The organism is Janthinobacterium sp. JC611, from assembly GCF_018682595.1.
Classification (GTDB): domain Bacteria; phylum Pseudomonadota; class Gammaproteobacteria; order Burkholderiales; family Burkholderiaceae_D; genus Janthinobacterium.
The window spans coordinates 1-223,929 of sequence record NZ_JAFLJN010000021.1; the positions used below are offsets into that span (position 1 = coordinate 1).

At 64.5% G+C, this 223,929-nt stretch carries 216 protein-coding genes, 5 tRNA genes and 1 pseudogene (1 of these 222 only partly in view); 123 read left to right on the forward strand and 99 right to left on the reverse strand.

What is annotated here, in order from left to right:
- Positions 1 to 157 precede the first annotated feature (157 nt).
- Complete coding sequence (locus J0O65_RS14295) at positions 158 to 1,273, forward strand: polyamine ABC transporter substrate-binding protein (RefSeq protein WP_215407686.1); 1,116 nt, start codon at positions 158 to 160, stop codon at positions 1,271 to 1,273.
- A 70-nt stretch (positions 1,274 to 1,343) separates the two neighbouring features.
- Here the strand turns inward: J0O65_RS14295 and J0O65_RS28130 are convergent, their stop codons facing one another.
- The 3 genes from J0O65_RS28130 to ppk1 all read right to left on the reverse strand — a co-directional run bounded on the left by J0O65_RS28130 (position 1,344) and on the right by ppk1 (position 4,219).
- Positions 1,344 to 1,469, reverse strand: a complete 126-nt coding sequence (locus J0O65_RS28130) for a hypothetical protein (protein ID WP_254926692.1) — start codon at positions 1,467 to 1,469, stop codon at positions 1,344 to 1,346.
- Between the two features lie 172 nt (positions 1,470 to 1,641).
- The gene (sixA, locus tag J0O65_RS14300) at positions 1,642 to 2,100 is read right to left on the reverse strand and encodes a phosphohistidine phosphatase SixA (RefSeq protein ID WP_152254430.1); all 459 of its coding nucleotides are present in this window, start codon (positions 2,098 to 2,100) and stop codon (positions 1,642 to 1,644) included.
- 25 nt (positions 2,101 to 2,125) lie between these two features.
- A complete protein-coding gene (gene ppk1 / locus J0O65_RS14305; protein WP_215407689.1) occupies positions 2,126 to 4,219 on the reverse strand; it encodes a polyphosphate kinase 1 in 2,094 nt (697 codons plus the stop codon).
- A gap of 271 nt (positions 4,220 to 4,490) precedes the next feature.
- Here ppk1 and pstS point away from each other — a divergent pair, with 271 nt between their 5' ends.
- The 16 genes from pstS (at position 4,491) to J0O65_RS14385 (ending at position 19,910) form a co-directional block, all read left to right on the forward strand.
- Entirely contained in the window at positions 4,491 to 5,540 is a 1,050-nt protein-coding gene (gene pstS / locus J0O65_RS14310) for a phosphate ABC transporter substrate-binding protein PstS (RefSeq protein WP_215407690.1), read from the forward strand.
- Positions 5,541 to 5,762: 222 nt separating this feature from the next.
- Positions 5,763 to 6,734: a phosphate ABC transporter permease subunit PstC gene (gene pstC / locus J0O65_RS14315; RefSeq protein ID WP_215408528.1), complete on the forward strand. Its 972-nt coding sequence runs from the start codon at positions 5,763 to 5,765 to the stop codon at positions 6,732 to 6,734.
- Complete coding sequence (pstA, locus tag J0O65_RS14320; protein ID WP_215407691.1) at positions 6,731 to 7,618, forward strand: phosphate ABC transporter permease PstA; 888 nt, start codon at positions 6,731 to 6,733, stop codon at positions 7,616 to 7,618. Before pstC ends, pstA begins: the two co-directional genes overlap by 4 nt.
- 38 nt (positions 7,619 to 7,656) lie before the next feature.
- The gene (gene pstB / locus J0O65_RS14325) at positions 7,657 to 8,439 is read left to right on the forward strand and encodes a phosphate ABC transporter ATP-binding protein PstB (protein WP_373631409.1); all 783 of its coding nucleotides are present in this window, start codon (positions 7,657 to 7,659) and stop codon (positions 8,437 to 8,439) included.
- A 51-nt stretch (positions 8,440 to 8,490) separates the two neighbouring features.
- Positions 8,491 to 9,201, forward strand: a complete 711-nt coding sequence (gene phoU / locus J0O65_RS14330) for a phosphate signaling complex protein PhoU (RefSeq protein ID WP_034755071.1) — start codon at positions 8,491 to 8,493, stop codon at positions 9,199 to 9,201.
- A 5-nt stretch (positions 9,202 to 9,206) separates the two neighbouring features.
- Entirely contained in the window at positions 9,207 to 9,896 is a 690-nt protein-coding gene (locus tag J0O65_RS14335; RefSeq protein ID WP_034755074.1) for a response regulator, read from the forward strand.
- A gap of 11 nt (positions 9,897 to 9,907) precedes the next feature.
- Positions 9,908 to 11,224 carry a phosphate regulon sensor histidine kinase PhoR gene (phoR, locus tag J0O65_RS14340; RefSeq protein WP_215407693.1) on the forward strand — a complete coding sequence of 439 codons (1,317 nt, stop codon included), beginning with the start codon at positions 9,908 to 9,910 and terminating at the stop codon, positions 11,222 to 11,224.
- A gap of 73 nt (positions 11,225 to 11,297) precedes the next feature.
- Entirely contained in the window at positions 11,298 to 12,494 is a 1,197-nt protein-coding gene (gene senA, locus J0O65_RS14345; protein WP_251373761.1) for a selenoneine synthase SenA, read from the forward strand.
- Between the two features lie 33 nt (positions 12,495 to 12,527).
- A complete protein-coding gene (locus tag J0O65_RS14350) occupies positions 12,528 to 14,474 on the forward strand; it encodes a UvrD-helicase domain-containing protein (protein ID WP_215407695.1) in 1,947 nt (648 codons plus the stop codon).
- Positions 14,475 to 14,693: 219 nt separating this feature from the next.
- On the forward strand, positions 14,694 to 15,608 hold the full coding sequence (locus J0O65_RS14355) for an NAD-dependent epimerase/dehydratase family protein (RefSeq protein ID WP_215407697.1): 915 nt from the start codon (positions 14,694 to 14,696) through the stop codon (positions 15,606 to 15,608).
- Positions 15,609 to 15,989: 381 nt separating this feature from the next.
- A complete protein-coding gene (locus J0O65_RS14360) occupies positions 15,990 to 16,373 on the forward strand; it encodes a LiaF transmembrane domain-containing protein (protein ID WP_353056195.1) in 384 nt (127 codons plus the stop codon).
- Positions 16,363 to 17,178 carry a LiaI-LiaF-like domain-containing protein gene (locus J0O65_RS14365; RefSeq protein WP_215407702.1) on the forward strand — a complete coding sequence of 272 codons (816 nt, stop codon included), beginning with the start codon at positions 16,363 to 16,365 and terminating at the stop codon, positions 17,176 to 17,178. The genes J0O65_RS14360 and J0O65_RS14365 overlap by 11 nt, the downstream gene beginning before the upstream one ends.
- Before the next feature lie 6 nt (positions 17,179 to 17,184).
- Positions 17,185 to 18,261, forward strand: coding sequence for a sensor histidine kinase (locus tag J0O65_RS14370; protein WP_215407704.1), 1,077 nt, complete (start codon positions 17,185 to 17,187; stop codon positions 18,259 to 18,261).
- Between the two features lie 11 nt (positions 18,262 to 18,272).
- The gene (locus J0O65_RS14375; protein ID WP_215408530.1) at positions 18,273 to 19,001 is read left to right on the forward strand and encodes a LytR/AlgR family response regulator transcription factor; all 729 of its coding nucleotides are present in this window, start codon (positions 18,273 to 18,275) and stop codon (positions 18,999 to 19,001) included.
- Positions 19,002 to 19,058: 57 nt separating this feature from the next.
- Entirely contained in the window at positions 19,059 to 19,460 is a 402-nt protein-coding gene (locus tag J0O65_RS14380) for a type II toxin-antitoxin system RelE/ParE family toxin (RefSeq protein WP_215407706.1), read from the forward strand.
- A 21-nt stretch (positions 19,461 to 19,481) separates the two neighbouring features.
- A complete protein-coding gene (locus J0O65_RS14385) occupies positions 19,482 to 19,910 on the forward strand; it encodes an XRE family transcriptional regulator (protein WP_215407708.1) in 429 nt (142 codons plus the stop codon).
- 5 nt (positions 19,911 to 19,915) lie between these two features.
- On the opposite strand, the gene J0O65_RS14390 is transcribed toward J0O65_RS14385, so the two are convergent.
- From J0O65_RS14390 to J0O65_RS14400, 3 genes are all read right to left on the reverse strand, one after another.
- Positions 19,916 to 22,180: an ATP-dependent DNA helicase gene (locus tag J0O65_RS14390; RefSeq protein ID WP_215407710.1), complete on the reverse strand. Its 2,265-nt coding sequence runs from the start codon at positions 22,178 to 22,180 to the stop codon at positions 19,916 to 19,918.
- Positions 22,177 to 23,829: a VRR-NUC domain-containing protein gene (locus J0O65_RS14395; protein WP_215407711.1), complete on the reverse strand. Its 1,653-nt coding sequence runs from the start codon at positions 23,827 to 23,829 to the stop codon at positions 22,177 to 22,179. The genes J0O65_RS14390 and J0O65_RS14395 overlap by 4 nt, the downstream gene beginning before the upstream one ends.
- 94 nt (positions 23,830 to 23,923) lie before the next feature.
- Positions 23,924 to 24,628: an SMI1/KNR4 family protein gene (locus J0O65_RS14400; protein WP_215407712.1), complete on the reverse strand. Its 705-nt coding sequence runs from the start codon at positions 24,626 to 24,628 to the stop codon at positions 23,924 to 23,926.
- A gap of 152 nt (positions 24,629 to 24,780) precedes the next feature.
- Between J0O65_RS14400 and J0O65_RS14405 the strand changes: the two genes are divergently transcribed.
- A complete protein-coding gene (locus J0O65_RS14405) occupies positions 24,781 to 25,998 on the forward strand; it encodes an MFS transporter (protein WP_215407713.1) in 1,218 nt (405 codons plus the stop codon).
- On the forward strand, positions 25,995 to 26,627 hold the full coding sequence (locus tag J0O65_RS14410; protein WP_353056196.1) for a helix-turn-helix transcriptional regulator: 633 nt from the start codon (positions 25,995 to 25,997) through the stop codon (positions 26,625 to 26,627). Before J0O65_RS14405 ends, J0O65_RS14410 begins: the two co-directional genes overlap by 4 nt.
- Before the next feature lie 41 nt (positions 26,628 to 26,668).
- On the opposite strand, the gene phaP is transcribed toward J0O65_RS14410, so the two are convergent.
- The 4 genes from phaP to J0O65_RS14430 all read right to left on the reverse strand — a co-directional run bounded on the left by phaP (position 26,669) and on the right by J0O65_RS14430 (position 30,402).
- On the reverse strand, positions 26,669 to 27,280 hold the full coding sequence (gene phaP, locus J0O65_RS14415) for a TIGR01841 family phasin (RefSeq protein ID WP_215407714.1): 612 nt from the start codon (positions 27,278 to 27,280) through the stop codon (positions 26,669 to 26,671).
- A 107-nt stretch (positions 27,281 to 27,387) separates the two neighbouring features.
- Positions 27,388 to 27,582: a hypothetical protein gene (locus J0O65_RS14420; RefSeq protein WP_215407715.1), complete on the reverse strand. Its 195-nt coding sequence runs from the start codon at positions 27,580 to 27,582 to the stop codon at positions 27,388 to 27,390.
- A gap of 47 nt (positions 27,583 to 27,629) precedes the next feature.
- Complete coding sequence (locus J0O65_RS14425) at positions 27,630 to 29,882, reverse strand: ATP-binding protein (RefSeq protein ID WP_215407716.1); 2,253 nt, start codon at positions 29,880 to 29,882, stop codon at positions 27,630 to 27,632.
- Between the two features lie 91 nt (positions 29,883 to 29,973).
- Positions 29,974 to 30,402: a winged helix-turn-helix transcriptional regulator gene (locus tag J0O65_RS14430; RefSeq protein ID WP_215407717.1), complete on the reverse strand. Its 429-nt coding sequence runs from the start codon at positions 30,400 to 30,402 to the stop codon at positions 29,974 to 29,976.
- Between the two features lie 115 nt (positions 30,403 to 30,517).
- On the opposite strand from J0O65_RS14430, the gene J0O65_RS14435 reads away from it, so the two are divergent.
- Positions 30,518 to 31,369, forward strand: coding sequence for an SDR family oxidoreductase (locus J0O65_RS14435; RefSeq protein ID WP_215407718.1), 852 nt, complete (start codon positions 30,518 to 30,520; stop codon positions 31,367 to 31,369).
- Between the two features lie 97 nt (positions 31,370 to 31,466).
- Here the strand turns inward: J0O65_RS14435 and J0O65_RS14440 are convergent.
- The 4 genes from J0O65_RS14440 to J0O65_RS14455 all read right to left on the reverse strand — a co-directional run bounded on the left by J0O65_RS14440 (position 31,467) and on the right by J0O65_RS14455 (position 32,271).
- A tRNA-Leu gene (locus J0O65_RS14440) sits at positions 31,467 to 31,551 on the reverse strand.
- Positions 31,552 to 31,624: 73 nt separating this feature from the next.
- Positions 31,625 to 31,709: transfer RNA gene (locus J0O65_RS14445), tRNA-Leu, on the reverse strand.
- A 75-nt stretch (positions 31,710 to 31,784) separates the two neighbouring features.
- Positions 31,785 to 31,869 (reverse strand) — tRNA-Leu (locus J0O65_RS14450).
- Positions 31,870 to 32,186: 317 nt separating this feature from the next.
- Positions 32,187 to 32,271: transfer RNA gene (locus J0O65_RS14455), tRNA-Leu, on the reverse strand.
- Between the two features lie 387 nt (positions 32,272 to 32,658).
- Here J0O65_RS14455 and rnr point away from each other — a divergent pair.
- The 6 genes from rnr (at position 32,659) to udk (ending at position 38,788) form a co-directional block, all read left to right on the forward strand.
- Positions 32,659 to 35,169 (forward strand): ribonuclease R, encoded by a 2,511-nt coding sequence (gene rnr / locus J0O65_RS14460; protein ID WP_215407720.1) that lies wholly within the window; start codon positions 32,659 to 32,661, stop codon positions 35,167 to 35,169.
- A gap of 3 nt (positions 35,170 to 35,172) precedes the next feature.
- Complete coding sequence (gene rlmB / locus J0O65_RS14465; protein WP_086148101.1) at positions 35,173 to 35,916, forward strand: 23S rRNA (guanosine(2251)-2'-O)-methyltransferase RlmB; 744 nt, start codon at positions 35,173 to 35,175, stop codon at positions 35,914 to 35,916.
- Between the two features lie 191 nt (positions 35,917 to 36,107).
- Positions 36,108 to 36,857: a serine O-acetyltransferase gene (gene cysE / locus J0O65_RS14470; protein ID WP_215407722.1), complete on the forward strand. Its 750-nt coding sequence runs from the start codon at positions 36,108 to 36,110 to the stop codon at positions 36,855 to 36,857.
- Positions 36,858 to 36,867: 10 nt separating this feature from the next.
- The gene (locus J0O65_RS14475) at positions 36,868 to 37,566 is read left to right on the forward strand and encodes a YceH family protein (protein WP_215407724.1); all 699 of its coding nucleotides are present in this window, start codon (positions 36,868 to 36,870) and stop codon (positions 37,564 to 37,566) included.
- Positions 37,567 to 37,580: 14 nt separating this feature from the next.
- Positions 37,581 to 38,084 carry a DUF2199 domain-containing protein gene (locus tag J0O65_RS14480; RefSeq protein ID WP_215407726.1) on the forward strand — a complete coding sequence of 168 codons (504 nt, stop codon included), beginning with the start codon at positions 37,581 to 37,583 and terminating at the stop codon, positions 38,082 to 38,084.
- Between the two features lie 59 nt (positions 38,085 to 38,143).
- The gene (gene udk, locus J0O65_RS14485; protein ID WP_215407727.1) at positions 38,144 to 38,788 is read left to right on the forward strand and encodes a uridine kinase; all 645 of its coding nucleotides are present in this window, start codon (positions 38,144 to 38,146) and stop codon (positions 38,786 to 38,788) included.
- 11 nt (positions 38,789 to 38,799) lie between these two features.
- Here the strand turns inward: udk and J0O65_RS14490 are convergent, their stop codons facing one another.
- The 12 genes from J0O65_RS14490 to J0O65_RS14545 form a co-directional block, all read right to left on the reverse strand.
- Positions 38,800 to 39,969, reverse strand: a complete 1,170-nt coding sequence (locus J0O65_RS14490) for an HlyD family type I secretion periplasmic adaptor subunit (protein ID WP_215407729.1) — start codon at positions 39,967 to 39,969, stop codon at positions 38,800 to 38,802.
- A complete protein-coding gene (locus J0O65_RS14495) occupies positions 39,966 to 42,098 on the reverse strand; it encodes an ATP-binding cassette domain-containing protein (protein ID WP_215407731.1) in 2,133 nt (710 codons plus the stop codon). The genes J0O65_RS14490 and J0O65_RS14495 overlap by 4 nt, the downstream gene beginning before the upstream one ends.
- A 28-nt stretch (positions 42,099 to 42,126) precedes the next feature.
- On the reverse strand, positions 42,127 to 43,419 hold the full coding sequence (locus J0O65_RS14500) for a TolC family protein (RefSeq protein ID WP_215407733.1): 1,293 nt from the start codon (positions 43,417 to 43,419) through the stop codon (positions 42,127 to 42,129).
- Between the two features lie 116 nt (positions 43,420 to 43,535).
- Positions 43,536 to 50,591 carry a hypothetical protein gene (locus J0O65_RS14505; RefSeq protein ID WP_215407735.1) on the reverse strand — a complete coding sequence of 2,352 codons (7,056 nt, stop codon included), beginning with the start codon at positions 50,589 to 50,591 and terminating at the stop codon, positions 43,536 to 43,538.
- 757 nt (positions 50,592 to 51,348) lie between these two features.
- Positions 51,349 to 52,350 (reverse strand): hypothetical protein, encoded by a 1,002-nt coding sequence (locus J0O65_RS14510; protein ID WP_215407737.1) that lies wholly within the window; start codon positions 52,348 to 52,350, stop codon positions 51,349 to 51,351.
- Positions 52,347 to 53,219: an ABC transporter ATP-binding protein gene (locus J0O65_RS14515; RefSeq protein ID WP_215407739.1), complete on the reverse strand. Its 873-nt coding sequence runs from the start codon at positions 53,217 to 53,219 to the stop codon at positions 52,347 to 52,349. Before J0O65_RS14515 ends, J0O65_RS14510 begins: the two co-directional genes overlap by 4 nt.
- Positions 53,216 to 53,596: a GntR family transcriptional regulator gene (locus J0O65_RS14520; protein ID WP_215407741.1), complete on the reverse strand. Its 381-nt coding sequence runs from the start codon at positions 53,594 to 53,596 to the stop codon at positions 53,216 to 53,218. The genes J0O65_RS14515 and J0O65_RS14520 overlap by 4 nt, the downstream gene beginning before the upstream one ends.
- A gap of 94 nt (positions 53,597 to 53,690) precedes the next feature.
- Positions 53,691 to 53,948 (reverse strand): hypothetical protein, encoded by a 258-nt coding sequence (locus tag J0O65_RS14525; protein ID WP_215407743.1) that lies wholly within the window; start codon positions 53,946 to 53,948, stop codon positions 53,691 to 53,693.
- 617 nt (positions 53,949 to 54,565) lie between these two features.
- Positions 54,566 to 55,309, reverse strand: coding sequence for a DUF72 domain-containing protein (locus tag J0O65_RS14530; RefSeq protein ID WP_215407745.1), 744 nt, complete (start codon positions 55,307 to 55,309; stop codon positions 54,566 to 54,568).
- 69 nt (positions 55,310 to 55,378) lie between these two features.
- On the reverse strand, positions 55,379 to 56,134 hold the full coding sequence (locus J0O65_RS14535; protein WP_215407747.1) for a UDP-2,3-diacylglucosamine diphosphatase: 756 nt from the start codon (positions 56,132 to 56,134) through the stop codon (positions 55,379 to 55,381).
- Between the two features lie 86 nt (positions 56,135 to 56,220).
- Complete coding sequence (locus tag J0O65_RS14540) at positions 56,221 to 56,712, reverse strand: peptidylprolyl isomerase (protein WP_215407749.1); 492 nt, start codon at positions 56,710 to 56,712, stop codon at positions 56,221 to 56,223.
- Between the two features lie 73 nt (positions 56,713 to 56,785).
- Positions 56,786 to 57,415: a peptidylprolyl isomerase gene (locus J0O65_RS14545; RefSeq protein ID WP_215407751.1), complete on the reverse strand. Its 630-nt coding sequence runs from the start codon at positions 57,413 to 57,415 to the stop codon at positions 56,786 to 56,788.
- A 279-nt stretch (positions 57,416 to 57,694) separates the two neighbouring features.
- On the opposite strand from J0O65_RS14545, the gene cysS reads away from it, so the two are divergent.
- From cysS to J0O65_RS14575, 6 genes are all read left to right on the forward strand, one after another.
- Complete coding sequence (gene cysS / locus J0O65_RS14550; RefSeq protein WP_215407753.1) at positions 57,695 to 59,092, forward strand: cysteine--tRNA ligase; 1,398 nt, start codon at positions 57,695 to 57,697, stop codon at positions 59,090 to 59,092.
- Positions 59,089 to 59,802: a DNA-3-methyladenine glycosylase family protein gene (locus J0O65_RS14555; RefSeq protein WP_502793562.1), complete on the forward strand. Its 714-nt coding sequence runs from the start codon at positions 59,089 to 59,091 to the stop codon at positions 59,800 to 59,802. The genes cysS and J0O65_RS14555 overlap by 4 nt, the downstream gene beginning before the upstream one ends.
- Before the next feature lie 54 nt (positions 59,803 to 59,856).
- Positions 59,857 to 60,831, forward strand: coding sequence for an acetyl-CoA carboxylase carboxyltransferase subunit alpha (locus tag J0O65_RS14560; protein ID WP_034784047.1), 975 nt, complete (start codon positions 59,857 to 59,859; stop codon positions 60,829 to 60,831).
- 100 nt (positions 60,832 to 60,931) lie between these two features.
- Positions 60,932 to 62,350, forward strand: coding sequence for a tRNA lysidine(34) synthetase TilS (tilS, locus tag J0O65_RS14565; protein WP_215407755.1), 1,419 nt, complete (start codon positions 60,932 to 60,934; stop codon positions 62,348 to 62,350).
- A gap of 196 nt (positions 62,351 to 62,546) precedes the next feature.
- A complete protein-coding gene (locus J0O65_RS14570) occupies positions 62,547 to 63,794 on the forward strand; it encodes an aspartate kinase (protein ID WP_152252529.1) in 1,248 nt (415 codons plus the stop codon).
- A gap of 110 nt (positions 63,795 to 63,904) precedes the next feature.
- Positions 63,905 to 63,997 (forward strand) — tRNA-Ser (locus J0O65_RS14575).
- 64 nt (positions 63,998 to 64,061) lie between these two features.
- On the opposite strand, the gene J0O65_RS14580 is transcribed toward J0O65_RS14575, so the two are convergent.
- Both J0O65_RS14580 and J0O65_RS14585 read right to left on the reverse strand, forming a co-directional pair.
- On the reverse strand, positions 64,062 to 64,280 hold the full coding sequence (locus J0O65_RS14580) for a helix-turn-helix transcriptional regulator (RefSeq protein WP_176375178.1): 219 nt from the start codon (positions 64,278 to 64,280) through the stop codon (positions 64,062 to 64,064).
- Positions 64,277 to 64,570, reverse strand: coding sequence for a hypothetical protein (locus J0O65_RS14585; RefSeq protein ID WP_215407757.1), 294 nt, complete (start codon positions 64,568 to 64,570; stop codon positions 64,277 to 64,279). The genes J0O65_RS14580 and J0O65_RS14585 overlap by 4 nt, the downstream gene beginning before the upstream one ends.
- Positions 64,571 to 64,584: 14 nt before the next feature.
- Between J0O65_RS14585 and J0O65_RS14590 the strand changes: the two genes are divergently transcribed.
- The 12 genes from J0O65_RS14590 to J0O65_RS14645 all read left to right on the forward strand — a co-directional run bounded on the left by J0O65_RS14590 (position 64,585) and on the right by J0O65_RS14645 (position 72,083).
- Positions 64,585 to 66,087, forward strand: coding sequence for a hypothetical protein (locus J0O65_RS14590; protein ID WP_215407759.1), 1,503 nt, complete (start codon positions 64,585 to 64,587; stop codon positions 66,085 to 66,087).
- Positions 66,088 to 66,170: 83 nt separating this feature from the next.
- Complete coding sequence (locus J0O65_RS14595; protein WP_215407761.1) at positions 66,171 to 66,536, forward strand: restriction endonuclease; 366 nt, start codon at positions 66,171 to 66,173, stop codon at positions 66,534 to 66,536.
- Entirely contained in the window at positions 66,533 to 66,793 is a 261-nt protein-coding gene (locus tag J0O65_RS14600; RefSeq protein ID WP_215407763.1) for a hypothetical protein, read from the forward strand. The genes J0O65_RS14595 and J0O65_RS14600 overlap by 4 nt, the downstream gene beginning before the upstream one ends.
- Complete coding sequence (locus J0O65_RS14605; RefSeq protein WP_215407765.1) at positions 66,784 to 67,221, forward strand: D-Ala-D-Ala carboxypeptidase family metallohydrolase; 438 nt, start codon at positions 66,784 to 66,786, stop codon at positions 67,219 to 67,221. Before J0O65_RS14600 ends, J0O65_RS14605 begins: the two co-directional genes overlap by 10 nt.
- 59 nt (positions 67,222 to 67,280) lie before the next feature.
- On the forward strand, positions 67,281 to 67,613 hold the full coding sequence (locus tag J0O65_RS14610) for a hypothetical protein (RefSeq protein ID WP_353056197.1): 333 nt from the start codon (positions 67,281 to 67,283) through the stop codon (positions 67,611 to 67,613).
- A complete protein-coding gene (locus J0O65_RS14615) occupies positions 67,610 to 67,906 on the forward strand; it encodes a hypothetical protein (protein ID WP_215407769.1) in 297 nt (98 codons plus the stop codon). Before J0O65_RS14610 ends, J0O65_RS14615 begins: the two co-directional genes overlap by 4 nt.
- Before the next feature lie 116 nt (positions 67,907 to 68,022).
- Complete coding sequence (locus tag J0O65_RS14620; RefSeq protein ID WP_215407771.1) at positions 68,023 to 68,811, forward strand: DNA adenine methylase; 789 nt, start codon at positions 68,023 to 68,025, stop codon at positions 68,809 to 68,811.
- Positions 68,812 to 69,119: 308 nt separating this feature from the next.
- A complete protein-coding gene (locus J0O65_RS14625) occupies positions 69,120 to 69,686 on the forward strand; it encodes a hypothetical protein (protein WP_215407773.1) in 567 nt (188 codons plus the stop codon).
- A gap of 17 nt (positions 69,687 to 69,703) precedes the next feature.
- The gene (locus J0O65_RS14630; RefSeq protein ID WP_215407775.1) at positions 69,704 to 70,630 is read left to right on the forward strand and encodes a hypothetical protein; all 927 of its coding nucleotides are present in this window, start codon (positions 69,704 to 69,706) and stop codon (positions 70,628 to 70,630) included.
- Positions 70,631 to 70,650: 20 nt separating this feature from the next.
- Entirely contained in the window at positions 70,651 to 70,896 is a 246-nt protein-coding gene (locus tag J0O65_RS14635) for an SOS response-associated peptidase family protein (protein WP_215407777.1), read from the forward strand.
- Between the two features lie 183 nt (positions 70,897 to 71,079).
- Positions 71,080 to 71,334: an SOS response-associated peptidase family protein gene (locus tag J0O65_RS14640; protein ID WP_215407779.1), complete on the forward strand. Its 255-nt coding sequence runs from the start codon at positions 71,080 to 71,082 to the stop codon at positions 71,332 to 71,334.
- Positions 71,335 to 71,447: 113 nt separating this feature from the next.
- Positions 71,448 to 72,083 carry a hypothetical protein gene (locus J0O65_RS14645; protein ID WP_215407781.1) on the forward strand — a complete coding sequence of 212 codons (636 nt, stop codon included), beginning with the start codon at positions 71,448 to 71,450 and terminating at the stop codon, positions 72,081 to 72,083.
- A gap of 33 nt (positions 72,084 to 72,116) precedes the next feature.
- Here the strand turns inward: J0O65_RS14645 and J0O65_RS28250 are convergent, their stop codons facing one another.
- Together J0O65_RS28250 and J0O65_RS14650 are read right to left on the reverse strand one after the other, a co-directional pair.
- The gene (locus tag J0O65_RS28250; protein ID WP_353056198.1) at positions 72,117 to 72,257 is read right to left on the reverse strand and encodes a hypothetical protein; all 141 of its coding nucleotides are present in this window, start codon (positions 72,255 to 72,257) and stop codon (positions 72,117 to 72,119) included.
- A gap of 140 nt (positions 72,258 to 72,397) precedes the next feature.
- Positions 72,398 to 72,955 (reverse strand): tyrosine-type recombinase/integrase, encoded by a 558-nt coding sequence (locus tag J0O65_RS14650; RefSeq protein ID WP_353056199.1) that lies wholly within the window; start codon positions 72,953 to 72,955, stop codon positions 72,398 to 72,400.
- 492 nt (positions 72,956 to 73,447) lie between these two features.
- Here J0O65_RS14650 and J0O65_RS14655 point away from each other — a divergent pair, with 492 nt between their 5' ends.
- From J0O65_RS14655 to J0O65_RS14705, 11 genes are all read left to right on the forward strand, one after another.
- Positions 73,448 to 75,493, forward strand: a complete 2,046-nt coding sequence (locus J0O65_RS14655; protein WP_215407783.1) for a multicopper oxidase family protein — start codon at positions 73,448 to 73,450, stop codon at positions 75,491 to 75,493.
- 68 nt (positions 75,494 to 75,561) lie between these two features.
- A complete protein-coding gene (locus J0O65_RS14660; RefSeq protein ID WP_215407785.1) occupies positions 75,562 to 77,265 on the forward strand; it encodes a tyrosinase family protein in 1,704 nt (567 codons plus the stop codon).
- Positions 77,262 to 77,621, forward strand: a complete 360-nt coding sequence (locus J0O65_RS14665) for a hypothetical protein (RefSeq protein ID WP_215407787.1) — start codon at positions 77,262 to 77,264, stop codon at positions 77,619 to 77,621. Before J0O65_RS14660 ends, J0O65_RS14665 begins: the two co-directional genes overlap by 4 nt.
- 47 nt (positions 77,622 to 77,668) lie before the next feature.
- A complete protein-coding gene (locus tag J0O65_RS14670; protein ID WP_215407789.1) occupies positions 77,669 to 79,843 on the forward strand; it encodes a LodA/GoxA family CTQ-dependent oxidase in 2,175 nt (724 codons plus the stop codon).
- Positions 79,843 to 80,994, forward strand: coding sequence for an FAD-dependent oxidoreductase (locus J0O65_RS14675; RefSeq protein WP_215407791.1), 1,152 nt, complete (start codon positions 79,843 to 79,845; stop codon positions 80,992 to 80,994). Before J0O65_RS14670 ends, J0O65_RS14675 begins: the two co-directional genes overlap by 1 nt.
- Before the next feature lie 171 nt (positions 80,995 to 81,165).
- Complete coding sequence (locus J0O65_RS14680) at positions 81,166 to 81,834, forward strand: DUF2325 domain-containing protein (RefSeq protein WP_353056200.1); 669 nt, start codon at positions 81,166 to 81,168, stop codon at positions 81,832 to 81,834.
- A 74-nt stretch (positions 81,835 to 81,908) separates the two neighbouring features.
- Complete coding sequence (locus J0O65_RS14685) at positions 81,909 to 82,739, forward strand: TlpA disulfide reductase family protein (RefSeq protein WP_215407793.1); 831 nt, start codon at positions 81,909 to 81,911, stop codon at positions 82,737 to 82,739.
- 37 nt (positions 82,740 to 82,776) lie between these two features.
- A complete protein-coding gene (locus tag J0O65_RS14690) occupies positions 82,777 to 83,052 on the forward strand; it encodes a metal/formaldehyde-sensitive transcriptional repressor (RefSeq protein ID WP_215407794.1) in 276 nt (91 codons plus the stop codon).
- Positions 83,053 to 83,062: 10 nt separating this feature from the next.
- A complete protein-coding gene (gene dmeF, locus J0O65_RS14695; RefSeq protein WP_215407796.1) occupies positions 83,063 to 84,028 on the forward strand; it encodes a CDF family Co(II)/Ni(II) efflux transporter DmeF in 966 nt (321 codons plus the stop codon).
- Between the two features lie 91 nt (positions 84,029 to 84,119).
- Positions 84,120 to 84,461, forward strand: coding sequence for a zinc ribbon domain-containing protein YjdM (locus tag J0O65_RS14700; protein WP_034784061.1), 342 nt, complete (start codon positions 84,120 to 84,122; stop codon positions 84,459 to 84,461).
- A gap of 66 nt (positions 84,462 to 84,527) precedes the next feature.
- Complete coding sequence (locus J0O65_RS14705) at positions 84,528 to 85,565, forward strand: RNA methyltransferase (protein ID WP_215407798.1); 1,038 nt, start codon at positions 84,528 to 84,530, stop codon at positions 85,563 to 85,565.
- On the opposite strand, the gene J0O65_RS14710 is transcribed toward J0O65_RS14705, so the two are convergent.
- Together J0O65_RS14710 and J0O65_RS14715 are read right to left on the reverse strand one after the other, a co-directional pair.
- On the reverse strand, positions 85,562 to 85,966 hold the full coding sequence (locus tag J0O65_RS14710) for a hypothetical protein (RefSeq protein ID WP_215408534.1): 405 nt from the start codon (positions 85,964 to 85,966) through the stop codon (positions 85,562 to 85,564). The two genes, J0O65_RS14705 and J0O65_RS14710, sit on opposite strands and share 4 nt — an antisense overlap.
- A 73-nt stretch (positions 85,967 to 86,039) precedes the next feature.
- Positions 86,040 to 86,267, reverse strand: a complete 228-nt coding sequence (locus tag J0O65_RS14715; protein ID WP_077402374.1) for a hypothetical protein — start codon at positions 86,265 to 86,267, stop codon at positions 86,040 to 86,042.
- Positions 86,268 to 86,393: 126 nt separating this feature from the next.
- On the opposite strand from J0O65_RS14715, the gene J0O65_RS14720 reads away from it, so the two are divergent.
- Positions 86,394 to 87,071, forward strand: coding sequence for a phosphoribosylanthranilate isomerase (locus J0O65_RS14720; protein WP_215407800.1), 678 nt, complete (start codon positions 86,394 to 86,396; stop codon positions 87,069 to 87,071).
- Here J0O65_RS14720 and J0O65_RS14725 read toward each other — a convergent pair.
- From J0O65_RS14725 to J0O65_RS14755, 7 genes are all read right to left on the reverse strand, one after another.
- A complete protein-coding gene (locus tag J0O65_RS14725; protein WP_215407802.1) occupies positions 87,068 to 87,973 on the reverse strand; it encodes a LysR family transcriptional regulator in 906 nt (301 codons plus the stop codon). The two genes, J0O65_RS14720 and J0O65_RS14725, sit on opposite strands and share 4 nt — an antisense overlap.
- A gap of 198 nt (positions 87,974 to 88,171) precedes the next feature.
- Positions 88,172 to 88,687 carry a 4'-phosphopantetheinyl transferase family protein gene (locus J0O65_RS28135; RefSeq protein ID WP_215407804.1) on the reverse strand — a complete coding sequence of 172 codons (516 nt, stop codon included), beginning with the start codon at positions 88,685 to 88,687 and terminating at the stop codon, positions 88,172 to 88,174.
- An 11-nt stretch (positions 88,688 to 88,698) separates the two neighbouring features.
- Positions 88,699 to 92,754 carry a Pls/PosA family non-ribosomal peptide synthetase gene (locus J0O65_RS14735; RefSeq protein WP_215407806.1) on the reverse strand — a complete coding sequence of 1,352 codons (4,056 nt, stop codon included), beginning with the start codon at positions 92,752 to 92,754 and terminating at the stop codon, positions 88,699 to 88,701.
- Between the two features lie 147 nt (positions 92,755 to 92,901).
- Complete coding sequence (locus tag J0O65_RS14740) at positions 92,902 to 93,609, reverse strand: anaerobic ribonucleoside-triphosphate reductase activating protein (RefSeq protein WP_215407808.1); 708 nt, start codon at positions 93,607 to 93,609, stop codon at positions 92,902 to 92,904.
- The gene (gene nrdD / locus J0O65_RS14745) at positions 93,599 to 93,799 is read right to left on the reverse strand and encodes an anaerobic ribonucleoside-triphosphate reductase (protein WP_215407810.1); all 201 of its coding nucleotides are present in this window, start codon (positions 93,797 to 93,799) and stop codon (positions 93,599 to 93,601) included. The genes J0O65_RS14740 and nrdD overlap by 11 nt, the downstream gene beginning before the upstream one ends.
- Complete coding sequence (locus J0O65_RS14750) at positions 93,796 to 95,544, reverse strand: ribonucleoside triphosphate reductase (RefSeq protein ID WP_215407812.1); 1,749 nt, start codon at positions 95,542 to 95,544, stop codon at positions 93,796 to 93,798. The genes nrdD and J0O65_RS14750 overlap by 4 nt, the downstream gene beginning before the upstream one ends.
- Before the next feature lie 123 nt (positions 95,545 to 95,667).
- On the reverse strand, positions 95,668 to 96,078 hold the full coding sequence (locus tag J0O65_RS14755; protein WP_215407814.1) for a hypothetical protein: 411 nt from the start codon (positions 96,076 to 96,078) through the stop codon (positions 95,668 to 95,670).
- Positions 96,079 to 96,239: 161 nt separating this feature from the next.
- Here J0O65_RS14755 and ubiU point away from each other — a divergent pair, with 161 nt between their 5' ends.
- From ubiU to ubiT, 3 genes are read left to right on the forward strand one after another with little or no spacing between them, the layout of a single operon-like run.
- On the forward strand, positions 96,240 to 97,277 hold the full coding sequence (gene ubiU, locus J0O65_RS14760; RefSeq protein ID WP_502793563.1) for a ubiquinone anaerobic biosynthesis protein UbiU: 1,038 nt from the start codon (positions 96,240 to 96,242) through the stop codon (positions 97,275 to 97,277).
- A gap of 9 nt (positions 97,278 to 97,286) precedes the next feature.
- Positions 97,287 to 98,183 (forward strand): ubiquinone anaerobic biosynthesis protein UbiV, encoded by an 897-nt coding sequence (ubiV, locus tag J0O65_RS14765; RefSeq protein WP_215407816.1) that lies wholly within the window; start codon positions 97,287 to 97,289, stop codon positions 98,181 to 98,183.
- A gap of 20 nt (positions 98,184 to 98,203) precedes the next feature.
- The gene (gene ubiT, locus J0O65_RS14770; RefSeq protein WP_215407818.1) at positions 98,204 to 98,755 is read left to right on the forward strand and encodes a ubiquinone anaerobic biosynthesis accessory factor UbiT; all 552 of its coding nucleotides are present in this window, start codon (positions 98,204 to 98,206) and stop codon (positions 98,753 to 98,755) included.
- Between the two features lie 14 nt (positions 98,756 to 98,769).
- Here the strand turns inward: ubiT and J0O65_RS14775 are convergent, their stop codons facing one another.
- Positions 98,770 to 99,033, reverse strand: coding sequence for a heavy-metal-associated domain-containing protein (locus J0O65_RS14775; RefSeq protein WP_077402408.1), 264 nt, complete (start codon positions 99,031 to 99,033; stop codon positions 98,770 to 98,772).
- A gap of 477 nt (positions 99,034 to 99,510) precedes the next feature.
- Between J0O65_RS14775 and aspT (J0O65_RS14780) the strand changes: the two genes are divergently transcribed.
- The 14 genes from aspT (J0O65_RS14780) to J0O65_RS14845 all read left to right on the forward strand — a co-directional run bounded on the left by aspT (J0O65_RS14780) (position 99,511) and on the right by J0O65_RS14845 (position 117,383).
- Positions 99,511 to 101,193: an aspartate-alanine antiporter gene (gene aspT, locus J0O65_RS14780; protein WP_215407820.1), complete on the forward strand. Its 1,683-nt coding sequence runs from the start codon at positions 99,511 to 99,513 to the stop codon at positions 101,191 to 101,193.
- 56 nt (positions 101,194 to 101,249) lie between these two features.
- Positions 101,250 to 102,938 carry an aspartate-alanine antiporter gene (aspT, locus tag J0O65_RS14785; protein WP_215407822.1) on the forward strand — a complete coding sequence of 563 codons (1,689 nt, stop codon included), beginning with the start codon at positions 101,250 to 101,252 and terminating at the stop codon, positions 102,936 to 102,938.
- Positions 102,939 to 102,994: 56 nt separating this feature from the next.
- Positions 102,995 to 104,605 (forward strand): bifunctional aspartate transaminase/aspartate 4-decarboxylase, encoded by a 1,611-nt coding sequence (locus J0O65_RS14790; protein WP_215407824.1) that lies wholly within the window; start codon positions 102,995 to 102,997, stop codon positions 104,603 to 104,605.
- A 185-nt stretch (positions 104,606 to 104,790) separates the two neighbouring features.
- The gene (locus tag J0O65_RS14795) at positions 104,791 to 106,203 is read left to right on the forward strand and encodes a TolC family protein (protein ID WP_215407826.1); all 1,413 of its coding nucleotides are present in this window, start codon (positions 104,791 to 104,793) and stop codon (positions 106,201 to 106,203) included.
- Positions 106,203 to 107,177, forward strand: a complete 975-nt coding sequence (locus J0O65_RS14800; protein ID WP_215407828.1) for an HlyD family secretion protein — start codon at positions 106,203 to 106,205, stop codon at positions 107,175 to 107,177. Before J0O65_RS14795 ends, J0O65_RS14800 begins: the two co-directional genes overlap by 1 nt.
- A 6-nt stretch (positions 107,178 to 107,183) precedes the next feature.
- Positions 107,184 to 108,365 carry an ABC transporter permease gene (locus J0O65_RS14805; RefSeq protein WP_215407830.1) on the forward strand — a complete coding sequence of 394 codons (1,182 nt, stop codon included), beginning with the start codon at positions 107,184 to 107,186 and terminating at the stop codon, positions 108,363 to 108,365.
- Positions 108,362 to 109,513, forward strand: coding sequence for an ABC transporter permease (locus J0O65_RS14810; protein ID WP_215407832.1), 1,152 nt, complete (start codon positions 108,362 to 108,364; stop codon positions 109,511 to 109,513). The genes J0O65_RS14805 and J0O65_RS14810 overlap by 4 nt, the downstream gene beginning before the upstream one ends.
- 48 nt (positions 109,514 to 109,561) lie before the next feature.
- Positions 109,562 to 111,142, forward strand: a complete 1,581-nt coding sequence (locus tag J0O65_RS14815; protein ID WP_215407835.1) for an AAA family ATPase — start codon at positions 109,562 to 109,564, stop codon at positions 111,140 to 111,142.
- 198 nt (positions 111,143 to 111,340) lie between these two features.
- Positions 111,341 to 111,610, forward strand: a complete 270-nt coding sequence (locus J0O65_RS14820) for a hypothetical protein (RefSeq protein WP_215407837.1) — start codon at positions 111,341 to 111,343, stop codon at positions 111,608 to 111,610.
- A gap of 9 nt (positions 111,611 to 111,619) precedes the next feature.
- Complete coding sequence (locus J0O65_RS14825) at positions 111,620 to 112,591, forward strand: hypothetical protein (protein ID WP_215407839.1); 972 nt, start codon at positions 111,620 to 111,622, stop codon at positions 112,589 to 112,591.
- A complete protein-coding gene (locus J0O65_RS14830) occupies positions 112,588 to 114,372 on the forward strand; it encodes a VWA domain-containing protein (protein ID WP_215407841.1) in 1,785 nt (594 codons plus the stop codon). Before J0O65_RS14825 ends, J0O65_RS14830 begins: the two co-directional genes overlap by 4 nt.
- 1 nt (position 114,373) lies before the next feature.
- On the forward strand, positions 114,374 to 114,967 hold the full coding sequence (locus tag J0O65_RS14835; RefSeq protein ID WP_215407843.1) for a hypothetical protein: 594 nt from the start codon (positions 114,374 to 114,376) through the stop codon (positions 114,965 to 114,967).
- On the forward strand, positions 114,964 to 116,343 hold the full coding sequence (locus tag J0O65_RS14840; RefSeq protein ID WP_215407845.1) for a phenylacetate--CoA ligase family protein: 1,380 nt from the start codon (positions 114,964 to 114,966) through the stop codon (positions 116,341 to 116,343). Before J0O65_RS14835 ends, J0O65_RS14840 begins: the two co-directional genes overlap by 4 nt.
- Entirely contained in the window at positions 116,340 to 117,383 is a 1,044-nt protein-coding gene (locus J0O65_RS14845) for an AAA family ATPase (protein ID WP_215407847.1), read from the forward strand. Before J0O65_RS14840 ends, J0O65_RS14845 begins: the two co-directional genes overlap by 4 nt.
- Before the next feature lie 3 nt (positions 117,384 to 117,386).
- Here J0O65_RS14845 and J0O65_RS14850 read toward each other — a convergent pair whose 3' ends face one another.
- From J0O65_RS14850 to J0O65_RS14905, 12 genes are all read right to left on the reverse strand, one after another.
- Positions 117,387 to 118,391 carry an AraC family transcriptional regulator gene (locus J0O65_RS14850; protein WP_215407849.1) on the reverse strand — a complete coding sequence of 335 codons (1,005 nt, stop codon included), beginning with the start codon at positions 118,389 to 118,391 and terminating at the stop codon, positions 117,387 to 117,389.
- 43 nt (positions 118,392 to 118,434) lie between these two features.
- Positions 118,435 to 119,721 carry an O-acetylhomoserine aminocarboxypropyltransferase/cysteine synthase family protein gene (locus J0O65_RS14855; protein ID WP_215407851.1) on the reverse strand — a complete coding sequence of 429 codons (1,287 nt, stop codon included), beginning with the start codon at positions 119,719 to 119,721 and terminating at the stop codon, positions 118,435 to 118,437.
- Positions 119,722 to 119,824: 103 nt separating this feature from the next.
- Entirely contained in the window at positions 119,825 to 120,736 is a 912-nt protein-coding gene (locus tag J0O65_RS14860; RefSeq protein ID WP_215407853.1) for a carbohydrate kinase family protein, read from the reverse strand.
- Entirely contained in the window at positions 120,733 to 122,373 is a 1,641-nt protein-coding gene (locus tag J0O65_RS14865; RefSeq protein WP_215407855.1) for an alpha-amylase family glycosyl hydrolase, read from the reverse strand. The genes J0O65_RS14860 and J0O65_RS14865 overlap by 4 nt, the downstream gene beginning before the upstream one ends.
- 1 nt (position 122,374) lies before the next feature.
- Positions 122,375 to 123,265 (reverse strand): maltose ABC transporter permease MalG, encoded by an 891-nt coding sequence (malG, locus tag J0O65_RS14870; RefSeq protein ID WP_215407856.1) that lies wholly within the window; start codon positions 123,263 to 123,265, stop codon positions 122,375 to 122,377.
- A gap of 10 nt (positions 123,266 to 123,275) precedes the next feature.
- On the reverse strand, positions 123,276 to 124,787 hold the full coding sequence (gene malF / locus J0O65_RS14875) for a maltose ABC transporter permease MalF (protein WP_215407858.1): 1,512 nt from the start codon (positions 124,785 to 124,787) through the stop codon (positions 123,276 to 123,278).
- A gap of 96 nt (positions 124,788 to 124,883) precedes the next feature.
- A complete protein-coding gene (gene malE, locus J0O65_RS14880) occupies positions 124,884 to 126,104 on the reverse strand; it encodes a maltose/maltodextrin ABC transporter substrate-binding protein MalE (protein WP_215407860.1) in 1,221 nt (406 codons plus the stop codon).
- 108 nt (positions 126,105 to 126,212) lie between these two features.
- Complete coding sequence (locus tag J0O65_RS14885) at positions 126,213 to 127,298, reverse strand: ABC transporter ATP-binding protein (protein ID WP_215407862.1); 1,086 nt, start codon at positions 127,296 to 127,298, stop codon at positions 126,213 to 126,215.
- A gap of 88 nt (positions 127,299 to 127,386) precedes the next feature.
- A complete protein-coding gene (locus J0O65_RS14890) occupies positions 127,387 to 129,024 on the reverse strand; it encodes an alpha-amylase family glycosyl hydrolase (RefSeq protein ID WP_215407864.1) in 1,638 nt (545 codons plus the stop codon).
- Between the two features lie 235 nt (positions 129,025 to 129,259).
- A complete protein-coding gene (locus J0O65_RS14895; protein WP_215407866.1) occupies positions 129,260 to 130,270 on the reverse strand; it encodes a substrate-binding domain-containing protein in 1,011 nt (336 codons plus the stop codon).
- 296 nt (positions 130,271 to 130,566) lie between these two features.
- Complete coding sequence (locus J0O65_RS14900) at positions 130,567 to 131,787, reverse strand: maltoporin (RefSeq protein ID WP_152252490.1); 1,221 nt, start codon at positions 131,785 to 131,787, stop codon at positions 130,567 to 130,569.
- A 123-nt stretch (positions 131,788 to 131,910) separates the two neighbouring features.
- Positions 131,911 to 133,476: an MFS transporter gene (locus J0O65_RS14905; protein WP_215407868.1), complete on the reverse strand. Its 1,566-nt coding sequence runs from the start codon at positions 133,474 to 133,476 to the stop codon at positions 131,911 to 131,913.
- Positions 133,477 to 133,609: 133 nt separating this feature from the next.
- Between J0O65_RS14905 and J0O65_RS14910 the strand changes: the two genes are divergently transcribed.
- From J0O65_RS14910 to J0O65_RS14925, 4 genes are all read left to right on the forward strand, one after another.
- Positions 133,610 to 134,536, forward strand: a complete 927-nt coding sequence (locus tag J0O65_RS14910) for a LysR family transcriptional regulator (RefSeq protein WP_215407870.1) — start codon at positions 133,610 to 133,612, stop codon at positions 134,534 to 134,536.
- 313 nt (positions 134,537 to 134,849) lie between these two features.
- On the forward strand, positions 134,850 to 135,971 hold the full coding sequence (locus J0O65_RS14915; RefSeq protein ID WP_502793564.1) for a patatin-like phospholipase family protein: 1,122 nt from the start codon (positions 134,850 to 134,852) through the stop codon (positions 135,969 to 135,971).
- Positions 135,972 to 136,049: 78 nt separating this feature from the next.
- Entirely contained in the window at positions 136,050 to 137,696 is a 1,647-nt protein-coding gene (locus J0O65_RS14920; protein ID WP_215407872.1) for a methyl-accepting chemotaxis protein, read from the forward strand.
- A gap of 126 nt (positions 137,697 to 137,822) precedes the next feature.
- Positions 137,823 to 138,791: an IS1595 family transposase gene (locus tag J0O65_RS14925; RefSeq protein WP_215407874.1), complete on the forward strand. Its 969-nt coding sequence runs from the start codon at positions 137,823 to 137,825 to the stop codon at positions 138,789 to 138,791.
- A gap of 682 nt (positions 138,792 to 139,473) precedes the next feature.
- On the opposite strand, the gene J0O65_RS14930 is transcribed toward J0O65_RS14925, so the two are convergent.
- From J0O65_RS14930 to J0O65_RS14940, 3 genes are all read right to left on the reverse strand, one after another.
- Positions 139,474 to 140,715: a hypothetical protein gene (locus J0O65_RS14930; RefSeq protein WP_215407876.1), complete on the reverse strand. Its 1,242-nt coding sequence runs from the start codon at positions 140,713 to 140,715 to the stop codon at positions 139,474 to 139,476.
- A 376-nt stretch (positions 140,716 to 141,091) separates the two neighbouring features.
- Complete coding sequence (locus J0O65_RS14935) at positions 141,092 to 142,558, reverse strand: aminotransferase-like domain-containing protein (protein WP_215407878.1); 1,467 nt, start codon at positions 142,556 to 142,558, stop codon at positions 141,092 to 141,094.
- Positions 142,559 to 142,568: 10 nt separating this feature from the next.
- Positions 142,569 to 143,153 carry a LysE family translocator gene (locus tag J0O65_RS14940; RefSeq protein ID WP_215407881.1) on the reverse strand — a complete coding sequence of 195 codons (585 nt, stop codon included), beginning with the start codon at positions 143,151 to 143,153 and terminating at the stop codon, positions 142,569 to 142,571.
- A gap of 215 nt (positions 143,154 to 143,368) precedes the next feature.
- On the opposite strand from J0O65_RS14940, the gene J0O65_RS14945 reads away from it, so the two are divergent.
- The gene (locus J0O65_RS14945) at positions 143,369 to 143,671 is read left to right on the forward strand and encodes an HNH endonuclease (protein WP_215407883.1); all 303 of its coding nucleotides are present in this window, start codon (positions 143,369 to 143,371) and stop codon (positions 143,669 to 143,671) included.
- Between the two features lie 275 nt (positions 143,672 to 143,946).
- On the opposite strand, the gene J0O65_RS14950 is transcribed toward J0O65_RS14945, so the two are convergent.
- Positions 143,947 to 144,834 carry an AraC family transcriptional regulator gene (locus J0O65_RS14950; protein WP_251373762.1) on the reverse strand — a complete coding sequence of 296 codons (888 nt, stop codon included), beginning with the start codon at positions 144,832 to 144,834 and terminating at the stop codon, positions 143,947 to 143,949.
- A 133-nt stretch (positions 144,835 to 144,967) separates the two neighbouring features.
- On the opposite strand from J0O65_RS14950, the gene J0O65_RS14955 reads away from it, so the two are divergent.
- The 5 genes from J0O65_RS14955 to J0O65_RS14975 are packed head-to-tail and all read left to right on the forward strand — an operon-like array spanning position 144,968 to position 148,010.
- Positions 144,968 to 145,711: an SDR family NAD(P)-dependent oxidoreductase gene (locus J0O65_RS14955; protein ID WP_215407885.1), complete on the forward strand. Its 744-nt coding sequence runs from the start codon at positions 144,968 to 144,970 to the stop codon at positions 145,709 to 145,711.
- A gap of 17 nt (positions 145,712 to 145,728) precedes the next feature.
- Entirely contained in the window at positions 145,729 to 146,124 is a 396-nt protein-coding gene (locus J0O65_RS14960; protein WP_215407887.1) for a VOC family protein, read from the forward strand.
- Between the two features lies 1 nt (position 146,125).
- Positions 146,126 to 147,109 carry a saccharopine dehydrogenase NADP-binding domain-containing protein gene (locus J0O65_RS14965; protein WP_215407889.1) on the forward strand — a complete coding sequence of 328 codons (984 nt, stop codon included), beginning with the start codon at positions 146,126 to 146,128 and terminating at the stop codon, positions 147,107 to 147,109.
- 10 nt (positions 147,110 to 147,119) lie between these two features.
- Positions 147,120 to 147,446 (forward strand): nuclear transport factor 2 family protein, encoded by a 327-nt coding sequence (locus tag J0O65_RS14970; RefSeq protein ID WP_215407891.1) that lies wholly within the window; start codon positions 147,120 to 147,122, stop codon positions 147,444 to 147,446.
- A 15-nt stretch (positions 147,447 to 147,461) separates the two neighbouring features.
- Positions 147,462 to 148,010, forward strand: a complete 549-nt coding sequence (locus J0O65_RS14975; protein WP_251373763.1) for a nuclear transport factor 2 family protein — start codon at positions 147,462 to 147,464, stop codon at positions 148,008 to 148,010.
- 140 nt (positions 148,011 to 148,150) lie between these two features.
- On the opposite strand, the pseudogene J0O65_RS14980 reads toward J0O65_RS14975, so the two are convergent.
- Positions 148,151 to 149,354, reverse strand: a pseudogene (locus J0O65_RS14980) (IS66 family transposase).
- A gap of 139 nt (positions 149,355 to 149,493) precedes the next feature.
- Complete coding sequence (gene tnpB / locus J0O65_RS28255; RefSeq protein ID WP_353056201.1) at positions 149,494 to 150,015, reverse strand: IS66 family insertion sequence element accessory protein TnpB; 522 nt, start codon at positions 150,013 to 150,015, stop codon at positions 149,494 to 149,496.
- Between the two features lie 356 nt (positions 150,016 to 150,371).
- Here tnpB and J0O65_RS14995 point away from each other — a divergent pair, with 356 nt between their 5' ends.
- From J0O65_RS14995 to J0O65_RS15025, 7 genes are all read left to right on the forward strand, one after another.
- Positions 150,372 to 150,551 carry a hypothetical protein gene (locus J0O65_RS14995; protein WP_215407893.1) on the forward strand — a complete coding sequence of 60 codons (180 nt, stop codon included), beginning with the start codon at positions 150,372 to 150,374 and terminating at the stop codon, positions 150,549 to 150,551.
- A 33-nt stretch (positions 150,552 to 150,584) separates the two neighbouring features.
- Entirely contained in the window at positions 150,585 to 151,049 is a 465-nt protein-coding gene (locus tag J0O65_RS15000; protein WP_215407895.1) for an SRPBCC family protein, read from the forward strand.
- Positions 151,050 to 151,321: 272 nt separating this feature from the next.
- Positions 151,322 to 152,092: a creatininase family protein gene (locus J0O65_RS15005; RefSeq protein WP_215407897.1), complete on the forward strand. Its 771-nt coding sequence runs from the start codon at positions 151,322 to 151,324 to the stop codon at positions 152,090 to 152,092.
- 54 nt (positions 152,093 to 152,146) lie between these two features.
- Positions 152,147 to 153,418: a YncE family protein gene (locus J0O65_RS15010; RefSeq protein WP_215407899.1), complete on the forward strand. Its 1,272-nt coding sequence runs from the start codon at positions 152,147 to 152,149 to the stop codon at positions 153,416 to 153,418.
- A 141-nt stretch (positions 153,419 to 153,559) separates the two neighbouring features.
- A complete protein-coding gene (locus tag J0O65_RS15015) occupies positions 153,560 to 153,931 on the forward strand; it encodes a VOC family protein (RefSeq protein ID WP_215407901.1) in 372 nt (123 codons plus the stop codon).
- A 27-nt stretch (positions 153,932 to 153,958) separates the two neighbouring features.
- Complete coding sequence (locus J0O65_RS15020) at positions 153,959 to 154,294, forward strand: hypothetical protein (protein ID WP_215407903.1); 336 nt, start codon at positions 153,959 to 153,961, stop codon at positions 154,292 to 154,294.
- A 280-nt stretch (positions 154,295 to 154,574) separates the two neighbouring features.
- Positions 154,575 to 155,204 carry a phasin family protein gene (locus tag J0O65_RS15025; RefSeq protein ID WP_215407905.1) on the forward strand — a complete coding sequence of 210 codons (630 nt, stop codon included), beginning with the start codon at positions 154,575 to 154,577 and terminating at the stop codon, positions 155,202 to 155,204.
- A 106-nt stretch (positions 155,205 to 155,310) separates the two neighbouring features.
- Here J0O65_RS15025 and J0O65_RS15030 read toward each other — a convergent pair whose 3' ends face one another.
- Together J0O65_RS15030 and J0O65_RS15035 are read right to left on the reverse strand one after the other, a co-directional pair.
- Positions 155,311 to 156,339, reverse strand: coding sequence for an alpha/beta hydrolase (locus J0O65_RS15030; RefSeq protein WP_215407907.1), 1,029 nt, complete (start codon positions 156,337 to 156,339; stop codon positions 155,311 to 155,313).
- Positions 156,340 to 156,444: 105 nt separating this feature from the next.
- Positions 156,445 to 157,335: a LysR family transcriptional regulator ArgP gene (locus tag J0O65_RS15035; RefSeq protein ID WP_215407909.1), complete on the reverse strand. Its 891-nt coding sequence runs from the start codon at positions 157,333 to 157,335 to the stop codon at positions 156,445 to 156,447.
- A gap of 204 nt (positions 157,336 to 157,539) precedes the next feature.
- Between J0O65_RS15035 and J0O65_RS15040 the strand changes: the two genes are divergently transcribed.
- Positions 157,540 to 158,145 (forward strand): LysE/ArgO family amino acid transporter, encoded by a 606-nt coding sequence (locus tag J0O65_RS15040; RefSeq protein ID WP_152252473.1) that lies wholly within the window; start codon positions 157,540 to 157,542, stop codon positions 158,143 to 158,145.
- Here J0O65_RS15040 and J0O65_RS15045 read toward each other — a convergent pair whose 3' ends face one another.
- The gene (locus J0O65_RS15045; protein WP_251373764.1) at positions 158,146 to 159,552 is read right to left on the reverse strand and encodes a coniferyl aldehyde dehydrogenase; all 1,407 of its coding nucleotides are present in this window, start codon (positions 159,550 to 159,552) and stop codon (positions 158,146 to 158,148) included. It abuts the gene before it with no gap.
- 168 nt (positions 159,553 to 159,720) lie between these two features.
- Here J0O65_RS15045 and trxC point away from each other — a divergent pair, with 168 nt between their 5' ends.
- The 5 genes from trxC (at position 159,721) to J0O65_RS15070 (ending at position 162,502) form a co-directional block, all read left to right on the forward strand.
- The gene (trxC, locus tag J0O65_RS15050; RefSeq protein WP_215407911.1) at positions 159,721 to 160,173 is read left to right on the forward strand and encodes a thioredoxin TrxC; all 453 of its coding nucleotides are present in this window, start codon (positions 159,721 to 159,723) and stop codon (positions 160,171 to 160,173) included.
- Positions 160,174 to 160,243: 70 nt separating this feature from the next.
- Positions 160,244 to 160,753, forward strand: coding sequence for a MarR family winged helix-turn-helix transcriptional regulator (locus J0O65_RS15055; RefSeq protein WP_215408539.1), 510 nt, complete (start codon positions 160,244 to 160,246; stop codon positions 160,751 to 160,753).
- Positions 160,750 to 161,496 carry a HEAT repeat domain-containing protein gene (locus J0O65_RS15060; RefSeq protein WP_215407912.1) on the forward strand — a complete coding sequence of 249 codons (747 nt, stop codon included), beginning with the start codon at positions 160,750 to 160,752 and terminating at the stop codon, positions 161,494 to 161,496. Before J0O65_RS15055 ends, J0O65_RS15060 begins: the two co-directional genes overlap by 4 nt.
- An 18-nt stretch (positions 161,497 to 161,514) precedes the next feature.
- Positions 161,515 to 161,847 carry a DUF6616 family protein gene (locus tag J0O65_RS15065; protein ID WP_215407913.1) on the forward strand — a complete coding sequence of 111 codons (333 nt, stop codon included), beginning with the start codon at positions 161,515 to 161,517 and terminating at the stop codon, positions 161,845 to 161,847.
- Between the two features lie 61 nt (positions 161,848 to 161,908).
- Entirely contained in the window at positions 161,909 to 162,502 is a 594-nt protein-coding gene (locus J0O65_RS15070; RefSeq protein WP_215407914.1) for a DUF1287 domain-containing protein, read from the forward strand.
- Here J0O65_RS15070 and pdxR (J0O65_RS15075) read toward each other — a convergent pair.
- Entirely contained in the window at positions 162,471 to 163,943 is a 1,473-nt protein-coding gene (pdxR, locus tag J0O65_RS15075; RefSeq protein ID WP_215407915.1) for a MocR-like pyridoxine biosynthesis transcription factor PdxR, read from the reverse strand. The two genes, J0O65_RS15070 and pdxR (J0O65_RS15075), sit on opposite strands and share 32 nt — an antisense overlap.
- Before the next feature lie 104 nt (positions 163,944 to 164,047).
- Between pdxR (J0O65_RS15075) and J0O65_RS15080 the strand changes: the two genes are divergently transcribed.
- Together J0O65_RS15080 and J0O65_RS15085 are read left to right on the forward strand one after the other, a co-directional pair.
- Entirely contained in the window at positions 164,048 to 164,488 is a 441-nt protein-coding gene (locus J0O65_RS15080; RefSeq protein ID WP_215407917.1) for a carboxymuconolactone decarboxylase family protein, read from the forward strand.
- 92 nt (positions 164,489 to 164,580) lie between these two features.
- Positions 164,581 to 164,865 carry a hypothetical protein gene (locus tag J0O65_RS15085; RefSeq protein WP_353056202.1) on the forward strand — a complete coding sequence of 95 codons (285 nt, stop codon included), beginning with the start codon at positions 164,581 to 164,583 and terminating at the stop codon, positions 164,863 to 164,865.
- A 127-nt stretch (positions 164,866 to 164,992) separates the two neighbouring features.
- Here the strand turns inward: J0O65_RS15085 and J0O65_RS15090 are convergent, their stop codons facing one another.
- Entirely contained in the window at positions 164,993 to 166,180 is a 1,188-nt protein-coding gene (locus tag J0O65_RS15090) for a multidrug effflux MFS transporter (RefSeq protein ID WP_215407921.1), read from the reverse strand.
- A gap of 189 nt (positions 166,181 to 166,369) precedes the next feature.
- On the opposite strand from J0O65_RS15090, the gene epsC reads away from it, so the two are divergent.
- The gene (gene epsC / locus J0O65_RS15095; protein ID WP_215407923.1) at positions 166,370 to 167,323 is read left to right on the forward strand and encodes a serine O-acetyltransferase EpsC; all 954 of its coding nucleotides are present in this window, start codon (positions 166,370 to 166,372) and stop codon (positions 167,321 to 167,323) included.
- A gap of 123 nt (positions 167,324 to 167,446) precedes the next feature.
- On the opposite strand, the gene J0O65_RS15100 is transcribed toward epsC, so the two are convergent.
- From J0O65_RS15100 to J0O65_RS15120, 5 genes are all read right to left on the reverse strand, one after another.
- Positions 167,447 to 167,923: an META domain-containing protein gene (locus tag J0O65_RS15100; protein ID WP_215407925.1), complete on the reverse strand. Its 477-nt coding sequence runs from the start codon at positions 167,921 to 167,923 to the stop codon at positions 167,447 to 167,449.
- A gap of 79 nt (positions 167,924 to 168,002) precedes the next feature.
- Entirely contained in the window at positions 168,003 to 168,899 is an 897-nt protein-coding gene (gene bla, locus J0O65_RS15105; RefSeq protein WP_215407927.1) for a subclass B3 metallo-beta-lactamase, read from the reverse strand.
- An 86-nt stretch (positions 168,900 to 168,985) separates the two neighbouring features.
- The gene (locus J0O65_RS15110) at positions 168,986 to 170,377 is read right to left on the reverse strand and encodes an LLM class flavin-dependent oxidoreductase (RefSeq protein ID WP_215407929.1); all 1,392 of its coding nucleotides are present in this window, start codon (positions 170,375 to 170,377) and stop codon (positions 168,986 to 168,988) included.
- Between the two features lie 3 nt (positions 170,378 to 170,380).
- Positions 170,381 to 171,208, reverse strand: coding sequence for a MetQ/NlpA family ABC transporter substrate-binding protein (locus J0O65_RS15115; RefSeq protein ID WP_215407931.1), 828 nt, complete (start codon positions 171,206 to 171,208; stop codon positions 170,381 to 170,383).
- Positions 171,209 to 171,229: 21 nt separating this feature from the next.
- Positions 171,230 to 172,444, reverse strand: a complete 1,215-nt coding sequence (locus tag J0O65_RS15120) for an acyl-CoA dehydrogenase family protein (RefSeq protein ID WP_215407933.1) — start codon at positions 172,442 to 172,444, stop codon at positions 171,230 to 171,232.
- A 254-nt stretch (positions 172,445 to 172,698) separates the two neighbouring features.
- Here J0O65_RS15120 and ssuE point away from each other — a divergent pair, with 254 nt between their 5' ends.
- Genes ssuE through J0O65_RS15145 form a run of 5 tightly spaced genes read left to right on the forward strand, consistent with a single transcriptional unit; the run spans position 172,699 to position 177,189 of the window.
- Positions 172,699 to 173,319: an NADPH-dependent FMN reductase gene (gene ssuE, locus J0O65_RS15125; protein WP_215407935.1), complete on the forward strand. Its 621-nt coding sequence runs from the start codon at positions 172,699 to 172,701 to the stop codon at positions 173,317 to 173,319.
- 25 nt (positions 173,320 to 173,344) lie between these two features.
- Positions 173,345 to 174,355: a sulfonate ABC transporter substrate-binding protein gene (locus J0O65_RS15130; RefSeq protein WP_215407937.1), complete on the forward strand. Its 1,011-nt coding sequence runs from the start codon at positions 173,345 to 173,347 to the stop codon at positions 174,353 to 174,355.
- A 26-nt stretch (positions 174,356 to 174,381) separates the two neighbouring features.
- Positions 174,382 to 175,542 (forward strand): FMNH2-dependent alkanesulfonate monooxygenase, encoded by a 1,161-nt coding sequence (gene ssuD, locus J0O65_RS15135; RefSeq protein ID WP_215407939.1) that lies wholly within the window; start codon positions 174,382 to 174,384, stop codon positions 175,540 to 175,542.
- 1 nt (position 175,543) lies between these two features.
- Positions 175,544 to 176,335, forward strand: coding sequence for an aliphatic sulfonate ABC transporter permease SsuC (ssuC, locus tag J0O65_RS15140; protein WP_215407941.1), 792 nt, complete (start codon positions 175,544 to 175,546; stop codon positions 176,333 to 176,335).
- 23 nt (positions 176,336 to 176,358) lie between these two features.
- On the forward strand, positions 176,359 to 177,189 hold the full coding sequence (locus tag J0O65_RS15145) for an ATP-binding cassette domain-containing protein (RefSeq protein WP_215407943.1): 831 nt from the start codon (positions 176,359 to 176,361) through the stop codon (positions 177,187 to 177,189).
- Here J0O65_RS15145 and J0O65_RS15150 read toward each other — a convergent pair.
- Entirely contained in the window at positions 177,146 to 177,835 is a 690-nt protein-coding gene (locus J0O65_RS15150; RefSeq protein WP_251373766.1) for an HAD-IA family hydrolase, read from the reverse strand. The genes J0O65_RS15145 and J0O65_RS15150 overlap by 44 nt on opposite strands.
- 238 nt (positions 177,836 to 178,073) lie before the next feature.
- Between J0O65_RS15150 and J0O65_RS15155 the strand changes: the two genes are divergently transcribed.
- Positions 178,074 to 178,637, forward strand: coding sequence for a PEP-CTERM sorting domain-containing protein (locus J0O65_RS15155; RefSeq protein WP_215407946.1), 564 nt, complete (start codon positions 178,074 to 178,076; stop codon positions 178,635 to 178,637).
- A 76-nt stretch (positions 178,638 to 178,713) separates the two neighbouring features.
- Here the strand turns inward: J0O65_RS15155 and J0O65_RS15160 are convergent, their stop codons facing one another.
- On the reverse strand, positions 178,714 to 179,169 hold the full coding sequence (locus tag J0O65_RS15160) for an META domain-containing protein (RefSeq protein WP_215407948.1): 456 nt from the start codon (positions 179,167 to 179,169) through the stop codon (positions 178,714 to 178,716).
- A 151-nt stretch (positions 179,170 to 179,320) separates the two neighbouring features.
- Here J0O65_RS15160 and J0O65_RS15165 point away from each other — a divergent pair, with 151 nt between their 5' ends.
- The 5 genes from J0O65_RS15165 to J0O65_RS15185 all read left to right on the forward strand — a co-directional run bounded on the left by J0O65_RS15165 (position 179,321) and on the right by J0O65_RS15185 (position 184,452).
- Positions 179,321 to 180,256, forward strand: a complete 936-nt coding sequence (locus J0O65_RS15165) for a hypothetical protein (protein WP_215407950.1) — start codon at positions 179,321 to 179,323, stop codon at positions 180,254 to 180,256.
- Positions 180,253 to 181,728 carry a MocR-like pyridoxine biosynthesis transcription factor PdxR gene (gene pdxR, locus J0O65_RS15170; protein ID WP_215407952.1) on the forward strand — a complete coding sequence of 492 codons (1,476 nt, stop codon included), beginning with the start codon at positions 180,253 to 180,255 and terminating at the stop codon, positions 181,726 to 181,728. Before J0O65_RS15165 ends, pdxR (J0O65_RS15170) begins: the two co-directional genes overlap by 4 nt.
- A 176-nt stretch (positions 181,729 to 181,904) precedes the next feature.
- Positions 181,905 to 183,041 carry a benzoate/H(+) symporter BenE family transporter gene (locus tag J0O65_RS15175; RefSeq protein WP_251373806.1) on the forward strand — a complete coding sequence of 379 codons (1,137 nt, stop codon included), beginning with the start codon at positions 181,905 to 181,907 and terminating at the stop codon, positions 183,039 to 183,041.
- Between the two features lie 78 nt (positions 183,042 to 183,119).
- Positions 183,120 to 183,872 (forward strand): CPBP family intramembrane glutamic endopeptidase, encoded by a 753-nt coding sequence (locus J0O65_RS15180; protein WP_215407956.1) that lies wholly within the window; start codon positions 183,120 to 183,122, stop codon positions 183,870 to 183,872.
- A 40-nt stretch (positions 183,873 to 183,912) separates the two neighbouring features.
- Positions 183,913 to 184,452 carry a gamma carbonic anhydrase family protein gene (locus J0O65_RS15185; protein ID WP_215407958.1) on the forward strand — a complete coding sequence of 180 codons (540 nt, stop codon included), beginning with the start codon at positions 183,913 to 183,915 and terminating at the stop codon, positions 184,450 to 184,452.
- 4 nt (positions 184,453 to 184,456) lie between these two features.
- Here J0O65_RS15185 and J0O65_RS15190 read toward each other — a convergent pair whose 3' ends face one another.
- The 9 genes from J0O65_RS15190 to J0O65_RS15230 all read right to left on the reverse strand — a co-directional run bounded on the left by J0O65_RS15190 (position 184,457) and on the right by J0O65_RS15230 (position 191,305).
- Positions 184,457 to 184,816, reverse strand: coding sequence for a hypothetical protein (locus tag J0O65_RS15190; protein ID WP_215407960.1), 360 nt, complete (start codon positions 184,814 to 184,816; stop codon positions 184,457 to 184,459).
- Positions 184,798 to 185,193, reverse strand: a complete 396-nt coding sequence (locus tag J0O65_RS15195; protein ID WP_215407962.1) for a helix-turn-helix domain-containing protein — start codon at positions 185,191 to 185,193, stop codon at positions 184,798 to 184,800. Before J0O65_RS15195 ends, J0O65_RS15190 begins: the two co-directional genes overlap by 19 nt.
- Positions 185,194 to 185,268: 75 nt before the next feature.
- On the reverse strand, positions 185,269 to 186,192 hold the full coding sequence (locus J0O65_RS15200; protein ID WP_251373767.1) for an acyl-CoA desaturase: 924 nt from the start codon (positions 186,190 to 186,192) through the stop codon (positions 185,269 to 185,271).
- On the reverse strand, positions 186,189 to 186,506 hold the full coding sequence (locus J0O65_RS15205) for a DUF3144 domain-containing protein (protein WP_215407964.1): 318 nt from the start codon (positions 186,504 to 186,506) through the stop codon (positions 186,189 to 186,191). The genes J0O65_RS15200 and J0O65_RS15205 overlap by 4 nt, the downstream gene beginning before the upstream one ends.
- 67 nt (positions 186,507 to 186,573) lie before the next feature.
- Positions 186,574 to 187,059 carry a gluconokinase gene (locus J0O65_RS15210; RefSeq protein ID WP_251373768.1) on the reverse strand — a complete coding sequence of 162 codons (486 nt, stop codon included), beginning with the start codon at positions 187,057 to 187,059 and terminating at the stop codon, positions 186,574 to 186,576.
- A 17-nt stretch (positions 187,060 to 187,076) separates the two neighbouring features.
- Positions 187,077 to 187,580, reverse strand: coding sequence for an outer membrane lipoprotein YfiB (gene yfiB, locus J0O65_RS15215; protein WP_215407966.1), 504 nt, complete (start codon positions 187,578 to 187,580; stop codon positions 187,077 to 187,079).
- Positions 187,581 to 187,596: 16 nt separating this feature from the next.
- A complete protein-coding gene (dgcN, locus tag J0O65_RS15220) occupies positions 187,597 to 188,868 on the reverse strand; it encodes a diguanylate cyclase DgcN/YfiN (RefSeq protein WP_251373769.1) in 1,272 nt (423 codons plus the stop codon).
- Positions 188,865 to 189,458, reverse strand: coding sequence for a regulatory sequestration protein YfiR (gene yfiR, locus J0O65_RS15225; RefSeq protein ID WP_353056203.1), 594 nt, complete (start codon positions 189,456 to 189,458; stop codon positions 188,865 to 188,867). The genes dgcN and yfiR overlap by 4 nt, the downstream gene beginning before the upstream one ends.
- A 194-nt stretch (positions 189,459 to 189,652) precedes the next feature.
- Positions 189,653 to 191,305, reverse strand: coding sequence for a Na+/H+ antiporter (locus tag J0O65_RS15230; protein WP_215407968.1), 1,653 nt, complete (start codon positions 191,303 to 191,305; stop codon positions 189,653 to 189,655).
- A gap of 189 nt (positions 191,306 to 191,494) precedes the next feature.
- On the opposite strand from J0O65_RS15230, the gene J0O65_RS15235 reads away from it, so the two are divergent.
- From J0O65_RS15235 to J0O65_RS15250, 4 genes are all read left to right on the forward strand, one after another.
- Positions 191,495 to 192,793 carry a cytochrome c gene (locus J0O65_RS15235; RefSeq protein WP_215407969.1) on the forward strand — a complete coding sequence of 433 codons (1,299 nt, stop codon included), beginning with the start codon at positions 191,495 to 191,497 and terminating at the stop codon, positions 192,791 to 192,793.
- Positions 192,794 to 192,808: 15 nt separating this feature from the next.
- On the forward strand, positions 192,809 to 193,276 hold the full coding sequence (locus tag J0O65_RS15240) for a (2Fe-2S)-binding protein (protein ID WP_215407970.1): 468 nt from the start codon (positions 192,809 to 192,811) through the stop codon (positions 193,274 to 193,276).
- Entirely contained in the window at positions 193,269 to 195,587 is a 2,319-nt protein-coding gene (locus J0O65_RS15245; protein WP_215407971.1) for a xanthine dehydrogenase family protein molybdopterin-binding subunit, read from the forward strand. Before J0O65_RS15240 ends, J0O65_RS15245 begins: the two co-directional genes overlap by 8 nt.
- Before the next feature lie 161 nt (positions 195,588 to 195,748).
- Entirely contained in the window at positions 195,749 to 196,414 is a 666-nt protein-coding gene (locus tag J0O65_RS15250) for a dienelactone hydrolase family protein (protein WP_215407972.1), read from the forward strand.
- A 9-nt stretch (positions 196,415 to 196,423) separates the two neighbouring features.
- On the opposite strand, the gene fghA is transcribed toward J0O65_RS15250, so the two are convergent.
- The 6 genes from fghA to J0O65_RS15280 all read right to left on the reverse strand — a co-directional run bounded on the left by fghA (position 196,424) and on the right by J0O65_RS15280 (position 200,254).
- Positions 196,424 to 197,293, reverse strand: a complete 870-nt coding sequence (gene fghA / locus J0O65_RS15255) for an S-formylglutathione hydrolase (protein WP_285896798.1) — start codon at positions 197,291 to 197,293, stop codon at positions 196,424 to 196,426.
- Between the two features lie 56 nt (positions 197,294 to 197,349).
- Positions 197,350 to 198,213 carry an NAD-dependent protein deacetylase gene (locus J0O65_RS15260; protein WP_215407973.1) on the reverse strand — a complete coding sequence of 288 codons (864 nt, stop codon included), beginning with the start codon at positions 198,211 to 198,213 and terminating at the stop codon, positions 197,350 to 197,352.
- Positions 198,214 to 198,261: 48 nt separating this feature from the next.
- Positions 198,262 to 198,933, reverse strand: a complete 672-nt coding sequence (gene lepB, locus J0O65_RS15265) for a signal peptidase I (protein ID WP_215407974.1) — start codon at positions 198,931 to 198,933, stop codon at positions 198,262 to 198,264.
- 156 nt (positions 198,934 to 199,089) lie between these two features.
- Positions 199,090 to 199,335 (reverse strand): hypothetical protein, encoded by a 246-nt coding sequence (locus J0O65_RS15270; protein ID WP_215407975.1) that lies wholly within the window; start codon positions 199,333 to 199,335, stop codon positions 199,090 to 199,092.
- Complete coding sequence (locus tag J0O65_RS15275; RefSeq protein ID WP_215407976.1) at positions 199,332 to 199,583, reverse strand: hypothetical protein; 252 nt, start codon at positions 199,581 to 199,583, stop codon at positions 199,332 to 199,334. The genes J0O65_RS15270 and J0O65_RS15275 overlap by 4 nt, the downstream gene beginning before the upstream one ends.
- 131 nt (positions 199,584 to 199,714) lie before the next feature.
- Complete coding sequence (locus J0O65_RS15280; RefSeq protein WP_215407977.1) at positions 199,715 to 200,254, reverse strand: GNAT family N-acetyltransferase; 540 nt, start codon at positions 200,252 to 200,254, stop codon at positions 199,715 to 199,717.
- 81 nt (positions 200,255 to 200,335) lie between these two features.
- Between J0O65_RS15280 and J0O65_RS15285 the strand changes: the two genes are divergently transcribed.
- Positions 200,336 to 200,728: a VOC family protein gene (locus J0O65_RS15285; protein ID WP_215407978.1), complete on the forward strand. Its 393-nt coding sequence runs from the start codon at positions 200,336 to 200,338 to the stop codon at positions 200,726 to 200,728.
- Position 200,729: 1 nt separating this feature from the next.
- On the opposite strand, the gene J0O65_RS15290 is transcribed toward J0O65_RS15285, so the two are convergent.
- On the reverse strand, positions 200,730 to 201,314 hold the full coding sequence (locus J0O65_RS15290) for a DinB family protein (protein WP_251373770.1): 585 nt from the start codon (positions 201,312 to 201,314) through the stop codon (positions 200,730 to 200,732).
- Positions 201,315 to 201,476: 162 nt separating this feature from the next.
- On the opposite strand from J0O65_RS15290, the gene J0O65_RS15295 reads away from it, so the two are divergent.
- Entirely contained in the window at positions 201,477 to 202,463 is a 987-nt protein-coding gene (locus J0O65_RS15295; RefSeq protein WP_215407979.1) for an HDOD domain-containing protein, read from the forward strand.
- Between the two features lie 14 nt (positions 202,464 to 202,477).
- Here the strand turns inward: J0O65_RS15295 and J0O65_RS15300 are convergent, their stop codons facing one another.
- From J0O65_RS15300 to J0O65_RS15335, 8 genes are all read right to left on the reverse strand, one after another.
- Complete coding sequence (locus tag J0O65_RS15300; protein WP_215408547.1) at positions 202,478 to 203,179, reverse strand: ABC transporter ATP-binding protein; 702 nt, start codon at positions 203,177 to 203,179, stop codon at positions 202,478 to 202,480.
- 4 nt (positions 203,180 to 203,183) lie between these two features.
- A complete protein-coding gene (locus tag J0O65_RS15305; RefSeq protein WP_215407980.1) occupies positions 203,184 to 203,897 on the reverse strand; it encodes an ABC transporter ATP-binding protein in 714 nt (237 codons plus the stop codon).
- Positions 203,890 to 204,861: a branched-chain amino acid ABC transporter permease gene (locus J0O65_RS15310; RefSeq protein ID WP_215407981.1), complete on the reverse strand. Its 972-nt coding sequence runs from the start codon at positions 204,859 to 204,861 to the stop codon at positions 203,890 to 203,892. Before J0O65_RS15310 ends, J0O65_RS15305 begins: the two co-directional genes overlap by 8 nt.
- Positions 204,858 to 205,730, reverse strand: coding sequence for a branched-chain amino acid ABC transporter permease (locus tag J0O65_RS15315; RefSeq protein WP_215407982.1), 873 nt, complete (start codon positions 205,728 to 205,730; stop codon positions 204,858 to 204,860). Before J0O65_RS15315 ends, J0O65_RS15310 begins: the two co-directional genes overlap by 4 nt.
- A gap of 104 nt (positions 205,731 to 205,834) precedes the next feature.
- Positions 205,835 to 207,001, reverse strand: coding sequence for an ABC transporter substrate-binding protein (locus tag J0O65_RS15320; protein WP_215407983.1), 1,167 nt, complete (start codon positions 206,999 to 207,001; stop codon positions 205,835 to 205,837).
- Between the two features lie 60 nt (positions 207,002 to 207,061).
- Positions 207,062 to 208,600, reverse strand: coding sequence for a class I adenylate-forming enzyme family protein (locus J0O65_RS15325; RefSeq protein WP_215407984.1), 1,539 nt, complete (start codon positions 208,598 to 208,600; stop codon positions 207,062 to 207,064).
- Positions 208,601 to 208,611: 11 nt separating this feature from the next.
- On the reverse strand, positions 208,612 to 209,766 hold the full coding sequence (locus J0O65_RS15330; protein WP_215407985.1) for an acyl-CoA dehydrogenase family protein: 1,155 nt from the start codon (positions 209,764 to 209,766) through the stop codon (positions 208,612 to 208,614).
- Between the two features lie 39 nt (positions 209,767 to 209,805).
- Positions 209,806 to 210,630 (reverse strand): IclR family transcriptional regulator, encoded by an 825-nt coding sequence (locus J0O65_RS15335; RefSeq protein WP_215407986.1) that lies wholly within the window; start codon positions 210,628 to 210,630, stop codon positions 209,806 to 209,808.
- Positions 210,631 to 210,918: 288 nt separating this feature from the next.
- Between J0O65_RS15335 and J0O65_RS15340 the strand changes: the two genes are divergently transcribed.
- Positions 210,919 to 212,901, forward strand: a complete 1,983-nt coding sequence (locus tag J0O65_RS15340) for a TonB-dependent receptor plug domain-containing protein (RefSeq protein ID WP_251373771.1) — start codon at positions 210,919 to 210,921, stop codon at positions 212,899 to 212,901.
- A gap of 32 nt (positions 212,902 to 212,933) precedes the next feature.
- Positions 212,934 to 213,470, forward strand: a complete 537-nt coding sequence (locus J0O65_RS15345) for a molybdopterin-dependent oxidoreductase (RefSeq protein ID WP_215407988.1) — start codon at positions 212,934 to 212,936, stop codon at positions 213,468 to 213,470.
- Positions 213,471 to 213,527: 57 nt separating this feature from the next.
- Here J0O65_RS15345 and J0O65_RS15350 read toward each other — a convergent pair whose 3' ends face one another.
- The 3 genes from J0O65_RS15350 to J0O65_RS15360 are packed head-to-tail and all read right to left on the reverse strand — an operon-like array spanning position 213,528 to position 216,389.
- Positions 213,528 to 214,457 carry an alpha/beta hydrolase gene (locus J0O65_RS15350; RefSeq protein WP_215407989.1) on the reverse strand — a complete coding sequence of 310 codons (930 nt, stop codon included), beginning with the start codon at positions 214,455 to 214,457 and terminating at the stop codon, positions 213,528 to 213,530.
- A complete protein-coding gene (locus J0O65_RS15355) occupies positions 214,454 to 215,314 on the reverse strand; it encodes an alpha/beta fold hydrolase (RefSeq protein ID WP_215407990.1) in 861 nt (286 codons plus the stop codon). The genes J0O65_RS15350 and J0O65_RS15355 overlap by 4 nt, the downstream gene beginning before the upstream one ends.
- Before the next feature lie 13 nt (positions 215,315 to 215,327).
- The gene (locus tag J0O65_RS15360; protein ID WP_215407991.1) at positions 215,328 to 216,389 is read right to left on the reverse strand and encodes a sugar phosphate isomerase/epimerase family protein; all 1,062 of its coding nucleotides are present in this window, start codon (positions 216,387 to 216,389) and stop codon (positions 215,328 to 215,330) included.
- Between the two features lie 140 nt (positions 216,390 to 216,529).
- Between J0O65_RS15360 and J0O65_RS15365 the strand changes: the two genes are divergently transcribed.
- Positions 216,530 to 217,129: a TetR/AcrR family transcriptional regulator gene (locus tag J0O65_RS15365; protein WP_215407992.1), complete on the forward strand. Its 600-nt coding sequence runs from the start codon at positions 216,530 to 216,532 to the stop codon at positions 217,127 to 217,129.
- A 25-nt stretch (positions 217,130 to 217,154) separates the two neighbouring features.
- On the opposite strand, the gene J0O65_RS15370 is transcribed toward J0O65_RS15365, so the two are convergent.
- Positions 217,155 to 217,526 carry a flagellar basal body protein gene (locus J0O65_RS15370; RefSeq protein WP_215407993.1) on the reverse strand — a complete coding sequence of 124 codons (372 nt, stop codon included), beginning with the start codon at positions 217,524 to 217,526 and terminating at the stop codon, positions 217,155 to 217,157.
- A gap of 202 nt (positions 217,527 to 217,728) precedes the next feature.
- Here J0O65_RS15370 and J0O65_RS15375 point away from each other — a divergent pair, with 202 nt between their 5' ends.
- The 4 genes from J0O65_RS15375 to J0O65_RS15390 all read left to right on the forward strand — a co-directional run bounded on the left by J0O65_RS15375 (position 217,729) and on the right by J0O65_RS15390 (position 222,172).
- Positions 217,729 to 218,883, forward strand: a complete 1,155-nt coding sequence (locus tag J0O65_RS15375; RefSeq protein WP_215407994.1) for a dienelactone hydrolase family protein — start codon at positions 217,729 to 217,731, stop codon at positions 218,881 to 218,883.
- A gap of 111 nt (positions 218,884 to 218,994) precedes the next feature.
- Positions 218,995 to 220,491 carry an NYN domain-containing protein gene (locus tag J0O65_RS15380; RefSeq protein ID WP_215407996.1) on the forward strand — a complete coding sequence of 499 codons (1,497 nt, stop codon included), beginning with the start codon at positions 218,995 to 218,997 and terminating at the stop codon, positions 220,489 to 220,491.
- A gap of 100 nt (positions 220,492 to 220,591) precedes the next feature.
- Complete coding sequence (trhA, locus tag J0O65_RS15385) at positions 220,592 to 221,209, forward strand: PAQR family membrane homeostasis protein TrhA (RefSeq protein ID WP_152252413.1); 618 nt, start codon at positions 220,592 to 220,594, stop codon at positions 221,207 to 221,209.
- Between the two features lie 81 nt (positions 221,210 to 221,290).
- Positions 221,291 to 222,172, forward strand: coding sequence for a LysR family transcriptional regulator (locus J0O65_RS15390; protein WP_215407997.1), 882 nt, complete (start codon positions 221,291 to 221,293; stop codon positions 222,170 to 222,172).
- 154 nt (positions 222,173 to 222,326) lie between these two features.
- Here the strand turns inward: J0O65_RS15390 and J0O65_RS15395 are convergent, their stop codons facing one another.
- On the reverse strand, positions 222,327 to 223,929 hold the 3' portion of the coding sequence (locus J0O65_RS15395) for a bifunctional diguanylate cyclase/phosphodiesterase (protein WP_215407999.1). 1,277 nt of this gene lie beyond the right edge of the window; 1,603 of the gene's 2,880 nt are visible here — the last part of the coding sequence; its start codon lies beyond the right edge, outside the window — the gene reads right to left on this strand; the stop codon is at positions 222,327 to 222,329.

Consider the following 223,929-nt stretch of genomic DNA (forward strand, 5'->3'; position numbering starts at 1 on the left):
GACCCCAGCGGCGAAAGGCTGGGGTCGGACCCTCAGGGTCCGACCCCGGTCTTTGCTTTTGGGTTGAATCTTAGCAAGGGCGCGATCAGGCTGGACCTGATCGCGCCCTTCTTGCTATCATCGTCACTATTTTCTGACTAATTCCGGAGGCGGCACGATGGCACACACATGGCAAGCAGGGCGGCGCATTGGACTGGGATTGACCTTGGCGGCAGCCGTGCTGGCATTGCCTGCCCATGCCCAGGAAGAGAAGGTCCTGAACATCTACAACTGGTCCGATTATATCGGCGACGACACGATCAAGAATTTCGAGAAGGAAACGGGCATCAAGGTCCGTTATGATGTTTTTGATAACAATGAAATCCTCAATGCGAAATTGGTGGCGGGCAAGTCAGGCTATGACATCGTCGTGCCGACGGCCCAGTGGGCGCGCCTGCAGATCGATGCGGGCCTGTTGCGCAAGCTCGACAAGAGCAAGCTGACGAACCTGGGCAACCTGGACCCCAGCCTGCAAGCCAAGCTGGCGAAGATCGACCCGAACAACGATTACCTGGTCGACTGGCTGTGGGGCTACACGACGGTGGGCATCAACGTCAACAAGGTCAAGGCCGCGCTGGGCGGCATGGCCATGCCCGACAACGCCTGGGACCTGGTGTTCGACCCGAAATATGCGGCCAAGCTGAAATCGTGCGGCGTGTCCTTCCTCGACTCGCCGTCGGAAGTGCTGCCGGCCGCGCTGCAATACCTGGGCAAGCCCGCATACTCGAAAACGGCCGCCGACTACCAGGAAGCGGGCAAGGTGCTGCAGGCGATTCGCCCCTACGTGACGCTGTTCAGCTCGTCCGGCTACATCAATGACATGGCCAACGGCTCCGTCTGCGTGGCGCTGGGCTGGTCGGGCGACATCAATATCGCGCGCCAGCGCGCCATTGATGCGAAAAACGGCAATGTGATCCAGGTGCTGGTGCCGAAGACGGCCGCCCTGATGTTCGACACCATGGCCATCCCGGCCGATGCGCCGCACCCGAACAATGCGCATCTGTTCATCAACTACATCCTGCGTCCGCAAGTGCATGCCAGCCTGAGCAACAAGGTGTTCTACGCGAATCCGAATCCGGCCAGCATCAAATATGTACGCAAGGACATCGGCGAGAACAAGGCCATCTTCCTGTCGGACGCCGACAAGCAGCGCATGGCCGCACCGGAAGCGACCACGGCCGATATCCGCCGCTTGATGACGCGCATCTATACGAAATTCAAAACGGGCGTGTAAACATGACGATGGCGCGAGAGACGGACCGGTAGGCCGTCGCTGGCGCCATGCGATAGTGCCGAGGTGAACGCTACTCGTGGTAGCGGTCCATCAGCTTATGGTGACTGCCGCGCATTTCTTCGATCAGTTCAAAGGCGACGAAGCCGATGATGGCGGCGAAGATGGCGATGAAGAGAAAAACGAGGAAGGTTAACATGGTCTTTCAGCCGCCGTTGGACGGCCGTCCGCTGGGTTGCTCAATGTGCCAGAGCAGCGCTCCAACACGTAGTTGATGCAATTAAACTCTAGCAGATCGGCAGCGCTTTGCAAGGCCGCCGAGTTGTAATTCCTGCCAGTATTTGTCCCAGCGCACTTTTTGCGCATTTCCCTTATTTCACCACCAGGTCATGCGCCATCACGGCCTTCAGATAAACGCTGATCGGGTCGCCTGGCTCGCGCTGGGAAAACCACCACGCGCTGGCCTTGCGCATTTCCCATTCCTGCTCCTCGCCCGTCAGCAGCAGGGCGGCGGCCTGGCCCAGGGTGGGTTGGTGGCCGACGATGAGCACGGTTTCCTTGCCGGCGGGCCAGTTGGCCGCCTTGAGGATGTCTTCCGCCTCGGCTCCGGGCGCCAGTTCCGGCATCAGCTTGAACTTGCGGCCCAGCGCTTCGGCCGTTTGCAGGGTGCGCAGGGCGGGGCTGACGAGGATGCGGCAGTTTTCCGGTAGTTGCGACGCCAGCCATTCCCCCATGCGGCGCGCCTGTTTCTGGCCTTTGACTGTCAGGGCGCGTTCGAGGTCGGGGACGCCCGGCTCGGCTTCCGCGTGTCGCCACAAGATGAGATCCATGTTGTGCTCCTGTGTGTAGAATTGCCTATTCGCCGACCTCCGCGCCCGGCGTGCCCAGTGTGTGCATCAAATATTGCTGGGCGCTGAATGGCGTCTGCTTGCCGCGCGGCTTGCGGCGCGCGTACTGGCCCGTCGGCTCCAGTTCCCATGCATTCGTATTATCCTTCAAATACGGGTTCAGGCCCTCGGCGATCACGCGCCGTTTCAGCGCCCGGTCCAGCACGGGGAAAGCCACTTCCACGCGGCGGAACAGGTTGCGGCTCATCCAGTCGGCGCTGGCCAGGTAGACATCGTGCGCCAGGTCGTTGCGGAAATAATAAATGCGGCTATGTTCGAGGAAGCGGCCGATCACGGAGCGCACCTTGATGTTTTCCGACAGGCCAGGCACGCCCGGCTTCAGGGTGCAGGCGCCGCGCACGATCAGGTCGATCTTCACGCCATCGGTCGAGGCCGCATACAGGGCGCGGATCACGGATTCGTCCACCAGCGCGTTGACTTTCACGATGATGCGCCCGCGCCGGCCCGAGCGGGCGATCTTCGCCTCGTTGCGGATGGCCTTGATGATCTCGCTTTGCAGGCCGAACGGCGCCAGCCACAAATGGTTCAGGTTATGCGGCTTGGTCAGGCTGGTCAGGTGGATGAAGACTTCATTGACTTCCACCGCCAGGTCTTGCTTGGCCGTCAGCAAGCCGAAGTCCGTGTACAGCTTGGTGGTGGTGGGGTGGTAGTTGCCGGTGCCCAAGTGGGCGTAGAAGCGCAAGGAGCCTTCCTCGCGGCGGATGACGAGCGCCACCTTGGCATGGGTTTTCAGTCCCACGACGCCATATACGACTTGCGCGCCGGCCTGTTCCAGCTTGTCGGCCCAATTGATATTGGCTTCTTCGTCGAAACGCGCCATCAATTCCACGATGACGGTCACTTCCTTGCCCATCTTCGCCGCCGTGATCAGCGACTCCATCAGGTCCGAGTTCATGCCCGTGCGGTAGATCGTCTGCTTGATGGCCACGACGGACGGGTCGTAGGCGGCGCTGCGGATGAAGTCGATCACCGTCTGGAACGACTGGTAGGGGTGGTGCAGCAGGATGTCGTGCTTGGTCAGGGCGGCAAAGATGTCGTTGCCGATGGCTTTATGCGCAAGGCCAGGGAAAAACGGCGGGAAGCGCAGTTCCGGCTGCTTGACGTGGTCGATCATTTCCGACAGGCGCACCAGATTCACGGGGCCGTTGACGCGGTACAGGCGGCTCTGATCGAGGTTGAACTGGTCGAGCAGGAATTGCGACAATTCTGGTGGGCAATTGCGCGCCACTTCCAGGCGCACGGAAGTGCCGAACTGGCGCCCCACCAGCTCGCCCTTCAGGGCCTGGCGCAAATTCTTGACTTCGTCTTCGTCCACCCACAGGTCGCTGTCGCGCGTGACGCGGAATTGCGAATAGGCAATCACCTCGCGTCCGGCGAACAGGTCGGAAATGTGCGCATGGATGACGGATGACAATAAACAGAAGGACACGCCATCACCGGAAATCTCGTCCGGCAGCTTGATGACGCGTGGCAAGACGCGGGGCGCCTTGACGATGGCGATCGCCGTGCCGCGGCCGAACGCATCCTTGCCACTCAGCGAGACGATGAAATTGAGGCTTTTATTGACGACTTGCGGGAACGGATGGGCCGGGTCGAGGCCGATCGGCGTCAGCAGGGGGCGCACTTCGCGGTCGAAATACTGCTTGACCCAGGCGCGCTGCGCCTCGTTGCGGTCGCTGTCGCGCAGCAAATGCACGCCCGCTTCGCGCAGGGCCGGCAAGACGTCGTTATTTAATATCTCGTACTGGCGTTCCACCAGCGCGTGGCATTCCTTGCCGATGCGCTCCAGGTTGGCCGCCAGGGCAGGGTGGCCGGCCAGCGAACCGCCGATGCTGCCGGCCGCCAGCAGGCTGGCCACGCGCACCTCGAAGAACTCATCCATGTTACTGCTGACGATGCACAGGTAGCGCAGGCGCTCGAGCAGCGGAATGTTCGGGTCTTCCGCCTGGGCCATCACGCGCCGGTTGAAAGTCAGTTGCGACAGCTCGCGGTCAAGCAGGATGCCCGATTTGGTCACTTCCGTGTGCAGTTCAGGTTTCATATTCTTTTGTCTTTGCAGATGATTAATTCTAGCGGTATTTTTACTTGTATGACGCGCAATGAGTGTAATCATGAAATATGACATGGCCGTGACATATTCTGTCATAAAGCGCCGGCGCGGATGTCATTTGCGGCCCTGAAAATGGCACTTTCCCGGGCGTAGGCAAATATTTCATGAAATGTGGCGCATGTCATAAAGCTGTCATATTCGCTTGCTAGACTGCGCAGCATTCAACCGGGACTTTGAGCCCTAACAACCCTGAGGACTTGATATGCAAATGAAGCAAATGTTCAAATTTATCGTCGTGGGTGCTTCGGCAGCGATGGCATTTTCTTCCGCTTCCGTCATGGCGGCAGATATGACAGGTGCTGGTGCAACCTTCCCGTACCCGATCTACGCCAAATGGGCTGAAACCTACAAAGCCAACACGGGCAACGGCCTGAACTACCAGTCCGTCGGTTCCGGCGCCGGCATCAAGCAAATCAAGGCCAAGACTGTTGAATTCGGCGCTTCGGACATGCCGTTGAAGGCGGAAGAGCTGGAAGAAGCGGGCCTGATGCAGTTCCCGGCCATCATGGGCGGCGTGGTCACCATCGTCAACCTCGACGGCGTGACCCCAGGCCAGCTGAAAATGACGGGTAAAGTCGTTGGCGACATCTACCTGGGCAAGATCACCAAGTGGAGCGCGCCTGAAATCGCCGCGCTGAACACGGGCGTCAAGCTGCCGGACACGGAAATCACCGTGGTGCACCGCGCCGACGGTTCGGGCACCTCCTTCCTGTTCACCGACTTCCTGTCGAAAACCAATCCGGAATTCAAATCGAAAATCGGCGCTGGCTCGGCTGTGAAATGGGCCGTGGGCGTGGGCGGCAAGGGTAACGAAGGCGTCGCCGCCAACGTACAGCGTATCAAGGGTTCGATCGGCTACGTCGAGTGGGCTTACGCCAAGAAAAACAAGATGTCGCACACCCAGCTGCAAAACAAGGACGGCAACTTCCTGCAGCCTGACGACGACAACTTCAAGGCAGCGGCCGCTTCCGCACCTTGGACGCAAACCCCAGGCTTCGGCGTGGTCCTGACCGACCAGGCCGGCAAGAACAGCTGGCCGATCACGGGCGTGTCGTTCATCCTGATGCACAAAGTCCAGGCTGACGCAGCCAAGGCCAAGGAAGTCCTGAAATTCTTCGACTGGGCCTACAAGAACGGCGGCCCTGCTGCCGTCGAACTGGACTACGTGCCGATGCCGGCATCGGTCGTGAAACTGGTGCAAGAGTCGTGGAAAGCCAATCTGAAAGATGCATCGGGCAAGTCGATCTACTAATCCGATAGTCTGAATACAGCAATATCCATCCTTGTCCCCGCCAGCAGCACGGCGGGGCAGGGAGTTAGCCAGGACCGCCCGCAAGCCCTTGCAGACGGTCCTGGCTAAAGAAGCAACAATAAAACAAGAGTTCAAAATAGCGACACCGGCAGTACCACCCACATCTGGCACAATATGAGCGCACAATCTACCTCCACCACGATCCCCATGCCAGGCGGCACCATGACCGATTCCATCAGTCACGCGAAAATGCTCTCCACCATGCGCAAGCAGCGCATCCAGGATTTCCTGTTCCACAAGGTGACGATGCTGTTCGCCCTGTCGGTGCTGATCGTCCTGGTCGGCATCATCATTTCGCTGATCATGGAATCGATACCGGCCTTCAAGACCTTCGGCCTGCATTTCATCGTGTCCGCCGAATGGGACCCCGTCAATGACCAGTACGGCGCCCTGATCCCCATCATCGGCACCCTGGTGACGTCCGTCATCGCCCTGCTGATCGCCTTCCCCGTCAGCTTCGGCATCGCCCTGTTCCTCACGGAAATCTGCCCGGCCTGGCTGCGCCGCCCGCTGGGCACGGCTGTCGAGCTGCTGGCCGGCGTGCCATCGATCATCTACGGCATCTGGGGCCTGTTCGTCTTCGCGCCCCTGTTCGCCGACCACGTCCAGCCCCTGCTGAAAGCCACCCTGGGCAACGTCCCCGTCATCGGCCAGCTGTTCAGCGGCCCCATGATGGGCATCGGCCTGCTGACGGCCGGCCTGGTGCTGGCCATCATGATCATCCCCTTCATCGCTTCCGTGATGCGCGACGTGTTCGAGATCGTGCCCGCCGTGCTGAAGGAATCGGCCTACGGCCTGGGCTGCACGCGCTGGGAAGTGGTGCGCAAGATCGTCTTGCCATACACCAAGACCGGCGTCGTCGGCGGCGTCATGCTGGGCCTGGGCCGCGCGCTGGGCGAGACCATGGCCGTGACCTTCGTCATCGGCAACGCGAATAAACTGTCGTGGTCGTTGTTTGCCGCCGGTAACAGCATCACCTCCTTGCTGGCGAACGAATTCGGCGAAGCGCAATCGGCGCTGCACGTGTCCTCGCTGTTCTCGCTGGCCCTGATCCTGTTTGTCATCACCTTTATCGTCTTATCCGCCGCCAAGCTGATGCTGGCTGGCATGTCCCGCAAGGAAGGCACGAAATGAGCCAAGTAAGCACTCTCGACGTTCCGGCCAAGCCGGCCATGAACCCCGTCTACCGCAAGCGCCTGTTGATGCACCGCGTCGGCATCGCCCTGTCGGTGGCCGCCATGGCCCTGGGCCTGGCCGTGCTCGTGTGGATCCTGTTCACCCTGGTGATCAAGGGTTTCGGCGCCTTGTCCGTCGACCTGTTCACGCAAACGACGCCGGCCCCGGGCAGCGATGGCGGCGGCCTGATCAATGCCATCGTCGGCAGCGCCCTGATGGTGGGCCTGGCCACGGTCGTCAGCACCCCGATCGGCATCCTGGCCGGCATCTACCTGGCCGAATACGGCGAAGAAAACAAGCTGGCGCAAGTGACGCGCTTCGTCACCGACATCATGCTGTCGGCGCCATCGATCGTCATCGGCCTGTTCGTGTATGCGCTGTACGTGGCCCATGTAAAACACTTCTCCGGTTACGCGGGCGCCATCGCCCTGTCGCTGATCGCCGTGCCGGTAGTGGTGCGCACGACGGACAATATGCTGCGCCTGGTGCCGAACAGCCTGCTGGAAGCCGCGTTTGCCCTCGGCGCACCGCGCTGGAAGGTCGCCACCCTGGTGCGCTTGCGCGCCGTCAAGGCGGGCGTCATCACGGGCGTCCTGCTGGCCTTGGCCCGCATCGCCGGCGAAACGGCGCCGCTGCTGTTCACGGCCCTGAATAACCAGTTCCAAAGCTTCAACATGAATGCGCCGATGGCCAACTTGCCGTCCGTCATCGCATCGTTTGCGATGAGCCCGTACGACAACTGGCGCTCGCTGGCATGGGGCGGCGCACTGCTGATCACCTTCAGCGTGCTGGCCTTAAATATCCTGTCGCGCACCGTGTTCAGCCAAAAAGTCCCACATTAAACAGATACCGAGCGAAGCGAACCCCTATGAATACGCAAATGAATCCAGCCCAAGATTTGGCGCCAAAGAAAAAAACCATCGAGATTTCGGGCCTGAACTTTTTTTACGGCAAAACGCAAAGCTTGCATAACGTCAACCTGGACATTCACGAAAAGAAGGTCACGGCCTTCATCGGCCCGTCCGGTTGCGGCAAGTCAACCCTGCTGCGCACCCTGAACCGCATGTACGACCTGTATCCGGGCCAGCGCGCGGAAGGCTCCATCCTGTACCGCGGCCGCAACGTGCTCGACGCCGACCAGGACGTCAACATGCTGCGCGCCAAGGTCGGCATGGTGTTCCAGAAGCCGACGCCGTTCCCCATGTCCGTGTACGACAACATCGCTTTCGGCGTGCGCCTGTATGAAGACCTGTCGAAGGGCGAGATGGACGAGCGCGTCGAGTGGGCCCTGAAAAAGGCGGCGCTGTGGGGCGAAGTCAAGGATAAGCTGACCAAGAGCGGCCTGTCGCTGTCGGGCGGCCAGCAGCAGCGTTTGTGCATCGCGCGCGGCGTGGCCGTCAAGCCGGACGTCTTGCTGCTCGATGAGCCGACCTCGGCGCTGGACCCGATCTCGACGTCGAAAGTGGAAGAGCTGATCAGCGAACTGAAACAGGATTACACGATCGCCATCGTGACGCACAATATGCAGCAGGCGGCGCGCTGCTCCGACTACACGGCCTATATGTACCTGGGCGAGCTGGTGGAATTCGGCGAAACGGACCAGATCTTCATGAATCCGGCCCGCAAGGAAACGCAGGATTACATCACGGGCCGCTTCGGCTGATCCACCCGCATAGCCATATATATACAAGACAACTGAATACGGAGAGACGGCATGATAGGCGAACATTCATCCAAGCAATACGACAACGAACTCGAAGCGATCCGCTCGAAAGTGCTCCTGATGGGCGGCATCGTTGAAACCCAGTTCCTCGACGCGATGACGTGCTTTCGCATCGGCAATGCCGAGCGCGCCGACCGCGTGATGCGCGAAGACGACGTCGTCAACCAGCTCGAAGTGTCGCTGGACGACGCCTGCAGCCATCTGATCGTGCGCCGCCAGCCGGCCGCCAACGACTTGCGCACCATCATGGCCACCATCAAGGTGATTACCGACCTCGAGCGCGTAGGCGACGAGGCGACCAAGATCGCCCGCGTGGCGAAGAACCTGCACAAGCGCGGCAACGGCGTCGTCAACCATTACGAGATGGTGCGCGGCATTGCCAACACGGCCACCGACATGCTGCACGACGCCCTGGACGCATTCGCGCGCAACGATGGCAAGCAGGCCTTACAATTAATTGCGCAAGATGCCATCATCGACCACGAGTTTCGGTCTATCATGCGCAACTTGATAACCTTTATGATGGAAGACCCGCGCACGATTTCGGCGGCGCTCGACACCCTGTGGGTGGCCAAGGCCATCGAACGGATCGGCGACCATGCGAAAAACATCGCCGAATATGTGATCTACGTGGTTGAAGGCAAGGACATCCGCCACACCAAGGTGGCCGCTCCCGCCATTTCCGAGGAGCTCCCTGAGTAAGCTTTATGGCATCTGATAAAACCACGGTATTGATTGTTGAAGATGAGCCGGCCATCGTTGAACTGGTGACCTATTCGCTGCGCGAATCCGGCTGGAATTGCTGTTCCGTACAAAACGTCGCCGATGCCTGGGAATTCATCCAGCACCGCACGCCGCACCTGATCCTGCTGGACTGGATGTTGCCGGACCAGACGGGCTTGCGCCTGCTGTCGCGCATCCGCGCCGACCGCAATTTCGCCGCCATTCCCGTCATCATGCTCACTGCCAAGAGCATGGAAGAGGACAAGCTGGCCGGCTTGAACAGCGGGGCCGACGATTACGTCACCAAGCCGTTCTCGCCGCGCGAGCTGCTGGCCCGCGCCAAGGCCTTGCTGCGACGCAAGAGTCCGGAACACGCGCAGGCGCCCATGCGCGCCGGCAACGTGGCCTTGGACCCCGTCAGCTGCACCGTGATGATGGATGAGCAGAAGATCGATATCGGCCACGCCGAATACAAGCTGCTGAAATTCCTGCTGGCCCATCCTGAACGCGTGTTCTCGCGCAGCCAGCTGCTCGACAAGGTGTGGGGCGACCATGTGGTGATCGAGGAACGCACGGTCGATGTCCACGTATTGCGCTTGCGCAAAGCCTTGAAAGAGGCGGAGAGCCTGATCAAGACGGTGCGCAGCGTTGGCTACATGTTGTCTGAAAAATAAAGCTGGCCTCTATGAATCCGAAATTGCTGTTCTGGGTACCGGCCGCCCTGCGCATGGTGCTGGCGCTGCTGGGCGTGGCCGTCGTCTGGTATCTGTTTGGCGCCACGTATGCGCTGGGCATCGCCTTCGTGCTGATGGCCATGATGGTGTTCGTGCAGCTGTCGTATCTGTTCCAGCTGAGTAACTGGCTGGACAATCCGCAAAGCGCCAAGCTGCCCGACGGCTGGGGCGCCTGGACCAGCATCTTCGCGCGCCTGTACCGCATGCGCCGCGACGACGAGAAAAACCAGGCCGAGCTGACGGAATGGCTGGCGCGTTTCCGCCAGGCCATGCACCTGCTGCCCGATGGCGTCGTCATCATGGACGACGTGCTGTTCCTCGAATGGTGCAACCCCGCCGCCGAGAAGCACCTGGGCCTCACGCACGAGCGCGACAAGGGCATGCGCGTGACCAACCTGATCCGCAGTCCCGAGTTCATGGATTACATCATCCTGGGCCGCTACGACCAGCCGCTGACGATCACCTTCCGCAATCGCAAGCTGATCGTGCAGATCATTCCGTTCGAGAACCGCCGCCAGATCCTCGTCACGCACGACGTGACGGAAACGGAGCGCATCGAAATGATGCGCCGCGACTTCATCGCCAACGCCTCGCACGAACTGCGCACGCCGCTGACGGTCATCGTCGGCTTCCTGGAAATCGCTTCCGCCGAGCTGGACCTGGACGCCGCCACGCGCGCCGCCCACCTCAAGCTGATGACGGAGCAGGGCCACCGCATGCAGCATCTGATCGAGGACATGCTGACCCTGTCGCGCCTGGAATCGGTCGACTACCCGCTGCGCCCCGAACCCGTGGATATCAAAAAGCTGATGCAGCAAGTCTTGCGCGACGCCAAGGGCTTATCGGCAGGCAAGCATGACGTGACGATGGAATGCAACGGTCCCGACGTGCTGGGCAGCTATGACGAGCTGTATAGCGCCTTCGGCAACCTGGCTTCGAACGCCGTGCGCTACACGCCGGCCGGCGGCACCATCACCCTGCGCTGGCAGGATGGCCCGGCCGGCCCGCAATTCATCGCGCAAGACACGGGCATCGGCATCAGCCAGGAACATATCTCGCGCCTGACGGAACGTTTCTACCGCGTCGACAAGAGCCGCTCGCGCGAAACCCAGGGCACGGGCCTGGGCCTGGCCATCGTCAAGCACGTGCTGCTGCGCCATGGCGGGACGTTGGCCATCCAGTCCGTGGCCGACAAGGGCAGCAGCTTCATCGTCAGCATGCCCAAATCCGTCGTCGCGCCGCTGCAGGGCGAGCTGCTGGTCAAGTAGGCCAGGGCAGGGGGCCTCCCCCTGTTTCCCGTGCGACTGGTGCAAGCCTGGCATAAGTCGTTACAATCAGGTCATGACTTTAATCAACACCTCTTTTCGCCACGCCGGCGCGCAGCAACTGGCCCAGTCGCTGCAGTCCGCGCGCCAGGATACGCTTTCCCTGTTCGACTGCTACGTCACCGCCGGCCTGGACGTGGTGGCCGGCTTGCCCCGTCATCCGCGCCTCAATCCGCCCTTGTGGCAACTCGCGCACGTCGCCTGGTTTGCCGAGTGGTTCATCCTGCGCGAAGCCGCTTCCAGCCATCCGGCCGACGCCATTTATAACTCCCTGCTGACGCGCGGGGACGACCTGTTCGACGCCAACATGGTGGAGCAGCGCGCGCGCTGGAAGCTGGAACTGCCCAGCCCGGGCGCCGTGAAGACGTATTGCCACGAAGTGCTCGACCGGGTGCTGGATAAACTGTCGCGCGAAGCCAATGTCGACGGCGCGCTGGCGCCATACCGGCTGGCCTTGGCGCATGAAGACTTGTGTGGCGAGGAAATGCTGGCCGGATTGCAATGGCTGGGCCTGGAAGCTCCCGAGTCCCTGGCGGCCAGCCCCGCCTTGCCGCCGGGCGCGGGGCAGATCGCCTTTCCAGGCGGCACCATCGAACTGGGCTCGCCGCGTGGGGCCGGTTTTGCCTTCGACAATGAATCGCCGCCCTACCGCTGCTACGTGGCGCCGTTTTCCATCGATGCCTGCGCCGTCTCCAACGCCCAGTATGCCGATTTTGTCGCCGACGGCGGCTACCAGAACCGCCAGTTCTGGAGCGCGGCCGGCAGCGCCTGGCTGATGCGCCAGGAGCGCTCGTCGCCCCTGTACTGGCTGCGCGAAGCGACGCAGTGGCGCACCATGCGCTTCGGCCAGCGCACGACCTTGCCGCCGAATGAAGCCGTGCGCCACATCAATCTGTATGAGGCGCAGGCGTACTGCGCCTGGGTGGGGCGCCGCCTGGCCAGCGAGGCGGAATGGGAGTATGCTGCGCTGTCCGGCCACCCGCGCTTTCACTGGGGGCAGGTGTGGGAGTGGACGGCGACGCCGTTCGAGCCGTATCCGGGCTTTGCGCCGGATGCGTGGCGCGAATATTCGGCGCCGTATTTCATGCAGCACCAGGTGTTGCGCGGCGCCGCCTTCGCCACGCCGCCGCGCCTGCATTCGGCGCGCATGCGCGCCTTCCACGCGCCCGAGCGCGGCGACATCTTTGCCGGCCTGCGCACTTGCGCCTGGTAGCGCGCCGAGAACAGACATCATGTCAGGATACCCTTGAGTACAGATAACGCCCCGCAGTTCATTCCCAAACGCATCACGCCCACGCCGGAACAAGTCGCCATCCAGACGGCGCAAAAGAAAGTGGTGCTGGTCGACGCCAATGCCGGCGCGGCCAAGACGACGACCCTGGCCCTGCGCCTGGCCGAGGCGCTGCACCGTGGCCGCGCGCCCGAACGCATGCTGGCCCTGGTGTTTACGGAAGCGGCGAGGGTGGCCCTGCGCCAGCGCCTGCTGGAAGTGGGCGTGCCGCTCGGTGTCGTCAAGCGCCTGACCATCGACACCTTCGACGCCTTTGCCGCCAAGGTGCTGTCGCAGCTGGAAAACATGCAGGTGGCGTCCATGCGCAGCGATGAAGAGCTGCGCCCCGTGGCCTGGGAAGCACTGGAAGTCGTGTCGGAAAAGTATGCCCACCGCTACCCGCTGGAAATCAATACGACCAACGGGGCGATTGCCGAGTTCCTGAAGTTGCAGTTGCGCACCAAGGCGCGCCTGGATTTCCAGAATCCTGACTTCGAGAGCAATTCCCTGGACGACAATCTGGAGCTGCTGGGCATGTCGCGCACGCATTATCTGTGGCTGCGCGAATACGAAGGCTTGCGCGGCGCCGACACGGGCGATATCCAGTTCCGCGCGCCGTTCGACGCCACCTACGACCTGGTGCGCATGCTCGACGGCGACGAGCCGCTACGCCAGCAATTGCCCGCCTTCCAGATCATCGTGGCCGATGAATTGCACGACTTGAACGAGGCGTCGTTCCGGCTGCTGACCATGCTGATACGCCGTGGCAACGCATTCTTTTGCGGCGCGGGCGACAAGGACCAGGTCATCTATACATGGTCGGGGGCCGACCACCGTTTCCTGCGCCAGCGCTTCGAGCAGGAGTTCCCGGCCTTGCAGCGCCTGCCGCTGACGGCGTCCTACCGCTACGGCCCGCAGCTGGCGCAGGCCGTGGGCGTGCTGAAAAACAAGGCCAGCGTGTCGGCCCTGTCGCGCGCCACCCCTATCGACGTGCTCGAGTACGACCATGCGCAGCCGCAGGCGTGCAGCGCCCAGCTGATCGCGGCGCTGGAGCACGCGCATGCGGGCACGACGGCCATCTTGCTGCGCGACCGCGACCAGGCCATCCGCGTGGAAACGGCGCTGTTCCAGAGCGGCATCGCGTATGGACTGGTGGACATGAACAGCTATCTGCTGAGCCTGGAAGTGCTGATGTTGCGCGGCATGGTCGCCATCGCCCGCAAGGATTTGCATGCGATCAAGAGCGGTCCACGCCGCGGCGAGATCCTCGAAGCCCTGGTGGCCTTCGCGGAAATCCCGTTTACGCGCGGTGAACTCCAGCAAGCCAAGGCCGACGTGGCCAACTATCCGGACTTGCTGGAAGGCTTCCTGACGAACCAGCTGGCCAAGTCGCAGAACCAGGACAAGGCGGCGCTGACCCTGGCCGCCGTCGACTACCTGCGCGCGCTGCCCCCCGACGCCCTGGCCGGCGACGCGCTGCAGCACATCTTTGGCCTGATGCAGCTGGAACAGACGGCGCGCCGCATCTATGTCGACCCGGCGCAGGCGCGGGTCGTCGCCCGGTCCCTGCACGGTTTCATCGCCGTCTGCCGCGAAGCGGGCGTGGCGCTGGGCGGCTTTGCCGGCTGGCTGGGCGAGATGGAAGACGCCGTGACGGTGTCGACCGGCAAGGCTAAACTGGTGATTGCCTGCATCGACCAGATCAAGGGCCTCGAATACAACCACGTGATTCTGCCCTACCTGGCCGTCGATGAATTCCCGCGCAGCAAGACCGACCCGCTGGAAGAGGAGAACCGTTTCTATGTGGCCGCCACCCGCGCGCGCGACCGGCTGACCCTGTTGACGCCGGAAGATCCGACTTACCGGAGTCGCTATGTCGCCGCCCTGCAGCTCAAGCAGAAGATTGTTGCGCCGAAGTCATAGATCTTTTGCTGTGCGGCTGCTTTTTGCGAAGGCGGAAACCGCGCATACTTTGTCGGACTGATCACAATCGATCTGAACTTACAAAGGAGGAACGACGCCTAACAAAACCGTAGCGAGCGGCGATGATTTGTGGCTAAGAAGCGCAACCGTGCTAGAGCACGGTGAGCATCGCAGGCCGCAAAGCGCGACGCGCAGCAGGTTTTGTTTGGCGTCCACGGCATGAAAGTGTTTTTGACAGGTGCGGCGGGTTTCATCGGCAGTTCCATCGCGGCGGGCCTCGTGCGTGCCGGCCATCAGGTGACGGGCCTCGTGCGCAAACCGGAACAGGTGGCCGAGCTGGCCAAGATCGGTGTGTTGGGCGTGCAGGGCGAGTTGAACGACCGCGAGCTGGTCATCGCGCAGGCGAAGGCGGCCGATGCCGTCATCAATGCGGCCAGCAGCGACCACCGCGGCGCCGTCGAAGCCATCCTGGAAGCGCTGGCTGGCAGCGACAAACCTTTCCTCCACACGAGCGGCTCGTCCATCGTGGGCGACGCCTCGGGCGGCGAGGGCACGCAGCAGATTTATTATGAAGACCAGCTGCCGGCGCCCACGGCCGACAAGGCCGCCCGGGTCGCCATCGATGACCTGGTGCTGGCCGGTGCGCAGCAGGGCGTGCGCGCCAGCGTGCTGTGCAATACCCTGATCTACGGCCATGGCGCCTTGCCGCGCGACAGCGTGCAATTGCCCCGTTTGCTCAAGCAGGCGCGCAAGAGCGGCATCGTGCGCCACGTGGGGCCGGGCCGCAACATCTGGTCCAACGTGCATATCGACGACGTCGTCAGCCTGTACTTGCTGGCGCTGGAAAAATCCCCGGCCGGCACGTTTTATTTCGTCGAAGCGGGCGAAGCGGCGTTCCGCGACATGACGGCCGCCATCGCCAGCGCACTGGACCTGGGTCCCGCGCAGGACTGGCCGCTGCCGGAAGCCATCGCCGAATGGGGCTACGAGATGGCGTCCTACGGCCTCGGTTCCAACAGCCGCGTGCGCGGCGAGCGGGGGCGCAAGCTGCTGGGCTGGCAGCCGCAAGGGCCGTCCGTGCTCGATTGGATCCAGCACGACATGCTCAAGCTGCCGCACGCCAGCGCCGTTTGATGCAGCTCAGCAAAACACCATCAGTGTGCGCTAGCGAACGGTGCTGCATGGCGATCAGGAGTATGATGGCTACGCTTGGTTGAGACGCACTGCCGTGAAGTTGGCGGCATGTTCGATCTTCCAGCAGGTCAGCCGGTCGCCTCAAGGATCGGCACCAGATTTCCACCGCCGGCGCGTGTGCGCCTTGCGGTGGCGCACTGCAACTCCAGGTCGCGGTGTGTACTGCGAACCCCTTCAAGGCCGGCCTAGCCGGTCTTTTTTTTGCCTGTCGTTTGCGCCGCCGCGCCATTCACCGCCGCCTGTCCGCCATTCGCCGAAGCGGTGTGTTCGCGCGCCCGAAATCCGCGTATCTTTACGATCAACCAACTTCAAGGGGGGACCGTGAAACCTGAACCAGCTTATTGCCGCCGTACCCAGCTGCTGTGGGGCGTGCTGCTGATCGCCATCGGCGCCGTCATCCTGCTGGACCGGCTCGATGTGATCTATCTTCGCGATTACTATGCACTATGGCATTATTGGCCGCTGATACTGGTCGTCTTCGGCCTCAACAAACTGCTCACGCCCGTGTCCGCCAAGCAGGTACTGAGTGGCTTGTGGCTGATCTTCTTCGCCGCCTGGTGGTATGTGTCGTATGAAGAACTGTGGAACTTGAATTTCTACAATAGCTGGCCCGCCTTGCTGATCGCCTGGGGCGTGGGCCTCGTGCTGGAACCGCTGTTGAACAAACATTTTATTGCCTACCGGGAGTCCGAGCATGAAAAATAAACCGCCGCTGCACTCGCCATCGCAGATCGTGCTGGGCGTCATCGTCATCGGCCTGGGGCTGCTGTTCCTGCTCGATAACCTCGGTTTCATCGATGTGCGCTACACCTTCCGCTTCTGGCCCACGGTGCTGATCGTGTTTGGCCTGCTGAAACTGTCGCAAAGCCGCAGCGCGAACGGTTATTTGTTGGGCGGCATGCTGGTGCTGCTGGGCGTGGCCTGGACTCTCAAGCACATGGGCATTTTCTACATGAACTGGGACTTGTTGTGGCCCCTGCTGATCATTGCCGCCGGCGTGGCCGTGGTGTCGAAGTCCCTGCCCGGCGCACAGCAGCGCCAGCGCCGCCGGCGCTTTGCCGCGCAGCAAGATGGAAGCGCTGCACCTGAGTCGTTCGGCCAGGCCAGGAATGGCGCCGTGTCGCTGGACAAGGACACGGCCGATGCCACTGCGGCGCCCGGCGCCGGTACCCAGGCGGACGATGACAGCGTCATCGAAGTGACGGCCATCCTCGGCGGCTATGTGCGGCGCGTGTCGTCGCAGCGCTTCCGGGGCGGCGACATCAACGTCATCATGGCTGGCTGCGAAATCGACTTGCGCCAGGCCTCGATCGAAGGCGAAGCCGTGCTCAACGTATTTGCCCTGTGCGGCGGCGTCACCATCAAGATCCCGCCCGACTGGAGCGTGGTGCTGCAGGGCACGCCCATCCTTGGCGGCTTCGAGGAAAAGACCATCGTGCCGCCGAACCAGGCCAAGCGCCTGTACGTGACGGGCTACGCCATCATGGGCGGCCTGGAAATCCGCAACTAGGCGCGCATGTCGGGGCCCTTGTCGCAGCGGCGCGGTGCCGTGGTGGTGTTCCTGGTCTGCCTCGCGCTGGGCCTGGGCCTGGCCTTGATGTTGGCCCGGGTGGCCCACGCGCCCTGGCTCAATGCCGTCGTGCTGGTGGTGCCCGCCACGCTCGTGTATGCGATCGGTTCGGGTTTTTCCGCGTTCTACCTGTGCCGCGCCTATCCCTTGCACGCCCGCCATCCGCTCGCCATCGCCGGCGTGATGGGCGTGGCGGCCCTGTTCGCGGGCTTGCTGTGGGCCACCTTGCTGCAATTTCTGAACAGCGTCAGCCTGTTGCCGGAGCTGCGCTGGCTGGGCGTGAACCTGACGCCATCGCTGCTGGCCCTGTTCTTCGGCCTGGGCGCGCTGCTGTACTGCCTGGCCGCCGCCGTGCATTATCTGCTGCTCGAATTCGTGCGCGCCAGGATGGCCGAGCAGCGGGGGCTGGAAGCGCAGCTGATGGCGCAGGAAGCGCAACTGCGCATGCTGCGCACGCAGATCGATCCGCATTTCCTGTTCAACAGCCTGAACTCCATCAGCGCCTTGACGTCTATCGATGTGGTGGGTGCGCGCCAGATGACGCTGCAGCTGGCCAGTTTCTTTCGCCAGAGCCTGAGCCTGGAAGCGCACAAGCACATTACCGTGGAGCAGGAACTGGTGCTGATCCGCCATTTTCTCGCCATCGAGCAAGTGCGTTTCGGCGAACGCCTGCAAGTGGCGGAGAGTATCGACGCGGCCGCGCTGGCCTGTCTGCTGCCACCCATGCTGATACAGCCGTTGGTGGAAAATGCCGTCAAGCATGGACTCTGCGGCTTGACGGAGGGCGGCCTGATCGCCATCGAGGTGCGGCGCGCGGGTAGCCTGCTGCAGATCGCCGTGCGCAATCCTGTGGATACGGATCAGGGGCCGGCGCGCGGCAATGGCGTGGGCCTGGAGAATGTGCGCCAGCGCCTGGCCGGCGCGTATGGCCACGAGGCCAGCGTGCACTGGGGCCGGCGCGATGGCCATTTCGCAGTGATGATTTCCATGCCGGCGCAGACCGGCGACACGGAGGAAGCATGAGGCAGGCAAGAATGCGCGTGGCCATCGTCGATGATGAAGCGCTGGCGCGCGGCGTGCTGCGCGAATACCTGGCGCGCCACGACGATATCGACATCGTGGCCGAGTGCGCCAACGGCTTCGACGCCGTCAAGGCCATCGCCGAACTGGAACCCGAACTGGTGTTTCTCGACATTCAGATGCCGCGCCTGGACGGCTTCGAAGTGGCCGAGCTGATCGGCGCGAAGACGCGTTTGATCTTTGTCGCGGCCTACGATCAATATGCCTTGAAGGCGTTCGAATGCCATGCCCTGGACTATCTGCTGAAACCATTCAGCGAACAGCGCTTCGACCAGGCGCTGGCCCACGCGCGCGCCCAGCGCGGCCTGCCCGAGGCTGTGCAAGCGCTGGCGCGCGAGGCGGCCGCGCGCGCAGTGCCCCTGGACCGCGTGCTGATACGCGACGGCGCCAAAGTCCACGTCATCGCCAGCGCGCGCATCGACTATATCGAGGCGCAGGACGATTACATCAGCATCCGTTCCGAGGGCAAGTCCTACCTGAAAAGCCAGCGTTTGAGCGAGCTGGAGACGCAGCTGGACCCGGCCAAGTTCTTGCGCGTGCACAGGTCTTACCTGCTCAATATCGACGGTATCCGCCGCATCGAGGCGGCGACGAAAGACAGCCACGTGGCCATCCTGCGCGACGATACGAGGATACCCGTGAGCAAGGCGGGGTATCAAAAACTCAGATTACTGGTGGGCTAGCATGTTCTGCGGTGTAGATGCCTGATCATCTAGGCATGATATCATCTGAAGGTGATAATGAATGCGCCGAGGACATGGCCAGTCACGTTTCACGACGACTTCGATGCGGAATTTGATGCTTTGCCGATAGATGTCCAGGATGAATTGCTGGCGAGTGCCGATGCGCTGTCGAAGCTGGGCCCGGCTGCCGGACGGCCTCATGTCGGGACGTTGAAGAACCCTGAACACCCGAACATGAAAGAGCTGCGTTTCAAAGCCAACAACGGGGCGGAGGTCTGGCGTGCGGTCTTTGCTTTCGATACGAGGCGAGAAGCGGTCATTCTGGTTGCGGCCGCCAAGCAAGGTGTCGATGAGGACAAGTTTTACAGGGATTTGTTAGTCAAGGCAAATGTCCGCTACGAGCAACACCTCAAAAACCTGGCTGCGGCGAACACCAGGCCGGACAAAGGCAATAGATGATTTTAGGAGCAGGAGTTTGGCATGGGAAGAAATCTGAATGACGTCATCCACAGTCTGCCGACCGAGCGGCAGGAAAAAATTGCCGCTTTGTCCCAGGAAAAAATGCAAGAAATGATTGCGCACGCCGCCACATTGACGGATTTTCGCAAAGCTGTAGGCAAGACCCAGGCGGAAGTTGCCAGGGAGCTCGGGATTCAACAGCATGCCGTTTCCCAACTGGAAAAGCGTACCGATACCTATGTCTCGACCTTGCGCCGGTTTCTGCAATCGCTGGGCATGACATTGGAGATGTCGGTCGTTGCGCAAAACGGCGTTCGTATCGAACTGCAGAATTTTCCGCGCGGCGAGGAAGTTGAGGCCGATGTCCATGACAGTGCGCTTGCTGCGCCAGCCAAGTCCCCTGGAAGGCGGAAAACCGGCGTTGCGCGCAAGCGGGCCGGCAATACCTGAAGAGATTATTCACCCGCCAGCTGCACATCCCACCACGTGGGCAAGAGCTGGCGGATTTCCGGGCGGGAAAAACGGTCGTCGATCAGGTAGACGACGCCCTTGTCCGACTGCGTGCGGATGACCCTGCCTGCCGCCTGCACCACTTTTTGCATGCCCGGATACAGATACGTGTAGTCGTAGCCTGCGCCGAAGAGGTCGCCCATGCGCTGGCGGATCTGCTCGTTGACGGGATTGATCTGCGGCAAACCGAGGGTGGCGATGAAGGCGCCGATCAGGCGCGCGCCGGGCAAGTCGATGCCTTCGCCGAAAGCGCCGCCCAGCACGGCAAAGCCGATGCCGCGCGTGTCCAGGCCGAAACGGCCCAGGAATTGCGCGCGGGCAGCGTCGTCCATGCGGCGCGGCTGCTGCCAGAGGGGCACGTCCGGATAATGCTGGGCGAACAGCGTGGCCGTCTTTTCCATGTAGTCAAAACTGCTGAAGAAGGCCAGGTAGTTGCCCGGCGTTTCCGCGTATTGCTTCGCCATCAGCTGGGCGATGGGCAGCAGCGAGGCGGCCCGGTGCTGGTAGCGCGTGGAAATGCCGTCAGCCACGCGCACGGACAGCTGCTGCGCCTGGAACGGCGATTCCACGTCGACCCAGGCCGTGTTCTCCGGCATGCCCAGGGTGTCGCTGTAGTAATTCCACGGACTCAGGGTGGCGGAAAACAGGGCCGTGCTGTGGCTGGCCGCGAAGCGCTCCTTCAAGAACGGCGCCGGCACGATGTTGCGGATGCAGACGGTGGAACCGGTATCCGTTTTGCTGACATCGAACAGCGAATGCGCGCCGAAGCTTTCCGCCAGGCGATTGATCAGCAGCACGTCGAAATAAAAGCGCTGCAAGTCCTCGTCCAGCGCGGCAGCGTGCTCGGCCATGTAGTCGCCGATGGCCGTCGCCACGCCTTGCAGGGCGCCAAAGAATTTATCGGGCAAGGCCGGATGCACATGGTAATCGCCATCCTGCTCTTTCAGTAAGGCCGTCCACTGGCGCGAGAGGCGGTCCAGCGGCTTTTTCAAGGCCTCGGGCGCGAACTTGCGCAGCATTTTCAGGTCGATCTGCGCCAGCTCGGCCGAATACATGCCGCGTGCGCGCGACACCATATTGTGCGCCTCGTCGACCAGCACGTTGACTTTCCAGTCGTGGGCCAGGGTCATGCCGTACAGCATGGCGCTGAGGTCGAAATAGTAATTGTAGTCGCCGATCACGACGTCGCTCCAGCGCGCCAGCTCCATGCCCAGGTAGTAGGGGCAAATACCCTGCTGCAAGGCGATGGCGCGCACGGCTTCCTTGTCGAGGATCAAGCCGCTGGCCAGCGCCACTTCGCGCGCCAGCGGCAAGCGGTCGTAAAAACCCTTGGCCAGCGGACACGATTCGCCGTGGCAGGCTTTGTCGGGATGCTCGCAGGCGCTGCTCTTGGCGCTCAGTTCCAGCACGCGCAGCGGCAGTAGCGGCGCGCTATCTTTCAATATGGCGCAGGCGTCGAGCGCCATCTGGCGTCCCGGCACCTTGGCGGCGAGGAAGAACAGTTTATCCAGGCCATGCGCGGCCGTGGCCTTGAGCATGGGAAACAGGCTGCCCACCGTCTTGCCGATGCCGGTCGGCGCTTGCGCCAGCAAGCCGCAGCCGCGGCTGCTGGCCTTGTACATGGCTTCGGCCAGCTGGCGCTGTCCCGGGCGAAAGTCGGCATGCGGAAAGGCCATGCTGCTGAGTTGCGCGTCGCGGCTGGCACGGTGCGCCAGTTCCTGCTCGGCCCAGTCGAGGAACAGCGCGCAATGCTGTTCGAAGAACATGCGCAGCGCCTCGGCCGTGCATTCTTCGTGCATGACCGTTTCCTTCTGGCTGGCGACGTCGAAATACACGAGCGCCACGCGCAGCATGGGCAGGTTCAGCTGCTGGCACAGCAAATGGCCATAGATGCGCGCCTGCGCCCAGTGCAGCTGGCGGTGGTTGGCGGGCATGGCGTCGAGCTCGCCCCGATAGGTCTTGATCTCTTCCAGCTGGCGCCTTGCCGGGTCGTAGCCATCGGCGCGGCCGCGCACGTGCAAAGGCCCAAAGTCGCCGGACAGGCTGATTTCGCGCTGGTAATCGTCGTCGCGCCGGCCCGTGACGGTGGCGTGCCCGGCCATGCCTTCCTGCGCCGTGGGCGAGGGCGTGAAGCGCAAGTCCAGGTCGCCCACCTTGGCCGTGAATTCGCACAGGGCGCGCACGGCGATCGTGTAAGTGTTGCTGCTCATGCGGCCGCCTGCCATTGCAGGTAGCACACGCTGACGGGCATGGCGTGCTCGGCGCAATACGCGATCCAGCGCAGCTGGTTGTCTTGCAGGCGGTCGCCCGGACCCTTGACCTCGATCATGCGGTAGCGCCGCTCGGCCGGCCAGAACTGGATCAGGTCGGGCAAGCCGCTGCGGTTGCTTTTGATGTCGAGCAAGATGCGCTCGAACGCCTTCTTCAGGTGCGCGGCCGGCATGCAGGCCAGCGCCAGGTCCAGCAAGCCGTCGTCGAGCACGTCCCAGCTGACGAAGGGCGAGACGATGCCGTGCTTGGCGGCCAGGGTGGCGCGGATGCTGGCCTGGTAGCTGCCGTCGTCCAGTTGCGCCAGGCAGGCGGCAAAATCCAGGCTGCGGCGCTGGTAAAAATCGGCGCTGTGCAAGTCGGCCGGGCCACGGTGGAAGGGGTGGAAGAAGGCGCCTGGCATGGCCTTGAAGATGGCGGGCCAGCACAGCAGGCCGAACAGCGAGTTGATCAGGGTGTTTTCCACGTAATACACGGGCGCGTCGTCCCGCATCAGGTGTTGCCGCACCACCCCTTCCACGTAGCACGCCTGTTCCGGATACGGTAGCCGCAGGTCGATGCGCTCGACGGCGGCCGCCGCGTTGGGCGCCTGCTTCGCATGGCCCAGCTTGCGCCGCAAACGGGGAGCCATGCGCAGCAGCAATTGCTGTTCCGCTTCGCTTTCCGGCGCGGCCAGGGCGATCGTCAGGCGCTCGTAGGCCGCTTGCGGTTGTTCATCCTTTTCCAGCACGCGGATGGCACGGCCCCGCGCGCCCGGATAGCGGCAATCGGCATAGGCGCGGTAGGCGGCCGGCCAGTCCTGGCATTTCTCCAGGTGCTGGGCGATCTGGAAACGCAGCTTGTCGCGCCGGCTGGCCAGCCAGGTATTGTCCTCGGACAAGGGCAGCGCCGCCAGTTCCTGCAGCACCTCGTCCGCCGACGCGCTGTCGTTGTAGCGTTCGCGGCACTGGTGCAGCACTTCATAGTGCTCGATATCCTGGCGCGTGCGAAAGCCGCGCGAAGCGGGCGAGAATTCCACTTTTTCGTATTGATACACGCCCAGGTCGGACAGCACGAATTCCGACCAATCCTGGTGATAATTGCCAAAGTAAATCAGGCGCAGGCGGTCGCACAGCGCTTGCAGGCCGATGCGGTACAGCACGTCGGTGCAGGCCGGATACCAGGCGGAAAACGGTTTCTCTTCCGCATGCAGTGCGCGCAAGGCGTCCAGCTGCTCGGCCTTGCGCGCCGCTTTCAGGGGCGCGTCGAGGTGGAAGGCCTGGGCGAGCTCCGCTTTCAGCAGCAGCTCGAACAGTGCATCGAGCGAAATGGACGGATCGGCCTCGACCCAGCCTGTTGCCAGCAAGGGCAGGGCGGCCGCGCGCGTGTCGCCGATTTCCGGATAATTGAGCTTACTGGCGCGAAACAAACAACCCTTGCGCATGACGAGGCGCACGAACAGGGCGCGCGACGGCTGCGGCAGTGCGCCGAAGTCGGCGATGAAGCGCGTCTCTTCAGCACTCAGCAGATCGGCGTAACGCGCGCTGATCCAGCTCAGCACATCCTGGAAATTATCCAGATAGTACAGGGGATTTTCCAGGACTCTCAGCATGGGGATGGTAATAGGGCAAGTTGCAAGGTGATGACTTTTACTGTGTTTATATACAGTTTAAACCTTCAGCCGCCGCTTGCCCAGCGAATTATGTTCAGCCAGCCGCGCTGTAGGCAAAACAGTGGTCGAACTGATCGTAGGGAATGCATTCCTCGCGCAGGCCGGCCAGCTCGACATCGGTCAGCAAGCCCCGGTGCGCTTCTTTTCTGCCCTTCGGCAGCGGCACATCGTAATCGATGATGTCCCTGGCCAGCAGCGTTTGCAGGATCTGCGCCTGTTCCGGCGTCAGGTAGCGCGCATGCGTGCCCAGGGTGTTTGCCAGCTGGTCCTTGAATTCCTCGTCGCTGACCTCGTTGTACGTATCCTGGTCGGCCATACTCCTTAACAGCATGTGAAACAGGAAATCGTGCAGGTTCTTTGCCAGGTATTGGGCTTCATTCTGGTCATGCCACAGCAGCACGACGGGCATCTCGCCAGCGTGCTGGCTGGACGCGAAAAAGCAGTAGTGGTCGCCGGCGCCCGTCTGCGCGAACGGGATGAAGCGCAAGGCGGGATCGATCTGGCGGTAGTCGTCGGGGTCGGCCAGTTCTTGCATGGCTGCCGCTACGGCATCGACGCTCAGCAATTCGAAATCGTCGGCATGCAGCAGCAGGGTGGGCCGCTCGGTCAAGGTGGGATAGACCAGCTTGTACCAGTCGGGGCCATATTCGCCCACGGCCAGCATGCCGTCGCGCTCCAGCTGGCGATACAGCGCAGGATAGGTGAAGCCGTGTTGCCGTTCCATTTCTGACAGTGTCATGTTTGTCCTGTTCGACGTGAGTCATGAGGCGATGATAGCCGAGGTGATGGCTTGCACGTTTCATTGTGACAATGCTTGGCATTAATAAACATTTTAGTTTACTTATGTGGCATGCTCACGTAGTCTTGCCAGACACTATCCATCGAGCCTGCATGAAAAATATCATCCTGATTTCCGCTGCCTGTTTGCTGGCGCTGCTGTCGACCATCGGCGCCTCGCTGCCATACCCGATCCTGCCGCCCCTGTTCGCGGCCGAGGCGCCGAACGCCTTCAACAATTTCCTCGGCTTGCCGTCGAAACTGCTGTTCGGCCTGGCGCTGACCATCAATCCGCTGGGCTTGCTGATCGGCTCGGCCTTGCTGGGCCCCCTGTCCGACCGCTATGGCCGCCGCCCCTTGCTGATGCGCACGGCCGTGGGCGCCGCCATCGGCCATGCGATCACGGCCTGGGCGCTGGTGATCCAGTCCTACCCGCTGTTCATCGTCGCCCGCTTCATCACGGGTTTGCTGGAAGGAAACGGCGCCGTGGCGCGCGCCATGCTGGCCGATCAATTGACGGGGCCGCTGCGCCTGCGCGCCATGTCCTGGCTGAACGGCGCGTTTTACCTGGGCTGGCTGGTGGGTCCGATCCTGGCGGGCGCCACCTTGGGCTGGGGCGTGACGGTGCCGTTCTGGATCGCCGCCGCCGCCCTGATGCTCGTCGCCGTGCTGGTGGCCGTCGGCTTGCCGCGCGAAACGCCCTCGCTATTGACGACGTCGTGGTGGCAAGTGGCGCGCGACCGCCATTCGCTCAATTTGCTGCGTCATGGCGAACTGCGCACCCTGTTCATCGTGCAACTGGCACTGACCTGCGGCGTGGCCAGCTTCTACGAGTTCTATCCGCTGTGGCTGGTCGAAACGGCCAATTACCATGCGCAGGAGATCGCCTGGGTGAATGTGGGCCTGTGTGGCACGATGACCATCACCTCGCTGCTGGCGGGCGGTCCCAGCCGCCATGCGCCCTTGCTGCGCGCCAGCTGGTATGCGTGCGGCGTGGCGCTGGCCGTCGGGATTTTGGCGCTGGGCAATATCTGGGTGGGCATCGCCGCCATCGTGCTGTTCGGCATTCCGAATGCGCTGTACAACACCGTGATCCAGGGCTGGTGCTCGGAACGCTTCAGCGCGCACGGGCAGGGGGCCGTGATGGGCTTGCTGGCCACCACCTTTTGCATCGCCAACATCGTCGTCGCCCTCAGCGGCTCCGTGCTGACCCTGATCGACACGCGGCTGATCCTCGTCGCGGGCGCCTTGTCCGCCGCCTGGGCCGCATGGCGCATGGTCGCCTGGCGCCGCCAGCTGGACGGTGCCGTCGTCGCGAAGGCCGCGGCGTGAGCGCCAGCACCTCCGAGCAGACCTTGTTCCTGCTCAAGATGCGCGGGCCGCAGACGGCGCAGCAACTGGCGGCCCTGCTCGATATCACCTCCATGGGCGCGCGGCGCCAGCTGGAAGCGGCGCAGGACAGGGGACTGGTGGTCTTCGAGGACGTGGCCGACAAGGTGGGCCGTCCGTCGCGGCGCTGGGCGCTGACGGAGCAGGGGCACGCGCGCTTTCCCGACCGCCATGCCGACCTCACCCTGGAATTGATCGCGCAAATCAAGACGCTGTTCGGCGACGCGGGCCTGGATAAACTGATCGGCGCGCGCGAGCGCAGCAGCGAGGCCGATTACGCCAGGCTGGTCGACGTGAGTGACGATCTGGCGCGGCGGGTGGACAGCCTGGCGCGGGCGCGCGATGGCGAGGGTTACATGGCCCATGCCGAACCGCAGGACGATGGCAGTGTCTTGCTGGTGGAAAACCATTGCCCGATCTGCGCGGCGGCCACGGCGTGCCAGAATTTCTGCCGCTCGGAGCTGGCCATCTTTCAGCGGGTATTGGGGGATGATTGCACGGTGGAGCGCAGCGAATATCTGCTGGAGGGGGGCAGGCGTTGCGTGTACAGCATCATGCCTATCGGGACCTGAGGAATCAGGCCCCGATAGCTGCGAACGTACTTCTTGTTAATTTACTTCTTAGTCGCCTTCGGCTTGGCGGCAGGCGTGGCCTTTTCCGCCGCGGCGGTGGCGCCGCTCGTCGCCTTTTCCGTGGCCTGCGCCACTTGCGCGCTGGCCTTGGCGATCTGCTCTTCCACGGTTTTCACGGCCTGTTTCGTGGCCTTGGTCACTTGTTCGTAGCCGAGGAAGGCGTTGTCGATGGCGGCCTTGACGATGGCGACGGCGTTTTCCGAGCCTGGCGGCACGTTTTTCGTGACGTCGTAGATCAGGGCGCTCAAATTGCTTTTCGCTTCGGCCACGTGGGCTTCGGCGGCCGTGGTGAATTCCGTGTGGATTTCCTTGATAATGTCGTCGAGTTGCTGTTTATACGCTTTCGCGCCGGCCACGCCAGGTTGCAGCTGGGCGGCGGCGGCGGCCATGGCGGCCTTCGGATCCTTGGCCTGGCTGATTTCCTTGCCGGCGGCAAGGCCATCCTCGATGCCGGACTTGGCGGTGGCCATGTTCAGCGCCAGCACCTGTTCCACACCTTGCACGGCCTTGGTGGTGAGGGTGTTGAAGGTCATCAGCTGGAATTCAAACAGGGCCTTGGTGGCCGTTGCGAATTGTTCGGGATTCGTAAACATGTGGTCTCCTCGGTTTGAATAGATACGTTCTTATCGTTCCATACTCTTTCGACGCCGCAATGCCATCGCTTGATCTCAAGCCGGTGCCCCGTGTGGTCATGACCCCATTATTTAACAAGCGCCGGTTTTTCGCAACGGCTATCTTTGTACGGTCCCGAGGCCAGTTCCCAGCCAAATCCCAGCGTCGATTGGGCGCACGCCAGGGTGCCGTCGATCTTGCTGCGCCACTGGTACCAGGGGGCAGGTCCGGCCATTGCGCAGGCGCAAGCTGCCAGCAGGGCCGTGGCGATCAGGTATTTCATACGTGCTCCGAAAGAAAAGCGTGCCGGCATTGTAGCGCGCCTGCCATTCAGGGGGCGGGCGACTGCGGCGCCGTGACGGGCAGTTGCAGGGTGAAGGTGGTGCCGCTGCCGGCGCCCGTGCTGCTGATGGCGTCGATATGGCCGCCCAGCACGCCCGTGACGATGTTGTGCGCCACATGCAGGCCCAGGCCCGAGCCACCCGAGCCGAGCTTGGTCGTGAAGAAGGGATCGTAGACGTGCGCCAGGTCGTCGGCGGCGATGCCCACGCCCGTGTCGGCGATGGACACGGTGATCGTCTGCCCGTCGTCGCTGCCGCGCGCCCTGATGGCGATGGTGCCGCCGCTGCGGCCTTCGAAGGCATGGCGCAGGCAGTTTTCCAGCAGGTTGCTGAGCACCTGGCCCAGCGGGCCCGGATAACTGTCCATGGCCAGGTCGTCCGGCACGTCCTGCGTCAGGCTCAGGCCGGCGGCCTTGAGCGGCGTGGACAGCGGCAGCATCAGTTCGGCGATGAACTGGCGCAGCAGGAAGTGGCGGCGCTGCGAGCTGGCGCGGTCGACGGCGATCTGCTTGAAGCTGGAGACGAGGTCGGCGGCGCGCTGCAGGTTGCGCAGCATGATGGCGTCCGCCTCGCTGGCCTGGGTCAGGTAGGCCCCCAGTTCGGAGCGCCGCAAGCCATCGAGGAAGCTGGCCTGGATTGCGCGCGTGCGCTCGGCCATGGTGGTGGCCACCACCAGGCCGTTGCCGATCGGCGTATTGAGTTCGTGCGCGATGCCGGCCACCAGCGCGCCCAGCGCGGCCAGCTTGTCGCGGCGCACCAGTTCTTCCTGCGTGATGGACAGGTTCTCCAGCGCGGCGGCCAATTCCAGGTTCGTTTGCTCCGACTGTTCCTTGGCCTGCGTCAAGGCGGCCGTGCGTTCGGCCACCAGCTCTTCCAGGTGGGCGCGGTGGCGCTGCAGTTCGCGTTCGTGGCGCATGCGGCCGATGGCGATGCCGGCCAGGTCGGTCGCCGTGTCGATCAGTTCCAGGTCGCGCGCGTCGGGCTCGCGCACGTCGCGGTAGTACATGGCAAACGAGCCGAGCACGGCGCCATCCTGGCCGAAGATGGGGCGCGACCAGCAGGCGCGCAAGCCGAACGGCGCCGCCAGCTCGCGGTAGGGCGCCCACAGCGGGTCGTGCATGATGTCGCTGACGACCACCGGTTCGCGCAGGAACATGGCCGTGCCGCACGAGCCCACGCCGGGCCCGATGGCCACGCCTTCGAGCAGGGCCATGTAGTCGGGCGGCAGGCTGGGCCCGGCCGCGCTGTGCATGCGGACGCCGTCATCGTCGAGCAGCATGATGGAGCAGAGCACGCCGCGCGACTGGCCTTCGATCAGCAGCAACAGCTGGTCCAGGGTGGGGATCAGGGGCGCGCCCTTGGCGACCATTTCCAGCAAGGCGCTCTGGCCCGCGCGCATCGCTTCGGCGAGGTTGCGTTCGGTCAAGTCGATGATGCGCGCATGCACGAGCTGGCGACCCGGCACGGACAGGCGCATCAGCCGGATTTCGCAGGCGATCGGGTGGCCGTCGCGGTGGCGGCAGCTGGCGCGGAAGACGACGATCTTGCCTTGCAGGGTATCGCGGATCTTTTCTTCCAGCAGTTGCGGCGAGGCCCGGCCATCGTCCTGCTGCCGGGGGAACAGCGGCTCCATGCCGCCTTGCAGCAGCTCGGCCAGCGGCATGCCGAACAATTCTTCGGCCAGGTGGTTGGCGTCGATCAGCAGTTGGTTGTCGATATCGAACAGCAGCACGGCGTCGGGCGAGCCGGCCAAGATGGAGTGGTAATTGACTTCCAGCGTTTGCGGATGCAGGGGGCGCGGTGGCGTGACGGGCGTGGCGAAAGGGCGGGCGGCGGGCGCCTCGGCCTTGTGCAAGGCCAGTTCCATGAGGATCTTTTCCGCCACGTCGCGCGCATTGAAGGGCATCTTGATGTAGTCGGATGCGCCGGCGCCCACGCTGCGGCCCTGTTCCTCGGCGCTGGGGGTGGCCGACATCAGCAGCAGGGGCACGCCGTGGCGGCCGCCCGCATTGCGCAGGCGCATGCAGGTGGCGCCGATATTCGTGCCCGCCAGGGCCGCGTCGAGCAGGATCAGGTCCGTGCCGCCGGCCGCCAGTTCCACGCCTTCGTCGATATCGCCCGCCAGGCCCGTGCCCAGGTTGTGCCGGTCCAGCACATACAGCAGTTCGCGCACATCGTTTGGCGAATTGCTGACAAGTAGCACATTGGCCCGGTCGGAGATGGAAGAAATCAACTGGTTCATGGTGTCGCGCCCTTACGCGTGTCATGGGCCTAGTATTACATCAAGGCAAGTAGGAGTAAACGATAATTCTTGATGATCAAAAGCAATCTGATCAAGCCGCATTTTGCGCTGGCGGTGCCGCCTCCAGGGCCGCGCGCGCCTGTTCGATGCGCGGGTAATTATCCTCGATCCAGTCGACCAGCACGGCCAGCCGTTCGGCTGCCTCGCGTCCCAGCGGCGTGAGGCTGTATTCCACCTTGGGCGGGATCACCAGATACGCCTGGCGCAGCACGAAACCGTCGCCCGCCAGCGCTTCCAGGGTTTGCGCCAGCATTTTTTCGCTGACCCCGCCCACTTCGCGGCGCAGTTCGCTGAAGCGCCGCGTGCCGCTCAAGAGCAATACCAGCACCAGCACGGCCCAGCGGCTGGTCAGGTGGCTGAGCACGGCGCGCGACGGGCAGGCGGCCGCCAGCAGATGCGCCCCCTGGTTCTGGCGGGCGAGGGCGGCGCGCAGGCTGGCGCCGGGAGTGTCTGTGGACATGATAGTTGGCCTTCGAATTTAGTATTCAACAGTACTTACCAAAAGGTACGTACTTACAATAGGTAAGTAATAGTCCTATTATAGGGTTTTACCACCCACGTACCAAGGAGAAATCATGATCGTCATCACCGGCGCCACAGGCAATCTGGGCCAGCACGTCATCGCCAGCCTGCTCAAGTCCGTCCCTGCAGCGAACATCATCGCCGCCGTGCGCAACCCGGCCAAGGCCGCCGGCCTGGCCGCCCGGGGCGTGCAGGTGCGCCAGGCCGATTACAACGATGGCGCCAGCCTCGACGCGGCGTTCAAGGGCGCAACAAAAATCTTGCTGATCTCGTCGAGCGAAGTGGGCCAGCGCGCGCAGCAGCACCAGAACGTCATCGACGCGGCCAAGCGGGCCGGCGTGTCCCTGCTGGCCTACACCAGCGTCTTGCGCGCCGACACGTCGCCGCTGGGCCTGGCCGCGGAACACGTGATCACGGAAGCGGCCATCCGCGCGTCAAGCCTGCCATACGCTTTCCTGCGCAACGGCTGGTATTTGGAAAACCATACGGAACACCTGGCGCCCGTGCTTGAGCATGGCGTCGTGCTGGGCGCGGCGCAAAACGGGCGTTTCTCGTCCGCCGCGCGCGCCGACTACGCGGCGGCGGCCGCCGCTGTCCTGACGGCCGCCCAGCCGCAAGCCGTGTATGAGCTGGCGGGCGACCAGGGCTTTACCCTGGCGGAATATGCGGCCGAAGTGGCGCGCCAGTCGGGCAAGGCGATCGTCTACAAGGATATGCCGCAGGCGGACTTCAAGGCGGCGCTGGTGGGCGCGGGCGTGCCGGAAGGCTTTGCCGAGCTGCTGGCCGATTCCGATGCGGGCGCGGCCAGGGGCGGCCTGGAAGACCATGGCAAGCAATTGAGCGCGCTGATTGGCCGTCCGACGACGCGCCTGCCTGACGCCGTCAAGGCGGCGCTGGCCAAATAAGGGGAGGGTGCCGCGGGTCGGGAAGACTGCGCGGCATTGCGGAATGAAAAAAGCCGCAAACTCGTGAAAGTTTGCGGCTTTTTTGCGAATGTGGTAATGGTGCCCACGAAGGGACTCGAACCCCTACACCCGAAGGCACATGGACCTGAACCATGCGCGTCTACCAATTCCGCCACGTGGGCACTGATGCTGCCAATGCTACTGCTATATCTCACTGCTGTACTGCGGATTACAACGAAAACGACTCGTTGCTGGTGGTGCCCACGAAGGGACTCGAACCCCTACACCCGAAGGCACATGGACCTGAACCATGCGCGTCTACCAATTCCGCCACGTGGGCATTGTGCTGCTCATTTCAACTGCATACTGCTTGCTACTGTACTGCGGATCACAACAATCGACAACTTGTTGCTGGTGGTGCCCACGAAGGGACTCGAACCCCTACACCCGAAGGCACATGGACCTGAACCATGCGCGTCTACCAATTCCGCCACGTGGGCATTGTTACTGCTTGCTGCTTGTCGCTGCGTGTTCTGCAGCGAGGACAAAATCATAAGGGCTGGCGCGCATTCGGTCAATCAACATTTTGCACTTTTCTTCAAGAAACATGTTTTTTCGCCTGAAAAGGGCTGTTCCCTATGGAAAAAGGTCAAATCTGCCTCTTTTTTCAGCGATTTCATCTCTTGTTTCTATTCACGGGGTGCCGTGCTGTCTGGTTGTCGCAATGTGGCTGACTGATGGCTTGGGGTATTTTCATCTCGGAAATGAAAAAAGCCGCAAACTCGTGAAAGTTTGCGGCTCTTTAGCGAATTAGGTATGGTGCCCACGAAGGGACTCGAACCCCTACACCCGAAGGCACATGGACCTGAACCATGCGCGTCTACCAATTCCGCCACGTGGGCACTGATGCTGCTTGCTGACTCATTGCAAAATAACTTCGCAACAATTCTGCTATTATAACGGCTTGAAGAGTTTTGCGCCAGATGAGCTTTCGCTCCATACTGCACATCAACCCTGTACCGCTTTCCTGCAACTGCATCCCCGTGAAGGTTTGTCGCTGCAAGAGACCGAGATTATAGAGCAATATTTGCCGAAGTCAAATGCATTGCACAGCTTTTCTCCTTTTTTTCATCGGCGGGGCACTTGTTCGGTTTCCGCTACGCTGTCCGTTAGGCAAACCAAGGCGTCCTCCGGTACACTATCGAACATCACCGTGTCAATATTGACGGTGATGTCATCGGTCTTTGTTCTCCGTTTGATCACTGTCAATAACAACTATAGAAATACTTTTGAGCCAAAATACCCACACCATCCCCAGCCGGGAGGACATTCTCGGCATATTCCGCAGCGTCAACGCGCCTCTCGACCCGCAGTCTCTCGGGAAAACGCTGCAAGTGCATGCCGATTCCATGGATGTCCTCGTTCGTCGCCTGAAGGCGATGGAGCGCGACGGCCAGCTCAAGTCTGACGCCAGCGGTGTTTTCAGCCTGGCCGACCAGAGCGCGCTTGTCGCCGGTCGCGTCACCAGCCACCGCGATGGCTTCGGCTTTGTCATTCCCGACGACGCCAGCGCCGACCTGTTCCTGCCTGAGAAAGAAATGCAGAAAGTACTGCATGGCGACAAGGTCATGGCCCGCATCGTCGGCACGGACCGCCGCGGCCGCCCGGAAGGCACGATCGTGGAAGTCACGCAGCGCGCCAATACCCACGTCATCGGCCGCCTGATCCAGGAAAACGGTACCTGGGTGGTGGCGCCGGAAGACCAGCGCATCGGCCAGGACATCCTGGTCACCGGGTCGGTGGGCAAGGCGAAGGCTGGCCAGATCGTCAGCGTCGAGCTGACCGAGCAGCCGATGCGCTTCAAGCAGCCGGTCGGCAAGATCGTCGAAGTGCTGGGCGCCCTGGATGATCCCGGCATGGAAATCGAGATTGCCGTGCGCAAATTCAACGTGCCGCACGTCTTTTCCGCCGCCGCCCTGAAACAGGCGGAAAAACTGCCGTTCGAAGTGCGCGCCGCCGACCTGAAAGACCGTGTCGACCTGCGCGACGTGCCATTGGTGACCATCGATGGCGAGGACGCGCGCGACTTCGACGATGCCGTGTATTGCGAACCCGTCAAGGTGGGACGCGCCAACTGCTTCCGCCTGATCGTGGCGATTGCCGACGTCAGCCATTACGTGAAACCGAACGACGCGCTCGATATCGACGCGTTGGAGCGCAGCACGTCCGTCTACTTCCCGCGCCGCGTGATCCCGATGCTGCCGGAAAAACTGTCGAATGGGCTGTGCTCGCTGAACCCGGCCGTCGACCGTTTGACCCTCGTCTGCGACGCCGTCGTCAGCGACAAGGGCGAGCTGAAGGCGTACCAGTTCTATCCGGCCGTCATTCATTCGGCCGCGCGCCTGACGTATGACGAAGTCGCCGCCGTGCTGGGCAACACCAAGGGACCGGAGGCGGCACGCCGCGCGGACATCCTGCCGCACCTGCAGAACCTGGAAGCCGTCTACCGCGCCTTGCTGAAGGCGCGCACGGAGCGGGGCGCCATCGATTTCGAGACGACGGAAACGTATATCGTCTGCAATAGCGCCGGCAAGATCGAAAAGATCATCCCCCGCACGCGCAACGAAGCGCACAAGATCATCGAAGAGTGCATGCTGGCAGCCAACGTCTGCGCGGCCGATTTGTTGCTGCGTAACAAGCATCCAGGCACCTACCGCATCCATGCCAGCCCGACCAAGGAAAAGCTCACGCAAGTGCGCACCTTCCTCAAGCAGGTCGGCTTGAACCTGACGGGCGGCGACACGCCGTCGGCATCCGATTACCAGACCCTGATGCAGCAGATCAAGCAGCGTCCCGACGCCGCCCTGCTGCAGACGATGCTGCTGCGCTCGATGCAGCAAGCCGTCTACAGCCCGGACAATATCGGCCACTTCGGCCTGGCCTACGAGGCGTATGCCCACTTCACCAGCCCGATCCGCCGCTATCCCGACCTGCTGACGCACCGCGCCATCAAGGCTATTTTGCAAGGCAAGAAATACGAGCCGAAGCTGTCCGATAAGGTCGTGCTGAACACGAACGTGTCGAACGCCACGCGCAAGCAGCAAGCCAAGGACAAGGCCGACGGCAAGCCGAAGAAGACGGACCTGACGATCTGGGACGCGCTGGGCGTGCATTGCTCGGCCAATGAACGCCGCGCCGACGAAGCGTCGCGCGACGTGGAAGCGTGGCTGAAGTGCTACTTCATGCAAGACAAATTGGGCGAAGAGTTCACCGGCACCATCACCGGCGTCACCACCTTCGGCGTGTTCGTGCAGCTCGACACCCTGTTCGTCGAAGGCCTGGTGCACGTCACCGAGCTGGGCACCGATTACTTCCAGTACGACGATGCGCGCCATGAATTGCGCGGCGAACGCACGGGCAAACGTTATCAATTGACGGACCGCCTGACGGTGCAAGTGGCGCGTGTCGACCTGGAAACGCGCAAGATCGACCTGCGCCTGGTCACCGATGCGGAACTGGCGGGCGAAGAAGCGCCGGCCAAGCCATCGGGCGGCAAGCGCAAGGGCGAGAAGAAATCCATGGTCAAGCCCGGTCCAGCGACCGAGCAGCGCCATGAGATCAAAACCAGCGTCGCCACTGGCGCCAAGGCCAAGGCCGGCGGCAAGGCAGCTTCGCAAGCGGCAGCCACCAAGTCGGCCGCGCCCAAGCGCAGCAAGAAACCAGCCGCGGCGCCCGCTGCGGCGGCACCACGAGCAGCAAAAACTGTATCTGCATCAAAAACAAGCAAGAAGAAACGATAAATAATGAAGAATAAAATGATTTTCGGCTTCCACGCCGTCACCTCGCGCCTGCGTCATGAAGCGTCGTCCGTGGAAGAAATTTTCGTCGACGCCAGCCGCGTCGACGGCCGCATGAAGGACATGATCGCCGCCGCCAAGGCGGCCAACGTGCGCGTCATGCCGGTCGATTCCTCGCGCCTGGACAAGATCGTCGGCACGCGCCGCCACCAGGGCGTGATCGCGTTTGCCTCGCAACTGTCGCTGGCGCGCAATCTCGACGAGCTGCTCGACGCCATCGACGGCCCGCCGCTGCTGTTGATTCTCGACGGCATCACCGACCCGCACAACCTGGGCGCCTGCCTGCGCGTGGCCGACGGCGTTGGCGCACATGCCGTCATCGTGCCGAAGGACCGCGCCGTGGGCCTCAACGCCACGGCCGCCAAGGTCGCCAGCGGCGCCGCCGAAACCGTGCCATACATCACCGTGACGAATCTGGCGCGCACCATGCGTGAACTGAAGGATCGCGGCATCTGGCTGATCGGCACCTCGGACGACGGCGAAAAAGGCTTGTACGAAGCCGATTTCACGGGCCCGACGGCGCTCGTCATGGGCTCCGAAGGGGAAGGCATGCGCCGTTTGACGCGCGACACCTGCGACATCCTCGTCAGCATCCCGATGTTCGGCTCCGTCGAGAGCCTGAACGTGTCGGTCGCCTCCGGCGTGTGTCTGTACGAAGCCCGCCGCCAGCGCATCGCGAAAGAAGGCTAAAAAACGTCCAGGGCGGCGTTGCATTGCCTCGCCGTACTTGCGTACTGTCTTCGGCAATGCGCCTTGCCCTGAACGTTTTGTAGCGCTTCTTTATATGCCGCCGCCCTTGAGGCGGCGGTTGTTTATCTGCCTCCCCGGCAGCACGCCGCCGAATACGCTACCATTTGCGTTCCACCTTATTCATAGTCATTATGTTCCACCACCTGCGCGAAGACATCAACAGCATCATCGAACGTGACCCGGCCGCCCGCAATGGCTGGGAGGTGCTGACCTGTTATCCGGGCTTGCACGCCATCGTCATGCACGGCTGGGCGCACTGGTGCTGGACGCGGCACATGAAGTGGGTGGGGCGCTTCATTTCGTATATCGCGCGCATCATCACGGGCATCGAAATCCACCCGGGCGCCGTCATCGGCCGGCGCGTCTTCATCGACCATGGCTTCGGCGTGGTGATCGGCGAGACGGCCGTCGTCGGCGACGACTGCACCATCTACCAGGGGGTGACTTTGGGCGGCACCTCGCTGCACAGCGGCAGCAAACGCCATCCGACCCTGGAACGCGGCGTCATCGTGGGCGCAGGCGCGCAGGTGCTGGGCAGTTTCACGGTGGGCGAGTACGCCAAGGTGGGCTCGAACGCCGTGCTGTTGAAACCCGTGCCATCGGGCGCCACGGCCGTCGGCAACCCCGCGCACATCGTGCAAAAGGATGTCAGCGCCTTGCGCGAGGGCAGCACGGCGCACCTGTTCGCCGCGTATGGCGTTACGCCCAACGGCGACGACCCGCTGTCGAAAGCCCTGCAAGGCCTGATCACGCATGCCGTGGCGCAGGAACAGCGCATCGAGACCATCCTCGCCACGCTGAAGGCGGCCGGCATCTGCTGCCAGGGCGTGCCCGAGTGTGATAAATTCGATTCCGAGCAAATGAACAAGCTGGTTGATTAAGGATACAGGCATGAATACTGATGTGACGGCAGGCGAAAAAAGTACGGACAATCCGAATCTGCTCGACCCCTTCGAGATCCGCGTGCTGGCCGTGCTGGCCGAAAAGGAAGCGCTGACGCCGGACAGCTACCCGCTGTCGTTGAATGCCCTGACGAACGGCTGCAACCAGTTGTCGAGCCGCGACCCCGTCATGGCGCTTTCCGAGGAAACCGTGTATGACGTGCTGCAGCGTTTGATGCAGCGCAAGTTCGTCAACGGCATCACGCAGGCCGGCGCGCGGGTCGCCAAGTACGAACACCGCATGCGCATCAAGTGGTCGCTGGAACAGGACAAGCTGGCCATCCTGACGATCTTGATGCTGCGCGGCCTGCAGACGGCGGGCGAGATCCGCAGCCGCAGCGGCCGCGTGCATGAATTCAAGTCGGTGGCGGAAGTGGAATCCGGCCTGCAGTTCCTGATCGACAAATACCCGCCGCTGGTGGCCAGGCTGGCCGTCGCCCCCGGCGCCAAGGAACCGCGCTACGGCCACTTGCTGGGCGGCGAGGAAGCGCTGGCGCAGATCGAGACGGCGGCCGGTTTCGCGGGCGCCGTCAGCGCGCCGCAGCAGGGCAGCAGGGTGGCCCAGCTGGAACAGGAAGTGCTGCGATTGCGCAGCGATTTCGACGGTCTGGCGGCGCAGTTCGAGGCGTTCCGCAAGCAGTTCGAGTAAGGCTTCCTTCCCGCATGACTTTTTCCTTCCTGTGCCGCTCCTGCGGCGAGACCCACACGGGCATGCCCAGCTTCGGCGCCGACGCGCCTTGGCTGTACGAGCAGATGGCGCCCGCCGAACGAACCACGCGCTGCCAGCTCGACAGCGACGCCTGCATCGTCGACGAGGCGCACTGCTTCGTGCGCGCCACCATCGACATCCCCGTGCATGGCGTTGACGAGCCATTCAGCTGGGGCGTGTGGGTGTCGCTGAGCGGCGAGAGCTTCGACGCCTGGGACGCCTGTTTCAACGACGCCAAGCGGGTCCACATCGGCCCCTTCTTCGGCTGGCTCAGCACGCAGCTGCCCGGATATCCGGACACCCTGAACCTGAAAACCCGCGTGCACCTGCGCGACGATGGCATACGTCCGGCCATCGAACTGGAACCGACGGAGCACCCGCTGGCGGTGGAACAGCGCGACGGTATCACGGCAGAGCGGGTAGCCGGGCTGTATGCGCGACTGATGCATGGCGCGTGACAGGCCCCGCTTTGCAGCCGCTCCCTGTCGGTACGCTCACGTTTCCGGTATCATTCGGCATGAACAATATTTCCTTCCAACCGTTTGTCATTGGTGTCGCCGGCGGTAGCGGCAGTGGCAAGTCAACCGTATCACAGCAGGTCCTGGCGTCCTTTGGCGCCGACATGGTCTCGGTCGTGATGCAGGACGACTACTACTGCGACCAAACCCATCTCTCCCCTGAAGTCCGGCGTCAGCAGAATTACGACCATCCGCAGGCGTTCGAATGGCCATTGCTGGTGCAGCACATCCAGGCCTTGCGCAATGGCGAGGCGATCGAGATGCCCGAGTACGACTTCACGCTGCACAATCGCTCCAACAGGACTATTCCCGTCAAGCCGGCGCCGGTGATCGTGATCGAAGGCCTGTTTGCCTTGTATGACGAAGACTTGCGCAACATGATGTCGCTGAAGATCTTTGTCGACACGGCCTCCGACGTGCGCTTCATCCGCCGCATGCAACGCGATATCACGGAGCGGGGCCGCTCGGTGGAAAGCGTCATCGAGCAGTATCTGGAAACCGTGCGCCCGATGCACAAGCAATTCATCGAACCGACCAAGCGCAATGCCGATGTCATCTTGCCGCACGGCGCCAATGGCCCCGCGGTCGACATGATCACGGCCAAGGTGGCCAGCGTGATTGGTCGATTGAAACCGGCCGTTTGACGCCTGCCGCGTCAGCGTTCCCCCATCGACTCCGAAAACGTCTTGGTGATCGGTTTCGTCAGGTAGCGCAAGACCGTCTTCCTGCCCGTGTTGATTTCCACGGTGGCCGTCATGCCGGGCTGGATCAGGATAGGCTCGCCATTCTTGCCCATCAGGTTGCGCCCGCTGGTCTTGATCTGCACGCGGTAGTAGGGCTGCTCGTTGCCCTTGTTGTCTTCACTTAAGGTGTCCGCGCTGATGTAGCTGACGGTGCCGCGCAGGCGCCCGTAGATGCCGTAGTCGTAGGCGTCCAGTTTCACGGCCGTGGGCAGGCCGGGCTTGATGAAGGCGATGTCGGCCGGCTTGACTTTCGCTTCGATGATCAGGTCGTCGTCCGTCGGCACGATCTGCAGGATTTCCTCGCCCGGCTTGGCCACGCCGCCCAGGGTGGTGAGGCGCACGTTGCGCACGATGCCGTCGGTGGGCGCGTAAATGTCCGTCGAGCCCAGCTGCTCCTTGCGCTGCGTCACCGTCTGCAGCACGCCGGCCAGGTCTTCCTGGGCTTTCACCAGGTCCGTCTGGCTGTCCTGCAGATATTTGTTGCGGCGGTTGGTGATCTGCGCCTGGATGTCGACCACCTGCCGTCGCAGTTTCAGCACTTCGGCGCGGCTGACGTCGCCCGTTTCCAGCAGCGGCAAGTTCATTTCCAGCTCTTCCCGGATCAGCTTCATGGCGCTGTCCAGCGAGCCCACTTCCGCCTGCACGGCGCCCTGGCGCTTGCTGAACAGGGCCAGCTGGTTGGCGCGAAATTCCGGAAACGCCTGCAGTTCGGGCGGGAATTTCGGCGCGCCGCCGAACACTTCGGCCTGCAGGCGCGCCACGGCCGCCTTCAGTCCGGCCGCCTTGGCCGTGCTTTCCAGGTAGCTCGTCTCGGCCCGCGTGCGGTCGAAACGCGCCAGCAATTCGCCCTTTTTCACCACGCTGCCTTCGTGCACGCGCAGTTCGGCCAGCACGCCGCCATCGGCCACCTGGATGATCTGGTTGCGCGAACTGGCGATCACCTGGCCGTTGGCGCGCGTGACCTGGTCCAGCTGCGCCCACGACGCCCAGGCGATGACGCCGGCCAGCGCCGCCGTGCAGCTCCAGATCAGCACCCGGCCCCGTTTCGCTTCCTCTTTCGTCTCGACCCTGGCCAGCTTCATGCGACGGCTCCTTGCGCCACCGGCGCCGTGGCGGGACTGGGCACGGCCTGCGGCTTGCCCGACAGCTTGGCCAGGACAAGGTCGCGCGGGCCGTCGAGCAGCACCCGTCCCGCCTGCAGCACCACCAGGCGGTCGAGCAGGGGCAAGAGGGCGTTCTTGTGGGTGGTGGCGACCATGGTCACGCCTTCGGCCGCCAGTTCGCCCAAGAGCCCCACGATGCGCGCTTCCGTCTTCGCATCCATGGCGCCCGTCGGTTCGTCGAGCAGCCAGATGCGCGGCTTGGCCAGCAGCAGGCGCGTGACGGCGATCAACTGCCGCTGGCCGCCCGACACGCCGCGTCCGCCTTCCGTGATGCCCAGCGCGAGTCCCCGCGGCTGGCCCAGTATCAGCTCGATCAGGCCCGTGCGCTTGGCGGCCGCCAGGATCGCTTCCTCGCCCGGGTCGGCCAGCCCCAGCAACAGGTTGTCGCGCAGGGTGCCGCTGAACAGCCGCGTTTCCTGCGGCAGGTAGCCGACCATTTCGCGCACCACGGCCGGCGCCAGCAGGGCCATGTCGACGTCGCCCAGGTAAGCCTTGCCTTCGGCCGGCTGGTACAGGCCTGAAGCCAGTTTCAGCAGGGTGCTCTTGCCCGAGCCGATGGCGCCCACCAGGCCGACCCGTTCGCCGGGATGGATGGCGAGGCTCTCCACTTCCAGCGCCACCTTTTGCGCGCCGCCATACGTAAAGCGGATGCGTTCGAAGCGCAATCCCGTCTCGAGGCTGCGCGGCGTCAGCGCGAAGTGCGCGGTGTCGGCCTCGTTGGGCAGGCTGATGACTTGTTCCAGGCCGTCGATCGAGGCGCGCGCGTGCGCCCACTGCACCATCACGGCGGGCAGCTGCACGATGGGCATCAGCGCGCGGTTGCTGATGATGGTGCACGCCATCAGGGCGCCCATGGTCATCTGGTTTTCCGCCACGAACCACGCGCCCATGGAGATCAGCGCGACGTTGGTCAGCTGCTGGAAGGCGGCCGTGATGTTTTGCGACAGGGCCGCATAGTCGCGGATGTTCTGCTCCGCATGGCTGCTCTCGGCCACCAGGTCGGCCCAGCGCGATTGCATCATCCATTCGGCGCTGCTGCCCTTGAGCGTCTCGACGCCGTCGACGGCTTCCACCAGCAAGCCGGCCTTGCGGTTGCTGGCGTTGAGATTCTTGCGCGTATGGCTCTCGATGGCGCGCTGGAACATCAGCCCGCACACGAGGGCCAGCGGCAGGGCCACCAGCGGCACCACCACCAGCCAACCGCCGATGACGGTGATCATGGCGAGGAAAATCAGGGCGAAGGGCACGTCCGTCAGCACGAACAGCGAGGTCGACGTGAGCACGCCGCGCACCATCTCGAAGCCCTTCACTTGCGCCGCCAGGGTGCCGACGGACGCGGGGCGCGCCTCCATGCGGATGCCCAGCATGCGCTGGAAAAACCACTCGGACAATTCATGGTCGACGTCATTGCACGAGTGGTCGACGATGCGGCTGCGCACCTGCTTGAGGATGAATTCCAGGCCGATCGACAGGGCCACCCCCACCACCAGCACCCACAGGGTGCTGAAGCTCTGGTTCGGGATCACGCGGTCGTACACCTGCATGGAGAACAGCGAGGTGGCCATGGTCAGCAGGGTCACCAGCGCGGTGGCCAGCACGGCGTCGACGAACACGCTTTTTTTCAGCCACAGGGCGTTGCGCACCAGGCCCAGGGCGCCGGGGCGGGCGCCGCTTTTTTCGGGGCGGCGCGGCAGGCCCACGCACGCCAGGCCGGCCAGCGAGGCCAGTTGCAAGGCGCGCCCGTCGACGCCTTCGCCGCGCCAGGCGCCGTCGGCGCCGCGCGACTGCAGCAAGCCCCAGCCCGTGTTGGCGCTGTGGACGGCGAACGGCAGCTCGCCCGGCGTGGGATCGTGCAGCGGGCTCGCCGCGCCTTCCAGCCCCGCCGCCTGCCAGATCGTGGTCAGGAGCATGGCGGGGGCGCCGCCGTCGTCGGCGCCGTCGAGCTGGCGTTGCAGGTCGGCCAGGCGGGCGCCGGCCACGTGCTGGCCCGTCAGGCGGGCGGCGCGCTCGATGAGTGTCAGCAAGCCATGTTTGATGGAGGTATCCACGCTGTCTCCTGTGTGCATCATGTCGGTGTCAATGCGCGTGCGCCAGGCCTGGCGGCGCCGTGCGCCCGGCCAGGGTGCCCGTTTGCGCGGCCAGGCGCAGGCTGGCGGCGATCGCCTGCGCGCGCGTGTCTTCCAGCGAAAACCGCGCCTGGGTCGCTTCGCGCACGGCGTTGAGCACGTCGTTCCAGCTCTTGCGGCCGATCACGTACTGGCGCGCATACGATTCGAATACCTGCGTCGAGGTGGTGCTGGCCTCGCCCGCGTTGCCCAGGCGCTGGCGGCTCGCCTCGGCCTCGTTCCAGTCCAGCGTGAAACGCTCGCGCACGTCGCGTTCGGCCGCGTCGTGCGCGGCGCGCGCGCCTTCGCGCCGGGCCACGGCGGCGTCCACGCCGGCCTTGGCCGACAGGCCCGCGCCCGGCTGCGCCTGCAGCACCAGCATGGCGCGCGTGCGGTTGTCGGCATTGATGCCGCCCGTGGGCTTTTCCATGCGCAGCACCACCTTCGGCATGTAGGCCGAGCGCTGCACGGTGATCTCGGAATCGGCAGCCTGCGCCTCGAAATCGAGGCGCTGCAGGGTGGGGGAATAGGCGATGGCCTGGCGCATGACCCGTTCCAGGCTGGCGTCGGGCAAAGGCTCTCCCACGCCGACGCCGGTGGCGCTGACGAGGCGCACGGGTTTGCCGGCCAGTTGCGACAGCTGCGCCAGCGCGTTTTCCAGCGCCTGGCGCGCATTCGACACGTCATTGGCGGCCTGGTAGGCGCGCGATTCGGCCAGGCGCTGGTCCGTCTGCGAGCTGACCGACTGCACCACGCGGCGCTTGATCATGTCCAGCAGGCGCTGGTGCTCGTCCAGCCCCGCCTGCGCCGACTGCACGCGCGCCGTCTGGCGCAGCGCTTCCGTGTAGGCGGCGATCACGCGCAGGGAGAGCGCCAGGCGTTCTTCCTCGATGGCGGCGCCGGCCGCGTCGACCCGGCTGCCGGCCGCATCGATGCCGGCGTCGATGCGGCCGCCGCTCCACAGCGGCTGCTCGATGCGCACCACGCCGCCCGTTTCCCGCGAACCGGTGGGCACTTCGGCCGATAGGCTGGGAAAGCGCTGCCACTGCGCGCCATCGAGTTCGGCGCGCGCGGCCGCCTGCGCCGAGCGCTTGCCCTGCACGGCGGGATGGTTTTGCAGCGCCTGCTGCAAGACCTGGTCGAAGCTCCAGGCGGTGGCGCCCTGGGCGCCGGCCAAGGACGATACCGATGCCATGGCCACGGCCGCCAGCAAGGCCGCGCTGCGTGGCAGTAAGAACCATGCTGGGAAACCGCGTAATCTCATCCCGTATTTTTCCGGCCCGAGGCCTGACGCATTTCAAGGTGTGGCGGGAGCGCGCGCAGTGCTGCGCGCGCTCCCGCTGCCGTGCCAGGCGCGGCGCCTGGCGTGGGTGCCCCGCCTCAGACGACGAAGTTGGCCGCCGTCAGCTGCGTGATGTTCACGCCGCTCAGCAGCACCAGCGCCGTGTCGATGGCGTTGGCGTTGCTCAGGTCACTCGAGTGATACACCGTCACGGCGCCGCTGTTTTGCGCATCGGCGATGACGATGTAGCCCTGGCCCGACAAGACGCTGTTGTCGGCCGCGATGGCGCTGGCCGCCGCGCCGATTGACACGGACGTGCCGTCGAAGATGAACAGGTTGTCGTTGCCAAAGTCCGTGCTCAGATTGACGCCCACGGCCACCGACGCCGTCAGGTCGGCGATGGCTGACATGTCGATCACGTCGCCGCCGGCGGCCGGCAGGCCGGTGCTGAAGTCGGCCACCGTCAGCGGGTTGTGCAGGGCATTCTGGCTCAGCACGAAGAGCTGGCTCGCATCCGTCAGGTCGGCCAGCGCCTGGGCCGCCGCCGCCGCCGCGGCATCGGCATTCGCCGCCACCGTCAGCGAGCTGGCATCCGTCAGGTCCGCCTGTGCCTGCGCCTGCAGGGCCGCGGCGGCCGCCGCATCGGCCGCCAGGTGCAGGGCGCTGGCGTCCGTCAGGGCGGCCGTTTGTGCCGCCGCCAGCGCCGCCGCCGCCGCCGCATCGGCGGCCTGCGTGAGCGCCACGGCATCGGTCTGGTCGGCGATCGCTTGCACGGCGGCGGCGTGGGCCGCGTCCGTCGCCGCCACGGCGGCCAGGGCGCTGGCGTCGGTCTGTGCGGCGAGGGCGTTCGCTTGCGCCAGGGCGATGTCGGCTGCCTGCGCGTCGGCATTGGCCTGGGCCGCCGCCGCGTCGTCCGCATATGCGGCATTCGCATTGGCATGCGCTTGCGCCGCTGCCGCCGCCGCGCTGGCGGCGGCGGCATCGTCGGCTTGCGCCGCTTGCAGGGCCAGCAGGGAAGCGGCGGCCTGTGCCTGCGCCAGCGGCGCGGCCGCATCGGCCGCATGGGCTGCCAGCGCCGCTGCGGCCGCATTGTTGGCATTGAGCGTGGCGGCCGCTGCCGCCGCGTCGTCGGCCTGTGCCGCCTGGGTGAGGGCCAGCGAGGCGGCGGCCTGCGCGGCAGCTGCCGCGGCGGCGTCATCGTCGTTCTGCGCTGCCGTCGCTGCCGCCAGCGCGCTGGCCGCCGTTGCCGCCGTGCTGACGGCGAGGGCGTCGGCGGCGATGGCGGCCGTGTGCGCGGCGGTGGCGGCGGCGGCATTGGCCGCGGCCTGGTTGGCGGCCGTGTCGTCGGCTTGCGCCGCCTGGGCGGCGAGCAGTGCCGCCGCCGCTGCGGCGGCGCTTGCGGTGGCGGCGGCGTCGGCCGCTGCCGCTGCCGTGGCAGCCGATTGCGCCAGCGCGGCGGCCGCGGCCGCATCCGCTGCGGCCTGGTCGTCGGCGACGGCGGCGTTGTGCGCCGCCTGGGCGTTGGCGGCATTGGCCGCTGCCAGCGCCGCTGCCGCGTCATCGGCCTGCGCCGCTTGCGTGGCCGCCAGGCTAATGGCTGCCGCGACGGCCGCTGCCGCTGCCGCCGCATCGGCGTCATGCGCGTTTTGCGCCGCCAGCTGGGCGGCGGCTGCCGCGGCGGCGGTGGCGGCGACGTTGGCGTCGGCGGCCAGGGCCGCGTCCAGCGCCAGTTGCGCATTCGCCGCTGCCGTGGCGGCCGCCGCCGCCGTGGTGTCGTCGGCCTGCGCATTGAGCGTGGCGGCCAGCGAGATGGCCGCTTGCGCCGCCGCCGTTGCCGCGGCGGTGTCGGCGTTCTGCGCCGCGACCGCCGCCGCATGCGCGGCCGCCGCATTGTTGGCGGCGGTGACGGCCGCCGCATCGTCGGCCTGGGCCGCCGCCAGCGCCGCATGGGCGGCGGCGGCATTGGCATTGGCCTGGGCCGCGTCATCGGCCGCGCCCTGGGCGGTGAGGAGCAGGTTCAGTTTCAGCGTCCTGTCATTGTTGGCGTCCAGGGCGTTGGTATCGGCCGTCACGGCGGCGTTCAGGTTGGCGATGGCCGCATTGAGCGCCGCATGCGCGTTGAGGGCTGCCGTGTCGGCCAGTTGCGCCGCCAGGGTGGCGGCCGCCGACAGGGCCGCCGTGTGCGCGGCGTTGGCGGCTGCATCGTCGGCGGCCAGCGCGGCGCTGGCGGCGGCGAGTGCGTTATTGGCCGCCGTGGCAATGGCCGCCAGGGCGGCGTCGGCCAGCAGCGCGGCGTCGGCCAGGACTTGCGCCGCCGCGGCGGCGGCCGCCGTGCTTGCCGCCGTGGCGTCGTCGGCCAGGGCGGCATTCGTGGCGGCGAGCGAGGCGCTGGCCGTCAGGATTGCCGCGTTCAGCGCGTTGGTGGCGTTGGTGAGGGCGGTTTGGGCACTGCTGGCCGCCGCGCTCGCGGCGGCGGCGGCGTTGTCGTCCGCCAGGGCCTGGTTCAGGGCGGCCAGCGCGGCTGCCGCCGCTGCCGCGGTCGTGCCGACGGCCGCATCGGCTGCTTGCGCGGCCTGCGTGGCGGCCAGCGAGATGGAGGCCGTGAGGGCTGCTGCTGCAGCGGCGATATCGTCCGCTTGCGCGTGCTGCGTGGCGGCGGCCGAGATGGCTGCCACGGCGGCCGCTGCGGCGGCGGCCGTGTCGGCGGCGGTGGCGGCAACGGCGGCGGCCGTGGCATTGGTCGAGTTCAGCACGGCCGCGGCGGCGGCCGCATCGTCGGCCAGGGCCGCGTTCAGGGAAGCCAGCGCGTTGGCGGCGATGGTGGCGGCGCTGGCGGCCGCATTGTCGGCCAGTTGCGCCGCTTGCGCGGCCGCTTGAGACGCATTGGCGACGGTGGCGGCCGTGGCGGCCGCCAGATCGTCGGCGATGGCGGTGGCCGTGGCCGCGTTGGCCGTCACGGCGGCGGCAGCCGTCGCTGCCGCATTCGCGTCGGCGGCCAGCGCCGCATTCAGCGCGGCCAGCGCATTGGCCGCCGTCGCCGCCGTCGCGGCGGCGGCGGTATCGGCCGCCTGCGCCGCCTGGGCCGCGGCCAGCGAGGTGGCCGCCACGCCGGCGGCGGTGGCCGCGAGCGTGTCGTCCAGCGCCGCCGCCGTGGCCGCGGCTTGCGAGGTCAGGGCCAGGGTGGCGGCGGCGGTGGCGGCATTGTCGGCGGCAATCGCATTGTTCAGCGCGGTCAGGGAGGCGGCCGCCGTCGCGGCTGTCGATGCGGCAGCCGCGTCATCGGCCTGCGCCGATTGCGCAACGGCCTGCGACAGGGCTGCCGTGGTGGCCGCCGTGGTGGCCGCCAGCGCCGCCACCAGGTCGAGCGGATGGGCTTGCGAGTAAGCGGCCAGGGCGGCGGCATTCGCCGCGTCGTTGTTGGCGATGGTGGTCAGGGCGGCGGCATCCGTCAGGGCGGCCTTGGTGGCCGCCACGGTGGCGGCCGTGACGTCGAGCGTATGCTGCGTGCCCAGCAGGACGGCGTCGGTGAGGCCGGCGACGGTGGCGGCGGCCGTGGCGGCGGTGGCATTCACGGTCGCGACCAGGCCTAGCGCGACGGCGTCCGTCAGGTTGGCCGTCGTTTGCGCGGCCGTGGCGGCGGCCGCGTCGACCGTGGCCGTCAAGCCCAGGGCCACCGCGTCGGTCAGGGCGGCGGTGGCCGCTGCCGTGTTGGCGGCGGCCGTGGCGGCCGTTGAAACGGTGCCCAGGGCCACGGCATCGGTCAGGTTGGCAACGGCCGCGGCGGCGCTGGCGGCCGTGTTGGCGGCCGTCGACACGAGGCCCAATGCCACGGCATCGGTCAGGTTGGCGGTCGTTTGCAGGGCGGCAGCGGCTGCCGCGTCGGCCGTGGCGAGCAGGCCCAATGCCGTGGCGTCAGTCAGCGCGGCGGTGGCGGCGGCCGTATTGGCGGCCGTGGTGGCGGCGGCCGAGACGGTGCCCAGGGCAACCGCATCGGTCAGGTTGGCCACGTTCGTCGCCGTATTGGCGGCAGCGGCGGCGGCCGTGGCGAGCAGGCCCAGGGCGGCGGCATCGGTCAGGTTGGCCGTTGCCTGCAAGGCGCTGGCGGCGGCCGCGTCGGCTGTGGAAATGAGTCCCAGCGCCGTGGCATCTGTCAGCGCCGCCAGGCTGGCGGCGGAGCTGGCGACCAGCGCATCGGCGTTCGAGATGAGGCTCAGCGCGATGGCGTCCGTCTGACCAGCCGTCGTCACGGCCGCAGCGGCGGCCGCATCGGCGGCTGCCGAGAGCGTGCCCAGGGCCACGGCATCGGTCTGGTTGGCAACGAATTGTGCCGTCGCCAGCGCGTTTTGCGCCAGCGTATTGGCGGCCGTCAAGGTGGTGACCGTCGTCTGCGCGGCAAGTTCAGCGGCGGCGTCGGTGGTGGAGGTCAGGCTCAGCGTGCCTGCATCGGTCAGCGCGGCCGTGGCTGCGGCGCTCGCTGCGGCGGCCTGTGCCGCCGCAGCTGCGCTGACGGCCGAGATGTCGATCCCGCCCAGCAGGGCGGCTGTTTCCGCCGCCGAGACGGCGGCAGCGGCGGCGGCGATGAGCGCATCGGCATCGGTCAGGGCGGCGGTAGCTTGCAAGCCGGCTGCCGTCAGCGCATCGGCGGTGGAGATGCCGGCCAGGATGGTGGCGTCGAACAGGCCGGCAGTGATATCGGCATTGTCGGCATCGAGCTGCAAGGCATTGACGGTCGCCGTCAGGTCGATCACGCTGGTCTGGCCAGCCGTGACGTTGGCGGCCAGGGCGGCGAGGTTGGCCAGATTGAAGGCATTCAGGGCGACGTTGACGTCCAGCAAGCTCGCTTGGGCATTGGCGGCGGCCGCATCGGCATCGGCCTGGTCGGCGGCTTGCTGCAGGGCGACGACATCGGTCTGGTCGGCTACGGCCTGGGCATTGGCGGCATCGCTGGCGGCGGCCGCGTCGGCGGCGGCGAGGGCGGCCGCGTCCGTCTGGTCGGCCGTCGTTTGCGCGGCCAGCGCGGCGGCGGCATCGGCGTCGGAAATCACTTGCAGGGCGGCGGCGTCCGTCAATGCCGCTTGCGCGGCGGCGCCGGCGAACGTGCTGGCGGCCGCATCGGCCGTGATTTGCAGGGCGGCCGCGTCGCTCAGGCTGGCGGTGACGACGGCATTCGCGGCCACGGTGGCGGCGAGGGCTGCGGCGGCATCGAGGGCGGCCGCATCCGTGCTGGCGGCCAAGGCGGCGGCCGCCGCCGCGGCGGCGTCGGCATCGGAAATCACGGCCAGGGCGGCCGCGTCGGTCAGGTCGGCCTGCGCCTGTGCCGCATCGGCTGCCAGGGTGGCGGCGTCGGCGATCAGGCCCAGGGTGGGCGCGTCCGTCATGTTCGCTTGCGTCTGTGCATTGGCGGCGTTCGTCGCGGCGGCATCGGCGGCGGCCTGCAGGGCGACGGCGTCCGTGGCGTTGGCGATCGAGGCATCCCAGCCGGCAACGCCAGCGGCGGCGTCCGCTGCCATGCTCAAGGCGACGGCATCGGTGAGTCCCGCTTGCGTGCTGGCGGCGGCGGCCGCATTCGCGGCGGCGGTGGCGGCGATGCCCAGTGCCGCGGCGTCGCTGGCATTGGCGTCTGCCGCCGCATTCGCTGCCGCGGTGGCGGCGGCGTTCGAGGCGGCGGCCAGGGCGGCGGCGTCGGTGGCGGCGGCCACGCTGGCGGCTGCGGCGGCGTTGGCCGCATCGGCATCCGAGATGAGGGCCAGGGCGGCCGCATCGGTCAGGCTGGCCTGGATGCCGGCAGCGATGGCGGCATTGGCGGCGGCGGTGGCCGCCAGGTCCAGCGCGGCGGCGTCCGTGGCATTGGCCAAGGCCGTGGCGGCGGCGGCAGCGGCGGCGTCATTGGCCGAGATGACGGCCAGCGCCGCCGCATCGGTCAGTGCCGCCTGGGCGTTGGCGGCGGCGGCGACCACGTCGGCCGCATCGGCGATGGCTTGCAATGCCGGGGCGTTGGTCTGGTCCGCTTGTGCTTGCGCCGCATCGGCAGCGTCGTGCGCGGCGGCGGCGTTGGCGGCGGCCGTGGCGGCAGCCGCATCGTCATTTTGCGCGGACGTGGCGGCGGCTTGCGAGGCGGCGGCGGCGGCCGCGGCGGTGGCGGCGGCGCTGTCGTCATTCGTGGCGGCGGTAGCGGCCGCCTGCGCGCCGGGCACGACAGCGGCCGTGCTGGCCGCCAGCGCATCGTCGCTGGTGGCGTTATTGGCGGCCAGCAAGGCAGCGGCCGCTGCCGCGGCGGCTTGCGCCGCCAGCTGGTCGGCCAGGATGGCCGCATTCGCCGCAGCCTGCGAAGCCGCCGCCGTGGCTGCCGCCGCTGCCGCTGCTGCGTCATCGGCCAGGGCATTGGCGGCGGCGGCCGCAGCCGCGGCGGCGGCCAGCACGGCCGCGTCGGTCACGACGGTGGTGGTGGATTGATTCCCCGTGCCACCCTGGCCGCCGGTCGAGCCACCCGTGCCGCCGGTGCCGCCCGTTCCACCCGTCCCGCCCGTCCCCGTTCCTCCCGTGCCCGTTCCTCCTGTGCCAGTGCCACCGGTGCCAGTGCCTCCGGTACCCGTGCCGCCCGTGCCGGAACCGCCGGCCGCGGCGCCGCCTCCGCCGCCACCGCCTGCCGCGGCGGCAACGAGGCCCAGGCCGCCGAGCGCGCCCAGCGCGCCCAGTCCGCCCAGGCCACCCGCGGCGCCCGCGCCGGCGCCGCCGCCAGCCGATGCCCCGGCGACATCCACGACGCTGCCGCTGGGGATGCCGGCGGCACCAGCGCCTGCGCCAGCGCCAGCGGCGCCACCGTTGTTATCGTTTTGTGGCGTGCCGGAATCGGCAGCGCCGTTGCCAGCCTGGCCTGCGGCCGCACCACCGCCACCGGCTGCCAAGGCTGCCGCCACCGCCGCGGCCGTACCCAAGGCGGCGGCATTGCCGCTATCGGCGCTTCCCGTGACTTCCACGACATTTTCAGGCGGCATGGTCGCGCTGGCATCGGCCCCTTTGTTCAGTTCGTCCTCGTCATACTGCTTGCGGTCGCCATTTTTTGGATTGACGGCTTTTTTTGCAGGCGTCGTGATCTTGGCGGCAGCGCCTTCGGCATTGACGGGAACTTGTGCTGGATTTGCGGTGGTTGCCATTTGAAAGTCTCCGGAAAAGGTTATGTATTCGTTGAATCTTTTAAGGTGATGAAAAATTAATAATCTGTTTCAATTGCTTGCTCCGGCGAGGCTTGGGCCGTGGTGGAACTCTGGTGTTTCCGATGTTGATAGTGGCAAGTAAAACATAATTGGGGGAAAAACGCTGGCGGATGAGAACGCTTCTTCAGCAATTTTAAAAATGTTATTTTTATATTGGTTTGATGTGGCTCCGTTTTTCTGTGTTTTGCGGCGCCGGCAACTCGCCTGTCAGATGATGCACATCGTCACGATACGCCGATTGCACGCGGAATACGCTTGCTCTCGCTCTGTGAGTAGTTTCAATAATGAAACTTTTGATTCCATTTTAATCACATTTCATGCGCTTATTTTCCCTACTGCTACGCAGGGAAATAATCACGAATTGTCACGCAATGGCTATTTTCTGCCGGGTTCGCTGTCGCGTTCCCGCATTTCTCCGTCTTGTATTTAAAAACTCACCCTGCTATCGAATTGCTAGTTGTTGTTTTTGGAGTGACGATTATCAAACGTGATTGTTCATAAAATATGATGGAAATAATTAATTATAATTTTCATATCGCATTGATGCTATCGAATGAATAGCCTGGATGTGGTGAGGGAAATTTTTTTATAATAACTATCAGTACGGTAGTTATTATTTCAGGCGCCAGAACGGCGCAAAAATGGAAAACGCCCCGGCGGGCGGGGCGTTTTGTCGGCCGATGGTGACAGTGCGTTGTCAGCCTTCCTCGCGCCAGCTGCGCAGGCGGATGGCGGCGTAAATCAGCGCCGCGCCTGCCGCTGCGCCCAGCCAGACGGCTGGCAAGGCCAGGCTGGACCAGGAATTGCTGAACACGTCGATGCGTGTCATGTGCGATCCCCCCTCGGCCAGGGCGTGCATGCGCGGCAGCAGTTCCGGTTCGAACAGATAGCAGCTGCCAGGGAGAGTGCCCAGCAGGGCGCGTCCGATGACATGCATCTGTATCCAGCTGACATCGCTTTCCGTCTGCGTCAGCTTGCCGGCCCAGACGGTCAGGATGAGCAGCAGCAGCGGCACGCCGACGGCCCACAGGAAGACTTTCGACTTGGCCCAGCTCGATACCATCAGCAGCCAGCCCACCGTTGGCAAGGCCCACAGGCAGTACACGGGCAGCAAGCCAAACACGCGCAGCGGTCCCAGGTACAGGCCGGGAGAGCCGAGCAGTTCGGCAAACACGTGGATGCCGTTGGCCGCCAGCACGCCGCTGAGGATCAGGATCAGGGCCAGCGAAGTCAGGCTGGCGGCGGCGGCCACGATCAGCGGCGCGACCAGCAGGGCGATGGCCGCTTTCGACAGCACCGTCTGCGCATCCGAGATGGGCAGCGATTTCCAGAACAGCACGCTGCGGTCGCGGCGGTCGTCATGCAGGGCGCTCAGGCAATAGAAGAACACGAGGAAGCCCAGCGCAAGGAACAGCGGCGCGGCCGCATAGGTGTAGTTGCTGGCGACGGCGTCGATGATTTCCGTGCGGCGCGGGCCAAAGGTGCGCGTATTGAAGACGGTGCTCCAGGAAATTTCTTCGCCATTGACGATGAGCGCCGTGTGCATCTTGGTCTTTGCGACGGTCGCGGCCGCCATAAGGGCGCCCAGCACCGTCATGACGACGCCGATCACGGCAGGCGTCCACACCAGCATGCCCTTGTGTTCCCACAACTCGCGCCGGAGCAGCCATTGCATCTTGTTTACAGGGGAAATACTCATTGGTACGATCCTTTCATGGTCGCGACAAACAGGTCAGCCAGGCTGGGCGTGCGTACTTCGCCAAGGGCGGCCAGCTGGGTGCGGGCGACGCCGTCGAACAGCATCACCGACTTGCCGAACACGCTGCGTTCGCTGATCGGCTGCAGGGCGCGCGCCGGATTGACGTGCTGCGGGCCCACCATCACTTCGATGTAGCGCTCGCCCACTTCTTCCATGCTGGACGCCAGCACGATCTTGCCGTCGCGAATGAACATCAGGTCGCTGAGGATGTGTTCCACTTCCTCGATCTGGTGCGTGGTGATGACGATGGTCTTGTTTTCATCGAAATAGTCTTCCAGCAAGTTCTGGTAGAACTGCTTGCGGTACAGAATGTCCAGACCCAGGGTCGGCTCGTCGAGCACCAGCAGTTTGGCGTCGATGGCCATCACCAGTGCCAGGTGCAACTGCACCACCATGCCTTTCGACATGGCCTTGACCTTCATCTTCGGCGACAGTTTGGTGTGGGCCAGGTAGCGTTCGGCCTTGCTGCGGTCGAAACGTGGATGCACGCCGGCAACGAAATCGATGGCGTCGGCCACGCGCAGCCAGCCCGGCAGGATGGCCACGTCGGCGATGAAGCACACGTCTTCCATCAGCGCGTCGCGCTGCACGCGGGGATCGCGGCCCAGCACCGACAGGTCGCCGTCGAAGCCCGTCAGGCCCAGGATGGCTTTCAGCGTGGTGGTCTTGCCGGAACCGTTGGGCCCGATCAAGCCGACGATGCGTCCCGGCGCGATATCGAAGCTGATGCCGTCGATGGCCGTCTGCTTGCCATACTGCTTGCGCAGGCCACGCGCGCTGATGACGCTGTCCTTGTTCAGTGCATTCATGCGTTCTCTCCGTGTGCGCCGCGGTCGCGGCTCGCTTGCAGCAGTTGCTCAAGGTCCAGGCCCAGGCGGGTGATATGTTCCAGCAAGGCCGGCCATTCTTCGCGCAGGAAGCGCTCGCGTTCACTGGCCAGCAATTTGTCGCGGGCGCCTTCCATGACATACATACCGAGTCCTCTGCGTTTTTCCACCAGGGCATCGTCGACCAGTTCCTGATAGGCGCGCGAAACCGTGATGGGATTCAATTGATAATCGGCCGCCACCTGGCGCACCGACGGCAAGGCGTCGCCGGACTGCAGCACGCCATCGAGCATCATGCCCACCACCCTGGCCTTGAGCTGGCGGTAGATGGGGCTATTGTCATTCCATTCCGCGCTCATGGGATGCGCTCCGACAAGGGCAGGGCGGCGCGGCGCGTAAAAAGTGCTGTAGGCATCGAAGCTCCGTGGTGTATTGAGTTGGTGTTGTAGTTAACTATAACAGTGGAAATTCAAATGTCAACATATTCATGTCAGCGTTGCCGGCAAGCTGGCGGCGGGCACGGCGTCGCAAGGCAAGGTCAACAGCGCCTCCGCGGGCCTGGGCTGCAACATCGCGCAAGGCGCGGCGACCATGGGCAACGCGGATGTCGATACTGTGGCCGTGCGTTGCCTGGCTGTCTTGCTGGCAGGGATGGTTCGCGATGCCGCTGGCAATTGCTATAGCGCCGATGCGGGCAATCAGGTCACCCATAAAATCAGGATGGGAAGCTGTCGACCCTGCCAACCTTGCCTGGGCATATTGGCCTCGTCGATGGTGTTGGTGCGGCGGCGCGCCTGACGCTGGGCTAAGCGAGAGCCGTCGTGGCGGATACGGCGGGGAGCGTCGACCTGGCCGACGATGTCAGCAAGGTCATCCGTCGTGTGACGCCTGATGGTGCGGTCAGCCTCTTTGCGGATATTGCGGGAAAAGACGGCGGGGGCGATGGCGGGCGTGGCACCGCGACCCGGCAGGGGCCGGTGAACAAGCAGGGTGAGATATCGAGTATTGCGGCATTACCAGTGTCGCATGCTACGCGTTTCGCGCTGGCGCTCGACCAGCAGGACAATATCTGGAGCCTATCCCAGCAAAAGACGCTCCCGACCGGGATAGGCTCTTATTGGGAGCACAATGCAGGCAATGGTATCTGCCGGCGCCCGCTGGGGATCGGCACGCTTCCATCATCCGATTATTTCCCGCTGATGAAGGATGCCAATGACAATCTGTACACGGGGAGCCTGGACGCGCTGCGCAGAATTGACACCGCCGGTGTAATTTCTACGCCGCAACTGGGTTGGGTTTCCCCCGTACTGAGCACCGTCACCGTTGCTCTAGGGAAGCAATTGCGCGGCTGGCGCATCCCTCAGCCGCGCCTGCAGGTCCAGCGCATTGAACAGGGCGGCCCCGGCCGCCGTGTTGTCGAAGATGCACCAGCTGTCCGCCTGCGCTGGTGCGTGCAATTCAGCGGCCAGCGCCGCCAGATACTCGGCCGGGTAGTCCGAATAATAGATTGTCGGGCTGCCGTGCAGGCGCAGGTAGGCGATATCCGTGGTCGGCACGTGCGGCCCGGGCTGGCCGGCGGCGGGATCGGCGCGCACGCGGGTAATGCGCTGCATTGTTAACAGCTCGGTTGCGCTTGCCTCGAACCAGCTGGGGTGGCGCGCTTCGCAGGCGAGCATGCCGCCGAAGCGCTGGCGCAGCGCATGGAAAAATGCGGCGGCCACGTCCGCCTCGAAACGCAGGCTGGGCGGCAGTTGCACCAGCACGCAACCGAGCTTGTTCCCCAATTGTGCGACCTCGCCCGCGAAGCGATCCAGTTCGGCCGCGCCATCGCGCAAACGCCGTTCGTGCGTGATGCTGCGCGGAAATTTTACGCTGAAGCGGAAATGCTCGGGCACGCTGGCGGCCCAGCGCGCGTAAGTGGCGCCCTGGTGCGGGCGGTAGAAGGAGCTGTTGATTTCCACGCAGTCCAGCATCTGGGCATAGCGCCGCAGGTGGCTGCCGTCGAGGGGGAAGCGGCTGGCGGCGGCGCTGGACAGGCTCCAGCCGGCGGTGCCGATGTAAACAGTATGCATGGCGCCATGACAGCACAGCCAGGCGGGCGCGGCTATAGGACAAACGCCCGTGCGGCGGTCGGCGAGCGTCTAGTCGATGATGTCGCCGTTGAGATCGTGGCGCGTGATGTTGCCGCGCGCATCGATGGCGATCCAGCCGCCGCGCGGCTGTTCCGGCGGCGTCACGTCGCATTCCCAGTCGGGCAAGACATAGCGCAAGGTTTCCTCAACTTTATGCAGGGCGGGGCGGTGCGTATGGCCGTGGATCATGACGGTGCTGGCGTGTTCGGCAAACACTTGCGCGACGGCAGCGGGGGTGACATCCATGATGTCCATGGATTTTTCGCCATTGTGCTCGCGGCTGCTCTTGCGCAAACCGTCGATGACGGCCTTGCGCTGCGCCAGCGGCATGGACAGGAACTGTTTTTGCCAGGCGGGCTGGCGCACCATGGCGCGAAACTCCATGTATTGGACGTCTTTCGTGCATTCGGCGTCGCCATGCAGCAAGACGATGCGCCGGCCGGCGATCGTCGCCACGTGGGGTTCGCTAAGCAGGGTGGCGCCGGCGGCGGCGGCAAAGCCGGAGCCGACGAGAAAGTCGCGGTTGCCGGCGATCCAGTAGACGTGCACGCCGGCATCGCTGACGGCGCGGATGGCGGCCGTCATGCGCGCATTGAACGGGTCTTCCAGGTCATCGTCGCCGGCCCAGTATTCAAACAGGTCGCCCAACAGATACAGCGCTTGCGCATATTGCGCATGATGTTCCAGGAAAGACAGAAACGCCGCGCTGGTGCGCGGGTGCGAGCTCTGCAGATGCAGGTCGGAAATAAAGAGTGCGGCAGGCATTGTCATCGTTCAACGCTCCCAAAAAGTGATGTGCATGGAGAGGCGAAAACGCTGCAATGCCTGTTATTCATGATGCCAGAGCCTGATTAAGCGGCTTCGACCTTTTCGATGACGACATCGGTTACCGGTACGTCGGCGAACATGCCGGCGCGCGAGGTTTTCACGGCGCGGATGGCGTCGACGACTTCCTTGCCTTCGGTAACTTTACCGAACACGGCGTAGCCCCAGCCGTCCTGGCCCGGGTAGTCGAGGAAGCTGTTGTTCTTGATGTTGATGAAGAACTGGGCCGATGCCGAGTGCGGATCCGACGTGCGGGCCATGGCCAGCGTGTAGCTGTCGTTTTTCAGGCCGTTCTTGGCTTCGTTTTCCACGGTGGTGTCGGCCGGCTTTTGTTTCATGCCTGGCTCGAAACCGCCGCCCTGGATCATGAAGCCGTCGATGACGCGGTGGAAAATCGTGTTGTCGTAGTGACCGGCTTTCATGTAGGCCAGGAAGTTGGCAACCGTTTTCGGCGCTTTCTCGGCGTCCAGTTCAGCGGTGATCTTGCCCAGATTGGTGGTGATGATGACGGAGGTCATGATGATCCTTAATAAATTGGATGATAAATGTGATTCAACGGCCCGCGTGGTTCCGGGCCGCAAAAACGCTATTTTACAGTTTTGCGGGCGCCGACTTGAGTAAAGTCGCCGATTCGATCACCACGGGGGTGACGGGCACGTTCTGGTGCGGTCCCTTGTCCGCCACGGGCACGGCCTTGATCTTGTCGACCACGTCCATGCCACTGACGACCTTGCCGAACACCGTGTAGCCGAAACCGTCGCGGCCAGGGTAGTCGAGCGCACCGTTGTCGCCCACGTTGATGAAAAATTGCGAGGTGGCCGAATGCGGGTCGCCCGTGCGGGCCATGGCGATGCTGTAGGTGACGTTTTGCAAGCCGTTTTGCGCCTCGTTCTTGATCGGCGCCTTCGTTGCTTTCTGCTTCATGTTCTTGTCGAAGCCGCCGCCCTGTATCATGAAGCCGTCGATGACGCGGTGAAATACGGTACCCTTGTAGTAACCGCTTTTGACATACTGCAAGAAATTGGCCACACTTTTCGGCGCTTTTTCCTGGTCCAGTTCCAGCACGATCTCGCCCATGCTGGTTTTCAGGGCCACGTGCGGCGTGGGGTCGAGGGCGGTCGCCGGAGCGGCTGCCACGACGGCGCTGCCCAGGGTCAGGCCGGCAAACAGGGTGCAAAAGCGGGCCAGGAAAGACAGGCGTTTCGATTTGATTTCGTGCATGAAGGCGTCCTTGATCGTTATTTTTCTCTAAACTTGCTTTAATTGTAAGGAAATGAAAATTCGGTTGAACATCGTAAAAACCTGATTCATATCGGGCCAGTATGGTTTTTATCAATGTTATACTTGACCGCTAAGGTCCTGATTCTAACAAACAAGAACAACAATATAGCGGCTCGACCAGTCTTCGGCGCACACGGCAGTTCAGTGGCGCGGCACCCCCGGTGTCCGCGCCTGTCTGTCGTTTTGCCAGGCTGGCGGCCGCTCCACTTGCAAAGCACGATGAGCAATCTAAAGATTTACAACACCCTGGCTCGCGAAAAGCAGGTCTTCGTCCCGATGGAAGCGGGCAAGGTCCGCATGTATGTGTGCGGCATGACCATCTATGACTATTGCCATATCGGCCATGCGCGCATGATGATGGCCTTCGACGTCATCTACCGCTGGCTGAAGGCCTCGGGTTTCGACGTCACCTATGTGCGCAACATTACGGACATCGATGACAAGATCATCCGCCGCGCCGTGGAAAACGGCGAGACGATTTCCCAGCTGACGACGCGTTTCACCCGCTACATGGATGAAGACACGGCCGCGCTGGGCATCCTGACGCCGGACCACACGCCGCGCGCCACCGAATACGTGCCGCAGATGCTGCGCCTGATCGAACAGCTGGAAGCCAAAGATCTGGCTTACCAGGGCGCGGATGGCGATGTGAACTATGCCGTGCGCAACTTCCCTGATTACGGCAAGCTGTCGGGCAAGTCGCTCGACGACCTGCGCGCGGGCGAGCGCGTCGACGTGAACACGGGCAAGCGCGATCCGCTCGATTTCGTGCTGTGGAAGTCGTCAAAAGAGTCCGAGCCGGAAGAAGTCAAATGGGATTCGAAATGGGGCCGTGGCCGCCCGGGCTGGCACATCGAGTGCTCGGCCATGTCATGCGCCTTGCTCGGTGAACAGTTCGACATCCACGGCGGCGGCGCGGACTTGCAATTCCCGCACCACGAAAACGAGATCGCCCAATCCGAAGGCGCGTTCGGCCATACCAGCGTGAATTACTGGATCCACAACGGCTTTGTGCGCCTGGACAATGAAAAAATGTCCAAGTCGCTCGGCAACTTCTTCACCATCCGCGAAGTGCTGCAAAAGTTCGATGCCGAAGTGATCCGTTTCTTCATCCTGCGCGCGCACTACCGCAGCCCCCTGAATTACTCGGACGTGCACCTCGATGACGCGCGCCTGTCGCTCACGCGCCTCTACACGGCGCTGGCCGACGTGGCCGTGGAAGAGGGCGCCATCGACTGGAACGAGGCGCACGCCGTGCGCGTGCGCGAAGCGATGGACGACGATTTCAACACGCCGCTGGCCGTGGCCGCCCTGTTCGACCTGGCGACGGAAGTCAACAAGAGCAAGTCGCCGGTGCTGGCGCGTCAATTGAAGGGCCTGGCGGGCGTGTTCGGCTTGCTCGAGCGCACGCCGCAGCAATTCCTGCAGGCGACCGTCGGCGCCGCCGCAGGCGGCCAGGACGAGGCGGCAGGCATCGAAGCGGCCATCGCGGCGCGCAGCGCGGCGAAAAAGGCGCGCGACTTCGCGCAGTCCGACAAGATTCGCGCCGAACTGTTGGCGGCGGGCATCATTCTTGAAGACAAGCCTGACGGCTCGACCAACTGGCGCCGCGCATGATGGCGACGTCCAGGGAAAACGGGGAAGCCCCGGTGGCGGCGCAGGTGATCCAGGTGCCGCATTACTGGGAAGAGGCGAAGATCGAGCTGATGAAGCGCGACCGCATCATGAAAAAGCTCATCCCGCAATTTGGCGACCTGCACCTGGTCGGCCATAGCGACCCGTTTACCACCCTGGCCCGTTCGCTGGTGGGGCAGCAGATCACGCCCAAGGCGGCGGATGCCGCCTGGAAGAAGCTGCTGCTCGCTTGCCCGAAATGCACGCCTTCGCAAGTATTGAAGGCGGGCGCCGAGCAACTGTCGGCCTGTGGCTTGTCCAAACGTAAGACCGAATACATCCTCGACCTGGCCGACCATTTCAAGGCCAAGCGCGTGCACGCGAGCCAGTGGGATCAGATGGATGACGAAGCCGTCATCGCCGAACTGGTGCAGATCCGCGGCATCGGCCGCTGGACAGCCGAGATGTTTCTGATATTTAATCTGCTCCGGCCGAATGTCTTGCCGCTCGACGATCCCGGTTTGATCCAGGGCATCAGCGTCAATTATTTCTCCGGCGAGCCAGTTTCCCGCAGCGATGCGCGCGAAGTTTCCGCCAATTGGGAACCGTGGCGCACCGTGGCGACGTGGTATTTGTGGCGCAGTCTCGACCCTGCAGCCGCCCCTGCCGCATCCGATACAGCCCCCGGCGCAGCAGCCGGTACGGTAAAATAAACATAGATGACGCCGCGCGCCCTGGCGCCGTGGCCGGTAAAACCTGGAGGTACAATGACTAAAACGACTTTCCTCAATTTTGAACAGCCGATCGCGGAACTCGATTCCAAGATCGAAGAGTTGCGCTTCGTGCAAGACGATTCGGCCGTCGACATCTCGGAAGAGATCGACCGCCTGGCCAAGAAGAGCCAGCAGCTGACCAAGGATATCTACGCCAAGCTGACGCCTTGGCAAGTGGCGCAGATCGCGCGCCACCCGCAGCGCCCCTACACCATGGATTACGTGAATGAAATCTTTACTGATTTCCACGAATTGCATGGCGACCGCAGCTACGCGGACGATTTGTCCGTCGTGGGCGGCCTGGCCCGCTTCAACGGCCAGCCGTGCATGGTCATCGGCCACCAGAAGGGCCGCGACACGAAGGAGCGCGCCATGCGCAATTTCGGCATGCCGAAACCGGAAGGCTACCGCAAGGCCATGCGCCTGATGAAAGTGGCTGAAAAGTTCAACTTGCCCATCTTCACCTTCGTCGACACGCCAGGCGCCTTCCCCGGCATCGACGCGGAAGAGCGCGGCCAGTCGGAAGCCATCGGCCACAACCTGTACGTGATGGCGGAGCTGAAAGTGCCGCTGATCGCCACCATCATCGGCGAAGGCGGTTCCGGCGGCGCGCTGGCGATCGCCGTGGGCGACGCCGTGCTGATGCTGCAATACTCGACCTATGCCGTGATCTCGCCGGAAGGCTGCGCCTCGATCCTGTGGAAGAGCGCCGAGCGCGCCTCCGACGCGGCCGAAGCGCTGGGCCTCACCGCCCACCGCCTGAAGGCCATGGGCCTGATCGACAAGATCATCAACGAACCGCTGGGCGGCGCCCACCGCGATCCGAAACAGATGGCGACCTTGCTCAAGCGCGCACTGGCCGACACGCTGCGCCAGTTCCAGGGCATGAAAACCAAGGACCTGCTGGCGGCGCGCCATGAAAAACTGCTGAGCTACGGCAAGTTCAAGGAAACCACGCCGAGCGAGTAAACCATCGCCGGCGCAGGCCGGCAGCAAGAACACCGGGGACAGGCAGCCAGACGACAGGAGTCGTTTGGTCACCTGTCCCTCTTTGCATTCCTGGAGTCTTATGAAAAAGCAACAAACCGCCACCGTCGCCGATATCTTCGCCCGCGCGCTGGCAAGCTGCGGACCGCACGCCGGCGAGACGGTCGGCATCGCCCTGAGCGGCGGCCTCGATTCCTCGGCCCTGCTGCACCTGGCGCATGCCTGGGCGCAGGAGCAGGGCGTGGCCTTGCACGCCTTCCACGTGCACCATGGCCTGAGCCCGAACGCGGATGCCTGGCTGGCGCACTGCGCGCAATTGTGCGCCGGCATAGGCATCGCCTTCGAGGCACGCAAGGTCACGCTGGAAAAGAATGCGAAGACGGGCACGGAAGAGGCGGCCCGCAAGCGCCGTTACGCGGCCCTGGGCCAGCTGTGCGCCGCGCACGGCGTGCGCCTGCTGCTGACGGCCCACCACCAGGATGACCAGGCCGAGACGGTGCTGCTGCAATTGCTGCGCGGCTCCGGCACGGCGGGCCTGTCCGGCATGGATGGCGCCAACAGCGCGCCCGAGCTGCTGGGCAATCCGGACCTGGTGATGGCGCGCCCCTTGCTGCCCGTGTCGCGCAAGCAACTCGAAGCGTACGTGGCGAAGCACGCGATCGCGCACATCCACGATGAGTCGAACGACGATCCCCGCTTTGCCCGCAACGCCTTGCGGCACCAGGTGATGCCCGTGCTGGCGCAGGCCTTTCCCGGTTTCCAGGAACGTTTCGCCCGCAGCGCCCAGCACGCCCAGTCGGCGCAGCGCCTGCTGACGGAACTGGCGACGCAGGATCTGGCGAACTGTCTCGATGGCGAGTGCATCGAGCTGGCGACATTGCGCGAACTGAGCGCGGACCGCTGCTACAACCTGCTGCGCCACTGGTTCGGCACGCGCGGCTTGCGCATGCCGTCGACGGCATGGCTGGCGGAAATGCTGGCGCAATTGCTGGAGGCGCGGCCCGATGCGCAACTGCTGGTGACGCATCCCGAATGCCACGTGCGGCGCCACCGCGACCGCCTGTACCTGACGCCGAAGCTGATTGAGCTGGCCGGCATGCGCGAGCGTGACGACGCGGGCATTCCCGGCCTGGAAAAAGCCAGCCAGGAGTTCACATGGCAAGGCGAGGCCAGCCTGGCCTTTCCCGCGTATGGCGGCGTGCTGCACTTCGATGCGGTGGAAGAGGGCGGGCAAGGCATTGATATTGCCTGGTTGCAAGCTCAGACCCTGAGCATCGACTTCCGCCAGGGCGGCGAGCGCCTGAAGCTGGCCCTGAACCGTCCCACCAAGAGCTTGAAATACCATTATCAGGCGTTCGACGTGCCCGCCTGGGAGCGCGAACGACTGCCCCTTGTCTGTGCGGCGCAACAATTGCTGTATGCGGCCGGCATCGGCCTCGATTGCCATTGCCTGAGTCTGCTGGACCGTCCGCGCGTCGCCCTGCGCTGGGTCTCCTGCTGAGCGTGAGGGCCGCCGCCACGGCCACTCCCGGGGTGGCCGCCAGGTGGCTGCTCAAGCCGGCTGGACTGCATGGATTGGTTATTTCCATATGCGCAATCGGTATGAGCTCATGCGCTTTTTAGCTTGTTATTTTGCATTGCGGCATGTAGAGTAAAGCCCTCCTTTTTTATTCTTCTTGAGCGGAAACTTCACTCTTATGGCTTTAATCGTCCACAAATATGGCGGTACGTCGATGGGCTCGACTGACCGTATCAAGAATGTCGCCAAGCGCGTTGCCAAGTGGCACGACGCTGGGCATCAAATCGTGGTGGTGCCATCCGCCATGTCGGGCGAAACCAACCGCCTGATTGGACTGGCCAAGGAAATCATGGATCAACCCGATCCCCGTGAACTTGACATGATCGCCTCGACAGGCGAACAAGTGTCCGTCGGCCTATTGTCGATGGCACTGCTGGCGATCGGCAAACAAGCCGTATCCTATGCTGGCTGGCAAGTCGCGATCAAGACCGATTCCGCCTTTACCAAGGCACGCATCCAGTCGATCGATGACGAAAAAGTCAAACGCGACCTCGATGCGGGCAAGATTGTCATCATTACCGGTTTCCAGGGCGTCGACGAACACGACAACATCGCGACCCTGGGCCGCGGCGGTTCGGATACCTCGGCAGTGGCGATCGCCGCCGCCATGAAAGCGGCCGAATGCCTGATCTTCACGGACGTCGACGGCGTCTACACGACCGACCCGCGCGTGGTCTCCGAGGCGCGCCGCCTGAAGACCATCACCTTTGAAGAAATGCTGGAACTGGCTTCGCTGGGCTCCAAAGTGCTGCAAACGCGTTCGGTGGAATTCGCCGGCAACTACCGTGTTCCCACGCGCGTGCTGTCGTCGCTGACCGACCCGATGTTGCCGCTGGAAATAGAAGCCAATTCAGGCACCCTGATTTCGTTTGAGGAAGATACAAACATGGAACAAGCAGTCATCTCCGGCATCGCCTTCAACCGCGATGAAGCCAAAATCACCGTGCTCGGCGTGCCCGACCGTCCAGGCGTGGCGTACCACATCCTGGGACCGGTGGCGGACGCGAACATCGAAGTCGACATGATCATACAGAATCAGTCGGTCGACGGTAAAACGGACTTCACCTTCACCGTCTCGCGCGGCGAATACACGCGCGCGCTGGCCGTGCTGGAAGCGAACCGCGAAGCGCTGGGCGCGGCCAGCATCACGGGCGACGCGAAAGTGTCGAAACTGTCCGTCGTCGGCGTGGGCATGCGCAGCCATGTTGGCGTCGCATCGCAAATGTTCCGCACCCTGTCGGAAGAGGGGATCAACATCATGATGATCTCCACTTCCGAGATCAAGATCTCCGTGCTGATCGATGAAAAGTACATGGAACTGGCCGTGCGCGCGCTGCATAAAGCGTTCGAGCTGGAAAAAGCTTAAATATCCAAAAATATTGCCCCACGCCCTTGACCAAAGGGGGGGCAATCGATATTATGACGTTCGTCGCTGCAGCGCAGTTAGCTACAGAGACATAGTTGAGTAATCAGCTAGGAGACGTGGCCGAGTGGCCGAAGGCACATCCCTGCTAAGGATGCATACGGCTTATACCTGTATCGTGGGTTCGAATCCCACCGTCTCCGCCAGTATTCTGAAAAAGCCCCTGTGAAGGGGCTTTTTCTTTTTCCCCTACCCACATCTCTACCCCCATTAGTTTTTTGCCGACGGCGCGCGCGCATCCTCGATTATTTTTTCCTGCCATGCGGCAATTGCTGTCGAATCCCACACGACAGCGCGAGGGCCCAGGCTGATTGGCGCAGGGAAGGTGCCCTTCTTGATGCGGTCGTAGATGGCCGTGCGCTGGATGCCGACGATTTCAATTACTGAGGGCAGGCGCAGGAATTTTCGTACTTCGTTCATTGTGCTCATAATGTGCTTTCCAGATGTTTCAGGGGTTTGATCAGGTCGAGCTGGCGCGGGTCGCTTTTGTCCAGCACGTAGATGTAGGTCATGCCCGCCGGTGAGCGGTCGTCGCAATCCGGCTGGTCGTTGGCCACGGCCAGCGATGCAGCCGTCGAGCACACGCCTACGGAGCGCTCGAACAGGCAGCCCTCGCAGCTGGGCGCCGCTGCTTCCTGCGCCTTGTACCGCACGGCGGCCGGGTTGACCGGTTCGTCGCGGTCGCCGCGCCATTTGTCGCTTGTGATGCATTTCGTCATGCAAACATCCTCCCTTGCCCAGCCGGTATGGCCGCATCGACGCCAGTTCGTTCCCGCATCTGTTTGATGCAATCCGCCAGTATCGGATCGGCGACCCGACCCAGCAGCCGATCAAAGGCGCAATTTTTGCATCGTCCCTCGGTAACGCTCCGACACTCCCGAGCATCAACGACTCGCCGGGTTACGATTTTTTCGCCCGCCTGCGCGATGAGGTCGACCCGCTCGGCATTATCCAGTTCCAGATCTATAATTACTCCATCAACGGCTCGACCGTTTCGTCGTGGCCGGCGGCGATCACCGCGATGACGGCTGCAGGCGTGGTTCCTGATATTGTCTATCTGATCCCGGGGATGAACGATTTTGCTACCGCGCAATTTAATTCCGGCCAGACGTTCCCGGAATTTCAGCGCATTTTTGCGTCGGTCATTTTCGATCTGCAGCAAATCGGGGCCGACGTCGTGGCCGCGACGTCGATGCACCCATCAGTGGTCAACTACCCGCAATTGCAGCAACTGCAGCCAGACCTGCCGCAGATGTATCCGACGGCCATCACGGCGCCTGTCAGCGATACCGCACTGCAGCCGTCCGTGGCGAATGGCACGAAACAGCTGGATGTGCTGCGTAATGGCCATCCGATTACTGTCAGCACTCGCTATTACCAGGGCAATAAGGCCATCCGGTCGATCTGCAGCGCAATGAGCGTTCCCGTGGTCGACGTGGAGCAATATCAATTCGAGCAGTACGCGAGGCAGTTGCTGGAGGTGGGCACCATGTCCGCCGTCGAGCATTTGAATTTCAACGGCGGCGAATACAACCATCCGAATATCGTCGGCATCGCATGCTATAAACGCGGCAACGCGGACGCGTGCGCCCAACTCGGGCAGCAGGGTGCGCAGGCCGGACATGTGGCGCGCCTGTATGGACGGGTCGGCATCAATCTGCCGCAGGGTGTGGGCGTGCTATTTGGGCCAGCCCGGGCAGAAGCGGCGGTGGATGTCTACCCTCGCCATGGCGACCTGACGACGCCGCCGCTGTCCATCAAAGCCAATATAGGCGCGCTGGACGGCTATGGCGCCCGGGCGCCTGTCGAGGCCTGGCGGATCAATCCCTCTACTGGCGACCTCGAATCTCCTGCTGCGATCATCGGCTCAGCTGTGGGCCGCCCGGCGATCCGCGCACGTGACCCGTCCGGCGCGACGGAGGTGCGTGATAGACAGCGCATGCACAATCTGCCGGCCGGCTCTACAGCGGCCTCGTACACACTGCCGAACAATATGTGCGGTAGTTTTTCGCTGATGGCGTCGAATCCGGGCATTGCAATAAATCAACGTTACCGCATTGAATTTAGCACCCACACCGACCCCGGTACCCAGATTGCCACTATCACGATGGAGCCTGGGTATCCGGTGCATATCGCGCAGGAGCAAGCTTTTATAGTCTCGATTATCGGACTGACCATCACCGCCACTACCAAATATGGCGGCACCAGGATGTCAGTTGCATGCGATGCCTGGTAATCGCTGCTGGCCGAGCGCAATTGACAGCCTCATCACTCCTAAACCCGCTCCGACGAGATCACCACCACCACCTGAAAGAACCTATGGCTGAACCAGCAAGCAGCACCGTCGGCATCGCCATCGCCGCCGGCACCATCACCCTGACCGGAACCATCCTGGGCGTGCAGTACGACGCCCTGCTGGCCGGCTTGGCCGGTGGCCTCGTATCGCTGTCCTACCTGCCGCCCATGCGCGGCCCGCAGATCGCAGGCAGCGTGATCGGCTCCTCGCTGATCGCCGGCTGGTTCGCGCCGGTGGCCAGCGTCACAGCAGCCAATTATTTCCCATTCCTGTCGAGCGCCGGCGAATCGGGTATCCGCATCGCTGCCGCAGCCGGCTTGGGCCTGTGCGCCCAGGTCATCATCCCAGCGGCGTTCGCGTGGTTGCGCAAGAAAGGAGACGTGCCATGAACATTTTGTATTCGATCGACATGGCCGCCGCAGCCATCGTGCTGGCGCGCGGCCTGTTTGCCGAGCTCAATCACATGCGGCCCTGCACCAGCACTGCGATCCGCATTACCTGGATCGCGCTGACGGCCGGCGCCGCCGCGGTGCTGCTGTACGGCGTCGCGCCAGCCTGGCCCGAGGTGCTGCTCCATTGCGGCATCGCCGCGCTGGTCTGCGTCGACCGGCGCTCATCGTTCTGGAAGGGATCGTCATGCAACTGAGTAAAAATTTCTCGCTGGCCGAACTGGTCGCCTCGCAGGTGGCAACCCGCCAGGGCATCGACAACACGCCGTCGTCCGCCGTCGTCGCCAACCTCACGCGCCTGGCCGCGCTGCTCGAGCAGGTGCGCGCGCTGGTGGGCGCGCCCATCACCATTTCCAGCGGCTACCGCTCGCCCGCGCTGAACAAAGCTGTGGGCGGTGCCGGCAACAGCGCCCACGTGCTTGGCCTGGCTGCCGATATCGGCACTGCCAAGTTGGCGCCCAAGGCCCTGGCCCTGCTGATTCGGCAAAGCGGTATCGTCTTCGATCAGCTGATCTACGAGGGCACGTGGGTGCATATTGGATTGTCGGCTGGCGCGGCGCGGCGCCAGGTGCTGACGGCCAAGTTCGCCGGCGGCGGCGTCAGCTACGTGGCGGGTATCGTATGAGCGCCTTGGGCGCGCTGATGGCGGGTGCCGTCCGCGGGATCTGGAAGGCGGCCGCCATCGTGCTTGCCGCTGTGCTGCTGCTGGTGGCCAGCGCTACCGGGACCGGCTGGTGGCTGGCCGCCGGGGACCGTGACGCCGCGCGCGCTGCGCTGGTGCTGGAGCGGGGCGCCAGCGCGGCGCTGCGCTCCTCGATTGGCGAGCAAAACCGCGCCATCGATAGCATGGCCAAGGCAACCCTGGCGGCGCAGGAACGCGGTACTGCGGCGCAGGCGGCCGCTGCTGCCAAGGGCAAGAAGTATGACGCGGCCCTGGCGCAGATCGCGGGTGCGCGCGCCACGACCTGCGACGAGGCCATGCCGGCCATCAGGTCGCTGCTGGAGGGCGTAAGATGAAACACCAGATGGCGCGACAAATTATTCCAAAAATTATTTTGACAGTGCTGCTGGTCGGCTGCACCAGCGTACCCCCAGCGCCGCAGCGGGTCGAAGTTCCCGTCTTTACCGCATGTGTAAAGACGGGACCGAAGCGGCCGAACTATGAGTTCGACCAGCTGGCGCCAGTGGCGGCGGATGGCGAGATCGTCCTGGCGCTGGCGCGAGACTGGCAGCGCGGCCGGAAGTATGAAGTGGAACTGGAGGCAGTAATTGCGGGCTGCATTCTGCCAGATGAAAAAGCAGAGCGCTGATTGTCGCTGCATCAACAGCGGCAATCAGCCTCGGCACGCTGGGCAGGCCAGTGAACCAAGTAGGCTCGCGCTACCTCGGGGAGGTAATTCGACTCTAACACTAGGAGGTTCACATTTTGGCATTACCTATCATCCCCTGGATCGGCGGCAAACGACGCCTGGCCGACCGCATCATCCCGCAATTCCCATCACATACCTGCTACGTCGAAGTCTTCGCCGGCGGCGCCGCGCTGTACTTCATAAGGCCGCCGGCCGAGGTGGAAGTGCTCAACGACGTCAACGGCGAGCTGATCAACTTGTATCGCGTCGTGAAGTGCCATCTGGAAGAGTTCGTGCGCCAGTTCAAATGGGCGCTGTCGAGCCGCGAGGTGTTCAAATGGTTGCAGGACACTCCGCCACATACCCTGACGGACCTGCAGCGCGCGGCGCGTTTCTTCTACCTGCAGCAGCATGCCTTCGGCGGCAAGGTCGACGGCCAGACGTGGGGCACGGCCACCACCACGCCGCCGCTCAACCTGCTACGCATCGAGGAGAACCTATCGGCCGCGCACCTTCGCCTGTCTGGCGCCTATATCGAGAACCTGGACTGGTACAAGTGCATGGAACGCTACGACCGGCCGCACACGTTGTTTTACCTGGATCCGCCGTACTGGGAAACAGCCGGCTACGGCGTGGAGTTTGAATTCGCGCAGTACGAGAAGATGGCCGAGCTGATGGCCCGGCTGAAGGGCAAGGCCATCTTGAGCCTGAATGACCACCCGGACATCCGGCGTGTGTTCGCCCGTTTCCAGATGGATACAACCGGCATTCAGTACAACGTAGGCGGCGGTGGTAAGTCGGTGGAGCGCAAGGAGTTGATTATTTATAGTTGGGATAGAGATGCGGAACCGGTCGGGCTGTTCTAAAAGGTACAAGAACTGCCGATGAGCCATGCAGTTAAATTCGAGCAGAAATTTTCTTTTTCATAGGAGTGTGGCTGAGGAGTGGATCAAAATCTTGGTGTCAATGTGGGTTGTCAACACGGGTTCCAAGTAAGGTGAAATGCATTTTTGGTAATTTTATTTTTTTGAGTAATGGTGGCATTTTATTTAACATGGCAATGTTGACATCTTCCTGTAAACGTTATACCGTACTAATGCATGTAATATTTTTTGAACAATCGATGTGAAATTATTTTTTCTCTTGTTGTCTATAAATTTCTAGAAGGAAGATTATGAAAATTAGACTTATTTTGTCTTTTGTGCTGCTATCTTTTTTTGCATTTATCTCAGTGTCAAATGCTGATGATTCTCTTCCGGCGAGCGTTTCTGTACCATCGTCTACGCGTGAGCTTGCATTTTTGGCTGCGCCGATAAAGACATCACAAGATCTGAGAGCTTACCTTGAAATGACCGAAGGACGGCATAGTCCACTTAATAAGCTTCCTCCTAATGCACGGGAGAGGTTTTTGCACAGTCTTACTTGGAATGAGCGTGGGGTGACTGGATTTTCATATGAGTCATTTCGTGAAATAACTGCCACAGAGGCCTATCAAATTTTGGCATTGTTCGGCATTCAACATGTTGCCTCCATTGTTCGACCAAAAGTGCGCAGTATCTCTGATCAGACAATCATGAGCATGGCCCGTCCTCAAGGACAAGTTGAAGCACAAGGATTCGGTCCTGGTACTATCACTCCCACTCCTGGCAATGATTTGGAAACGGACTACATGGATTTCAAATGTTCCGCTCGTGCAACCTGTTCGCGCTCAACAACCGATATTTGTACAGGTAACTGCTAATTATTTGCGATCGCCAAATGAAAATGAATTTTTTTAATACGCTTCTGAAGGTACTTTTGGCGGTCGCAATTTTAGGTAAGTTAGATTTCGTTCATAGCAAAAGTTCAGAAATTTCATATCAAAATAATATTTTTCTTGATGCTAAAGAAAAAATTAAGCGTCAGGATCTTGTGGATTATGAGTTTAATGCTCAACTATTAATCTTATACAACAACCTTTCATGGCCAAAAACATTGCCTGACTTGTTGGGGGGGGTGACTGATTCGGAAATTTCCGAGATTTTTAGCATTCTGAATTTGATGACGCATCATACGAATCAAGTTGAACTGGTTCGAAAGTTCATTTCTGTTTCATATGAACTAGAAAGAAGGGGAAGTCTATCTTCCAATGATGAGGCAGTTGTTTTGAGTGAAATCGTAGCTGCGCGACTTTTTGATGAGGCTATTGACTATAAGTCTAATCACCCTAAAATATTGCAGGAAATTCCAGTATTGATCGATGCCGGAAATTTTAAGGCACCTACAATTATGGAGTTGACTTCGGATGGTAAAAATCTTCTTAGAAAAGAGTTTATTTTTCCTTCTGGTGGATTTGTGGTAATCGTTGGATCGCCATTTTGCCATTTTTCTATGAATGCAATGAGGGTAATCATGGGAGACGGGGGGGTAGCCGAAAAAAATTCTGGAAAAATTCGTTGGATAGCCCCGCAAGATAGGTCGAATAATATTTCTGCACTTAGGAATTGGAATAAGCTACATCCAGAAACACCACTTTCTATTGTTTACCGTGCTGATGACTGGCCGCAGCTTCCCTCTTGGGAAACACCAAATTTTTACTTTTTTAATAATGGTGTATTGGTGGATTCATTTGCGGGATGGCCGAAAGAGGGGAGAATTGATCGCTTCCTTGAAGGATTGCGTGCAGTTGGACTAACGAATAAATAGCTTCGTATTGTTATGAATCAATGTCTGTAGACAACATTTCCAGTCGCAAAGAGCAGATCGAAGGCCGTTTCAGTTTTCGGTCGATCCAACTCGATTTGCCGCGCAAAGCATGGCCCGCCTGCATTGTACCCATTATGCGCGGCTTGCGTGAGTCGCCTGGTCAGCTGGAAATCATCCCAGTCATGTTTGGCATGGTGCCGCATTGGGCTGACCAAAAGCTGGCCCGTCAGAATTGCAATTCCCGCACCGAAATGGTGGCCAGCTAGCCGTCCTTTCGCAACGCCTGGAAGCGCAAGCAGTTCTGCATCATTCTGGTAGCCAACTTCCTCGAACCCAACTACGAAACCGGCAAGCCCGTGCGCTGGCGCATCGAGCGTGCCTATGGCGGTCTGATGGCCAATGCCGGCATTTGAGAGTATCGCCCAGCCGATCAGCTATTGTCATTTGCGATGCTGACGATCAACGCCGATTGGTTCCCGCTGATGCAGCGCTTTCACAAGCCCGACGACGAAAAGCGCATGGTGATGATCTTCGACCCAGACCAGTACAAAGGCTGGCTGGACGGCTCGCTCGTTTCGGAAGAGGACGTTTATCGGCAGTATCCGGCGGAGCTGCTTGTCGCGCAGCCCGACCCCATGCAACCGCGATCCCGTTCGAAAGCACCTGCGCCGGCCGCACCAGCGGAGCAGGACGGGCTCTTCTAGTTACAAATTTTGCCTTCTGGTTTCGTAAGCTTGGCAATATACTGTGTTTTTGTACAGTATATTTGGGATGGATGATAAAGGTTTGGGCATCAAGGCGTCGAGAGGATGGGGCAGTGTTGGCAGCTCCTGCGCCGGTAGTAGAAGGCGCCATACTGCTCGAACTGTTGGTGGTCGACGTAACGCTGGAGGGGAATCGGCGTCCTTCAAAAGTTGCACGCCTGCAGATGATTGGTGCGCCGCGCATTCTGGCGCAGTTGGCCAAGCCCAAACTGGTGCGGGTTCAAGGATGGAATATGGTGCTCAGCGGCATTGAGGCAACGAGGGATGAGTCTGGCCGCCCCCGCGAGGTCGCCCAGACCTGGGTATGCAAACTTTTCGTACCGGAAAACGCTATCGGATTCCGCGCCAGGGAACTGTATCGATCCGGAGTGGCGCTACCGAAAAAACTTGCACGTGAGAGCGGTGGCTCGCGCGGGGTGCTGGCGGTGGCTGACGATTACTCAAATGTGCTTCAGCGCCACGCCACGTGCGCTGAGCTGCGAGGCCATCAGATTTCAACATTTCCGGAGGGCCGCCTGATCGACTGTTACATCGATTGGATGTCGGAAGAGTCGTTCGAACTGGGCGGCCTGCAGTTGCGCTCGAGTTTCGAGAGCTGTCCGGAGCAGCTGCAGCGCGGCGGGTGGCTGGTCGGCATCGACGTGAAAGAACGCGAGCTGACGAAGAGCGAGGCGTGCATGCTGCGATAGGGTTCATCCGGCCTGTTTGAAGGTTCGCCAAGCCTACACTGCTGCCCCGTGGATGGCTGTCACGCTGGCGACGACCGGGACGGAGTTGCAGTAGTTCGCCCACACCTGCATCAGCAGGATGCGTTTCTCCAGCAGGTCGCCCCGGCGATACGCTGCCTCGACCTTATCCGGCAAGCTGTGCGCCAGCGCATGCTCACAAACCTCGCGCGGGAAAGAGTTTGCAACTGATTCCGAGCACCAGTCGCGGAACGTCGACCGGAAGCCGTGCACAGTGATATCGTGCCGACCCATCCTACGCAGCACGGCCGTTAGGCTCATATCGGATAGCGGCGTGGCCTTTTTGTTTCCTGGGAAAACATACTTCTCCACGCGTGGCATCTGCTTGAGCAGCACGATCGCCTCAGCACCTTGACGACCAGGCCGGTGTCGACGGCGGCCACGGGCAAGTCTCCGATAAAGGGCGCGGCGTAGGTCGCGAGCGTGTTTTCCCACTGCTCCGCGTGCTTGACGTTTTTCCAGCTGCCACGGTGCGCGGCGATGTAGGCGCTGGCGCATTGGTTGAACGTGATTGCCCGAGCGCGATCCAGCGCATCGGTCAGCTTGTCGGCAGCACGCGTTTCCAGGGGGTCTTTCCCTTCCAGCAGCAGTGCCCGGCAATCCCGCGCCTTGCCACGCGCCTCGGCCAGGGTTACAGTGTGCACGGCGCCAAGGCCCATCTCGCGCTGCTTGCGCTCCCGCGTGTACCGGAAGATCCAGCTCTTCGTGCCAGTCTTCGACACCTGCAGGTACAGGCCGGCGCCGTCGCCAAAATAGCCCGGTGTTTTTGCCTTGCTTACCGCCAATGCTGTCAATTTTTCGACCGTGCGCGCCATCGCCTACCCCCATTTCTACCCACATATCAAACGCGGATTTTACCGTACTCAAGCGACGCCAAGCGGACTAATTGGCAGAAAAAATGTATGAATTCAAGGGCGTAGAGGCATTAAGCGGAATTTGCCGGACGCCAATTAGGCGGACACCGTCTCCGCCAGAATAAAATAAAAAAGCCTCCCCTGCGGGAGGCTTTTTTATTTGTCTGGACGGAACGGTGGGATTCGAAGGGCTGGGCCGTGCCGGCCCAGCCCTCTCCGAATCGCCCAACCACCGCGCTGCGCGCGGGCCGTTGGCCGCGCAGCGGCCAACGCCGTCCCCTCATCTCAGGCACTGGCGGCCAGCTCCCCTTCCACCTCATCCCAAATTCAAAAAACAACAAGTGACTTAGTGTGAGAATTGACTCTTTGTCATTATGGATAATGGCAATGCTACTAAAAAAAATACGCATGCCCAGCCATGCTTCCATTGCCGAGTCCAATCGAGGAGTTGTCATGTCCAATCGCCTTCCCCGCAGCTACGTGTCGCTGTGCCTGGCCGCCATGCCGTTCGCCTGCGGCGCCGCCTTCGCCGCGGAAACCACGGCCAACCTGAATCTCGACCTGAACCTGAAGTCTGTGCCCAAACTCGAGCTGCGCCTGCTGCAGGAGCCGCCGAAACTGAAGGCGCGCGCCAGGCCCGCCAACCGCGCGGCAAGCAAGCGCGACGAGTACGAAAAGTCGTACGACCTGTACATCCGCTACGCCAACGGCAGCATCTATAACCCCACCACGGCCAAGCATGACAAGGTGTACCTGCGTTCCTACCAGCAGACGGACGGCCTGGCGCTCGATGGGCGCGACGAGCATGCGGCCACCTTCATGGCGCCCACCGTGGTGATGGCGCCGGGACAGACCGTGCGCTTCAAGCTGCATAACCAGTTGCCGGCGCTGCCGGCCGGGCAGTGCGCGACGAGCGATACGAATGCGCCGCGTCCGCGCGGCTGCTTCAACGACACCAATCTGCACTCGCACGGCCTGTGGGTCTCGCCCTCGGGCAATAGCGACAACGTGCTGATCTCGATCAAGCCCGAGGTGGATTTCGAGTATGAATACAATATTCCCATCGACCACCCGGCCGGCACGTTCTGGTATCACCCCCACCAGCATGGCGCGACGGCGATGCAGGTCGCCAGCGGCATGGCCGGCGCGCTGGTGGTGGAAGGCGACCGTTATCCGACGGCCACGGCGAATGGCGACCTCGACGTGATGCTGAAACCGTTCCAGCCCGACGATGGCAGCGGCAGCGCCGGCGAAGTGATGCTGCTGCAGCAAATCCCGTATGACTGCCCCAGCAACAGCCTGGCGCCAGCGAAGCCGTGCGAGCAGGATGCCGTGGGCGTGCTCGAGGATTTCGATCAGGTCAAGGATCCGGATGCCTGGCTGATGTCGGGCCGGTATACCTCCGTCAACGGCAAGGTGCAGCCGGTGCTGAACATGGCCACGCAGCGCCTGTACCGCTGGCGCCTGATCGATACGGGCTTCCAGGCGTCCGTCGTGTTGCGCATCCGCCGCGCCAACGATCCGCAAAAGCTGTTCCAGGCGCTCGGCGTGGCCAACCAGGACAAGGACGTGATGGATTTGTGCGACGGCGACGATGTCACGCAATTCGAGGTGGCCGGCGACGGCTTGACGCACGACAGGATCATCCCCAAGACCCTCAACTACCTGCAGCCGGGCTACCGCAGCGACATCCTGTTTTCGCTGCCGAAGGCCGGCGCGTATTGCGTGTATGCGGAAACCAACGTCAATAACATGACGACGATGCATGACGTCAACAACACGCGCCTGATCGGCGTGATCGCCGCCAAGACCAACGCCAAGGCAGCCGCACGCGCCAGGGCGGGCGAGTCGCCGCGCGACTTCCTGCTGGCCGAGTTGCGCAACGCCGTCAAGCGCCTGCCCGGCGCGCAGTTGCCCGACAGCGTCAGGAGCACGATCCTCAATGACCTGGAGAATGGCCTCAAGCTCAGCAAGTTTGTCCCGCACAAGGCGTTCACGGCGGCGGAGCAGCAAGTCTTGCGGGGCAAGACGAAGGAGTATGCGACGTTCAATATCGGCATGGTCGGCGACAAGCTTGGTTTCATGGTGGAAAGCAAGCCTCTGGACGCAGAGAAGCCGCAGGAAAAATATATCTATGATCCGCACCGCATCGACCGCACGCTGGTGCTGGGCACCGAGCAGATGTGGGAGCTGGCGTCCAAGAGGGGTAGCCATCCCTTCCATATCCACGTCAATCCCTTTCAGGTCGTCAGTGTCGTCCGGACCGACGGCGGCAAGGTGGATCAGCAATACCAGGACGTGATCGGCACCTGGAAAGACACCTTGCTGGTGATGGCCAACCACAAGATCGAGATTGCCACGCGTTATCAGCGCTACATCGGCGAGTACGTGCTGCATTGCCATATCCTCGAGCATGAAGATCAGGGCATGATGCAGAACGTCAAGGTGGTGCTGCCGGATGGCAAGGGTGGCGGCGACATCGGGGGACACGGACACTGACCGTTCCTGGCGCGAGCGCGCCTGGCCGCGCTCCCGTCTTCCTCAATCTGCCTTTGGAGCAACGATCCATGTTACGCATGAAAACCTTGACCTTTTCCCTGCTGGCTGGCCTGGCGTGCGCAGGCGTTTGCATCGAGGCGCAAGCGCAGGCCGCCGTATCGTGTCGCCCGGAATGGCTGGCCCAGGCGGAGCAGGGCGGCGCGCGCGTCGTGCGCTACCGCAAGAACATCGATGAGCTGACCCCGGCCGAGCTTGACGCCTTCAAGCATGCGGTGAGCGAGATGAAACGCAAGAGCCAGGAAAACGTGTACGACCGGCGCGGCTTCCTGTGGCAAGCGTGGGTGCATAACTGCACCTCCGTCGACGTCTTCAATGACCGCCAGGCGGCCTTGCCCGGCGACAGGCTGAAACAGCTGCTGGGCGATCCGACGCGCAACAGCTGCGACATTGCCTATTTTCTCGACAAGGTGGCGACCGAGGACAATGCCCACGAGGAATTCCCGGGCGAATGCGAGCACCAGAAGAACACCTTCCTGCAATGGCACCGGGCGCAGCTGTATTTTTATGAGCAAGCCCTGCAGGCAGCCGACCCGAACGGCGAACGGGGGCCCAGCACGCGCGACGTCGCGCTGCCGTACTGGAACTTCACCCGCAAGCCTTCCGGCGTGCGCTATCCGAAGGCCTTCGAAGACGTCGATTCGCCGCTGTACGATGCCACGCGCAAGAGGGAGGGGCTCGACAGCTCGCTGGCCACGGCCTCGCCCAACTTGCTGGCCTACCAGATCTACTACATGGACTGGGCCGATTTCGGCGGCGACGAATACGGCAGCCTGGGCGGCGGCAACCTGGAGACGAAGATCCACAATCACATGCACGCCACCTACATGGGCGGCAATATGGGCGACAACGTCACGGCCGGCCTCGATCCGCTGTTCTACGCCTTCCATAATTTCCTCGATTACAGTTTCGAGAAGTGGCTGGACGAGCATGGCGATGCGAGCATACGCGGCAGCGGGCGCACGGCGTACATGCGCAGCGAGCAGGACGCCAGCCTGCCCCGGCCCGTCGGCTGGAGCGCCGGCAGCGGCGACGATCAGCGCGACGATTCGGGCGACTACGCGGCCAACATGGGCCGGGCGGATCTGTACTTCGACACCATCCGTCAGGGCTATGGCTTCCAGCCGCGCTATGGCGGCGAGTTTGCCCGCAAGAAGGACATCCAGGCCTTGATCGACCGGCACCAGCAGGCGGGCTTCGTGTTCGGCGACAACCAGAAAAGCCTGTTCGCCGCCCTGCTCAGCGACGATGCGGCCGATGGCGCGGTCGCCACGCCCGACCTCGCCGTCACCGGCACCTACCAGATCCCGGCGCGGCAGGTGGCCGGCGACAAGCGGGCGAACATGGTGCTGGACCGCGCGCATGCCGATGAAGACTACAGTTTTCAGGCCGATATCTACCTGTATCCGGCCAAGGTGACGGCGCGCATCGGTGACAAGGCGTTCCGCGACCGTTATCTGGTCACCAGCAGCAGCCACTGGGCCTTGTCCGGCGCCCACCAGCATGACAAGTATGTCATCGAAACGGATATCACCGGCATCGTCGACAGCCTGGTCCCCAAGAAGCGCGGGCAGGCATGGCGCATCACGGCCGCCATCACCACGAATGACAAGGGGCGCGGCCTGATCCGGCAAGGCGATTTTTCCACGCCCGTGATCCAGGTCGTCGACCGCCGCAAACCAGCCGCACCCACGTATGAGGAGAGCAAGCCATGAGTGAACGGACCAGCTTCAAGCGCGACGTGCAGGGCCTGTTTTCCCGCTATGTGGCCGACATGAACAAGGTCAAGCTGGCGAACCCCGCGTCGACGGGCGTGCAGCGCCTGTATCTGAACGACTATGCGAGCGTGAAGGCGTTCGCCTGGCAGATCCAGGTGGCCATCCACGGTTACGACTATGACAGCCGCAACGCCAAATGGCTGGTGGACGCCGGGCACCGCCTGCGCGCACCGGGAGGGCGGGAGGGCGAGTATGTCATGTCCGCGCCGCACCCGATGCCGCCCGACGGCCCGATGCCGCAGGAGGGCATCGACATCTTCGACCAGTGGGTCAGGGACGGCATGCCGCCGTGACGCCTTGGCCAACCGGTACAGACACCCTTGATGATCAGGAGTTCAGCATGGCATACACAGGTTTGAGAATTCACCCGGCCATCGGCATCGCCCGCGTCGGCAACAGCGAAGAATATTATCTGGGTCCGGAAAGCCTGGCCGGCATGCCGCTCGATGGCCAGGATGGCACGGGCGGCTTGCCGATCCGGCCCGGCACCGAGGACACGACCATCGCCAGCAACGAGCTGCGCGACGCCGGCGGAAAGCTCAAGCGGCAGGCGGCCCGCTTCCGGATTTACCAGTACGCCTTCGACGCGGCGGACGGCGTGGAAAGCTATCCGCTGGGCCGGCGGGGCGCGGCGGCCGAAGTGGCCATCGGCAGCATGGTCGACGGCAAGATCGTCAAGGACATCGTCTGGACCGTGCATCTGGCGAACAAGAAAGCCAATAGCTGGGAGGGCGGGGAAGGCGTGGCGCCGTTCGACAACGCGCGCGCGCCAGCCCTGCGCAATCGGGCCTTCGGCGAGCCAGGCTCGCCGCACTTCGGCACGCCGGCCGACCCGCTGCGCCTGAAGCTGCTGGTCATCGACCCCGGACCGCGCACCGTGCAAGCCGCGCGCCAGTCGGTGCAGCGGTTCGACGCCGCCACGCCGCCGTCGTGCGTGGACGCGGCCAGCGGCGCCGTGCGCGGCCTGCCCGACTATCCCGTGTCGTTCCCGCGCGGCGGGCAGCCTGGCGCGCCGGCGCAGGACCCCGGCGCCATCATCGCGTCGCTGGGCGCCATCACCACGGAAAAGAATGGCCGCCTGCTGGTGCTGGGCGGCTATGGCAAGGCCTGCGGCTTCGACGCGCAAGGCAATCATTCGGCCGCCGCCGTCCTGCACGACAATGTCAACAACGACAACTGGTTCGATGACGTGGCCGATGGCCCCGTCACGGCCACGCTGCTGTTCGCCGACGGCACGGCGCGCGCCGTCGAGGGCGGCGCCTGGGTGGTGTCGAGCGACCCGTCGTACGCGCCGCAAACGGCGAACGTCGTGTCGCTGTGGGACGACCTGTATTGCACCTGGCTGGAAAAGATGGCGCTGCGGCCCGCCGTGTATGCGGATGGCCGCTACCAGACGAACTACCGGAGCAATTTCAGCACCGATGTCCAGCCCATTCTGCGCGCCGCGTCGCTGCAGCGCTGGACGACCAGCCTGCCGCCCAGGGCGATCAAGGAGCACGATTTATTGGGCAAGATGAAGGCCGAAGGGCTGACCTACCCGATCATGAATTTCATCCGCCATCCTGACCAGACGGGCGCGCCGCCGCTGCGGCCGCAAATGCCGCTGTCGCTGGGCGATGCGGGCAGCAGCCTGCTGACATTGACCCGTGCCCAGTATTTTTTCATGGACCAGTGGGCGCATGGCCAGTATGTGGCCGACAGCGGCAATTTCCTGCTGGGCGCGGGCGAAGCGCTCGACCGCGCGGTCTTGTTCAACTGCCTGGGCGGCCGCTACAGCCCCGGCATCGAGATGGGCTTTATCGTGCGCGATCCGGGCCTGTACCGGCAAGCGTGGCGGCGCCACGACGCTGGCGGCCCGTTCCGCATCAATGCACAGCATCTCGACTACGCGACCGCCGTCAGGGACCAGCCCTTCCTCGACGCAGGCTATATGCCGCTGCGCGGCGGCGAGGTGCAGCCTGGCGACGTGTCGAAGTTCATGGCCTTGCCGTGGCATACCGATTACAACTCGTGCGCCACGCATCTGCCCGATCCGAATCCCGGCGGCACGGTGCTCAATAACCAGCAGGCGATCGATGCGGCCACGGCGATCAATGGCAATGGCTACAATACCTTGCTGTACTCCTCCTGGCCGGCGCAGCGGCCCGTGGCCGTGTACACGTATGACGACGTCGTCGCCAATGGCGGCGAACTGGCGACGCCACGCTATTCCGTGCGCGGCAAGGGCACGCGGGCCGACGAGGTGCCGTCGACCACCCCGGAAAATGCGCAGATCGACCGCCCCGCCATGCATGTGGGCCGCTACCAGGACCGCGCGCAGTTCCTGTTGAACTGGCACCGCATCGGCGTGGTCGTGCAAAGCACGGCGATCGCGCGCAAGGCCGGCGAGAAGGCCGTCTGCAAGGATTACTACCTGGAAGTCGAAAGCCTGTTCGACAGCGATGAAAGCAACCTGGTCGAGTACTGGCGCAACACGGCCATCGACAAGGTGTACCGGCCGAAGCCGAAGCGCTGATGCCGGCGATGGATGAAAGCTCGGTTGCATGGCGGCCGTCGCGGCAGCGCTACCGGGTCGCCATCATCGGCGGCGGTCCGGCCGGTTGCGCCTGCGCGCTGGCGCTGGCGCAGCATGGCGTGCATGACGTGCTCGTGATCGAGGCGGGCGATTATGCGTCGTTTCGCATCGGCGAAAGCATTCCGCCCGAAGCCAACCGCCTGTTCCAGGCGCTGGGCATTGCGCAGGATTTTTTCGCCGAGGCGCACGCGCCTTGCCATGGCAGCTGTTCCTGGTGGGGCAGCGACAAGCGCGGCTACAACGACGCGCTGCTGCATCCGCTGGGCCATGGCTGGCACCTGGAGCGTTCCCGTTTCAATGGCTTCCTGGCGCGCCAGGCGCGCCTGCGCGGGGCGGAAGTGCTGCTGCGCGCCAGCCTGGCCGCGTCGCTCCCGGCGCAAGGCGGCGGTTTTACCCTGGAATTGAGGCTGGGCGATCCCGCGCACCCGCGCCCGGCCAGCATCCATGCGGACCTGGTGGTCGACGCCAGCGGCACGCGCGCCGTCTTCGCGCGCCAGCGCGGCAGCCGCAAGGTGGAAACGCTGCCGCTGGTATGCCTGGCCATGCGCTTCGCCGCGCCCGATGGTCCCCGTTCCGGCCTCACGCACCTGGAAGCGGTCGAACATGGCTGGTGGTATGGCGCCCATCTGCCCGACGCCACCTTGCTGCTGGCGTTCTACAGCGATGCGGCCACCGTCAGGGCGCGGCGCCTGCAGCATGCCGCGCACTGGCTGGACGGGCTGGCGGCCGCGCCCAACACGGCCGCGCTGGCCCGCGGCGCGGCGCCGCTGGCGGGCGGTGTACGGAGTTTTCCCGCGCCGTCCTACTGCCTCGACCAATTGCATGGCGATGGCTGGCTGGCCATCGGCGACGCCGCCTCCGCCTACGATCCCGTCACGTCGCAAGGCATCGTCAAGGCGCTGGCCAACGGCATGGCGGCCGCTGGCGCCATCGCCGGCCACGCCAGCCTGGGCGCGGTGGCGCACACGGTGGCGCAGCGCCATGCGCAATACCTGGCGCAGCGCCAGCAGTATTACGGCTGGGAGCAGCGCTGGCCCGCCGCGCCGTTCTGGCGCCAGTTGCATGCGGGCGCGCCGGCGCCGGCCGGATAAACCGGTCCCGCGCAGCGTGCCGTCGGGGATGGGAGTGTCCTGGCGCAGGGCAGGCAAGCGCGATGCTACAGCGCGCACACACATACGCAAATAATAATGATTCTCATTTATAATGTGAGGCAAGGGGTGGCGATGGACCGGCGCCATGGCGCCAGGCGTGTGAAGGAGGACATGATGGGCAGCAGGCAGGGCAACGAGGATGCGATCGCGCACGAGCATCGCGTGCTGATGGGCGAATATGGGCGGGTGCAGGCGCGCTGCAGTGCGCAACTGGCCGCGCAGGCGGCGCGCATCGCGCAGCTGGAGTCGGAACTGATGCGCGCGCGGGCGCAGCTCGTGATCCGCGAGACGAAGCTGGCGCTGGCGCGCGACGCGCTGGCCGAACTGGCGGCCAGCGTGCCGGGCTTGCCGACGCGCGCCCGGCTGGCGCGCAAGGTCGAGTGGCTCGGCGAGCGCGTGCAGGACTTGATGCGCGAGCTGCTGCGCCTGCGGTGGCTGCCCGCGCCAGGCTTGCAGGCCGACGTGCGTGAAAAAGCCGTGCTGTATGTGGGCAGCTATTTGAGCCAGGCTGCGGACGGCGCGCTCATGGCGCAGCAGGCCGTCGAGCAGGCCGGCGGGCGCTTCCTCCATCATGCGGGCGGCGACGACGGCGCCGACGATGCGGCGGCACTGGAAGCGGGCCTGGTGGCGGCCGACCTGGTGATTTGCCAGACGGGTTGCGTCAGCCACGATGCCTACTGGCGCGTGCACGACCACTGCAGGCGCACGGGCAAGCAGTGCGTGCTGGTGGACCAGCCGCAAGCCATGCATTTCGTGCGCAAGGAGGCGCTGGCCACCTGACCTTCGCACCGCTTAACGCCGGCTTAATCCACCTGGGCCACAATGTCCGTCCCTTGACGTGATAGAAAGCGCCCATGCTGTCCCTGCAAATCGGCCCCCTGGCCCTGCCCACGGGCCTGGTCCTGCTGTTCGTTTCCCTGTTTGTCGCCTATGGCGTGGCGTGGTGGCTGCGCCGGTATCGCCAACTACCCGATGCCGGCCCCCTCGTGTCCGACATGCTGATCGCCGGGCTGCTGGCGGCGCGCGTGGCGTTCGTCCTGCGCTGGCAGGAACAGTACCTGGCCGCGCCCTGGTCCATCATCAACATCCGCGACGGCGGGTTCTTGGCGCCGGCCGGCATCGCCGCCGCGCTGGCCATCGCCGCGTGGCGCTGCCGGCGTCCCGCCATGGCGGCCATGCGCCGTCCTCTCGCCGTCAGCGTGGCGGCCGGCGCGCTGGCCTGGGGCGTGCTGGGCGCGGGCATCGGGCTGGCGTATGACAAGCCGACGGCCTTGCCGGCCGTGGCCCTGCAGGGGCTCGATGGCGCGCCGACGACCCTGGCGGCGCTGGCCGGCGGCAAGCCCATGGTGGTCAACCTGTGGGCCAGCTGGTGCCCGCCATGCCGGCGCGAGATGCCCGTGCTGGCCGCCGCGCAGCAGGTGCGCGCCGATATCGTCTTCGTGTATGCGAACCAGCGCGAGGATGCGGCGGCGGCCAGCGCTTTCCTGGGCAGGAGCGGCGCGACCCTGCGCAACGTGGTGCTCGACGGCGAGGCGGCGCTGGGCAAGGCGGCCGGCTCCTCGGCCCTGCCCACCACCCTGTTCTACGACGCGCAGGGGCGCCTGGTCGATACCCACCTGGGCGAATTGTCCGACGCCTCGCTGGCCAGCAAGCTGCAAAAAATCGCGTCCCCCGGCTCTCTCTGATAGTATACCCCCCTATAGTATTTATCGGAGTGGAATCATGGGACACACGGCGCACAACAAGACCAGGCTGCTGAACAGGATCAAACGCATCAGGGGACAGGTGGAAGGCCTGGAGCGGGGCCTGGAAGAGGGGCGCGATTGCGGCGAGGTGCTGCAGCTGATCGCCGCCGTGCGCGGCGCCGTCAACGGCCTGATGGCCGAAGTCATCGAAGAGCACTTGCGCGAGCACGTGGCCAGCCCCGACATTTCCACCGACGAGCGGGCCAGAGGCGCCGACGACATCGCCGGCATCCTGCGCACCTACCTCAAATAAGGAGATCGTCATGCAAACGCAAACCCGCGATGAAGACCTCTCCGCCTGGCAGCATGAACACGTTTTTGGCGCCGCCAGCGACAAGGCGGAACGCCGCGCGCGCATCGTCATGTGGATCACCCTGGCCACCATGGTGCTGGAAATCGTCGCCGGCTGGTGGTACAACTCCATGGCCCTGCTGGCCGACGGCTGGCATATGAGTTCGCACGCGCTGGCCATCGGCCTGGCCGCGTTTGCGTATGCGGCCGCGCGCCGCTATGCGCGCGACCCGCGCTTCGCCTTCGGCACGTGGAAGATCGAAGTGCTGGCCGGCTACACCAGCGCCATTTTGCTGCTGGGCGTGGCCGTGCTGATGGTGGCCGCTTCCGTCGAACGCCTGTTCTCGCCGCAGCCCATCCGCTATCCGCAGGCGATGGCGGTGGCGGCCTTCGGCCTGGCCGTCAACCTCGTGTGCGCGCTGATCCTCGGCGGCCACCACGACCATCACCATGATCATCACCATGGACACGACCACCATGACCACCACGGCCACCAGCATGGCGAAGACCTGAACATGAAGGCCGCGTACGTCCATGTGCTGGCCGATGCCGCCACGTCCCTGCTGGCCATCGTTGCGCTGGCCGGCGCGTGGGCTTACGGCTGGCGCTGGCTCGATCCCGTGATGGGCATCGCGGGCGCCGTGCTGGTGGCGCTGTGGGCGAAAAAGCTGATGCAGGAGACGGGCAAGGTCTTGCTGGACCGCGAGATGGACCACCCCGTGGTGGTGGAAATCCGCGAGGCGGTGGAAGTGGAAAGCGCCGGCGACACGCCGCGCATCGTCGACCTGCACGTGTGGCGCGTCGGCAAGCAGCTGTATTCGTGCGCCCTGTCCGTCGTCAGCCGCGATCCCGCGCTGACTGGCGCCGAGCTGCGCGCGCGCATCGGCATCCACGAGGAAATCGTCCACAGCACCATCGAGATCGTGCGCCGTCCTTGATAAGGATGGTGAAAAAAGCAAGCTGATGCGGGGCGTAGGCAGTATAATGTCGGCTTTTACAGCACGCGCTGTTCACCAGACAGAGAAGACAATGAGCACATTACCACCATGCCCGCAATGCAAATCCGAATTCACGTACGAAGACGGCAGTCAGTTGATCTGCCCTGAATGCGCGCATGAATGGTCGGCCACGGCTGGCGAGGCGGCGGAAGAGGGCGCCCGCGTGTACCGCGATGCGGCCGGCAATATCCTGCAGGACGGCGACACGGTCAGCGTCATCAAGGACTTGAAATTGAAGGGCGGCGGCGGTGTCGTCAAGATGGGCACCAAGGTCAAGAACATCCGCCTGGTCGACAGCGACCATGATATCGACTGCAAGATCGACGGTTTCGGTTCCATGAGCCTGAAAACCGAGTTCGTGAAAAAAGTCTAAGCTCTTTCTTGCCATCCGCGGCGCGCCTCGCATTCCTGCCGGCGCGCCGTTTTTTATTCCGACGCCATGCAAATCGATCATCTCCGCCAGCGCCTGCGCGCCTTGGGCGCCAAGCCCCTGCACGAACAGCGCGTGCTGCGCGACTGGATACAGGCGCAGCCGCACGACCAGGGCCGGCGCCGCGCCGAAGACTTCCTGCCGCTGCCCGTGCGCGAGGCCTTGCCGGCGCTCGACCTTGAATTGCAGGGCATGCTGAAACTGCTCAGCACCCATCCGGGCGCCGACGGTTCCGCGCGCCTGCTGGTGGGACTGCATGACGGCCAGACGGTGGAAAGCGTGCTGCTGCCGCGCGACGGCCTGTGCGTGTCCAGCCAGGTCGGTTGCGCCGTCGGCTGCCAGTTCTGCATGACGGGCCGCGACGGCTTGATCCGGCAAGTCACCAGCGGCGAGATCGTCGCCCAGGTGGTGCTGGCGCGCAGCTTGCGTCCCGTGAAAAAAGTCGTCTTCATGGGCATGGGCGAGCCGGCGCATAACCTGAACAATGTGATGGAAGCGATCGAGCTGCTGGGCATTGAGGGCAATATCGGCCACAAGAACCTCGTGTTTTCCACCGTGGGCGACCCGCGCGCCTTCGAGCGCCTGCCGCAGGGAAGGGTCAAGCCGGCGCTGGCCCTGTCCCTGCACACGACCAAGCCGGCGCTGCGCGAACAGCTGCTGCCGCGCGCGCCCAGGCTCACCCCGCAGGAACTGGTGGACTTCGGCGAGTCGTATGCGCGCCTGACCGGCTACCCCGTGCAGTACCAGTGGACCCTGATGGAAGGCGTCAACGATGGCGAGGACGAGATGGATGGCATCGTCGCGCTCTTGCAGGGGAAATATGCGGTGCTGAACATGATCCCGTATAACACCATCGACGACCTGCCGTTCCAGCGTCCCAGCTGGGAAAAGGCGCGCGCCATTGCCGCCGCCCTGCACGCGCGCGGCGTGCTGACCAAATTGCGCGATTCGGCCGGGCAGGACGTGGAGGGCGGTTGCGGGCAGTTAAGGGCGCGTGAAGCAAAGGGCAAACAGGGCAAGATCATTCCCATCCGCGCCGGCGTCTAGACACCACCGAGCAAATCGTTGTCATTCAAGATCGCAAACGCGATCTCGGGATGCGCGGCCAGGCAGCGGCGCACGGCGGCCGGAATGGCGGCGCGCGTCTTGCGGCACAGGCCGGGCCGCTCCAGCAGGCGGATCTGGAAGCCGCGCACGGTGCGCACTTCGCCGCCGCCCGGCGCGATCTGCAATTCCACGCCCAGGTTGCGCTTCAACAGCAGCTGCAGTTTTTTCAGCTGCGCATGGGTGGCGATGCCTTCGATGTGCGCCAGCAGGCGCTTTTCCTCCGTCAGGTTCAGGCGCAGGATGGCAAGGTCCGCCTGCGGATCGTCGAGCAGGCGCTCGCGCTCGCAGTCGCACAGCTGCGGCGGACACTCCTTGCGGACTTCAAAGTCGACGATGCGCATGCTGGTGTTCCAGTGGCGTTCCAATGGCGATTCCGGATGAATCAAGTATCGTCCGCCACCTGGCGCCTGTCAATCAGCGCGGGCTGACGATCAGGCGCCAGCGTATCGGCCCCTGCTCGCTGCTGTGCTGGTGGTGGTTTTGCGGCGGCATGACGTGGCCTTCCGTCGACACGATCTCGTGCGCGCAGCCGTCGCAGCGGTAGATGCCCGAATACGGCACGGCTTCGCCCGGCGAGGTCAGTTCATCGAAACGCGGGTGCATGGAGCGGGCCACGTAGCTGGGGTTCTTGTAGTCGGCCATGGGTTCCTCGGGATGTGGGTAGGCCCCCATTCTGGCACACAATCGCGCGCGGCCTTGACCGCGTGTCTTGGCGCGCGCGCCGCCCTGTGTTGTAATGTTGATCATCCCAATTGAGCACGCAAGGCCATGAGAACCCGTATCAAGATCTGCTGCATCGCTTCCATCGACGAAGCGCAACTGGCCATTGCCGCCGGCGCCGACGCGCTGGGCCTGGTGGGGGCCATGCCATCGGGCCCCGGTCCGATTCCCGACGCGCGCATCGCGCAGATCGCCGCCTGGACGCCGCCGCCCGTGGCCACCTTCCTGCTGACGTCCGAGACGACGGCGCAGCGCATCGCCGAACACGTGCACGCCACGCAGCCGTCCACCGTGCAGATCGTCGGCCATATCGACCCCGGCGAAGTGGCGCAGCTGGCGCGGCAGCTGCCGCACGTGCGGCGCGTGCAGGTGATCCACGTGGAGGGGCCGCAGGCGCTGGACCTGATCCCCGCCTACGCGCCCCATGTGCACGCGTTTTTGCTCGACTCGGGCCGCCCCGGCGCGCCGGTGCCGGAACTGGGCGGCACGGGCCGCACGCACGACTGGAGCATCAGTGCCCGCTTCGTGCGCGCCAGCCCCCGTCCCGTCTTCCTGGCCGGCGGGCTGGACGCCGCCAACGTGATGGAGGCGCTGCGCCAGGTGCGTCCCTACGGCATCGACCTGTGCTCGCGCGTGCGCACGGATGGCAAGCTCGACGTCATGAAGCTGGCCCTGCTGATGGCGGCCGTGCGCGACGCGGATGCGGCGCTGTATGCGGAAGGCTAGCCGGCCGGGAGTTTGGCCATCTCGCGCACGAACGCTTCCGTAAACGCGGCCACCATGCCGCTGGCCGCGCGCGGCGAGATCAATCCCACGACGGAATGCGATTCCTCGTCCGGCAGCGCGATGAAACGCACGCCGGGCGGCGCCGCTAGGCGCATGCTGTCCGGGACGATGGCGATGCCCATGTTGGCCTCGATCAGGTTCAGTTGCGAGGTCTTGCGCGATAGGGCGCGCGCCGCTTTCGGAAAGAAGCCCTGCGCCAGGCACAGGCCCGCCACCAGGTAACTGAGGCCGCCGCGGTCCTTGTGCGGGATCGAGACGAAGGCTTCGTCGCGCAGGGCGGCGATGGTCGTGCGCTCCAGCGCGGCCAGCGGCGAAGCCGATGACACGGCCACCACCAGCTTTTCCGCGTACAGTTCGCGCACGACGATGTTGGCGTGCTTGCGCAGGGTGGGCAGGCGCACCAGGCCCAGGTCGGCGCGGCCTTCCTCGATGTCGGCCGCCTGGTTTTCCGACGAACCCTTGGAGACGTCGAGCGTAACGCCGGGGAACCGCGCCAGCAGCCGGTTCAGCACGGCGCCGATGGCGGGCGTGAGGGTGACGGAACTCGAATGCAGCAGGCGGATGATGCCTTGCGCGCCTTGTCCCACGTGGCGGGTCTGGCGCACGGTTTCCTCGATGTCGTCGAGGATGCGCCTGCCCCGCTCGTAGAATAGCTGTCCGGCGGGCGTCAGTTCGATATGGCGCGCGTCGCGCGTCAGCAGCAGGGCCTGCACCTCGCCCTCAAGCTCCTTGATCTGCCGGCTCAGGGCCGATTGCGCGATGTACAGCTTTTCCGCCGCGCGCGAGTAGCTGCCCGCATCGACGACTTCGACAAAGTAGCGGAACTGTCTGATGGAAATCAATCGTATGCCTTTTCGAGATCGGAGACTGCCTGATTTGATATTGGCCCGGCCCCCGCGTTCGCGTTACAGTGGCCTGGTCCGCTGTCACTGCAAAGGAAAGGCCATGCTGGAATTGATCGGGGTGTTGGGACTGCTCGTCAGTATTATCGTAAAACTGATTTTCGTCCAGATCGGCGGGGCGGCCGAGGGCAAGGAAGACTAGTATGCCAGGGTCGCCACATACGGAGCCGCCAAGCGCAAGGCTTGCAGGCGGCAAGCTGGCGCTGCTCCGTTCCATTCCGCCAGCGGCAAGCCCGCGCACTTGAGCGCCGCCTCGCGCGCCGTCCATGCCTGCGCCAGGGCCAAGGGGCGCTGATCGGCAGGGCAGGCGGCCAGTGCATCGGCCACCTGCGGCCCCAGGTAATCGCGCGCCAGCGTGAACCAGTCGGCAATAGCCTGCACGCGCATCACGTCGATGCCGACGGCGCCATGCAGATGGATGGCGGCCAGCGACAGTCCCTCGTCATGGCTGAACGAGAGGCCCGCCGCGCCGCCTGCCAGCAGCAAGCGGGGCGGTTGGCCCGGCGTCGACTCCACCGCAATCGCCTCAATGCTTAACTTCATCCAATCCGCCACCGCCTCGCGCACGGCGGCGCGGATGCGCAGGCGGGCCTCGGTACGCGCCAGCACGGCGGCGATGCCGATCACCAGCACGCCGTCCCCTGACCAGAGCACGGTAGCATTCATCAGCTGCGCAGCGGCGCGGCCGGGCAGCCGGCCCAGTTGCTGCCGGCGGGGATGTGCTCGCCCTTCATCACCAGGGTCAGCGGTCCCAGGCGCGCGTTGTCGCCCACCTTGGCACTGTACAGCACGGAGCTGCGCGGACCCAGGTAGACGCGCTGGCCGATCTCCACGTGGTCGATCTTCATCACGCGGTCTTCGAACAGATGCGTCTGCGGGCAGGTGAGGGCGTTCAATTCGCTGTAATCGCCGATGTGCACGCAGTCGAATTCCGTGATGTCGGTCGTGTCCATGTAGACGCCGCGGCCGATCTTGCAGCCGAACAGGCGGAAGGCCAGCGGCAGCCACGGCGTGCCGCGCAGGTAGCGCATGAAATTCGGCACGGCGATGCCCTCGTACAGGTTGGTCACGCCTTCGGAAACCCAGACGAACGGCGTCCACATGGGCGCCGCATGCTTGCGGTAGCGTCCCAGCAGCAGCCATTTGGACAGCACCACCACGAGGAAATTGCCGATGCCGTAGGCTAGGCCGGCGATGGCCAGGTCGCCCACCACTTCGCCCCAGCGCCCGGCGCCCGCGATCGGCATCACGTCCAGCACCAGCGTGTAGCCGACGGCGATCACCACCGCGTGCGGCGCGACGATACGGAACGCCTCGATCAGGCTGCGGCCCAGGCGGCGCAGCAGCGATGGCTTGAACGTCAGGTGCTCGGCGAAGCCGCTGACCTGTTCGCGCGCGGGCAGGTGCATGGGCGGGGAGCCCAGCCACGTGTCGCCGCTATGCATCTGTTCATTGCGCGGCGCATGCGTGTGCACGCCGATCAGCACGTGTTCGGGCAGCACGGTGCCATCCGGGATGTAGCTGCCGTTGCCGACAAAGCTGCGGTGCGAGACGACGGTGGGGCGCATGGTCATCCAGCCGCCGTCGATCTGCTCGTCGCCCAGCATGACGGCGTCGGCGATGAAGGTGTCGTCGCCCAGGGTCAGCATGTCGGGCACCACGCCCAGCGCCGTGGAAATCTCGGCGCCCTTGCCCACCTTGGCGCCCAGCAGGCGGTACCAGTACGGCGCGTACACGGTGGCGTAAATGCCGTGCAGGACGTTCAGGCTCGATTCCTGGATATGGCTGACCAGCCACTTGGCGCAATAGATATTGCTGTGCACGGGCGAGCTGCCCGGCTTCAGGCGCGGCAGCGCACCCCAGCGGATGGCGGCCGACAGCAGGGCGGTCAGCACGATCAGCACGGCGCTGGCGGGGAAGGCCAGCAGGAAGTAGCGGGCCAGCTGGGTCGTCACGTCGCGGCCCTGCAGCCACGGCATCATTTCGCGCTCGTCGAACCAGTCGATCAGCACGAAGCTGGGGAAGACGGGCATGAAGAACAGCACGGCGATCAAGACCATGCCGAAGCAGAAGAACAGGGTTTCGCCCGTCAGGCGCAGGCGCGAGACGGCGGGGCGCGGCGGCTGGCTGGCCGGATCGTAGGGGCCGATGTCGCGCGCGGGCGAACCCGTCCAGACCCTGCCATCGGGCACCGAGGCGCCGTCGGCCAGCGCCGATTGACCTTCCAGGTGGCCGAAGGCGCCCACGCTGGTGTTGCCTTCCAAAATCGCGTAAGAGCTGATGCAGGCATCGTCGCCAATGCCGATCCGGCCCAGCAGCAAGCGGCCCCGCTCGACCCGGGCATTTTCAAAGTTGACGGCATTGCCCACGCTGACGTTGTCGCCGATGGACAGCAGGTCGGGCGCGCGCAGGGTCATCGAGCCGATCACCACTTCCTTGCCCACCTTGGCGCCGAGCGCGCGCAGCCACCAGCTGTTCAGCGACGAGCCGCTGAGCAGGTAGGCGGGCGCAGATTCGACCAGGCGGTCGGCCAGCCACCAGCGGTAATAGGTGACACCCCACAGCGGATAGCTGCCGGGCTTCAAACGCCCGGCGATCAGCCACTTGCCGGCGATCGCGATGGCAAATTCGGCCAGGGTCGCGAGCAAAAACACGCCGATGGAGGCGGCGATGGCGCGCGGAACGGTATCTCCCGTGTCGCCCGTGAAGAAGTGATACGTAAAGAAGGGCGCCATCCACTGCGCCATGCGCAGGGTGACCAGACCCGGCACGGCGGCCGCCTGGGCCGCGCCGCAGATCCAGCGCTTCAGGGTGGATGGCGGCGTCCACTGCGCTTCCGGCGTGGCCAGCGCCGGTGCTTCCCCCAGCACGGCGGCGATCTTGCCGATCTGCCGGTTCTGGTAAATGTCGCGCACCGTCATGTGGGCGTAGGCCGGATCGGCGCGCAGGGCGGACGCCAGGCGCGCGGCCAGGAAGGAGTGGCCGCCAAGGTCGCTGAAGAAGTCAAACTGGCGCCGTATCGCCTGGCCGGGGAACAGCTTGGCCAGGGCCGCGAACAGGGCCGCTTCGGCCGGCGTTTCCGGCACGTCCGATTCTCCCGCCTCGCCAGCGGGCGGCGCGGACAGGGGCATGGCCTTCAGGGCTTTCCGGTCGATCTTGCCCGAAGTGAGGCGCGGCATCAGCGGCAGCAGCTCGAAGCGGCCCGGCACCATATACGGCGGCAAGTGCAGGTTCAGGGCGGCGCGCAGGGTTTTCGCCGCCAGCGCATCGTCCGCGGCATCGTCGCTGCCGACGATGTAGGCCACCAGCTGGTCGATGCCGTCATCCTTGCGCAGCAGGACGGCCACCGTGCCCACGCCGGGCTGCTGCGCCAGCACGGCTTCGATCTCGCCCAGTTCCACGCGGAAGCCGCGTATCTTCACCTGGTCGTCGGCGCGGCCCAGGCACAGCACCTGGCCGTCGGCATCGATGCGGGCCAGGTCGCCCGTGCGGTACAGGCGGGCGTCATCCGCGCTGGTCGTCCACGGATTGGGCAGGAATTTTTCCACCGTCAGGTCGGGCCGGCCCAGATAACCCTCGGCCAGACCGGGACCGATGATGCACAATTCCCCCGTCTCACCGCGAGGCAGCAATGTCAATGGACGGTTTTCTCCCGGTTCGGCCACTTGCAGCACCAGCAAGCCATAGTTGGGCAGCGGCGTGCCGATGGTGACGGGTTCGCCGGGCCGCAATCGCGCCAGGCTGCACGAGACGGTCGCCTCCGTGGGACCATAGGTGTTGAACATGGCGCGGCCCGGGCGCGACCAGCGCTCGACCAGGGACTCGGGGCACATCTCGCCGCCCAGGTTGATCAGGCGCAGGCTCGGCACGTCTTCGGCGAACAGGGCCAGCAAGGTCGGCACGGCGTGCAGCACGCTGACGCGGTTGGCGGCCAGCGCGCGCGGCAAGGCTTCCGGGTCGCCCGAGATATCCTTGGGGCCCAGCCACAGTGTGGCGCCCACCAGGTAGGCGATCCAGATTTCCTCGAACGACATGTCGAAGGCGACGGAAAAGCCCTGGTAGACGGTGTCGGACTGCGCCACTTCCAGCACGGCGTTTTCGCTGCGCAGGAAGTGGCAGATGCTGCGTTGATTGATCAATATGCCCTTGGGCTTGCCCGTGGAGCCGGACGTGTAGATGACGTAGGCCGGGTGCTCGGGCAGCACGGTTGTCCGCGTCGGCAACACTTCGCCCGGCGCGGCGGGGGCCAGCAGGCTTTCCGCCGTCCACACGGGACGCTGGACGCCGGCGTCCGCCAGGCGCGGCGCGAACTGCGCGCAGCTGATGACGCCCGCGCCGCTGGCGTCATCGAGGCACACTTGCAGGCGCTCGACGGGAGTGTCTTCATCGACGGGCAGCCAGGCGGCGCCCGCCTTGGCGATGGCCGCCTGCATCAGCAGCAGATGCGCGCCGCGCGGCAGCCACAGGCCGACGATGTCGCCGGGTTTCACGCCGGCGGCCACCAGGCGCGACGCGGCCAGGCCCGCCTGGGCATCGAGTTCGGCATACGTGATGCGGCGTTCGCCATCGATCAGCGCGATCTGCCGCGGGCAGCGGCGTGCCGTCGCTTCCAGCAGGTCGGCCAGCACTTCCTCGCGCAGCAGATCCGGTCGCGGCGGGCCGTACAGGATGTCGGCGTGGGTGGAAGGGGTGCCTGGGCCGGCTGCGGTGAAATCGTTCATGGATGACGCTTATCTGTAATGCGGTGTGTGGAATCTGGCGGCTGCGCATGGAGCGCGGCACAGTCGATACATTACAGCACGCAAGGCATTTCAGCGTTGCAGAACGGGGAATTTTGCGGGGCTTTCCTAAATAATGTGCTTGCCGGCTCAACTGCCATGATTACGGAATGTAAAACGGGGAAACATGGCGCCGATTTGCGCCACCGTGCGCGCCGCCGGGTAGCCGTGCAGGGGGCGGCCGGCCAGCGCCATATCCAGGCAGCCGTCGGCGCGGAACTGCTGCAGCACGTAGTTGTCGACGCCTTTGGCGGCCAGGGTGGCGGCCAGGGCCAGCAACTGCTCGTCCGGCAGCAGGTCCGGGTGGATGGTGGTGCGGCATTCATAGGCCACGCCGCTGGCGAGGATGGCGTCCAGGCAGGCGCGCGCCGGGTCGCCGCTGCCGGCCACGCGGGTCACATGACGATAGTCGGCAAACGGCGCCTTGATGTCGACGCCCACCCAATCGACGAGGGGCAGCACTTCCTGCAGGCGCTGCGGATAGATGCAGGCCGTGTGCAGGCCGACGCCGAAACCCAGCGTCCTGGCGTCCTGCATGGCGCGCGCCAGCGCCGGGTCCATGCAGGCTTCGCCGCCGCTGAAGACGACGGCGTCGAGCAGGCCCACTCTGCGGCGCAGCCAGCTCAGGACGTCCTGCCACGGCATGGCGCCTTCCGGCGTGCGCGCCTGCAGATGCGGATTGTGGCAATAGCCGCAACGCCAGGGGCAGCCCTGCACGAACACGACGGCCGCCAGCTGGCCCGGATAGTCGGTGGCGGAAAAGGGCGTCAGGCCGCCCACTTTCAGATCAAGCGCCATGGCAGGCGGGCTGGCCAAGCCGGGCGCTCGCTTGCGTAAAATACTGGCGCTCGTGGAATTCGCCCTGCTTGCCGATGTTGAACGAGGCGACGGGGCGGTGGTAGCCCATCACGCGGGTCCAGATTTCGCAGCGCTGGCGTTCGCTGTCGGGCAGGGTGGTGGCGGGAGTGAAGTCGGGACGTGCGTTCATGGCGTTTCCTCAAGTGATGGAACAGGGTGGTTTTGCTTGCGGGCGATCAGTTCCGCGTCGCAGGTGGGACAGAATTCATGTTTGCCGGCCAGGTAGCCGTGGCGCGGGCAGATGGAAAAGGTGGGCGTGACCGTGACGTAGGGCAGCGAAAAGCGGCTCAGGGCGCGTTTCACCAGCTCGCGGCAGGCGTTGGCGTCCGACAGCGCTTCCGTCATGTACAGGTGCAGCACCGTGCCGCCCGTGTACTTGCGCTGCAGCGTGTCCTGCAGGGCCAAAGCCTCGAACGGGTCGTCCGTGTGGCCGACGGGCAGTTGCGACGAATTCGTGTAGTAGGGATTGTCGACGGTGCCCGCCTGCAGGATGGCGGGATAGCGCTTGCGGTCTTCGCGGGCGAAGCGGTAGGTCGTGCCTTCGGCCGGCGTCGCTTCCAGGTTGTACATATGGCCCGTCTCTTCCTGGAACTGCAGCATGCGGGCGCGCACGTGGTCGAGCAGACGGATCGCCAGCGCATGGCCCTCGGGACTCGTGATGTCATGGGCGTCGCCGCTGAAATTGCGGATCATCTCATTGATGCCGTTCACGCCCAGGGTGGAAAAGTGGTTGCGCAGGGTGCCCAGGTAACGTTTCGTGTACGGGAACAGGCCTTGCTGCATCAATTCCTCGATGGTGCGGCGCTTGATTTCCAGACTGGTCTTGCCCAGTTCCAGCAGCCGGTCCAGGTCCGCCATCAAGGCCGGCTCGTCGCCGCGCCACAGGTGGCCCAGGCGCGCGCAGTTGATCGTCACCACGCCCAGGGAACCCGTCTGCTCGGCGGAACCGAACAGGCCATTGCCCCGTTTGAGCAGTTCGCGCAAGTCCAGCTGCAATCGGCAGCACATGGAGCGGATCATGTTCGGCTTGAGTTCCGAATTGATGAAATTCTGGAAGTAGGGCAGGCCGTAGCGGGCCGTCATCTCGAACAGGCGTTGCGCATTCTCGCTATGCCAGTCGAAATCCTCGGTGATGTTGTAGGTCGGGATGGGGAAGGTGAAGACGCGGCCCTTGGCGTCGCCCGCCATCATGATCTCGATGTAGGCGCGGTTGATCATGTCCATCTCCGCCTGCAGCTCGCCATAGCTGAAGTCCATCTCCTGGCCGGCGATGACGGGAATCTGCTCGCGCAAGTCGTCCGGGCAGACCCAGTCGAAGGTGAGGTTGGTGAACGGCGTCTGCGTGCCCCAGCGCGAGGGCACGTTGAGGTTGAAGATCAGCTCCTGCATGTACTGGCGCACGTCCGCGTAGCGCAGGCTGTCCTTGCGGATGTAGGGCGCCATGTAGGTGTCGAAGGAGCTGAACGCCTGCGCGCCGGCCCACTCGTTTTGCAGGGTGCCGAGGAAATTGACGATCTGGCCAATGGCGCTCGACATGTGTTTCGGCGGGCTTGACTCGATCTTGCCCGGCACGCCATTCAAGCCTTCGTGCAGCAGGGTGCGCAGCGACCAGCCGGCGCAATAGCCGGCCAGCATGTCGAGGTCGTGGATGTGCAGCGCCGCTTCGCGGTGCGCCGCGCCCACTGCCGGCGGATACACCTGGTCCAGCCAGTAGTTGGCGATGACCTTGCCCGATACGTTGAGGATCAGGCCGCCCAGCGAGTAACCCTGGTTGGCGTTGGCGTTGACACGCCAGTCGCGCCGCTCCAGGTATTCATTGATGGACGCGGCGACATCGACCTGGCCGCGTGTGGATGGAACTGCATTTGTCGTCATGAAACCTCCGGTAAACACAACATGCGGTGTTTTTATGGAGATTAATCACTAAATATAGTGGCGTCAAACGGCGCGTGCCGTGGTGTGACGAATCCTTGATGCAGGTGAAAAAAGCGCCTTTGTTTACTTTTTCGCGCGGCCCTGGCGCAGGATCAGGACGGTCGCGCCGAAATACGCGGCGCCGCAGACGGCGATGCTGAGGATGGAGGCGGGCAGCACGTGCGCCCAGATTTCCAGCGGCGAGAAGGTGCTCCAGCTGGCGACGCGCGCGTCGAACGTGACGACGTTCGCCAGCAGCCAGTAGACGGCCAGCACTCCGGTGCAGATGGCGGCCTGGCGCGCCAAAGGCATGGCGCGGCGGGCGAAGACGGCTTGCAGGAACTGCAGCAGCACGCCCGGATACGCACCCAGCACCTCGGGCGACAGCACGGACAGGGTCGCGTCATCGTAGCCGTCGACCGGCGCCGCCCACTGCACTTGCAGCACGGTGAGGAACAGGGTGAGCAAAAAGATCAGCAGCGGTTTGCGGGGCATGGCGGACAATCGAAGAGGGAGAAAAGGCGGCATTTTACAGCCAGGTCAAGCAAGTTGAACGCGCGCCAGCCATGCATGCATTCCTTCACCTGCGTCAAGGACTGGGCCGTATGGGCGGGGCTATAGTCTGCACCCTGAGCCGATACAGGACTGTGAACATCATGATGCTTGAATCAACCACCGCCACCCGCGTGGCCGGACCGCTGGAACTGGTCTGTCCCGCCGGCAGCCTGCCGGCCTTGAAAGCGGCCGTCGACAATGGCGCCGACACCGTGTACCTGGGCTTTCGCGACGCCACCAATGCGCGCAATTTCGCCGGCCTCAATTTCGACGAGAAGGCCATCGCCGAGGGCGTGCGCTACGCCCACCAATATGGGCGCAAGGTGCTGCTGGCGCTGAACACCTATCCGCAGCCGCACAACTGGGCCGTGTGGCGCAGCGCCATCGACCGCGCCGCGCAGGCCGGCATCGACGCCATGATCGTGGCCGATCCTGGCCTGATGGCGTATGCGAGCGAGCACCACCCGCAGCTGCGTTTGCACCTGTCCGTGCAGGGCTCGGCCACCAACTACGAAGCCATCAATTTTTACCATGAACACTTCGGCATCGCCCGCGCCGTGCTGCCGCGCGTGCTGTCGATGGCGCAGGTGGAGCAACTGATCGCCAAGACGGAAGTCGAGATCGAAGTCTTCGGCTTCGGCAGCCTGTGCGTGATGGTCGAAGGGCGCTGCGCGCTGTCGTCGTATGCGACGGGCGAGGCGCCGAATACGCACGGCGTGTGCTCGCCGGCGAAATCCGTGCGCTGGCTGGAAACGCCGCAAGGGCTGGAGTCGCGCCTGAACGGCGTGCTGATCGACCGCTACGCGCCCGGTGAAAACGCCAGCTATCCCACCCTGTGCAAGGGGCGTTTCGAAGTCAACGACGAAGAGTATTACGCCATCGAGGAGCCGGCCAGCCTGAATACCCTGGCGCTGCTGCCGCAGCTGATCGCCATGGGCGTGCGGGCCGTGAAGATCGAAGGGCGCCAGCGCAGTCCCGCCTACGTGGCGCAGGTCACGCGCGTGTGGCGCGAAGCGATCGACGCCTGCCGCGAAGGCAATGCGCGCTACGCCGTCAAGCCGGGCTGGATGGCGGCCATGGACAAGCTGGCCGAGGGCCAGCAGCACACGCTCGGTGCCTATCATCGCTCCTGGAAATAAAGGAAGAACATGTTAAAACTATCTTTGGGTCCTTTGCTGTACTACTGGCCGCGCGCCACCGTTTTCGAGTTTTACCAGCAGATCGCCACGACCGCCGTCGATATCGTCTACCTGGGCGAGACCGTCTGTTCGCGCCGGCATGAGCTGCGCCTGGCCGACTGGCTCGATATCGCCGACATGCTGGCCGCCGCCGGCAAGGAAGTGGTGCTGTCGACGCAGGCGCTGATCGAGGCGGGCGCGGAACTGGCGACCCTGCGCCGCATCACGGGCAATGGCCGCTATGCGGTCGAGGCCAACGACATGGGCGCCGTGCACTGCATGGAAAAGGGCACGTCCTTCGTCGCCGGTCCCCATTTGAACCTGTTCAACGGCCCCAGCCTGCAACTGCTGGCGCGCCTGGGCGCGCACCGCTGGGTGATGCCGCTGGAAATGGGGCAGACGGCGCTGGCCGAGATGCAGCGCCAGAAACCGGAAGGGCTGGAGACGGAAGTGTTCGCCTACGGCCGCATGCCGCTGGCGTTTTCCGCGCGCTGCTTCACGGCGCGCAACCGCAACCTGCCGAAGGACGATTGCGGCTACAGCTGCCTGGAAGAACCGGACGGCCTGCTGCTGCGCACGCGCGATGCAGTGCCTTTCCTCGTCTTGAACGGCACGCAGACGCAGTCGGCGCTGGTCTACAACCTGGTGCGCGAACTCGACGCCATGCGCGACATGGGGGTATCGGTGGCGCGCATCAGCCCGCAGTCCATGCATACGGAGCAAGTCATCGCCATCTTCGACCGCGCCCGCCGCGGCCAGGTCAGCGGCATCGGCGCCCAGGCCCAGCTGGCGGCCTGCCAGCCGGCCGGCGCTTGCGACGGCTACTGGCATGGCCAGCCCGGCATGGAACTGCACGCCGCCCATTGAACGCCTCGAAAGGAAGCACCATGCAAGATCAACTGGAAAGATTGCCCGTCCCGGCCCCGGCCCCGGTCCCGGTCCCGGCCAAGCCCGGCGTGAGCAAGCCCGCCATGTCGTACCGGCTGCCCGAACCGCTGGCCGAATTGCTGTCCAAGCTGCCGCCGTATCCCGCATCCTGGCTGTTCGTGCAAGGCTTGAACCGCCTGCTGGCGCCGCAATTGCCCGACGACGTGCGGCGCAGCCTGGAAGGGCGCAGCCTGCGCCTGCGGCTGCTGGACGCGGGCATCGCCTTCGATTTCGAGTGGCAGGGCACGGTGTTCGTGGCGGAGCGCTATGTCGACGTGCCGGACCTGTGCATCGCCGCCAGCGTGCATGATTTGATGCTGCTGGCGCGGCGCCAGGAAGATCCGGACACCCTGTTCTTCAGCCGCCGCCTGAGCCTGGAAGGCGATACGGAACTGGGGCTGCTGTTCAAGAATACGCTAGACGCCATCGAATTGCCGCCGTTCGACCTGCAGGCGCTGGGACCGCGCCGCGTGCTGGCGCATTTGCGCGACCGGGGCGCGCGGGAAGGCTGAGCGGCAGGCGGGCTTCAGTGGCGGCAGTGGCCGCAGGCGCCGCTGCACGAGGCCAGCTGTTCTTCATCCGTCGCTTCGCCCATGAAGCCGGCGTCATTGACGGCGGCCAGCAGGCGTTCCTGCGTGGCCAGCCGTTCGTCAAATTGCACCGTGGCGCCGTGGCGCGCCAGCGAGACGCACACGGTCGCCACGCCGGTGACGGCTTCGAGCGCGCCCGTCAGCCTGTCGGCGCAACCTTCGTGATCCATTCCGATGATATTCAAGCGTGCTGTCTGCATGGGTTCCTCTTGTTTTTCCGATAAAAAAGCAGCGTAGGCGAGGGGCGCGCATGCCGTCCAGAGCCGCACGCAAGATTTATTTTCTATTTGCGGTTTTATTGATCTGGATTAATTCCAGCGGCGCGTGGGCAGCTTGAAACTGCTGTTGTTTTATACACAGTTTCCCTGTTGGCGTCGACGCCGCTGACGCGCAAGGCACTTTGCTATCGTCCAAAAACATTGCTATTAGTATTGTTGAGCTATGTCAAATCGCCGCCCCAATCGTGCGCAGGATGTTTGATGAAGATCAAGACGAGTTCAACAGAACACCTGTTGACACTTGTAAAATTTTCACCGAACATAATTCCTAATGACAACATTTCCCCAGCACAGGCCTCCGGGCCACGTGCTGTGCGGGGCCCTGTACGCCCGTTCAACCGCCAGCGTCTGCCAGCCAATGAACGCGTCACCATCCCTTATCTTTTCGAAGGTTGGTCCATGCTCGATTCGATCGCGTCGGTGTTGCACCAAGTGCCGGAGTTGGCCCTGTTCCTGGCGCTGGCGCTCGGTTATGCGGTCGGGCAGATACGCTTCGGCCCCATCCAGCTCGGTGGCGTGTGCGGCACCCTGATCGCCGCGCTGCTGATCGGCCAGCTGGGCATCACCCTGGACGCCAGCGTCAAGAATGTCTTCTTCATGCTGTTCATCTTTGCGCTCGGCTATGCGGGTGGTCCCCAGTTCTTTGCCAACCTGAATGCCAAGGGCTTGCGCCTGGGCCTGCTGTGCCTGATCGAAGTGGTGGTGGTGCTGGCGCTGGTGCTGCTGGCCACGCGCTTCCTGGGCCTGGACCAGGGCACGGCGGCCGGCATGATGGCGGGTGCGGCGACGGAATCGGCCGTCGTCGGCACGGCCACGGACGCCATCTCCAAGCTGGCGCTGCCCGCCGCCCGCATCGCCGAGCTGCAGGCCAACGTGGTCACCGCGTATTCGATCACATATATCTTCGGCCTGATCTCCATCGTCATCGTCACCAGCCAGATTTTTCCGCTGTTGTTGCGCGTCAACCTGCGCGAGGAAGCCGATAGATTGTGGGAAAAGATGGGCGGCGCGCAGACCGATGGCGATGGCGTGCAGGCCACGCCGGACATGGTGGGGCGCGCCTATCGCATCAGCCGCGGCGCGGGGCGCCGTCTCGATGCCTTGCAGCATATTTTCGCGGGCCGCGCCAGCATCACGCGCGTGCGCCGGCATGGCAAGGTCTTGCCCCTGGAGCCGGCACTGCGCCTGCGCGCCAACGATGAAGTACTGGTGATCGGCCACCGTTCCGCGCTGGTGGCGGCCGAAGCCATCCTGGGCGAGGAATTTGCCGACACGACGGGCTTGAATATGGCCGTCTCGGCCGTGGAAGTGGTGCTGCAGCAGGCGGCCCTCGTGGGCCAGTCCTTGCGCCAGCTGGCCTTGCCCTCCGGCGTGCACGTGGCGGCCGTCGTGCGGGGCGAGCACAGCATGCCGCCGCTGCCCGACCTGACCCTGCAGCGCGACGACGTGCTGCGCCTGTATGGCACGACGGAAGGGCGCGAGCTGACTACGGCGCTGGCCGCCATCGGCAAGCGCGTGCCCACTGGCGAGCGCAGCAATATCGTGTATGCCAGCATCGGCATCGTGCTCGGTGTGTACATCGGCGGCTTCACGGCCAAGCTGGGCGGCATCCCGTTTTCGCTGGGCACGGGCGGCGGCGCCTTGCTGACGGGCCTCGTGTTCGGCTGGTACCAGGCGCGCAAGCCGGGCATGCAGGGCATCCCCTCCAGCGCGCTCGACATGATGAAGGATATCGGCCTGGCCACCTTCATCGCCTGCGTGGGCCTGGCCTCGGGACCGCAGGCGATCGACCTGGTCCGCCAGTACGGGCTGTCGCTGCCGCTGATGGGCGTGCTCATCGCCGTCATCCCCGCGTCGATTTCCCTGTGCGTCGGGCACTTTTTCCTCAAGCTGGAAGCGCCCGTGCTGCTGGGCGCCATCGCCGGCCAGCAGTGCAGCACGCCGGCCCTGTCGGCCGTGCAGAACGCGGCGGGCAACTCCACGCCCTTGCTGGGCTACACGATCACGTATGCGATTTCGAACGTGGTGCTGCCCCTGCTGGGGCCGCTCATCGTGGCCCTGGCCGGCTCCGTCCACGCCTGAGCAGCTTGCAAGAGCACACGCAGTAAAGAATTCCTTCAACACGAAAGGTGGTCAGCATGGAATGGTTGCACGAGTTATTCAAGAAGTCGCCTGAAATTGCCTTGTTCCTCTCCCTGGCAGTGGGCTACTACATCGGCAAGATCAAGTTCGGCTCATTCCAGTTGGGCGGGGTCGCCGGTTCACTGCTGGTGGCGGTCCTCGTCAGCCAGGTAGGCGTCGCCATCGATCCCGGCGTCAAGTCGGTGCTGTTCGCCCTGTTTATTTACGCGGTCGGCTATGAAAGCGGCCCGCAATTCTTCAATTCCCTGGGGCGCCAGTCCGTGCGCGAAATCATCCTGGCCGTCGTGCTGGCCGTCACGGCGCTGTTGACGGTGGTCATCCTGGCCAGGGTCTTTGGCCTGGACAAGGGCCTGGCGGCCGGCGTGGCGGCGGGCGGCTTGACGCAGTCGGCCATCATCGGCACGGCCGGCGACGCGATCACCAAGCTGGGCCTGGCGGCCGACGAGGTGGCGCGCCTGCAGGGCAACGTGGCCGTCGGCTATGCCGTGACGTATGTGTTCGGCTCGTTTGGCGCCATCATCGTCTGCGTCAACATCTTGCCCAAGCTCATGGGCCGCGGCATCCGCGAAGATGCGATCAAGGCGGAAACGGCGCTGCAGGCGGGCGTGCAAGTGCTGGGGCCGGGCCAGACGCCGGCCGCGCCCGACCTGATCGGCCGCATCTATGACGTGGGTCCGGGCGCCGGCCGTTCCGTGGCGGACATCGAAAGCGCCCATCCGACCACGGCCATCACCATCGAGCGCGTGAAACGCAATGGCCAGATCATCGACGTCAGTCCGGACCTGGTGCTGGCGGCCGACGATATCGTGCTGCTGGTGGGCCGCCGCGAAGCCATGCTCAGCGTCTCTTCCCAGCTGGGCAAGGAATTGCACGCCGTCGAAGGCATGGAACTGGTCATGCAGCGCCGCGACATGGTGCTGACCAACAAGGCTTACCACAACAAGACGGTGGGCGAGATCCGCAGCGCGACGGCGCCGGGCGTGCGGCACGGCATCTTCGTCGTGCAGCTGAGCCGCATGGGCAAGATCCTGCCCATGCAATCGGAAACCGTCGTGCAGACGGGCGACGTGGTGACCATCTATGGCGCCGAGCAGGACGTCAAGCGCGTGGCGGCCGAAGTGGGCTACATGATCGTGCCGAGCGCCAAGACGGACTTCGTCTACATGGGCGCCGGCCTCGTCGTCGGCCTTCTGGTGGGCTTGCTGGTGGCGCGCATCGGCTCGATTCCGCTGACCCTGGGTAGCGGCGGCGGCGTGCTGCTGTCGGGCCTGGTGTTCGGCTGGTTCCGCGCCAAGCGCCAAACCTTCGGCTACATGCCCAGCGGCGCCGTGCAAATCCTGAAAGACCTGGGCCTGGCCGGCTTCGTTGCCGTCGTCGGCCTCACGTCCGGCCTGCAAGCCGTGCAAACCGTGCGCGAACACGGCCTGACCCTGTTCGGCGTGGGCGTCGTCGTGACCATCTTGCCGATGATACTGACCATGCTGATCGGCCGCTACATCTTGCGTTATGACAACGTGGCCGTGTTTGCGGGCGCCTTGTCCGGTTCGCGCAGCGCCAATCCGGCCTTCGGCGAAGTGCTGAACGCGGCGCAAAACTCGATTCCCACCGTGCCGTTTGCCATCACATATGCCTTGGCCAACGTTTTCCTGACCTTGCTGGGGCCGCTGATCGTGGCCTTCGTCTGAGCCTGCATGTATGTGCAATTACCTTCAACATTGTCCGTCTATAAGGAGTAGCAAAAATGGATTTCAGTAACCCAAGCAAACTCGCCCTGTTGAGCCCCTTCGAATTGAAGGATGCGCTGATCCAGACGGCCCAGCAAAGCAACCGGCTGATGCTCAATGCGGGCCGCGGCAATCCGAACTTCCTGGCGACCACGCCACGCCACGGCTTCTTCCAGTTCGGCCAGTTCGCCATGACGGAAGCGGAACGCTCGTATGTGTACATGGAAGGCGTGGGCGGCTTCCCTACGCGCGACGGCATCGAATCGCGCTTTGAAATCTTCGTGCGTCAGCATGCCGATACTCCGGGCGTGCATTTCATCGAGGCGGCCGTGTCGTATGTGCGCGACCAGTTGGGCCTGAGCGCTGGCGATTTCATCTACGAGATGTGCGAAGCCATCCTCGGCTGCAACTACCCTGTGCCGGACCGCATGCTGCGCCTGTCCGAGAAAATCGTCGGCCAGTACATCCACCGCGAAATGGTGGGCGAGCATCCGTTCGTCGGCAACTTCGACATGTACGCCGTCGAGGGCGGCACGGCCGCCATGACCTACCTGTTCGCCAGCCTGAAATCGAACCACATCATCCAGGAAGGCGATACCATCGCGCTGGGCATGCCGATTTTCACGCCGTATATCGAAATTCCCCAGCTGAACGACTACAAGCTGAATACCGTGCATATCGATGCGCCGCAATCGAACAACTGGCAATTCACGAAGAAGGAGCTGGACAAGCTGCTCGATCCGAAAGTGAAGGCCTTCTTCCTCGTCAACCCCAGCAATCCGCCGTCCGTCAAGATCGATGACGAGACGCTGGAATACATCGCCAGGATCATCAAGAAGCGCCCGGACCTGATCATTCTGACCGACGACGTGTATGGCACGTTTGCCGACAATTTCGTCTCGCTGTTTGCCATTTGCCCGTTCAACACCATCCTCGTGTATTCATTCTCGAAATACTTCGGCGCGACGGGCTGGCGCATGGGCGTGGTGGCCACGCATGAAAACAATATCCTGGACGAAAAGATCGCCAAGCTGCCGGAAAGCGTCAAGAAACAGCTCGACGCGCGCTACCATTCCATCACGACGGAACCGCGCAAGCTCAAGTTCATCGACCGCCTGGTGGCCGACAGCCGCACGGTGGCGCTGAACCACACGGCCGGCCTGTCGACGCCCGTGCAGGCGCAGATGACCTTGTTCTCGCTGTTCTCGCTGATGGATGAAGAGCAAAAGTACAAGCAATCGATGAAACATATCGTGCTGCGCCGCAAGCAGGCGCTGTACCGCGAACTGGGCTTGCCGATGGTGCACGACGCCAATTCCGTGCGCTACTACCACCTGCTGGACATGGAATCGCTGGCCGCGCAAATGCATGGCGTGGAGTTTTCGCAGTGGCTGCTGAAAAAGCTCAAGCCGAACGAAGCGCTGTTCCGCCTGGCCGAGGAAACGGGCGTGATCCTGCTGCCGGGCCGCGGCTTCGGCACCACGCATCCGTCCGGCCGCGTGTCGCTGGCCAACCTGAACGAATACGACTACGCCAACATCGGCCGCGCCATCCGCAACATGGCGTCCGAGTTCTTTGCCGTGTTTGAAAAGGAAAAGGAAAAGGGCGGCAAAAAAGCCAAGAAGTAAGCCAGTAAATCGGTGGCCAATTGCCTGACCGCAAGGGGCGCCCCGCAAGAGGCGCCCATTTTTATGTGTCCGTTCCGGTAACCAATAGTGCAGGCTGGAATGGACATCCGTGGATATAATTGCTATTGTGAAAGTATAAACATGGCAACCCCGTGCTTTCCCCTCATTCATTGACTGGACGCTACATGGGCAGATTGCAAGGACACTTATCGTTATTACTGGCGGGCGCGCTGGGCGCGGCCATGCCCGCCGCGGCGGAACCGCTGACATTCAACGAAGCGCTGCAGCAGGCGGCCAAGGCCTCGGGCGCCGTGCAGGGCGCCGCGCTCGACGTGCGCGCCAAAACACTCAAAGCCGAAGCCTTGTCGAATATCGACGGCCCTTCCGTGGACTTGACGGCGTTCCGCGGCCGCTTGTCGACGGATTTGAATATCGATACGAGCGGCTTGTCGGGCGTGGTGGGCGGCATCGAATCCGTGCTGCCGCCGATTCCCGGCTTGCCCAAGCCACAGATTCCCAATTCCCTCAGCCGCGAAGTGGTGACGGACTTGACCTCGTTCGGCTTGCTGGGCATGTGGCCCATCTACACGGGCGGGCGCCTGGACGCCGTCAAGGGCCTCGCTGCCAGCCTGACCCTGGCCGCGCAGGCAGAGCGCACGGAAGCGGAAGAGCAGCTGGCCACCCTGGTGGCGCAGCGCTATTTCCAGTTGCTGCTGGCCAAGCGCGTGGTGGCCGTGCGCGCCGAAGTGACGGCCGGCGTGACGCAGCACCAGCGCGACGCGGCCAGGCTGGAAAAGGGCGGCCTGATTTCGCGCGCGGAACGCCTGCGCGCCGACGTGGCCCTGGACAGCGCCCGCAGCGACGAGGCGCAGGCGCGCAGCGACGAGGAAATCGCCCAGGTGGCGCTCGATCGTTTGCTCGCCGTCAATACGCAAGTGCTTCCCAGCACGCCGCTGTTCGTCAACAGCTTGCCGGTCGGTACCTTGCAATCGTTCATCAGCACGGGCATGCGCGAAAACGCGAACTGGAAAAAGATCGACAGCAAGCGCGTGCAGGCCGAGCAAGCCTTGAAGCTGCATGGCAAGGAATACGCGCCCACCGTGTTTGCCGTCGGTAACTACAATTTGAACCGCGGCAGCGAAAAGCTCGTGCGTTCGAACTGGGCCATCGGCCTGGTCGTGGCCGTGCCGCTCGTGCACCGCATCAATACGGGCAAGATGATCGCCGCCGCCAAGCTGGACCAGGAGAGGGTGGAAGTGGTGGCGCGCCAGGCCGAGCGCGACATTCCCACCCTGATCGAGAAAAACTGGCGCGCGCTGGAAAACGCCCGCATCCAGTACCTGTCCACGGCCTCGTCGGTGGAACTGGCGCGCGAGAACATCCGACTGCAGACGGTGGCCTTCCAGCAAGGGCAGGTGACGTCGCTGGAAGTGGTCGACGCGCGCCTGAACCTGGCCAAGATCGAGACCCAGCGCGCGCAGGCGGCCTATCACTATGTAATGGGGCTGACGCAATTGCTGGAAGCGACGGGAGAAACGCAGCGCCTGGGCAGCCTGGCCGCCGCGGCCGATATCCAATTACCACTGGAAACACAATAATGACTACCTCCAACAAACCATTGGTGCTCGCCGGCGGCATCCTCATCCTGGCCTTCGTCGGCTGGGGCTTGTACCAGGCCTTCCAGCCGCAGCGCCTGCCTTTGCAGGGGCAGATGGATGCGCAGGAAGTCAATGTCTCGTCGAAAGTGCCGGGCCGGGTGGGCGAGCTGTACGTCAAGCTGGGGCAGACGGTGCCGAAAGGGCAAGTGCTGTTTCAGCTGACGAGCCCGGAAGTGGATGCGAAGATCGCGCAAGCGACGGCCGCCACGCAAGCGGCCGATGCCGTGGCAAAGAAGGCGGAAGCGGGCGCGCGGCCGGAAGAAGTCCGTGCCGCGAAGGCGAACTGGGAACGGGCGCAAACGGGGGCGGCCATCGCCAGGACCACGTATACCCGCGTCAATAATATGTACGAGCAAGGTGTGATCGCCCAGCAGAAACGTGACGAGGCGCAAGCGCAATGGCGCGCCGCCGAGCAGCTGGCGCAGGCGGCCCGCGCGCAATACGACATGGCGCAAAAGGGGGCCCGTCCCGAAGACAAGACGGCCGCCGCCGCCCAGGCGCGCCAGGTGGGCGCCGTGCTGACGGAAGCGCAGATCGCGCTGGCCGAAACGAAGATCGCTGCACCCGTGGCCGGCCAGGTCGGCAAGATCCAGATCCAGCCGGGCGAACTGGCGCCGCAAGGTTTCCCCGTGATCACCCTGGTGAACCTGGACGACGCCTGGGCCGTGCTGCAGGTGCGCGAAGACGAGATGGCGGCGTTTGGCATGGGCAGCACGCATACGGCGAATGTGCCGGCGCTGAAGCAACAACTGAGTTTCAAGGTCAGTTCCGTGGCCGTGCTGCCGGACTTCGCCACGTGGCGCGCCGCGCGTCCGGGCGGCACGGACTTGCGCACGTTTGAAATCCGCTTGCGTCCCGCCATCAAGGTCGATGGCTTGCGCCCAGGCATGTCGGTCGTGTTTCCACCGCTCTGATAGCCGATGAGCGTAGCGGATAAAGAGCCGGTTTCGGCGCTGGCGCGCGAATGGCGGCGCTTGCGCGGCGACTTCTGGGACTTTGGCATGCTCAGCTGGATTCCCATCGTGCTGTGCGGCATGCTGTGGCTGGTGTTTTCCGCCGGCATCGCGCGCGACTTGCCCATCGTCGTCATCGACGACGACAATTCCACCCTGTCGCGCCAGCTCACGCGCTGGCTCGACGCCTCCCCCGGCATCGAGGTGGCGGCGAAAGTGGCGTCCAGCGACGACGCCCTGCATCGCTTGCGCGAGCGCACGGCGTTCGGCTATCTGGTCATTCCGAACGATTTCGAACAGAAACTGCTGGGCGGCCGCCAGGCCACCGTGCAATGGCTGTACAACGCGCAGTTTTCCTCGCACGCGGGCGCCTTGCTGCGCGACGTGCGCACGGTCAGCACGACCTTGTCGGCCGGCATCGAGATGACGGCCCGCGTCAAGAAGGGCATGGCGCCCCTGCAGGCGGCGGCCCAGTTCGAACCGATCCGCACCACCCTGAACAGCCTGTATAACGAAAACATCAGCTATGAAGCCTTCCTCACGCTGGCCCTGATGCCGTCCATGCTGCAGATTTTCATCGTCGTCGCCGTCGTCACGTCCATCGGACGCGAGTTGCGTGACGGCACGGTGCCGCAATGGCTGGCCTCGGCCCATGGCAGCTGGCTGCGCGCCATCGGCGCCAAACTGCTGTTCCCCCTCATCGCCTATGTCGCGCTGGCGCTGCTGTACTTGCTGTTCTTCAGCCTGGCGCGGGGCTGGGCCGTGGCGGGCAGCTTGCCGGCCTTGCTGCTGAGCATGCTGCTGCTGGTGCTGGCCTACTGCGGCCTGGCCACCTTGCTGATCGCCGCCACCCTGTCCCTGCGGCTGGCCCTGTCGGGCGCGGCCTTCATCACGGCGCCGGCGTTTGCCTTTGCGGGCCAGGCCTTTCCCTTGATGGCCATGCCGGCGCCGGCACGCGCCTGGGCGGAAGCCTTGCCGCTCACGCATTATCTGCAGCTGCAAACCAAATACTGGCTGGCCGGCGCGCCATGGCGCTATGGCGTGCAGGAAATACTGATACTGGCCGGCTTTGCCATCGGCTGCGGCGCCGTGGGCGTATTCCTGCTGGCGCGCCGCGCGCATGCGCCCGCCGCCTGGGGACGCACATGATGTGGCCCGCCTTTCTCGCCACCTGGCGCGCCATGCTGACGGACAAGGGCGCGCTGACCCTGCTGTTCATCGGCGGCATCATCTATTCCTTCTTTTATCCCTTGCCGTATTCGACGGAAATCGTCCAGCGCGTGCCCGTGGCCGTCGTCGACCAGGACCGCAGCGCCATGTCGCGCCAGCTGACGCGCTTTGCCATGGCCCATCCGTCGCTGGACGTGATCGCCGTCACGCCGGACCTGCCCGTCGCGCAAGATTTACTGTGGCGCGACCAGATCATGGGCGTGCTGATCATTCCCGACGGCTTGCAGACGGACGTGCTGGCCGGTCGCGCCGCCCACGCGCAGGTGGCGGGCAATGGCCTGTATTTGATGCTGAACAAGGTGGCCTTGAACGGCCTGGCCGAAGTGGTGGGCACCGTGTCGGCCGGCATCGAGCTCAAGCGTTTGGGCGCGGGCACGCCATCGGTCGTGCAGGCGAACCAGCAGCGCTCGCCCATCGCCTTTGACGCCGTGCCCCTGTTCAACGTCAAGGAAGGCTATGGCGCGTATGTCGTGCCGGGCGTGGCGACCTTGATCGTGCAGCAGACCTTGCTGATCGGCATGACCATGCTGTTCGGCACCTGGTACCAGCGCAAGAGCTTCCCGCTGGCGGGCCGGCGCACGGCGGGCGGCTATGCGGGCATGCTGCTGGCGTTCGCCTGCGTGGCCTTCCTCAACTGCTGCTATTTCTTCGGCTTTGTCTTCTGGTTCCAGGATTACCCCCGTGGCGGCAACTTTGGCGGCATGCTGGTGCTGCTGGTGTTGTTCTCGCTGTGCGAGGCGGCGTTCGGCATGCTGCTGGGCATGCTGTTCCGCACGCGCGAGCGGGGCACGCAGCTGATGATCGCCACGTCGATGCCGGTGCTGTTCCTGGCGGGCCTGACCTGGCCCGTCTCGTCCATGCCCGTCGTGCTGCAATGGCTGCGCTGGCTCCTGCCGTCGACGGCCGGCATCCAGGGCTTTGTCGCGCTCAACCAGATGGGCGCCTCGCTGTATGAAATCCGCCATGAAGTGGCCGGCTTGCTGGCCTTGCTGGTAGCCTGCGTGGCCCTGGGCTGGTGGCGCTGGCGCAGGATGGAAGAAGTTGCAGTTGATTTGAACAAGGCTTAACTGGGCCGATATGCAATAATTTCGTTTCCACCACGTTGCCTGTCCATCATGTCAGCCTTTAATCTGTTCCAGCGTCTTTCGCAAGCCCCCACCAAGCCCAAGGCGGCGCCTGCCGCGCGGCAGTTCGACGTGGCGGATTTGTACCAGGGCCCCATCGCGCTGGGAGCGGAAGGCGAGGCGCAGGCGCGGCCTTTCGATGAAAAGCTGCGCCAGGCATACTTTTGGATCGTCAACCACGCCATCATCAGCCCCCATTACGATATCGAGTACAACGACGGCCCGTCGCAGACGTATGCCGTGGGCGACAGCCGCCGCACCTTGAATTTGCCGTCGGCGCAAAGCTATTCGAGCTTCATTTTGCTGCCGCTGCTGACGTTCGCCACGCGCCGCAAATGCCTGTTCGTCGGCGGGCCGGGGCGGGGCAAGACGGCCAGCGCGCTGCTGATGGGCGTGCTGGCCGGCTCCACCGTCAAGGAAGTGAAACGGGCCATGCAGCACGGCCATCCGCAGATGACGGTGGCCGACTTGCTCGGCAATCCGCTGCCGGCGGACCTGGTGAACGCGCAAAGCATGGACGAGATCCGCATCGCCTGGCGCGCCTGGCTGGGCATGCGCGTGAAGATCGTCGATGAATACAACCGCATCCCCACGCGCACGCAAAGCGCGCTGCTCACCGTCATGGGCGACAATTACGCGGAAGTGCTGAACCATATTTATGAATGCCCGGACGCGGCCTGGTATCTGACGGCCAACGACGACCAGGGCGGCGGCACCTACCAGGTGATCGAAGCGCTGCGCGACCGGGTCGACGTGACGGTGCAGGCGCTGGCCTTCAATCCGCGCTTTTTAAATGAGTTGCTGCTGCGCGTGGAAGAAAACGTGCGCTCCGAGGAGCTGGTGCCGTCCGAGATCATCTTCACGGAAGCGGAGGTCGATCAAATAGGCGAGGCGATACGCCAGGTGGCCGTGCCCGAGGCCGTGCGCCGCCGCCTGGAGTTTTTCGCCAGCCAGTTTGAACTGTTCGAGACGGCCGGCGGCCAGTTCGAATACATGACCAAGGATACGGCCCGCCTGGCCGGCGCCGACCGTGGCGCCGCGCAGGCGGCCGACAATGGGCGCGACCGTCTGAAGGACCTCGGTTGCCAGACCCTGAATGGCATCTCGGTGCGCACCTTGATGGCGCTCTTGATCTACGCCAAGGCCATGGCTTACTTCCGCGGCAATGGCGAAGTGGCGCTGGAAGACTTGCGCCAGGTGCTGCCCTTCGTCCTGCACAACAAGCTGCAGCCGGACTTGGACGCGCCATTTTTCGCGCTGCCGGAGAACGCCGCCTATCGCAGCGACAGGCTGGGCTGGCTGCGCCGCCTGTTCGATCTGTCGAACGATGAATTCAACCGCCTGGACCTGGACCGCGACGATCCCGTGGGCGTACTGTCGGCCGAATTCGACCTGGGCCTCGACGGCGTCAGCGAGCGCGAAACCCTGGCGCGCCTGAACCGCATCGAAAAGCTGATCGGCGAACGCACGAAGGGGAGAAAACTGTATGGCCCCCTGTATGACGACCTGCTCAAGCTTAAATATCTGCATCAGCGCTATACGAATTACCGCAGCTGGTTGCGTTCGCAATGAGCGTGCCGCATTGTCAAGGCTTCCTGGAAGCGCTGGCCATGCTCAATGGCGAGGCGAGCGACCTGTGCGCGAGCTATGAATTATCACGTCTGCCCGATGCGCCGGACCTTGCCACGGCGCTGGGTCTGCGCGTGGAGGATTACGCCTTGAACGTCATCGCTCCGGCGCGCGACTTGCCGGCCGCCCTGTGGCGCATCAATGCGGCGCCGTGCGCGCGCGCACCTGGAGCAGGTGTGCCAGCGCTGGTTCTTCTCCTCGGACCACATGCGGAAGGCGCCGCCCGGGCGCTTTCGCGCGCAACTGGTGGCCGCCTTCCTCGAATCGCTCGACGACGCGCTGGGCGGTTTTTTCCTGTGCGCCGTGACGATGACGCCGCCCTCCGGTTTCTGGTACGCGATCCACTGGGACGAGATCGCGTTCGAGCTGGGGGATGAACGCTATCTGCTGCACTTTTCGCACAGCGATTGAGGCGCGGCGATGATCTCTCCTGCCTTTGCCTCGATACTCGCCGGCGGCCGCGCCCAGTTCAATGCGCGCGCGGCCGAAGCGCGCCGGCGCTTTCCCTCGCTCGACATGGCCGCCTTCGGCGCCTTTTTGCACGACGGCGTCGATCCGCTGGTGGCGGCAGTGGCCGCCGCCGCGCCCGAGCGGGCGGGCGGCGCGACCCTGGCCGCCTACGACATGGCACTGGAACTGGTGGGCCATGGCCTGGCCGGCCCGGCGGCGAAAAATCCCTTCCTCAATACCGTCTGGCGCGAGCTGGCGCCATCGTTTGCGCCGCTGCTGGCGACGGCCCCCGTCGACGTGCTGGGCATGCTGAGCAACGCCGCCATCCACATTGTCTCCGTGGCGGGCGCGCGTCCCACGCAGTGGCAGGCCGGGATGGCCGCCGTGGCGCCGCAAGTCGGCAACGTCGCGCAGCTGCGCGCCGTGGGCCAGGTGCTGGCCTGGCGCGCCGGTGTCGCGCATTTCCGCCAGGGAGCGCTGGCCGCCGCCGACACCTTGCCGCCAGCGCTGGCGCTGGCCGCCTTTGGCGAACCGGGCGCGCACTGGCCGCAGGTGCATGCGCAGCTCATGGACTATCCGTGGCGCGGCAACGCCGAGGGCAGGGAGTTCGGTTCTTTTACTGGCCTGGGCGGCGCCTTCGGCACGCCCCCGCAGGTGCGCGCCACGCAGGACGGTTTTGCCGTGCGCAGCGCCGGGCGCCACTACCTGCTGGTGGCGGACGCCTATGGCGCCGTGCTGCACGGCGCCACGGCGCAGGAGTTCGAGCAGGCGCGAAGCGGCGTGCCGGCGGACGTGCGCGTGGAGGGGAGCAGCGTGCATATCGGCGCGCGCCGTATCGACCTTGATGTGCCGGCCGGCGACATCGCCATCGCCGCCAATGCGCACACCCTGGCCATCACGTCACCGTGGACGCACGCCATCCGCTTGCTGCCGCTCGCATGAAGAACGATGCCGACATCGCGCTGATCGATGCCTGGCGCGCCGCCTGGCCCGAGGCCCTGGCCGTGTGGAGCAAATTTACGCGCCTGCGCGATCCGAGCTTGTGCGCCAGCCGCGTCGAGGCCAGCGAGCAGGGACTGTCCGGCAGCTTCGCCATGATCCGCCTGCTGGACCAGAGCGTGGTGGTGGACTTGCCGCTGGTGACGGAGCTGGGCCTGGACGACTATGCGCTGGAGGTGCTCGCCCATGAAATCGGCCACCATATCCTCGCGCCGGGCAGCGCCAGTGACCAGTTCCGCCTACTGGCGCGCATGCGCCGCGCCTTGCCCACCCTGGAGCAGCACGCGCCCATGGTGGCCAACCTGTACACGGACCTGTTCATCAATGACCGCCTGCAGCGCCAGGCGAACCTGCGCATGGCGGACATCTACCGCAAGCTGCAGCAGGGCAGGGCGGCGGCGGATGGCAAGGCCAAGGCCAGCGGCGGCGTGTGGACCCTGTACATGCGCATCTATGAAAACCTGTGGCAGCTGGAAAATGGCGAGCTCGGGGGAGGCAGTGCCGACGAACGCCTGGACACGGATGCCTGGCTGGGCGCGCGCCTGATCCGCGTGTATGCGAACGACTGGATGCTGGCGGCGGGCCGCTTCGCCACCTTGCTGCTGCCTTACCTGGTCGAGGACACGGACGCGCTGGGTGACAGTCTTGACCCAAGCCGTTATCTGCAGGATACGCGCGACGCGGCCCGTGGCTGCCAGACGTATGGCGCGCAGCAGATCGAGGATGACGAGGAGGGCGGCGCCATCCACCCCGTGCACGACCAGCGCATCTCGGGCCTCGACGGCGAGGAGCCGCAAGCCGGGGCGCCGGCCGGGAAGGGCGGCGGCCAGCTGCGCGAACCGTTCGAGCTGGGCGATATTTTGAAGGCCTCGGGCGTGGACTTGAGCGACCATGACATCGCCATCCGCTACTACCGCGAGCGGGCCTTGCCGCACCTGGTGGCGTTTCCCTCGCGCCCCGCGCCCGAATCGCAGGAGCCGCAGATGGAAGGGCTGGAAGCGTGGGAGATCGGCGATCCGCTGGAAGAAATCGACTGGCTGCAGTCGGTGCTGCAGTCGCCGCGCCCCGTGCCGGGCGTGACCACCGTGCGCCGCGTGGTTGGCCGCGAACCGGCGCGCGCCATCGACGCCGTGCCCGTCGACCTGGACATGTACGTGGACAGTTCCGGCTCCATGCCGAACCCGCAGGCGCACACCTCGTTTCTGACACTGGCCGGCGCCGTCATCGCCTTGTCCGCCCTGCGCGCCGGCGCGAAAGTGCAGGTGACCCTGTGGAGCGGCAAGAACGAGGTGATGCAGACGCCCGGTTTCGTGCGCGATGAAGACATGATCCTCGGCGTGCTGACGGAATTTTTTGGCGGCGGCACCTGCTTCCCCATCCACCGCCTGCGCCAGACGTATGCGGCCAAACGGGAACGGCCCGCGCACATCCTGATGATCTCCGACGATGGCATCACCACCATGTTCGACAAGGATGAACTGGGCAACAGCGGCTGGGATGTTTCCGCCAAGGCGCTGGCGCAGGGCGGCGCGGGCGGCACCATGGCCCTGAACCTCGAGCGCGACTGGGATGGCGCGGCGGCCCACAAGTGGCTGCAGCAAACCTATGACGATTTGAAACGCGCGCGCCGCGAACAGTGCTGGGATATCCACGCCGTCGAGCGCTACGAGGATTTGCTGGACTTTGCGCGGGCGTTCAGCCGCCGCCACTATATACAATCATGATATGCACACTCCCGGTCCCCACCTCGAACCATTAACCCACCGCCTGGCCGACACGCCCGTCGAATTCCTCGCCGAGCCGCGCATCGCCGGCGTCGCCAATGCGCAAGCGGTGGCGGTTGCCGCGCTGGTCAACGACATCCTGCTGCTGCATGGCGCGCGCGCGCCGGCCGCGTCACTGCAGGGCTTCGTCGGCGCGCAGGTGAAGGCCGACCGCAACCGGCTGGCGCTGGCCATGATCCTGTGCTGGCTGCTGGCCGACGACTGGTTCATCGGGCAGCAGTTGCCGCAGCCAGCCTTGCTGCAGCTGCTGGGCGAGGCGGCGCGCGAACTGGCCGCCGCCACGCCGGCCCACCAGTTCACGCAAGACCCCGAGCGGCGCGAGGAACTGGCGCGCATCGTGCTGGCGCGCCTGGGTTTTCGGCCGCAGGATGAAAGCGTGGCGCTGGCCACGGACAGATTGTCCGCCATCAGCGGCACGGAGCGGCGCCGCCTGCTCGAAGCGAGCCGCCTGGCCGAGCAGCGCGCGCGGGAAATCCGCGAGGCGCTGGCGAAGAAGGCGGCCGAGGAATCGGCCGACAAGTGGTCGCGCGAATGACGCTCGCTGGCAAACCTGAAGTCAATCTGCCGGGCGGCGCCTGGGAATCGGACCGCGATTACTGTCCCACCCTGACGCAGGCGGGCAGCCGCATGCTGGAAAAACTGCGCAGCCACCCTTGTGCGCCCGTGTACCGCAACCGCAGCGGCAACAAGCTGCTGGCGGGGGAGGTGGCGGCCTTGCGTGCCTTTGAGCAGCAAGTCATGCAAGCGGAGATAGGCTGGAGCGATGCCGCGCCGCCGTCCTGGCTGGCGGATTTTCTCAGGACGGCCTACGCCACAGTGCCGCATTACCGCGCCTGCGGCTCGCCGCCCGCCCGCCTGGCGGACGTGGCGCCCATCAGCCGCGCCGAACTGGCGCACGACATCGCCGCCTTCGTGCCCGACGATGCGGACCTGGCGCGCATGATCAATTTCCAGACCACGGGCACCACGGGACATCCGCTGCTGATCGCCTCGCACCCGCTGGTGGCGGGGCGCTACCTGGCCTTCCACAAGCGCGCGCTGCGCCGCTTCGGCGTGACCCTGCGTCATGGCGCGGGGCAGGTGGGCGTGATGCTGCTGGGGCACCAGCGCCGCTGCTTCACCTATGTCTCCGTCACGCCGACGATGAACGAGTCCGGCCTGGCGAAGATCAACCTGCATCCGGACGACTGGCGCCACCCTGACGACCGCGCGCGCTACCTGGACGCCATGGCGCCCGAACTGATCGCGGGCGACCCGATCTCGTTTGCCGAACTCCTGACCTTGCCTATGGCGCACAAGCCGGCCGCGCTGATGTCCGTGTCGATGATGCTGTTGCCGGGGATGCGCGCGCGCCTGGAAACGCGTTTCGGCTGTCCCGTGCTCGACATCTATTCGCTCAATGAAGTGGGCCCCGTCGCCGTCTACGACGAACGGGCGGGTGGCCACGTGCTGCTGCAGCACCGGCTGTACGTGGAAATCCTCGATAGCCGCGGCCAGCCCGTGGCCGATGGGGGGCGCGGCGAAATCACGGTGACGGGCGGTTTTAACTTTTGCCTGCCCCTGGTGCGCTACCGCACGGGCGATTACGCGTCGCTGGCGCATGGCCCGCACGGCCCCGTGCTGGTGGGCCTGGCCGGCCGCAGTCCCTTGCGCTACAGGACGATGAACGGCGAGTGGATCAACAATATCGACATCACGCATGCCTTGAAACCGCTGGTCATCGCCCTGTTCGGCGTGCACCAGCATGGCGATGGCGGCATCGCGCTGCGCCTGGCGCCGAACGCCATGCCGCAGGCGGACCGGGCGCGCGCCTTGCTCGCGCCCTTTTTCGGCGCCATCACGGTCGAGACCTTGCTGGCGGAAGACAAGATCATTCAATACACCTCGGATTTGCGGGAAGCAGTGGCATGAACCTTTATAAACGCGGCCTCGTGGTCGGCAAATTCTGCCCGCTGCACCAGGGCCATGAACTGTTGATCCAGCGTGCGCAAGACGCTAGCGAAGAGCTGCTGGTGGTCAGCTACACCAAGCCCGAATTTCCCGGTCTGGAAGCGGCGCGCCGGGAACGATGGCTGCGCGCGCAGTTTCCCCAGGCCCTGATCGTCGTGCTGGACGATGCGCGCCTGGCCGCCCTGTGCGCGGCGCGCGGCGTGCCGGCGCGGACCTTGCCGCATAACGATGACGATGGCGACGTCCATCGCCATTTCATGGGCTGGCTGTGCTGGACGTTGCTGGACTTGCCCGTCGACGCCGTGTTCAGCAGCGAAGACTATGGCCCCAGCTTTGCCCAGGTGCTGCAGCAGCATTACGCGCAGGGCGCCGTGGCGCATGTCAGCGTGGACCCGGCCAGGACACTGGTGCCCGTGTCTGGCACGCTGGTGCGGCAAGACCCGCAGGCGCACAGCGCCTTCCTGTCGCCCATTGTGCGCGCCGATTTCGTCATGCGCGTGTGCGTGCTGGGTGGCGAATCGAGCGGCAAGACGACTTTGACGCAGGCGCTGGCGCGGCATTTCGAGACGGAATGGGTGGCCGAATATGGCCGCGAACTGTGGGAGGGCCAGGATGGCGTGCTGGCCTATGACGATCTGCTGAAGATCGGCCGGGAACAGCTGCGCCGCGAAGCGCAGGCGCTATTGGCTGCACGGCGCTGGCTGTTTTGCGATACCTCGCCCATGACGACGTATTTTTACTGCGTCGAGATGTTCGGCAGGGCCGAACAGGAACTGGCGCAGCTGGCCGAACACCGCTACGACCTGGTGCTGCTGTGCGCCCCTGATTTTCCCTTCATCCAGGACGGCACGCGCCGCGACGAGGATTTCCGCGCGCGCCAGCATGCGTGGTACCAGGCGGAGCTGGCGCGGCGGGGGATCGCCTTCGTCGAGGTGTCAGGTCCGGTGGACGACAGGGTCAGGCAGGTGGCGCAGCTATTGGCGGCGCGTCATCCGACGTGAGCACTACAGCGGCCGCACGGGAATGCATATCTCGCAAGAGAATTCGCCGGTGGCCGGGTCCAGCGCCGTGGCGGCGGAAAAGCGTTCAAAGCACGGGCGCTCATCCCACTGCAGGCCGCTGGACGGCAGCCATTCGCGCGTCATGCGCGTCCACGCTTCGGCGATGGCGCTGGACGGCCCCTTGAACTGCGCCACCGCATAGCGTCCTCCGGGCAGGGTGGTAATGCTGGCCCGGCCGCCCGACGGGAAAGCATCGGGCACGGCGACGCAGGCGTCATAGCGGCATTTGTCCGGCGGCGTGATGCTGGGATCGTCATGGCCGATGCCATAGCAGACCGCGTCGCCCAGGCCGTGCGACTGCATCCATGGCGCGACGGTGTCGCGCCAGAAGGCGCCGATGGCGGGACCGTAGGGGCCGATATGGCGCTGGCACGCCACGCTGGCGGGTGGCAGGTCGAGGATGGTGACTTGCATGGGACTCTCTCTATCAAGTGGATGGGAGTGCCCATGGTGCTGGAAGTGCGGCCCGTCTTCCTGACCGGGATTGCGCATGGCCTGATCCGGATTGCTATCTTGCCGGCGCAGGCGCATGGCGGCCAGCATGGCGGCGTTTTTGTCGGCGACGCCGGCGCGCCAGGCCGTCGGCGTGCAGCCGAATTTCAGCTTGAAGGCGCGCGCAAACGCTTCGCCGGAACCGAAGCCCGTCGCCAGGGCGATGTCCAGTATCGTTTCGCCGGGGCGGCAAGCCAGCCGCAGGGCCGCCGTTTCCAGGCGCCGGCGGCGCGCATAGTCGCCCAGCGTCTCGCCCATCCAGGCGGCGAAGACGCGGTGAAAGTGGAAGCGCGAAAAATGCGCGACGTCGGCCAACTGGGCCAGGTCCAGCGGCGTGTCCAGGTGACGGTCGATATGATCGAGCACGGCGTTCATGCGCCGCGCATATTCGGCGCGGAACAGGCCGCGGAACTGGCCAGATACCGGCTGTTCCGGCGATGGGAGCGGGGAATTCATGTTGCCGATTATGCCATGAAGTCCCCGCCGGATGGAACAGGGTTTATGCCGCGTTCAAGGCCTGCTCCAGGTCTTCGCGCAAGTCGTCGATATGCTCGATGCCGACGGACAGGCGCAGCATGTCTTCGGATACGCCCGCCTTGGCCAGTTCTTCTGGATTGAGCTGGCGGTGCGTGGTGGACGCCGGATGCGTGGCCAGCGACTTGGCGTCGCCGATGTTGACCAGGCGCGTGAATAGTTGCAGGGCGTCGAGCACGCGGGCGCCGGCCGCGCGAGGATCTTCTCCAGCGGCCAGCTTCAGGCCGAAGGACAAGATGCCCGAGGCGCGGCCCTGCATGTATTTTTTCACCAGCGCGTGGTCCGGGTGGTCTTCCAGGCCCGCGTAATTGACCCACGCGACTTTCGGATGCTGTTTCAAGTGTCTGGCCAGGGCCAGCGTGTTGTCGCAGATGCGGTCCATGCGCAGGGCCAGGGTTTCGATGCCCTGGATCAGCTGGAAGGCGCTCAGCGGAGAAATGGCCGCGCCCATGTTGCGCAGCGGGACGACGCGCGCGCGGCCGATGAAGGCGGCGAGGCCGAACGCTTCCGTGTAGACGACGCCGTGGTACGACACGTCCGGTTCGTTCAGGCGCTTGAAGCGCTCCTTGTGTTCGGCCCATGGGAACTTGCCGCTGTCGACGATGGCGCCGCCCACGGTGGTGCCGTGGCCGCCCAGATATTTGGTCAGCGAATGGACGACGATGTCGGCGCCATGTTCGATGGGGCGGAACAGATAGGGGCTGGGCACCGTGTTATCGACGATCAGCGGGATGCCGTGCGCGTGCGCGATCTCGGCCAGCTTGGCCACGTCCGTCACGTTGCCCAGCGGGTTGCCGATCGATTCGCAGAAGATGGCCTTGGTGCGTGCGTCGATCAGGGCGGCGAAGGTCTCGGGCTGGCGCGCGTCGGCGAAACGCACTTCGATGCCGATCTGCGGCAGGGTGTGGGCAAACAGGTTGTAGGTGCCGCCATACAGCTGGCTGGCGGAGATGAAATTGTCGCCCGCTTCGGCGATGGTCTGGATCGCGTAAGTGATCGCCGCCATGCCCGAGGCCACGGCCAGCGCGGCTACGCCGCCTTCCAGCGCCGCCACGCGCTTTTCCAGCACGTCCTGCGTGGGATTCATGATGCGCGTGTAGATATTCCCGGCCACCTTGAGGTCGAACAGGTCGGCGCCATGCTGGGCATTGTCGAAGGCGTAGGCCACCGTCTGATAGATGGGGACGGCGGCGGCCTTGGTGGTCGGGTCGGGGCTGTAGCCGGCGTGCACGGCCAGGGTTTCGATTCTCATGTGGTCTCCGGTTCGAATGGGCTGCGATGGTGAAGCGTTTGAAATTCGCAGCCATTGTGCCATGCGTCCGTTAGCTCGATGCTACGCTTGATAGAATATTAAGTCATAAGCTAGTGCTGTCTTGATATAAGTCATCCAGCTCCGCCTGGCCGATAAACCGCTCATGCGTGCCATGCTGGGCGCAGGCAAACGCGCCGGCGATGGCGCCGCGGCGCATGGCTTCGTCCAGGCCCGCGCCGCCCAGCCAGGCGTGCAGGAAGGCGGCCACGAAGGAGTCGCCGGCGCCATTCGTGTCGACCACGGGCAGCTTCAAGCCTGCCGTCGGCGTGTGGCGCACGGTTTCGCCGCCCCGTTCCAGCAGGTAGGCGCCGTGCGCCCCCGCCATGGCGATCACGGCCTGCGCCCGCCCTTCCGCCACGATGGCGCGCATGACATCGTCGCGCCGCTCGCCCAGCGCGGCCGTGCTGAGGAAGACCAGGTCGGCGCGCAGGGCGAATGTCTTGTGGTGCGGGTTGGCGCCATCCCAGTCGTGCAGGTCGGTCGACACCGTGGTGCCGCACGCTTGCGCATCGTCGAACAGCTCGGCCACCCAGCCCATGATGGAAAAGTGCGCGTGGCGAGCGGGACCCAGGTAGGGCAGATAGAAGGCGGCGGGCATGCGCACGTCTTCCGGATGGCGGCCGTCGTACAGCGACATCCTGCGCCCTTGCGGGTCGACCAGGTTGACGCTGCGCCGCGTGCCGGAGGGCTCGACGATGTGCGAGAAATCGAGCCTGGCTTCTTTGTAGCGCTGCAGGATGGCCGCGCCTTGCGCATCGTCGCCGATGAAGTCGATGAACTTGCAGCGCAAGCCCAGCGCGTGGCAGCCGAGCGCCACGCCATTGCCCGTGTGCGCCACGTAGTCGCGGATGGCTGGCACGTGCACGGAATCGGCGACGGGCAATTGCAGGGAAGGGACGCGCACGATGGTGTCGATGCCGGCGCCGCCGACCACCAGGATGTCATAGCTACTCATGGTGCTGCCTTTTCTAACAGGACGGTGCCGGCCGCGTTCAAGGCGACGGCGCCATTGTTTACCAAACAGGTTTGATTCGTATACGCGTCGCGCAGCAGGGCGCCGTCGGCGAAGACGCCGTGGACTTTCAAGGTGATGGCGCCTTGCGCCTCGGGCACGGCGATGACGGCGTCGCCATCCGTCACGCGGGCGAACGCGTACGGTTGTTCGTCGATCAGGCGATGTTCGCCGCGCGCCAGGGCCGGGTGGCGCAGGCGGAACTGGCCCAGCTTGCGCGCATGCGCCAGGGTGGCGGCGTCCATCGAGCTCCAGTTCATGCTTGACCGCGTGGCCTGCTGTTCGTCGCCGATGGGCGCGGCGCCAGGCTGGCGCGCGCTTTCATCGCCGTAGAACAGCTGCACGCCGCCTGGCGCCAGCAGCAGGGCGGACAGGCCATGCCGCAATTGCCCGCGCGGGAACAGGCTCGTGTCGTGCGACGAGATATACGACAGGATGTCGTAGCGGGGGGCCGGGCCCTTGTTCAGCAAACCCGCGTACTGGCGGTACACGCCGTCGATGCTTTTCCAGTCGCCGCCCGCGCGGTGTTGAAAGTCGAAATTGATCATCGAATCGAAGCCCGCATCGTGCCAGCTGCTGCGCTCCGGGCCATGGCCCCACGCTTCGCCCGTCATCCAGAATGGCGCGTCGTCGATCTTCTGCCGCGGGTGGCGCGCCTTCCAATCCTTCAATGCATCGGTGGCCGCCGCGCGCAGGGCCAGCCAGCTGGCCGGTTCCACGTGCTTGACGGTGTCGGCCCTGAAACCGTCGACGCCGAATTCGCGCACCCAGTCGGCCAGCCAGTGGACAAGGTAAGTGCGGACAGTCGCGTCGGGCAGGGCCACGGCGCGCGTGTCGCTTTTACGCTGCAGGATGGGCGGCAAGCCCACTGCCTGGCCGCTTTCCGTGCGGAAGTCGGGCAGATACGCCAGCTGCATCGTGTAGTCGTCCTGGCCGCCGTCGGAGTAGCCGGGCAAGCCCGCGCGCACCCAGTCCGGCCCCCACCACTGCGCGAATGCGAAGTTGTTGTAGTCGATGAAGCTGTGATAGTCGCGCAGCACGGCCTTTTCGTGGCCGGGCCACAGCACGGGCACTTTATATTCGGCCAGGGTGCGCAAGTCCGCGTAGCCGGGGTGGTTCAGCACCACGTCGAACAGCACGCGGATGCCTTGCGCGTGGGCGAGATCGATCATCTCGCGCAGTTCTTCGCGCGTGCCCATGTTGGCGTCCATGGTGGTGTAGTCGAGCGCCCAGTAGCCGTGGTAGGCGTAGTGCTGGAATTGCTGCTTGCCGCCCACCACCCAGCCGTGTATCTGCTCGTAGGGCGCCGTGATCCACAGGGCGTTGACGCCCAGTTCCTTGAAATAGCCGGCCTTGAGCTGTTGCGTGATGCCGGCGATGTCGCCGCCGTGAAACGTGCCGACGTCGCCGCCTTGCGGGTCGGCGGCGCGGCCATAACTGTGGTCGTTGCCAGGGTTGCCATTGGCGAAACGGTCCGTCACGGCGAAGTAGACGATGGGGTTGTCAGCGAAGCTGACGCTCCCTGCCTGCGCCGAAGCGCTGAAGAGCAAAGCGGCGAGGGCGGTCAGCACGGTCTTCATGTCAGCCCTTCACGCCGCCAGCCGTCAGGCCGGAGATCATCCATTTTTGCGCCAGCAGGAACACGGCCGTGATGGGCAGGCCGGACAGGATGGCCGCCGCGGCGAAGTCGCCCCACAGGTATTTTTGCTCGTACAGGAACAGCTTGGAGCCGACGGCCAGGGTCAGGTTGTTCTGCTCATGCAGCAGCACGGACGCGATCGGATACTCGATGATGGCGCCGATGAACGACAGCAGGAACACCACCATCAGGATGGGCACCGTCATCGGCAGCAGCACGTAGACAAACGCTTGCCACTGCGTGGCGCCGTCGACCTTGGCCGCTTCCTCGATCTCGACGGGGATGGTTTGATAATAGCCCTTGATGGTCCAGATGTGCAGGGCGATGCCACCCGTGTAGGCCAGTACCAGGCTGCCGTGATGGTCGATGCCCAGCCACGGCACGTAGTTGCCCAGCACGTCGAAGATGGCGTAGATGGCCACCAGGGCCAGCACGGCGGGGAACATCTGCAGCAGCATCAGCGCGGACAGGGTCTGCGACTTGAAGCGGAACTGCATGCGCGCGAACGCATACGCGCAGGTGGTCGACAGCAGCACGGTGACGGTGGCGCTCATGCTGGCCACCTTGATGGAATTCCATAGCCACAGCAGCACAGGGAAGTCCGGCTCGACCAGGGCGCCGTTGGCCGCCTGGTAGGACATGCCCAGCGCCAGTCGCCAGTGTTCGAAGCTGATCTCGGGCGGTATCAAACTGCCCGAGGCGAAGTTGCCGGGCCGCAGCGAGATGGACAAGATCATCAGGAAGGGAAACATCACCAGCGCGATCAGCGCGATGACGGCGACGTGGGCCGCCAGGATGCGCCAGCGGTTGGAACGGTCGACAACGATAGCCATATGCTGTCCTTTATGCTTTGTTCATGCGCGTCAGGCGCATGTTGACCAGCGAAATCGCGGCCACGAGGAAGAAGATCAAGGTCGAGATGGCGGCGGCCAGGCCGAAGTTCTGACCGGAATCCTCGAACGCGATGCGGTAGGTGTAGGACACGAGCAAGTCCGTCGTGCCGGCCGGTAACGTTGTGTCGAGGAAATCGGGACGTCCGCCCGTCAGCAAGCTGATCAGCACAAAATTATTGAAGTTAAAACCCAGGCTGGCCACCATCAGCGGCGTGAGCGGCTTGATGATCAGGGGCAGGGTGATCTTGAAGAAATTCGTCAGCGGTCCCGCGCCGGCCAGGGCCGAGGCTTCGTACAGGTCCGACGGGATCGCCTTGATCAAGCCCATGCACACGACCATCATGTAGGGGTAGCCCAGCCAGGTGTTGACGATCAAAATCATGGCCTTGGCCAGGGTGGTGTCCGAGAACCAGGCGGGCTTGATGCCGAACAGGGCGTCGAGCACGAGGTTGATTTCGCCAAAGTTATTGTTGAACAAGCCCTTGAAGACCAGGATGGAAATGAAGCCCGGCACGGCATACGGCAGGAAAAGCAGGGTACGGTACAGGCCGCGGAAGCGCAGCGCATCCCAGTTCAAGAGCACGGCCAGCACCATGCCCAGGCCCGTCGTGGTGGCCACGCTGATCAGGGCGAAGACGATGGTCCAGACGAAAATGCGCAGGAAAGGACCGCGGAACGCTTCATCGGAGAAAATCTTCACGAAGTTGGCGAAGCCCACGTTCACCTTGAAGCCCGGTTCCAGTTTCGTGCCATCCGGCATTTCATAAAAACCCGTCTTGAAGTTCGGTGTCACCAGTTCGCCCGTGGCGACTTTCTTGAGGGTCTTGTCCGGCAACTGCTTGTAGACATGCGCGACGGGACCGAATTCGCGCAAGCCCACCATGCGCAGCTCGATCTTGTTCGGCAGCACGAGGGTCAGCAGCTTCAAATCCTTTTGCAGGGCGATGATGTCCTTGATGGGCAGCGGTGCGGCCAGCACCGGCGCCTGCACGGGGTCGAGCGGCGCCACTTCCACCTTCAGGGGCACGGCGCGCTTGAGGGCCAGCGGCTGCGTCAAGAGCACTTCGCCCGTGTCCGGGCTTTCCAGGCGCAAGCGGTATTCCTTGTTGTCGGCATGCACGGTCATCGCATAGCCGGCGCTCTCCACGCGCTGCGTCTCGTCGAGCAGGTATTGCGTGGCGCGCTCATAGGTGAGCAGGTTGCGCGAGCTGAAATTGGTAAAGCCGATCGACACCGTGTACACCATCGGCAGCAGCACGAAGACGATGACGGCCGTGATGCCGGGAAACAGATAACGGTAGGCATAGGCGCGCGGCGATGTGAAGACAAATGTCGTCAGGGTCAGCAAGCCGAGGAAAACGGCGGCCAGCATGGTCTGGCCGGAAATGTACAACATGAAGAGCAGATACAGACCCAGCGCCATGCTGATGGTCAATACCGTAGGGCCGATAAACTTGCGCACGATGGATACCTGTGAAGATGGAATGATACGAGATGGCGCAGGTCGGATCAGGCCAGAAGGCCCGTGATCCGACCTGCGCCAGGCAGTACGAGATGCTTAATTCGCCGTCGTAATCCGCTTCGCCGCCGCATCCAGGCCATCCTTGGTCGTCTGGCGGCCTTGCGTGATGTTTTCCAGCGCCGATTGCATCGACGACCAGAAACGGCCCATTTCCGGGTTGTTCGGCATCGGGCGGCCCGCCTGCGCGCTTTCCATCGTCGCCTGGATGTTCGGATTGGCCTTCAATTCGGCGAACAGCACCTTGTTCGCTGGCGTGCCCAGCGGGACGTCGGCGTTGATGGTTTTCAGGCCATTGATCTGCAGCATCTGGTTTTCCAGGAATTCCGTCGCCAGGTCCTTGTTCGGGCTGGCTTTTGAAATCATCGCGCCCAGCACGCCCACGAATGGCGTGGCCGTCTTGCCTGCCACGGTAGGGATAGTTGCCACGCCGAAATTGATCTTCGATTTGCGCGCATTGTCCCACGACCATGGGCCGTTGATCATCATGGCGATCTTGCCCTGATTGAAGCCCGCTTCCATTTCCGCGTAGCCGGCGCCCTTCGGCATGGCGCCGCTGTTGATCAGGGTCATCAGCGCATTCACGCCCGCTTGCGAGCCGGCATTGTTCACGCCCGTTTTCGCCGCATCGTAGCGGCCGTCGGCCTTGACTTCAAACGGGAAGCCGCCGCCCGCGCCCAGCAAAGGCCAGGTGAAATAGGTATTTGTGTAATCCCACAGGATGGCTTTCTTGCCTTGGCCCGACAATTTCTTGTCCAGCGCGGCGATTTCCTCGAAGGTTTTCGGCGGGGTCGGCACCAGGTCCTTGTTGTAGACGAGGGCGACGGCTTCGATGGAGATCGGATAGCCCCAGGTCTTGCCGCCGACAGTAAAAGCGTTCCACGCCAGCGGCAGGATGGCGGCGCGCGCCTCCTTGCTTGGCGTCAATGGTTGCAGCAAGCCGGCGTCGATCCAGGTGCCGATGCGGTCATGCGGCCAGATCCAGATGTCCGGGCCCTTGCCGGCGGCGGCCGCTTGCTGGAATTTGTTCGGCGCATCTTCCGGGTGCTCGACGACGACCTTGACGCCCGTCTTCCTGGTGAATTCCTCGCCGACCTTGGCCAGGCCCTTGTAGCCTTTGTCGCCATTGATCCAGATCAGGAGGGTGCCTGCTTCGGCCGCGTTCGCCATGCTGACGGCGGCCAGGTTACCGATGCCGGCCAGGGCGGCGGCGATCAGGGTGGTTTTGATGAAGCTGCGTTTCGGGTGCGTGTAGGACATGTCGATCTCCAGTATCTTTTTTTATGCTAAGTTTATGTTGAGTATCAAGGCTGAAACGTACAACCAGGCCAGGCGGCGCCTGTAGCGCCTGGCCCCTTAAATGTGAAATCAGGTACGCGTCTGGCCATGCTCGTCGAACACGTGGACGCGGGCGGGCGCCACCTGCAGCGCCACGGACTGGCCAATGGCCCAGTCCGTATCCGCATCGGCGCGCACCACCAGCGGCTCGTCGCCGCCCGGCACCTGCACATACAGATAGCTGATGTCGCCCAGTTTTTCCACCGCTTGCACGGTGGCCGTGATGGCGGCGGTGGCGCCGGGCGCGCACGCCTGCACGTGCTCGGGGCGCGCGCCGACGGTGACGGGGGTGCCGCTGGCCAGCGGCTGCTCGAGTGCCGCCTGCAGCATGCCGCCCGCGTTGGTGGCGATGGTGGCCACGCCGTCCGCATGGCTGTGGATTTTGCCCTTGAGGAAGTTCATGCGGGGCGAACCGAGGAAGCCGGCGACGAACAGGTTGGCGGGATGGTGGTACAGTTCGAGCGGCGCGCCCACCTGCTCGATGCGGCCCGCGTTGAGCACGACGATGCGGTCGGCCAGGGTCATCGCTTCGACCTGGTCATGCGTGACGTAAATCATGGTCGAGCGCAATTCGCGGTGCAGATTCGCCAGTTCGATGCGCATCTGCACGCGCAGCGAGGCGTCCAGGTTGGACAGCGGTTCGTCGAACAGGAAGACGTCGGGCTTGCGCACGATGGCGCGGCCGATGGCCACGCGCTGGCGCTGTCCGCCCGACAAGTCTTTTGGTTTGCGTTCCAGCAAGGGTTCGATGCGCAGGATTTGCGCGGCGCGCTGCACGGCGTCGGCGATCTGTATCTTGCTCATGCCGGCCAATTTGAGGCCGAAGGCCATGTTCTGCGCCACGCTCATGTGCGGGTACAGGGCGTAGCTCTGGAAGACCATGGCGATGCCGCGCTTGGCGGGCGGCACGTCGTTCATGCGCGTTTTGCCGATGAACAAGTCGCCGCCGCTGATTTCTTCCAGGCCGCAGATGCTGCGCAGCAAGGTGGACTTGCCGCAGCCCGACGGGCCCACGAAGACCATGAATTCGCCATCGGCGATCTCCAGGTCGATGCCGTGCAGGGTTTGCACGTCGCCATACGCCTTCTTCAGGCCTGCCAATTTCAATCCAGCCATGTCTGTCGTCCTCCATCTGTCAATTCGGCCCCGCTGATGCGCGGGGCTCGTTATTGTAATTGGCGGCATGGCCGCCAAAGCCTGCGATTTACGCCAGGGTGCCGAACCAGCCGCCATGCGCAGGCAAGCTGATCTGTTGAACATCTTTGTTTCCTGGCAAGCCGTGACCGGCCAGGTCGGCCGCCGGCGCCGCATCGGGCCAGGCGAAGGTGACGGCGTGCGTGCCCAGGTTGAAGGCGGCCAGCACGGATGGTTGTCCGGGCAGGTCGCGGCGCAGGGCCAGCACGGGTTCCGGTGCATCGAAGAAGATGATATCGCCGCGCAGCAATTGCGGCAGGGTGCGGCGCCAGGCGAGGATGTGTTGCGCAAAGCGCAGCGGCGAGGCGCTATCGCGCTCTTCCACGTCGACGGCGCGCGCCAGGTGTTCGGGCGGCACGGGCAGCCAGGGTTTGGCAGTGCTGAAGCCGCCGTGCGGCGCAGCGGCCACCCACGGCATCGGCGTGCGGCAGCCGTCGCGGCCCTTGAACTGGGGCCAGAACGGGATGCCGTACGGGTCTTGCAGCGCCTCGAAAGGAATGTCCGCTTCCGTCAGGGCCAGCTCGTCGCCCTGGTACAGGCACGGCGTGCCTTTCAAGGCCGCCTGCACGGCCAGCACCACCTTGGCCAGCGATGGCGACGGGTTCTCGCCGCCCCAGCGCGTCATGACGCGCACGCTGTCGTGGTTGCCCACGGACCAGGAAGCCCAGCCGTCGGCCACTTGCGCCTCGAATTCTTCCACCTGGGTGCGGATGTGCGCGGCCGAGAATTCCGCCGTCAGCAAGTTGAAACTGTAAGCCATGTGCAGCTTGTCGGCGCCCGTGTAGGCGGCCATGGTGGCCAGCGCATTGTCGTCGCCCACTTCGCCGATGGAAATGGCCTGGTATTCATCGAGCACGGCGCGCACGCGCTGCAGGTAGGCGATGTTTTCCGGCTGCGTCTTGTCGTACACGTGCGCCTGCATGCCGTACGGATTGATGGCGGACACGCTGCTCGCATCGCGCTGCGCGGCGGGCGGATTATCGCGCAGCAACTGATCGTGATACGGGAAGTTGCAGGAATCGAAGCGGAAGCCATCGACGCCGCGCTCGAGCCAGAAACGCAGGTTGTCCAGCTGCGCCTGCTGCACGGCCGGATTGTGGAAATTCAGGTCGGGCTGGCTGGCGAGGAAATCGTGCAGGTAATACTGGCCGCGGCGCGGCTCCCATTGCCAGGCGGAACCGCCGAACACGGACAGCCAGTTGTTCGGCGCCGTGCCGTCCGGTTTCTGGTCGGCCCACACATACCAGTCGGCCTTGGCGTTGTCGCGGCTGGAGCGGCTTTCCACGAACCACGGGTGGTTGTCGGACGAGTGCGACAGCACCTGGTCGATCATCACTTTCAAGCCCAGTTCATGGGCGCGCGCCACGAGGCGGTCGAAATCGGCCAAAGTACCAAACATGGGGTCGACGTCGCAGAAGTCGGCCACATCGTAGCCGAAGTCTTTCATCGGTGACGTGAAGAAGGGCGAGATCCACACGATATCGGCGCCCAGGGCGGCGATGTAATCGAGCTTGGAAGTAATACCGGGCAAGTCGCCGATGCCGTCGCCATTGCTGTCGAGGAAGCTGCGTGGATAGACCTGGTAAATGACGGCGCTGCGCCACCAGTCGGCGGGCAGGTGGGCGAGATTGTTCTGGATGGTTGGCATGAATGATTTCTTAAAAGTGCCTGTAGCCGTGGCTATCAGGGCGGCGCTGCTGGTTGGTAGGCGAACGTCTTATTTTAAAATTCAAAGCGCTTTGGGTATGAAATGAGTATAGTTCAAAGCGCTTTGAAAAGTAAAGCGATACACGCGCCAGACATACGATTTTTTTATGAGGGTGATTCAGGACAACGATTCGCCGCCGGCCAGGCGGCCGGCGGTGTGAGGGAAGGGGGGGGGCCTAGTTTGGTACGGGCCCGGCCGACTCGCCCGGCAACAGTTCGCACGGCCACAATTCCTGCAAGTCCGTGACGGGCGTGCCGTCCATCAGGGCCAGCAGCATGTGGATCATCTTCGCGCCGGCGCCGCGCGGGTCGGGCTGGACGACGGTGGTGACGTTGTGGCCGGCCAGGGAATCTTCCATCACGCCCCAGACGATCAGCGACATCTCGCGGCCGATGGCGATGCCCGCGTCGAGCAGGGCGCGCACGGCGCCCACGCCCGACATGTGGTTGTCGACGATGACTGCCGTGGGGCGGGGCGAGCGGGCCAGCAGGCGCTGCATGGCCTGGTAGCCGGCGCGGCGGTCGTGCGCGTTGTCGACCAGGTTGTCCGGATCGACGGCCAGGCCGCCCGCCTGCATGGCGTGCTGGAAACTCTCGACGCGCTGGCGCACGAAGTTCAGGTCCGGCGTGGCGCTGATCAAGCCGATGCGCTGGTGGCCCAGCTGCGCCAGGCGCTCGACGGCCAGGCGCATGCCGGCCTCGTTGTCGTAGTCGAACCACGCGTGCGGCTGGTTCAGCTGCGTGCGGCCGTGCGCGACGAACGGCATGCCCTGCTGCGCCAGGTAGGCGATGCGCTCGTCGAACGGTTTGGTGCGCCCGACGATCAGGCCATCGATGCGGCGGCCCTTGACCATGCGTTCATAGGTGTGGAATTCATTGGTGGCCGAGGCGGGCGCGATCATCATGTCCATCTGCTGCGCTTCCAGCGCTTCCGACATGCCGCCCACGATCTCGATGAACATGGGGTCGGCCAGGTCGTTCGGCATCAGCGGGTAGATGATGCCGACGATATTCGTGCGTCCCACGGCCAGGCTGCGCGCCATGGGATTGGGGCGGTAGCCGGCTGCCTGCGCGGCGGCCAGCACCCGCTCGCGCGTGCGTTCGCTCACTTCCGGATAGCCATTCAAGGCGCGGCTGACGGTGGTTTCGGATATTCCTAGCGTTTTGGCGAGATTTTTCAGGTTCATGGATGCTGCGGTCGGGGTGGGTCGGGAGCGGTGCGATGAAGGGTAGTTTATCTGATAAATGCCGGATTGATCAGGGTCATGACAAGCGGCGGCGGCGCCCAAAAAAATACGCGGGCAAACCCAGGGGCGCCCGCGCTAAAAGAGGATACTGCTGAATCACTACAGTGAAGCTGCCGGCCATCGCGTGCAGCGGCGAAATGGTGGGTCCGGATATTCCTTGCCCCTGGATGAGCGGGCGCTGTTGCTGCCACCGGCAAGCGTCCGGGGACGCCTGCCAACGTTCTAGCGTCCCGCGCTTACCACCAGGACTCGACCTGGAAACCGACGGAGCTGCCGTTGGTCTTGCCACCGAACACGCCCGTCGACGACAGCGCCGATTCGGCGGCGGCCGCCGACTGGGCTGCCTTGTTCCATTTGGCGTAGGTGTAGAAGGCGCGCAGCACGGGGCGCGACCAGAAGCTGTTGCCGGCCGACAGTTGCGGCGCGAACGTCAGCTTGGTCAGGTTGCGGCTCTCGCCGCCTTCGGGCTTGACGATGTCATGGCCCAGTTCCACGGCCAGGCTGTAGTTGTCCGTGAAGTGGTAGACGGGACGCGCGCCGATCGACGTCCACTTGCTGCTCACGCCGGCCGTTTCCTTGTCTTCGTAGACGAAGGTGCCCATGCCCGACCAGGCGCCTTTGGGCTGGATCATGATCTGTTCCGTCAGGCGCACGACCTTGTCATCCTTGTTGGCGCCCAGGCTGAAGCCGCCCGTGTTGGCGGCGCTGCCTTTGCCATACTGCAGTGCCACCTTGTTGAAGCCGCCCAGCAGATTGCCTTGCGTATGCATGATGGTCAGCAAGTGGCCGCTGGCGATGGGGGCCGCGCCTTGCGCGTTGCGTTTCTGGTTGAACTGCAGACCCAGGGTCAGTTCGCCGTCCGGGTTGACCTTGATGCCGGAGAAGCGCAGGTCGTGCGACAGGCCCATGCGCTTGCTGTCGCCGTCATCGGCCGTGCGCACGATGGCGTAGGCCAGCTTGGCGGCGCCCAGGTCGATGTTTTCCAGGCCGGCGCCAGGGCCGCTGTTGTTCCAGAAGTAGTAATCGGTGATGTGCACGTCCTGGCGGTCGTAGTAGCGCTTGCCGACCCAGGCGCGCGCTTCGGCGAAGGCGCCCGTGCCGATCTTGTCGGCCACCACGTTCATTTCGCGCCACGACGGGTCCGACTGTTCCCAGTCCTGGTTCTGGTTGACGGAGAACGCCACCAGGGTATTGATGCGGAAGGTGGTGCCGTTGGCTGCCTTGAAGGCTTCGCCGCCGAATTTCAGCTCGCCGTAGGTTTCGCACTCATTGCCCAGACGATATTTGGACGAGGCGCCGGCCAGGCCGAAACAGGCTTCCTTGCCGCCTTCGCTGCTGGTGCCGAAGCCCGAGCGGATGTAGCCGCCGAAGTCGATCGGCAGGGCGGCCTGCGCGGCCGAAGCGCTCAAGGCCAACGCCACGGCGGCAGGCAAAGTTTTCAAGAAATGTTTGTTCATTGCGTCTCCAGTGTTTTTATAGGTGTGGGATCGGTGCGCGTCACTTCGCGCAACCAAAGCGCTTTAGTTATGTTTCAAAGCGCTTTGAGTATAGTTCAAAGCGCTTTGATCAGTAAACTGCTTTTATTCTTGAAAACTCTTGAGGTGTTGCGGAGAAACATCAGGACGAGGCAGCGCGGTGCCGTCCGCCATGGTGTCTGCTGGATGGCGCAAAAAGGCGAGGATCAGCAGGGCCGAAGTCGTGGTGATGCTGGCCAGCACATACAGCAAGTGGCGGAAGGCGGTGCCATACGTCTGCGCCAGTGCGGCGTCGCCGGCCTGCGGCAACAACGCGCTCGCATGGCGCAGCTCGCCCAGCGCCAGGAAGGGGCCGGCGTGCGCCGCCTGCTGCGCGCCGATGCCCGCAAGGCCGGCGCCGCCCAGCGCCGCCACGGTGAACGTGCCCAGCAGCGCGCTGACGATGGCCAGCGCCAGGCCTTCGCCCGCCACGCGCGTCGTATTGAAGATGCCGGCCGCCATGCCGGCCCGTTCGACGGGCACGACGCTGATGGCCAGGCCATCCATCAAGCCCCAGGGCAGGCTGATGCCGCAGCCGATCAGCAGCAGCGGTCCCAGCAAGGTGGCGGGCGGCTGTCCTGGCGCGCAGGTGGAGAGCCACAGCAAGCCGCCCGCCGCCAGCAGCAAGCCGCTGGCGCAGATGTGTGCGGGAGCAATGCGCTGCGCCGCCATGCCGGCCAGGACAGGCAGCACCAGCATGGGGGCGGACAGGGCGATCATCATGCGTCCCGCCTCCAGCGCGCTGTAGCCTTCGATGCCGATGAAGCGGGCCGGCAGCAACACCAGCAGCACGACGAAGGAAAACGCGGGCGCGGCCGCCAGCAGTTGCACGCCGGCAAAGGCAGGCAGGCGGAACAGGGTCAAGTCCAGCATGGGGCGCGCCGCGCGCCGTTCCACGCGGATGAAGACGGCCAGCAGCAAGGCCGCGCCACCGAGCAGCCCCAGGCTGGCGGTGCTGCCCCAGCCCTTGTGCGGCGCCTGCAGCAAACCATAGGTAAACAGCGACAAGGCACCCGTAAACGTCAGGGCGCCGGGCCAGTCCACGCCTTGCGCCTGCGGGTCGCGCGATTCGCGCATGGCGCGCGCGGCGGCCAGCAGGGCGGTCAGGCCGGCCGCGGCCGTGGCAATGAAAATGGCGCGCCAGCCCGTGCGGGTGATCAAGGTGCCGGCCAGGAAGGGGCCGAAGGCCAGGCCCACGCCGAAGGCCGTGCCGATCAGGCTGAAAGCGCGCGCACGGGCGGCACCGTCGAATTCCTGCGCCAGCGCCGCCAGTCCGCTCGACAGGGCCATGGCGCAACCGAGGCCCTGGACGGCGCGCAATACGTCGAGCCATACGAGGCCGGGCGCGGCCGCCAGCGCCAGCGCGGCGGCGGAAAACACGCCCATGCCCAGCAAGAACACGCGTTTGCGGCCGTAGCGGTCGGCCAGCGCGCCGGCCACCATCAGGCAGCCGCCAAAGCTGAGCATGAAGGCATTCGTGATCCACGCCAGCGCCAGCGGCGTGCCGTGCAGGTCGGCGGCGATGGCGGGAATGGCGATGGCCGGCCCCGTAAAGCTGAGCGGCATGCACAGCGCCGCCAGGCAGACGGCGGCCAGCACGACGGCGCGCCGGGCCGGGGAGGCAGGTTTCATACGGTGAGGCGTATCCATGGGAGTGATTCCAGAAAGAGGGAATCCGATGATAATATGGACGCAATCCGTGAAAAAGTGGCTGAAAATCCACTCATAGCGGAAAAATATTCCTTAATGGAGATGACGAGGTGGCATGGATAATCTGAACGGCATTGCCGCCTTCGTGCGCGCGGCGGAAACGTGCAGTTATGTGGCGGCCGGTCGGCTGCTCGGGGTGTCCGCCTCGGCCGTCGGCAAGAGCGTGGCGCGGCTGGAAGAAAAGCTGGGCGTGCGCCTGCTTAACCGCAGCACGCGGCGCATCAGCCTGAGCAACGAGGGCGCGCTGTTCTATGAGCGTTGCCAGCGCATCCTGGCCGATCTGGGCGATGCCGAGGCGGAACTGTCGCACCTGGCCGAGGCGCCGCGCGGCAAGCTCAAGGTCAGCCTGCCCGTGATCGGCTACCGCATCATCCTGCCCTTGCTGGCCGAGTTTACGCGCCAGTATCCGGAAATCGAGCTCGACCTCGATTTCAATGACCGCCTGGTCGACGTGGTGGCCGAAGGCGTCGACGTGGCCGTGCGCAGCGGAACGCTCACCGATTCGCGGCTGATGGCGCGCGAACTGGGGCCGTTTGCCTTTGCCATCGTGGGCTCGCCCGCATATTTCGCCCGCCACGGCGTGCCGGCCACGCCGCGCGCGCTGGAAGGGCACGCCTGCGTGCGCTATAAATTCCCCACCACGGGCAAATTGCAGGAGTGGGCGCTGCAGCGCGCCGACGGCGACGGCGGCGGCGAGCTGCGCTTGCCGACGGCCTTGACCTGCAACAATATCGAAGCCTTGATCGGCGCCGCCACGCAGGGCGTGGGCCTCGCTTACCTGCCCGACTTTATCGTGCGCGACGCCATCGCGCGCGGCGAACTGCAAGCCGTGCTGTCCGAGCACTTGCTGTACGCGAGCAAGTTCTGGGTGTTGTGGCCGTCGAGCCGCCACCTGTCGCCGAAAATTCGCGTCTTTGTTGACCATTTGTGTACCCACCTGCATTTTTCCGCGTCCCCTCCCGGCCCTGCGCCATTCCCTTGATGCCCCTGGCCGCCGCGCCGGCGGCTGGTTGGGGAATATTCCTACCCCAAAGCGATTATTCCTAACGCCACCGGATTTATATTTGCTGCGCCGCACCACGGCATGCCGCATGGCATCAGCTTATGCCCTTCCTGAATACCGGTCATGCGTTATGGAAATTGCCATAAGGAATTTATTTATGTTAATTTCATATCTGTTTCTGCAACATTGCATCGGCTGGCCGCTTGCGGGGACATGTGCAGGATTAGGCGCCATAAGCGTGTAGTAACCAACAATTAAGGGATGGTAGTCCCGTTCCGTTCAGGGAGTGTGCATGAAGACAGTGATGACGACGCCGCCGAATCCGGCGCCAGCCGCGACCGTGAAACCTGCCCGCAAGACGGGTTTGCTGCTGGGTGGCGGCGCACCCAATTCCACCTTGATCGCGGGCGCCCTGGCCGCTTTCCTTGACGAGGGCATCGAGTTCGACGTCATTTCCGCCTCCGGCGCCGGTGTGCTGATGGGCTTGCTTTACACGACGCCGCACGAAGCCACGCCGCGCCAGGCGCTGCAAAGCTGGGCCGACACGGGCGTGGCCGACAGCATCTACAAGATGATTCCGATCAACTACAAGGTGTTCCAGAAGCCGGGCATGCATGCGAGCACCTTCCGCGACGCTTTCCAGCCGCCGGCCAACAATCCCTTTTTTCAGGCCTTCCAGCAAACGTTTGCGGGCGTGCCCACGGCCTGGTCGGACTGGGGCAAATTGATGGTGTCGTCGCTGTCGCCATCGGACCTGTCGGCGAAAAGCCTGGGCCTGTGCGCGCACTTGCCCTTCCTGGAAAAGGCCGTGGATTTCTCGGGCGTGGCCAGCATGCGTCCCGCTTTCTACATCAACGCCTACAACCTCAGCGCGCACCGCATGCAAATCTGGGGCAAGCACGAGATCGAACCCATCCACGTGCGCGCCGCGTTGTCGTTCCCGTTTCTGTATGCGCCCACCACCATCGCCGGCGACGATTACATCGAAGGCGCGGCGCTCGACACGCTCAATTTCGACCCGTTTATCGAAGGCAAGGGCGAACACCATGACGCCGACACCCTGGTCATCCTCGACATCTTGGGCGACGAGCGGCTGCTGCGCAAGCCGCGCAACCTGTACGACGCCTGGGTGCGCTCCATCATCACGCCGCTGGTGAAAATCTCCAAGAGCGAGCTGCGCCTGTTCGAACTCGAGCACAACACGGATGCGCGCACTGGCCAGCCCAAGCGGCGCTTGCTCAAGCTCGACCTGATGGGCGGCATCCCGGAGCAGCACTGGCCCGACACCCTGGACTGGTCCAGCTCGAACATGCAGCTGCTGTTCGACGTGGGCCACAAGGCGGGCCTGGCGTTTTGCCGCCAGCATGGCGACTTGCTGCGCCGCGCGCCTGATGCTTCCCCGCTGGCGGCCTAGCAACCGATCCCCGGCCACCCGATCGGCAGCTATTTATCCTGCCTGGCCTTGCCAGGCCACTTTTTACTGTGAAACACCATGAACATCACCAAGCAACTCATTCTGACCCTGACCATTGCCTTGCTGGCCCTGCTATTGCTGGGCGCCGGCGGCGCCATCCAGCTGCAGCGCGCGCAGCAGCGCTTTGACACCGTGCAAAACCGCATCATTCCCAGCATCCAGGGCTTGAATGCGGCCAAGGGTTTCCTGGCCGACTCGCGCCTGGCCGGCTATCGCCTGTCCGTGTTCTCGAATCTGGCCGACAAGACGGCGCTGGACAAGGCCGTCGCCGATGCCAACACGAATTTCGACAAGGTCATCGCCACCTACCGCGCCGAGCGCCTGTACGACGCGACGGACAGCAAGATGCTCGACGCCGACCAGGCCGCCATGGAAGCCTATCGCCGCGCGCTGGCGCCGTTCTTCGCCGCCGCCTACGCGGGCGACATGGATGGCGTGCGCGCCACCTTGCTGGCCGGCACGCCATTGGCCATCACTGCCGCCGCCGCGAAAAAGAGCATGGATGACCATATCGCCTACAACAACAAGCTGGTCGACGACGTGAAGGCGGAAAGCCTGGCCGCCTACGACACGGCCTTCAACACCATGCTGGCCGTGCTGGGCGTGGCCGTGCTGCTGACGGGCGCGCTGGCCTGGCACATCTACCGCACCATCAGCGGCGGCCTGGGCAATATCGAACACACCCTGGAACGCGTCAGCGCCTCGCTGGACCTGTCCGCCGCCATGCCCGTCGAGCGCATGGATGAAGTGGGCCGCACGGCCACGGCCTTCAACAAGTTCCTGGAGCGCATCGTCGGCGTGATCGCCACCGTGCGCGCCTCGGCCGATACGGTCAGCGTGGCGGCCGCGCAGATTTCCGCCGGCAACGCGGACTTGTCCGTGCGCACCGAGCAGCAGGCCTCGTCGCTGGAAGAAACGGCGTCCAGCCTGGAAGAGCTGACCTCGGCCGTGCGCCAGAATACGGACAATGCGCGTCAGGCGAACTCGCTGGCCGTGTCCGCCTCGGACGTGGCCCGCAAGGGCGGCGCCGTGGTGGCGCAAGTGGTGGGTACGATGGGTTCGATCAATGAATCGGCGAAGAAGATCGCCGACATCATCGGCGTGATCGACGGCATTGCCTTCCAAACCAATATTCTGGCGCTGAACGCGGCCGTGGAAGCGGCGCGCGCGGGCGAGCAGGGCCGTGGCTTCGCCGTGGTGGCCACGGAAGTGCGCAACCTGGCGCAGCGTTCGGCCGCGGCCGCCAAGGAAATCAAGGGCTTGATCGAGGATTCCGTCGACAAGGTGAACACGGGCAGCGCGCTGGTCGACCAGGCGGGCGCGACGATGGAAGAAATCGTCGCCAGCATCCGACGCGTGACGGACATCATGGGCGACATCGCCAACGCCAGCCATGAGCAAAGCGCCGGCATCGAACAGGTGAACCAGGCCATTTCGCAGATGGACCAGGTCACCCAGCAAAACGCGGCCCTCGTGGAAGAGGCGGCCGCCGCCGCCTCCTCGCTGCAAGACCGTGCCGTCGAGCTGGTCGACGTGGTGGCCGTATTCCGCCTGCGCGGCGACGCCCAGGCAAAATCGCTGAAAGTGGCGGGCGGCTTGGCGGCGCCGGCAGCGGCTTCAGCCAGCCGGCGTCTGACGCTGCCAGGCCGCAGCGCCCGCGGTTAGACGTGGTAAATGCCCCGGTACGCCGGGGTTTTTCTTGGCTCTGTCCTCGTAAAATAGGGGAAATGCCGGAATCTTCGCGCGGTTGAGTTGTCTGACTCTGCATACCCACCACACAGGGAGCAGATCATGCAGCCAGCCGAATGGATCCGTTTTATCGCCCAGTTTGCTCGCCTGAACCGACGCCAGCGGCAAGCAGGCATGGCCCTGCTGCGTGGCAACGCGCCAGACGACGCGACCGTCGCGTTGCTGGAAAGCGTGGCGCAGCCGCGCTTGGCCTGTCCCGCCTGCCGTTCGCCTCACCTGCATCGGCATGGCCATGCGCACGGCCTGCAGCGCTACCGCTGCGTGCCTTGCGGGCGCACCTTCAATGCCTTGACGGGCACGCCGCTGGCCCGCCTGCGCCATAAATCGCTGTGGATCGCGTATGCCGCTTGCCTGCTTGATTCCACCTCGGTGCGCCAGGCCGCTCAGCAGCTGGGACTGCACCGCAACACCACGTTTCGCTGGCGCCACCGATTTCTCAGCGTCGCGAAGACGGACCGGCCGCATGGCCTGCATGGCATCGCCGAGGCCGACGCGTTATACGTGCTGGAATCGGAAAAGGGGGTCAGGCAGATGACGCGTCCGGCCCGCCGCCGGGGCGGTCATGCCTTTAAACGCGGTATATCGAATGAGCAAGTCTGCATCCTGGTGGCGCGCGACCGCACGGGCCAGACCCTCGATTTCGTCACGGGCAAAGGGCAACTGACGAAGGCGCAACTGCACCACTGTTTGCTGCCTGTCATCGACCACGATATCCTGCTGGTCACGGATGGCCATGCCGCCTACCGGGCGTTTGCGCGGGAAGCGGGCCTCAGTCATCAGGCCGTCAACTTGCGCGCCGGCATCCGTGTGCAGGGCGCCGCGCACGTGCAGAACGTCAATGCGTATCACAGCCGCCTGCGCGAATGGTTAAGGCCGTTTCACGGCGTGGCGACGCGCTATCTGCCGAATTACCTGGGATGGCGCTGGATACTCGACGCCGGGCGCATCCGTTCACCAGAAACGTTATTGAAAGCAACGCTGGGAACATTTCCACATTTAATGGTGACATAGCCTTTTTCTTTGGTGAGGGGGCGTTCCAATGGGGGGGGGACGTTGAGTTCTGCACTTGTGGTAAGTGTCAGTAAGGTTGGCCGGGCTGGCAGGGGGGGGCATGCAGGAAGTGCAGCCCGGTTCCGCCGCAGTCAGGTGTCAGCCTGACTTTCGGCGCGTGAGTCCGCAGCCGAATCCAGCCAATCGCCCACGAACTATATCGGGTCTAAGTCCTTGGGAAATTGGCCGGCGCGCTGCCATTGCTCTTGATCGAGGTCTTCCCTCAAGTGACGCAGATGCCAAGCCCGGTTCAAGTGCGCAAACACATGGCCGAGGTCAATGCGAAGATTTACCTCATCGTAGTCAGCCCTGCTACTCATCTCCGATATGAGCGTAGTCAAGTGTTCTTGCGCATCTTCAAGCTCGTACATCAGTGTGGCCCATGCTGCCGGAGCGTTATCTTTACTAATCATAGGACAACCTTAAACTACACTTCAATAACGTCGTGAACTTCCGCTTCCGGCCGAACCCGGCCGACGGCGCTCAGGATCGCGGTTTGCCCATTTGTAAACACATTAATTTTCACTCTGGGCTGGCGCCGCCCTGAAGCGAAAGGGCGGCGTTTCCGTGCACGCGTGGCCGTTTCCCAGCGGGGAACCAGTTTAATTGAAAAATTACAATTATTAAAAGACCCTTCACCCTTCTACGGTGTCACGAGCTGCGCAGAAGCGCTGCCTTCCGGGATCATCAGGGCAAAGTCGTAGCCGTTGATCAGGTTGAACATTTCAATGTCACCCCCCGCCAGTTTGCGCGAGCCTGGCCGCAGTGACCGCAGATCAAATAGAGACCAACTGCCGTCGGTGGCGCTTGCACTGGCCAGCAGTTTGAAGGCCGAGCCGCCAAGTTCGATTTGTGCCGGCTGATATGGCTTGCCCGCTCCCGCGAATCTCAGGTGCGTACCCTTCGCCGCCAGCACGATCAGGTGCAGCGAGGTGTGGCCCTGGCCTTCGGCGCGTTCAGCCAGAAAGTTGCCAATGTCACGATTGTTGAGTGGATTAATACCCTTGTATGCGTGATTTGCGCCGACCTTGACCACCAGCTTTCGCTCTTGCACGCCGAGCCGGGTTTCCAGGGTCCGCTTTAGCAGCGTCAAACGTAAGCGGTTGGACAGGTCGCGATCGCCGGGCACTTGCGAGGCACTTTTCTGATAGATGGCGCGGGTGGCCAGCAAGGCATCGAGCAGCCCTAGCGCGGTTTGCTCTTTGGGGCCGGCAAGTAGCGGGCGCAACGAAGTCAGGTCCTCGGTTGAGGCCGACAGTATGAAGTACTCGAAGGGATTGCCGGTGGCTGCCGCCTTTTGAGCCGCGACAGCTTCCATTTGACGCAAGGCTTCCAGCTTCGCGCGGGCGGCCGGATTAACCGGCTGGGCCAGCATCTGGGTGATCAGGTATTTGGCCGCACCCACGAATTCCTGATCGATGCCCCACTGCTCGAAGCGCGGTCCTGCGGCCAGGGCAAAGCCGGCGAGCATCTCGGCTTCCTGGCGCATGGTGTAGAAAGCAACGGAGTCCGGATAGGTGGCGTTGAATCTGGCGATGGCAGCAACCGCGTCGGCACCCTTGAGTAGCCCTTCGAGCGCGCTCGTCACGGCTGGACCATTTTCAGTTACCAAGGTCGTGAAGCCGGCAGGGGGCAAGGCATTGAAGTAGGCGGAGGAGAACTGGGCGATCTCGGCGACCCCGTGAGCCTCGCCGAGGAGGACGTACTGCGCCTGGCGCGAAGCCTGCAGCAGCAGTTCCGCACCGGGTCCCGATAACGTGCCTTTGTCAACGGTGATGGCGAGCCGGCTAGCCGTGAGTTTTTCATGGACGGCGGTATCGGCGACGGCCGAATCGGCAAAGCCGAGCGTCAGGGTGGCGGCAAGGAAGGCGAGACGGAAGAACATAGTAGTGTGGGCCGGTCAGGGCGGTCAGTGAATGAGTCAACAGGTTGAACGGTCGCTAGGAACGTCGGCTTTTGGCCGCACTCGGCCATAAAAGCAAGGATACCACTTTGCCAAAATGAAAAGTTTACAGATTCGCACATCACCATTTTCATGCCGCCGTGACGACGGCGGCGCATGGTAGCGCTCCAGCCATCGACAGCACGCCGCGTGTCAACGCCGTCTGCCGTGCAGAGTATGCTGCTCGAGTCAGCGTAATGGTGACGAAAACCAGGCAAGCGGTTCGGTTCGAGCTGAGCGCCGGCACGAGGCGAAGCCCGGGAGGCTGGATCTCAGCGGCGTCTCTGCGCCTGCAAAGGAGGGGGCGCGCAGACTATGCTCAGGACTTGCCCTCGATGCTGACGGCGCCGCTGGCGCGGGCCAGGCTTGTGCGGGCGCCCGCCACCGCGCGCAGGCGCTCGTCAAGGTAGGCGCTCACGCGGGGATGCTGGCTGAAGGCGACGTTGAAGCGGATGTGCTGGTTTGGCGTGTCGTTGGCCGAGAACGCGGCGCCGCGCATCATCAGGATCTTGTTGCGGTAGGCGTCCTGCACCAGCAAGTCCACGTCCAGCCCTTCGGGCATGCTGCCCCACAGGAAAATGCCTGCGTCGCCGGGCTGCTCGAACAGCACGCCGGCCGCGCTCAGTTGCCGCGTGCTGGCGTTGCGCGCCACCATGATCTTGCGTTGCAGCCGCTCCAGGTGCTTGCGCAGGTTGCCGGCCTTGAGCACTTCCAGCAGCACGTATTCGTTCAGCGCAGGCAAGGTCATGATGGCGTGGATCTTGGTGCGCATCAGCAGCTTGAGCAGGGCGGGCGCCGCGGCCAGGTAGCCCATGCGCAGGGCCGGGCTCAGCGCCTTGCACAGGCTGGAGTAATAGATCACGCCGTCCAGTCCGGACAGCGATGCCAGCCGCGTGCTGTGGCCCGGCTGGAAATGGCCGTGCACGTCGTCCTCGGCGATCAGGAAGCCATGCTGCTGCGCCATGATCAGCACCTTGTGCAGGTTGGCGGCGCTGCTGCTCCAGCCGGTGGGATTGTGCAAAGCCGTCTGCACGAACAGCAGGCGCGGACGGTGCGCGCGGCAGGCGGCTTCCAGTTCATCCAGGTCGAGCCCATCCGGGCGGCGCTGGATGGGCACCAGGCGCACGCCGTCCTGGCGCAGCCTGCCGAACATCAGGAAGTAGCCGGGGTCTTCCACCAGCACCGTATCGCCGGGCTGCAGGAACGTGCGGCAGATCAGATCGATTGCATGGGTGCCGCCGAATGTGGTGAGGATGTGGCTGGCGTCGGCAGCGATGCCGATGCCGCGCATCAGCAGCGCGATCTGCTCGCGCAGTTCGGCCAGCCCTTGCGGCGGACAGCGCGAGGCCATGCCGGCCGCGCTGCGCGCCAGGCCGCGTTGCACGGCGGCCGCCGGCAGCGCGTCCTGCAGCCAGGTGGGCGGCAAGGCGCCGCTGCTGGCCAATATCACGCCCGGCCGCTGGTCGTTCACTTGCTGACTCAGCCACACTGGTTCCTGCTCCTGGCCCGCTTCCAGCGCCACCTCGTCGGGAATGGCGCGGCTGGCGTCAGTTGGCGCGCAGACGAAGAAGCCCGCCGTGCCGTGCGTATCGATGACGCCTGCGGCCACCAGCCTGTCATACGCCACCACTACGGTGTTGGTGCTGACCGCAAGCTGCGTGGCGAGCTGGCGGATCGACGGCAGCCTGGCCCCGCCAGGCAGGACGCGTTGCGCGATCTGCTGGCGCAATGCGGCCTCGATCTGCTTGAACAGGGCGATGGGGGAGGAGCGGTCGATGGCGAACATGGGTGGCAGTCTAACGTAAAAACATCACGGCGAGGACCAGCAGGATGGCCCCCATCGTCAGATTGAATATGCGCTGGTTGCGGGGCGCTTTCAGCACGCTGCGGATCGAGACGCCGAACAGCGCCCACATGGCGTTGCACGGCATGCCCACCACGGTGCCGATCACGGACACCAGCAGTGCGCTGGCGAGCATGTTGCCCTGCGCAGGCATGAAGACCGACGCCATGGTGATCGCCTTGAGCCAGCTCTTGGGGTTCAGCGCCTGAAACAGCGCCGCCTGCGCCATCGACACGGCCTTTGGCGCGCTGTTTCCCGCCACCGACGCGCCGGCAAGCTTCCAGGCCAAAAACATCAGGTACAGCGCGCCCGCGATGCGCAGCACCTGCTGCGCCATCGGGTACGCGACGAACACGCTGCCCAGCCCCACGCACATGAGCACGGTTTGCACGAAGATGCCGAGCTGGATGCCGAGGATCACGGGCAGCGCACCGCGATAGCCGAAATTGGCGCCGGTGGTGGCCAGCATGACGTTGTTCGGCCCGGGCGTGGCGGACATCACAAAGCAATAGCTCATCAGGGGCAGGAGTTCGGTCATGGTATGCGGTCGCAGCGTGGAGAAGGCCCCAGTCTAGAGGCGCGGCACGGCAGGAACAAGGCACAAGACGCCGCGTACAAGCACACGCTGTATCAGTCGAACGACTGCTACAGCGGCGATAGTGCAGGCGGCCGGGGCCAGCGTCTATGTTGGCATGATGCCGCCAGGGGGTGAATGTTATAGTGGCGGGAATGTACTTACTGAAAGAAACTGCCATGAAAAACGACGCAACCGCCCGCCCGCCAGCCAACCAGGCACCTGCCCGGCTCAGCAAAGGGGACTTCGTCACCGCCCTGCGCAAGCTGCTGCAAGAAGAAGGAAAGGCCGGCAAGTCCAGCGTGGACGTACGCGCCGCGAACCTGCACACCGACGTTGGCGTTTATCCGTCGCGCGGCCACTCGATGCCGACCTGTTGCACGGTGATGTATGAAGAGATGCTGCCGGGTGACGAGATACTGCTGACCCCACCCGGCGGCAAGGGAGCTACGCTGCTGATACGGTATAAATTCCCGCGCTGATCATCGCGGTCTTGAAGACAGTCGATAAACTGGCGGACGTGTCGACGCGGCAGTAGCAGCGAACCGATTGCCAGGTAAATCATGTTCTTTGATATGTCAATGCGCTGCGCGCAATCACGCACCAAGCGTCAGTAACGGAGTAAGCGTCAGCCCAGCACCGTATTGATCCGACCTTCAAATTGCTTGATGTCCAAGCAACCGCTTGGTGAGAGCAATTACGAACCAGCATCTGATAGACGAAGATTGCCAACCGACCACGGTGGTTGGCTCGATTGCTAACGCCCCCGAAGCTCTCGGGTGGCTTTGGCAAGGTCTTTAGAAGGTGGCAGGCCGAACAAGCGAGCATATTCCCGGCTGAACTGATTAGGGCTCTCGTAGCCGACACTGAACGCAATCGAAGTCGCGCTGCCTTGGCCGGAGATGAGTTGTGAGCGCGCATGTAACAAACGTAGACGTTTTTGATATTGTAACGGGCTCAATGCCGTCACCGCTTTAAAATGGCGATGGAATGCCGAAACGCTGAACGCCGCCATCTCAGCGAGTGCCTCCACCTTTATCTGTTCGGTAAAGTTACGACGTATCCAGTTGATTGCAACACCAATGCGTGAAAGTGCCGTGTCTGGCGACGCAATGTCTCGCAGCATCCAACCGAGAGGCCCCTGAAGCACTCGAAACAGGATCTCACGCTCATAGACGGGAGCGAGCACTGCTATCTCGTCCGGCCGTTCCATTAGTCGCAGCATACGGATCCAAGCGTCGAGCAGCTCCCCATTGACCGGCGCAACCGAGAATCCTGAACCTAACAGCGTACTACATACCCGAACCGGCAAGTCACGGATAAGCGCGGCGACGATAGCGGGATCAAGCGTCAAGCTCACAGCCAGATACGCTTCGCCTGTCGCGGCAGGATGTACAGCCCCAACGGCAGGGAGATCCACTGACATCACAAAGTAGGTGGCCGGATCATAATGAAAAGTGCGGTCGCCAATCGTCATCGTTTTCGATCCCGTCAGTATCAAGTTGACCATTGGATCGTAGACGGCAGCGAGCAGATGCTCCGGAATCTCGCCCTGCACCATGGCGACACGTGGGATGCCGGTTTCGGTGCGGCGATTCTCAGCCCCTGCGGCCAGTGCTCTCAATTCTTGCATTTGCTGTTCCATGTTGAAACCCTAACAGGGGCCATCCCCGGATGCAATGGGAAAGCAGAAATAGGCAAGTTTTGAGGAGGATCGGGTGAGTCCGTTGCTGGCGGCAGTCTTACCATGGATCTCACTCATCTACTGGAGGAACCGAATGAAGATCGTCATCGTGACGGGCAGCAGCCGTGGTATCGGCGCCTGCACTGCACTGGAATGCGCCAAGCGCGGCATGGGCGTGGTCGTCACTTACAACAGCAATCCGGAAAAGGCGGAAGCGGTCGTGCAAGCCATCACCGGGACGGGCGGAAAGGCGGTTGCGCTGAAGCTGGACGTTGGCAACAGCCAATCGTTCGCCGATTTCCGCCAGGCGTTGTCTGGCCAGCTGGCCGCCGTCTGGGACCGAAGCAGCTTCGACTTCCTTGTCAACAACGCCGGCCACGGGCTATATGCGCCGATCGCTGACGTCACCGAGGCGCAGTTCGACGGTCTGTTCAACATCCACCTCAAGGGGCCGTTTTTCCTGACTCAGGCGCTGCTGCCGCTCATCGAGGACGGCGGCCACGTGGTCAACGTCACCAGCGCAACGAGCCGGGTGGCTACGGCGGGCGTGGCGCCGTATGCCGCTTTCAAGGGTGGTCTGGAGGTGCTTACGCGCTACATGGCCAAGGAATTTGGCGCGCGCCGCATTCGGGCCAACTCGATCGCGCCGGGTGCGATCCGCACTGAGCTGGGCGGCGGACTGACACCGGAGTTCGAGGCTATGCTGGCGGACCAGACGGCGCTCGGCCGGGTCGGTGAGCCGGACGAAGTGGGCGGCGTTATCGCCAGCTTGCTGTCCAATGAGAACCGCTGGATCAATGCTCAGAACATCGAAGTCGCGGGCGGCTACATCATCTGAATCAAGGAGAACGCATCATGCTCGATCACGTTTTTATCTGCGTCGGCGATATCGCTCGCTCGATTGCCTTTTACGAAAAAGCACTGGCGCCGCTGGGCATTGCCCATGCGCTTGACTACGACGGCCGCCAAGGCCCGGCAGGCCACCCGGACCTGAAGGGTTTCGGCGCCAATGGCCGCGTGTTCTTCTGGCTGCGCGAAGGGACGGTGGATGGCCGCGCCGCCCATGTGGGCTTCGTCGCCGATAGCCTGCGCATGGTCGACGCGGCCTTTGCCGCGGCGATGGCCGCCGGCGCCACCGAAATCCATCCGCCCGGACCGCAGTTGCATTATGACCCACGCTATTACGCCGCGCAGGTGCGCGACCCGGATGGCTACAGCCTGGAATTCGTTTACAAGGAATGGCAGCACTGATATGAAGAAATTAATGACTTATGGCGCGACCGGCTACACCGGCCGCATGGCGGCGCAGTACGCCGCAGCGGCAGAAACGCCGCTTATCCTTGCTGGACGTAATGAGGCGACGCTCGTTTCGATGTCCACGATGCTCGGCCTGGAGTACCGCGTCTTCGCACTCGAAGACACCGCAGTGCTTGATTCATCACTCGGCGATGTCGGTGTCCTCCTCAATTGCGCAGGTCCGTTCGCAAGGACTGCCAATGTCCTGATGAAAGCCTGTATTCGCCAAGGCGTGCACTATCTTGACGTCGCCGCAGAACTTGACAGCTATCGTCTGGCCGAAGTGCTCGACGGCGAGGCTACAGCCGCAGGTGTGATGCTACTGCCGGGCAGTGGCGGCAGCGTGGCCATGCTCGGCTGCCTTGCCGGACACGCCGTCGCAAAGGCAAACAATCCATCGAGCATTCAAGTGGCCATGCATGTATCAGGTGGTTTGTCGCGAGGCTCGGCCGTCAGCGCCATGGGCAGCGTCACCGCCGAGACGTTTGCGCGCCACGGCGGAGGGCTGGTTGTGCGGCCGCACGGAACGGTCCGAAAACTCGACTTTGGCAAGGGGGCCGTGGATTGCTTTCAGGTCACCCTTCCCGATCTGATTACGATCTGGAAATCAACTGGCATTCCTGACATTGAAACGTTCGTCCACGTTACCGGTGACGGATTCCCTCAAGGTGATCTCTCGGCACTGCCGGATGGGCCGAGTGAGCAGGAACGGTTGGCCCATCGTTATCAGGCCGTCGCCAAGGTCACCAGTTCAGATGGCAGTGTTGTCCGCTCGGTGCTCGACACAGTCAACGGCTACACGTTCACCGCGACTGCCGCCGCCGAGGCAGGACGGCGCGTTCTCGGCGGCGAGCACCGTTCTGGTTTTCAGACCCCTGCCATGCTTTTCGGCAATGGTTTTGCCGAGACCATCGCCGACACCACGATCGTCGATGCTTGAGGAGCACTTCATGGAAAAGCTGGTTGATCAATTTATACGACTCGCCAATGCCTTTGACGTCGAGGGAACGTTGGCTCTCTTCACATCCGATGCGGTCATCGAAGACGTTTCGGTCGGCAATGTTTTCGTCGGCATCGAAGGTATTCGTCGCTACCTCGAACAATTCTTCGTTGCTTATAACACCGCGAGCAAGCTGATGTCGCTAGAGCAAACGCACAACCTGGTAGCGCTTGCTCGCGTTGACTTCACCGGCACCTTTGGCCACGAGATTGGGTCGCTCCGGATCCAGGCCAACACGGCAGGACTGATCGAACGCATCGACGCCGATCTCGAATAACCATTAGAGAAAACAATGATTGGCACCTCCAAGGGTGCCGATGCCGGGACTGGCTGCATTTCGCAAGCCGCCGGTTCAGCAAAGGAATTACTTATGACCATGTCCCCATCACTTGCCAACGAGCTCGCAGACCGGCTTGCGGTAGTCGATACCCTGTACCGGTTCGCCGCTGGCATCGACCTTAGAGACAAGAACCTGCTATCGTCCGCACTGGCAGAAAATGCCATATCTGACTTTCGCCCAGCTGCCGCCAAGGCCGGGTTTGAATATCCGGTGATTGAGGGGAGAGACTATATCGTTGCTGCCCTCACCGCCTCTCTCGCGACGTTGGATACGACTCACTCCGTGACCAACCCACGTGTCACCATCGACGGCGACACCGCGCGGCTGGATGTGCTCGTAGAGGCTCAGCATGTCCCGCGGCAAGATCCGACTCGCCACTATCTGATGAAGAACCGCTACGATGTTGCGCTAAAAAGAAGCGACAACATATGGGTCATCACGAGGACCACGGTCGACAACGTCTGGCGTTCTGGGGATCCGGCGGTCCTTTCCGTCGTATAAGCGTCGGACGACAACCAGGGTTTGCCAGGTTGTAACAAGCTGCCTAGTTCCTTGTTCGTCAGCGTAAAGCCAGCGCCGTCTTGAGTCCGGCAATGCATGAGAAGATGATGGCATCACACCGCTGGGAGGCGGCGTGTTGTTTAGGCCGAAGGGAGCTGCGTGGCGCAGTGCCAGGGCAGGAAGTCGTCGACCCGGTTGACCGGATGATCGGCGATGTGCATGAACACATGGCGCAGCCAGGCATCAGGGGCAACACCGTTGAGCTTGGCCGTGCCAATCAGCGAGTAGATGGCGGCGCCCCGTTCGCCGCCGTTGTCGCAGTAGCGCAGCAGCGCCGGCCACAGATTGAGCGCGTACTGGATCGCCGCCGCCGTGTCCGACTTGCGCGACAGCTTTTCAAGCGTGGCGCGCAGCCAGCCGCCGAAGTCGTCGAGCAATGGCCGTGATCGTTGCTGGCTTACCTGCTGTCGTTCGTGCGGCGGCTTGCCGCGTATCTCGGCCTCGATCACACCCAGCTCGGCAATCCGGCGTAGCGCCGCAGTCGTGATGGCCGATGGTCTGGCTGCATGCAGGTCGTGGAACTTGCGGCGCGCATACGACCGGCATGCCGCTTCTTGTAGGGTGTCGTCGGCGTGCAGCTTGGTGCCTGCCAGCACATGGCGCCGGATCGCGTCCACCAGCGGGCGCAACAAGGCGTTAGCGGCGCCGACCCAGTTCGCCAGCAGTGCCCGTTCCAGCTCGACACCTTCGCGGGCATAGATCACCGACTGCCGGTACAGCGGGAGATGGTCGGCAAACTTGACCACCAGGATATGGGCCAGCAGCCCGGGCGCGGCGATGCTGCGCGCAATCGGTCGGCTTGACGCAGGCGCCTGCACGATGGTATCGCAGCACTTGCAGGCCCGTTTCGGACGCACATGGCGGATCACACGGAAGCTGCCGGGTATCCATTCGAGTTGTTCGGCAACGTCCTCGCCCAAGGGCCGCAGGCAAGGCAAGCTTCGCTTGGCGGCGTATAAATTTTCTCGTCTCGCGGCAAGTGATCCGGCAAGGGGCGACGCACCGACTGCTTGCGCGCCACCTCGCCCTCGTCAGCCTGCAGGTCTTCCAGCTGCAATTCCAATTGTTCGATCTGGTGGTCGAGATTTTCCTACTTGCGGCCGCACTGCATGCGCCGCAATTTGGCGATCTGCAGCTTGAGGTGTTCGATCTCGACGGCGCGCGTGTTGAGTTGCTCGGTCAGACCGGCCAGCTGTTCATCGCGCTCCAGCAGCAGCGCTCGCTGGTCAGCAGCAAGGCATTCAGGGCATCGATGTCGTTGGGCAGGTCGGCGAGATTGAGCATGCGGCAAGTTTAGGCGCGGTTATTCACGTTTACAAAGCCGACGTGGGCTTCCAGGTGCGTTCCGGACGCCACCAGTCGATGCCTTCGAGCAGCATCGACAGCTGTGCCTGTGGGATAGCGACACCGTACCGCTGGCGGCCTATGACCAGACGAAACGACCATGTTCAAGCCGCTCGGGCAGCAAACACAGCCCATCGCCGCTCCACCACAGCACTTTGAGCATGTCGCCGCGCCGACCACGGAACACGAACACATGACCGCTGAACGGGTCTGCGTCCAGGGCCGTTTGCACCCTGGCCGCCAGGCCGTTGAAACCGGCGCCCATGTCGGTTACGCAGGCGGCCAGCCAGACGCGCGTGCCCGCCGGCAGGTCGATCATGCTGCTTGGCTCCGCTGCGCGTGGTGACGGCAGCCGTGTCGTAGCAGGCTTGATTAGCACGGGCAGCAGCGCCGGCGCGATCGGCTCGCACAAACCGGCCCGCAACTCGCGTCGCCACTTGAACAGCATATTGGCGTTGATGTTGTGCTGCTGCGCCAGCTTCGACACCGAGATACCAGGTGCGCAAGCCTCGATGGCGAGACGCCGCTTGAAGTCCGCCGGATAGTTGGGGCGGCCTTTGCGGTTGCCTGCCGTTTTATCTGCATCTCCGGTGATTCCCATCAAAAAAGTGACGGGAGCCACTTTGGCGTATGTGGTCTTTTAAAGATAGACGGCGATGGGAAGACGCTTACGGCAGTTATGGGCCATCGAACGTACTAATAGAAGCATTCGTTTTCTCCAAACACCACTACGACTTGTTGATTTCCCGGCAAACGCGCACGGCATCAAGCCAAACGATATCCGTGCAGTGATGCTTCAACTCCTGAACCCTCCAATGTGTTGCGTTCATAATCCCTCAAAATCCGATAGTCTCACGGTCATGATGAGCGGCGGGTAAGGCTCTCACCATGCTCCGGCTTTTTTTTGCGGCAAATAAATATAAGCAGAATCTGATTCTATTTACAGGATAAAAAACGGTGTATCCTGCAATCGCGGAAGGTATATGTTTTATCGAGGCAAAGGAAAAACAGTTGTCGTTGCTCCTGTCGGAAAGCGATCCTTTGACTGTCGCCATTGTCATGGATAGCCGCATGATGCATGTCATGCCGCTGACCACCATCCAGGCACTGCAGGGTGCCGGATGGCAGATCCAGTGACTTTCCTCAAAATGATAGGGAGATCCCCAATTGATGCAAATCAAAGAAAGCATCCACATCGCAGTCCCGCCCATGGTCGTCGACCAGATTTGGAGCGAGGTCGACCGATGGCATCTGTGGGATCCGGATACGCAGCACGCCCGGCTCAACGGGCCGTTCGCGGTGGGGACGCATGGCAGGATCGTTCCCGGCAAGGGGATGGGGATTGCGCTGCTGGTCACCGAGCGTACCGCCGGCCGCTCGTTCACCGTCGAGGGCTACATCCCCCTGTTCCGCATCCATTTCGAGCACACGGTGGTGGCCGCGGAGGGCGGATCGGAAGTCATGCACCGCGTGTGGTTCACCGGTGCGCTTGCCTTGCTGTTCGGGCCAGGCGTTGCCAAACAACTTAGGGAAGGGCTGCCCAGGACGATGCGCTCGCTCAAGGCCTATGCCGAGAAACGCCGAGAAACGCTCCATGATGGCGAGGCGGGCGGGGTTGCCGCGACCACCGCCTGATAGATAGTTTCCCCTCGTCAATTCCTTGCACAGCACTGCAGCAAATTAACGTGCCCTTCCCGTCATGATGGAATACAATTCCTGCGTGGCAGCCAGCTTGCCTGGCGAGGCCGGGCACGGCGCCTTTGATCTCGGAAAGATGTTGGCTTATGACTCTGCAGTTCCCTCAGCGAACGGCGCCTGGCGCGCCATCCACGCTTCGCCTTTCACGCAAGCCCCCCGTTTCCCTGTTCGTCCTGACGTTGTCGTGTCTGCTGGTCGCGGCGCCCGTCATGGCTGCCGCGCCTGCCAGCGGCAGCGTCATGCTGGAAGAGCTGACCAGCACGGAGTTGCGTAGCCGCATAGACCATGGCGCCACCACCGTGCTGGTGCCGATTGGCGGCGTCGAGCAGAGCGGGCCGTATATCGCGCTGGGCAAGCACAATGTGCGGGCCGGGCTGCTGGCGCGCCAGATTGCGCAAAAGCTCGGCAACACCATCGTCGCCCCCGTCGTTTCCTACGTGCCGGAAGGCAGTATTTCGCCGCCGGCCGGCCACATGCGCTTTGCCGGCACGATCTCGATACCGCCGGCCGCCTTCGAAGCCGTGCTGGAAGGGGCGGCCGCCAGCCTGCGCCAGCATGGTTTCCGCAACATCATTTTTATCGGCGACCATGGCGGCTATCAAAAAAACGAGCAGAACGTCGCCAACAAGCTCAACCGCGCCTGGGGCAAGGCATCCGCCGCCAAGGATGCGCGCGCGTATGCCTTGCTCGATTACTATGACATCACGCAATCGGCCTATATTGCCGAACTGCAAAAGCGCGGCCACAGCAGCGCCGAGATCGGCCTGCACGCCGGCTTGGCGGACGCGGCGCTGATGCTGGCGACGGACCCGTCGCTGGTGCGCAGCGAGGCCATGGCGCATGGGCCGAAGCCGGGCGTGGCGGACGGCGTGCGCGGCGACGCCACGCGTGCCACGGCTGAACTGGGGCAGATCGGCATCAAGCTGCAGGTGGACACCTCGGTGGCCGCCATCAAGCAACTGCTGCAACGTCATCAATAATTCCGCTGGAAGTGCTGAACTTCCGGCTTTTGCAACGAAACGACGCGAAATCACATGAAAAAATCTCAACGACGCACCATCGTCACCTTGTCCGCCCTGGCTGCCGCACTGGCAGGCCTGGGCGTGGCCAGCCAGGTCATCGGCGCCAGCACGCCGGCACCTGCCGCCGCTGCTCCGGCTGCCGCGTATTCTCCGCTGCCGGGCATGCCGCCGCTGGTCGATCCGAAAAACGTGTATGGCAGCATCGCCAGCAGCAATATGAGTCCCGTCGTCAAGGATCACTTGCGCCGGGTCTACGTGCCCAACCTGCGCTCGAACGATGTGTATGTGATCGACCAGGACAGCCTGAAAGTGGTGGACAAGTTCAAGGTCGGCAGCGGCCCGCAGCACGTCGTGCCGTCGTGGGACTTGCGCACCCTGTGGGTGGCGAACAATGCCGAGCGCACGGACAAGGGCAGCCTGACGCCGGTCGACCCCTTGACGGGCAAGCCGGGCAAGGAAGTGCCCGTCGATGACCCGTACAATATGTATTTCACGCCGGACGGCAAGTCGGCCATCGTCGTGGCCGAAGCGCGCCACCGCCTCGATTTCCGCGATCCGAAGACTATGGCCGTGCAGTATTCGATCGACACGCCCCAGTGCGGCGGCATCAACCATGCGGATTTCTCGAATGACGGCCGCTACGCCATGTTCACCTGCGAGTTCGACGGCACCATCGCCAAGATCGACCTGGTGGGCCGCAAGGTCGACGGCTACCTGAAATTGCAGATGCCGGCCAAGCGTTTTGCCGAGTCCGGCCCCGTGGGCGGCCCGGCGAATGAAATCTGCAGCGTCAAGAAGGGCATGCCGCAAGACATACGCATCTCGCCGGACGGCAAGAAATTCTATATCGCCGACATGGACGCGGACGGCGTGCACATCGTCGATGGCGCCACCCTGAAGGAAATCGGCTTCATCCAGACGGGTGTGGGCGCGCACGGCCTGTACCCGAGCCGCGATGGCAAGAAACTGTACGTGGCCAACCGCGGCACGCACCGCATCCACGGCAAGCCGAAGGGCAAGGGCAGCGTCAGCGTGATCGACTTCGCCACCGAAAAAGTCGTGTCGAACTGGCCGATTCCGGGCGGCGGCAGCCCCGACATGGGCAATGTGAGCGCCGATGGCAAGTACCTGTGGCTGTCGGGACGTTTCGACGACGTGGTGTATCGCATCGATACGAACAGCGGCGACGTCTCCAAGGTGAAGGTCGGCCAGGAACCGCACGGCCTGACCGTGTGGCCGCAGCCGGGCCGCTATTCGCTGGGGCACACGGGCAATCTGCGCTAGGCGAGGCAGGCGCAAGGCAATGGCCGTGGGCTCACTGCGCGTGCGAGATCCGTCCGCGCAGGACCTGCCGCCCTATTTGCCTAAAAAGCAATGTTGATGCATACTGCGCTTCCTGTCCCCTTACCTGCAAGGAGCGCCACCATGACTCTTGATCACATCGGTTTGAATGTCAGCGATGCCCAGGCCAGCAAGGCCTTCTTTTCCGCCGCCCTGGCGCCTCTGGGCGTGTCGGTGGTGATGGAAGCGCAGGGCTGGGTCGGGATGGGCAAGGATGGCAAGCCCGATTTCTGGTTCGGCGTGGGCGGCGCGCCGCATGCCGGCATGCATCTCGCCTTCGCGGCGGACAACCGCGCCCAGGTGGATGCGTTTTACCGGGCCGCGCTGGCGGCGGGCGGCAAGGATAACGGCGCCCCCGGCATCCGCGCCATGTATCACCCGCATTACTACGGCGCCTTCGTGCTGGGGCCGGACGGTCACAATGTCGAAGCCGTCTGCCACCATCCCGAGCCCTGACACCGTTCCTTACCCAAAGAGAGCAGCATGAAGCACAGCGCCACCCTGTTTGCCGACGACGCCGGCCGCTATGCCTACGTGAAAGCGGGTTTTTCCTGGCCGGCCCTGTTGCTGGGCTCGTTCTGGGCCGTCGCCAAGCGCCGCTGGTGGCTGTTGCTGCTCATGCTGGCGATGGATGTCTGCCTGTGGTTCGGCAGCCATCTGGCCACCGAACTGCGCATCGGCCCGATGATGCTGCTGATGGCCGGCGCGGAACTCAGTTACCTGCTGGCGCGCGGCTGGTATGGCAACCGCTGGCTGGAAGCGTCGCTGCGCAGCCATGGCTATAAGCCCGTCGTGCCGGGCACGGGCGGTGCTGGCTGAGCATGCCTGGCACAGATTTTCCTCCCCGTCACTGACGTTTGCCAAGGGCAAGCCGTCCAGCCAAAACTTTCTGCGCAGCCTAGCGCACCTTTGATCCAGATCATGCCTCACCTGCGGTGCTCACGTAGCCTTGGGACTCGCGTTGCAAAGCATCTTCCCACCAATCGGATATGTTTTTTCGCGTTTCGTGGCGTAGCCCGGCCATCTGCCTCACCGTTCGACAGCCGGTGGTGTCGCCATCTGTTTGTGTCCACCCAACCGCTATTTAATGAGGAACTCCATGTATCCATATTCCCGTAGTGTTACCCCCGCCGCCAAAAACCACCTGGAAGCGCAGCTGGCTTTCTTCAATGGCCTGTCGAAGTCCTTGTTTCAGTCGGTGCAGCATTTCAGTGACCTGAACATGCAGCTGGCGCAAGGTTTGCTGGAAGAAACCACGGTCACCGGCCAGAACCTGCTGACGGTCGAGCGCGTAGAAGACGTGTTCCAGGTGGCTGCCGCCTCGGGCCAGCCAGCCGCCGAGCAATTGCGCAAGTACCAGCAACAGCTGTCGCGCCTGGCGGCCGATACGCAGGTCGAACTGGCGAACGTGGCAGAACGGCATGTGAATGAAACGAGCCGCACCGCCAAGGCCCTGGCCGAAGAAGTGGCCCGCACGGCTTCGGAAGAAACGGAGAAAAACGTGCGCAAGCAGCAGGAAGCCATGCAGCGCATGGCCGAACCATTCCAGGCCTATCAGCAAAATGGCGCCAGCCGCGAGCAGCAACGCCGTGACGGTCAAAGCCTGCAAAGCAGCAGCCACCAGGGCAGCCAGCAGTCGTCCGGCAGCGAAAGCATGTCCGCCGGCAGCGCATCGCAAGCGGGCTCCGCACAAAGCAAAAGCAGCAGCAGCGCCAGCCGTAAAGAGTAAGCACGAGGCTGCTTGCGGCTGAGCCGCATCGCGAGGACCGAGCCTTGAGATGTGGCTTGCCGGCACGCAGTATCGTGCGTATTGGTTCAGGCAGAGCGCCCGCCCTTCAGGGGGCGGGCGTTTTGTCGTAGACGTGCAGCGCAGGGGCCGGCGTGGCCGCGCCAGGTGAGCGCGATGGCATGGCCATGCTTGCCGGCACGGCCGTCTCGGACAAGGCCGTGGACAAGGTCGCGGACAAGACCGCGTCATCGCTCCCGCTCCCGCTGTTGGCATCGATGAAAGCGCTGATGGCGTCGAGGGTGGGTGCCAGCCTGCGCAAGGGCGCGGACAGCGTGGCGACCAGGGTGGCGTGGCCCACGTGGTCGAAATAGGTTTCCGTCACGGGACGGTGCAGCGCGCGCAAGGCCTTGGCCAGGCCCCCCGTGTTGCGTTGCGGATCGACCAGCTTATCCTGTCCGGGCAGGGGCGCGATCAGCAGGGCGGGCGGGGCGTCTGCCGTCACGTGATGGATGGGCTGCGAAGCGGCGGGCGTGTCCGGATAAAAGAACACGGGCCGGGTGGTGGTGTTTTCGATGGGCAAAAAGTCGTAGGGGCCGGCCAGGCCCATCCAGCCCCGCAAGTCGTGCGGGTGCATGCCGTGGCGCGCCAGCAGGCTGGCGTCGAGCGCCACCATCGCCGCATTGTAGGCGCCGGCGCTATGGCCCATGACGAACAGACGCGCGGGGTCGCCGCCATGGCGGCTGGACTCCATCGCGGCCCAGGCTACGGCGCGGGCCGCATCCTGCAAGATCTCCGGATAGTGCACGTCCGGATACAGCCGGTAGTCGGCGATCACGGCCAGGTAGCCGCGCGCCGCGAGCGCGTGGCCAACGAAGGCATAGTCGGCGCGCTCGCCCGTCGTCCAGTTGCCGCCATAAAAGAACACCACCACGGGCACGGGCCCCGTGCGGGTCTTGGGGGCGTAGACATCGAGTTTCTGGCGTGGCAGGGGGCCGTAGGGCAGGTCGCGCGTCACTTGCGAGGCGCCGCCGGACGACAGGGCATTGATGGCCATCAAGGGAGAGCAGGCGGCCAGGCCGGCAGCGAGCGGGATGGCCGCCAGCAAACCGAGCATGGTGGTGCGCAGGATCGTCATGCCAGCTCCTGATTCATGTGGATGATGCTTGCAGTGTAGGCCAGGCAGGGCCGGGCGCGCACGGGGAAGTTGCAGTCTGGCATAGATAAATGTTGCATGCGTCAATCAATCCTGTAACAGCCATTTGCGCGCCGTGGCGATGACGGCGTCTGACAGGGTGCGCGTGAGGGGCGTCTGGATATCCCAGGCATGCCAGGTCAGGGGCACGTCGAGCGCCTGGCCGGCCGCCACGTCGACCAGCCTGCCGGCGGCCAGCGCCGTTTCCGCCTGCAGCAGGGGCACCATGCCATAAGCATAGCCAGCTTCGATGAAGCGCACGAAGTCGCGCGCGGAACCGAGCACATGGTGCGGATAGCGGCCCGTGTAGCCGAGCCGGTGCTGCAGATAGCGCTCGTGCAGCGCATCCTTGCTGCCGAAGGTGATGGCGGGCGCCTGGCTGACGGCTTCCACCGTAAATCCATGGGGAAACCATTGCTGCGCGAACGCGGGCGAGGCCACGCACAGGTAGCGCATGCCGCCCAGCGGCGTGGCCGTGGTGCCGGCCACCAGGTCGTTGGCGCTGGTGACGCAGGCAAACACGCGCCCTTCGCGCAGCTGGCTCAGGGTGTGGTCCTGGTCGTCGAGGCGGATATCGAGCAGGCACGACGGTGGCGAAAGCAGCGGCCCCAGCGCTTCCGGAATCCAGGTGGCGGCGCTGTCGGCGTTGACGGCGATGGCCAGTTCCGGCAATTGCGTGGCGGGACCAGGCTGGGCGTCGAGCGCCGCTTCGAGCAGCTTGACTTGCCGGTAGTGGGCGATCAGGCGCTGACCCGCTTCCGTGGGCAGGGGCGGGTGGCTGCGGATGATCAGCAGGGTGCCTTCCAGGTTTTCCAGGGTGCGGATGCGCTGCGACACGGCCGGCTGGCTGATGGCCAGCGCCTGCGCGGCCTTTTCAAAGCTGCCCAGGCCGATCACGGCGTCGAGGGCGGCCAATCCACGGTAATCGACGACGCGCATAAGAATCTCTTATATATGGTTAGAATCATTCATTATACTTATATTTACTTTTTCTTTACACTGTTGAAATAGGGTAACAACTCCACTCTCCCGCGCGGTCCTCCTGGTTCCGCACCACCCTCAACCTACCTCTGATGACTTTGCCGTTGCCGGCAGAGCGTGGGCGGCCGTGCGCGTGATGGAAAGCAATAGAAAGGAATCGATATGGACAGCGCAATTTTCTTGAAAGGCATGGGGCTCGGAGCGAGCCTGATCGTGGCCATCGGCACGCAGAACGCCTTCTTGCTCAAGCAGGGCTTGAAGCGCCATTATGTGCTCACCTGCATCCTGGTGTGTCTGTTGTGCGATGCCATTTTGATCACGGCCGGCGTGGCCGGCATGGGCACCTTCATTGCCGACAATCCTGATTTCCTGCTGTGGGCCAAGGCCGGCGGCGCCACGTTCCTCATCGCATACGGCTTGCGCGCCGCCAAGTCGGCCTGGCGTCCTACGGCCCTGACGGTGTCGGCCGCCAAGGCGCCCGAAGGTTACTGGGCCGTCATCGGCGCGGCGTTGGCGTTCAGCCTGCTGAACCCGCACGCCTTCCTCGACACCGTCATCCTGCTCGGTTCGATCGGCGGCCAGCATGAAGGCGTGGGACGCTTCTACTTCGCCGGCGGCGCCATCATGGCGTCGGCCCTGTGGTTCTTCCTGCTGGGCTTTGGCGCCCGCTACCTGGCGCCCGTGTTTGCCAAGCCCATGGCCTGGCGCGTGCTCGACGGCATCATCGCCCTCGTCATGTGGGCCATCGCCGCCTCGCTGTTCCTGTAATCAGCGGGTCAGGAAGGCCAGCACGCGGCTGGCCAGCTTGCCATACGGCGGACGCAGCAGTGTCAAGGCGCTGTAACGGGCCTGGTAAAACACGGGCCGCAGCTTGCTGAAGGTATGAAAACCTTCGACGCCGTGGTAGTGGCCCATGCCGGATTCGCCCACGCCGCCGAAGGGCAGGTCGTGCTGGCCCACGTGAAACAGGGCGTCATTGACGGACACGCCGCCCGACATCACGCGCTCGATCAGCATTTGCACGGTCTTGGCCTCGTTGCTGAAGGGATAGATGGCCAGCGGGCGCGGTCCCGCGTTGATGCTGTCGATCACGGTGTTCAGGTTCGCATAGCCGCGCAGCGGCAGGATGGGACCGAAGATTTCCCGCGTCAGCAGCAGGCTGTCCGCGGGCGCGTCGAGTACGATATGCGGCGCGATCTTGCGCGTGGCGCGGTCGTAAGCGGGCCCCGGCAGCAGCGAAATCACTTGCGCGCCCGCCGCGCGCGCCTCGTCGAGCGCCTGCAGCAGCCGTTCAAAGGCGGCCTCGTCGATGATGGAGGTGTAGTCGGGCGTATCCAGCTGCGGGTAGCGCGTGGGCATGATCTGGCGCGCATGGTCGACGAAGGCGGCGATGCCCGCTTCGGGCAGCCAGGCGTGGTCGACGCTGGTGCAGATCTGCCCTGCGTTCAGGCACTTGACGAACAGGATGCGCTCGGCTGCCGTGCGCACGTCGAAATCGGCGCAGACGATGGCCGGCGCCTTGCCGCCCAGCTCCAGGGTGACGGGGCACAGATTGCGCGCGGCGGCCGCCATGACGGCGCGGCCCGTCTGGCCGGACCCCGTAAACAGCAGGTGGTCGAACGGCAGTTGTGAAAACGCCATGCCCACGCCGCCCGTCTCGTCGAAAAACCGCAGCTTTTCCGGTGGAAAGTAGGCGGGCATGGTGTCGATCAGCAGCCGTGCCAGATGGCGCGAATTTTCGCTCATCTTGACCATGGCGCGGTTGCCGGCGGCGAAGATGTAGGTCAAGGGCACCAGGCTCAGGTTGACGGGGAAATTCCACGGGACGATCACGCCCACCACGCCCAGCGGCTGCGGCAGCACGCGGTTGCGGGCGCCAGGGAAGCTGCGCCAGTCCACGCCGCGGCGCTGCGGCCGCATCCATTTTTTCAAGTGTTTTAATACATGGGCTATGCCATTGATGGCGGGGAATATCTCCGCCAGCAAGGTTTCGTGCCGGGAACGGTTGCCGTAGTCGGCGCTGATCGCTTCGCATAGCGCTTCCTTGTGGTCGCGGATGAAACGCTGCAAGGTGTGCAGGTCGCGCTTGCGCTCGGCCAGGGTCGGCACGGGGTGGGCCAGATGGACGGCGCGCTGCAAGCGCAGGGCGGCAGCGAGTTCTGTGCTTAATTGCATGTTTTCTGCGACATCAGGCATTGTTTTCCTTGGCCGGCCCGGCAATGTGCGCGCCGTTCCGGCACACTATAGTGAAGTATGTGAACATGCGCCGCCAGCATGCCGACGGCGCCGCGCGATACGCCGTAAAATATCCGGCAACTTTACCTTACGCTACCCAGGAATGCCATGACCTCGACCACGCCAGATTCCCTGCACATCGTGTGCCCCCATTGCGACGCCGTCAACCGCCTGCCGGCCGCGCGCCTGATCGAGCAGCCCACCTGCGGCAAGTGCCAGAAGGATTTGTTTACGGGCCAGCCCGTGGACCTGGCCAGCGCCCGTTTCCTCAAGCATATCGAACGCAGCGACATACCCGTGCTGGTCGATTTCTGGGCGCCGTGGTGCGGCCCGTGCCGCAGCATGGCGCCATTCTATGTGCAAGCGGCCAAGACGCTGGAGCCGGCGTTTCGCGTCGTCAAGGTGAATACGGAAGCGTCGCCGGACCTGGGCAGCCGTTTCAATATCCGCAGCATTCCCACGCTGGCCCTGTTTCGCAAGGGCGTGGAAGTGGCGCGCCAGCCGGGCGCCATCGATGCGCAAGCCATCGTCGCGTGGGCCAGGGAGAAAGCCCGCCTTTGAGTCTCGAGGAAAATCACCACGGTTTTCCATTTGACATTTAGTATGGTGCCATATTATATTGCGCCATATGATAAAACTCGAACAGAAATACACGGCCTTGCTGGGCGACGTGCAGCGCCGCGCCAGCAGTCCCGACATGGCGCAGTCCGCGGCGCGCTTGCGCCTGTGCTTTGAAGTGCTGGGCCTGGCCTCGGCCATCGATGGCGACTGCGCCACGCGCCTGGGCCGGCATGGACTATCGGAAGGCAAGTTCGTCTTGCTGGCCCTGCTGCGCGACGTGCCGGAAGGACTCTCGCCGCACGCGCTGGCCGAGCGGGCCGGCGTGACGCGCGGCACCATCACGGGCTTGCTCGACGGCTTGGAGCGCGACGGTTTCCTCGCGCGCCATCCTGACCAGGTCGACCGGCGCAAGCTGCTGGTGCGCCTGAGCGCCAAGGGAGACATGGCTGCGGCGACCCTGGTCGACGAGCACGCGCAATGGATCGCCAGCCTGTTCGCCGATGTCACGCCGGACGAAATGCGGGTATTGAGTGCGCTGCTGGAAAAAGCCTGGCGCAAGACGGACCGGGGTGCCGTATGAGCCGTGGCGTCGCCGACATCGCGCCCGCGCGCCTGGCCCTGCTGAACGCAGGCAACGTGGCCAGCGCCACCCTGACGGAAGGGCTGGCCATCGATTTCGTCCGGTTGCTGGCCGCGGCTGCCCCGGGTATCGGCGCCGCCCGCCTGGAGCGGATGCGCGCGCAAGCGGCAGCGGGCATCACCAAACGCATGGCCTTGGCGGCGCAATTGCTGCTGGAGGCCAACATCGACCTGGCGTCGCTGCAAGCGCATGCGTCCGATACGGTACGCGGCTGGGCCTGCTTTGCCATCGCCTTTCAAGCCGGCTCGACCTTGCCGCAACGGCTGGCCGCCATGCGGCCGCTGGCCGACGATGGCCACTTCGGCGTGCGCGAATGGGCCTGGCTGGCGCTGCGGCCCCATCTGGCCGCGCGTCTTGATGAAGCGATTGCCTTGCTGGCGCCGTGGACGGCGGACCCGTCGGAACGCCTGCGCCGTTTCGCCTGCGAAGCGCTGCGTCCGCGCGGCGTGTGGTGCGCGCATATCGACCAGTTAAAAGAACAGCCGCAGCTGGGCTTGCCCCTGTTGCTGCCCCTGCGCGCCGACCCGGCCGTCTACGTGCAGGATGCCGTGGCCAACTGGCTCAACGATGCGGCCAAGAGCCAGCCGGACTGGGTGCGCGGCCTGTGCGCGCAATGGCAGCAGGACAGCGACAATGCCGCCACCCTGCGCATCTGCAAGCGCGCCCAGCGCTCGATTTCTTGACTTTTTTGGAGGAAAAACATGCATTACCTGTTGGAGCTGTACAGCCCGAAACCCGCCTGGCTGGCCCTCGACGGCGCCGCGCGCCAGGCGTATTTCGATAAGGTGGGCGCCGGCATGGCGGCCTTGTCCGGCAGCGGCGCCGAAGCGCTGGCCATGGGCGCCATCGATGGCGGCAAGTTGCATGCCGCTGCCCAGCAATTCTATGCCGTCTGGCGCTTCCCGGACGAGGCGGCGCTGGACGCCTTGCTGGCAGGCATCGCCGCTACGGGCTGGCATGATTATTTTGACACCGTCAATGCGGCGGGACCGGCCGTGGATTTCCCCGCCCACCTGGCGCAGCTGGCCGCCTAGCGTCCGCCGTTTTCCCGGCCGCTACGGTAGAGTTGGCATTTCCATTCGACTATCGACGTTGATGCCAATCCAACCGCTCTCCATCCTCGTGCTTGCGCTGGCGCCCATGCTGGCGTCGGCAGCGCCTGTTGCCACGCCGCCAGCCCTTGTCGCCGCCGCCCGCAAGCAGGTGGGCGTGACGGTGCGGTACGACCCGCGCTATGAACGGCTCGCCTATCCGGGCGGCGACGTGCCGCTCGAGCGGGGCGTGTGCACGGACGTGGTGGTACGGGCCTACCGCCAGCTGGGGCAGGATTTGCAGGTGCTGGTGCACGAAGACATGCGCAAGGCGTGGCAGATGTACCAGCGGCAGGGACGCTGGCAGATGAAGGGGCCGGACCGCAATATCGACCACCGACGCGTGCCGAACCTGGGCACCTACTTTGCCCGCCATGGCACCAGCTTGCCGCCAAGCAAAGAAGCGAACGCATACCGCGCGGGCGACATCGTCACGTGGCGTTTGCCGCGCAAGCTCACGCACATCGGCATCGTCAGCGACAGGCAGTCGTGGAGCGGCGTGCCGCTCATCATCCACAACATCGGCGAGGGCGCGCGCGAGGAAAATATTCTATTCAGCAATCCGATCACGGGGCACTATCGTTGGCAACCCCGTTGACGGCCAAGGGCGCGATCTCCTGCAGGATCGCCAGCACCCTGGCCAGCGCCGTGTCGATATCGAGCTTGTCGATGGCGCCATAGCCGAGGAACAGGCCCTCATGGCGGGCGGGGCCGTGGTAGAAGCTGGCCAGCGCATACAGGCTGACGTCGGCCAGGCGCGCGCGGCGCAGCAATTCGTCGATGTCGAGCGGCGCCTGCGCCAGCGCCGCCACGTGGAAGCCGGCGCTGGCCGGCACCAGGCGGAACCACGGCGACAAGGGGCCGTTGAACCAGTGCTGCAGCCGCTCGCGCCGTCCCGCATAAATGTCGTGGCAGCGGCGGATGTGGCGCAGCAGATGGCCGTCGTCGATGAACTTGGCCAGCGCATGCTGGCCCAGGCTGGCCGTATGGCAATCCGTCAGGTATTTCACCGTTTCCACGGCGGCCACGAGGGCTTGCGGCAGCACCGCATAGCCGAGCCGCAATTCCGGCAGCATGATCTTGGAAAAGCTGCCCACGTGCGCGACGACGCCGTAGCGGTCCATGCTTTGCAGGGAATCCTCGGGCCGGCCTTCGTAGCGGAAGGCGCTGTCGTAATCGTCCTCGATGATGATGGCGCCCAGCTGCCGCGCCCGCTCCAGCAAGGCATGGCGGCGTGTCATGCTCATCGGCATGCCGAGCGGGAATTGATGCGCGGGCGTGACATAGATCAGCCGCGTGCCGTCCGGGATGTGCGCGACGATCAGGCCATCCTCGTCCACGTCGACGCCCACCACGCGCGCGCCCTGGCTGGCGAACACGGCGCGCGCCACCGGATAGCCGGGTTCTTCCACGGCCACCGTGTCGCCCGGTTCCAGCAGGGTTAGCGCGAGCAGGTGCAAGGCTTGCTGCGCGCCGCTGGTGACGAGTACCTGTTCCTCGGTGCAATGGATGCCGCGGCTGAAGGCGGCATGGCCGGCGATCGCCGCGCGCAGGGACGGCAAGCCGGCGACGGGGCCGTAGCGGCCGCGCGCCTGCCCCCCCTGGCGCAGCGCGTGCAGCAGGCAGGCGCGCCATTCATCCTGCGGGAAGTGCGCGGGCGTGGCGCGCCCGCCGATGAAGGCGTAGCGCGCCGGCGTTTCCTGGCTGGCGCGGCGCAGGGGCGTGGGCGTCGCTTCCCAGCGGGCGATGCGTTGCGCGCTGGCCAGCGGCGTGCTGGCGTGGCGGCGCTGCGGCGAGGCGTGCGGCGTCTGCACGAAGCTGCCCACGCCGACTTTGCCGACCAGCAGCTTTTCATAACCGAGCTTGTCATACACGTCGGACACCGTCTTGCGCGACAGGCCCAGCTGGCTGGCCAGCAGGCGCGAGGGCGGCAATTGCTGGCCATCCGTCAGCCGACCCGAGCGGATGGCCTCGCTGAGCTGGCGGTACAGTTGGCCGCCCAGGTCGCGCGTGCCGTCGATCAGGATATGTAATTCCATGGAGTATCTGTTGGTGGTCTGCCGTTTTTCGGCAGGATTGGCCTGCCGCGCGTCCTATTCGCGCTTCTACAATGGTGCATCTCTACTTTATCAAGGAATGCATCATGACACAGCAACGCATTGATTTCGTACAAGCTTCGCCCGACGCCATCAAGGCCATGTACGCGCTGGAAGCGGCCATCGCCAAACTGGGCGTGGAACACGCGCTGCTCGAACTGATCCGCCTGCGCGCCTCGCAAATCAACGGCTGCGCCTTTTGCGTGGACATGCACACGAGCGATGCGCGCAAGGCCGGCGAAACGGAGCGCCGCCTGTATGCCGTGTCCGTCTGGCGCGAAACGCCGTTCTTCACGCCGCGCGAGCGGGCCGTGCTGGCCTGGACGGAGGCGCTGACCCTGCTGCCGCAGAATCACGCTTCGGACGCGGACTATGCGGCGCTGGCGGAGCAATTGACGCCGGCGGAAATGGTCAACGTGACCCTGGCCATCGGCTCCATCAATACCTGGAACCGCCTGGCCGTGGGTTTCCGCAAGATGCCAGAATAAATCCTGTGTTCGTTCGCGAACAGACGCCTGGCTCGCCGCTGCGTAGGCTGGCAAGACAACTTGTCAGCGAGGGAACGGCCATGGAAGTCAATGTGAGCGTAGCAATTGAAAAGAGCCCGGAACAGCAGGAAGAGGCGCGCCGCGAATTCGTCGCCGAACTGTGGCGGCGCTTTGAAACTTTGCAGGAATGGGCCGTCAGCCACTGGCCGGACCAGCAGCATCCCTTGAGTTCGGCCGACTTCGTCGAATCGCGCAAGGAAATATTGAGCTTGCGTTCGCCGGCCGGTTCCTTGAGCCAGCCGGCTACGCGAGATGCGGCAGAGCCGGAGCAGGGTGGGGTGCAGTATGTGGACGTGACGCCCGCGCCCTGGCCTTGAGGAGCGCCTGAGAAAACGTCCATGACTGCGTTGCCGTGCCTTGCCGTACTAGCGTACTGCCTGCGGCACGGCGCCTTGTCCTGAACGTTTTTCAGGTGCTCCCGACCTGAAAAATCCGCTGTAAAAGCTACTGCTTGACCGCTTCCGTCGTCCCGCCCTGCGCAAACACCCAGCACAATAAACTCACCAGCAGTCCCGCCATCACGCCATACGCGAGGTTCAGCGCGCTGTCGAACAGCAGCGGCGCTACCAGGCCCGACACCAGCGCGAACAGCAGCATCTGGATGAACGACTGCATCGACGAGGCCAGGCCGCTGTTGTTGGGGAAGTGGTTCAGCGCCATCAGGGTCATCGGCGGCATGGCGATCGACAGCGCGAACGAGTAGAAGAACAGCGGCAGCACGGCCCACGGCACTTCGGCGGCAAACGCGTAGTTGTAGCCGATGTTGGCCAGCGCGGCCACCAGCATCAGGATGAAGCCGGCCCAGATCATCTGGCGCTGGCTGTATCGGTGGGCGATTTTCGCCGACAGGGCCGAGCCGAACACCATGCCGCTGATCAGGGGAATGAACAGCCAGGCGAATGCCGTCTCCGGCAGGTGCAGGATGTTGATGATGAAGTAGGCGGCCGAGCCGATGTACAGGGCGAAGCCGCCAAAGGCGGCGCCGATGGCCGTCGACAGCAGCAGGAACTGGCGGTGGCACAGCACCTTCCAGTAATTGACGGCGATGTCGCCCAGGTGGAAGGCGTGGCGCTGCTCCTTCGGCAGGCTTTCCGGCAAGGCGCGCCAGACGACGACGAACATCAGCACGCCGAAGGCCGTGAGGAACCAGAAGATCGCCCGCCAGCCCAGGCCCACCTGCAGCCAGCCGCCCAGCACGGGGGCGATGGCCGGGGCCAGCGCGAACACCATCATGATGTGCGAGAGGATTTTCTGCGCGGCGGCGCCCGCATAGCGGTCTTGCACGATGGCGCGGCCGATGACGGAACCGGCGCCGGCCGAGAGGCCCTGCAGCACGCGCCAGGCCAGCAGCGCCCCCAGCGACGGCGCCAGCGCGGCGCCCACGGAGGCGATCACATACAGCACCAGCGAGACGAGAATCACGGGACGGCGGCCGAAGGAGTCGGACAGCGTGCCGTAAAACAGCATCATGAAAGCGAACGTGAACAGGAAAAAGCTCAGGGTTTGCTGCACCAGCAGGGGGCTGGCATTGAAATCGTGCACGATGGCGGGGAACGACGGCAGATAGGTGTCAATTGCAAGCGGTCCGACCATCGCCAGGCCCGCCAAAATCCAGGTTAATAATTTAGTCATGTTGAAGAGTGTTTTTGTTAGTCCGTCATTTTACGCTAGTGACCGGAATCGGGTTTGGCGCCGCCACGGTTTGTCATTCATATGCGTTTTCCGCATATGGAAGCTTGAAATTCTTCGTTTGCATCGCTTGTCGCCGCCGTTAAGCTGGGGCGACCCGGCCTGTTTGCCGTTTTCTGGAAGTGATACGCCATGCACAGTATTTATCCCGCGGCGCCCGCCGACGAGTCGGCCCAGTGGAACCTGGGACCCGTGATCCAGGCCTTGCGCAGCTCGCGCGAAGACAAGCACAAGATCCGCCATAACGGCAGGGTGCGCGAACTGCCGTCGCGCGAAGCGCTCACCACCATCGTCAACGGCCTGTCGGCGGCCCTGTTCCCCACGCATTACGGGCGGCCCAACCTGACGGATGAAAGCATCGATTATTTTGTCGGCGACACGCTCAACACCACCCTGAACCGCCTCAGCGAACAGGTGCGGCGCGGCCTGCTGTTCTCCGCTCCGGCTCACGCCGTACCGGCCGGCGATGAGGGCGAGGGCGCCAGCGACGACGCGGCCCTGGCGCAGCAGGCGCGCGACATCACGCGCGCCTTCGCCGCCAGCCTGCCCGACATCCGCGCCCTGCTGGTGTCGGACGTGCAGGCCGCCTACGCGGGCGACCCGGCCGCCACCTCGGTGGCCGAGATCATGCTGTGCTACCCCGGCACCATCGCCATTTTGTACCATCGCCTGGCGCACCGGCTGCACGCGCTGGGCGCGCCGTTCCTGGCGCGGTTGATCGCCGACATCGCGCATACGCTGACGGGCATCGACATCCACCCGGGCGCGCACATCGGCGCGTCCTTCTTCATCGACCATGGCACGGGCGTGGTGATCGGCGAGACGGCCATCATCGGCCAGCGCGTGCGCCTGTACCAGGCCGTCACCCTGGGCGCCAAGCGTTTTCCGGCGGACGCTTCCGGCGCGCTGATCAAGGGCACGCCGCGCCACCCCATCGTCGAGGACGACGTGGTGATCTACGCGGGCGCGACCGTGCTGGGGCGCATCACCATCGGCGCGGGATCGACCATCGGGGGGAATGTGTGGCTGACGCAGAGCGTGCCAGCGCATAGCAATGTATCGCAGGCGCAGATGCGCAACGATTGAAGAGTGGCCGAGAAAACGTCCATGATGGCGTTGCAGCGCCTTGGCGTACTAGCGTACTGCCTGCGGCGCTGCGCCTTGCCCTGAACGTTTTTCGGGCACTCTTCACATGCGGGAGTGCGGGTTTTACTTCACCGTCAACGCTTCATAGCGCGCCACGGGCACGCCATCCTTCAGCAGCAGCAATTCCTGGTCGGCATAGCGGTAGCCATTGACTTCGCCCAGGGTGGTCAGGAGCAGGCGCTCGAGTTCCATGTCCTGCGGCTGGCACATCATCATGGTGCCGGCCAGCTGCGAGAAGGCCAGGGTGCTGACGCCATCGCTGGTGTAGCCGCCCATCATCTGGTTGCAGCCGCTGTTGCCGCTTGCGCGGCCGTCGGCCAGCAGCAGGGTCACGTCGCGCTGCTCGGGCGCCTTGCGCACCACTTGCTTGCCCTTCAATTCCTTCAGCTTCCACTGCGTACCCGTCAGCTTGGGCGCCGGCTTGGCGGGCGAGGCGGCGCCTGGCGCGGCGGCAGCATCGCTGCGCACGGGCGTTTGCGCGCAGCCGGCGGTGATGGCGACGATAGCGGCGAGGGGAATCAGTCTGGCGAGTTTGAACATGGCATTTCCTGGTTAAGGTGATGAGTATAGCCGCCAGCGTAGCAGATCGGCGCTGCGTCAGCGTGCACGGTTGACAAGCTTATTCCTGCTTTTCCTGTTCCAGGCGCGCCTCGAGCACGGTGCGCGCCGCCGCCGCGTAGGCGCGGCAGGCCTGCGGGTCGACAAAGGCGTCGCTGCCGGCCGCGACGCTCGCTTCCAGCCGTTCCCACAATTGCGACGCTTCCGGATGGGCCGAAACGAGCACGTCGCACGGCAGCTTTTCCAGGGTCTCGAAGCTGTGGCGCAAGTCCGCCACCGCGTTCGGATACTCGCTGCTGGCGCTGAACTTGAAGCCGGGACGCGAGACGGCGTTGAGGCTGTCCGCGTAGACCATGTTCAGGCAGCGGGGGCCGTCGCACGACTCCCACGTCCAGCTCAAGCCGCCGGGCGTGTGGCCCGGCGTGGCGTGCGCCGTCGCCGTGATGGGTCCGACATGGAAACGGCTGCCGTCGCGCGCCAGGCGCATGTCCTTCACGGGCGGGTACTTGGGCAGCGCGTGGTATTGCGGGTCGTCCGGCCCCACTTCGCCCGACGCCAGGTCGAGCGCGGCCGACGGGCTGGCGGCCACCAGCGCATCGCTGCGCCGCTGCAGCTCGGCCAGGCCGCCCGCATGGTCGATATGGCCGTGCGAATTGAGGATCAGTTTTACGTCTTCGATGCGAAAGCCCAGCGCGCCGATATTGGCGATGATCTTCGGCGCCGATTCCGGCAAGCCGCCATCGATCAGCACGTGGCCTTGCGGCGACGTCACCAGCACGGAACTGAGGCCCTTCACGCCCACGTAATAGGTATTGCCGAAGATGCGGAACGGCGCCTGGTCGGCGTTCCATGCGGCGCAGACGTCGCAGCCAGGCGTCGGCGGCGTGGCCAGCGCCGGTGAACCATGAGCGGCCAGCAGCAGGCCCAGGGCCAGCGCGCGTAGGGGAGTGGGGGGCATTGCATTCCTTATCCGTGTTGCCAAGGTGGCGTATGCTGACACGGAACGGGACTGGATGCAAATGCCCGCGGGGACGCGGGCGGTGTTCAGGCCGCGGCGAGCGTGGCCTCGCCTGGCGCGATGCTGACCTGGCGCCCCGCGTGACTGGCCGGCAGGCGCGGGCCCTGGCCAAACACCTTGTGACGCAGGGTGCCTTCCTCGTAGGCGGTGCGGTAGCGGCCGCGCCGCTGCAGTTCCGGCACGATGTGGGTCACCACGTCGGCCATGCTGTCATGCGCCACGGCGAAGGCCAGATTGAAACCGTCGACGCCCGTCGCGTCGATCCAGCTCTCCAGCTGGTCGGCCACCTGGCGCGCATCGCCCACCAGCACCGGGCCGCGCCCACCGAGGCCGATGTATTCGGCCGCCTCGCGCACCGTCCACGTGCGGTCCGGGTCGGCCTGGCTGAACGAGGCCAGCGCCGAGCGGCCGGCCGGCGAATCGATGTACTCGATGGTGGCGTCGAGCGGGTAGCGGCTGAAATCGACGCCCGTCCAGCCGGACAGCAGCACCAGCGCCGCCTCGATGTCCACGTGGCGCAGGTAGTCGGCGTGCTTGGCGCGTGCTTCCTCTTCCGTGGCGCCCGTGATGACCAGCGCCTGCGCGTAGATCAGCAGCGCGTCGCCATCGCGCCCGCTTTGCCGCACGGCGGCGCGCAAGTCGTCGGCGTAGCGCTTCACCACCGTCTTGCTGGGGCCACTGACGAAGGTCGCCTCCGCGTGGCGCGCCGCGAAGCGCGTGCCGCGCGGCGAGGTGCCCGCCTGGTACAGCAGGGGCGTGCGCTGCGGCGACGGCTCGCACAAATGGATGCCGGGCACCTGGTAGTGGCGCCCGGCATGGTTGATCGGATGGACTCTGGCAGGATCGGCGTAGATGCCGCGCGCCTTGTCGTTGACGACGGCGTCGTCGTCCCAGCTCTTTTCCCACAGCTTGTAGACGACGTCCAGGTATTCGTCGGCCAGGTCGTAGCGTTCGTCGTGGCCCAGTTGCTGGCTCAAGCCCAGGTTGCGCGCCGCGCTGTCTAAATAGCCGGTGACGATATTCCAGCCGATGCGCCCTTGCGTCAGGTGGTCCAGGGTGGACATGCGCCGCGCGAACGTGTACGGGTGTTCGTAGGTGAGGGCGCAGGTGACGCCGAAACCCAGGTGCGTGGTGGCCTGCGCCATGATGGGCACGAGCGCCAGCGGGTCGTTCAGCGGCACCTGCACGCCGTGTTCCAGGGCCGCATCGAGGCCGCCCCGGTACACGTCATACACGCCCAGCACGTCGGCCAGGAACACCGCGTCGAACAGGCCTTCTTCCAGCAGCCGCGCCAGTTCCGTCCAGTGGGCGGGATCGGTATAGCGGTGGCTGCGGTCGCGCGCATGCGTCCACAGTCCCGGCGACTGGTGGCCCACGGTATTCATCTGGAAGGCGTTGAAGCGTATCGTCTTGGCCATGGCTTATTTCGCGGCAGTCTGCAAGGCTTGCTGGTAATCGGGTTTCGAATAGCCGGCAAAGTGTTTATTGGTGATGTCGAGGAATTCGCGCGAACGGTAGGCGGCCGCCAGGTCCTTGGCGAACTGCTTGTCCTTGTCGGCCGTGCGCACGGCCACCAGGTTGATGTAGTTGGGCGAGATTTTCTCCGCCACCAGCGCGTCCGTCAGTTTCAGTCCCGACGCCAGCGCGTAATTGCCGTTGATGAAGGAATAGTCGGTGTCGCCCAGCGAACGTGGCAGTTGCGCCGCTTCCAGCGGCAGCAGCTTGATTTTCTTCGTGTTGACGGCGATATCCTTTTCCGACGCGCGCACGGGGTCGAAATTGGGGCGCAGCTGTATCCATTTCAACTGGTCGAGCAGCACCAGCGCGCGCGCCTGATTGGTCGGGTCGTTCGGCAAGCCCACCGTCGTGCCTTCCTTCACGTCGTCCAGCGTCTTGTGCTTCTTGCTGTAGATGGCGATCGGCGCCGTGGGTATCGTGATCAGGTCCGTCAGGGCCAGCTTGTGCTCGAGCGCGAATTTCTTCAGGTAGACGATGTGCTGGAACACATTGGCGTCCAAGGACCCCTCGGCCAGCGCGAAGTTCGGCTGGATGTAGTCATTGAATTCCACCAGCTTGACCTTGTAGCCCTGTTTTTCCAGGATGGGCTTGATGCCCAGCTTGATCTGGTCCGCGTACGGCCCGGCGCTGGTGCCGATGGTGATGTCCTTCGGGTCCTTGGCGTGGGCGAAGCCGCCGGCCAGTGCCAGGGTCAGGGCGGTGAGGAGGATGCTGCGGCGGGCGATGGTCATGGTGGCTCCTTGGTGGTTGAATTACGAGTAAGCCGTCGGCTCGGGCAGCGTGCCGTTCAAGGCAAAGCGTCCCAGGTCGCGCAGCTTGTAGTCGACGGGGTCGTGCAGGGTGTGCACGCGCACGTTGCGCCAGTAACGGTCGAAACCGTATTGGGCCGAGGTGGAGCGGGCGCCCGTCAGTTCGAACATCTGGCTGCTGATCTCCAGTCCCGCCTTGTGCGACAGGCACTTCGCTTCGGCCACGGCGACGGCCAGCAAGCCCCGTTCGCGCGCCGTCACCAGCGCGCCCTTGCGGAACACGGTTTCCAGTTCCTGCGCCGCCGCATCGGCCAGCACTTGCGCGGGGCGCAGCAAGAGCCACAGCTGGCCGTAGCGGTGCTGGATCAACGGGTCGTCCGTTGCCTGGTCCACGCCCGAGGCAAACCAGGCTTTCGCCTGTTCGTCCGTGTAGCGGCGCGCCGCCTCGAACGCGCCTTCGGCGATGCCCAGATAGAGATTGCTCATGATTAGTTGCGCGATCTGCGAGCGCACGGTGGCTTGCGGCGTGGCGGCCTGGCCCGGCGCCTGCAAGACCAGCTCCGATGGCAGGCGTACCTGCTCGAAATGCACATTGCCGCTATCCGTCTGGCGCTGGCCGAAGGCGTCCCAGTCCGCCTGCACGCTCACGCCCTCCTGGCGCGTGGGCAGGGCGGCGATCAGCGCCGTCTGCGTGGGCGCGTGCCAGGCCGAGACGGTGAGCCAGTCGGAGCCCACGGAGCCGGAAGAAAAGCTCTTGATGCCGTCGAGGATGAAGCCCTCGTCGCTGTCGGTGGCCGTGACGCGCTTGTCGAGGGGATTCAATGCATTGCCCCAGAACAGACGCTCGTCGACGGTCAATGTGAGCAGGCGGCGCTGCTGCTGCGCGCTGCCGTACAGCTGCAGGCCGGCCAGCTGTAAATGGTGAAAGCCGAAGACATGCGCCAGCGCGCTGTCGGCCCGCGCCAGGATGCGGATCACCTGGTACACGAGGGGCCAGGACGCGCCCTGGCCGCCGAATTCCACGGGAATCGACAAGGTCAGCAAGCCTGAATCGCGCAGCCATGCGCGTTCCTGGGCCGCGTGGCCGCCGGCCCGGTCGCGGGCATTGGCCGTTTCGGCCAGGCGCTCGGCCAGCCTTGTTGCGACGCGGATGGCGTCCTGCAGGGGTTCCGGCGCAGGCGGCTGGGGACGGGCGGCATGGAGAAAAGCGCTAGACATGGGTGAATTTCCAGAAAGACGATGAGGCCGATATTGCACCGCCAGGCGCGCGCCGTACACGAAGAAAACCGCGCATGGATATGCGAAAAAAGCCGCGCGGGGAGCGGCGCCTTCGCTTGCGGGGCGTCAGGCCCGGATAGTCAAAAAACGCATATCGAAGCGCGAAAGCATTCGTTTTACACGGCTGCTGATGGCGATAGGCTGCAAGCATCCGAGCAACGCCACTTTCGACAAACTACAGGGACGGACATCGCATGAGCATCTTGTTATTGGGCGGCAGCCCACAACTCCCCTCCAGTTCCAGCCGTCTGCTGCTGCATATCGGCGAACAGCTGGCGCTGCAGGGCCACAGCTACGCCAGGCTGCATGTGCGCGACTTGCCGGCGCGCGCCTTGCTGCTGGCCGACCACGACGACGAGGCGATCGCCCGCGCCGTGCGCGCCGTGGCCGACGCGGACGCCATCGTGATCGCCACGCCCATCTACAAGGCTGCGTATACGGGCTTGCTGAAAGCCTTCCTCGACCTGCTGCCGCAGGATGGCCTGGCCGGCAAGCTGGTGCTGCCGCTGGCCACGGGCGGCGGCCATGCGCATACCCTGGCGCTCGACTATGCGCTGCGTCCCGTGCTGCATGCGCTGGGCGCCAAGCAAGTCTTCACCAGCATCTACGCCAATGCGCAGCAGCTGGACTGGCACGAAGAGCGGGGCCTGAGCCTGGACGCGCCGATTGCCGAACGCGTGCAGGCCGGCATCGAGGAACTCTCCGGCGGCCTGTTCGTGCTGCAGGGCCGGCGCCCGCTGGCGCCCGCCGAGATCCCCCTCCCCGTGCGTTCGCTGCAAGACCAGCCTTACGCGCCCCGCTATCAAGCCGCCTGATTATTTACCGACCAAAGGAAGCACCATGACACACCGCCACGCACAACGCCTTTCGCGCCGTACCACTCTGGGCCTGCTGTTTGCCGCCGCCGCCGGCGTGATGGCGGCCGGCATGCCTGCCGCGGCGCAGGCGCAGGCCAAGGGGGAGCTGCAGGTGCAGGTACGCATTGGCTACCAAAAATACGGCACCCTGACCTTGTTGAAGGGGCGCGGCACGCTGGAAAAACGCCTGGCCGAGCAGGGCGTGGGCGTGAAATGGACGGAGTTCCCGGCCGGCCCCGTGCTGCTCGAAGGCCTCAACGTGGGCAGCATCGATTTCGGCACCGTGGGCGAGGCGCCGCCGATCTTCGCCCAGGCGGCCGGCGCCAACCTGGTGTATGTCGGCAATGAGCCGGCGTCGCCCGCCAGCGAAGCCATCGTCGTGCCCAAGGGGTCCGGCCTGCGCACCCTGGCCGACCTGAAGGGCAAGAAAATCGCCCTGAACAAGGGCTCGAACGTGCATTACCTGCTGTTGAAAGCGCTGGAAAAGGCCGGCGTCGCCTACGCCGACATCCAGCCCGTGTTCCTGCCGCCGGCCGATGCGCGCGCCGCCTTCGAGCGGGGCAGCGTGGATGCCTGGGCCATCTGGGATCCGTTCCTGGCGGCCGCCGAAAAGCAGCTGGGCGCCCGCGTGCTGGCCGATGGCAAGGGCCTGGTGGCGAACTACCAGTTTTACCTGGCTTCGCGCACGTATGCGGAGAAAAACCCCGAGATCCTGCGCATCGTGCTCGACGAAGTGGCCAAGGTCGATGACTGGGGCCGCAACAACCCGGAGGAAGTGGCGACGATCCTCGCCGCACAGACGGGCTTGAGTAAAGACGTCGTGGCGCTGGCCGCCGCGCGCTATGCATATGGCGTCAAACCCGTGTCGGTCGACGTCATCGCTTCGCAGCAAAGGGTGGCGGACGCCTTTTCCAGCCTGAAGCTGATTCCGAAACCGATCGTCGTCAAGGACGCGCTGCTGCCGGCGCGCCAGCTGGCCACCAGCACAAAATAAACAAACAGGAAAAAGGAAAGCGCACCATGTCATTGAATGTCTTCTGGTTCATCCCCACCCACGGCGACAGCCGCTACCTGGGCACGTCGCAGGGCGCGCGCCCCGTCGATGCCGATTACTTGCGCCAGGTGGCCGTGGCCGCCGACACGCTCGGCTACGACGGCGTGCTGCTGCCGACGGGCCGCTCCTGCGAGGATGCCTGGGTGGTGGCGTCGTCCTTGATCAGCGTGACGCAAAAACTCAAATTCCTCGTGGCCGTGCGGCCCGGCCTGTCCACGCCCGGCCTGGCCGTGCGCATGGCGTCCACGTTTGACCGCCTGTCGAACGGGCGCCTCTTGATCAACGTCGTCACGGGCGGCGACCAGGGGGAACTGGAAGCGGACGGCCTGTTTGCCGACCACGCCAAGCGCTATGAAATTTCCGATGAATTCATCAAGGTATGGCGCGCCACCCTGGCGGGCGAGGGCGGCGCTGCCGGCTACGATTTCGAGGGCAAGCATATCCAGGTGAAGGGCGCGAAAACCCTGTATCCGCCCGTGCAAAAACCGTATCCTCCGCTGTATTTCGGCGGTTCGTCCGAGCCCGCGCATGCACTGGCGGCCGAGCAGATGGACGTCTACCTGACGTGGGGCGAGCCGCCCGCCGCCGTGGCGGAAAAGATCGCCGACATCCGCGCGCGCGCCGCCAAGCGGGGACGCACGGTGCGCTTCGGCATCCGCCTGCACGTGATCGTGCGCGAAACGAACGAGGCGGCCTGGCGCGCGGCCGATGAACTGATCAGCCACCTGGACGACGACATCATCGCCAAGGCGCAGGCGGCCTTCGGCAAGATGGATTCCGTGGGCCAGCAGCGCATGGCGGCCCTGCACGGCGGGCGGCGCGACAAGCTCGAAGTGTCGCCGAACCTGTGGGCCGGCGTGGGCCTGGTGCGCGGCGGCGCGGGCACGGCCCTGGTGGGCGATGGCCCGACGGTGGTGGCGCGCATGCAGGAATACGCGGACCTGGGCATCGACACCTTCATTTTCTCCGGCTATCCGCACCTGGAAGAATCGTACCGCTTTGCCGAACTGGTGTTCCCGCTGCTGGGCAAGGGCAAGGCCGTGGGCGAGCAATCCTTGAGCGGCCCTTTCGGCGAAGTCATGGCCAGCAATATCGTGCCGGCCGCGCCGCGGAAAAAGGCGGCCTGAGATGGCAGCCAGCTCCATCAAACGGGCCGCTGCCGCGCCGTGGCGCAATGCCTTGGCGCCGTGGGCCCTGCCCGTGGCGCTGCTGCTGGCCTGGCAGCTGGCGGCGCAGTGGGGCTGGCTGTCGAGCCGCATCCTGCCCGAGCCGTGGGCCGTGGCGAAAGCCTTCTGGCACCTGGCCGCATCGGGCGAACTGTGGCTGCACCTGAAAACGAGCTTGTGGCGCGCCACCGTCGGTTTCGCCGCCGGCGCGGGACTGGGCTTGCTGCTGGGGCTATTGACGGGCAGCTTCCGCCACGCGGAAACCCTGCTCGACACGACCTTGCAAATGGTGCGCAACATCCCGGCCCTGGCCCTGATCCCGCTGGTGATCCTGTGGTTCGGCATCGACGAGACGGCGAAACTCTTTCTGCTGGCCGTCGGCGTCTTCTTTCCCGTCTACCTGAACACCTTCCACGGCATCCGCTCGGCCGACCAGGGCTTGATCGAAATGGCGAAAAGCTATGGCCTGTCGGGCTGGCCCCTGTACCGCGACGTGATCCTGCCGGCCGCCATGCCCTCGATCCTGGTCGGCGTGCGTTTTTCGCTGGGACTCGTGTGGGTGCTGCTGATCGTCGCCGAAACCATCTCGGCGCAGGCCGGCATCGGCTACATGACGATGAACGCGCGCGAATTTTTGCAAACGGACGTGGTGCTGGTGGGGATTTTGCTGTACGCCTTGCTGGGCAAGCTGGCCGATTTGTTCTCGCGGGGGCTGGAACGCCATTGCCTGCGCTGGAATCCCGCCTACCGATAGTGACGAAACGAGGAAAGAACACCATGCTGCTTGCCCCCATCCAGATCGAAACGGATTTTTTGTCGCATTTCGTGCGGTACGACCCGGCCGGCGCGCCGCCGCAGGCGAAGCTCGCCCCGCAAGCTCCTTTGGCGCGCCGCGGCGTGCCGCTGGCCTTGACGCAATTGAGCAAGGCCTATGGCGAACGTCCCGTGCTGAACAACGTCGACCTGCAGCTGGAAGCGGGCGAATTCGTCGCCATCGTGGGGCGCAGCGGCTGCGGCAAGAGCACCTTGCTGCGCTCGATCGCGGGCCTGGAAAACGTCGACGAGGGCAGCATCGCCATCGGCAGCGGCGTGGGCGCGCCCGACATCCGCATCATGTTCCAGGAGTCGCGTCTGCTGCCGTGGAAGACGGTGCTCGACAACGTGGCCCTGGGCCTGCCCCGTTCCGTCGGCGCGGCGGCCGCCTCGCTGTGGACGGTGGGCCTGGCCGAGCGGGCGGACGACTGGCCGTCAGCCTTGTCGGGCGGGCAGAAGCAGCGCGTGGCGCTGGCGCGCGCCCTCGTGCACGAACCGCAGTTGCTGCTGCTCGACGAGCCATTGGGCGCGCTCGACGCCCTCACGCGCATCGAGATGCAGCAGCTGATCGAGTCGCTGTGGCTGGCGCGCGGCTTCACGGCCGTGCTGGTGACGCATGACGTGGCCGAAGCGGTGGCACTGGCCGACCGCGTGCTGCTGATCGAGGAGGGGCGGATCACCATGGACGTGCAGGTGGACTTGCCGCGCCCTCGCCAGCGCGGCCATGCGGCCTTCGCCGCGCTGGAGCAGGCTATCTTGTCGCGCGTGCTGCAACCGACTCCGCCAGGACGATGAAGCCGTCCGCATCGAGCGTCGCGACGATGGCTTCATAATTGTCGATGGCCGGGTGGCGCGTGGCCAGCGGGTGCGCATGCGTGGCGGTGACGACGATGACCTTCGCGCCGGCCGCCTCGCCCGCCTCGATGCCGACGGACGCATCCTCGAACACGAGGCAGTCGGCGGGCGCCACGCCCAGTTTTTCAGCGGCCAGCAGGTAGCAATCGGGTTTCGGCTTGCCTGCCTTGACGTCTTCGGCCGTCACCATGATGGCGGGTATCGGCATGCCGGCCGCCTTCAGGCGCGCCGTGGCGAGCGCGCGCGGCGCCGAGGTGACGATGGCCCATTGCGCGGGCGGCAGCGACGTCAGGAAACGCAGCGCGCCCGCGATTTCGATAATCCCTTCCACATCGATGATTTCCGCATCCGTGATGCCTTGCGACTCGCGCTGCGCGTCGACGCCGGGCAGGCGCAGCTTGGCGATGGTGTCGACCGAGCGCGCGCCATGGATGGTGGGCAGGAAGGCCGCCACGTCGAGGCCCTGGCGCTGCGCCCACGTGCCCCAGATGCGCTCGGCGGCGGCGATGGAATTGATGACGGTGCCGTCCATGTCGAACAGCAGGGCGCGGTAACTGCCAAGGGCTGGGGGAAAATTAGTGGACAAGATAGACCTTCCAGGCAAGAGCGGATGTTTATTGTAGCCGCATAGCATGCTGCATGTTTCTCTGCCATTGGCGCAGAAAATAAATTACAAAAAAGAAAATACAAATTGATAATTTCTGCTATGATCCGTTCGCATTGTCTTTAAAGCATGTTTTGCCGTTTTGCCAGCGGACATACATGCATTACATTCGATCGCCCCTTTATTTCTCATCTTGCAGATATTCTTGTGGAGCTAAATCATGCTGAAAAAAATTTGTTGTACCGCCGTCCTGGCCTCCCTGGCAGCGGGAGCCCAGGCGCAGGAACATCAATACTTTAATTTCTTCTATACGGGTTTTGTCAACGATGGCGTGTTTAATCCCCATGTCAAGTACGGCGGTTCCTTCTCGGGCCGCGACCTGAATGGCGATGGCGTGCTCACGACAAACGAGTTGACCAGCATGGTGGCGCTCGACATCGATTACACCAGATGCACGGCTGGGCCGAATTGCACGCTGGACTTTTCGTTTGATTACAAGAATGGATTGAGCATCGCTGCCCATTACTATGATGATAATGCGCCGCATTTTGAAACCTGGAGCCAGAGGGACTTTTACACTGGTGATTCGGTATTCCGCTACGCCGCGAACCGCGAAACGATTCCATTTTCCCGCGTGGACTTTTTCAGCCCGCAAACCCAGCAGCAGATTCTTTCAGCCGTGCCGGAGCCGGGTACATACGCGATGATGGGCCTGGGCATGGTGGCACTGGCCGCCATGTATCGCCGTCGCAAGCATGGCATCCACCCCGGTTTGGCGGCATGATCCCCTGACGTTCCGCGCATGACACCAGACGATGGCGCTGCACAGTGAACAGTGCTGAGCGCCATCTTTTTAATTGCTATAAGTACACTGATTCAAACCTGGCCACGGGCGCGCCATCCTTGAGCAGGATCAGGTACTCGCCATCGAAACGGTAGCCCGTCACGCTGTTCAAATTGGCCAGCACGGCGCTTTCCAGCTGCATCAACGGGGGCGGGCAGGCCATGCGCGTGCCGGCCAGCTGCGTAAAGCGCAGGGCCGTGCCGGCCACGGTATAGCCGCCCATGACCTGGTTGCAGCCCGTGAAACCGTGGACCTTGCCATCGTCGGTGAGGGTGATGCGCACCTCGCGCTCCTGCCCGGGCGCCATCGTCACCGGGGCGCCATCGAGCTGCGTCAGCTTCCAGTAGGTATTCGTCAGGCTGTAGCTGGGCGTGAGGCCGGTGTCCGGCTTGGCGCTGTCGGCTGTGGCGGCGCAGCCGCCGGCCATGGCGATGGCGGCGGCGAGGCACAGGTATTTCAGGCGATGCAGCATGGGAGGCTCCTGTTCGACGGTGAATAGTCGCAAGACTAGCACTTTTTCCGTGCCTGCCCGCGTACCGCAGCGGCGAATGTTTCCATTTTGCCAGTCCTGGCATTACACTCATGCTTTCTGCTGTTTCAACCTTGATCGGGGAGCCGGGCCGATGCTGCAAGCGCAAGCGCTGGATAATCGACTGGTCGCCACCACGGGCGACGACGTGCTGGTCGACCGCATCGTGCCCGGCGCGCCGCTGGTCATCGCCTTCGGCTTCGTCTCGTGGACGACGCGTCCCGCCTTCGATTTTTACGGCCGCCTGCGCAAGCTGGAACAGGCCAGCGGCCAGCACCTGAACAAGATACTCGTGCGCGACTCGGGCAACGCCTGGTACCACCGCCGCATCGCGGGCCTGGGCAATCACGTGGATGAAACGGCGCAAGCGCTGCGCGAGCTGGTGCGCCGCATCGCTCCCGGCCAGGTCAGCACCGTCGGCCAGTCCATGGGCGCGTATGCGGCCGTCATGTATGGTTTGCTGCTGGACGTGCAGCAGATCGTCGCCTTCGGGCCGCTGTCCTTCCTCGACGTGGAACAGGCGCGTTTGTACCACGAGCTGCGCTGGCTGCCCGTGATGGAGTCGCTGGCGCAAGACCCGCCGCTTTCCGGCTATTACGACCTGGCGGCCCTGTGCCGCGCCAGGGCGACGGACAATACGCAGCTGCACCTGGTGTTCGGCACCCGGCCGGACGCGGCCAACGGGGGCGGCGGTGCCAGCGAATCGGTCAACCTCGACGCCATGCACGCGCAGCGCCTGGCCGCCTTCGGCCGCTGCACCCTGCACCCGTTTCCCCACTCGGGCCACGCCGTGGTGCAGCACCTGATCGACACGAAGCGCATCAACGGCTTGCTGGCCAGCTGCATACTCGGTCTCACCTTGGACGATGAACCGATGCCGGACATCAGCCGCGAATGGCGGGACTGGGTGGCGGAAAACCTGCGTTTGGGCTGCGCCGGCGAACAGCTGGTGGCGGTGCTGCAGCAGCACGGCTTTTCACCGGCCAGCAGCATGGCCGCCGTGGATGCGGCCCGCGCCAAGGCCATATGACGCCGCAGTTCGAACTCGACACCCTGAAGATCCGCATCGCCGCTCCCGCACTGGCGGCGCTCGACTTGCGCGTGCGGGTGCAGCGCGCGCTGCGCCAGCTGATACTCGACGGCGTGCTGGCGCCCGGCCTGCGCCTGCCGGCCACGCGCGCGCTGGCGCAATCGCTGGGCGTGTCGCGCGACACGGTGGAAATGGCGTACGCGCAGCTGCGCCTGGACGGGTATCTCCGGCGCCAGGCGGGATCGGGCAGCTTTGTCTCGCCGACGATAGGCGCGAGCTTGCTGGGCAAGCCTGCGGCGACGCTGCCGCCCTTGTCCGCGCAGCCGGTGGCGCTGAGCGTGCGCGGCGCGCAGATACTCGCCAGCGGCGGCGTGGCCGACCAGCAGAGCGTGAAGGCCTTCGTCACGGGCTTGCCGGAAACGCGGGCCTTTCCGCTCGACGTGTGGGAGCGCCTGCGGCGCCAGGCGGCCAGCGAACACCAGGCAGGCGTGCTGCTGCACGGCGACCCGCAAGGGGCCGAGCCTTTGCGGCAAGCCATCGCCGACTATGTGAACCTGGAGCGGGGCGCGCGGGCCACGGCGGACCAGGTGCTGGTGCTGAGCAGCACGCGCCAGGCCCTGTACCTGTGCGCGCAGGTGCTGGCCGACGCGCATGGCCCCATCCTGATGGAAGACCCCGGCTATTTCGGCGCGCGCAAGGCTTTCGAGATGGCGCAATTGCAGGTGATTCCAGTACCCGTCGATGCGCATGGCTTGTCGATCGACCACCTGCGCGCGGACCGCAGCGGGGCCAACACGGTGTACGTCACGCCGTCGCACCAGTACCCGACGGGCGCCACCCTGGCGCTCGAGCGCCGCCTGGCCCTGACTGCCTGGGCCGCCGAGCGCCAGGGCTGGATCATCGAAGACGATTACGACAGCCAGTTCCACTACGCGGGCTTGCCGACGGCGTGCGTGCAGGGACTCGACACGCGGCAGCGCACGATCTACCTGGGCACCTTCGCCAAGTCGCTGTACCCGGGGCTGCGCATCGGCTACATGGTGCTGCCGCCCGCGCTGGTGAAACCGATGACGCACGCGCGCAGCATCCTCGACGGCCATACGCCGCAGCTGGACCAGCTGACACTGGCCCGCTTCATCGCGGACGGCCATTTCGCGGCCCATGTGCGCGCCATGCGCAAGGTCTACGCCGTGCGCCGCGACGCGATGGCGCGGGCCGTGCGGCGGCACTTGCCGCACGTGGTGACGGCGCAGCTGCCGCCGGGAGGCTTGCAGATGCCGTGCCTGCTGCACGAGGGCAGGGACGAGCTGGACACGCTGCGCCTGGCGGCGCAGGCGGGCATCGCGCTGCCGGGCCTGAGCCGGCTGTACGCGACGCCGCCGGCGCGCGGCGGCTGGCTGCTGGGTTTTGCCGCGCTCACGCCGCACGAGATCGACAGCGGCATCGTGCGCCTGGCCCGCGCGCTGGGCTGATCGCTCAAGTGGTCTGTTGCAGATGTGGAAATTGGCCTGCCTGAGCAGTCCATGTGGCCGTTAAGATGCCCTTTTGAACCTCAGGCAAGGGCATACGCATGCAGACAAGTTCCACATCCTCGGCGTCAATCGATAACGGGCGCCAGGCGCGCTGGCGCGACCTGGCATCCCCCGTCATGGCGGCCTTCATTTCCGTCCTCGTCAACTATGGCGGCACCTTCGTGCTGGTGTTCCAGGCGGCCCAACTGGCGCAGCTGAGCGCCGCGCAGACGGCGTCCTGGGTCTGGTCGCTGAGCATCGGCGTGGGCGTGACGGGCATCTGGCTCAGCTACCGCTACCGCGCACCCATCATCACGGCCTGGTCCACGCCCGGCGTGGCCTTCCTGGCCACCGTCATGCCGCACACGCCGTATGCCGAGGTGATCGGCGCCTACATCGTGTCCGCCATCGCCTTCATTCTGCTGGGCATGTCCGGCGCCTTCGAGCGCCTGGTGCGCCTGATACCGGGCGGCATCGCCGCCGGCTTGCTGGCTGGTATCCTGCTGCAGTTCGGCGTGAACGCCTTCGGCGGCGCCAGCGCCGATCCCCTGCTGGTGGTCGTGCTGCTGCTGTCGTACGCCGTGCTGCGCCGTTTCACGGCGCGCTTTGCCGTGGTGGGCATCATGCTGATCGGCCTGGCCCTGCTGCTGGCGCAGGGGCGCATCGATGCGCAAGGCATAGCACTGGCCCTGGCCGCGCCCGTGTTCGAGATGCCGCGCTTTTCCGTGGCGTCCCTGCTGGGCGTGGCGCTGCCCCTGTTCCTGATCACGCTGACGGGGCAATACATGCCCGGCATGCTGGTGCTGCGCAATGACGCTTACCAGGTCAGCGCCAACCCGATTTTGACGGTGACGGGGCTCGGTTCGCTGCTCATGGCGCCGTTCGGCGCGCACGCCTTCAACGTGGCCGCCATCACGGCCGCCATCTGCACGGGCAAGGATGCCCATGCGGACCCGTCGAAGCGCTATGTCGCGGGCCTCGCTTGCGGCGTGCTGTACATCCTGGTGGGCGTCTTCGGCGTCACCCTGGCCAGCCTGTTCATGGTCCTGCCGCGCCCCTTCATCACGGCGCTGGCGGGCCTGGCCCTGCTGGGCGCCATCGGCAACAGCCTGGCGCAGGCGATGGCGGACGTGCGCATGCGCGAAACGGCGCTGATCACGTTTCTCGCCACGGCCGCGAACGTGATCCTGCTGGGCGTGGGCGGCGCCCTGTGGGGGCTGGCGGCCGGACTGGCGGCGCATGGGCTGATGCATGGCTGGCGCAAGGCGGCTTGACGGCGGCGTCGCCGGACAGCTTGCCCAGGTTGCCGGCCGCCGCATACAATTGCTGCCGCCCGTGCCCGTTGGCACCGTATGTCCGATCTGACCCGAACGATGCCCGAGATCACTTCCCTGGCGCAGTATCTGCTGGCGATCACGCCCGCCTTTCTCGTCTGCACCGCCTTGCTGCTGCTGTTGCCACGGACAATACCGCTGCTGCGCGTGCTCGTGCACATGCTGTTTTTCGTGCTGGCGCGCGACGCGATGACGGCGCACGGCTACTGGCAGGTGGCGGCGGGCGGCTTGCGCTTCACGGCGCCGCCGCCGGTCCTGCTGGCGCTGGGCGCCATGTCGCTGGGGCTGGTGGCCAGTACGTGCTGGCTGGAAAGCGAGGCGCGCCGCCAGATCCGCTGGCTGGGCATGCGCCCGGTGCTGTCCGTGCTGCTGGGCGTGGCGGGCGCGTGCGCGATCATCGCGCTGGCGACGGGCTTGAAAGCCGCATTTGGCCTGCCCTCGCTGCCGCCCGTGCCCGCTTCCGCGTGGCCATTGCTGCTGGGCTTTGCGCTGGCGGCCAACTGTTATGAGGAATTGCTGTTCCGCGGCTTGCTGCAGCAGCAATTGCGCGCCTGGCTGCCGGCCTGGCGCGCGGCGCTGGTGTCGGGCTTGCTGTTTGGCCTGTGCCATGCCTTTCTCGCCACCACCGTCACGCGGGTGGGCGCGCCCATCCTCGTGTTTACCGTGATCGAAGGCGTGGTGGCGGGGCTGGTATATTGTCGTGCCGGCTTGCTGGGCGCATCCCTCGCGCATGGCCTGGCCATTTTTGCGCTGGCCGCCGGCTGGGTGTGATACCTGTGGATTAATTTGATGAAGTGAAAGTGAAAATACGATGCCTGTCAGTTCCTACCTGAATACCCGTCCCGTGCTGGGCGAGCGCGTCTACCTGCATGATACGGCGCAAGTGATTGGCGATGTGCAGATCGGCGACGACTGCTCGATCTGGTGCAACAGCGTGCTGCGCGGCGACGTCAACCGCATCGTCATCGGCGAGGGCAGCAATATCCAGGATTTCTCCATGGGCCATGTGTCGCACAAGAATGCGGCCAAGCCCGACGGTTCACCCTTGACCATCGGCAAGTACGTGACCATCGGCCACTCCGTGATCTTGCACGGCTGCACGATTGGCGACGAGTGCCTGATCGGCATGGGCAGCATCGTCATGGATGACGTGGTGGTGGAGAAACACGTGATGTTGGGCGCGGGCAGCCTGGTGTCGCCGGGCAAGGTGCTGGAAAGCGGCCACCTGTACGTGGGCCGCCCCGCCGCCAAGGTGCGCGCACTGACCGAGGCCGAGATCGCCTACCTGCGCTATTCGGCCGAGCATTACGTGCGCGTGAAGAACAATTACCTGGCCGGCGAGCCGGGCTGATAGATCAGGCTGGCGCCGTGGCCAGCGCATTGATGCGCGCCGCCATGGCCCGTGCGTCAGGCACGCCGAGTACCAGGCGCGCCCACTTTTCCCCCCGCAATTCGATGACCAGCGGCTGCGTGCCGCGCGTCATGAAGACAAACTGGCGGTCGCCACCCTTGTGGTACGTGCCCGCCGAAATGACGCCAGGCAGGTTGGTGCCCGGAGCGCGCAAGCCCAGGGCCGTGCCGCGGAAACCGTCATCGTCGGTGGCGCCACGCACATGCTGCAGGGGAATACGCAGGTTGCCGTGAAAGGACGCCAGCTTTTCCCACAGGGCCAGGTGGATGGTCAGTGCATCGTCGTTCAATTCGAGGACAGGCATGGTGTCTCCTTTGGTGGTTGATCCAGATGGCTTAACAGGCGTTCGCCCAGCAGGCGGGCCGTCTCGGCGCCCGTGTCCAGCGCGGCGGCGCGGCACAACGCCGTGATGGCGGCGTCGGAGGGCGCCAGTTCCTTCAAGGCGATGATCAGCAAATCGACCGCTTCTTCCCGCGCCGGCCAGCCAGGCTGCAGCGCTTGCGCCAGCACGCGCTCGAACAGATGGCGCTTGGAGCCGAATGCCTTGTACAGGCTGCCGCGCAGCAAACCGGTCGCCTTGACCAGGTCATCGATCGATGCGGCGTTGTAGCCCAGGCTGCCAAAGACGGCGGCAGCCTGGCTGATGACGGTCGTTTCGTCGAAGTTGCGCGGTCTGGCCATGGTGCGTATGCAATGCGTGCGGCGGGGCGGGATGTCCCGTATCTGCTTCCACTATATGCATTGGTGAACGATTGGTCAATAATTATCTGCGGGCAGCCGTTCGCGCAGTTCCGGCCGCGGCGCCAGGTCGTGCGGCAGGCGCAGGCCGGAGACGAGGCCCAGGCGCCGCAACAGCAGCAGCATCCACCAGCCCGGGTCCCATTCGCCCGGCATCAGGCCCAGCCTGGCTGAACCCGGATACGCGTGATGGTTGTTGTGCCAGCATTCGCCCATGGTCAGCAGCGAGGTCAGGCGGATATTCCTGCCTTGCACGGCGGCGCCATCGACATGAAAGTGCATTTGCCCATGGTTGTGGGCGAAGTAGCCGATCAGCCAATGGCCCAGCACGCCGGCGCTGACGCGCGCGCAGACGCCCCAGCAGACGTAGCCCCAGCCGCCCCAGGTGTAGAACAGCACGGCCCATGGCAGTTGCTGCAGCATCCAGGTGGTTTCCAGAAAGCGGTAAAAGCGGTCGTGCGCGATGCGCGGCTCGATGGTCACGTGCGGTGGGTGGACGAGGTCCAGGCGGCAATGTAATTGCCACCAAGCATCGCGCCAGATGCCGGCGCCGTGGCGCAGATAGGGGTGGCAGTCGGGCAGGCGCTGCGCATAGTCGCGCAGCTCGTGCTGGCGCAGCAGGCCCAGCGGGCCGCTGAGGCCCACCAGCATGCCCAGGTAGACGAGCAGGTATTCCAGCCATTGCGGACATTGAAAGCTGTCGTGGATCAGTTTGCGGTGGCTGCCCAGCGAATGGCCGAACAGCAGGACGATGGCCGTGCCAGCCGCAAACAGCAGCAGGCCGGTCCAGCTGAAGAAGAACAGGGCGCCAGTCACGGCGCCGGCCAGCATGGCCGTCAGCCACAGCGAGGGCAGCGGCGCATGGCGCACCACGCCGTCGAGTACGCTGTCCGCGCCGGTGGTGCGGACTCGGTGGCTGTCCAGACTGGCCGCGCTTATCAACCCTGGGGGGCGGACGACGGTTGCGTGTATTTGTCGAAGTTGGTGATGTAGTCGTTGAAGTTGTCGGTCAGCATGTGCTTGTACTGTTCCGTGAAGAAGGCCACGGCGCCTTCCTTTTCTGCCTGCATCTTGGCCACGTCGTTGGTCTTGCTGGCGACGAGGAAGGCGTTGAAGCGGGCGGCCGCGTACAGCAGCGAGGTGGCCACTTCATTGCCGCCGCTGTGCAGGCATTGTTCGTTGGCCAGGGCGATGACCTGGTCGGCGCGTTCCCAGAATTCCGGGCCCGGCGCCGGTTTTGTCGTTGGTGTGGTCATAAAAATCCTTCGTGAAAGTGCGCGCCAGTCTACACAGGGGGCCGCGGGCTGTCCAGCCGCGCGCCTGTCAGCGCGCCTGCAGGATCTGTTCGAGCAGCGTGGCCAGCGGCTGGCGGATGTCGAGCACTATACCGGCCTCGTCCGCCTGCAAGGGTTGCAGGGTGGCCAGCTGGCTGTCGAGCAGGCTGGGCGGCATGAAATGGCCGGGGCGCTGCAGGCGGCGCTCCAGCACCTCGCGCGGGCCGTCCAGGTGAACGAAGCGCAGGGCCGGGTCGCCTTCGCGCAGCACGTCGCGGTAGGCGCGCTTCAGGGCCGAGCAGGAGACGACGAGGCCGCCGCCTTGCGCGCGGGCCGTGGCGATGCGCTCGCGCAGGGCCGCCAGCCAGCCGGCCCGGTCCGCGTCGTCGAGCGGGATGCCGGCCGCCATCTTGGCCACGTTTTCCGGGGAATGCACGTCGTCGCCTTCCACGTAAGGCACGCCCAAGGCTTGGGCCAGCAGGCTGCCGACGGCGCTCTTGCCGCAGCCGGAGACGCCCATCACGACCCAGCGCATGGCGGGCACGCCCACGTTCAAGGCGCCGAAACGATGACGGTGACGCGGCGGTTTTCCGCCTTGCCCGTCTTGCTGGCGTTCGAGGCCACGGGCTTGCTCATGCCCAGGCCCTTGACGGTGATGTTGTCGCGTGGAATGCCCGATACGCTCATGGCGTCGGCCACCATGTTGGCGCGCGCCAGCGACAGCTTGTTGTTGTACGCTTCCGTGCCTTCGTTATCCGTATGGCCTTCCACGCGCATGTGGGTAATGCCCACTTTCAGCAGGGCGGCGCTGATTTTCTGGATGGCGTTGCGGCTCGGCGGCGTCAGCTTGGCGGCGTCGAATTCGAACAGCAGCTTGTCGGTAAAGCTCAGCTCCCAGCCTTCGTCCGTCTGGTTGAAGCCTTGCTCCTTCAAGGTGGCGACCTGCTCGGCGTTGAACAGCGGTTTTGTCTTTGGCGTGCTCTGGCAGGCGGCCAGCAGGCCCAGCATAAGAAGGCCGAGGAAGCCGCGACGTAATTGCTTGTAGAGGAAGTGCATGGTGTTGCTCCTTGGTTCAGGGGTGAAGGTGGGGGTGCGGCAGGCGCGCCACTTGGCGCGTGCCGCGCTGCGTCTGCTTGGCGCGGTACATGGCTTCGTCCGCCGCGCCCACCAGCGACACGGCGTCGATGGCGTGATCGGGGAAGACGGCCACGCCGATGGTCAGCGAGCTGACGATGCTGTTGCCAGTGGGGAGGTCGATGGCTTGCGCCATGGCGGCGATGATGTTGTCGGCGATGTGCATGGCGTCGCTGCTGTTGCGCAGCGGCTTGAGCAGGATGGCGAATTCGTCGCCGCCCAGGCGCGCCACCAGGTCGCCCTCGCGCAATTGCTGTTTGATGCGCGCGGCGATCGTCACCAGCACCCTGTCGCCCGAGGCATGGCCGAAGGTGTCGTTGATGTACTTGAAACGGTCGCTGTCGAGGAACAGCACGGCCACCTTGCCATTGCCTACCCGCGCCTCGAGGATGGCGCGTTCCAGCTCCGCTTCCATGAAGGCGCGGTTCGACAGGCCCGTCAGGCTGTCGTGGTTGGCGCGGTGCGACAGCGAGGCGTTTTCCTTTTGCAGGTGGCTTTGCCATGCTTCGAGTTCGTCGAGCAGGGCGTTGAAGTCGTCATTGATCTGGTTCAGCTCGGCGATGTTGGCCGGCGGCACGCGCAGTTCGAACGAACGGTCGCGCCGCACGCGGTGCGCCGTTTCCGCCAGATGGCGCAGGGGCGAGGTGATCTCCGTTTCCATGCGGCGCGACAGGCGCACGGCGACCACCAGGCTCAATATCAGGCAAGCGAGCAGGCAGGACAGGCCGCTCAGCAGGAAAGGCAGCAGGCTGCGGCTGTGCGGCACCAGGGTGATGTTGCCGATGGCCTGTTCATTGCGCATGATGGGGAAGGTCAGGGAATCGGGCAGCATCCAGCCCGTCAGCGCGCGTTCGATGATGTAGCGCGTGCCGTGCTCGCCCCGTTCCCAGTGGGCCAGCACCTTGCCGGCCTGGTCGCTCACCCGTGCCTGGTCGACGTCTTCATTGACGCCGATCAGGGCCAGCGCTTCCCTGGCGGCCATGGAGTCGCCAAAGACGACGGCCCCTTCCACCGTGTAACTCATCGAGCGGGCCACCAGGCGCAGGTTCTGGTCCGAATACACGCGCAGGGCCAGCAGCGCCACGGCCGTCAGGGTCAGGCCGGCCGCCAGCACGGCGATCAGCGACACGCTCAGGTGGGCGCGCCGCAGCACGCTGTCGAGCGTGGGGCGGAGCTTGCGGGCAGGCTGCTTGCTCATGCGGACGTTCATGGCGGCGGTCCCTTGCGACGTGCAATTTGCAAGGCGTTCGGATGCACGCGCAGGCCGCTGCGGGCGATGGCGTCGAGGTTGACGTCAAAACCGATCTGCGCCTCGGACAGGCGCAGGCAGAACATGGTGCCCACGCTGCAGGACGTGCCGGGTTCGGCGACCGACAGAATCGGCTTGCCGATGATCTGCGCCAGCAGATGTTCGCGTTCGCCGTCCGGCAGGCTGCCCAGGTAGACGACGTCGCATTCGCTGGCCGCGCTGGCCGCCGCGGGGATTTTCACGCGAATGCGCTGGCCCAGGCTGGAGGCGGGCGTGTCGACGATGGCCGCGCCGTAGCGGGGCGCGCCGAGCATGCAGACGCGCACTTCCGGGCGCGCCACGGGCCAGCGCACGTAGCTGATGATGCCAAACAGGACCTGGGCCACCTCGGCGGGACGCCTGGCGTCGGCCGCCGCGCCCGTTTGCGCCCACGCCGCGCACGGCGCCAGCGCACTGCAGGCGAGCAGCGATGCCAGCAGTGATGCCAGCAGCACATGGGCGAGCAGGGCGGGCGGCGCAAGGCGCTGCCTGTGGCGGAGGAAGGAGGGCACGGCGTCGGTGTCTTTATGCAGGTCGGGTGGCTATTCAAATAGTTACTCAACAACACAGACTGTACGGAAGTCCCTGCCGAAAGTAAATCACGGCGCTACGCCATCAACCTTGCATTATAAACATGAATATGAAAACTTGCATTCTTTACCATGAGAATTACTTGTCAACACTGCCGTGGCGTGCCAAAGTGTTGCTATTCTTCCAGTGTCGCTTCCAGCAAGTCGATTTCGCGCAGCAGGCGCAAATGGATGGTGTCGTCCAGTTCGCCCGAAATGCGGCGGCGGAACAGTTCATCGCGTTCCGCGTTCAGCGCTTCCAGGCGCAGCGCGCGCTCGGCCTTGGCCAGTTCCTGCAAGCGCATCGCTTCGTCGTTGCTGCTTTCGCCATACGCGAGGCGGCGCCGGTAGGCTTCGATCAGGCGGTTGGCCGCCTCGGTGACGACTTGCTGCTTGTCATTTTTGTCGATGCCTTCGCACACCTTTTCCAGCCGCGCGATGGCCGCTTCGGCGGCGGCGGCGCGGGCATTGCGCTCTTCCGTCGAGCGGCGCGCGGGCGGCGCGAACACCAGGCCCTTGGTCAGCAGGGGCAAGGTGACGCTGGCCAGCAGCAGCGACAGCAAGATCACGCCCATGGCCAGGAAGATGACGAGGTCGCGCGCAGGAAAGCGCGTGCCGTCGGGCAAAAACAAGGGCAGCGTCAAAATGCCGGCCAGGGTCAGCGCGCCGCGCACGCCCGCGAACGACGCCACCAGCAGCAGGCGCAGGCTGGGGCGGGTCAGCAGCGCCGCGTCCTTCGGTTCGCCCGCTATTTTCTTGTGGTGCTTGAACAGGGTCAGTTTCATGGAAATGAAGACCCAGAGGAAGCGCATGAAGGTCAGCCCCACCGTGATGGCGACGACGAACAGGGGCAGTTTCCAGGCGCTGCCGGCGCCCACTTCCATGGAGGCGGCCGGCAAGCCGGCAACGGTGGCGGGCAGCTGCGCACCGAGCATGACGAAGATCACGCCATTCAAGACCAGTTGCACGGTATCCCACACGGCCTTGCGCTGGGTGCGCGTGGCGGCCAGCGGGCGGCCGATCAGGTCGGCGTAATGCATCGATACGCCGGCCGTGGCGGCGGCCAGGATGCCGGAGCCGTGGATTTGCTCGGCACCCAGGTAGGCGGCGAACGGGATCAGGATGCTGATCAGAATTTGCAGGCCCGGCTCTTCGCCGACCTTGCTCACCAGCCATTTATTCGCCAGGCCCACGCCCCACGAGATGGCCAGGCCGATGACGATGCCGCCACCCGCTTCCTGCAGGAAACTCAGCGAGGCGGCGCCGATGGAAAAGCCGCCCGTCATCATGGCGCCCACGGCAAACGTGAAGCAGACGAGGCCCGACGCGTCGTTGAGCAAGGATTCGCCTTCGAGGATGTGCATCAGGCGCGGCGGGATGGGATTGCCGGCGGCGATCGCCGAGACGGCCACCGGGTCGGTCGGCGACAGGATGGCGCCCAGCGCGAAGGCGACGGCCAGCGGCACGCTGGGAATCAGCCAGTCGATGAAGAAACCCATGCCCAGCACGGTAAACAACACCAGGCCGATGGCCAGCATCAGGATCGAGCGCGCGTCGGAAAAGAAGGCGCCCTTGGGGATGCGCCAGCCATCGAGAAACAGCAGCGGCGGGATGAAGAGCAGGAAGAAAATGTCGGGATCGAGCGGCACTTGCACGCCAAACACGGCCAATCCCGTGCCGCCGGCGATCTGGATCAGGGGCAGCGGCAGCCTGACCCAGCGCGAGCGGGCGAGAAAGCCGCACAGGACGACGGTCAGGACGAGGATGAGGATGATGGTAACGGTATGCATGAAGGAGCGGCGGCGTGCTGAAACGCTGATTATAAGGCGCAGCCCGCCTGCGGCACGCCCTGCGTGTCATTGCGTACATACAACAAGTCACAATCGCGGTAAGATTGTCCCTGTCATTGTCATCATCTGCCCTGTTGCTGCCGTCCGTGCGCGGCAGGCGCGTGCTTAGCCTTTTATCGGACTCCTGTTTTGCTCAAAAAGATTTTCACCGGCCTGCTGCTGTCGCTGGCATTGCTCATCGTGGCGGCCCTGGCCGCCTACTTGTATTACTGGCGCCCCGCGCTGGCGCCCATCGATCCGCCCGCCGCCACGGCGTTTTCCCCGCAAGTGGTGGAGCGGGGCCGCATCCTGGCCGGCATGGGCAATTGCGCCGCCTGCCATACGGCCACGGGCGGCGCCGATTACGCGGGCGGCCACGGCCTGGCCACGCCGTTCGGCACGATCTACGCGACGAACATCACGCCCGACCGGCAAACGGGCATCGGCCGCTGGTCGCTGGCCGCCTTCCAGCGGGCCATGCGCGAAGGCGTGGGCCGCGATGGCGCGCATTTGTATCCCGTCTTTCCATACACCCATTTCAACCTTGTCTCGGACGCCGACCTGACGGCCCTGTACGCGTATTTCATGACGCGCCCGCCCGTGTACGCGGCGGCGCCCGTCAACGGCGTGCCTTTCCCCTTGAACCTGCGGCCCCTGCAGGCGGGCTGGAAACTGCTGTTTTTCAAACCAGCGACCTTTCAGCTTGATCCTGCGCAAGGGCCGGACTGGAACCGCGGCCGCTACCTGGCCGAAGGCCTGGCCCATTGCGCCGCCTGCCACACGCCGCGCAATGCGCTGGGCGCCGAGCTGGCCGGTTCGTCCTATCTGGGTGCGGCCATCGACCACTGGTATGCGCCAGCCTTGACCAGCGCCAACACTGCCCCCTTGCCGTGGACGCAGGATGAACTGTATGCCTTCCTGCGCACGGGGGCGACGGCCTTGCACGGCGTGGCGGCAGGGCCCATGTCGGCCGTCGTGCACGAAGGCATGGGCGCTGCGCCCGATAGCGATATCCGCGCGCTGGCAACGTATTTTGCCGGCGTGGCCGGGGCAGAACAACGCCAGGTCGATACCGATGCCGTGGTGAAAGCCGGCATCGCCCGCTCGCAAAGAGTCAGCCTGGTCGACAACGACCGTGGCGCCAGCCTGTACGTGGCCGCCTGCGCGTCGTGCCACTCGAACAGCGATGGCCGGCCCGTGGCCCTGCGTCCGGAACTGAGCCTGAACAGCGCCGTCAGCGCGCCCGATCCCGCCAACCTGATCCAGGTGATATTGCACGGCATCAGCAAGGACGAGGCCATGCCCGGCGTGCTGATGCCAGGCTTTGCCGCCTCGCTGACGGACAACGACGTGGCCCAGCTGGCCGCCTATCTGCGCCGCAGCCGCAGCCACCAGCCGGCCTGGACGAACCTGGAAGCGGCCGTGGCGCGCGCGCGTGCCGGCAAGTAACTCTTGAAAGATTCTATGTATAACATGACTGTGAATGGCCAGCCCTTCGGCACCGAGGCCGATGCCGAGACGCCCCTGCTGTGGGTGTTGCGCGACGAAGCCCAGTTGACAGGCACGAAGTTTGGCTGCGGCATCGGCATGTGCGGCGCCTGCACCGTGCACGTCGATGGCCGCGCCATGCGCTCGTGCATCACGCCGATTGCCGCCGTGGCCGGCTGCGCCATCACCACCATCGAAGGCCTGTCGCCCGACGGCACGCACCCTTTGCAGCGGGCGTGGCTGGCCACGCAGGCGCCCCAGTGCGGCTATTGCCAGTCGGGCCAGATCATGCAGGCGGCGACCTTGCTGAAAGACTATCCGCAACCGACGGATGCGAATATCGATGCCGTCATGAGCGGCAACCTGTGCCGCTGCATGGCGTACGTGCGCATCCGCAAGGCCATCAAGCTGGCGGCCTCCATGCAGGAGGCGCCCGGTGTTTAAATTGCCGAAAGAAAATTCCGCCACCCACCCCAGCTCGCTGGGCCGGCGCGGTTTCCTGATCGCCGCCGCCGGCACGGGTTTTACCCTAGCCTTCTTGCGCGCCGACAGCTCCTTGGCTGCCGGCAAGGTGGCGCCCGTGCCGCCAAAACAAACCGCCGCGCCCGTGTTCGACCCGAGCATCTGGTTCCAGATCGGCCGCGACGGCATCGTCACCGTCAACATCGCCAAGGCGGAAATGGGCCAGCACATCGGCACGGCCCTGGCGCGCATCGTGGCCGAGGAGCTGGAAGCGGACTGGAACAAGGTGCGCCTGCACTACGTGGACACGGACCCGAAATGGGGCTTGATGGTGACGGGCGGCAGCTGGTCCGTCTGGCAGAATGTTGACCCGCTCAGCCGCGCCGGCGCGGCCGGGCGCCTTGCGCTGGTCGAGGAGGGCGCGCGCCTGCTGCGCGTGCCCGTGTCCGCCTGCCACGCCAGACTGGGCGTCGTGCATGGCCGGGGGCGCTCGATCAGCTATGGCGACATCGTGCGCCGTGGCAAGCTGACGCGCCACTACACGCCCGAGCAACTGCAAGCCATCGTGCTCAAGACGCCGCGGCAGCGCAGCCTGATCGGCCAGCAGGTGCAGGCGCTCGACATCCCCGCGAAGATCAATGGCACGGCCGTGTACGGCATCGATGCGCAGGTCGAGGGCATGCTGTATGCGCGCCCGAAGATCCCGCCCACGCGCTACGGCGCGAAAGTGGTGTCCATCGATGATACGGCCGCGAAGAAGGTGAAGGGCTACCTGCGCTCGTTCGCCCTGCAAGACCCCAGCGGCACGGTGCCCGGCTGGGTCATGGTGGTGGCCGACACGTATGCGGCCGCCATGCGCGCGGCCGACCTGGTGCAGGTGAAATGGCGGGCCGGCGCGGCCGCCCACGTGGCGGAGCAGGATATCCTCAACTACGCCACCAGGCAGCTGGCCGACGCCAGCCTGGGCGCCCGCGTGGTCGATGACGACGGCGTGGAGCAAGCGTTCAAGGAGGCCAGCCTGCACCTCGAACGCCGCTACACGACCAGCACCGTGTTGCATTTCCAGCTGGAACCGGTGAATGCGCTGGCGCAGGAAATCGACGGCGTCTGGCATATCCACGCGGGCAATCAATGGCAATCCTTGATCCTGCCCGTGCTGGCGCAAGCGCTGAAGGTGCCGGAGAGCAAGGTCATGCTGCACACCTATCTGCTGGGCGGCGGTTTCGGGCGGCGTCTGAATGGCGATTATTGCGTGCCGGCCGCCCTGGCGGCGCAAGCCGTGGGGCGCCCCGTCAAGATGATTTGCACGCGGGCCGACGATGCACGCTTCGATTCGCCCCGTTCGCCGTCCGTGCAGCATGTGCGCATGGCGTTCGACGACGCGGGCAAGGTGTCGGCGATGGTGCACGAGGCCAGCGCCGGCTGGCCCACGCAAGCCATGATTCCCGCCTTCCTGGCCAAGGATAAGCAGGGCCATCCGTATGACCCGTTCGCCATCGCCGGCGCCGACCACTGGTATGCGGTGGGCGCGCAGCGCGTGCGGGCCGTGTCGAACGACCTGGCCAACAGCAGTTTCCGTCCCGGCTGGCTGCGCTCCGTGGGTCCCGGCTGGACGAATTGGGCTGTGGAAAGTTTCATGGACGAGGCGGCGCAGGCGGCCAAGGTCGATCCGCTGGCGTTCCGCCTGTCCTTGCTGCAGGCGTCGGGCCGCAATGGGGGCAGTGCGCCGAACGCCGTCGGCGGCGCTGCGCGCCTGGCCCACGTGCTGCAGCGCGTGGCGGACAAGGCGGGCTGGGGCAAGGCCATGCCGCCCGACACGGGCCTGGGCATCGCCGCCACGTTCGGCCAGGAACGCGACATGCCCACCTGGACGGCGTGCGTCGCCCGGGTCAAGGTGGACCGCAGCACTTGCATGGTGAAAGTCGAAAAATTGTTCATGGTGATCGATGCGGGCAGCATCGTCGACCCCGATGGCGCGCTGGCGCAGGCGGAAGGGGGCGCCCTGTGGGGCGTGAGCATGGCCTTGCATGAGGGCACGGCTTTCCTGAACGGCGAAGTGAAGGATACCAACCTGAATACCTACACGCCCCTGCGCATGGCCGACGTGCCCGAGCTCGACATCGAATTCGTTGCCAGCACGCATACGGCGACGGGCATGGGCGAACCGCCCACGACGGCCGTGGCGCCGGCCATCGGCAACGCCATCTTCGCCGCCGTGGCGTCGCGCGTGCGGCATTTGCCGATCCGCCCGGAAGCCGTGCTGAAGGGACTGGACCGGCATGGCGCCGTATGATGCGGGTGCGCGGCGAATTTGACGTGCGCCGCGCGTGAAAGGATGCAGGCTGGTACACTGGGGATTGCCGCTCAGGGCGCGCAAGCGGCGTCCGGTCCGGCAAAATCAGCGCACCAGCGGCGTGATTTCAGCCCGATTGCAATTCGATAGCGGAGGCAACCATGCAAGAACAATTTGTCAGCATTACGGCCGATGAACTTCAGATGGATGGCGTGCTTGAAATGCCCGAGCGCCCGGTGGGCATCGTCCTGTTTGCCCACGGCGCGGGGGCCGACAGCGACTACCTGGGCGCCTCCAGCCACGCCACCTCCCAGGATTTTCTGCGGGCGGGCATCGCCACCCTGCGCTTCGACCAGGGCGGTGTCGAGCCTGGCGGCGGCAGCGATAGCCATACCTATTTCGTGCGCAGCGATATCGTGCTGCTGGCGCGCCAACTGGAAAAAGCCCTGGGCTGGCTGCAGGTCGACCCGTCCACGCGGCGCTTGCCCTGCGGCTTGTATGGCTATGGCACCAGCGCGGCCGTCGTGATGCAGCTGGCAGCCTGGCGCGGCGCGGAAATCGCCGCGCTGGCCGTCTGTGATGGCCAGGTGGAAATGGCGGGCAAGGCGGCGCTGGAAAACGTGCGCGTGCCATCGTTGCTGATCGTGGGCGGGCGCGACCCCGACGTGGCCGGCCTGAACCGCATGGCGTTCGCCACCTTGCGCTGCGACAAACAACTGGAACAGATCGCCGCGCCCGGCGGCCCCGACACGCGGCACCAGGCGGCCCTGCTGGCCACGGACTGGTACACGAGGCATTTCAGCGGGCATACCAGCACGGTGCAGTAGGCTGCGAGGTCAGCCGATGGCGCGCAGGTTTTTCGCATGGAAGCGCACATGCTCTTCCATGAAGCTGGCGATGAAGTAATAGCCGTGGTCATAGCCGGCCTGGCGGCGCAGCTGCAAGGGCTGGCCGGCGTCGCGGCACGCCGCTTCGAAGACGTCGGGGTGCAGTTGCTCGGGCAGGAACTTGTCGGCCAGGCCCTGGTCGATCAAGATGCCTGCGGCGAACAGCGGCGGCTGGCCCTGCAGGCCGCGCATCAGCGCGCTGGCGTCGTATGGCTGCCAGCTGGCCGCATCGCTGCCCAGATAGCCTGTGAAGGCTTTTTTGCCCCACGGACATTGGCTCGGTGCGGCGATGGGCGCGAAGGCGGAGACGGAGCGGAACAGGTCAGGATTGCGCAAGGCCAGCACCAGCGCGCCGTGGCCGCCCATCGAGTGGCCGAAAATGCCCGTGCGTCGCGCATCGATCGCCAGTTCCTGCTCCAGCAGCGCGCGCAATTCCAGGATGTAGCTGTACATGCGGTAGTGGCTGCTCCACGGCGCCTCGGTGGCGTCCACGTAAAAGCCGGCGCCCACGCCGAAATCCCACGCTTCGCTCTCGCCCGCGATGTTCGCGCCACGGGGGCTGGTGTCGGGCGCGATCAGGATCAGGCCTTCCTCGGCCGCCACGCGCTGCGCGCCGCCCTTGATCATGAACGTTTCTTCCGTGCAAGTCAGGCCCGCCAGGTAAAACAGGGCGGGGCGTTTGGCGGTGACCACGCTGCCAGGCGCCGTGTCGGGAATGAAGGCCGAGAAACGCATGGGCAAGCCGATGGCTTGCGCGTCGTGGCGATAAAAGCGTTGTACGCCGCCAAAACAGGCGTGTTCACTCAACAGTTCCAGCATGAATTCTCCTCGTTAATCGCACAGTATAGCCAGAGCGGCGCACCGCCGGCACGGGATCAGCCCAGCATGGCCGCTAATGCAGGCAAGATGTCCTGTGCCGGGGCTTCGGTCTTGAAGGCCAGCAAATGGTCGGCGCGCGTCTTGCCCAGGTTGATGGCGGCCACGGGCTTGCCCGTTTCGGCGGCCATGCGGCACAGGCGAAAGCTCGAATACACCATGACGGACGAGCCCACCACCAGCAGGGCGCCAGCTTCGCGCATCTTGCGCTCGGCCTCGGACGCGCAGGCGGCAGGCACGCCATCGCCGAAAAACACCACGTCCGGCTGCAGGGTGCCGCCGCAGCGGGGACACACGGGCACGTGGAAGGTGGCCAGCTGCGACGGCTCCAGCAAGGCGTCGCCGTCGGGCGCCGGCGTGGCCGTGGCGCCCAGCAAGTGGGGATTGTCGCGTTCGAGCTGATCCTGGATCAGGCGGCGCGTATGGCGGGCATGGCAATCGAGGCACACCACGCCATGTATGCTGCCGTGCAACTCCGTCACGGCCGGGCTGCCCGCCTGCTGATGCAGGCCATCGACGTTTTGCGTGACCAGGCCGCCCATGCACTGGCGCTGCGCCAGTTGTGCGATGGCCAGGTGGCCGGGATTCGGCGCGGCGCGCGCCAGGGTCGGCCAGCCTACCATGCTGCGCGCCCAGTAGCGGCGGCGCACGCTTTCCTGGCGGCGAAAGTCGGGACCTTGCACGGGCGCATTGCCACGCCGCACGCCTTCCGTGTCGCGGTAGTCGGGAATGCCGGACGCCGTGCTGATGCCGGCGCCCGTCAGCAGCAGCACGTCGGGATGGCGCTGCAGGAACTGCGCCAGCTGATCGAGGGCGTGGTGGCTATTGGCTGGCGGCTGGCTGGCTGAGGAAAAATTTTGCATGATGCGCCATGCTAACCGAAAAGCACGGCGCCGTTGCAAGGGGCCGGTTTACTCCAGCTTCATGCCGAAACGCTGCAGCCGAGGCTGCCAATGCTCCTGGATATTGGCCGAGACGAGGATGCGCTCGGCCTTGCCGATCAGCAATTCACGGGGCACGAAGCCGAAGTAACGCGAGTCGGCGCTGTTGTCGCGGTTATCTCCCAGCATGAGGAAATGGTCGGCCGGCACCGTCACGGGAGCAAAGCTGCGCGCCGCGCCCGCCATGTGCGGCAAGACCTGGATGCGGTGCTGCTCGGTCGGGTTGCGTTCGCGGATGCGCTGCGCCGTCAGCTGGCCCAGGTGGGCGACGGTTTCCGGGGCCGTGTCGAGCGCCGTGTACCGCGCCGGCTGGCCATTGATGACCAGCTGTTCATTGCGCATTTCCACCGTGTCGCCGGGCAGGGCGATGATGCGCTTGATCAATCGCGTGCCGTCTTTCGGCGAAGAAAAAGTGACGATGTCGCCGCGCGCCGGCTCGCCCAGGCGCCGCAGCACGATATCGGTGAGCGGCACTTTCAGGTTGAAGGCGAGGCGGTTGACGAAAACCACGTCCCCTTCGAGCAGGTTGGGGCGCATCGACGCCGACGGTATCGGATTCCAGTCCGCCACGGCCGTGCGGAACACCCCGAACAGCAGCAGGAACATCAAAAAACCTTTGTTGGCGCGCATCCATGTGCTCATGTCGGCTCTTTCGCTGGGCTGTGCCCGTGAGGGGGAAGGGAAGCGCCATGGTTGCTGGCGCCATATCACGATGCACGGCGAGGCTGAAGCCAGTCTTAAATCAACGCAGGCGCGGCCGATGGCGTGAGCATTGTTGCGTGCACGCATCATGCTGGTTCAGGGACGCCGGCACGGCGCATGCGCATCGTCGTCGCCGTTGCGCCGGCGCTTGCCGTGCATCTCATCCCACAGCTCGCCGAGCGCCACCAGCAAGCCGCCGGCCACGAAGGGGATCGCCACCAGCCAGGGAATACTGTCGAGCCAGGGACCGAGCAGGATGGCCGAGGCGATGGCGATGATGATGGCGCTGTACCAGAAGCGGCGCGGATGCTGGAGCGTGAACAGGTAGTGAAGGTCGTTCATACATCCTCCTTGGTGAGCAGGTGGAACAGCCGGGCGGTCAAAATGCTGCTGACGGCGATGACGATGCAGCCATCGAGGAAAAACAGCACCTTGCCGACCAGGTGCATGCCCTGCACGAGATAGGCAGGCAATTCCTGCGCCTCCGCCCACTGCGTCATGCGCGCCAGCACGATGGCGGCGGCAAAGATGGCGACGGCCAATGCCAGCACCAGCAGCACATGTTCGAACAGGCGTAGTCGCAATTTCATGTTGGACTTGGCAAGGTTTGGAAGATTCCCGAATCTTGACGTTATCAGTCCGATATCGCGCTGCTTTGCGTTGTGACAAAGTCGCGGATGATAGGATCAACGTCGGGTTGCTGCCGGAAAAGTAGGCGATTTCAGGCCATGGCTTGCGGATTGCGCCGCTCAAAATACAGCAAGTCCGACCAGGCATTCTGGAAAAACATGGCTTGCTCCGACTTGCCGTACTGGTGAAAGCCGTTGCGCCGCATGACGGCGACCGACCCCAGGTTTTGCGGCCGCGCCGTCGCCTCCACGCGCCACAGTTCCAGTGCGCCGAACGCCTCTTCCAGCAACAGGGCCACCACGCGCGTGGCGTAGCCGCGTCCGCCGAACCGTTCGCCGATGCGGTAACCGAGCGTCGCCTTGTTGAAGTAGGGGCGCGTGACGGCCGTCAGGTTGACCCTGCCGATGATGTGTCCGTCCAGTTTGGCCAGGTATTGGTAGGCGCGGTCTTGCTGGCGCTCGCGCTGCGCCTGCTCGATGGCGGCGGCGATGGCTTCCTGGTGGTAATAGGATGGCGCGCGCGCCGTGACCCAGCTTTCAAAGTACGCGCGGTTTTCCAGTTCGAAGGCCAGCAAGGCGTCAATGTCGGCGCTGGAGGGGGGGAGCAGCTGAAGGCGGTCGAGGTCTGGCATGGGATCGTGTGGAAAAGGGATGCGCCATTATAATTAGCTGGCGCATTTCGGCGCACATGCTTGAATTGACGAAGGAGCAGCATGCTGTCCCATATTTGCCTCGGCACCAACGATTTTCCCCGCGCCTACGCTTTCTACACGGCCCTGACGCGAGAACTCGATTTGATCGAGAAATTTCATGATCCTGCCAAGCCTTGGGCAGGCTGGATGGCGCAGGATGCGCCGCGCCCCCTGTTCGTGCTGACGGCGCCGCATGACGGCTTGCCGGCCACTGCCGGCAATGGGCAGATGACGGCCTGGCTGGCGTCCAGCCGCGCCCAGGTGGACCGCAGTTACCAGGCCGTGCTGGCGCTGGGCGCCGTGTGCGAAGGGCCGCCCGGCTTGCGCCCCCATTACCACGCCCATTACTATGGCGCCTACTTCCGCGACCTCGACGGCAACAAACTGTGCGTCTGCTGCCACGCCGAAGAGTAGCTCAGCGCGCTCCCCAGACGTCGTCTTCCGTCCAGCCCAGCTCCGCAACATCCTGCGCCCGTTCGCCGGCTTCGCCCGCGCAATAGAATTCGTCAAGCTGGGGCGGCGCGATGCGCGTGCCGGCCAGCATGGCGTGCACTTGCCCCCGGTGATGGATCTGGTGCTGGAACAGGTGTGCCAGCATGCGCTGGCGTGTGTCGACTTGCGGCGTGTCGCGCAGGATCGTCACGGGCCGCGCCAGGTCCGCATCGCACAGGCTGCGGCAATGGGCGATCAGGCGCAGGTCCGAGGCGCGTTGCGCCGCGTGCAGGGCCGCGCAATCGGTGAACGGTTCATCCTGTTCAAAAAAGACGTAGCAATCTGCATGGGGCGCCGCGCCGCGCAGCTCGCGTTCGAGGGCGTCGAGATAAAACCAGTCGCACGTCAGAATATGGTTCAAGGTGAACTGGATGGTGGGAAAAAAACTCACGCGCGTGGCCTGGAACTCGGCCTCGGTCAGCTGCCCGCAAGCCTTCAGCAAGCGGTGGTTGGCCCAGGCGTTGTTATACGCCTGGCTGGTGACGTAGTGCGCAAGTGGATTGTTCATGAGGGGTCGCTTGTCGGGCATGGCAGGGGGCATGTCGTGCCACTGTAGCATGTTGCGGCAGGTGGACAAAGCGTTTACGCCAGCCGCACCAGGATTGCCGTCATCAAGTAAAATCGCGCAGCGGATGTCGCGATAGTGATGCATAAAGGTTTGGACGGCAAAATGGGTTGGATAGGAAAATTACTGAGCGGCGGCGACGACAAAAACAAGGCTGCGCCGGGCACGGCAGCGGCGGCGCCCGAGACGGCGCGGCAGCCAGCCACCCTCGCCGAAATCGATGCCATCTACTACCGCTGGCTGGCCGCCGCCGGTTCGGCGCAGGCGTCAAGGCAGGCCGAACAGCAGATTCTGGACGAGTTGACGCGCCTGGCCCGCGAACCGGTCGCCGGCGCCGCGCTGGTGCCGCGCATTCCGGCCATCATTCCGCAGTTGATGCGCACCTTGCAAAATGAAAACATGAGCGCGGCCGAGCTGTCGCGCCAGCTGGCCCAGGACGTGCTGCTGGTCGCCGAGGTCTACCGCGAGGCGAACCGCCCCCGCTACCATTCGCGCTACAACGCCAGCCCGTCGATCAACAACATGGAAGGCGCCATCATGCTGCTCGGGCAAAACGGCATGCGCATGCTGCTGGCCCGCGTCGCTTTCCGTCCCATTGTCAGCATGCAAAGCGGCGGACTGACCATACGCACGGCGCCGCTGATCTGGCGCCAGTCCGAGAAATGCGCGCTGGCGGCCAACCTGGTCGCGCCTGCGCTGCAGGCCAACGCCTTCGACGCCTATCTGGCGGGATTGATGGCCAACGTGGGCCTGGTGGTGGCCTTCCGCCTGATCGACCAGATGCACGCGCCCGACGCCTTTCCGCAATCGGACGCCTTCATTGCCCAGGTGTTTGCGCAGGCGCGCATCCTGTCGGTGCGGATCGCCGAATTATGGGAGTTTCCCGAATCCGTGACCCGCGCCATCGGCCAGGCCGACGCCGATCCCCAGGCGCAGGCGCTGGCGCTGGGCGACCGCTTGAGCAAGCTGCGCATGCTGGTCGATACGGGCCGCTTTCCTGTCGACGATCCCTTCGTGATGACGGGACTGAGCAAGGCCGAGCTGCAGGTGTTTGACAAGCTGGCCGACGACGAGGACGACGACGAGGAGTGATGGCCGCAGGCCGCTCAGCGCGCAAAATACAGCGCATGCAGGTGCTCGAGGTCGACATCGACGGCCGCCTGCGACAGCGCCACCTTGCCGCTTTGCATCAGGTAGACGTGATCGGCCACGCCCACGGCGCGCGCCGTGTTCTGCTCCACCAGGATGATGGTGCGCCGGCCATCGTTCAGGCGCGCGAGGATCTCGAACAACTCGTTGACCACCAGCGGCGCCAGGCCCAGCGACGGCTCGTCGATGATCAGCAGCGACGGGTCCGACATCAAGCCGCGCGCCATGGCCAGCATCTGTGCCTCGCCGCCGGAGAGCGACCCGGCCAGCTGCCTGCGGCGTTCGTGCAGGCGCGGGAACATGGCGTAGGCGTCGGCCAGGCGCGCCGGCATGTGGCTGCGGTGCTCCTTCGGGAAGGCGCCCATGATCAGGTTTTCTTCCACGCTCATGTCGCGAAACGTCATGCGCCCCTCGGGTATCATCGTCACGCGCGCGTCGCTCATCTTCCACGTCGGCGTGCCGTTGATGGCCGTGCCATCGAGGCGGATGCTGCCGGCGCCCACAGGCAGCAGGCCCATGATGGCGCGCAGCAGGGTCGTCTTGCCGGCGCCGTTCGGGCCGATGATGGTCGTCAGCTTGCCCTTCCGGATCGACAGCGATACATCCCACAGCACGTTGATGGCGCCATAGCCGGCGCGCAGATTGCTAATTTCAAGCATCGTTTCAGGCATGAACTGCTCCCGTGTAGCTTTCGATGACGGCCGGATCGCGGAACACGCAATCCGGCGTGCCATCGGCGATCAGCTGGCCGAAATTGAGCACGGCCACGCGCTGGCACAGATTGCTGATGGTTTCGATATCGTGCTCGATCATCACGATGCCCACGCCAAACTGCGCATGCAAGTCCTTCAGCATGCCCATGAAACGGCGCTTGCCGTTCGTTTCCAGGCCCGCCAGCACTTCGTCGAGCAGCAGCAGTTTCGGGTTCGTCGCCAGCGCCTTGGCCACTTCCAGCGCCTTCAGTTCCGTCAGCGCCAGTTCGCTGGCCGCGTCGCGCCGCGCCTTGTCCGCCAGGCTCGTGAAGTCGAGGATTTCATCGATCTTGCGCTGGTCTACCTTGCCGGTGCCGAAGCGCTGCGCCACGACGAGGTTTTCGCGCACCGTCAATTCATGCATCGGTTGCGGAATCTGGAAGGTGCGGCCCAGTCCCAGGCGGGCGCGCCGGTACATGGGCGTGGCCATGATGTCGCGCCCCTCGAAGCGGATGCCGCCGCCGGTGGGGCGCACCAGGCCGGAGATCGCGTTGAACAAGGTGGTCTTGCCGGCGCCGTTCGCGCCCACCAGGCCGATCACGTCGTGGCTGCCCACCTTCAGGGTGACGGCATCGACGGCCGTCAGGCCGCCGAAGCGCACGGACACATTATCGAGTTCAAGCATGTTGTTTCTCCTTGAGCGCCGCTTTTTTCAGCCATCTCCGCAGCAGCGGCAGCAAACCGTTCGGACTGAAGACGATCATCGCCACCAGCAGCACGCCCAGCACCAGCTGGTGCCCGGTGGGGATCAGCGACTTGAAGATCAGCTGGTCGACCAGGTAGACCACCACGGCGCCCAGCACGGGGCCGAGTATCGTGCGGTAGCCGCCGAAGATGGCCGCCACGATCGGCAAGGTCACCCACAGGCTGTTGAAGGCGTAGTCCGGCTCCAGGAAGTTGATGTAGTGGGCGTTGAAGGCGCCGAACAGGCCCGCCATGAAGGCCGACACGAGCAGCATCGCGCCTTTCAGCAGGGTGCTGTTGACGCCGACGACGCGCGTGGCGTCCTCGCTGTCGTGCATGGCGCGCAGGGCGATGCCGTAATGGCTGGCGCGGATGCGGCCGTAGGCGAACGCGCATGCCACCACCAGCGTCAGCACCACCAGGTAGGCGCCCGTCTTGCTGGCCAAATCGACGCCGAAGACGGTGGGCAAGGCCGGGATGTTGTTGATGCCGCCGGCGCCGCCCGTCACCGAACTCCATTCCGTGGCCAGGATGCGGAAGATGTGGGCGTAGGCGAGGATGGCCAGCGCAAAATACGGCCCGCGCAGGCGCAGCACGGGTAGCATGATGACGGCGGCGATGGCCGCCCCCGCGCCGCCGAGCAGCATGGCGGCAAACACGGGCAGGCCCAGTTTCACGGTGGCCAGCGCGGAGACATATGCGCCCACGCCGAAGAAGGCCGCATGGCCGAAGCTGACCATGCCGCCCAAATTACCCAGCAAGGCCCAGGACATGGCCACGCCGCCGATGATCAGGGCCGCCACCACCATGCTCATCACATACTGGTTGGCGCCCAGCGCCAGTGGCACGGCGATGTAGGCGGCCAGCAGCAGGCCCGCCGTGGAAATCAGTGTCGAGCGCTTCATCCGCGCCTCCGTTGTGCGCCGAACAAGCCGTTCGGCATGATGAACAGCACCAGCAGGAACAGCACCATGCCGGACAATTCCTGCAGCGCGGAGCTGGCCAGGGTGACGGTCAGCGCTTCGGCCACTCCCAGCAGCACGGCGGCCAGCAGCACGCCGGGGATGGAGCCGATGCCGGCCAAGACCGTGATGATGAAGGCTTTCACCGTCAGCGCGCCGCCGTAGGCCGGCTGGATCACGCCATAGCTGAACAGGGCGACGCCGGCGAAGGCGGCCAGGATGCCGGCGACGAGAAACGACACGAGTTCCGTGCGGCCCGGGTCGATGCCCATCAGCTTGGCCGCGTCGCGGTTGCTGGAGACGGCGCGCACGGCGCGGCCATACCAGCTGGTCGACAGCCAGCGCCACAGGGCCGCCATCAGCACCAGGCTGACGCCAAAGAAAATGACTTCGCTGCGCATGCTGAAGAACGGGCCGATTTCAAACCCTTCCTGCAGCCAGGTCGACGACGTCGAGCGGATGTCGGCCTTCCACACGAGCAGGATGAAATTGGTGAGGATCACGCCGATGCCGTAGGTGAGGATCAGCGAATTGATTTCGCGGTCTTTCTTGATGCGGCTGACGATCAGGTAGACGCCCACGGACGTCAGGCTGACGATCACCAGCGCGATGGGGATGGCGTACATGGGACCGAGTCCCAGGCCGGACTCCGCGCTGTAGGCGATGTAGGCGGCCAGCAGCACCAGTTCGCCATGCGCCAGGTTGATCACTTTCATGGTGCCGAAGACCAGCGCCAGTCCCAGCGCGATCAGGGCGTAGGAGCCGCCCTGCAGCAAGCCCGAATACAGGGCTTGCAAGATTAATTCTGTCATGTCGTCATCCCGTCAGGCTGCCCTGGCGCCGCGTGTGCACTGCGCAGGACTGCCGTTCATCGGTGCGCGCCGGAGCACGCGCGTGTGCAGCGGGAAGCTGCGGCTTACCAGGGCAGGGCGGGGTAATTCAGCTTGCCGGTCGCGTGTTCCTTCGGCCAGACGATCACCACCTTCTTGTCCTGGTGCTGCGCCATGCGGTGCACGAAGTTCTGGTTGTCGCCATTGGCGGCGAACTGCACCCGGCCGATCAGGGTTTCGCGGTCCGTCTTGCGCATTTCCTCGGCCACGCCGCCCTTCTTGAGCGTGCCCTTGTCGGCCGCGCGCGCGATGGCCTCGAACAGCAGCATCGATTGCACATAGCCGAACTGGCCCAGGTAATCGGGTTCCTTCTTGTACAACTGCTTGTAGGCGTCGCTGAAGACCTTGCCGTCGGCCGTCTTGAATTGCGTGGGGAAGGGCAGCAGGGCCGTGCCGAACACGTTCGGCATCAGGTCGGGGAAGTCGGCCGCCATTTTCGGCGTGGCCAGCGACCACACGCCCACCATGGCCTTGATCTTCGGTTTGAGCACGCGGGCGGCGCGGATGATGCCCACGTAATCGTTTTCGTAGCCCACCATGGCCACCACTTCCGACTTGTCCTGCAGCTTGATCTTGTTGATGATGGGCTTGAAGTCCGTGATGGCCGGGTCGAACGAGTGCGTCGTCACCTTCACGCCCTTGGCCGTCAGCGCCTTTTCCACGTCTTTCGCCAGGCCCGTGGTGGCGTCCTTGGTCGAATACACGATGGAGACGGACTTGGCGCCCACGTCCTGCAATAGTCCCAGCATGGCTTTTTCGTAGCCGGCCGTGTTATTGATGCGGAAAAAATTCTTGCGCCCGCTGGACACCAGACTGTCGTCCACACCGCCCGAGGTGATGTAGACGAGGCCCAGTTTATTCGCCGTGTCCGAGGCGGGCGAGATATTGTTCGAGCCATAGCCGCCCGTGATGGCCACCACGCCCTGGCTGGCCAGTTTTTCCACGGCGGCGATGGCCTTGGCCGGCGCCGATTCGTCGTCGACGGTGATGATCTTGACGGTGTGCTTGCCGTTGGTCTTGTTGAAGACCTCGGCCGCGACCATGATGCCTTCCTGCATGCCGGCGCCGACCCTGGCCAGGTTGCCCGTCAGCGGGATTTCCGCGCCGACCAGGAATTCGTCGGCGCTGGCCTGCGTCATCCAGGCGCTGGCAAGCAGCGCTGCCATGGCGATGCGTGTGTAGCTGCGTTTCATCGTGTCTCCTCCGGTGATGTGGCTTGGTTTTATTGTCTTGACTGGTAAAACATGGTCAACTTATCCGGCATTCTGCGCCAGTTGCCGCAGCTGCCCCTTTAAAATCTTGCCCGTGGCGGCCGCCGGCAGCGCGTCCATGACGATGATGGCGGACGGGCATTTGTACGGCGACAGGGTCTGCGCCAGCCAGGCCTGCAATTGTGCCACGCTGGCGGGCTGGCGCGGGTCCAGCTCCACATAGGCGATGACGTCCTCGTTGCCATCGGCGAGCGTGCGTCCCACGACGGCCGACTGCACCACGGATGGATGGGCGTTCAGGGCCGTTTCCACTTCCAGCGGATACACATTGAAGCCCGAGCGGATGATCAATTCCTTGGTGCGGCCGACAACAAACAGGGCGCCGTCGGGATCCTGGCGCGCCATGTCGCCCGTGTTGAGCCAGCCGCCGTCGCGCATCGTGGCCGCCGTCATGGCCGGTTCCCGGTAGTAGCCGGCCATGACGTTCGGCCCGCGTATCCACAATTCTCCCGCTTCGCCCGGCGCCACGTCCACGCCATCGAGGCTGACCACGCGCACTTCCACGCCGGGGATAGGCATGCCGACGGAATCGTCGCCGCGCGGCGCTTCCAGGCGCGTCTGGCTGATGGTGGGCGCGCTTTCCGTCATGCCGTAGCCATTGTGCAGCGCGGTGCCCAGCAGCTTTTCCACGTCGCGCTTGAGCGACGGCGCCAGCGGCGAGCCGCCCGCATACGCGAAGCGCAGCCGCGTGGGCAGCGGCGTGTCGGCGCCGCCCAGGGTTTGCAGCAGCCTGGCGTACATGGCGGGCACGCCCTGCACGATGGTCAGCTCGTCGTCCCTCAAGGCCGAGAGCAGGCCATCGACGGAAAAGCGCGGCACCAGGTACAGCGCGGCGCCCGCATACAGGGTGCCCAGGGCCACCGAGGCCAGGCCGTACACGTGCGAAATCGGCAGCACGCCGTAGGCGCGGTCGCTGCGCGTCAAGCCCCGCAAGGTGCTGGAGACGGCGGCGATGAACAGCAGGTTGCGGTGCGTGAGCATCACGCCCTTCGATTGGCCCGTCGTGCCCGTCGTGTAGATCAGCGCGGCCACCTGTTCGTTGCCGGCGACGGTCTCTTCGGCGATGGCAGCGTCGTTCAAGTCGCCGGCCAGCAGCTCGCCCATGCCGTCGACCGTGGCGCTTGCCGCGCCCAGACGTGCCGCATGGGCGGCCGCTTCCGGCGAGGCGCCGGCCAGGAACAGCACACGCCGCGCGGAACTGTGCGCGGCGATGGTGTCGATCTCGCGCGCCGACAGCCGCGCATTGACGTTGACGACCCACGCGTCGATGCTGGCGCAAGCGAAGATCAGCGCCACCTGCAGTGCGCAATTTTCACCCACCACCATCAGGCGGTCGCCGGCACGCACGCCCAGCCGGCGCAGCAGCTGCGCTGCGTCTTCCACACTGTGCTGCAGCTGCGCGTAGGTCCAGCTGCGGCCAGCTTCATGCAAGGCCGGCGCGTCGGGCGCGCGCATCGCCCAATAGATGGGGATGGCCGACAGGCGCGCCGGCAAGTGCGCCAGCAGGGCGGGAATGTCCATCGCGGCCTCCTTCACTTTTGCGCCGCCTTGATCATGTTGCGGGCGATGACGATCTGCTGGATCTGCGTCGTGCCTTCATAGATGCGGAACAGGCGCACGTCGCGGTAGAAGCGCTCGGCCGCGTATTCGCTGATGTAGCCGGCGCCGCCGTGGATCTGCACGGAGCGGTCGGCCACCCGGCCGCACATTTCGGAGGCGAACAGCTTGCAGCACGACGCCTCCGTCGAGATGTCTTCCTTGTTGTCGCGCCGGCGCGCCGCGTCGAGCACCATGCTGCGCGCCGCGTAAATTTCCGCCTTGCTGTCGGCCAGCATGGCCTGGATCAGCTGGAATTCGGCGATGGGCTGGCCGAACTGCTGGCGCTCCATGGCGTAGGCCAGGGCGTCGGCCAGCATGCGTTCGGCCGCGCCCACGCAGACGGCGGCGATGTGCAGGCGGCCCTTGTCGAGCACCTTCATGGCCGTCTTGAAACCCACGCCTTCCTTGCCGCCGATGAGGTTCGCGGCCGGCACACGGCAGTTTTCAAAAATGACGTCGCAGGTATGCGCGCCTTGCTGGCCCATCTTCCTGTCGATCTTGCCGAGTGAAAGGCCGGGCGTATCCTTTTCCACGATGAAGGCGGAAATGGCCGACGCGCCCCGCTTGGCGGGGTCCGTGCGCGCCATGACGGTGAAGATGCTGGCCTCGGGCGCGTTGGTGATGTAGCGCTTGCTGCCGTTGAGGATGTAATAGTCGCCGTCGCGCACGGCCGTCGTGCGCAGCGAGGCCGCGTCGGAGCCCGATCCCGCTTCCGTCAGGGCGAACGAGCCGATGATCTCGCCGGCGGCCAGCTTGGGCAGATAGTATTGTTTCTGCGCTTGCGTGCCGTCGATGACGATGCCTTGCGAGCCGATGCCGTTGTTCGTGCCGATCAGCGAGCGGAAGGCGGGCGAGGTGCGGGCGATTTCAAAGGCCACGCGCACTTCCTCTTCCATGCTCAGTTCCAGGCCGCCGTAGGCTTCCGGGATGGACAGGCCGAACAGGCCCAGTTCGCGCATCTGCGCGACGATGGCGGGCGGGATCGCATCCGTTTCAGCCACCAGCGCCTCGTTCGGCACCAGCACTTCGCGCACGAAACGGGCGATGCTGTCGAGCAGGATGTTCAGGGTTTCTTCGTCGCGTATCATCGGGGTCCTCGAAGGCGATATTGAGAAGGGGCGCGCAGTCTAACCGCGTCCCAGGTTTTTTTCCACTGTCTTGACCAGGGCCACCAGGCGCGGTCCCAGGTCGGACTCGAGTTTTTCGCGCGACAGCAGGAAGGCGGGTCCGCCGCAATTGAAGGCCATCACCTGTTCGCCGTCGGCTCCCAGCATGGGCACGCCCACGGCATGTACGTCGTTCTGCCATTCGCCGGCCGAGATGCAAAAGCCCCGGTCCTGGTAATCCTTGAAGCCTTGTTCGATGCCGGCCTTGATGCGCGGCCAGCGCTCCGTCTCGTGCACGCGCGCATGGTCCATCAGGTAGTCGCGCTCGGCCTGCGGCAGGATGCACAGCAGGGCCTTGCCCATGGCCGTCGTCATCAGGGGAATGCGCGAGCCGACGTCGAGGCGCAGGGTGACGTTGGCGCTGCTGCGGCACGTCTCCACATAGACCATGCTGAGGCGGTCGCGCGTGCCCAGCGACACGGAGGCCTGCGCATGTTCGGCCAGTTCCTCCATCAGCGGGCGCGCCATCTTGCGCACGTCGAGGTTCGACAGCATGCGGTAGCCGAGGGCCAGCACGCCGGCGCCCAGCTGGTACTTGCCCAGGCTGTCCGAGTAATTCAGGTAGCCGAGTTTGGTGAGGGTATAGGTCAGGCGCGAAATGGTGGGCTTGGGGATGCCCGTGCGCTTGGCCATGTCCGCGTTCGACAGATAGACTTCGCCAGGACGGAAGCAGCGCAGCACTTCCAGGCCCCGCGCCAGCGCGTTGACGAACTGGCGGTCCTTGCCTTCCTCGTCGTCGCCGAAGACGATGAGTTCCGGATCCGCTGCGGCTGGAATATTTGTCATATTGGCATTCATTTTCGAACTCCCTGGAAATCAGTTTGCCTAGCCAAATTCGACGTGTCAACCGTTTTGTGAAACATTCGTTCGCACAGCGAAATGCTGCGATGCGGGAAAAATGCGTGGAAAATTGACCTGTGCGCGCGCTTTCGGCCTTGTCGCTTGAATATCGCTATATACCTCTGTATATTGCGCCGCTGGATGACGGCCGCCACATGCGCGGCCGCTTTTTTTGTATTTTTTTGAGTATCGCTATATAAGACGATATATAACGAAGGATGGAAGAACAAGATGATGTTAAAACAGCTAATGGCGGGCGCCGTGATGCTGGCGCTGGCGCAGCAGGCCGCTGGCAAGGACGACGCGGATGCGGCGGCGCCTTTCGTGCTGGGCACGGTGACGGTGGTGGGGCAGCGTGAGCAGGCCGGCCAGGCGGAACAGCAGGTGGGCACGCAAGTGGGCCGCGCCGAGATGCGCCGCTTTAACCGCGACAACGTGGGCGACGCCTTGAATCTGCTGCCGGGCGTGTCGCTGTCGACGAATGCGCGCAACGAGAAAACCGTCGCCATCCGCGGCTTCGACTCTCGCCAGGTGCCGCTGTACATCGACGGCATTCCCGTCTACGTGCCGTATGACGGCTACGTCGATTTCAACCGATTCACCACCGGCGATCTGGCCGCCATCCAGGTGGCCAAGGGCTACAGCTCCGTGGCGTATGGCGCCAATACCCTGGGCGGCGCCATCAACCTGGTGTCGCGCAAGCCGTCCGCGCTGCTGGAAGGCGATACGTCCATCGGTTTCGGCTCGGGCAGCGAGCGCCAGCTGTCGGCCAACGTGGGCACGAACCAGGGCCTGTGGTATCTGCAGGCGGGCGTGTCCTACATCGACAGCGACGGCTTCCCCCTGTCGTCCGACTTCCGGCCCACGGCCACGGAAGATGGCGGCATGCGCAACAACGCCTACCGCAAGGATCATAAACTGTCGTTCAGGGTGGGCTACACGCCCGATGGCGCGCAGTCGGGCGACGAGTATGCACTGAGCTACTACAAGCAGCATGGCGAGAAGGGCCAGCCGCCGTCGACCCATCCCGTCGGCGCGCGCTACTGGCAGTGGCCGTACTGGAACAAGGAAAGCGTGTATGTCGTCTCGCAGACGCGCCTGGGCGCCGCCGAGCGCCTGAAACTGCGGCTGTACCACGACAGCTACGACAATGAAATCACGTCCTACACGAACGGCAGCTACACGACCCTGAAGACGAGCGGCCAGGGCAGCGTCAGCGGCGGGCGCAGCATCTACAACGACCGCACGAATGGCGGCGCGGTGGAACTCGAATCGTTCCGCCTGGCCGCGCACAGCCTGCGTTTTGTCGCCAGCTACAAGGCCGACGAGCACCAGGAGCTCGATGCCAAAGGCGTGCGCACCACCTGGTACAAGGATGCCCTGTGGACCCTGGGCGCGGAAGACAGCATCGCCCTCGATGCGGCGACGGAATTGTCGCTGGGCGTCTCGCGCAACGCGCTGCGCCCGGACACCGTCTACAGCGCCGGCAATGCCTACACCTTGCCAGCCAATCAATCGGCCACCGACCTGCAGGCGGGCCTGTTCCGCAAGATCGGCGCCGGCGCGCGCGTGTACGCCACCGTGGCGCGCAAATCGCGCCTGCCGACCCTGAAGGACCGCTACTCGCAGCGTCTGGGCACGTACATCGAGAACCCGGCCTTGCGCGCGGAAGAGGCGATGAATTATGAGCTCGGGTATCAAGCAAACGCGCTGGGCGCCAAGGTGGAAGCGGCGCTGTTCTACAGCGACGTGAAGGACAAGATCCAGAGCGTGGCGAACGTGTCGGGCGTGCGTTCGCAGATGCGCAACGCGGGCAGGGCGCACATCAGCGGCGTGGAGCTGGGTTTGCGCGGCGGCGCCGGCGCCTGGCTGGACTGGGGCGGGAATTACACCTACACCGACATGCGGAACGTCAGCGACCGCGCCACGCGCCTGACGGACGTGCCGCGCCACAAGCTGACGGCGCATGCCGTGCTGCACGCGGCGCGCCAGGTCGACGTGGTGGCCATCGCGGAAGCGAACAGCGGGCGCTGGGTGTCGAACACCCTGGAACTGGGTGGTTTTGCGACGCTGAACCTGAAGGTCGTGTACCGCCCCATGCCGGCCTTGACCCTGGAAGCGGGCGTGAGCAACGCGGCGGACCGCAATTACGCGCTGGCCGACGGTTTTCCCGGCGCGGGCCGCACCTGGCTGGCCAATGCGCAATACCAGTTCTGATTTTCTTTGAATGTTCCATGAAAGGACACCGCATGTTGAAGACCATACTGACCAGCCTCGTTTCGACCGCACTGCTGGCGGCGGCGCCCGCGTGGGCCGATCCGGCGCCGGCAAGCGAGAACATGAGCCACGCGCTCGCCGTGACGGGCAAGGTGGCAAGGCCATTGACCCTGACGGTGGCGGACCTGCGCGGCCTGCCGGCCGCCAATGGCGGGGAGCTCGCCGTCACGCGCCACAATGGGGATAAAGCCGAGACCATCACCAGCTATCGTGGCGTGCGCCTGCGCGACATCCTCGACAAGGCGGCGCTGGACGCGCCCGGCCACAACGACGCCAAGAAGATCGCCATCATCGCCACGGCCACGGATGGCTATGCGGTGGTGTTTTCCTGGGGCGAGCTGTATAACGCGCCGGCCGGCGAAGGCGTGATCGTCTACTACGAAAAAAACGGCAAGGCGCTCGACGACAGTGATGGCGAGATCGCCCTGATCTCGGCCAAGGATATCCGCACGGGGCCGCGCCACGTGAAGTGGCTGAACGGCATCGAGGTGCGAAAATTGGTGGAATAGAGGCATGCTGGGGTCTGACCCGCCGGGTCAGACCCCAGAATTTTTCTAGTGGACTATTTACGCAAACATGGCACTTTTCATTGCTTTGCCGGCCACGTCGAACAGACCCCGCGCCTTTGGCGCCAGTCCCAGCATGTGGATCGATGCGTGAATCATGCCGTCGAGCTGCACGCAGTCGGCCGCCACGCCGTCGTCGCGCAGCCGACGCGCATACGCCGCGCCTTCGTCATGCAGCGGGTCGTATTCGCACACCAGCACGGTCGCCGGCGGCAGGTCCTTGAGCGTAGCCGCCCGCAGCGGCGCCGCATAAGGCTGCGCGCCTTGCGCCGGTTCGTTCAGGTACGCCGACCAGCAAAAACGCATGGCTTCCCTGGTCAGCGAATGGCCGTCCGCATAGCGCTGGTAGGATGGCGTGTCGAAGGCGAAATCGAGCGCCGGGTACAGCAGCAACTGGTGCGCCAGCGCCGGGCCGGCCTGGTCGCGCGCCATCAGGGCGGCGGCCGCCGCCAGGTTGCCGCCTGCGCTGTCGCCGCCCACGGCGAGGCGCTTGGCGTCGATGCCCAGCGCCGCCGCATGCCCGGCGACCCAGCACAGGGCCCGGTAAAAGTCGTCGAGCGGCACGGGGAACTTGTGCTCGGGCGCCAGCCGGTAATCGACGGAAAAGATCACGCAGCCGGTGGCGTTGGCCAGCGCGCGGCACGGATTGTCGTACAGGTCCAGCGAGCATAGACACCATCCTCCGCCATGCGCGAAGACGATGGCCGGCAGGGGCTGGCCCATGTCCGCGCCGGCCGGTACATAGGCGCGCACGGTCAGCGCATGTTCGCCGGGCAGCACGTAATCCCTGACCGAAGCGACATCCTCCAGCGGCCCGTGCAGCTGGCGCAAGCCCGTTTCCGTGGCGGCGCGCAGGTCCGCCAGCGAGGCGGGCGGCGGCGCATCCTTCGCCTGTTCCAGCCAGGCGGCGATCAGCGGATCGAGGCTCATGCCGGTTCTCCGGCCAGGAAGGGCAGCAGGTGGGCAATGAACGCTTCCGGCTGTTCTTCCATGATGAAGTGGCCGCACTCGGCGACGATCGCTCCTTGCAGGATGTCCGCCTTGCCCTGCATGGTCAGCAGGGGCGCGTCATTCGTCGCGTGATCCGCGCCGATGGCCAGCACGGGCATGGCCAGGCGCGTTTTCGCCCGCTCGAGGTTTTGCCGGATGGTTTCCGGAATCGCCCGGTAGTAGGCGAAACCGGCGCGCAGGGCGCCCGGCGTGGCGTAAGCGTCGGCATACACGTCGACGGCCACCTTGTCGCGGCGGTACGACCAGCGGTCCAGGATGAAGCGGATGTATTCGCGCTCCTTGCCCGCCGTGAGCATCTCCGGCAAGTCCAGCACCTGGTTGAACATGAAGTGCCACAGGAAGATGTTGTCCGATGGCGCCACAAAAATGGGCGGCGCGGGCGCCAGGCCGGGGATCACGGCTTCCGTCAGCGCCAGTTTCGTCACGGCCTGCGGGAAATCGCTGGCCAGCGCATAGCCGACCCACATGCCGATGTCGTGGCCGACCACGTCGTACTGGGCGTGGCCCAGGGCCAGCATGGTGCGGTGCAGGGTGGCGGCGATGGCGCCCGTGTCGTAGCCGCCGGCCGGGCGTTCCGAGTGGCCGCTGCCGGGCGGGTCGATGGCGATCGCCTGGTAGCCCTGGGCGGCCAGGGCCGCCATCACGTGGCGCCAGGCGTACCAGGTTTGCGGCCAGCCGGGGATCAGCAGCACGGGTTTGCCGGCGGCGGGACCCGCAATCACGCAATGCAGGCGCTGGCCGTCGATGCGGACGTAGTCATGGGTAAATTCGTTCATGGTGTTTCCTTGTTCAGTTGTGCTGGATACCCAGCAATTGATGAATCTGTTGCGCGCTGACGGGGGCGCCGGCGAAGTCGTCGAAGATCTTGTCGGTCACGGGAATGATGTGGGCGTTGATGAAGGCCACGCCTTCGCGCGCACCCACTTCCTGGTCCTTCAGGCAGCATTCCCATTCCAGGGTGGCCCAGCCCGCGTAATCGTTCTGCGCCATCTTCGAGAAGATGGCCTTGAAGTCGACCTGGCCATCGCCCAGCGAACGGAAACGCCCGGCGCGGTTTTCCCACGACTGGTAGCCGCCATAAATGCCTTGCCGCCCCGTCGGATTGAATTCCGCATCCTTCACATGGAACATGCGGATATGGTCCTTGTAGATGTCGATGAATTCCAGGTAGTTCAGCTGCTGCAGCACGAAGTGGCTGGGGTCGAACAGCATCTTGCAGCGCGGGTGGCGGCCCACGCGCTCGTAGAACATCTCGAAGCTGATGCCGTCATGCAGGTCTTCGCTCGGGTGGATTTCGTAGCACAGGTTGATGCCCTGTTCCTCGCACACGTCGAGGATGGGCAGCCAGCGGCGCGCCAGTTCGTCGAAGGCCGCCTCGATCAGGCCGGGCGGGCGCTGCGGGAACGGGAACAGATACGGCCAGGCGAACGAGCCGGAGAACGTGCCCATGTCCGTCAGGCCCAGGCGTTTCGAGGCCATGGCCGCCAGTTTCACTTGTTCGATGGCCCACTCGGTGCGCGCCGCCGGCTGGCCGTGCAGGTGGGCCGGCGCGAAGCTGTCGCACAGCGCGTCGTAGGCCGGGTGCACGGCCACCAGCTGGCCGAGGATGTGCGTCGTCAGTTCGCTGATGACGAGGCCATGGCCGGCCAGCATGGCGACCAGATCGTCGCAGTATTGCTGGCTGTGGGCCGCTTGCGCCACGTCGAACAGGCGCGCATCCCAGGCGGGAATCTGCAGGGCCTTGAAGCCCATGCCGGCCGCCCACTCGGCGATGGCGGGCAGGGTGTTGAAGGGCGCCGTATCGGCGGCGAATTGTGCCAGGTGCAGGCTTGGTCCTTGGATGGTTTTCATATCGGCTCCTATTGTTTGTCGATCGACAAAGAATAGGCGAAATTCTCCCTTCGGTCAAGCCCGTGATGCAAAATAAATCGGGAACGCGCGGCGGGCGCCAGGCGTTATACTGGCCGCCAGTTTGTGAAAAGAGGATCAAGATGGCGGGAAGACCGAGGGAATTCGACCGCGCGCTGGCGCTGGCAAAGGCGCGCGACGCGTTCTGGACGCGCGGCTATGAAGGCGTATCGATGGCCGACCTGGTGGCGGCGCTGGGCATCGCTTCGGCGCGCATCTATGCGGCGTTCGGCTCGAAGGAGCAACTGTTCCGCGAAGCCGTGGAGCTGTATGAAACGGGAGAAGGCGCGTTTGCCGTGCACGCGCTGGCCGCCAGCCTGAACGTGCGCGACGCCGTGGCGCGCATGCTGGAAGAAGCCGTGCTGCTGTATACGCGCAGCGGCCAGCCGCAAGGCTGCATGGTGGTCACGGCCGCCACCAACACGAGCGCGGAAAACGCCGGCATCGCCGACTGGCTGGCGCAGCACCGCCGCGCGCGCACGCAAGCCGTCATCGAGCGCCTGCGCGCGGCGCAGCTGGCGGGAGAATTAAAGGAGGGGGCGGACGTGCAGGCGCTGGGCGACTATTACGCGGCCTTGCTGCACGGCTTGTCGGTGCAGGCGCGCGACGGCATTCCGGCCGAACGGCTGCTGGCGCTGATTACGCCGGCCATGGCGCCGCTGGCGCTGGAAATGCAAAGCTAGACTGGCTTGTCGATAGTCGCTGTCTTCACGTCTTGACGTCGATCAGGCTGCCCAGGGCCTGGTTGGCGGCCTTGACGACATTCGCCGATAAATTAAAACCGGCCTTGTAGACGAGATTATCCGTCAGTTCGGAAGCGAGGCCGACGCCGTTCGGCCGGCTTTCCGCCGCCTTGGCCGCCTGCGCGCTGGCGCCGCTGACGCTTTCCGTGGCGGCCAGCTTGCGCCCTTCGACGGAGAGGGTGACGCCCGTGCCGGCCGGGCTGGCTTCCTGGAATTCGGCTTGTTGCGGCTGGAAGCCCGGCGTGTTCGCATTGGCGACATTGTTTGCGGCCACATCCAGCGCGCGCTGGTTGGCGGTCAGCCCCGAGGTGCCGGTGGTGAGGGCGGATATGGACATGGCGACTCCTTCAGAAGGCCTCCAGTTTACACCCGACGGCGGGGAAAATGTGGTGGTGCAAGGCAACAATTTTCCCCCTTGCTGCTTGCCGTAAAAAATAGCTGCGTCACGTAACTTTTTTATATTGTTCTGTGGCATTTCGCTGTCTAGACTGGCAGGGAAGTCATCCACGGAGTCCGCCATTTATCCCCTGTATCGTCCCATGTTGCTGAGTTTGCTGCTCAGTCTGCCTTGCCTGCCCCTGCGAGCCCAGCTTGTCCCCTCGCCGCTGCCGCTCGATGCGCGCCTGAACGAGCAAGTCATCATGGTGCCGGCCGGCGACGGCTTGCGCGAGGAGCTGGAAACGACGGTGTTCCGCCCCGCCGGCCCCGGCCCGTTTCCCCTGCTGCTGATGAATCACGGCAAGCAGGCGGGCCCGGCCAGGCTGCAACAGCGCGAGCGCTTTATCTATATGGCCACCGAATTCGTGCGCCGCGGCTATGCGGTGATGCTGCCCATGCGCGCCGGCTTTGCGCGCTCGACGGGCGCTTACCGCGATGCCGGCTGCGACATGCTGGGCAATGCCCAGGGCCAGGCGCGCGACATGCTGGCCGCGCTCGCGTATGCGCGCCGCCAGAGCTGGGTCGACCCGCAGCGCATCGTCGTCGCGGGCCAGTCGTATGGCGGCATGGCGGCGCTGGCGCTGGCCACCCGGGTGCTGCCCGGCGTGCGCGGCGTGCTCAATTTTTCCGGCGGCCTGCGCGTCGACATGCCGGGTTGCGACTGGCAAGGGGCGCTGGCCAAGTCCTTCGCCACCCTGGGCGCCTACAATCACATTCCCAGCCTGTGGCTGTATGGCGCGAATGACTCGTTTTTTTCGCCGGCCCTGGCGCGGCGGCTGTTCAATTCCTTTACCGGTTCCGGCGGCCGCGCGCAATTGCTGGCCTACGGCCCGTTCAAGCGCGATGCCCACCTGACCCTGGGCAGCCGCGACGGGGTGGCCGTGTGGCTGCCCGCCACCGAGCGCTTCCTGCAGAAAATCGGCATGCCGGTGCGGCAGGTCTACCGCGTGGCCGATGCGCCGTCGCCGCCCGCCACGCAATTCGCGCCGCAGGACGACATCGCCGCCGTACCCTACCTGGAAGAGCAGGGCCGCGCCGCCTACCGCGACTTCCTGGAGAAAACCGCGCCGCGCGCCTTCGCCCTGTCGGCCAGCGGCGCCTGGGGCTGGGCCGAGGAGGGGGAAAGCCCCGATGTGCGCGCGCTCGCGTCGTGCCAGCGGCGCAGCAGCCTGCCGTGCCAGCTGTATTCGGTCGATGCAAGCGTCGTTTGGCCGGTCGCCGGCGCCAGCGCGAGCGCCGCCGGCGGCACGCAATAGGCTGCCGCGCACGATAGTTGTCGCCGAAACGGGGGGTGGGCGAATATACTAGGCGCAAAGGGAGGCGTTGCGCTTCCCGTCCGCCCTTATCATCAGCGAGAATTCACCCTTATGGCGTCATCCCCAGAAAACCTCAGCATGGCCGTGTTTTGCGACTTCGAGAACGTCGCGCTCGGCGTGCGAGATGCAAATTACGAAAAATTCGATATCAAGCCCATCCTCGAACGCTTGCTGCTCAAGGGCAGCATCGTTGTCAAGAAGGCATATTGCGACTGGGACCGTTATAAAAGTTTCAAGGGCACCATGCATGAGGCGAACTTCGAGCTGATCGAAATTCCCCACGTGCGCCAGTCCGGCAAGAATTCGGCCGACATCCGCCTGGTGGTCGATGCGCTGGACCTGTGCTACACCAAGGCCCACGTCAACACCTTCGTCATCATCAGCGGCGATTCCGACTTTTCGCCGCTGGTGTCGAAACTGCGCGAAAACGCCAAGCAGGTGATCGGCGTGGGCGTCAAGCAGTCGACCTCCGACCTGCTGGTGGCCAACTGCGACGAATTCATTTTCTACGATGATCTGGTGCGCGAAAGCCGTCGCACGGCCGCCAAGCGCGACGCGCGCGACACGCCCGCGCCGAAGCGTTCGGCCGACGAAGAAGTGCGCCGCAAGGAAAAATACGAGTCGCGCAAGACGGAAGCGATCGAGATGGCCGTTGCCACCTTCGACGCGCTGGTCTCGGAGCGCGGCGACAGCGGCAAGATCTGGGCCTCGATGCTGAAAGAAGCGATCAAGCGCCGCAAGCCCGACTTCAGCGAATCGTATTACGGTTTCCGCACCTTCGGCAACTTGCTGGAAGAAGCGCAGACGCGCGGCTTGCTGGAATTTGGCCGCGATGAAAAATCGGGCGCCTATGTCTACCGCAGCAGCGGCCTGGTTCCCGTGGCTGCACCCGTGAACGGGGAAGCCGCCAGCGACGTCGTCGCCGGCGGCGAGAGCGGTGCGACGGCGGAAGAGGTCAACAGCCGCGATGGCGGCAGCCGCCGCGATTCGCGCCGCAATGGACGGGGCGGCCGCAAGCAGAACGAGCAACGCCGCGGCGAGTCCGCGCCGCAGGCCTTCGTGCCGGTGGCCGACGCGGAAGCCGTCGTCGTCGAGCAGTATGCGCCGGCGCCGCAGCCGGAAGTGCAGCACGAGGTGGCCGAAGCGGTGGCCGAGGTCGCGCCCGAAGAAGGCAACGCCAAGCGCGGTTCGCGCCGCAATGGCCGTGGCGGCCGCAAGAATGGCGATGGCGGCCGCGAAGCGCGCGCCGAGGCCGTCGAGGCAGCGCCGGTGGAAGCCGTGCCTGCGCCAGTGCCCGAGCCGGTCGCCGAGGTGATCGTGGAAGCGGTCGCCGAAGCGAAGCCCAAGGCCAAGCTGCGCACGCCGGCGCGCAAGGCGGCAGCGGCGAAGAAGCCGGCCAAAACGGCGGCGCAAGCGGTTGTTGAAGCGGCGCCTGTGATCGAGGCGGCGCCGGTGGAAGCGCCTGTCGTGGCGGAAGACAAGCCCGCCAAGGCGCCACGCAAGACGCCGGCACGCCGTCCCGCGCGCAAGAAGGCGGAAGACGCTTGATTGACACCTTGCCGAGCAAGGCTGGGGTCAGACGGGGACGCCGAGTCCCGGCGGGTCTGACCCCGGAATTTTGCTGCGTTTCCGTGGGTGGGGCTTAGCCATGTACCACGGTGAACGGTTCAACAGCATTTCCCATACGGTGGGCGCCGCACTGGCGGCCATCGGCGGCGTCATCCTGATCGTCGTGGCGGCCCGCACGGGCGATGCCTGGAAAATCGTCAGCTGCAGCGTGTATGCGGCCATGCTGCTCACGCTCTACCTCACGTCCACCCTGTATCACAGCGTGCGCGGCAAGGCCAAGGCCGTGCTGCAGCGGCTCGACCACTGCGCCATCTACCTGCTCATCGCGGGCACCTACACGCCCTTCATGCTGGTGACCCTGCGCGGGCCGTGGGGCTGGTCGCTGTTCGGCGTCGTCTGGGGCCTGGCCCTGTTCGGCATCGTGCAGGAATATGTGTACGCGAAAGGCGCGCGCATCCTGTCGCTGGTGATTTACGTGGCCATGGGCTGGCTCATCGTCATCGGCATCAAGCCGCTGCTGGCGGCGCTGGAGTGGAACGGCTTTTTGTGGCTGGTGGCGGGCGGGCTGTGCTACACGGGCGGCATCGCGTTCTACGCCACCGACCACAAGCTGCGCCACGGCCACGGCATCTGGCATTTGTTCGTGCTGGCCGGCAGTAGCTGTCATTTTGTCGCCATTTTGTTCTACGTTGCCTGACGTAGCGCGCAGCCCGGCCAGCCTCGCCGACTATTGCCTGCAATCCATTATAATGCCCTGATCTGTGAAACAAGGGCAAGAATGGACATCAACTCGGACGACCTGAAAATCTTCGTCACCGTCATCGACAGCGGCACCCTGAGCGCGGCCGCCGTGCACCTGGGACAAACCACCTCGGGCGTCAGCCGCGCCCTGTCGCGCCTGGAGGACAAGCTGGCCACGTCGCTGCTGACGCGCACCACGCGGCGCATGGAACTGACGGAGGAGGGGCAGCTGTTCCTGGACAAGGCGCGCGCCATTCTCGCCTCGATGGAAGACGTGGAAGAGTCGATCCGCATCCGCCGCCAGAAGCCGGCCGGGCGGCTGTCCGTCGATGCCGCCTCGCCCTTCATGCTCCATTGCGTGGTGCCCCACGTGGCGGAGTTTCGCGCCATGTACCCGGAGATTCGCCTGGAACTGACCAGCAACGACCAGATCGCCGACCTGCTCGAGCACCGCACCGATATCGCCATCCGCATCGGCGCCCTGGTCGACTCGACCCTGCATGCGCGCGCCCTCAGTGCCAGCCCGCTGCACGTGCTGGCGACACCCGCCTACCTGGCGCGCCACGGCACCCCGGCCACGCCGGAAGCGCTGTCCGGCCATGCGCTGCTGGGCTTTGCGCAATATGAACTGGGCAATCAGTGGCCGCTGCGCCACGAAGCGGGCAACAGCCTGCAGATCGTGCCCGCGCTGGCCGCGTCCAGCGGCGAAACCCTGCGCCAGCTGGCCCTGCACGACCAGGGCATCGTCTGCCTGTCCGATTTCATGACGAAGGACGACATCGCCGCCGGCCGCCTGGTGCAGGTGCTGCAGCCGTTTTATACGGGCTACCGCCAGCAGATCCATGCCGTGTATTACCGCAATACGCAGCTGGCGCAGCGCATCAGCTGCTTCCTCGAATTTTTGCAGCAGAAGCTGTAAGACCCGGCCATGATGGCGATCAGCATGCGGTGTCCAGCGTGCGACGAGTAGGGCGACCTGCTGCGCGCCACGAAGGCGCCTTCCCTGCTGGCGCAATCCGGCCTGGACGACGACTGGGACGAACGCGAACGCGGGGCCAGGGTGGTGCCGTCGCCTACAGCATGACGTGCGTGTCTTCCGCCTGCAGCAGCGCCTCCACCTCATGCGCCGGCAGCGGGTGGCTGAAGTAATAACCTTGCGCCTCGTCGCAGCCATGGCGGCGCAGGTAATCGAGCTGCTCGGCCGTTTCCACCCCTTCGGCCACCACGCGCAGCTTCAGATTGTGCGCCAGCGCGATGATGGAGACGACGATGGCCGCATCGTCCGCGTCGCGCGCCACGTCGCCGACGAAACTGCGGTCGATCTTCAGCACGTCGATGGGGAAGGTGCGCAGGTAGGCGAAGCTGGAATAGCCGGTGCCGAAGTCGTCGATCGACAGCTGCACCCCCAGCGCCTTCATGTCGTGCAGCTGGCTGACGGCCAGCGCCACGTCGTGCATGAACAGGCTTTCCGTCAATTCCAGTTCCAGGCAGGCGGGCGGCAAGCCCGTTTCCAGCAGCACTTCGCCGATCGTGGCCACCAGGTTCGGCTCGTTGAACTGGCGCGCCGACAGGTTCACGGCCAGGCGCAAGGTGCCCAGTCCCGCCGCATGCCAGCGCTTCACCTGCGCGCATGCTTCGCGCATGACCCAGGCGCCGATCGGCACGATCAGGCCCGTATCTTCCGCCAGCGCGATGAAGCGCTGCGGTGCCACCATGCCCAGGTCCGGGTGCTGCCAGCGCAGCAGCGCTTCCACGCCGACGATGCGCCCGCTGGCCAGGTCCACCTGCGGCTGGTAATGCAGCACGAACTGCTCGCGTTCGAGCGCGTTGCGCAGCGCCGTCTCGATGCGCAGGCGTTCCAGGGTGGCCTGGTTCATGGCCGACGTGTAGAACTTGATGTTGTTGCGGCCCTGTTTCTTGGCGCAGTACATGGCGATGTCGGCTTGCTCGATCAGGTTCTGCGTCTCGCCATGCAAGGTCACGTCGCCGGGGGCGTCGTAGCGCGACCTGTCGTAGACGGCCACGCCGATGCTGCAGGTGACGAAAAATTCCTTGCCATCCAGTAGCACCGGCTGGGCCACGGCATCCATCACGCGCTGCACGACAGCGCCGCTGAGCGCTTCGTCCGCCTGTTCGCACAGGATGGCGACGAATTCATCGCCGGACAGGCGCGCCACCGTATCGCTTTCGCGCAGGCTGGCCTGCAGGCGCGCGGCGATGGTTTTCAGCAGCAGGTCGCCTGCCTTGTGGCCCAGGCTGTCGTTGACGAACTTGAATCGGTCGAGGTCGATCAACAGTACCCACAATGCGCGATTCTTGCGGCGTGACAGGGCCATCGCCTGGGCCAGGCGGTCGCGCAGCAGGGCGCGGTTGGGCAAGCCCGTCAGCACGTCGTGGTGGGCGATGTGCTGGATTTTCTGCTCGGCCAGCTTGCGTTCCGTGATTTCGGAACCCGTGCCCCGGTAGCCGCGAAATTCGCCCAGCTCGTTGAACAGCGGTTCGCCATTGATGCTGAACCAGCGCAGCTGGCCATCGCGGTCCTGCATCGCATATTCGAGATTGGAAAAGGGCAGGTGCGCTTCCAGGTTGGCGATATGCTGCTTGCCCCAGCGCGAATTGCGCATCTCCGGGTTGTTTTCCCAGCGCGTCATGCCGATGAAGCGTTCCAGCGGCATG

Coding starts and splice junctions, on each gene's coding strand:
- J0O65_RS14635 (WP_215407777.1), top strand. CDS start 70,651: ATGTCTGTAGACAACATTTCCAGTCGCAAAGAGCAGATCGAAGGCCGT.
- J0O65_RS14510 (WP_215407737.1), bottom strand. CDS start 52,350: ATGAGTATTTCCCCTGTAAACAAGATGCAATGGCTGCTCCGGCGCGAG.
- J0O65_RS15060 (WP_215407912.1), top strand. CDS start 160,750: ATGAGCCGTGGCGTCGCCGACATCGCGCCCGCGCGCCTGGCCCTGCTG.
- J0O65_RS14820 (WP_215407837.1), top strand. CDS start 111,341: ATGCGGCGCCGTGCGCGCGCGCACCTGGAGCAGGTGTGCCAGCGCTGG.
- trxC (WP_215407911.1), top strand. CDS start 159,721: ATGACCTCGACCACGCCAGATTCCCTGCACATCGTGTGCCCCCATTGC.
- J0O65_RS15080 (WP_215407917.1), top strand. CDS start 164,048: ATGACACAGCAACGCATTGATTTCGTACAAGCTTCGCCCGACGCCATC.
- J0O65_RS14710 (WP_215408534.1), bottom strand. CDS start 85,966: ATGCGCATCGTCGACTTTGAAGTCCGCAAGGAGTGTCCGCCGCAGCTG.
- J0O65_RS15195 (WP_215407962.1), bottom strand. CDS start 185,193: ATGGCCAGACCGCGCAACTTCGACGAAACGACCGTCATCAGCCAGGCT.
- aspT (WP_215407820.1), top strand. CDS start 99,511: ATGCTCGATTCGATCGCGTCGGTGTTGCACCAAGTGCCGGAGTTGGCC.
- epsC (WP_215407923.1), top strand. CDS start 166,370: ATGCACAGTATTTATCCCGCGGCGCCCGCCGACGAGTCGGCCCAGTGG.
- J0O65_RS14655 (WP_215407783.1), top strand. CDS start 73,448: ATGTCCAATCGCCTTCCCCGCAGCTACGTGTCGCTGTGCCTGGCCGCC.
- J0O65_RS15355 (WP_215407990.1), bottom strand. CDS start 215,314: ATGAACGAATTTACCCATGACTACGTCCGCATCGACGGCCAGCGCCTG.
- pdxR (WP_215407952.1), top strand. CDS start 180,253: ATGACGCCGCAGTTCGAACTCGACACCCTGAAGATCCGCATCGCCGCT.
- J0O65_RS14430 (WP_215407717.1), bottom strand. CDS start 30,402: ATGTCCACAGACACTCCCGGCGCCAGCCTGCGCGCCGCCCTCGCCCGC.
- J0O65_RS14480 (WP_215407726.1), top strand. CDS start 37,581: ATGACTTTTTCCTTCCTGTGCCGCTCCTGCGGCGAGACCCACACGGGC.
- J0O65_RS14905 (WP_215407868.1), bottom strand. CDS start 133,476: ATGAAACCTGCCTCCCCGGCCCGGCGCGCCGTCGTGCTGGCCGCCGTC.
- J0O65_RS14370 (WP_215407704.1), top strand. CDS start 17,185: ATGTCGGGGCCCTTGTCGCAGCGGCGCGGTGCCGTGGTGGTGTTCCTG.
- ppk1 (WP_215407689.1), bottom strand. CDS start 4,219: ATGAAACCTGAACTGCACACGGAAGTGACCAAATCGGGCATCCTGCTT.
- J0O65_RS14580 (WP_176375178.1), bottom strand. CDS start 64,280: ATGAGCACAATGAACGAAGTACGAAAATTCCTGCGCCTGCCCTCAGTA.
- J0O65_RS15015 (WP_215407901.1), top strand. CDS start 153,560: ATGACTCTTGATCACATCGGTTTGAATGTCAGCGATGCCCAGGCCAGC.
- J0O65_RS14845 (WP_215407847.1), top strand. CDS start 116,340: ATGAACCTTTATAAACGCGGCCTCGTGGTCGGCAAATTCTGCCCGCTG.
- tnpB (WP_353056201.1), bottom strand. CDS start 150,015: ATGGGAATCACCGGAGATGCAGATAAAACGGCAGGCAACCGCAAAGGC.
- J0O65_RS14475 (WP_215407724.1), top strand. CDS start 36,868: ATGAATACTGATGTGACGGCAGGCGAAAAAAGTACGGACAATCCGAAT.
- J0O65_RS14600 (WP_215407763.1), top strand. CDS start 66,533: ATGAACATTTTGTATTCGATCGACATGGCCGCCGCAGCCATCGTGCTG.
- J0O65_RS15290 (WP_251373770.1), bottom strand. CDS start 201,314: ATGAACAATCCACTTGCGCACTACGTCACCAGCCAGGCGTATAACAAC.
- J0O65_RS14640 (WP_215407779.1), top strand. CDS start 71,080: ATGCTGACGATCAACGCCGATTGGTTCCCGCTGATGCAGCGCTTTCAC.
- J0O65_RS15185 (WP_215407958.1), top strand. CDS start 183,913: ATGCCTGTCAGTTCCTACCTGAATACCCGTCCCGTGCTGGGCGAGCGC.
- J0O65_RS14400 (WP_215407712.1), bottom strand. CDS start 24,628: ATGACACTGTCAGAAATGGAACGGCAACACGGCTTCACCTATCCTGCG.
- J0O65_RS15230 (WP_215407968.1), bottom strand. CDS start 191,305: ATGCATACCGTTACCATCATCCTCATCCTCGTCCTGACCGTCGTCCTG.
- J0O65_RS14385 (WP_215407708.1), top strand. CDS start 19,482: ATGGGAAGAAATCTGAATGACGTCATCCACAGTCTGCCGACCGAGCGG.
- J0O65_RS15120 (WP_215407933.1), bottom strand. CDS start 172,444: ATGTCTAGCGCTTTTCTCCATGCCGCCCGTCCCCAGCCGCCTGCGCCG.
- J0O65_RS14680 (WP_353056200.1), top strand. CDS start 81,166: ATGATGGGCAGCAGGCAGGGCAACGAGGATGCGATCGCGCACGAGCAT.
- J0O65_RS14605 (WP_215407765.1), top strand. CDS start 66,784: ATGCAACTGAGTAAAAATTTCTCGCTGGCCGAACTGGTCGCCTCGCAG.
- trhA (WP_152252413.1), top strand. CDS start 220,592: ATGTACCACGGTGAACGGTTCAACAGCATTTCCCATACGGTGGGCGCC.
- J0O65_RS14355 (WP_215407697.1), top strand. CDS start 14,694: ATGAAAGTGTTTTTGACAGGTGCGGCGGGTTTCATCGGCAGTTCCATC.
- J0O65_RS15295 (WP_215407979.1), top strand. CDS start 201,477: ATGGGTTGGATAGGAAAATTACTGAGCGGCGGCGACGACAAAAACAAG.
- J0O65_RS14885 (WP_215407862.1), bottom strand. CDS start 127,298: ATGGCTGGATTGAAATTGGCAGGCCTGAAGAAGGCGTATGGCGACGTG.
- J0O65_RS14505 (WP_215407735.1), bottom strand. CDS start 50,591: ATGGCAACCACCGCAAATCCAGCACAAGTTCCCGTCAATGCCGAAGGC.
- J0O65_RS15345 (WP_215407988.1), top strand. CDS start 212,934: ATGTTGAAGACCATACTGACCAGCCTCGTTTCGACCGCACTGCTGGCG.
- J0O65_RS14395 (WP_215407711.1), bottom strand. CDS start 23,829: ATGCTGAGAGTCCTGGAAAATCCCCTGTACTATCTGGATAATTTCCAG.
- J0O65_RS14910 (WP_215407870.1), top strand. CDS start 133,610: ATGGATAATCTGAACGGCATTGCCGCCTTCGTGCGCGCGGCGGAAACG.
- pdxR (WP_215407915.1), bottom strand. CDS start 163,943: ATGGAATTACATATCCTGATCGACGGCACGCGCGACCTGGGCGGCCAA.
- J0O65_RS15035 (WP_215407909.1), bottom strand. CDS start 157,335: ATGCGCGTCGTCGATTACCGTGGATTGGCCGCCCTCGACGCCGTGATC.
- ubiU (WP_502793563.1), top strand. CDS start 96,240: ATGATGCTTGAATCAACCACCGCCACCCGCGTGGCCGGACCGCTGGAA.
- J0O65_RS14850 (WP_215407849.1), bottom strand. CDS start 118,391: ATGAATTCCCCGCTCCCATCGCCGGAACAGCCGGTATCTGGCCAGTTC.
- sixA (WP_152254430.1), bottom strand. CDS start 2,100: ATGGATCTCATCTTGTGGCGACACGCGGAAGCCGAGCCGGGCGTCCCC.
- J0O65_RS15310 (WP_215407981.1), bottom strand. CDS start 204,861: ATGAAGCGCTCGACACTGATTTCCACGGCGGGCCTGCTGCTGGCCGCC.
- nrdD (WP_215407810.1), bottom strand. CDS start 93,799: ATGAACGCACGTCCCGACTTCACTCCCGCCACCACCCTGCCCGACAGC.
- J0O65_RS15270 (WP_215407975.1), bottom strand. CDS start 199,335: ATGAACGACCTTCACTACCTGTTCACGCTCCAGCATCCGCGCCGCTTC.
- J0O65_RS15370 (WP_215407993.1), bottom strand. CDS start 217,526: ATGTCCATATCCGCCCTCACCACCGGCACCTCGGGGCTGACCGCCAAC.
- J0O65_RS14715 (WP_077402374.1), bottom strand. CDS start 86,267: ATGGCCGACTACAAGAACCCCAGCTACGTGGCCCGCTCCATGCACCCG.
- J0O65_RS14585 (WP_215407757.1), bottom strand. CDS start 64,570: ATGACGAAATGCATCACAAGCGACAAATGGCGCGGCGACCGCGACGAA.
- J0O65_RS15260 (WP_215407973.1), bottom strand. CDS start 198,213: ATGCAAAATTTTTCCTCAGCCAGCCAGCCGCCAGCCAATAGCCACCAC.
- J0O65_RS15320 (WP_215407983.1), bottom strand. CDS start 207,001: ATGAAACGCAGCTACACACGCATCGCCATGGCAGCGCTGCTTGCCAGC.
- J0O65_RS14570 (WP_152252529.1), top strand. CDS start 62,547: ATGGCTTTAATCGTCCACAAATATGGCGGTACGTCGATGGGCTCGACT.
- J0O65_RS14705 (WP_215407798.1), top strand. CDS start 84,528: ATGCAAATCGATCATCTCCGCCAGCGCCTGCGCGCCTTGGGCGCCAAG.
- J0O65_RS14865 (WP_215407855.1), bottom strand. CDS start 122,373: ATGAAGACCGTGCTGACCGCCCTCGCCGCTTTGCTCTTCAGCGCTTCG.
- J0O65_RS14940 (WP_215407881.1), bottom strand. CDS start 143,153: ATGACCGAACTCCTGCCCCTGATGAGCTATTGCTTTGTGATGTCCGCC.
- J0O65_RS15000 (WP_215407895.1), top strand. CDS start 150,585: ATGCAAATCAAAGAAAGCATCCACATCGCAGTCCCGCCCATGGTCGTC.
- J0O65_RS14665 (WP_215407787.1), top strand. CDS start 77,262: ATGAGTGAACGGACCAGCTTCAAGCGCGACGTGCAGGGCCTGTTTTCC.
- J0O65_RS15315 (WP_215407982.1), bottom strand. CDS start 205,730: ATGACAGAATTAATCTTGCAAGCCCTGTATTCGGGCTTGCTGCAGGGC.
- J0O65_RS15330 (WP_215407985.1), bottom strand. CDS start 209,766: ATGATACGCGACGAAGAAACCCTGAACATCCTGCTCGACAGCATCGCC.
- J0O65_RS15090 (WP_215407921.1), bottom strand. CDS start 166,180: ATGACTAAATTATTAACCTGGATTTTGGCGGGCCTGGCGATGGTCGGA.
- J0O65_RS14945 (WP_215407883.1), top strand. CDS start 143,369: ATGAAAAACGACGCAACCGCCCGCCCGCCAGCCAACCAGGCACCTGCC.
- J0O65_RS14830 (WP_215407841.1), top strand. CDS start 112,588: ATGAAGAACGATGCCGACATCGCGCTGATCGATGCCTGGCGCGCCGCC.
- J0O65_RS15275 (WP_215407976.1), bottom strand. CDS start 199,583: ATGAAATTGCGACTACGCCTGTTCGAACATGTGCTGCTGGTGCTGGCA.
- J0O65_RS14975 (WP_251373763.1), top strand. CDS start 147,462: ATGATTGGCACCTCCAAGGGTGCCGATGCCGGGACTGGCTGCATTTCG.
- J0O65_RS14735 (WP_215407806.1), bottom strand. CDS start 92,754: ATGAACGATTTCACCGCAGCCGGCCCAGGCACCCCTTCCACCCACGCC.
- tilS (WP_215407755.1), top strand. CDS start 60,932: ATGAAAAAGCAACAAACCGCCACCGTCGCCGATATCTTCGCCCGCGCG.
- malG (WP_215407856.1), bottom strand. CDS start 123,265: ATGGCTATCGTTGTCGACCGTTCCAACCGCTGGCGCATCCTGGCGGCC.
- ssuD (WP_215407939.1), top strand. CDS start 174,382: ATGTCATTGAATGTCTTCTGGTTCATCCCCACCCACGGCGACAGCCGC.
- J0O65_RS15210 (WP_251373768.1), bottom strand. CDS start 187,059: ATGCGCTGGGTCGTGATGGGCGTCTCCGGCTGCGGCAAGAGCGCCGTC.
- J0O65_RS14860 (WP_215407853.1), bottom strand. CDS start 120,736: ATGAGTAGCTATGACATCCTGGTGGTCGGCGGCGCCGGCATCGACACC.
- J0O65_RS14720 (WP_215407800.1), top strand. CDS start 86,394: ATGAGAACCCGTATCAAGATCTGCTGCATCGCTTCCATCGACGAAGCG.
- J0O65_RS15040 (WP_152252473.1), top strand. CDS start 157,540: ATGGACAGCGCAATTTTCTTGAAAGGCATGGGGCTCGGAGCGAGCCTG.
- J0O65_RS15110 (WP_215407929.1), bottom strand. CDS start 170,377: ATGGCCAAGACGATACGCTTCAACGCCTTCCAGATGAATACCGTGGGC.
- J0O65_RS14670 (WP_215407789.1), top strand. CDS start 77,669: ATGGCATACACAGGTTTGAGAATTCACCCGGCCATCGGCATCGCCCGC.
- J0O65_RS14595 (WP_215407761.1), top strand. CDS start 66,171: ATGGCTGAACCAGCAAGCAGCACCGTCGGCATCGCCATCGCCGCCGGC.
- J0O65_RS14930 (WP_215407876.1), bottom strand. CDS start 140,715: ATGTTCTTCCGTCTCGCCTTCCTTGCCGCCACCCTGACGCTCGGCTTT.
- J0O65_RS14750 (WP_215407812.1), bottom strand. CDS start 95,544: ATGACGACAAATGCAGTTCCATCCACACGCGGCCAGGTCGATGTCGCC.
- J0O65_RS28130 (WP_254926692.1), bottom strand. CDS start 1,469: ATGTTAACCTTCCTCGTTTTTCTCTTCATCGCCATCTTCGCCGCCATC.
- yfiB (WP_215407966.1), bottom strand. CDS start 187,580: ATGCACTTCCTCTACAAGCAATTACGTCGCGGCTTCCTCGGCCTTCTT.
- J0O65_RS15350 (WP_215407989.1), bottom strand. CDS start 214,457: ATGAGCCTCGATCCGCTGATCGCCGCCTGGCTGGAACAGGCGAAGGAT.
- udk (WP_215407727.1), top strand. CDS start 38,144: ATGAACAATATTTCCTTCCAACCGTTTGTCATTGGTGTCGCCGGCGGT.
- J0O65_RS15020 (WP_215407903.1), top strand. CDS start 153,959: ATGAAGCACAGCGCCACCCTGTTTGCCGACGACGCCGGCCGCTATGCC.
- J0O65_RS14675 (WP_215407791.1), top strand. CDS start 79,843: ATGCCGGCGATGGATGAAAGCTCGGTTGCATGGCGGCCGTCGCGGCAG.
- J0O65_RS15025 (WP_215407905.1), top strand. CDS start 154,575: ATGTATCCATATTCCCGTAGTGTTACCCCCGCCGCCAAAAACCACCTG.
- J0O65_RS14960 (WP_215407887.1), top strand. CDS start 145,729: ATGCTCGATCACGTTTTTATCTGCGTCGGCGATATCGCTCGCTCGATT.
- J0O65_RS15100 (WP_215407925.1), bottom strand. CDS start 167,923: ATGTTCAAACTCGCCAGACTGATTCCCCTCGCCGCTATCGTCGCCATC.
- J0O65_RS14700 (WP_034784061.1), top strand. CDS start 84,120: ATGAGCACATTACCACCATGCCCGCAATGCAAATCCGAATTCACGTAC.
- J0O65_RS14775 (WP_077402408.1), bottom strand. CDS start 99,033: ATGCAGACAGCACGCTTGAATATCATCGGAATGGATCACGAAGGTTGC.
- J0O65_RS14390 (WP_215407710.1), bottom strand. CDS start 22,180: ATGAGCAGCAACACTTACACGATCGCCGTGCGCGCCCTGTGCGAATTC.
- J0O65_RS14915 (WP_502793564.1), top strand. CDS start 134,850: ATGAAGACAGTGATGACGACGCCGCCGAATCCGGCGCCAGCCGCGACC.
- dgcN (WP_251373769.1), bottom strand. CDS start 188,868: ATGAACGTCCGCATGAGCAAGCAGCCTGCCCGCAAGCTCCGCCCCACG.
- pstC (WP_215408528.1), top strand. CDS start 5,763: ATGACCGATTCCATCAGTCACGCGAAAATGCTCTCCACCATGCGCAAG.
- cysE (WP_215407722.1), top strand. CDS start 36,108: ATGTTCCACCACCTGCGCGAAGACATCAACAGCATCATCGAACGTGAC.
- J0O65_RS15175 (WP_251373806.1), top strand. CDS start 181,905: ATGGCGGCCTTCATTTCCGTCCTCGTCAACTATGGCGGCACCTTCGTG.
- J0O65_RS14685 (WP_215407793.1), top strand. CDS start 81,909: ATGCTGTCCCTGCAAATCGGCCCCCTGGCCCTGCCCACGGGCCTGGTC.
- J0O65_RS14490 (WP_215407729.1), bottom strand. CDS start 39,969: ATGAAGCTGGCCAGGGTCGAGACGAAAGAGGAAGCGAAACGGGGCCGG.
- dmeF (WP_215407796.1), top strand. CDS start 83,063: ATGCAAACGCAAACCCGCGATGAAGACCTCTCCGCCTGGCAGCATGAA.
- J0O65_RS15155 (WP_215407946.1), top strand. CDS start 178,074: ATGCTGAAAAAAATTTGTTGTACCGCCGTCCTGGCCTCCCTGGCAGCG.
- J0O65_RS15205 (WP_215407964.1), bottom strand. CDS start 186,506: ATGACCACACCAACGACAAAACCGGCGCCGGGCCCGGAATTCTGGGAA.
- J0O65_RS14425 (WP_215407716.1), bottom strand. CDS start 29,882: ATGAACCAGTTGATTTCTTCCATCTCCGACCGGGCCAATGTGCTACTT.
- J0O65_RS14500 (WP_215407733.1), bottom strand. CDS start 43,419: ATGAGATTACGCGGTTTCCCAGCATGGTTCTTACTGCCACGCAGCGCG.
- J0O65_RS14365 (WP_215407702.1), top strand. CDS start 16,363: ATGAAAAATAAACCGCCGCTGCACTCGCCATCGCAGATCGTGCTGGGC.
- J0O65_RS14650 (WP_353056199.1), bottom strand. CDS start 72,955: ATGGCGCGCACGGTCGAAAAATTGACAGCATTGGCGGTAAGCAAGGCA.
- J0O65_RS14805 (WP_215407830.1), top strand. CDS start 107,184: ATGAGCGTAGCGGATAAAGAGCCGGTTTCGGCGCTGGCGCGCGAATGG.
- pstB (WP_373631409.1), top strand. CDS start 7,657: ATGAATCCAGCCCAAGATTTGGCGCCAAAGAAAAAAACCATCGAGATT.
- J0O65_RS14825 (WP_215407839.1), top strand. CDS start 111,620: ATGATCTCTCCTGCCTTTGCCTCGATACTCGCCGGCGGCCGCGCCCAG.
- J0O65_RS14555 (WP_502793562.1), top strand. CDS start 59,089: ATGATGGCGACGTCCAGGGAAAACGGGGAAGCCCCGGTGGCGGCGCAG.
- J0O65_RS14800 (WP_215407828.1), top strand. CDS start 106,203: ATGACTACCTCCAACAAACCATTGGTGCTCGCCGGCGGCATCCTCATC.
- J0O65_RS14890 (WP_215407864.1), bottom strand. CDS start 129,024: ATGCCAACCATCCAGAACAATCTCGCCCACCTGCCCGCCGACTGGTGG.
- J0O65_RS14810 (WP_215407832.1), top strand. CDS start 108,362: ATGATGTGGCCCGCCTTTCTCGCCACCTGGCGCGCCATGCTGACGGAC.
- J0O65_RS14740 (WP_215407808.1), bottom strand. CDS start 93,609: ATGGCGCTTGATCTGAAAGTGGGCGGCCTGACGCCCTTTTCCGCCACC.
- J0O65_RS14560 (WP_034784047.1), top strand. CDS start 59,857: ATGACTAAAACGACTTTCCTCAATTTTGAACAGCCGATCGCGGAACTC.
- J0O65_RS15065 (WP_215407913.1), top strand. CDS start 161,515: ATGCATTACCTGTTGGAGCTGTACAGCCCGAAACCCGCCTGGCTGGCC.
- J0O65_RS14925 (WP_215407874.1), top strand. CDS start 137,823: ATGCAGCCAGCCGAATGGATCCGTTTTATCGCCCAGTTTGCTCGCCTG.
- J0O65_RS15030 (WP_215407907.1), bottom strand. CDS start 156,339: ATGACGATCCTGCGCACCACCATGCTCGGTTTGCTGGCGGCCATCCCG.
- malE (WP_215407860.1), bottom strand. CDS start 126,104: ATGTCCTACACGCACCCGAAACGCAGCTTCATCAAAACCACCCTGATC.
- fghA (WP_285896798.1), bottom strand. CDS start 197,293: ATGCTGGAACTGTTGAGTGAACACGCCTGTTTTGGCGGCGTACAACGC.
- J0O65_RS15190 (WP_215407960.1), bottom strand. CDS start 184,816: ATGCCTGTCCTCGAATTGAACGACGATGCACTGACCATCCACCTGGCC.
- J0O65_RS14435 (WP_215407718.1), top strand. CDS start 30,518: ATGATCGTCATCACCGGCGCCACAGGCAATCTGGGCCAGCACGTCATC.
- J0O65_RS14545 (WP_215407751.1), bottom strand. CDS start 57,415: ATGCACGAAATCAAATCGAAACGCCTGTCTTTCCTGGCCCGCTTTTGC.
- J0O65_RS15300 (WP_215408547.1), bottom strand. CDS start 203,179: ATGCTTGAAATTAGCAATCTGCGCGCCGGCTATGGCGCCATCAACGTG.
- J0O65_RS14630 (WP_215407775.1), top strand. CDS start 69,704: ATGAAAATGAATTTTTTTAATACGCTTCTGAAGGTACTTTTGGCGGTC.
- senA (WP_251373761.1), top strand. CDS start 11,298: ATGACTTTAATCAACACCTCTTTTCGCCACGCCGGCGCGCAGCAACTG.
- J0O65_RS14540 (WP_215407749.1), bottom strand. CDS start 56,712: ATGACCTCCGTCATCATCACCACCAATCTGGGCAAGATCACCGCTGAA.
- J0O65_RS14755 (WP_215407814.1), bottom strand. CDS start 96,078: ATGCCCCGCAAACCGCTGCTGATCTTTTTGCTCACCCTGTTCCTCACC.
- J0O65_RS15340 (WP_251373771.1), top strand. CDS start 210,919: ATGTTAAAACAGCTAATGGCGGGCGCCGTGATGCTGGCGCTGGCGCAG.
- J0O65_RS14525 (WP_215407743.1), bottom strand. CDS start 53,948: ATGGGTGACCTGATTGCCCGCATCGGCGCTATAGCAATTGCCAGCGGC.
- J0O65_RS14535 (WP_215407747.1), bottom strand. CDS start 56,134: ATGCCTGCCGCACTCTTTATTTCCGACCTGCATCTGCAGAGCTCGCAC.
- J0O65_RS14900 (WP_152252490.1), bottom strand. CDS start 131,787: ATGAACAAACATTTCTTGAAAACTTTGCCTGCCGCCGTGGCGTTGGCC.
- J0O65_RS14625 (WP_215407773.1), top strand. CDS start 69,120: ATGAAAATTAGACTTATTTTGTCTTTTGTGCTGCTATCTTTTTTTGCA.
- pstA (WP_215407691.1), top strand. CDS start 6,731: ATGAGCCAAGTAAGCACTCTCGACGTTCCGGCCAAGCCGGCCATGAAC.
- J0O65_RS15070 (WP_215407914.1), top strand. CDS start 161,909: ATGCCAATCCAACCGCTCTCCATCCTCGTGCTTGCGCTGGCGCCCATG.
- J0O65_RS14920 (WP_215407872.1), top strand. CDS start 136,050: ATGAACATCACCAAGCAACTCATTCTGACCCTGACCATTGCCTTGCTG.
- J0O65_RS14420 (WP_215407715.1), bottom strand. CDS start 27,582: ATGAAATACCTGATCGCCACGGCCCTGCTGGCAGCTTGCGCCTGCGCA.
- J0O65_RS14935 (WP_215407878.1), bottom strand. CDS start 142,558: ATGTTCGCCATCGACCGCTCCTCCCCCATCGCCCTGTTCAAGCAGATC.
- J0O65_RS14815 (WP_215407835.1), top strand. CDS start 109,562: ATGTCAGCCTTTAATCTGTTCCAGCGTCTTTCGCAAGCCCCCACCAAG.
- J0O65_RS14520 (WP_215407741.1), bottom strand. CDS start 53,596: ATGAGCGCGGAATGGAATGACAATAGCCCCATCTACCGCCAGCTCAAG.
- J0O65_RS14295 (WP_215407686.1), top strand. CDS start 158: ATGGCACACACATGGCAAGCAGGGCGGCGCATTGGACTGGGATTGACC.
- J0O65_RS14840 (WP_215407845.1), top strand. CDS start 114,964: ATGACGCTCGCTGGCAAACCTGAAGTCAATCTGCCGGGCGGCGCCTGG.
- J0O65_RS15335 (WP_215407986.1), bottom strand. CDS start 210,630: ATGACAAATATTCCAGCCGCAGCGGATCCGGAACTCATCGTCTTCGGC.
- ubiV (WP_215407816.1), top strand. CDS start 97,287: ATGTTAAAACTATCTTTGGGTCCTTTGCTGTACTACTGGCCGCGCGCC.
- J0O65_RS15380 (WP_215407996.1), top strand. CDS start 218,995: ATGGCGTCATCCCCAGAAAACCTCAGCATGGCCGTGTTTTGCGACTTC.
- J0O65_RS14970 (WP_215407891.1), top strand. CDS start 147,120: ATGGAAAAGCTGGTTGATCAATTTATACGACTCGCCAATGCCTTTGAC.
- ssuC (WP_215407941.1), top strand. CDS start 175,544: ATGGCAGCCAGCTCCATCAAACGGGCCGCTGCCGCGCCGTGGCGCAAT.
- phaP (WP_215407714.1), bottom strand. CDS start 27,280: ATGTTTACGAATCCCGAACAATTCGCAACGGCCACCAAGGCCCTGTTT.
- J0O65_RS15305 (WP_215407980.1), bottom strand. CDS start 203,897: ATGCTTGAACTCGATAATGTGTCCGTGCGCTTCGGCGGCCTGACGGCC.
- J0O65_RS15360 (WP_215407991.1), bottom strand. CDS start 216,389: ATGAAAACCATCCAAGGACCAAGCCTGCACCTGGCACAATTCGCCGCC.
- J0O65_RS14335 (WP_034755074.1), top strand. CDS start 9,207: ATGGCATCTGATAAAACCACGGTATTGATTGTTGAAGATGAGCCGGCC.
- J0O65_RS15005 (WP_215407897.1), top strand. CDS start 151,322: ATGGCTGCCGCGCCTGCCAGCGGCAGCGTCATGCTGGAAGAGCTGACC.
- J0O65_RS15115 (WP_215407931.1), bottom strand. CDS start 171,208: ATGACCATCGCCCGCCGCAGCATCCTCCTCACCGCCCTGACCCTGGCA.
- J0O65_RS14955 (WP_215407885.1), top strand. CDS start 144,968: ATGAAGATCGTCATCGTGACGGGCAGCAGCCGTGGTATCGGCGCCTGC.
- J0O65_RS15145 (WP_215407943.1), top strand. CDS start 176,359: ATGCTGCTTGCCCCCATCCAGATCGAAACGGATTTTTTGTCGCATTTC.
- rlmB (WP_086148101.1), top strand. CDS start 35,173: ATGAAGAATAAAATGATTTTCGGCTTCCACGCCGTCACCTCGCGCCTG.
- J0O65_RS14855 (WP_215407851.1), bottom strand. CDS start 119,721: ATGAGAATCGAAACCCTGGCCGTGCACGCCGGCTACAGCCCCGACCCG.
- J0O65_RS15390 (WP_215407997.1), top strand. CDS start 221,291: ATGGACATCAACTCGGACGACCTGAAAATCTTCGTCACCGTCATCGAC.
- J0O65_RS14835 (WP_215407843.1), top strand. CDS start 114,374: ATGCACACTCCCGGTCCCCACCTCGAACCATTAACCCACCGCCTGGCC.
- J0O65_RS14950 (WP_251373762.1), bottom strand. CDS start 144,834: ATGGAACAGCAAATGCAAGAATTGAGAGCACTGGCCGCAGGGGCTGAG.
- bla (WP_215407927.1), bottom strand. CDS start 168,899: ATGCCCCCCACTCCCCTACGCGCGCTGGCCCTGGGCCTGCTGCTGGCC.
- J0O65_RS14515 (WP_215407739.1), bottom strand. CDS start 53,219: ATGAATGCACTGAACAAGGACAGCGTCATCAGCGCGCGTGGCCTGCGC.
- J0O65_RS15250 (WP_215407972.1), top strand. CDS start 195,749: ATGCAAGAACAATTTGTCAGCATTACGGCCGATGAACTTCAGATGGAT.
- J0O65_RS14375 (WP_215408530.1), top strand. CDS start 18,273: ATGCGCGTGGCCATCGTCGATGATGAAGCGCTGGCGCGCGGCGTGCTG.
- J0O65_RS15325 (WP_215407984.1), bottom strand. CDS start 208,600: ATGGACATTCCCGCCCTGCTGGCGCACTTGCCGGCGCGCCTGTCGGCC.
- ssuE (WP_215407935.1), top strand. CDS start 172,699: ATGAGCATCTTGTTATTGGGCGGCAGCCCACAACTCCCCTCCAGTTCC.
- J0O65_RS15365 (WP_215407992.1), top strand. CDS start 216,530: ATGGCGGGAAGACCGAGGGAATTCGACCGCGCGCTGGCGCTGGCAAAG.
- J0O65_RS14690 (WP_215407794.1), top strand. CDS start 82,777: ATGGGACACACGGCGCACAACAAGACCAGGCTGCTGAACAGGATCAAA.
- J0O65_RS14790 (WP_215407824.1), top strand. CDS start 102,995: ATGGATTTCAGTAACCCAAGCAAACTCGCCCTGTTGAGCCCCTTCGAA.
- J0O65_RS15165 (WP_215407950.1), top strand. CDS start 179,321: ATGCTGCAAGCGCAAGCGCTGGATAATCGACTGGTCGCCACCACGGGC.
- J0O65_RS15160 (WP_215407948.1), bottom strand. CDS start 179,169: ATGCTGCATCGCCTGAAATACCTGTGCCTCGCCGCCGCCATCGCCATG.
- J0O65_RS15130 (WP_215407937.1), top strand. CDS start 173,345: ATGACACACCGCCACGCACAACGCCTTTCGCGCCGTACCACTCTGGGC.
- phoU (WP_034755071.1), top strand. CDS start 8,491: ATGATAGGCGAACATTCATCCAAGCAATACGACAACGAACTCGAAGCG.
- phoR (WP_215407693.1), top strand. CDS start 9,908: ATGAATCCGAAATTGCTGTTCTGGGTACCGGCCGCCCTGCGCATGGTG.
- J0O65_RS14795 (WP_215407826.1), top strand. CDS start 104,791: ATGGGCAGATTGCAAGGACACTTATCGTTATTACTGGCGGGCGCGCTG.
- lepB (WP_215407974.1), bottom strand. CDS start 198,933: ATGAGCACATGGATGCGCGCCAACAAAGGTTTTTTGATGTTCCTGCTG.
- J0O65_RS15375 (WP_215407994.1), top strand. CDS start 217,729: ATGTTGCTGAGTTTGCTGCTCAGTCTGCCTTGCCTGCCCCTGCGAGCC.
- J0O65_RS14895 (WP_215407866.1), bottom strand. CDS start 130,270: ATGAACCTGAAAAATCTCGCCAAAACGCTAGGAATATCCGAAACCACC.
- J0O65_RS15240 (WP_215407970.1), top strand. CDS start 192,809: ATGTATAACATGACTGTGAATGGCCAGCCCTTCGGCACCGAGGCCGAT.
- J0O65_RS14615 (WP_215407769.1), top strand. CDS start 67,610: ATGAAACACCAGATGGCGCGACAAATTATTCCAAAAATTATTTTGACA.
- J0O65_RS14380 (WP_215407706.1), top strand. CDS start 19,059: ATGAATGCGCCGAGGACATGGCCAGTCACGTTTCACGACGACTTCGAT.
- cysS (WP_215407753.1), top strand. CDS start 57,695: ATGAGCAATCTAAAGATTTACAACACCCTGGCTCGCGAAAAGCAGGTC.
- J0O65_RS14965 (WP_215407889.1), top strand. CDS start 146,126: ATGAAGAAATTAATGACTTATGGCGCGACCGGCTACACCGGCCGCATG.
- J0O65_RS14660 (WP_215407785.1), top strand. CDS start 75,562: ATGTTACGCATGAAAACCTTGACCTTTTCCCTGCTGGCTGGCCTGGCG.
- J0O65_RS15010 (WP_215407899.1), top strand. CDS start 152,147: ATGAAAAAATCTCAACGACGCACCATCGTCACCTTGTCCGCCCTGGCT.
- pstS (WP_215407690.1), top strand. CDS start 4,491: ATGCAAATGAAGCAAATGTTCAAATTTATCGTCGTGGGTGCTTCGGCA.
- J0O65_RS14530 (WP_215407745.1), bottom strand. CDS start 55,309: ATGCATACTGTTTACATCGGCACCGCCGGCTGGAGCCTGTCCAGCGCC.
- ubiT (WP_215407818.1), top strand. CDS start 98,204: ATGCAAGATCAACTGGAAAGATTGCCCGTCCCGGCCCCGGCCCCGGTC.
- aspT (WP_215407822.1), top strand. CDS start 101,250: ATGGAATGGTTGCACGAGTTATTCAAGAAGTCGCCTGAAATTGCCTTG.
- J0O65_RS15285 (WP_215407978.1), top strand. CDS start 200,336: ATGCTGTCCCATATTTGCCTCGGCACCAACGATTTTCCCCGCGCCTAC.
- J0O65_RS15045 (WP_251373764.1), bottom strand. CDS start 159,552: ATGCAATTAAGCACAGAACTCGCTGCCGCCCTGCGCTTGCAGCGCGCC.
- J0O65_RS15280 (WP_215407977.1), bottom strand. CDS start 200,254: ATGCCAGACCTCGACCGCCTTCAGCTGCTCCCCCCCTCCAGCGCCGAC.
- J0O65_RS15180 (WP_215407956.1), top strand. CDS start 183,120: ATGTCCGATCTGACCCGAACGATGCCCGAGATCACTTCCCTGGCGCAG.
- J0O65_RS14405 (WP_215407713.1), top strand. CDS start 24,781: ATGAAAAATATCATCCTGATTTCCGCTGCCTGTTTGCTGGCGCTGCTG.